The following is a 230,686-nucleotide window of genomic DNA, read 5'->3' as shown; positions in this document are numbered from 1 at the left end:
CTGCTCCGCCGCTTCGATCATGGCTTCGGCAATACGGTCTTTCACGCTGCTGCCCGGATTGAAAAATTCAAGTTTGACGGCGATTTGCGCTTTCAAACCCTCGGTCAAACGATTCAATTTCACCAAAGGGGTATTGCCGATCAGCTCGGTAATATTATTTGCAATTTTCATTTCCTGCTCCAGATTTAGATGTAATATAGCCTGCATATTAAACTCAGGCCGTCTGAAAAACCAATATCGAAAATTTCTTTCATTATAACTTTTAGTTTGGATAAATTAATATCCGCCCCGTTCAAAAATCAAAGCCATGGCAACCACAGCCTGCATGACAACTGCAACCAGCCAACCCATTTGCAGCTGAGTGGCACTAAACAAAGCCGCCGACTGCCTGCACACGACCACGCGGTGCAGATAAAACACCAGCATCAACACGCCCTGCAAAACAAACCAATAAATCGGTTTCAAAGCATAAATTTTCAGCAAGGCCACCCATGCAAAAACTGCGCCTGCCAATGGCAAGATGAAATAAACCACGCCTGCCAAGAAAACAAAAGCCAAAGTCATGACGACATTGGAAACCGCAAATAAGGTCAAACCGGCATATTCGCCTGCCGACCAAAACTTTTTGTCTTCCGTTCTACTGCAGTCATCGATAAAGAAAAAAATACTGGCGATTGTCAGATAAAAATGAGGGATAAACAAAGGGCCTGTATGCGTAAAGCCCCACATTCCGGGCAGCAAGCGCGCGCCCAGTGCCGAAATCCCCAGCCACAACAACACCGCAGCCCAAAGCCATTGAAACCGCTGCGCGCGAAAAATAAATGCCAACGATACCGCAGCATACGCGACGGCAAACCAAAAATCCAAAGAAACCATCATGAATACTGCAACTCGCCTTCAAAAACGGTTTCAGCAGGACCGGTCATTTGCACATCGCCGCCGTCTTCCCAACTGATAAACAATTCGCCGCCAGGCACAGTTACACGCACAGGCGCACCCGCTTTCAGCAAGCCATTGCGCACACCGGTCACCACAGCCGCACACGCTCCGGTACCGCAAGCCTGAGTTTCCCCCACCCCGCGTTCAAACACGCGCAGGCGGACTGACAACTCATCTTCAACCTGCAAAAAGCCGACATTGACCCGTTCAGGAAACTGCTCGTGCGATTCAATAGCGCCGCCCCAATGCTCCACCGGTGCGGTTTCAACATCATCAACCAAAATCACCGCATGCGGATTACCCATATTCACGCAGCTTACCGGTACAGATTCCAAACCGACCAAGATAATATGTGTCAGCGCATCTTCATTTTCACCATGTGCAGGCACAAACGGAATTTCAGACGGCATGAAACGCGGTTTACCCATATTGACGGTAACCAAACCGTTATCCAACAGCTTCGGCACAATAATCCCTTTGGCCGTTTCGACCAAAATTTCCGTTTTATCCGTCAAACCCTTATCCGCGACAAAACGCGCAAAACAACGCGCGCCATTGCCGCACTGTTCTACTTCCCGACCATCGGCATTGAAAATGCGGTACCGAAAATCGACCGCATCAGAAGAAGGCTTCTCCACTACCAAAAACTGATCAAAACCCACGCCGCGATAGCGGTCTGCCCATTGGGCAAGCGGCGCAGCCAACGGATCAAAGTCCTGATCGATGGCATTGACCACCATAAAATCATTGCCCAAGCCGTGCATCTTCGTAAATTTCAAAGTTTTCATTATTCATTCACATTCTTATTAAATCATTATTTCGGCACATTCTACACCAGAATGATATATCCGTTTCTATCTTGTTTTTCAGACGGCCTTGCGCCCTTTTACCAATACTAACACCAGCCACCCCGCAAAAATACTATACTTCCCACATTACAAACATTTCTTATTACAAGGATACACATTATGAAAAAAGTTCTCTTACCTGCCCTTTTGGCCGCTTCACTCAGCGCATGTACAGTCGGCACGCCCGGCGTTTCCGTCGGCTTAGGCGTCGGCACCAGCATCGGCCGCCACGTCGGCTTGGGCACATCCATCAACATCCCTGTCGGCTTGGACAAAACCAAAACCACCAAAGATACGGATTCGGACGGCATCCGCATCACAGAAGAACAAATCGTGACCTATTTTGATGCGCACGGCACACCCAGCAACAGCGCAGTCAAAGGCGGCTTCCATCGCCAACTGATCAGCAAACGCAACAACGAATATGTCGTCCAAGACTTTTACAGCGACAACAGCCAAAAACGCACGGACCCCTACGTCCTCAGCCGCAACCAGCTGATGCAGTTCCGCGCCACGCCAAGCAACGGCTCGCTGACCACTTACGCTTACAACGGCACGGTGATGCAGCAGCAAGTGTTCCAAAACGGCAAATTGGTTAACGCCAAATACTAAAGGCCGTCTGAAACGACTGGGAAGCATGTGAAACTTGATTACAAAATATTTTTAACATTCAAACATTTGAAATATTTTGCACCATTTTCTTAAAAATATTGATTGACACATTTTTTCCAGCCATTATAATACGCCCCATTCCCCGATAGCTCAGTCGGTAGAGCGACGGACTGTTAATCCGCAGGTCCCTGGTTCGAGCCCAGGTCGGGGAGCCAAATTTAAAAAGCCTGAACTTCTGTTCAGGCTTTTTTACATCAATAAGGAACGATTGTTCTTTCCCAAAGAAAGCCCTGCATCCTCATGAGACCTTTGCAAAGGCCTCTATCTGCCAAACTGGCACGCCTTGCGCCCTACCCGCTTCGTTTGGCGAACAGGCGCAAACAGCCCGAAACCTTTTGTCAATCAGGTTTTGGGCTGTTTTGCTTTTGAATAAGCGGTATAGTGGATTAAATTTAAATCAGGACAAGGCGACGAAGCCGCAGACAGTACAGATAGTACGGCAAGGCGAGGCAACGCCGTACTGGTTTAAAGTTAATCCACTATAATATTGATTGAGCGGGTTTGAATGCAATAAACACTCAATATGCCTGCGGCGGAATAACTGCCGATATATTGATTTCAATCTGCAAAACAGATAATACGAAGGCCGTCTGAAACTGATTTTTGGTGTTTCAGACGACCTTTGTTTGCTTTACGGCGCGGGTTTAGCGGAAGAAGTCACCCATGCCTGCTGGCAGGCCTTGGGTAAACGCACCCATGGTTTTATTGGTCGTTTCTTCAGCTTTTTCAGAAGCGGCATTGATGGCGGCCAATACCAAATCTTCCAGCATTTCTTTGTCGTCAGCGGCTTCTTGAATCAAATCAGGGCTGATTTCAAGTTTGCGGACAACGTGCGAACACGTCATCACAACTTTTACCAAACCATTGCCTGCTTCGCCTTCAACTTCGGTTTCAGCCAGCTTGGCTTGTGCCTTTTTCATATTTTCCTGCATTTGTTGAGCCTGCTTCATCAGGCCGCCTAATCCGGCTTTTCCGAACATGTTTTACTCCTATGGGTTTGAATAAATGGGTTTCACTCATGCCGTCTGAAAAACGCTATTGCCTTTCAGACGGCCTTGTATGTCAGTATTTTAAGAATGTCCTGCCAGCTCTAAAGAATCCGGCAGCCATTGCGCTTCAAAGGTTTGTAAGATTTTCTGCGCCGTTGTATCCGCTTCCAGCAAATCTTGCGCCTGCTGCCGCCCTTCTTCTTGAATACGTTTGCGGCGCATAACCGGCGTTTCCCAGCCTTTATCATCCTGCCAAGGCTCGGTTTGCAGCCTTAAATTGCCAAGATGGTAGGCCTCGCTCAACGTCTGGCAGATTTTATCCAAGCGCTCTTTATTGGCAGTCGCTTTGGCCTCATCCGTCAACGACAGTATGATTAAACCTGCTTCCGCAGCATAACTCGTCCATGCCGCATTTTGCGCCAACATCTGCGCCGCGCCTAACTTACGGGCGAAGCGTTCGATAATACTATGCCAATTCTCTGTTTTAAACTCAGGCAAAGGAGCGAACTGAAGCTCTTCTTCATCTCCCTCCTCTTCTTCAGGCTCAGCAGACGCAACCGGCTGCGGTACTCCCATCACATCAGCACGATGCGAATCTTCATATGTATATGCTTCATCAAAATACGGAGGCGGAATTTCCTCATCCATGTGCGGATATTCTTCCGGCTCAGGGGCCGTCTGAACTTTTGCAACAGGCAATGCCTCCGCTTCTTGCATCTGCGCCGTTTGTGTTTGAGGCGGCTCAGCCGATAATTGGCTCGGCATTTCCTCCCAAGGCGGCACATCCGCCTGCTGCTGGGCAGACTGAATAGTTTCTTCAGACGGCCTTTCAACGGTATCCTGTTTGATCGGAACAACTTCTTTCTCAACCGCCGGTGCTGCTATCGGCTCAGATTTCGGCAGCTGAAAAGGCTTTTTTTCGGCCTCAGCTTTCTGATGGTCGGAATGCAAATCCGTATGTTCAATCTGACTTTGCGTATCGCAACCGGAAGCGGCCAACGGCGCAAATGCAAGCATGCGCAAAAGCGTCATGACAAAACCGGCATACTCATCCGGAGCCAGCGGCAAATCCTGTTTGCCATGAATAGCACATTGATAATAAAGCTGAATCTGCTCGCCACTCAAAGCCTGACTTAATCGCAGCAAAGTTTCACGTTCAGGGTCGTCATTTGCCAAGGCAGAAGGAATGGTTTGAATCAAAGCCAAACGTTGCAACAGCATGGCCAATTCTGCCAATGCGCTGTCAAAACCAATCGCTCTGGCGGACATTTCCTGAGCTTTTTCCAGCAAGGCCTCACCGTTTTGATTGATGATTTCTTCAAGCAATTCGAACAAATATTGTTTATCGACCGCTCCGATCATCTGGCGGACATCTTGTTCGGCCACTTTACCCGAACCCATGGCAATCGCCTGATCCAAAAGGCTCAACGCATCGCGCATCGAGCCGGCGGCGGCACGTCCTAAAAGCTGCAAAGCCTGCGGCTGATAAGGAACGTTTTCACGGTCCAATACATGCGCCAAATGCTCAGCAACCTGCTGGGTTGTCATGTTGCGCAACACAAACTGCAAACAGCGGCTCAATACAGTAATGGGAACTTTATGCGGATCGGTGGTCGCCAAAATGAATTTAACGTGCTCAGGCGGCTCTTCCAAAGTCTTCAGCATGGCATTGAACGCGCTTTTGGAAAGCATATGCACTTCGTCGATGATATAGACTTTGTATTTACCCGCAGTAGGCGCATATTGTGCGTTTTCCAACACTTCACGGATATTGTCGATACCGGTATTCGATGCCGCGTCAATTTCCAATAAATCCACATAACGGCCGCTGTCGATTTGCGTACAGCTTTCACACTGACCGCATGGTTCGCCATGCACGGCATTTTCGCAGTTCAAGCTCTTGGCCAAAATCCTGGCAATCGTGGTCTTACCCACACCGCGCGTTCCTGTCAGCAGATAGGCATGGTGCAGACGGCCTTCGTCCAGCGCGTTGCGCAGGGCTTTGACGACGTGTTCCTGACCGACCAAATCGGCAAAGGTTTTCGGACGCCATTTTCGTGCAAGAACTTGATAAGCCATGTTGTTTCTCTACGGGAAATAAATCGGAAGGCCGTCTGAAAAGAATTATCCGCTTTTCAGACGGCCTCAGAAAATGGCATATATTCTAGCATTTTTTTGATTTTTATTAAGGATTTTCTATCAAGCCTACAGCGACAGCATGTCATCGCAATGTTAGAATGCTACACAAATGATAACCAAGTTAAAGCTAAAATCATTATGTCTGAAATCATACTACGCAACCAATCAGCCACCATGCAAGTCAACACAATGGGCGTATATATTGATTCCCTGATTTTAAAAGGGCGGGAGATCTTGTTTCCGAAAACCAGCGTTCAAGTCGCCAATGACACAAAATTACGCAGCGGCATGCATGTCTGCTTGCCCCAATTCGGACCGGACAGCAAAAATCATCTGGCCCAACATGGTTTCGGCAGAACTTCAGACTGGGAAATCCGCCATCAAAATGAATCGGATATCGGCTTGAAATTAATCAGCACAGAAAAAGGCTATGAACACGTCGAATGGTTGCTTGATTACAGTCTGCCTCACGAAAATGAAGCCATCGCCATCCTAACCGTCTGCAATTACGGCGAATCGCCCGTCCGCACATCCCCAGGATTCCATCCCTACTTTACCGCTGTCGGCACACAATTTGATTTCAACGGCGCCCCATACGATGCCGACTATATCTCCCATACCGAATTTGTTTCCTCCAATCAAGATGCACGTGTTGCATTTGACGGCTTGAAACTGGATATCCGCACCCACAATCTGCCTATGTACGCCCTCTGGAGCGATCGAAACGGCCAATATACTTGTGCAGAGCCAACCGCAGAAGGCAATGCATTTTTATCCCCTGCACGAGGCGGACAGTTTGTTTCAGGACACAGCAAAAAACGTTACGCCATGAAAATCAGACTGATGGCTTAAAATGTTCTGTAAAAGCCCCAAATACTTAAAAACCACCCCAAAGGGTGGTTTTCTTATGGCTTACAGGCCATTGTTATTGATTGCATTCGCAATATCGCGTACCGCTGTTACATACATACGGCTGTGGTTGTATTGCCATACAGTGTAGAAGTTATTCAGGCCCAAATAGTATTCAAATACGCCCGGACTGGTTTCCAAAGCATACAACACAGCCTTTTCATTATCCGCAACAGCAGCTTGAGGCACCACACCCAAAGCTTTGAAATCTGCGACAGTGCGTGTCAAAGCTGTTTTCTCATCGATAATCGCCTGCAAGTGCGGAGTAATCGTCAGATTTACCGGCACAACCATCTTACCGCCGGTCTGCCAGCCATGCTGTTTCATATAATTGGCAACAGAAGCCGCCACATCGCCGACATTATTCCAAATATCGCGATGACCATCACCATCATAGTCTACCGCCCATTTACGGTAGCTTGAAGGCATAAATTGCGGCATACCCATTGCACCGGCATAGCTGCCTTTGAAGTCAAAGACATTTTCTTTTTCTTCTTTTGCCATCTGCAGAAGTTCGCTCAACTCGTTTTGGAAAAACTCGGCACGGCGGGGATAATCAAAGGCCAATGTACTTAAGGCATCGGCAACGCGGAAGCTGCCTGTATTTTTGCCGTAATTGGTTTCGATACCAAGAATCGCCACAATCAATTCGGCAGGTACGCCGTATTTGCGTGCCACATCATCAATTACGGCACGGTTTGCCGCATAGAATTGTCTACCGCCATTAAATTTGACCGCACCAGAGTTACCGGTGCGGAATTCATACCAAGGACGCGAAGTGCTTGGCCGGTACATAATGGTAATAATGTTGCCTTTATACACCACGCCATTAAAGAAATTGCGCAATTCTTCCGCACTGAAACGGCGGTTTTTTACTTCATATTGGATAAACTGCTGAACGTTGACGTTCTCATTGAAACCGCTGCTGGCAACAGATTCAGCCGCAGCATCAAATACAGGGCGTTTTGCAGAAGAAACAGGCTCAACCGGTTTTGCCGTATCAACAGCAGGCTTTTGCGGGGTACTACATGAAGCCAGAGCCAAAGCAGCCAGACCCATCCCAAAGATTTTGATTTTATTCATAAATAATCTCTTTATTAAAATACTATGATAAATCCGAATACGAAAGAATATTCGTCCAACACATCATCTCTCTATGCCAACTGCCATACTTTTTAACCAGCCAAAAATATAAACAACTCGGCACTGATTTGCTTCGGCTCAAGCACATAAACAAGGCCGTCTGAAATCCAAGGAAACCCTTGATTTTCAGACGGCCTTGAATGAATCAATTACTCAGCGGCTGCAACAACAGCAACGGTAATTTTAGCAACGGCGTCAGTGTGCAGAGCCACTTCAACTTCGTATTCGCCAACAGCTTTCAAAGGACCGTTAGGCAGACGTACGTTTGCTTTAGCAGCTTGGATACCGGCAGCAACAATCGCTTCAGCGATGTCGGCATTGGTAACAGAACCGAACAGACGACCATCAACACCGGCTTTTTGAGCAACAGTAATGGTTTGGCCTTCCAATTTTTCTTGACGTGCTTTAGCATCAGCCAAGATTTCAGCTTGTTTGGCTTCCAATTCAGCGCGGCGTGCTTCGAATTCTTTCATGTTGGCTTCGGTTGCACGTTTTGCTTTACCGGCAGGGATCAGGAAGTTGCGTGCGTAACCGTTTTTAACGGTAACGATGTCACCCAAGTTACCCAGACCGCCGATTTTTTCTAACAGAATAATTTGCATGATTTAAACTCCAAAATTATTTGTGTTGATCGGTGTAAGGCAACAGAGCCAGGAAACGGGCACGTTTTACAGCAGTAGCCAACTGACGTTGGTAGTGTGCTTTAGTACCAGTAATGCGGGCAGGGATGATTTTGCCGTTTTCAGAGATGAAGTCTTTCAACAAATCAACTTGTTTGTAATCAACTTCTTGGATTTTTTCAGCCGTAAAGCGGCAGAATTTTCTACGTTTGAATGATTGACGAGCCATTGTCGTTTAACCTTTATATTCTTTAATGTTCTGTATGCGTAGTACCGGCTTGGGGAAGCGTTGGCTGCGTTGCGCCAAAAAACCTTCCGATTCGATGACGGCATCTTGCCGATACTGCCATTCCTCAGCCTGCTTACCTAAAATCCGCGCAGGAATTTCAAATTTGACCAGACATTTCTGTCCGTTTTCTTCCTGCCAAGACTCATGCTGTAACACAACATCTAAAACAGGAACCCCTGCCGGCGTATATCTCAAAGGCTGAACCTGCAAGATACGGGCGGTAAGCTTAATCAGATTGTTCAATCTTATTCGGCTGCTGCAACTTCTTCAGCTGCACCGTTCAGCAAGTTTTTTGCTTTTTCGCCGCCCAGCATTGGGGAAGCTTCAGTTACAGCGTGTTTTGTTTTGATGGTCAGGTGACGCAGTACGGCATCATTGAAGCGGAAAGCAGTTTCCAGCTCTTCAACCACTTCAGGAGTAGTTTCGATATTCATCAAAACATAGTGTGCTTTGTGGATTTTGTTGATTGGGTAAGCCAATTGACGACGGCCCCAGTCTTCCAAACGGTGGATTTTACCGCTGGCTTCAGTAATCATGGTTTTGTAACGCTCAACCATAGCAGGCACTTGCTCGCTTTGATCAGGATGAACGATAAACACGATCTCGTAATGACGCATGTTATCTCCTTATGGATGATTAAAAACAGCCTTTCACCATGCGAAGTAAAAGGCAAGGCAAAGAGGCTGAATTTTATCCGCATTTCTTAAAAAATACAAGTCCGGATTCAAAATCCACTTTCTTTTCAATTAAAAAAACAACATTAGGCCTTATGGTTATTTCCTAGCAAACCACTCAACTATCTGCCAAAAATCTGCTAAAATCTGCCCCATCCTAATAAATACAGCATCAGAAGGCACACAATCATGGCTCTTTTGCAGATTTCAGAACCCGGCATGTCCGCCGCCCCCCATCAACACCGCCTCGCCGTAGGCATTGATTTAGGCACAACCAACAGCTTGGTTGCTACAGTCCGCAGCGGCAGCGCAGTCTGCCTGCCCGATTCAGACGGCCGCGCCACCCTGCCTTCGGTTGTTCGTTATTTGGATGGCGAAGTTGAAGTCGGCAAAAATGCCCTTTCCGCCCAAAAAACCGATCCGCTAAATACAATCAGCTCCGCCAAACGCTTAATCGGCCGCACCCTTACCGATCTTGCACAAGAGGCGCAATACCTGCCCTATCGATTTACACCCAATGAGCGCGTGGTCGAATTAAACACCCGTCAAGGTGCGAAAACGCCTATCGAAGTATCGGCAGAAATCCTCAAAGCCCTCAAATTGCGTGCCGAAGAAACATTGGGCGGAGATTTGGTCGGTGCCGTCATTACCGTACCCGCTTATTTTGACGATGCCCAACGTCAAGCTACCAAAGATGCCGCGCGCTTGGCAGGCTTGAATGTATTACGCCTCCTCAACGAACCGACTGCCGCCGCAATCGCCTACGGACTGGACAACGCCTCAGAAGGCACGTTTGTCGTTTACGACTTAGGCGGCGGCACATTCGACGTATCCGTATTGCAACTGACCAAAGGTCTGTTTGAGGTTAAAGCCACCGGCGGCAACAGCGCATTGGGTGGTGATGACTTCGACCATCGTTTGTTCTGCTACCTACTCGAACAAAACGACCTCTCCAAACTCAACGAACAAGACAGCCAGCTTCTGCTTTCCCTTGTTCGTACCGCCAAAGAAAAACTAACCACTCAAACCGAAGCCATCATCGAAACCACACTTTCAGACGGCCATAAAGTTCATACCGTCATTACCCGCCAAGAGTTTCACAACCTGACCCAAAATCTAGTACAAAAAACCATCGAGCCCGTCAAACAGGCTTTGAAAGATGCCGGCGTAACCAAGGCAGATGTCAAAGGCGTGATTATGGTTGGTGGCTCTACCCGTATGTTGCACGTTCAACAAGCAGTTGCCACATTCTTTGGTCAAACTCCGCTGAATAACCTCAATCCTGACGAAGTGGTCGCACTCGGTGCCGCCATACAGGCAAACGTCCTTGCAGGCAACAAAACCGACGGCGAATGGCTGCTGCTGGACGTTACCCCTTTGTCGCTCGGTTTGGAAACCTACGGTGGTCTAGCCGAAAAAATTATCCCGCGCAACTCCACCATTCCTACCGCACGCGCGCAGGACTTCACCACTTTCAAAGACGGTCAAACCGCCATGACGATACACGTCGTACAAGGCGAGCGCGAACTCGTTTCCGACTGCCGCAGCCTTGCCAAATTTACCCTGCGCGGCATTCCGCCCATGGCCGCAGGCGCAGCGCGTATCCGCGTGACCTTCCAAGTTGATGCCGACGGATTGCTGTCCGTTTCAGCACAAGAACAAAGCACCGGCGTACAGGCGCAAATCGAAGTCAAACCTTCCTACGGCTTGGACGACAGCACCATTACCCAAATGCTCAAAGACAGCATGAGCAACGCTGCCGAAGACATGGCCGCACGCGCACGCGCCGAAGCCGTAGTCGAAGCTGAAAGCCTGACCGATGCCGTCAACGCCGCCCTTGAATTGGATAGAGATTTGCTGGATACCGAAGAGCTTGCACAAATCCAGCAAGACATCGCCGATTTGCAAGGTCGTCTGAAAGACGGTAAAGCCGAAGACATTCGTGCCGCCGTCGCCAAACTCAGCCACAGCACCGACAACTTCGCCGCCAAGCGCATGAACCGCAACATCCAACGTGCGTTGACTGGTCAAAGCGTTGATAATATTTGATGCCTAAACAATTTCAGACGGCCTTTGATAAAAGTCCGTCTGAAAAGATGTCATCTCACAGAAATAAAAATAAAGGACAACAATGGAAAAAGCAGGTATTGTCTACCTGATGAAAACCGTCATCAAAGGTGTATATAAGATTGGTATTACTGACGAAAATAATTTTGAAATTAGAATGCGCCATTTGGAAAACAACGGCTACGCAAACGTTGCCGGATTAGAACGCATTCTAGCCATTAAAACCGACAACTATAAAGAAAAAGAAACCTTACTTCATGAAATTTTTGGCAAAAGCCAAATAGGAGAAACTGAGCTTTTTGCAATTGATGAAAATCTTGTAAAAAGGCTTTTTCTCTCATTAAGAGGTGAAATTGTATTTCCTAAAAATGAAATAGCAGAGTTAGGTTTTGAAAAAACTGTCAAAGAACATCATCAAGAAAAAATTTTTGAAGTAAACAGAAGTGCATTTATCTCCTTTATTAAGGAAAAGCACCAACAAAATCCTTCCATATTAAGAAATCTCATCTCTTCAGAAAATGCATATAAACCCAAAAATTCCAAAGTCCGTCTATATAAAGACGAATACTTTGGGAAAAGTGGAACAAAGCTAACCACTGAAATTGAAGAGGGTCTTCACATCTATACTACGTACTCAAAAAAGGATTTGAAGATAGCTTACGAAGATTATTCAGAATTATTTAAATCACAATGAGACTCTGGCATCAAACCCTTATCCCCCTACTCCCCCGCGCCCAGCTTTTGGGGCAACACCGTGAATGCGCCGCTTTACGCGGAGCAGGCTGGGGCAGGCCGCATGCGACGGTTAATTACGTTTTTACCCATTCGCCCTACAAACTCTATCTGTATCACGCATTGATTATGAAAGAGATGGAAAGGCGCGGTTACAAACCCGATGCTTTATGGAAAGACCCGCTATATCGCGGTAAAGCCGTTGTCCCATACCATTCACACGCGGCTGAAACAGCTACTTCGCCGATTTATGCCGAACATGATGATGCTTACTTGGACGAATGTCTGAAAAATTTAAGAAATAAAGGCATCATGTTATAAACCCATTTTTCAGACGGCCTGAATATTGAATACCCAAGGCCGTCTGAAGCCGCTTTAACCACAACCACTCTTAAACAACCGAGACAATAAAAATGCCAAAAATTACCGTACTCCCACACGCGACATTATGCCCTGAAGGCGCGGTTATCGAAGATGCGCCCGAAGGTCAAACCGTCCTTGACGTACTGCTCGACCATGACATCGAAGTCGATCACGCCTGCGAAAAATCCTGCGCCTGCACCACCTGCCATGTGATTATCCGCAAAGGTTTTGACAGCCTGGAAGAACCGACCGAATTGGAAGAAGACCTGCTCGACCAGGCATGGGGCTTGGAAGCCGATTCACGTTTGAGCTGTCAGGCGGTCGTTGCCGATGAAGATTTGGTCGTAGAAATCCCCAAATATACGATCAACCATGCGCGTGAAGACCACTAGAACAAGGCTTAATGAAAAAGGCCGTCTGAAACCACAAATTCATGGTTTTCAGACGGCCTTTTGGTTATGCAGCAAACTATTTGATATGAGGGAAAATAAAACGCATACGGGAAATCTGCATGGCAGCCACTTTCTGCGTAGCGGAGTAATTTTCAATTTTTTCTTGAATTCTGATTTGATGCAGATTGCCGTTATGCTTAGGAGCAGATTTTTGAGGCTCGCTTGTCGCCTGTAACTCTTGCTCTGTTTTCAACGCTTCCTCTGCCTCGATGGCCGAAAGTGCAGCCTCATCTCTTACCAAACCGAAACGCTCGATAATGACATTGGCTTCATCTATATAATGAGATTTGTCCGCGCCATTTTCCAACACCGCATCTTCAAGCACGACCGACAAATGCTTGCCGCAATTTTCGATACGCTCTGCGATACGCGAATAAACCATCCAACGTTTCAGCCTCAACGCGCCTGCATCGTCATTGGGTGAAGCGGCATCCAGTTTAATCAAACCATAATGCTTGCCGTAATACAGACGAAACACCAGCTGCTTCAAACCTTCTGTTTCGTCCAGCATCCGATAAAATTCGCGAACCAACAGCAGCAAACGGTCAAATGCACCTGCTTTGGCCAGATACTCTGAATCATCTGAAGCAAGCGCGTAAATCAGTTTGGACAATTTGGCGTTGAGTGCGTTATTCATCATTTTTCCTTTTATTTTTACGTGATAGATTTCGTATTAAGAGCCGTTCCAGATGATTTGGTTGCATTGGGATAATGTAAATTATTCATGCGCAAACCATCATTCAAAACGGAATAAAATATATAAAACGGCAAATTCAAAGCGAATGTGCCGTGGTTTTTTAAGTGTCTTGCCGTATTTTAACGCAACTATGCTATTTTGTTAAAAAATAGCGTCATCATTTATCTGCCTATCTTCCGTAAAACAATCTGGCAGTCCGACTTCTTCTTGATTAAAATAATTACTAATAACCCAAACCCAATAAAGGAACACATCATGAAATGGACAGATACCCAACGCATCGCTGAAGAACTCTACGACCTACACGGCGACAGCATCGATCCGAAAACCGTACGCTTTACCCAACTGCGTGATCTGATTATGGCTTTGCCTGAATTTGACGATGATCCGGCGCGTTGCGGCGAGCGTATTCTCGAAGCCGTGCAACAAGCATGGATAGACGAAGCAGAATAAGCTTTCTTCCATTACATCAAACAAGACCTTAGGCAGTTTTTCAGACGGCCTGAGGTCTTTATTAAATCTATTCATACAATTTTGGAAAATTTCGAAATTGACTCATACTGACCTCAAATTTATTATGCAACCTGACAACGAATAAAAGATATGCAGAAGGTGCATAAGCATGAATCACGCTCGAGAAATTAACGCATTAAATCACAGCCTTTCCGATTTAAAAGGCGACATCAATGTTTCATTTGAATTTTTTCCGCCGAAAAACGAACAAATGGAAACCATGCTGTGGGATTCCATCCATCGCCTGCAAACCCTGCACCCGAAATTTGTTTCCGTAACTTACGGTGCAAACTCAGGCGAGCGCGACCGCACTCACGGCATTGTTAAACGCATCAAACAAGAAACCGGCCTTGAAGCCGCACCTCACTTGACCGGTATCGATGCCAGCCCTGACGAGTTGCGTCAAATTGCCAAAGACTATTGGGACAGCGGTATCCGCCGCATCGTTGCCCTGCGTGGCGACGAGCCGCCCGGCTACGAGAAAAAACCTTTCTATGCCGAAGATTTGGTCAAACTGTTGCGCTCCGTTGCCGACTTCGACATTTCCGTAGCGGCCTATCCTGAGGTACACCCGGAAGCCAAATCTGCTCAAGCGGACTTGATCAATCTGAAACGCAAAATCGATGCGGGTGCAAACCACGTTATCACCCAATTCTTCTTTGACGTGGAAAGCTATCTGCGCTTCCGCGACCGTTGCGTGATGATGGGCATCGATGTTGAAATCGTTCCCGGCATCCTGCCTGTAACCAATTTCAAACAATTGACCAAAATGGCCCAAGTGACCAACGTCAAAATCCCAAGCTGGCTGTCTAAAATGTACGAAGGTTTGGATGACGACCAAGGCACGCGCAACCTTGTTGCCGCCAGCATCGCCATCGATATGGTCAAAGTCCTCTCTCGCGAAGGTGTCAAAGACTTCCACTTCTACACCCTCAACCGCAGCGAACTGACTTACGCCATCTGCCATATTTTGGGTGTACGCCCCCGTTAATAAAACAGACGGCCTCCCCATTCTGATTTACAATATCGAATATTCAGGCCATACCGGCCTGATTAAAAATTCCAACTAGGAGAGTTAACATGACAACATTGCATTTTTCAGGCTTCCCGCGCGTCGGTGCCTTCCGCGAATTGAAATTCGCACAAGAAAAATACTGGCGCAAAGAAATCAGCGAGCAAGAATTGCTGGCTGTTGCTAAAGACTTGCGCGAGAAAAACTGGAAACACCAAGCTGCGGCCAACGCTGATTACGTTGCCGTAGGCGATTTCACTTTCTACGACCACATCCTCGACCTGCAAGTTGCTACCGGTGCCATCCCTGCCCGTTTCGGCTTCGACAGCCAAAACCTGTCTTTGGAACAATTCTTCCAACTGGCCCGTGGTAACAAAGACCAATTCGCTATCGAAATGACCAAATGGTTCGACACCAACTACCACTACTTGGTGCCTGAATTCCACGCCGATACCGAATTCAAAGCCAACGCCAAACACTACGTTCAACAACTGCAAGAAGCCCAAGCTTTGGGTCTGAAAGCCAAACCGACCGTTGTGGGTCCGTTGACTTTCCTGTGGGTGGGTAAAGAAAAAGGCGCCGTTGAATTCGACCGTCTGAGCCTGTTGCCTAAACTGTTGCCCGTTTACGTTGAAATCCTGAACGCTTTGGTTGAAGCCGGTGCCGAGTGGATTCAAATCGATGAGCCAGCTTTGACTGTTGACCTGCCTAAAGAATGGGTAGAAGCATACAAAGACGTTTACGCTACTTTGAGCAAAGTAAGCGCCAAAATCCTGTTGAGCACTTATTTCGGTTCTGTTGCCGAACACGCCGCATTGTTGAAATTCCTGCCTGTTGACGGCCTGCACATTGACTTGGTACGCGCTCCTGAACAGCTGGACGCATTTGCTGACTACGACAAAGTTCTGTCTGCCGGCGTTATCGACGGCCGCAACATTTGGCGCGCCAACCTAAACAAAGTTTTGGAAACTGTTGAACCTCTGCAAGCCAAACTGGGCGACCGTTTGTGGATCTCCAGCTCTTGCTCTCTGCTGCACACTCCATTTGACTTGTCAGTTGAAGAAAAACTGAAAGCCAACAAACCTGACCTGTACTCTTGGTTGGCATTCACCCTGCAAAAAACCCAAGAATTGCGCGTTCTGAAAGCCGCATTGAACGAAGGCCGTGATTCTGTTGCCGAAGAACTGGCTGCCAGCCAAGCAGCTGCCGACTCCCGTGCCAACAGCAGCGAAATCCACCGTGCAGACGTTGCCAAACGCCTGGCCGATTTGCCTGCCAATGCAGACCAACGCAAATCTCCATTTGCCGACCGTATCAAAGCGCAACAAGCATGGTTGAACCTGCCTCTGCTGCCGACTACCAACATCGGTTCTTTCCCTCAAACTACTGAAATCCGCCACGCACGCGCAGCCTTCAAAAAAGGCGAACTGTCTGCCGCCGATTACGAAGCCGCGATGAAAAAAGAAATCGCCTTGGTGGTTGAAGAGCAAGAAAAACTGGACTTGGACGTACTGGTACACGGCGAAGCCGAGCGTAACGACATGGTTGAATACTTCGGCGAACTGTTGAGCGGTTTTGCATTCACCCAATACGGCTGGGTACAAAGCTACGGCTCACGCTGCGTGAAACCACCTATCATCTTCGGTGACGTAAGCCGTCCTGAAGCCATGACTGTTGCTTGGTCTACTTACGCACAAAGCCTGACCAAACGCCCGATGAAAGGTATGTTGACCGGCCCTGTAACCATTCTGCAATGGTCTTTCGTCCGCAACGATATTCCTCGCTCTACCGTGTGCAAACAAATCGCACTGGCTCTGAACGATGAAGTATTGGATCTGGAAAAAGCTGGCATCAAAGTCATCCAAATTGACGAACCTGCCATCCGCGAAGGTCTGCCTTTGAAACGTGCCGATTGGGATGCCTACCTGAACTGGGCCGGCGAATCTTTCCGCCTGTCCTCTACCGGTTGCGAAGACAGCACTCAAATCCACACTCATATGTGCTACTCTGAGTTCAACGACATCCTGCCAGCCATCGCCGCTATGGACGCTGACGTCATCACCATCGAAACTTCACGTTCCGACATGGAGCTCTTGACTGCGTTCGGCGAGTTCAAATATCCGAACGACATCGGCCCGGGCGTTTACGACATCCACAGCCCACGCGTACCGACTGAAGCTGAAGTTGAGCATCTGTTGCGCAAAGCCATCGAGGTTGTACCGGTTGAACGTCTGTGGGTTAACCCAGACTGCGGCCTGAAAACACGTGGCTGGAAAGAAACTCTGGAACAACTCCAAGTGATGATGAACGTAACCCACAAACTGCGTGCCGAACTGGCTAAATAATGTGAGTTAGATGAAAGGCCGTCTGAAAATTTTCAGACGGCCTTTTTTCTTTATCGATATTTAGACCAGCGTGTAGAAACTAGTAGCGTTGTTTACAGTATTTCCAGGAGAATACTGAAACATGAACATGCACAAAAACACCCGTCTCTCCTCGCACCACCGCCAAGCCATTTGGCTGGCCTATACGCAGGGGAAGGAAAGCGTAACCTCCCTGGCACGCCGCTATCAAGTCAGCCGCGTCACCATTTACCGCGCACTTAAAGCCGCAAGGGGCAGACTGCTCAAACCCCAAACCAGTACCAACAACCGTTTCAAACAGGCAAAGTACGGAATGAAACGCCTGGCCAAGGTAGAACGCGGCATTCAGGAAAAACTCAAAAGGCAGGCCAAACGCTACAATAAATCCTACCCCGGAGAGCTGGTACATCTCGATACCAAACGGCTGCCGCTGCTCAAAGGGCAGAAAGCCACCGATAATCGGGATTACCTGTTTGTCGCCATCGACGATTTCTCAAGGGAGCTATACTCCGCCATTTTGCCGGACAAAACTGCAGACAGTGCCGCCAAGTTTCTGACTGGACACCTGATTGATCCCTGTCCATACCTGATTGAGTGCGTTTACTCCGACAACGGTACGGAATATAAAGGCTCGGCCAACCATGCTTTCGGTGTAGCCTGTTATGAGAACGGGATTGGTCAAAAGTTTACCCGGGTTGCCCGTCCGCAGACCAACGGTAAGGCGGAACGGGTTATCCGCACCCTGATGGAGATGTGGCATGGGAAACAGTTGTTTGACAGTCCGGAACACTGGCGAAAGGAGTTGTGCCGCTTTGTTAATTTCTATAACACTGTGAAGCCACACCGCAGTTTGAACGGCGATACGCCGTTTGAGGTCTTGCAGGCTTATTTTTCTCAACCTGTGGTGTAAACAACGCAACGTTTTCCTACAGATGACTTTTATAGGCAATCTGTCCGCGTACCATGTATCCGGTTATTTTTGACGGAAATGTATCAGAGTTCCTTTTTAATTGATTAGTTCATCCAAAGTTAAGTTATTTTTGATTTTTATAGCAAAATAAAAATGGTTTTATCTTGTATTGTTTTCCTTTTTGGCGTGACAGAGTTAATCCCACGAAGCCAAAAAGGAGGGAAATTCTAACACGATATGTTTTTAGCATTCCCTATTTAACTAAATTTACAAAATATACAGAATAAATATCTATAACTGTTTTCAGCTTCTTCTAAAAATCAATAAAATTCGATATTTTCAATATGTATTTTTACAACATAGTTGCGCATTATATACCGATTATCTTAAAATACTACCGTTTATTTGAAAAATTTAGTATTTTATTATTGCTTTCACCATCTAAAAACCAATAAAAAAAGGCCGTCTGAAAAAATATTTCAGACGGCCTTTTTTATTGAATGCGTTCTATTTAACAAACTTCGACCAACCAGCCGTGTTTATCTTCTGTCAAACCATATTGAATGTCGGTAATCGCCTTACGGATTGCGTAACCGCGCTCTTGGCTCTTCACTTCGATTTCTTTGCCATCAATCACGAAAGAAGTTACCGGAGAAATGACTGCAGCCGTACCAGTCAGAATCGCCTCTGCACCATTTTCCACAGCTGCTTTCAGCTCATCAACGGTAAAGTTGCGTTCGGTAACGGTATAGCCCAAATCTTTGGCAACAGTCAGCACGGAATCACGGGTAACGCCGTGCAGGAATTCATCTGTCAACGGTTTGGTAATGATTTCATCGCCGTTAATCAGGATAAAGTTAGACGCACCGGTTTCCTGAACGTCGCCATTCGGACAGAACAACACTTGGTTTGCGCCATATTCGGCTTTGGCTTTCAACACCCAAGGCATGGCGGAAGCGTAGTTGCCGCCACATTTCACACGGCCCATATGTGGGGCGCAACGGATATGTTCGGTTTCCACCAAGATTTTAACGGGCGAACCAGCTTTGAAATAGTCGCCGACAGGAGAAGCCAGAATGTACAGCAAAGCCGTTTCAGAAGGAGAACCGGCTTTACCGATCACAGGATCGGTACCGATCAAAGTCGGACGCAGGTACAACGCCGCTGGCGCATCAGGAATTTCTTCGGCAGAGCGTTTGACCAATTCAATCAAAGCATCCAAATAAGCCTCAGTTTCAGGGCGCGGCAGGTGCAGGATATCCGCACTTTGCTGCATGCGCGCGATATTGGCGGTCGGGCGGAACATCACGATTTTGCCGTTTGCCTGACGAAATGCCTTCAAACCCTCAAAACATTCGCTGCCGTAATGCAAGGCATGCGCGCCGGGGGCGATTGTCAGGTCTTTGGAAGATTGCCACTCTACCGGCTGCCATTTACCTTCACGATAAGCGATAACGGGCATTTCAGCGTGAAAAACGCTGCCGAATACGGCTGGAACTGGTCTGCTCATGATGATTGCCTTTCTTATTCTGATGTGCAAAATAAATTAATTAAAGACTGAACAATACGCCTTTCAATATAGGTTTGACAAGTACCCGTCAGCATAAAGACACTGTCCCCCTGCCGTCTGAAACATGCCGTCCTATCCGAAATCCGGCAAATCGTTTAAACTGATACCATTTTTCAGACGGCCTGCCCCAACCGCAGCCAACCCGGAGTAACCCATGAAACTCATCTCTACCATCATCAAAATCCTGATTCTTCTTGTTTTCCTCCTGCTGGCCATCACCAATACCCACACTGTATCCTTCTTCTACCTGCCCGGCCAAAACATCAATCTGCCGCTGATTGTCGTACTTTTCGGTGCATTTATTATCGGTATCGTGTTCGGTATGTTTGCCCTCTTCGGCCGTCTGCTGTCCCTGCGCAGCGAAAACAACCGTCTGCGCGCCGAAGTGAAAAAACATGCCCACCTTTCCGAAAAAGACCTGACTCCGGTCAAAACCGAAACACCGGCAACGACTTCCGAAGCCACTCCCAAAGCGTAACGCCACCAATCAATAAAGGAATACCATGGACAACGAATTGTGGGTCATCTTACTGCCCATCGTCCTCCTCCCCGTTTTCTTCGCTATGGGCTGGTTTGCCGCGCGCGTCGATATGAAGACCGTCCTGAAACAGGCCAAAAGCATACCAGCAGGGTTTTACAAAAGCCTTGATGCCCTCGTTGACCGCAACAGCGGCCGCGCCGCGCGCGAATTGGCGGAAGTGATCGACCAACAGCCGCAGTCATACGACCTAAACCTGACCCTAGGCAAGCTCTACCGTCAGCGCGGCGAAAACGACAAAGCCATCAATATGCACCGCGCCCTGCTCGATTCGCCCGACACAGTCAACGAAAAACGCGCGCGCGTGCTTTTTGAACTGGCGCAAAACTACCAAAGCGCAGGCTTGGTGGATCGTGCCGAACAAATCTTCCTCGGCTTGCAGGAAGGCGATATGGCACGCGAAGCCCGCCAACACCTTTTGAGCATCTACCAACAAGACCGCGACTGGGAAAAAGCCATCGAAATGGCGCAGCTCTTGAGCCATGACGAACAAACCTACCAGTTTGAAATCGCCCAGTTTTATTGCGAAATCGCCCAAGCCGCGCTGTTCAAATCCAACTTCGACACCGCACGCTACAACATCGGCAAAGCACTCGAAGCCAACAAAAAATGTACGCGCGCCAACATCATTCTCGGCGACATTGAATACCGTCAGGGCAACTTCCCTGCCGCAGTGGAAGCGTATTCCGCCATCGAGCAGCAAAACCACGCCTATCTGAGCATGGTCGGCGAGAAACTCTATGAAGCCTATGCCGCGCAAGGCAAGCAGGAAGAAGGCCTCAACCGCCTTATCGGCTATATGCAAACCTTCCCCGATCTTGACCTGATCAACGTCATCTACGAGAAGGCCCTGTTGCTCAAAGGCGAAACCGAAGCGGCGCAAATCGCTGTCGAACTCGTCCGCCAAAAACCCGACCTCAACGGCGTGTACCGCCTGCTTGGCTTGAAACTCAGCAGTATGAATCCGGAGTGGAAAGCCGATACCGATATGATTCGTTCCATTATCGGCCGCCAGCTGCAAAAAAGCGTTATGTACCGCTGCCGCAACTGCCACTTCAAATCCCAAGTCTTCTTCTGGCACTGCCCTGCCTGCAACAAATGGCAAACCTTTACGCCGAATAAAATCGAGATTTAATAAAGCGTTAAGCATCAAAAAAGGCCGTCTGAAATCTTTTCAGACGGCCTTTTTATTACAAAGCAAAATATCAAAGCGGTTCAAAACACAGCCTTACACACCAGCAATATCTGCTCAACACCGCTACTCTGCCCATGCCAACGCCGCTACAATCTGAGCCTCAATATCGGCATTAAACTCGCCGGCACGGTACGCATCGCGCAATTCCGTGCGCCGGGTTTCATCTGCCGCAATTTGGTTCAACACCACTTGTGGAAACTCGTTAAACACAGGCCCAGCCTCTTCATGCCCCATCAAAAACAGCGCAGGGATTTTTTGATTGGCGCGGACGATTTCCTGTTGGCGCGGATTCTCAAAACGGCTGCTGTCGTCAAAATCGTTGCGGGCAATATAGTTGACGCGGATATTGGGGTTCAACTCCGCCATTTTTTGAATAAACGGCACAAACACGCGGCAATCAGGGCAATATGGTGCAGCGGCAAGCAGCCAGTTTTGCGGACGGCTGATCTTTTTAACCGCCGCCACCGTTTGCACCGACAGCTCGGTCGCCTGATAGAGTTGCTGCTGTTTCAATTTGTCTTCTTCAGTATCAAAATCCAAATATTCTGCATAAGTGGCCATGCTTTACTCCTGTTCTGTTGTATCGGTCTTCCCTGCCACGCTGGTCAAAAGCGGAACGAGCAGATTGACGACGAGGTTTTCAAATAGCGGCTCATCAAGCGGCGATTCGTCCGAATGGCCAAACACCAGCTTCACTTCGGTATATTCTTTCTGCCCTTTGCTCATTTTATTGCCGTTAAAAACCTCATGGGCTTTTCTCAAGGCAGCATCCCAATCCTCTTTTTTGTTGTACTCCTCCGCAGCGGCAAGACTGGTTTTGGCAAAAAACGGCAAGGGGGTATTTTGTCCGATTCGGAAATATACTAACCATTCTTTCAAAAATTCTTTTGCTGTTTGTTGCTCGATGGCGGCATAGGTTTCGGTCTGCCCCAAGCTGACAATATAGGTTTGTCGGTTTGCAACGGATTTAGGGGCGACGGCGCAAAAAATCAAATGCTCCAATAAACGGGCAATGCGGTTGGGGGCATTGTCTTTTTGATTTAGGAACACAATGCGGCCGCATTCATAAAGATTACCGATGGTGCCTTGTAAAACCAAGTCGTCAAAGTGTTCTTCATAAGGTTCAGACGGCCTTTTGTTACTGCGTATCAGCTCGGCATCTACGTTTTTCGCAGATATCTGATACTGCTTCTGCCATAAACCGCCCAACTCGCCCACCGGCATTAGGCTTTCGGCATTCAGCCGAATGGCCGTATCTTCAAAATCTTCCCCTTTGCGCCGCGCATCCAAATAGGCATCGGCAATCCGACCCTCATGTTGCGGCTCAAACGGTTCGGCAGACTCCCATGCGCCGTCCAGATACGGCTGATCCCAGCTTAAATTTTTCTTCAGCCAAACTTTGACAGGGTTACGCCAAAAACTGATAAGCTCGCCCTGATGAATGGTTTTACCCGGCTCTTCCTGACTTAAAGCCTCAAGGAAAAACGGCTGCGCTTCCGCTTGCGGTTGGTTCAACGCATCGGCGTAATCTTGGCGCGTACTGAAGAGGCCGTCTGAAAGCGCGTCCTTTTGGAAATAACGGCGTGAGAACGCCTGCAACGGATGATGTTTCACCCATTTCTCCGACAACTCGCGCCCGCTTTTCCCCGTCATGGCGGCAATGGTATCCAGCAGCTCGCTGATTAACGAAGACGGCGCGAACTCGGCATCATTGCGTATATCGCGGCCGATATAAGACAAATACAGCATTTCGCGCGCGCTGATTAAGGCTTCCAGGAAGAGATAACGGTCGTCGTCGCGGCGGGCGCGGTCGCCTTTTTTCGGATATTTGGCAATCAGGTCGAACACCGCCGCTTTGGTATTGCGCGGAAAATCGCCGTCATTCAAACCCAACAGGCAAACCATTTTAAACGGCAAGCTGCGCATCGGCACCATACTGCAAAAAGTGATACCGCCGCTCAAAAATCCGGCTTGGCTTTCGCTGTCCAAAAAGCGGCGGATATGGCGGATAACGGTTTTACACGGCAACAATCCGTCAAATTCGGCCAACTGCGCCTCTTCCTGCCATCTCGCTAAAGACTGCTCAAACTGCTGCTTGGCGTATTGATCGTCCGCATCCGGAGCAAACAGTTTCTCCAGCAAATCGCGGCAACGCTGCACCCAGCCTTCCACATTGGCAGGCGCTTGCCATTGTGCCGCCATATCGGCCAAAGTGCGGATAAATTCGGCAAAACCGCTGAACACGTCCAACTGGTTGACGTTGCTATGCCACGCGCTCACGCCCTGCCACATACCGTTGCCGCCTTCGGGCAGCATCCAGCCCAAAGCCAAACGCTCTACCGCCTGCTGCCAAGTAAAGAGGTTGTCTTTGCCCTCGCGCATGGTTTGGTCCAAACCCCAATGCACATTCAATCCGGCAACAGTCTCATGCAGCAGCGGCACATCTTCCTCGCTCAAACCGAAACGTTGCAGTACCAACCGGCTTTCCAGCAAGGGCAAAACCTTATCCACTTCAAACCGGCTTTCCAGCAAGTCCAAAGTTTGCGCCAAAGCATACAGTAACGGCTGACGGCGGCTGAGTTTCACATCCGAAATCGAATACGGCAAAGCCTGGCTGCCTGCGTGCGCCTGTCCAAAAACGGCTTCGATAAACGGGCTGTACGGCTCGATGTTCGGTGTCAACACGGCAATATCGTGCGGCTGCCAATCGGGATTATTTTGCAACACCAGCGACAGCTCTTCTTTCAAAATCTGCAATTCGCGCAAAGGGCTGTGTGCTGCAACGATTTTGACGGAACCGTCATTCAGCAGCTCGTCCGGCTCGACATACACCGGATTGCCGTCCGCATCGTGGACTTGAACCAAAGCCGATTGCGCGCCTGCTTCGCTTTCTTCCTGTTGATATAAGCGTTCAGACGGCATGATTAAGTTTTGGATATCGTTTTGCAGGCAATGCAACAAGGTATCATCTTTTCCCACTTCATAAACCTGAATATCCTGCTCGGTTTCCACTTCCGACAGAAAATCAAAGAAATCGCGCCCCTGCTTGCCCAAAGAAGCCAACAGCGGATGCCCTGCCTGCGACAAATCCGCCTCATCGCCCCTTTTCAAAATCTGCGCCTCGTCGATGACCTCGCCCCAATATTGGCTGCTCGGGTTGAGTGCGAACACAAACACATCGCAATGCTTGGAAATTTGGTGCAGCAGTTGCAGATACATCGGCGCCATTGTCGAAATGCCGAATACAAACAACCTTTGCGGCAAGACTGATTTATCCAACTGCGCCAACAGCTTTTCCCACAAGGCCACGCGGTGCGGCGCAGATTGGCTGCCATCGTCCAAATAACGCCACAGCCGCGCCTGCCAATCCTCATCATCGCCCAAACCCAGCAGTTTCCCAGCCTGCCACGCATCAATCCAATCCGGGCGGTACACCAAATATTGGTCGAAAATATCCGCCATCTGTCCGGCAAGCTGATAATCCGCCGATGCCGAGCTGTGCAAATAACTTTCCAGCTTCAGGCGCACGTTTTCGTATTCCGGGGCCGTCTGAAACACTTCGCTGCGGAACAAATCCAGCAAACGCCAACGCATGACTTCAGGTGAAAACGGACTAAGGGGCGGCACATCGGGAACCAATTTGCGCATCAGCTGCCACGCCAAACCGGCAGGCAGGCTGAACTTCAAATTCGCCGCCACGCCGAGTTCACGCGCGAAAAACACATTCAGATAACGCCGCATCCCCTGGCTCTGCACCACCACTTCTTCCTGCGCCAATACAGAATCCAAGGGCGAAGCCTGATGAATACGCGCGCACATTTCGGCAAGCGATTCCAAACGGTCGGATTGAAAGAGATAAAACATGACATGCCATCGAAAAAACAATTACGCGCATTATAATGCCATCAGGGCAAACGGTTCAGCAGCGTATTAAAATAAAAGGCAAAAGATTACGGTAAAGGCCGTCTGAAATCGCTTTTCAGACGGCCTTTGCCGTTAAAACTCAAACGCTAGGCTTTAATGTATTTCTTTTTGAACTTCGGCTTTGTTTAATCTTAATTCCCAACCAAAATAAAAACCTGCTTCCCTCAAAGCAGGTTTTTAATCTATCTCACTCAAGCAGGCGGCAGCGGCGCGCCTTCCGGATGCTTATAGCGGTTGTACATAAACAAATATTGTTCCGGAAAACGGCGTATCCAATATTCGGTATTTTCATTGATCACGCGCGCGTCGTTCTCCTTATCACCGTTCAATTCGCCGCGCAATGGCTCGATGTGCAAGACAAAGCCTTTACCGTCGGGCAGACGCTCGCCGCAGAAAAACAAAGCCTTCACGCCTTTGACTTGCGCCAGCTTGCCCGCCAACGTCATGGTATAGGCAGGTTTGCCGAAAAAGTCCACCCATACACCGTCGCCCCCTTCTTCGGGAGACGGTACATGGTCCGGCAAAACAATGGTCGCTTCGCCGCCGCGCAGGGCCTTGATGATTTGTTTGACGCCCTGAATACTGGTCGGCGCAGTCTTACCCTTGCCGCGCACGCGCCCTGCCTGCATCACCGCATCAAATGCCTTGATTTTCGGCGGCTTGTACATCGCCGTCAGCGGAAACGGCAGTTGCTGACTGATGTAGCGGCCCGCCAAATCATAGCTGCCGATGTGTGGCGTGATAAACAGCAAACCTTCGCCCGCGCTCAAGGCCGTCTGAACATGTTCCCAACCGTTGACGCTGACAAACAGGTTCTCAATTTCCTCAGGCCGTCTGAAAAACGCCACCGGCAATTCCAAGCCGCCTTTTGCCGTTTCACGGAAAACTTTTTTCACCGCCTCATCCGTCGGGTTCAAACCGGCAAGTTTCATGTTTTCGAAAACACACCGGCGATCTTTCGACAGCACGCGGAAACCCAAACTGCCCAGCAGATTGCCTAATTTGTGTAACCAAGCCAAAGGCAGAGCGGCCAAAAATTTAAAAACAAAGGTAACAAGCGTTTGCATAAGGTTTTACCAAAATGAAGTGGACAGATTGTAAACGAAACAGGCCGTCTGAACAAAACAGACTTCGGGCAAATATATTGCGGCACACCTGCTTTTCTGCTACTATCCGCACTGCATTAAGAGTTGGGAATTCCATGCCAACCTGCTTTTCAAACGGAAAGGTAAGGTGGACGGTTGAAAAACCGATGTGGCTCGCCAGAGCAATCCAAACCCGCTTAATGCGGGAATTTTTTTGCCTGTAAGAAACGCGCAACAGGATTCCGAAACAGCAGGCAAGTGCGAATGTTTCTCACTTGTATAGAGAAAAAGCGGAGTTTTTGTTATGATTTCCGCTGTCCGAAATAAAAGGCCGTCTGAAAACACAGCAGCCTGTTTTTAATGAAAGAATAGCAATGAGCGAATATCTGTTTACTTCCGAATCGGTATCCGAAGGCCATCCGGATAAAGTTGCCGACCAAGTATCCGATGCGATTTTGGATGCCATCTTGGCGCAAGACCCCAAAGCGCGTGTCGCCGCAGAAACCTTGGTCAACACAGGCTTGTGCGTATTGGCAGGCGAAATCACGACTACCGCCCAAGTGGACTACATCAAAGTCGCACGCGAAACCATCAAACGCATCGGCTACAACTCGTCCGAGCTGGGCTTTGATGCCAACGGCTGCGCGGTCGGCGTGTACTACGACCAGCAATCTCCGGACATCGCCCAAGGCGTGAACGAAGGCGAAGGCATCGACCTGAACCAAGGCGCAGGCGACCAAGGTTTGATGTTCGGCTATGCCTGCGACGAAACCCCTACCCTGATGCCGTTTGCCATCTATTACAGCCACCGCCTGATGCAGCGCCAAAGCGAATTGCGCAAAGACGGCCGCCTGCCTTGGCTGCGCCCTGACGCCAAAGCACAACTGACCGTGGTTTACGACAGCGAAACCGGCAAAGTAAAACGCATCGACACCGTCGTCCTGTCCACTCAGCACGATCCGTCTATCGGTTACGAAGAGCTGAAAAACGCCGTGATCGAACACATCATCAAACCGGTTCTGCCGTCTGAAATGCTGACCGACGAAACCAAATACCTGATCAACCCGACCGGCCGCTTCGTTATCGGCGGTCCACAAGGCGACTGCGGTTTGACCGGCCGTAAAATCATCGTCGACACCTACGGCGGCGCAGCTCCGCACGGCGGCGGCGCATTCTCCGGCAAAGACCCGTCCAAAGTGGACCGTTCCGCCGCCTATGCCTGCCGCTATGTTGCAAAAAACATCGTAGCCGCCGGTTTGGCAACCCAATGCCAAATCCAAGTTTCCTACGCCATTGGCGTTGCCGAACCGACTTCGATTTCCATCGACACTTTCGGCACCGGCAAAATCAGCGAAGAAAAACTGATTGCCCTGGTTCGCGAACATTTCGACCTGCGCCCTAAAGGCATCGTCCAAATGCTCGACCTGCTGCGCCCGATTTACAGCAAATCCGCCGCCTACGGCCACTTCGGCCGCGAGGAGCCTGAATTTACTTGGGAGCGCACCGACAAAGCAGCAGCATTACAAGCAGCCGCAGGCGTGTAAACTTCCGCATTTGAGGCCGTCTGAAAAGCAAAACGTTTTCAGACGGCCTTTTTCCTTATACAATAGCCACTTGAATTTCTATATACATTCTGAATAAAGGATACGGATTATGTTCGGCAAACAACTTTTTGAAGAAGTCAGCTCCAAAATCAGCGAAACCATCGCTAACAGCCCTGCCAAAGACATGGAAAAAAACGTTAAAGCCATGCTCGGCAGCGCGTTCAACCGCATGGATTTGGTAACCCGAGAAGAATTCGACATCCAACAACAGGTTTTGATTAAAACCCGTACCAAGCTGGCCGAATTGGAAGCCCGTTTGGCCAAACTCGAAGCCGCCCAAGAGCCTGAAGAAGCTGCTTTGAAAGCTGCCGAAGCCGCTGCTGAAGAAGCGGTTGCCGAAATCGCACAACAAACCGAAGCCGCCGAATAAGGCCGTCTGAAACATGTCGCTTGCTTTGGTTTACAGCCGCGCTTTAAGCGGTATGAACGCGCCGTTGGTCGAAGTGGAAGCCCACCTTGCCAACGGCTTGCCACATTTCAATATCGTCGGATTGCCCGATACTGAAGTCAAAGAAAGCCGCGACCGTGTGCGTGCCGCCATTATCCAAAGCGGTTTCGACTTTCCCGCCAAGAAAATTACCGTCAACCTCGCACCGGCCGACCTCCCAAAAGAATCCGGCCGTTTCGATTTGCCGATTGCTTTAGGCATTCTTGCCGCATCGGGACAAATCAACCCTGAAAAGCTCGCCCAATATGAGTTTGCCGGAGAATTGGCACTGTCCGGCCTGCTGCGTCCCGTACGCGGTGCGCTGGCTATGGCATGGCAGGGAATGCAGGCCGGCCGTTCGTTCGTCTTGCCGCAAGAAAATGCCGAACAGGCTGCCGTTATGCGCGGTATCGCGGTTTATGGTGCGCGCTCTTTAGGCGAAGTGGCCGCACATTTAAACGGTATCGAACCGTTGACACAAACTGAATGCAAGCTGACGCAAAGGCCGTCAGAACAAAGTAAAATACCTGATTTAGCCGATGTTAAAGGCCAGCATACCGCCCGCCTTGCTTTGGAAATCGCAGCGGCAGGCGGACACAGCCTGCTGATGATGGGTCCGCCGGGTACAGGCAAATCCATGCTTTCGCAACGTTTGCCCGGCATCCTTCCTCCTTTGACCGAAGACGAATTGGTCGAAGTATGGGCATTGCGTTCGCTCCTGCCCAACTATCAACAGCAACTCGACAGCAACCGTCCTTTCCGCAGCCCTCATCACAGCGCCAGCTCAGCTGCCATGGTAGGCGGCGGTTCAGACCCACGTCCGGGCGAAATTTCATTGGCACACCACGGAGTGTTGTTTTTAGACGAATTGCCCGAGTTTGACCGTAAAGTATTAGAAGTATTGCGCGAACCTTTGGAAAACGGCGAAATCCATATTTCCCGCGCCGCACGCCAAGCAGTTTATCCGGCAAAGTTCCAACTTGTCGCCGCCATGAACCCCTGCCCTTGCGGCTATCTTGGACATCCGTCCAAACCTTGCCGCTGCACGCCTGAAAGCGTTGCCCGCTACCGCAACAAAATTTCAGGGCCATTGCTCGACCGTATTGATTTAACCATCGAAGTACCCAGCCTTTCCGCTGCCGAGCTGATGCAACAAGAAGCAGGCGAATCCAGTGCCACCGTATTGGAACGCGTTACCGCCGCACGAAAAATCCAATACAACAGACAGGGCAAAGTCAATGCAGAACTGAGTGTCGGCGAGCTCGATGGCAAAGCCCGCATCCAAAAAGAAGCGCAAGAAGCCTTGGGAACCATGCTTGAAAAACTGTCCCTTTCCGCACGAAGTTTTCACCGCATCATGCGCGTCGCCCGTACGCTGGCCGATTTGGCAGGCGACGAAGAAGTCAGCAAAACCCATGTGATGAAAGCCATCGGCTTCCGTCGCGCCCTTTAACTTTTCAGACGGCCTGAATCTTTATGTTTAAGTAAAACTAGAGTAAACAAAGCATCAGGATTTTGCCGTCTATAACGGTTATTGATAAAATATCGAATCCAAACTCAGACAGTCTCCTTTCAGACCGTCTGAACACATTATTACAAGGTAAGTCATGAAAAAATCTACACAATATGGCAAAGGCTTGGCCGGTTTCTTTTTCGGCCTGATACTGGCAACAGGTATTATTGCCAGTATTTTGTTCTTCTTGAACCAAGGCAAGCAAAACGTTTTCAAAGAGCTGACTCAGCCTAAACAAAGCGAAGAACCTGAAATCCTGAAACCTCAGGACAAAGCAGAGAAACGCCCAGCTACCGACACTTCATCTACCCAAGCAGATGAAGAAAAAGCCAAAGCAGAAAAAGAAGCGGCAGAGAAAGAAGCCAAAGCTAAAGAAGAGGCTGAAAAGGCTGCCAAAGAAGCTGAAGAAAAAGCTCAAGCAGAAAAAGAAGCTCAGGAAAAAGCCGAACAAGCAGCCAAAGAAAAAACAGAGCAAGCTGCTGCTGATAAAGCCGAACGCGAAGCTAAGGAAAAAGCTGCGAAAGCTGAAGCAGAAAAAGAAGCTACTAAGAAAAAACTGGCCGAGAAAAAAGCCGAGTTAGAGAAAAAACGCGCAGAAAAAGCCAAAGCAGAAAATGAAGCTGCCAATAAAGCTGCCAAAGACAAAAAAGCAGCCGACCAGCTGACAGCCAAACAAAAAGAGCGTGCCGAGCGCAAACTGGCCGAGAAAAAAGCGGCCGAAGCCAAGAAACAAAACAAGCCGACACCTGAGCAAATCCTCAACAGCGGCAGCATCGAAAAAGCACGTAAAGCAGCAAATGCCTCTGCAACAAAAGAAAGCAGCAACGCTGTAAGTAAACAGTCAGCAGAAAAAGCCGAAACAGCTGCTAACAGCGGTAAAAAAGCATTCCTGCAACTTGGTTCATATGCAGACCGCTCCAGCGCAGACTCACAACGTGCAAAATTGGCTATTTTAGGTGTTTCTTCAAGAGTGGTTGAATCGCAAAACGGCGACAAAACCATTTACCGAGTTCAAAGTAACACTATGCCGCAGGAAGCCGCTGTAAAACTGCAAAAAAACCTGCAAGGCCATAATATCAACAGCTTGATTCGTTCTACCAAATAATGGAATCACTGATGAAGCAGAGTATAAAACAAACCATTGCCGCACTCGGCCTGAGCCTGCTCAGTCTGAGTGCTCAGGCTGCTACCGAGGGCGTGGACTATACTGTCCTCAGTCGCCCTATCCCGCAGCAACAAGCCGGCAAAATTGAAGTGCTTGAGTTTTTCGGCTACTTCTGCGTCCATTGTTACCATCTCGATCCGGTTTTGTTGCAACACAGTAAAACCTTTGCTAAAGATGTTTCCTTACGGACGGAGCACGTCGTTTGGATGCCTGAAATGTTGGGTTTGGCCAAGGTTGCCGCAGCCGTTAATCTTTCAGGTTTGAAATATCAAGCTAATCCAGTCATCTTCAAAGCAGTTTACGAACAAAAAATCAACCTGGCCGATACCAATGTATTCCGATCATGGGTGGGTAAACAGACGAGTTTTGACAGTAAAAAACTGCTTCAAACCTACAACAGTCCTGCTGCCGCATCAGCTGCTGCAAAAATGCAGCAATTGACGGAAACTTATCGAATTGAAAACACACCAACTGTCATCGTCGGTGGTAAATACAAAGTCAATTTCAACGGTACCGATTGGAAAGCCGGCATGAAAACCATAGACGAGCTCATCGTCAAAGTCCTCCGCGAACAATCCTCAAAACCACTTTAACTATTCAACAAAAGAAAGACGGCCTCAAGGCCGTCTGAAAACTTATGGACATTCTGATTTTATTTAAAACACTTATTCTCGGTATCATCGAAGGTTTAACTGAGTTTCTCCCTATTTCCAGTACCGGTCACTTAATTGTATTCGGTGACTTAATGAACTTTCAAAGCAACGGAAAAGTATTTGAAATTGCTATCCAACTCGGTGCAGTATTAGCCGTCGTATTCGAATACCGCCAACGATTTACCCATATCATAAAAGGATTGGGTAAAGAACGAACAGCCAATCGCTTTGTACTGAATTTATTTATTGCCTTCATACCTGCCGCGATTGTGGGTCTATTGTTCAGCAAACAAATTAAATTACACCTTTTCAACCCAATTACCGTTGCTACCATGCTGGTACTAGGTGGTTTCTTCATTTTATGGGTTGAAAAACGCCAAACAACAGCCAAACCCAAAGTCAATCATGTAGATGATATGCGCCCAATCGACGCATTTGTTGTAGGATGCGCCCAAATTTGTGCCCTTATCCCTGGTACATCACGTTCAGGCAGTACCATCATGGGCGGTATGTTGTGGGGGCTGGAACGTAAAACAGCTACCGAATTCTCCTTCTTCCTTGCCGTACCAATGATGATTGCAGCCACAGGTTATGACATCTTAAAAAACTACAAACTCTTTACCTTGCAAGATGTCGGACAAATTGCCATCGGCTTTATCGCAGCATTTATCGCCGGTTTATTGGCAGTAAAAGCTTTGCTGAAATTTGTCTCCAGTAAAAACTATGTGCCTTTTGCCTACTACCGTATTGTATTTGGTGGTCTGATTCTCCTTACTTGGATGCTGGGCTGGGTCAGCTGGAGCGAATAATCCATCTTCATTCACCAAAGGACGTGCCTGAGCACGTCCTTTTTCTTTATCCGCATCCTCCCTTTCGATCAGGTTTCTACCCCGTAAAAGGCCGACACTCCGCATCATTGCCCCTAAATATCTCCTCGCCGTCCATACAGCTGCCCTTCCCCTTCATCTTCTCGCACACCACCGCCGTCAGCGACTCGTTCAAGCGTAATACCCTCGGCTCCGCCTCCCTGTCCAACGCCACCGCCTTCAGAGTAAACTTCCCCTCCAAGATCCCCTTAGCCTGACCGCTCATCCTGATGCAGAAACCACCCGCCTCCTTCACCGGCAGCTCCGGCCACTTCGTCGACGTCAGCTTAAAGCTGCCCTTTTTCGTATAGAACTGCTCCATAAAGCGCGCATTTTCCAGCAGGGCGGCATGCGCCGCACGCAGGTTGGCCGAGCGGACCGATTCCCGGTAGGCCGTAAATGCCACCGTCGCCAATATCGAAACCAACAACATCACCACCAACAGCTGTATCAAAGAGTAGCCCCTCTGCACAGTTGCCCTATTCCGTTTTCCATCAAATACATTTAAGTACATCTCTTTATTTCCTTTATCTTTTATATCCTCATCCGACAAGAGGCTATCCATTTATCCCTTTACTCAATGTAAAGTCTCCATTTGTCCAGGTCTTCATTCCCGGCCCCATACAAAGCCGCCCGTCAGCCCGAACCGGCAAACGGTTCGGCATCAGGGCGGCGTATACGGCAGTTAACCGTCAGGTTATTTTTTCACGGCAGGCTGTGCGGCCTTAGGCGCGGCAGAAGAAACCGTCGCCTCCGCCTTCAACTTGTTCAGCACCGCATCACCGATGCCCTTCACGTTTTTCAGCTCCTCCACCGATTTGAACGCACCGTTCTTCTGACGGTATTCCACAATCGATTTCGCCTTAGCCGGGCCGATACCCGGCAAGGCCTCCAGTTCGGCAGAAGACGCGGTATTGATGTTCACGGCAGCCAAAGAGAACGCCGTACAGACGGCGGCAAACGCACCAAATAAAAATTTCTTCATCAGATTTTTTCCCATAACATATTTGATTGAATCAGTCAGGAAGTCTACCGAATGGTTTTATTCCACTCTGTAAACACTGTCACATATACGGATAGAGCAACAGCCCATACTACATAAATGCTTACGACATATTAACGCAAATACCGTTTGATTTCAAATATTCTAAATAGTTAACCGTAACTTTCGGTACTTTTGTTCAAGAATAACAACAGAGTTGTCATCCTTTAATTTAAACAACAAGCATGCACGAACACTCAATAAGTATCGGGATGGGTATCGATTCATCAATATTCTTGCACCCTTACCCCATCACCTATCGCCAAACCGATAGAACCGACAGGTATGTAAAAAGCCCCCGACATCAGTCGGGGGCTTCGGAATGGGTGTTTGGCGGTGACCTACTTTCACATGGAAGAACCACACTATCATCGGCGCTGAGTCGTTTCACGGTCCTGTTCGGGATGGGAAGGCGTGGGACCAACTCGCTATGGCCGCCAAACTTAAACTGTTACAAATCGGTAAAGCCTTAATCAATTATTTGGTGATGACTGAATCAGTCAGTAAGCTTTTATCTTTTGAAGTTCTTCAAATGATAGAGTCAAGCCTCACGAGCAATTAGTATGGGTTAGCTTCACGCGTTACCGCGCTTCCACACCCCACCTATCAACGTCCTGGTCTCGAACGACTCTTTAGTGTGGTTAAACCACAAGGGAAGTCTCATCTTCAGGCGAGTTTCGCGCTTAGATGCTTTCAGCGCTTATCTCTTCCGAACTTAGCTACCCGGCTATGCAACTGGCGTTACAACCGGTACACCAGAGGTTCGTCCACTCCGGTCCTCTCGTACTAGGAGCAGCCCCCGTCAAACTTCCAACGCCCACTGCAGATAGGGACCAAACTGTCTCACGACGTTTTAAACCCAGCTCACGTACCACTTTAAATGGCGAACAGCCATACCCTTGGGACCGACTACAGCCCCAGGATGTGATGAGCCGACATCGAGGTGCCAAACTCCGCCGTCGATATGAACTCTTGGGCGGAATCAGCCTGTTATCCCCGGAGTACCTTTTATCCGTTGAGCGATGGCCCTTCCATACAGAACCACCGGATCACTATGTCCTGCTTTCGCACCTGCTCGACTTGTCGGTCTCGCAGTTAAGCTACCTTTTGCCATTGCACTATCAGTCCGATTTCCGACCGGACCTAGGTAACCTTCGAACTCCTCCGTTACTCTTTGGGAGGAGACCGCCCCAGTCAAACTGCCTACCATGCACGGTCCCCGACCCGGATTACGGGTCTGGGTTAGAACCTCAAAGACACCAGGGTGGTATTTCAAGGACGGCTCCACAGAGACTGGCGTCTCTGCTTCAAAGCCTCCCACCTATCCTACACAAGTGACTTCAAAGTCCAATGCAAAGCTACAGTAAAGGTTCACGGGGTCTTTCCGTCTAGCAGCGGGTAGATTGCATCTTCACAACCACTTCAACTTCGCTGAGTCTCAGGAGGAGACAGTGTGGCCATCGTTACGCCATTCGTGCGGGTCGGAACTTACCCGACAAGGAATTTCGCTACCTTAGGACCGTTATAGTTACGGCCGCCGTTTACTGGGGCTTCGATCCGATGCTTGCACATCTTCAATTAACCTTCCAGCACCGGGCAGGCGTCACACCCTATACGTCCACTTTCGTGTTAGCAGAGTGCTGTGTTTTTAATAAACAGTCGCAGCCACCTATTCTCTGCGACCCTCCAGGGCTTACGGAGCAAGTCCTTAACCTTAGAGGGCATACCTTCTCCCGAAGTTACGGTATCAATTTGCCGAGTTCCTTCTCCTGAGTTCTCTCAAGCGCCTTAGAATTCTCATCCTGCCCACCTGTGTCGGTTTGCGGTACGGTTCGATTCAAACTGAAGCTTAGTGGCTTTTCCTGGAAGCGTGGTATCGGTTACTTCATGTCCGTAGACACTCGTCATCACTTCTCGGTGTTAAGAAGACCCGGATTTGCCTAAGTCTTCCACCTACCGGCTTAAACAAGCTATTCCAACAGCTTGCTAACCTAACCTTCTCCGTCCCCACATCGCATTTGAATCAAGTACAGGAATATTAACCTGTTTCCCATCGACTACGCATTTCTGCCTCGCCTTAGGGGCCGACTCACCCTACGCCGATGAACGTTGCGTAGGAAACCTTGGGCTTTCGGCGAGCGGGCTTTTCACCCGCTTTATCGCTACTCATGTCAACATTCGCACTTCTGATACCTCCAGCACACTTTACAATGCACCTTCATCGGCCTACAGAACGCTCCCCTACCATGCCAGTAAACTGGCATCCGCAGCTTCGGTTATAGATTTGAGCCCCGTTACATCTTCCGCGCAGGACGACTCGACCAGTGAGCTATTACGCTTTCTTTAAATGATGGCTGCTTCTAAGCCAACATCCTGGCTGTCTGGGCCTTCCCACTTCGTTTACCACTTAATCTATCATTTGGGACCTTAGCTGGCGGTCTGGGTTGTTTCCCTCTTGACAACGGACGTTAGCACCCGCTGTCTGTCTCCCGAGGAACCACTTGATGGTATTCTTAGTTTGCCATGGGTTGGTAAGTTGCAATAACCCCCTAGCCATAACAGTGCTTTACCCCCATCAGTGTCTTGCTCGAGGCACTACCTAAATAGTTTTCGGGGAGAACCAGCTATCTCCGAGTTTGTTTAGCCTTTCACCCCTATCCACAGCTCATCCCCGCATTTTGCAACATGCGTGGGTTCGGTCCTCCAGTACCTGTTACGGCACCTTCAACCTGGCCATGGATAGATCACTCGGTTTCGGGTCTACACCCAGCAACTGTTCGCCCTATTAAGACTCGGTTTCCCTACGCCTCCCCTATTCGGTTAAGCTCGCTACTGAATGTAAGTCGTTGACCCATTATACAAAAGGTACGCAGTCACACCACAAGGGTGCTCCCACTGTTTGTATGCATCAGGTTTCAGGTTCTATTTCACTCCCCTCCCGGGGTTCTTTTCGCCTTTCCCTCACGGTACTGGTTCACTATCGGTCGATGATGAGTATTTAGCCTTGGAGGATGGTCCCCCCATATTCAGACAGGATTTCACGTGTCCCGCCCTACTTTTCGTACGCTTAGTACCACTATTGAGATTTCGAATACGGGACTATCACCCACTATGGTCAAGCTTCCCAGCTTGTTCTTCTATCTCGACAGTTATCACGTACAGGCTCCTCCGCGTTCGCTCGCCACTACTTGCGGAATCTCGGTTGATTTCTTTTCCTCCGGGTACTTAGATGGTTCAGTTCTCCGGGTTCGCTTCGCTTATCCTATGTATTCAGATAAGGATACCTCCTAAGAGGTGGGTTTCCCCATTCGGACATCGCGGGATCATAGCTTTATTGCCAGCTCCCCCGCGCTTTTCGCAGGCTTACACGTCCTTCGTCGCCTATCATCGCCAAGGCATCCACCTGATGCACTTATTCACTTGACTCTATCATTTCAAGAACCTCTTTGACTTCGTTTACCTACCCGTTGACTAGGGAAGCAAACTTGAAATTCCTACTTTGATAAAGCTTACTGCTTTGTTGTGTCTTAATCCTGCCTTTTGTGTTTCAGGATTAAGTCGATACAATCATCACCCAAATACTGTGTTTGTTTTCTTTTCTCTTGCGAGAGATTTTTTATCCTTTGCAAAGAACAAAAAATCAAAACAAACTCATTGTCTTTGTTTGTTGATTTCGGCTTTCCAATTTGTTAAAGATCGATGCGTCGATATTTCACTTCGCAAATCAAAATAAGCTGCTAAGTATAGCAGGCTTCCTTTGATTTGTAAAGTTCTTGGTGGAGGCAAACGGGATCGAACCGATGACCCCCTGCTTGCAAAGCAGGTGCTCTACCAACTGAGCTATGCCCCCGTTCTTGGTGGGTCTGGGAGGACTTGAACCTCCGACCCCACGCTTATCAAGCGTGTGCTCTAACCAGCTGAGCTACAAACCCGGATTCTCTTCTTAAGCGAATCTTGTCTTCACTCAAGCTTTTCTCTTCCGCATCTTTTACAGTTTACCGATAAGTGTGAATGCATCAGACCTCCTCTTTCTCTAGAAAGGAGGTGATCCAGCCGCAGGTTCCCCTACGGCTACCTTGTTACGACTTCACCCCAGTCATGAAGCATACCGTGGTAAGCGGGCTCCTTGCGGTTACCCTACCTACTTCTGGTATCCCCCACTCCCATGGTGTGACGGGCGGTGTGTACAAGACCCGGGAACGTATTCACCGCAGTATGCTGACCTGCGATTACTAGCGATTCCGACTTCATGCACTCGAGTTGCAGAGTGCAATCCGGACTACGATCGGTTTTGTGAGATTGGCTCCACCTCGCGGCTTGGCTACCCTCTGTACCGACCATTGTATGACGTGTGAAGCCCTGGTCATAAGGGCCATGAGGACTTGACGTCATCCCCACCTTCCTCCGGCTTGTCACCGGCAGTCTCATTAGAGTGCCCAACTAAATGATGGCAACTAATGACAAGGGTTGCGCTCGTTGCGGGACTTAACCCAACATCTCACGACACGAGCTGACGACAGCCATGCAGCACCTGTGTTACGGCTCCCGAAGGCACTCCTCCGTCTCTGGAGGATTCCGTACATGTCAAGACCAGGTAAGGTTCTTCGCGTTGCATCGAATTAATCCACATCATCCACCGCTTGTGCGGGTCCCCGTCAATTCCTTTGAGTTTTAATCTTGCGACCGTACTCCCCAGGCGGTCAATTTCACGCGTTAGCTACGCTACTAAGCAATCAAGTTGCCCAACAGCTAATTGACATCGTTTAGGGCGTGGACTACCAGGGTATCTAATCCTGTTTGCTACCCACGCTTTCGAGCATGAACGTCAGTGTTATCCCAGGAGGCTGCCTTCGCCATCGGTATTCCTCCACATCTCTACGCATTTCACTGCTACACGTGGAATTCTACCTCCCTCTGACACACTCTAGTCACCCAGTTCAGAACGCAGTTCCCAGGTTGAGCCCGGGGATTTCACATCCTGCTTAAGTAACCGTCTGCGCTCGCTTTACGCCCAGTAATTCCGATTAACGCTCGCACCCTACGTATTACCGCGGCTGCTGGCACGTAGTTAGCCGGTGCTTATTCTTCAGGTACCGTCATCAGACAGGGGTATTAACCCTATCCTTTTCTTCCCTGACAAAAGTCCTTTACAACCCGAAGGCCTTCTTCAGACACGCGGCATGGCTGGATCAGGCTTGCGCCCATTGTCCAAAATTCCCCACTGCTGCCTCCCGTAGGAGTCTGGGCCGTGTCTCAGTCCCAGTGTGGCGGATCATCCTCTCAGACCCGCTACTGATCGTCGCCTTGGTAGGCCTTTACCCCACCAACTAGCTAATCAGATATCGGCCGCTCGAATAACGCAAGGCCCGAAGGTCCCCTGCTTTCCTCCTCAGAGAATATGCGGTATTAGCTAATCTTTCGATTAGTTATCCCCCATTACTCGGTACGTTCCGATATATTACTCACCCGTTCGCCACTCGCCACCCAAGAAGCAAGCTTCTCTGTGCTGCCGTCCGACTTGCATGTGTAAAGCATGCCGCCAGCGTTCAATCTGAGCCAGGATCAAACTCTTATGTTCAATCTCTAACTTATAACTTCTGGTCTGCTTCAAAGAAACCGACAGGACAATGTCTAAAACATCATCTTGTCTGTCTTTCAAACAGTGTGAGGCCTAATGCACTCACACTTATCGGTAATCTGTTTTTTAAAGAGCAAATCGAATTATACAGTACATTTAGCAAATGTCAATTAAAATTATCGAAAATTTCAACCAGCTGTGTTATACTGTCTGCTTCGTTTTCTTCACCGCGTCAGCAGCGAAGAACCGAACTATACGCCTCACAACAAAACCAGTCAACACCCAATCTCAAAAAAAATTAAAAATTTTTCACAACTATCTGTATTTAAATAATTTAAAATTTATTGGATTTTATCGTTCGATAGATAAAACAGATATCTAAAGATATAGTCAATTAAAAATAAAATGGTACAATACTCAACTTTGAAGATCTAACCATAGCATACTCTGCGGACTTAAGAAACAAAGCTTTAAACTATTACGAACAATGTAAAAACATCAGCCAAACCGCAGCAACGTTTAACTTGTCAAGAAACACGCTTTACCTGTGGATTCGCCTTAAAAAACAAACAGGCAGCCTAAAACATCAAGTTACCGGTCTAAATGCCGTCAAATTGGATAGGCAAAAACTGGCTCAATATGTTGGGCAACACCAGGATGCCTATCTGCATGAAATCGCCAAACATTTTGATTGTACGGCAGCCGCCGTTTGCTATGCGCTCAAACAGATGGGGATGACGCGTAAAAAAAGACCACCACTTACAAAGAACAAGACCCGGCCAAAGTAACGCATTATTTGACACAGCCGGCCGAATTTTCCGACTACCAACGTGTTTATTTGGATGAAACAGGATTTGACCGCTACCTGTTCCGCCCCTATGCCCGCAGCCTGAAAGGGCAAATAGTGAAAGCGCAGATAAGTGGAAAAAGATACCAACGCTTATCTCTGGTGTCCGCACAAGTCGACAACCGGCTGATTGCTCCGATGGTTTATCAAAATACGATGACCGGAGTCTTTTTTGAAGCGTGGTTTCAGCAATGCCTACTGCCCGCATTGACTCAAAAATCGGTGATTATTTTAGATAATGCACGATTTCACCGTATGGGTGTCTTACGGGAAATGGCGGAAAAATTGGGACATAAGGTATTGCCTCTTGCACCTTATTCACCTGAGCTCAACCCGATTGAGAAGGTGTGGGCGGATATTAAGCGGTATCTGCGAACCGTATTGTCTGATTACGCCCGATTTGACGATGCGATAATGTCCTATTTTGATTTTAATTTACTATAAATAGCCCTGTGGCTTTACTCTTAATTGCCACATTCAACACTCTATATCTCTATATTACTGGCGCTTTAGTCCCATCTACTCTTACAATCTCTACTTTCTCCAATAAAACAATCATAAATTCTAGAATAGTCCCTATTATGAGTGACGAAAAGATTCAACAAAAATTTGAACAAGCATATCACTCTTTTATCGAAGAGGAAAATTACGAGGAAGCGCTAAAACGTGCCGAGATTCTTTGCCTTCTCAATCCGCAATCTGCAGAATTTCATCATAAAGTTGCTTATGCCTATCTGAAGCAATTGAAATGTGAAAAGCCATTGAGGCTGAAATGAAAACGCCAGAGCTGGATAGTACCTATATTCCTGCTTTGGATTTACTTGCGCACGCTTATGGCGCTCTAGATAATTGGGAAAAAACCGGGTTTTACGGTCATCAGGCTTTGGCCCTAAAAGATAAAGCTATTCCAGACCTAGAGCATGAAATCATTCCGATACCGGCTCCAAAAAACGGCAAACGGATTATCTCCTTTTCTTTATTTGGCAATAATTCCAAATATATTGAGCCTGCCGTCTTAAATACCCAGCTTGCACCTGTGCTTTTCCCCGGTTGGACATGTCGTTTTTATGTCGACGATTCTGTATCGGCTGAAGCTATTCAACGATTTAGAAATAACGGAGCAGAAGTAATTAAAGTTGGCGCTCCATTGGACAACTGGCCGGGTACGATGTGGCGCTTTCTTGCCATTAATGATCCTGAGGTTGAATACGTTATTTTCCGTGATGCAGACTCTATTATTTGTTATCGTGATGCAGCGGCCGTATCCGAATGGATAAAAAGTGGCACCCTATTCCACACTATTCGCGACTCAGGCTCGCATACCGCCCTAATTCTTGCAGGTATGTGGGGCGCTAAAGCGGGTGCAGTCCCAGATATGCATGAAAGGATTCAGAACTTTGTCGACGAGGGCTACCCTTCCAGACATTTTGCCGACCAAGATTTTCTAGAAAAAGAATTGTGGGCCTATATCCGTCAGAATCTGTTCGCACATGACAGATTATTTGATTTCTGTAATGCACACGAAATTCCCGGCGAGTTTTACCCTAATTATCAAATCGCTTTCAGCGAAGGGGTTACCAGCTTTAACGCAACGACTGATTGTGAAGACGGCAGCCTGGCAAAATGGACGCTGTACTCCAGTGCTTCGCCTTTGGTCAATCCGGACTACTCGCTCAATGTTGTTCCTGAATTTAAAGTCTGCAGTTATGTGACTGAAGTAAAAAACGGAGCGGTTTCAGCATTTTTGCCGAAGAGATATGGTAATGCGATTAAAGCAAAACTGGCCAGAATCAACATCGAACAAATATAATTTGATTTGATTCCTATATATCTCATTTAATGAACTCGTTATTTATGAGCAAACACATTCTCCTCGGCATTACCGGCGGTATTGCGGCGTATAAATCTTGTGAACTGGTCAGGCTGCTGAAAAAGCAAGGACATTCTGTATCAGTAGTGATGACGGATTCTGCGACAGAATTTGTCTCCCCACTGACTTTCCAAGCTTTAACTGGCAACCCTGTTTTATCGGATACCTATTCAGGTGCTTCCAATAATGGCATGGCGCACATCAATCTGACGCGTGAAGCTGACGCATTTCTTATTGCGCCAGCCACTGCCAATACGATTGCCAAAATTGCCAACGGATTAGCTGATAATCTACTGACCAACTTGGTGGCAGCTAGAAAATGTCCTTTGGCCGTTGCACCTGCAATGAATGTCGAAATGTGGAACAACCCTGCCAACCTGCGCAATATTGAGCAACTGGTTTCAGACGGCATTACCGTGTTTTACCCAAACAGTGGCGAACAGGCTTGCGGTGAAACAGGTACAGGTAGAATGGTCGAAGCGGTCGATCTGGCAGATTTGCTAGAAGATTTATGGACACCCAAGCTACTGAGCGGCAAAAAAGTTCTGATTACAGCCGGCGCAACGTTTGAAGCCATTGATCCTGTCCGCGGCATTACCAATATTTCCAGCGGACAAATGGGCATGGCTTTAGTGCGCGCGTGCCGTGCTGCCGGAGCGAAAGTCACGCTGATTTACGGTCAAATTCAGACGGCCTTGCCAGCAGGCTTGGCTCATTCCGAACAAGCTGTCAGCGCAGAAGCCATGTATCAGGCAGTTCACCGCCATATCCATGAACAGGATGTCTTTATTTCCGTTGCAGCCGTTGCAGACTATAAAGTCAAAAACAGCAGCAACGAGAAACTGAAGAAAAACGGTAATCAGCCCCCAGTTATCGAACTGACGGAAAATCCGGATATTCTCGCATCCGTTGCCGCCTTGCCTTCTCCACCATTCTGCGTCGGCTTTGCTGCCGAAAGCCATCAGGTTTTAGAATTTGCACGGGCGAAACGTTTGCGCAAAAACGTTCCAATGCTGGTGGCTAACCAAGTTTCTGTTTCCATGGGTAAGCCAACCAATCAAATCACCATTATTGATGACCTTGCCGAAACCTCATTTCCGGAAACATCCAAACGCCAAGCAGCAAATGAAATCGTCAAACGTTTGGCTGAATTGTTGGCTTGATCAAACAAAAGGCCGTCTGAAAATTTTTCAGACGGCCTTTGTTCAAACACATCAAATTACAAACCCAATTCGCGCAGGAAACGAATATCGTCTGCCCAACCGGATTTCACTTTCACCCAAATCTTCAAAAAGACTTTGGTATCAAATAATTTTTCCATATCAAGGCGGGCTTCAGTAGAAATTTTCTTCAATTTCTCCCCACCCTTGCCAATTAAAATCGCCTTTTGGCTGTCTTTATCGACCAACACAGCGATATAAATACGGAACAGTCCGCTTTCCTCTTCCTCAAACTGCTCCACTTCAACATTCATCGCATACGGCAGCTCTTCGCCCAAATAGCGGAACAGTTTTTCACGCACAATTTCCATCGCCAGGAATCGGCTGGATTTGTCCGTGACCATATCTTCCGGATACATCGGGATACTTTCCGGCAGATAAGGCTTGAGCAGTTCCAACAGATTGGCAATACGCAGGCCATGTTTCGCGCTGACTGCCTCGCTGGCAGTAAATTCAAACTCTTGGCGCACTTCATTGATAAACGCCTCAAGCGCAAATTTGTCTTTGGCTTTGTCTTTATCAATTTTATTGACCACCAATACCACAGGCGTATGCTTAGGCAACTGCTTCAGTACCACGCGGTCGGCATCGGTAAAGCGCATGGCTTCCACCACAAAAACCACTACGTCCACGCCGCTCAACGCTTCGGTTACGTTTTGATTAAGTCGGTCATTCAAAGCATTGCGGTGATTGGTTTGAAAACCCGGCGTATCGACAAACACAAATTGCGCCGTGTCGTCGGTGTAAATACCTGTTACACGGTTGCGCGTGGTTTGTGCTTTTTTACTGGTAATACTGATTTTCTGACCGATTAAATGGTTCATCAGCGTGGATTTGCCGACATTAGGACGACCCACGATGGCCACAAAGCCGCAACGATAATCCGTCGGGTGTTGCGACTCGTTTTGCAAAAAGGTTTCGATATCCATTTATATATGACTTTCTTGATTGTTTCAGACGGCCTTTGCATTTTCTCAAAGGCCGTCTGAAGTATTATTTTTTAGATTTTTTCAAAGGAAACTTCTGTTCCAACCATTCTAAGGCTTCACATGCCGCTTTTTGCTCGGCTACTTTCCGACTGCTGCCGCGTGCGTTACAGATGAAACCGAGTTCGCCCAAATCACAGGAAATCACAAACATCGCATCAGCCGTTTGCTCCGCCTGCTCTTCGATTCGGTATTTCGGCAGGGCAAAGCGGCGTGCCTGCAAGGCTTCCTGCAAAGCGGTTTTACTGTCTTTCTTGCCGATATTCAAATCCGCACGTTTCACGCGTTCCGCAAACAAATGGCAAACCACTTTTTCCGCCGCAGAAAAATCCGCGTCAAAACTGACCGCCGCAAACATCGCCTCCATCGCATCGGCCAAAATCGAAGGCCGTCTGAAACCGCCGCTCTTCAACTCGCCGGCACCCAAATACAAACCGTCGCCGACATTCATTTCCAACGCGATTTCAGCCAATACACCTTCATTCACCAAAGCCGCGCGCATCCGCGACAACTCGCCTTCCGACAATTTCGGAAAAGCGTCAAACAACATCCGCGCCACGGAATAGTTCAAAATCGAATCGCCGACAAATTCAAAACGCTCATTGTGTTTGGCATTGTAGCTGCGGTGGGTCAAAGCCTGCTGAAGCAGCTCCATATTGCGGAACTCATAGCCCAGACGCTTTTGAATCGCTCGATGCGCCTGCTGTTTGAGCAAATCAGGTTTCATTCCATACTTTCAAAAAACAGCCGGAAAGCACGCCTCATCCGCAGTGAAACAAAATAAAAAGGCTACACCGGCAACTTTTTTATTTTGGCTCATTGTTTCTTGCGTCCCTCAAGCCGATAAACAATCAAAAGCCGTCATGTTCAAACCTGACGGCACTTGCCGACATTGTACCATCAAACCGCCCCTGCACACATCCGTGCGGGAAAGCGGCGAATCGTGTAAAATTATGCCAAATCATCTCTTTGTCAACTCCATGAACAAATTTGCCCAAGCATTGGCCGCAGCGCTCGACCGCTGCATCGTTACCAACACTGTCGCCGAACAAGGCGAGCCCGTCGGCTTCCTCTACCGCGAAGCCCCCGTATTTGAAAATGACAGCGGCTGGCGTATTTTCAGCGGCGACGAAACCGACGAATACACCGACAATCCCGACAATTTCAGCATTGTCAGCCTCTCCGCCATTACCGCAGACAATCCCGACATCGCGCCCCTGCTGACTCAGGCAGAAGGCAGCGCGTGGGAATTGAACGAAGACGGCGAGTTCCAAGTCGTTGCCGATTGGCAGCCGCAAGAATAACCCATCCCCATTTCGTTTCAGACGGCCTTCTTTATAACAAGGCCGTCTGAAACCGAGCCGAATCCCTATTTCACAAATATTGAAGGAATCATCATGAACATTATCGAACCACGCCTCGATGGCACCAACCTGCGCATCGGCATCGTTCAAGCCCGTTTTACCAACGAAATCGGCAGCGAAATGGTCAAAGTTTGCTGCCGCACCTTAAAAGAATTGGGCGTATCCGAAGACAACATCACGCTTGCCACCGTTCCCGGCGCACTTGAAGTGCCTATCGCGCTGATGAACCTCGCTTCATCCGAACAATTCGATGCCCTGATTGCCATCGGCGTTGTCATTCGTGGCGAAACCTACCACTTTGAATTGGTATCCAATGAGTCCGGCGCAGGTGTCAGCCGCGTTGCCCTTGACTACAACATCCCTATCGCCAACGCCATTCTGACGACTGAAAACGACGAACAAGCCGTTGCACGCATCAAAGAAAAAGCCTCCGATGCTGCCAAAGTTGCCGTAGAATGTGCCAACTTGGTCAACCATCTTTTGTCAGAACAATACGAAGACGACGAAGAATAAGTTTCTCTCCGTATTGAATACCGCATATTTTCAGACGGCCTCTCAATCATGACATTGAGGCCGTCTGAATCATTCAATATTCAGCCGACAACCCTCGGCGCTCTCTTCACAAGGAATACCCATGAAAAGCCCACGCCGCCGCGCACGCGAGCTTGCCGTACAAGCTATTTATCAAGCAGGCATCAACAAAACAGCCGCTCCCGAAATCGCCAAAAACATCCACGAACTGTCCCAATCGTCCAATATGGATGAAGAGCTGTTCAACAAACTGTTTTTCGGCGCACAAACCCATGCCGAAGAATACATGGAAAAAATCAGCCCCCTGCTCGACCGCGACGAAAAAGACCTCAGTCCTATCGAACGCGCCGTTTTGCTGGTTGCCTGCCATGAGCTGAGCACCATGCCTGAGACCCCCTACCCTGTCATCATCAACGAAGCCATCGAAGTCACCAAAACTTTCGGCGGCACCGATGGCCATAAATTCGTTAACGGCATCCTCGACCAACTGGCTTCCCGCATCCGCCCTGACGAACCGCGCCGCAAAGGCTAAGATTGACTTCGCATCAGGTCGATATTACCGATCTTTGCCCTGTTTAAGCTAATGTCCTTATACAGCCAAACCATCAAAAAGGCCGTCTGAATTTCAGACGGCCTTTTATATTTCGATTTATTCTGATTTTGGCATTTCATAACCGGGACAGTTTTGCTTGTCGCTACTTGCCCAGATGATACCGCTGTCGTTGTAATAAACGGTACAGGTTTCATTAGCGTTGGTTTCTTTGTTAGGCTCTGCCTTCAAAATATAACCTGAATCGGAAGGATTAGGCATAGAAGCCGTACCCTCAGAAAAACTAATATCGAAATATTGATTCTGCTGTAAATTTCCAGCAGGAAACCCTACAAATGTACTTTTTTGAGTGTAGTAGCGTTCGAGCTGTTGGGCGTTATGCAGCATCTGCGTGCGGACGGCGGCAAGGCGCGTTTGGCGGATATAGTTTTGATAAGACGGATATGCGATGGTAGCAAGAATGGCTGCAATCACAACGACTATCAGCAGCTCGATAAGTGTGAAGCCTTGTTGGTGTTTCATTGTATTTATGTCGTAAATAATTAGAATAAGACGTGAATATTATAGTAGTTTTCTTGCGGCTTAAATGTTCAGATTCGGAGGCAGTTTGGGAATTTATGTAAATGAGGTGCAAATTCTGAAAAATGTTTACTGCCCTTTATTTTTTATTTCAATAAGTTAAACTTCAATTTAAGCCGACCGTCTCTTGGTTGGCCTTGGTCTTTACAGTAAAATCCAGTTGTTTTTTTGTTTCTATCAATATATTTGTTGCTTGTCTGCGACGTTATTTTATTGAATTGGTTCCTTTTATATGTCTAAAGTTTTCAAGTGGGCGGCCGGTACGGCTGTTGTGGTAGCAGCGGCTTTCGGCGGCTGGTCTTTGATGAAGCCTGAGCCTCAGTCTTCTTTTATTACAGAAGTAATCAAACGCGGCGATATCCGTCAAACCGTGTCGGCAACCGGCGAAATCTCACCTTCCAATTTGGTATCCGTAGGCGCAGAAGCTTCAGGTCAGATTAAAAAACTGTATGTGAAACTGGGCCAACAAGTGAAAAAAGGCGATCTGATTGCAGAAATCAACTCAACCAATCAGATCAATACCTTAAATACCGAAAAATCCAAACTGGAAACCTATCAGGCAAAATTGGTTTCTGCCGAAATCGCGCTTTCCAGTGCGGAGAAAAAATATAAACGCGAACTTGCCTTATGGAAAGAACAGGCAACTTCCAAAGAAGATTTGGAATCTGCACAAGACTCTTTAGCCGCGGCCAAAGCCAATGTCGCCGAACTGAAGGCCGCCATCAAACAATCAAAAATCTCCATCAATACAGCCGAATCCGAACTGGGCCACACGCGGATTACCGCCACAATGGACGGCACCGTGGTCGCCATTCCTGTTGAAGAAGGCCAATCCGTCAATGCGGCGCAATCTACGCCGACCATTATCCAACTGGCCAACTTGGAAACCATGTTAAACAAAATGCAGATTGCCGAGGGCGACATCACGAAAGTCAAAGCCGGTCAGGATATTTCGTTCACCATTTTGTCCGAGCCGGACACCCCGATTAAAGCGAAATTAGACAGCGTTGACCCCGGCCTGACCACCATGTCTTTGGGCAACTACACCAGCAGCACGGACACGACTTCCAATGCGATTTACTACTATGCCCGTGCACTGGTGCCAAATCCCGAAGGCAAACTTTCTATCGGTATGACCACTCAAAACACGATCGAAATCAACGGAGTGAAGAATGTCTTACTGGTACCGACACTGACTGTGAAAAAGCATAACGGCAAATCATTTGTCAGCGTTTTGGGTACAGACAATAAAGCTGTTGAGCGTGAAGTGACTGTCGGCTTGAAAGACAGCATGAATACCGAAATCAAAAGCGGCTTGAAAGAAGGCGAAAAAGTGATTGTTTCTGAAATGAGCGCAGATGAAAAGAATAAGAGCAGCGAACGCGCGATGATGGGTGGCGGCCCTCCTCGCTGATTGATTAAGGCCGTCTGAAAGATTTGGCTGTGTTTCAGACGGCCTTAGTTCCTGTGTTTCTATTTTTCGCCCGGAAAGATTATGAGTTTAATCGAATGTAAGAATATCAACCGTTTTTTCGGTAACGGTGAAAACCGTGTGCACGTATTGAAAGATGTCAGCCTTTCTATTGAGAAAGGCGACTTTGTGGCGATTATCGGCCAATCCGGCTCGGGTAAGTCGACACTGATGAATATCTTGGGCTGTCTGGATACCGCTACTTCCGGCTCTTATCAAATCGACGGCATCGAAACATCGCAAATGCAGCCGGATGAACTGGCGGCTTTGCGCCGTGAGCGTTTCGGCTTTATTTTCCAGCGTTACAACCTGTTAAGCTTGCTGACCGCCCGAGACAACGTCGCCCTGCCTGCCGTCTATATGGGCATGGACAGCAAAGAGCGCGCGGAACGTGCGGAAAAACTGTTGGGCGATTTGGGTTTGCAAAATAAAGAAGGCAACAAACCCAGCGAACTTTCCGGCGGTCAGCAACAACGCGTTTCGATTGCCCGCGCGTTGATGAACGGCGGCGAAATCATCTTTGCCGACGAGCCGACCGGCGCATTGGATACCGCCAGCGGTAAAAACGTGATGGAAATCATCCATAAGCTACACGAAGACGGGCATACCGTGATTATGGTCACCCACGATCCGGGCATTGCGGCAAACGCAAACCGCGTCATCGAAATCCGCGACGGTCAGATTATTTCGGATACGTCTAAAAATCCGGATATTCCGCCAAGCAAAGTGGAGAGGATTAAAGAAAAAGCTTCCTGGTCGTTTTATTACGATCAATTTATGGAAGCATTTAAAATGTCGGTACAGGCGATTATGGCGCACAAGATGCGTTCGCTGCTGACCATGCTGGGGATTATCATCGGTATCGCCTCGGTGGTATCGGTAGTGGCATTGGGTAATGGCTCGCAACAAAAAATCTTGGAAGACATCAACTCGATGGGCACAAACACCATCAGCATCTTTCCCGGCCGTGGTTTTGGCGACCGCCGCAGCGGACGAATCAAGACACTGACGATTAATGACGCAAAAGCCATCAGCCAACAAAGCTACGTCGCCTCCGCCACCCCTCAAACCAACTCCGGCGGCACCTTGACCTACCGCAACACCGATCTGACCGCCTCGCTTTACGGCGTAGGCGAGCAATATTTCGACGTGCGCGGTTTGAAATTGGAAGAAGGCCGTCTGTTTGATGATGACGATGTAAAAACCGATGCCCAAGTCGTCGTTATCGACCAAAACATCAAAACCAAACTCTTCGGCGAAGGCGTCAATCCTTTAGGCAAAACCATCCTCTTCAAAAAACGCCCGTTAACCGTCATCGGCATTATGAAAAAAGATGACAACTCGTTCGGCAATTCCGACTCGCTGATGCTTTGGTCGCCGTATACAACGGTCATGCACCAAATTACCGGTGAGAGCCATACCAACTCCATCGTGGTCAAAATCAAAGACGATGCCAACACGCAAGTTGCCGAAAAAAGCCTGACCGAGCTGCTGAAATCACGCCACGGTACAGAAGACTTCTTTATGAACAACAGCGACAGCATCAAAGAAATGGTTGAAAGCACAACCGGCACCATGACGCTACTGATCTCTTCCATCGCGGTCATCTCTTTGGTGGTCGGCGGTATCGGCGTGATGAACATCATGTTGGTTTCCGTTACCGAGCGCACCAAAGAAATCGGCGTCCGCATGGCAATCGGCGCACGCCGCAACAATATTTTGCAACAGTTTCTGATTGAGGCCGTCTTAATCTGTATCATCGGCGGTTTGTCCGGCGTATTGCTGTCTGCCTGCATCAGTCTGGTGTTCAACTACTTTGTCACCGACTTCCCGATGAGCATTTCCATGACTTCCGTCATCGGCGCGGTGGTCTGCTCCACCGCCATCGGTGTCGCGTTCGGCTTTATGCCTGCCAACAAGGCTTCCAAGCTCAACCCGATTGATGCGCTGGCTCAGGATTGATTATATTTCAGACGGCCTATTATTTTAGGGCCGTCTGAAATGCTGTTACCCGAAAGATTTTTTATGAAGACGAAACCTTTTTCCCAAGCAGCCTTATCATTGGCTATTGCCCTTGCCCTAAGTGCGTGCACTGCACCTAAAGCCAATCCGAACCTGACGCTGGAAGCGACCGGCCAAGTCATGAGCACGGCCGAAACTGCCGACCGCTACGATGTAAACGGCAACTGGTGGGAAATCTACCAAAGCCCGCAGCTCAATGCGCTGATGGAGCAGGCGCTGGCCAACAATGTTGATTTGAAACAGGCCGCCATCAGCGTCAACAAAGCTTTGTATCAAGCCAATATTTTGGGTGCGGATTTGGTGCCTTCGTTCAGCAGCTCGTTGGGGGCGAATGCTTCTAAAAACCTGAAAACCGGCAGCCACGGCAATACCTTCAGCAGCCAGCTTGGCTTGAGCTACGAATTGGATTTGTGGCGCAAACTCAGTGCCACTGCCGATGCGCAGGTATGGGAATACCAAGCCACGCATGAAGACATGGCCAACACACGCCTGACTTTGATTAATAATGTCGCCGATGCGTATTTCAATATCGCCTATCTGAACGAAGCCATCGAGTTGGCGCAAAAATCGCTGAAGCAATATCAGAAAATCAACCGCATTGCGAATGCCAAGTTCCGCTACGGCCGAGCCGACTCAAGCCAGCCGATCCAAGCCCAACAGTCATTGCTGAGCGCGGAAAACAGCCTGTTGTCTTTGCAAAACAATTTGGATACGCAAAAACAGATTTTGCGTAATTTTTTGAATTTAAGGCCGTCTGAAAACATGGCCGCCGATCCGGCACAATTCCGCCTGCTGCCTGTCAAAGGCGTGAACTTGGACGTACCGATTACCGTTTTGGCCAACCGCCCCGACCTGCGCGCCGCCGAATACCGCCTGCAAGCGTCGCAACAATCGGTCAACGCGCAAAAACGCAGTTGGTATCCGTCGATTACTTTGGGCGCAAGTTTGAGTACGTCTTCCGATAAAGCGAAAAGTACGTTCAATATCCCCATGTTGGGCGGCTCGGCCACCATCAATCTGCCTTTCCTCAATTGGCAGACCATGAAATGGAAAGACAAAACCGTACAAGCGGAGATGGACAGTGCCAAGCTGAATTTTGAAAAAGCCCTGACCACCGCGCTCAACGAGGTCAACACCAACTACCTTGCCTACAAAAACGCTCAGGCCAGCCTTGCCAATCAAGAACAGCGTTATCAGTTGGACAAGAAAAACAGCCATTACTATCAAGTACGCTACCAGCATGGTAAAAACGAGCTGAAAGACTGGCTGGAGTCTTTGAATTCGGAATACAGCTCGGCTCAAAACCTGCTGAACCAACGCTATGAAGCCTTAAAATACGAAAATATGGTGTATAAAGCCATGGCAGGACGTTATACGCCGAAATAGCATTTTCAGACGGCCTTTGGTTAATTTCCGTCAACGGCCGTCTGAAACCATTCAAGCAACTGAATTTTCATATATAATCGCGCGTTTATTTGATTTTATCCGGACAACATTATGGCCTTCGCCTCTCTCTTTACCCTTTTGGACGACATTACCGCCGTTTTGGACGACGTAGCGATGATGACTAAAGTTGCCGCCAAAAAAACCGCCGGCGTGGTCGGTGACGATTTGGCGCTCAACGCCAATCAAGTAACCGGCGTATCCGCCGAGCGCGAATTGCCGATTATTTGGGCGGTGGCAAAAGGGTCCCTGGTCAACAAGCTGATTCTGGTGCCGCTTGCACTGTTGCTTTCCGCTTTCCTCCCTGCGCTGATTACGCCCTTGCTGATGATCGGCGGTGTGTATTTGTGTTTTGAAGGCGTGGAAAAACTGTTGCACAAATTCCTGCACCGCAATGAACACGAAGACGGACACGATACCGAGCCTGAAGTCACAGACGAAAAAACAAAAGTTAAAGGCGCGGTCCGCACAGATTTCATTCTCTCCGCCGAAATCATCATTATCGCGCTGGGCGTTGTTGAAAAATATGACCTGATGACGCGTTCTTTGGTGATGGCCGCCATCGGTGTCGGCATGACAGTGTTGGTCTATGGTTTGGTCGGCATCATCGTCAAACTTGACGACCTCGGTATGATGTTGATGCGCCAAAAAAGCGCTGCCGTGCAAGGTATCGGACGCGGTTTGATTTCATTTATGCCTTGGTTTATGCGCGGCTTGAGTATTGTCGGCACACTGGCGATGTTCTTGGTTGGCGGCGGACTGATCGCCCACAACCTTGGCTTTTTGCACGATTTCCTCCATGCGCAGCATTGGGACAGCGGCATAATGGAACATATCGCCAATCTGGTGGTCGGAGTAGCCGCCGGCGCATTGGCTTGCGCAATCGTCCTGCCTGCAATGAAATTGTTTCAAAAAGACTGATTTTGTTTCCCTGCCGTCTGAAAACTTTTCAGACGGCCTCAATACCATTTAAAGCATGAATATTTTCCGTAAACTCGAACAATATTGGCAACATCCGCTGCTTTACTGGCCGCTGGTCATCTTGATTGCCGCCGCGACACCGTTCACTTTCGCCCCGTATTATCATTTCTGGCTGATGCCGCTGTTGTTTGGCGCGCTGATACGCCTGATTGAATTGCGTCCGCGCTTTGCCGTCATGACTGCCTATCTGTTCGGATTAATCGGTTATACGGCGCAGTTTTATTGGATACACACTGCCTTGCATGATGTTTCGGGTTTGCCGGATTCATACGCCATCCCCCTCACCTTCCTGCTGCCGGCGTTTCTTGCGCTTTATCCGGCCATCTGTTTTTGGGTGTGGAGAAAATGCAACCTGTCGCGCTGGGCCAAAACCGGTCTCCTGCTGCCGATTTTGTGGACGCTGGCAGAATTTGCCCGCGAACGTTTCCTGACCGGATTCGGCTGGGGCGCCATCGGCTATTCCCAAATCATCAAAGACAGCCCGTTGGCAGGTTTCGCACCTTTGGGCGGCATTCATATGGTCACGCTGGCAACCGCTTTCCTCAGCGCATGGCTGGTGTTGCTGATTGACAACCACGGCCGTCTGAAACACCGCCTGCTGCCCTTATTCCTTATCGTTGCGCTCTGCTCCGTCGGCTACATTTCCCAACAAACCGAATACACCCGCCCCGACGGCAGCACCAGCACGGTTGCCCTGATTCAAGGCAACATCGAGCAAAATCTGAAATGGAAGGAAGAGCAAATCATTCCGACCATTCAGAAATACTACGAACAAATCAGCAAGACCAGTGCCGACATTGTCATCCTGCCTGAAACCGCCCTGCCGCTGATGCGCCAAGACCTGCCCGAAGGCATCTTGGAACAATTCGCCGAACAGGCACAAAGCAACGGCAGCGCATTGGCCATCGGCATCAGCCAATATACGCCCGACGGCAATGGCTACGAAAATGCAGTCATCAATTTGAGCGAATATCACAACAGTACTTCCGATGTCATCCCCTACTACGCCAAGAACCACCTCGTTCCATTTGGCGAATACAAGCCCTTGCCCACCATTACCGAGCGCCTCTATAAAATGATGGATATGCCTTTGGCCGACTTTCAAAAAGGAGGCGACAACCAAGCGCCTTTGGTGATGAAAGATCAAAAAGTCGCCTTCAATATCTGCTATGAAGACGGTTTCGGCGACGAACTCATTGCAACGGCGAAACGCTCCACCTTGCTTGCCAACATCAGCAATATGGCGTGGTATGGCAAATCCAATGCCATGTACCAGCAGCTTCAACAGTCCCAAGCGCGTGCAATGGAACTGGGCCGCTACATGGTTCGCGCCACCAATACCGGCGCGACCGCCATTATTTCCCCTAAAGGTACGATTGTTGCCGAAGCCCAACCGAATACGGAAACCGTCCTCGAAGGCCACGTCAAAGGCTATATCGGCGAAACGCCTTATATGAAAGCAGGCGGCTCAACATGGCTCATCAGCATTTTGGCCGTTATCGGCGTATTCCTCATCCTGATTGGCCGGAAAAAACCAGAATAAAAAAATTTTAACACCTTGTTATACAAGTTCTTTTTTATTATCAAAACTATTTACATACAGAAATGTTTGTAATATACTTATCCAAAACCTAGCAAATCACTCAAATTTTCTAAGACAATCAACCCTTGCGATTTAAGCAGTAAAAACTATTGAATCTATCGTTAATTTACAGAAAAAATCCAACCCATAACAAAACAAACCACAGGCAGTGTTATACTGCTTGTCACACAATAAACAAAAAGCCGTTTTCAGACGGCCCAATCAAGGAGAGCCTCCTTTATGAATAAAGCTTTTGCATTACCCGTTATCCACAGCGGCAACGGTAGCCTCGAGCAATACATTCATACTGTCAACAGCATTCCCATGCTTACCGCCGAAGAAGAAACACAACTGGCCGAACGTCAACAAAAAGGCGATCTCAACGCCGCCAAACAGCTTATTCTGTCCCATCTTCGCGTCGTCGTATCCATTGCACGCGGCTACGACGGCTACGGCCTCAACCAAGCCGACCTGATTCAAGAAGGCAATATCGGTCTGATGAAAGCCGTCAAACGCTACGAACCAAGCCGCGGCGCGCGCCTGTTTTCGTTTGCCGTACATTGGATTAAAGCCGAAATCCACGAATTCATTTTGCGCAACTGGCGTTTGGTCCGCGTTGCCACCACCAAACCGCAACGCAAACTGTTCTTCAACCTGCGCAGCATGCGTAAAAACCTGAATGCCTTGTCTCCAAAAGAAGCGCAAGAAATCGCCGACGATTTGGGTGTCAAATTGTCCGAAGTCTTGGAAATGGAGCAACGCATGACCGGTCACGATATCGGCATCATGGCAGAAAACAACGATGACGAAGACAACTTTGCCCCTATCGACTGGTTGGCCGACCACGATGCAGAGCCTAGCCGTCAGTTGTCCAAACAAGCCCACTACGCCCTGCAAACCGAAGGTCTGCAAAACGCCTTGGCGCAACTGGACGACCGTAGCCGCCGTATCGTTGAAAGCCGCTGGTTGCAAGACGATGGCGGTTTGACCCTGCACGAATTGGCTGCCGAATACGGCGTATCTGCCGAACGCATCCGCCAAATCGAAGCCAAAGCCATGCAAAAATTGCGTGGTTTCTTGGCAGAAGAAGCAGAAGCCGTTTAAGCCTTTCATGATAAAAAGGCCGTCTGAATCTTTTCAGACGGCCTTTTCGATGGCAAACCTTATTGCATCTTCTCCCCCAACACATTCATTTTAAAGCCCACTTAAGCTATAATACCCACCACACACACTACCCAGTCATACCATAACCATGCAACTTACCGTCGTCGGACTCAATCACCAAACCGCGCCCTTGAGCATACGCGAAAAACTGGCATTTGCAGCTGCAAATCTGCCGGATGCCGTGTCCAACCTCGCGCGCAGTGAGGCGGCGGAAGAAGCAGTTATTCTTTCTACCTGCAACCGCACCGAGCTTTACTGCGTCGGTGAAACCGAAAAAATCATCGACTGGTTGGCGCAATATCACGACCTGCCTGCCGAAGAAATCCGCCCTTACCTCTATACCTTGGATAATAATGAAACCGTCCGCCACGCCTTCCGTGTCGCCTGCGGTTTGGACTCCATGGTCTTGGGCGAACCGCAAATTCTCGGTCAAATCAAAGATGCCGTCCGCGTTGCGCAAGAACAGGAAAGCATCAATACCCACTTAAACGCCCTGTTTCAAAAAACCTTTGCCGTTGCCAAAGAAGTGCGTACTGACACTGCTGTCGGCGAAAACTCCGTCTCCATGGCTTCTGCATCGGTCAAAATGGCAGAGCAAATCTTCCCTTCCATTTCCGATCTGAACGTTCTCTTTATTGGCGCAGGCGAAATGATTGAACTGGTGGCCACTTATTTTGCCGCCAAAAATCCCAAGCTCATTACCGTTGCCAACCGTACACACCAGCGCGCGCAGGAATTGTGCGACAAACTCGGCGTCAACGCCGAAGCCTGCCTGTTGAATGAATTGCCCGATATTCTTCACGATTACGACGTGGTCGTTTCTTCCACCGCCAGCCAACTTCCCCTCGTCGGCAAAGGCATGGTTGAGCGCGCATTGAAAAAACGCCACAACATGCCTGTTTTCCTTCTGGATTTGGCCGTTCCGCGCGACATCGAAGCCGAAGTCGGCGAATTGGAAGACGCATATCTCTATACCGTAGACGACATGATGGACATTGTCCAAAGCGGTAAAGATGCGCGCAAAAAAGCAGCGGCGGCGGCTGAAAGCATGGTGGAAGAAAAAGTCAGCGAATTTATCCGCCTGCAGAAAAACCGTCAAAGCGTTCCGCTTATCCGCGCCTTGCGCGACGAAGGCGAACGTGCGCGCCGCCAAGTATTGGAAAATGCCATGAAGCAACTGGCAAAAGGCGTGTCGGCCGAGGATGTCCTCGAACGCCTCTCCATCCAGTTGACCAACAAACTACTCCACTCTCCGACACGCACGCTCAATAAAGCCGGCTCGGACAACAGCGAATTAATCGATGCCGTGGCGCAGATCTACCATTTGGATCAACACGACTGACCACAATGTAAAGGCCGTCTGAAAGAAGCAAACCGACCGACAGGTCATATTCCAAAGTTTTCAGACGGTCTTAAAACAATAAAATCCCAATTATCATTTTTTCATTTAAAATGAAATGCTTGAAAAAAAACCGTTAAAGTGTAAAAATCCTACCTTATACATTTAAACAACATTCAAACAATAAAACTGCCTGCCGGCTCAAACGCATGCCGACAATACGATAGGCGCCGGCAAAAGGAACTTTCGTGAATATTAAAACAAACACATATCTGGCCCTTGCTGTCCTCTCAGCTTCCCTTCTTTCAGGTTGCGACAAAGTCAGCACCTTTTTTGGCAAAGACGAAAACAAAGAACTTGTCCAACGCATAGAAACCAATACTGATGACGGAAAGGTCGGCATGTTGTTGCCCGACTTCGCCCAACTGGTGCAAAACGAAGGACAGGCAGTCGTCAATATTCAAGCGACACCGGCGAAACGCACTGCGACACCGGATGACGACCACAGCATGGATCTGAGCCAATTCCCCGACAACGATCCGTTTTACGAGTTCTTCAAACGCCTTGTTCCCAATATGCCCGACATGCCGCAAGAAGATACCGAAAGCGACGCTTTGAATTTCGGTTCCGGCTTTATCATCAGCAAAGACGGCTATATCCTGACCAATACCCACGTGGTTGCCGGCATGGGCAATATCAAAGTCCTGCTCAACGACAAACGCGAATACACGGCCAAACTGGTCGGCTCAGACGCCCAATCCGACGTTGCCCTCTTAAAAATCGAGCCGCAAGAAGACTTGCCGGTTGTCAAAATCGGTAATCCGAAAGATTTGAAACCGGGCGAATGGGTAGCCGCCATCGGCGCGCCTTTCGGCTTTGACAACAGCGTAACCTCCGGCATCGTCTCCGCAAAAGGCCGCAGCCTGCCGAATGAAAACTACACGCCGTTTATCCAAACCGACGTTGCCATCAACCCCGGTAACTCAGGCGGCCCATTATTCAACCTCCGCGGCCAAGTAGTCGGCATCAATTCGCAAATTTACAGCCGCAGCGGCGGTTTCATGGGCATTTCATTTGCCATTCCGATTGATGTTGCCATGAATGTGGCCGAACAATTAAAAGCCAACGGCAAAGTCCAACGCGGTCAATTAGGCGTGGTTATTCAAGAAGTTTCTTACGATTTGGCCAAATCTTTCGGTTTGGACAAAGCAAGTGGCGCGCTGATTGCCAAAATCATGCCAAACAGCGCGGCACAACAAGCCGGTTTGCAGGTTGGCGACATCGTACGCAAAGTTAACGGCGAAGAAGTCCGCGCTTCCAGCGATTTGCCTGTTATGGTCGGCTCGATTATGCCGGGTAAAGAAGTGACTTTGAGCATTTGGCGCGGCGGCAAACAAACCGATGTCAAAGTAAAACTTGGCAGCGCAGCCGAGCAAACGGAAACTTCTGCAAAAGAAGCCGAACACCCACAACATGAAGGCAGCCATGACGGATTTACCGTTGAAAACGCAGGCGTTACCCTGCAGGTTGAAAACGCAGACGGCAAACAACGCTTAATCGTTCTGCGCGTTAGCGGAGCGGCCGAACGTGCCGGCCTCAAACGCGGCGACGAAATCATTGCCGTCAGCCAAATCAGCGTCAATGACGAATCCACTTTCCGTAGCGCATTGGAAAGCTCAGGCAAAAACGTACCGCTTTTGGTACAACGCGATGGCAATACTTTGTTCCTTGCGCTAAATCTGCAGTAGTCCGATTTTTCAGACGGCATGATGATGTGTTAAATGATAAAATACCCATCTGTCAAAGGCGGTGGGTATTTTGTTATCCGTCTTCCAATTTAGGCCGTCTGAAAATATTTTACCGCTTATATACAATATAATTATGCAACTTATTAATTATTCAAATTCTATTTTATCTATCGTCCCGGCAGCCATTGCGCTCGCCTTGGCCATTGCCACACGCCGTGTGTTGCTGTCCCTGGGTGTCGGCATTATCGTCGGCTCATTCCTGCTGGTAGGCGGCAATCCAGTCGATGCCTTGGTTCACTTAAAAGACATGGCGATCAGCCTGACTTGGGCGGACGGCGATTGGTCTTTGGGCAAACCCAAAATCCTGCTCTTTTTGGTGCTTTTGGGGATTTTCACTTCCCTGCTGACGCATTCCGGCAGCAACCAAGCATTTGCCGATTGGGCAAAACAGCACATCAAAGGCCGTCGCGGTGCGAAGCTGCTGACCGCCTGTCTGGTATTCGTTACCTTTATTGACGACTATTTCCACAGCCTTGCCGTCGGTGCGATTGCCCGCCCTGTAACCGACAAATTCAAAGTTTCCCGCGCCAAACTGGCTTATATCCTTGACTCCACTGCCGCGCCGATGTGCGTTTTGATGCCGGTATCCAGCTGGGGCGCATCGATTATCGCTACTTTGGCAGGCCTTTTGGTAACTTACAACATTACAGACTACACACCGATGGGCGCATTCGTGGCCATGAGCCTGATGAATTACTACGCCGTCTTCGCATTGATTATGGTGTTTGTCGTTGCCTGGTTCTCCTTCGACATCGGCTCTATGGCCCGTTTGGAACGCGCCGCTTTGAACGAAATTCATGATGAAACCGTTGAAACAGGCCATCCCAACGGCCGTGTATTTGCACTGATTGTGCCGGTTTTGGTACTGATTGTCGCTACTGTTTCCGCCATGATTTACACTGGTGCGCAAGCTTCTGAGACCTTCTCTTTGCTCAGCGCATTTGAAAATACCGATGTGAACACTTCCCTGGTGTTCGGCGGTACTTGCGGCGTATTGGCCGTCATCCTCTGCACCATCGGCACCATCAAAACCAGCGATTACCCTAAAGCCATTTGGCAAGGCATCATCTCTATGCGCGGTGCCATTACCATCTTGATTTTGGCATGGATTATCAGCACCGTTGTCAGCGAGATGCACACCGGCGAATACCTCTCCACTTTGGTGGCAGGCAATATCCACGCAGGCTTCCTGCCCGTGATTTTGTTTATGCTCGCAGGCGTGATGGCCTTCGCTACCGGCACAAGCTGGGGCACATTCGGCATCATGTTGCCGATTGCCGCCGCCATGGCCGTCAAAGTCGAACCTTCGCTGATTATCCCTTGCATGTCTGCCGTAATGGCCGGTGCCGTATTTGGCGACCACTGCTCGCCGATTTCCGACACCACTATCCTCTCTTCTACCGGCGCACACTGTAACCACATCGATCACGTTACCTCGCAATTCCCTTACGCGCTGACCGTAGCCGCGTCTGCCGCCTCAGGCTACCTCGCACTGGGCATGACCGGCTCTGCACCTTTGGGTTTTGTGGTAACCGGCATCGTGATGGTTATATTGATTTTTATCTTGAAAGACAAGAAAAAAGCAACTGCCTAATTCAAAACCAATATTCAGACGGCCTGAGATATTCCTACACTCTCAGGCCGTCTGAACATAACGATTATCCAATATATACATTATTCAGGACAAAACAATGAATACGCCTCATCTTCCACGCGGCCCAGTCATGGCCGATGTTGCCGCCTATCATCTGACCGAAGAAGAAAAACAACGCCTGCTCGACCCTGCCGTCGGTGGCGTTATTTTGTTCCGCCGCAACTTTGAAAACGTTTCCCAGCTCAAAGCTTTGGTTCAAGAAATCAAAGCCGTCCGTACACCTGAACTCATCATTGCCATCGACCACGAAGGCGGACGGGTTCAACGTTTTATTGACGGTTTCACCCGCCTACCGGCCATGAACGTATTGGGCGAAATTTGGGACAACGAAGGCAGAGAAGCCGCCTGCGCCCAAGCACAACAAGTCGGCTGGGTTTTAGCAACCGAACTCTCCGCCTGCGGTATCGACCTATCCTTCACGCCTGTTTTGGATTTGGACTGGGGGCAATGCGCCGTCATCGGCAACCGCAGTTTCCACCGCGACGCCAACATCGTTACCCAGCTTGCCCTTGCCCTGCAAAAAGGACTGAACAAAGGCGGCATGAAATCTTGCGGCAAACACTTCCCCGGCCACGGCTTTGTCGAAGGCGACAGCCATCACGTCCTGCCTTGTGACGAACGCAGCCGCGAAGCGCTAGAAGCTGCCGACCTTATCCCCTTCCGCGCATTGAGCCAAGCTGGCATGGCGGCAGTGATGCCTGCCCACGTCGTGTACCCGCAAACCGACAACCAACCTGCCGGTTTCTCCGAAAAATGGCTGAAACAAATCCTGCGCCAAGAAATCGGATTTAACGGCGTTATCTTTTCAGATGACCTGACCATGGAAGGCGCATGCGGTGTCGGCGGTATTAAAGAACGCGCCCGCCTTTCTTTTGAAGCAGGCTGCGATATTGTACTGGTATGCAACCGTCCCGATTTGGTAGATGAATTGCGAGACGGTTTCCACGCACCGGCAAACGCCGATTTGGCAGCACGTTGGCAATACATGGCCAACACATTGACCGTACAAGAAGCTGCCGACATCATGGCAACCGAAGAATTCCAAGCTGCCCAACAGGCAACTGCCAAACTGGCAACGCCAAAAGACATCGCAGGCGGTATCAAAGTCGGCGAAGCATTCTGATTCAAGGCCGTCTGAAACATTGACGGCAAATAAAAAAGGAAGACTTTTTCAAGTCTTCCTTTTTTTGATTCAAACCGATTAGCGGTGTTGTGGATTGTAACGGCTTTCCAATCGCAGGAATACCCAACCCAAAAAGCTTGTCAGCACCAAATAAATCAGCGCGATTGTATAAAGCGGCTCTTCATAGACAGAATAGCGGCCGGTAATCGTGCTTTGTACATAAGCCAACTCTGCCACGCCGATGACGGAAAGCAATGAGCTGTCTTTCAACAACGTAATAAACTCACTGGCCAATGGCGGCAACATACGGCGCAAAGCTTGCGGCAAAATCACATAACGCATCGCCTGAGTATAGGTCAGACCCAAAGAACGCGCAGCTTCCATTTGGCCTTTATCAATCGACTGGATACCGGCACGGAAAATCTCACAAATATACGCACCCGAGTTCGCAATCAAAGCCAAAGAACCGGCAATCAACGCACCATAAGAACGGCGCAAATCAATGGCTGCTTCGCCGCTAATCAATACACCGTCGGCCGGATGAACGAAAAATGGGAACCAAACATAAGCCCAAATCACAATTTGTACAAACAATGGCGTACCGCGAAACAGCGTAACATACCAAAAAGAAATCTTACGCAACACCCAAGCCAAGGCACGCATCGGCACACCGGCTTTTTCCGGATTAATCAAACGCGCCAATGCCAGCAGCAAACCCAAAACCGAGCCACCTGCCGTTGCAACCACCGTCAGTCCCAGCGTTGTCAACACGCCGTATAAAAACATCCAGCGGTATTCATAAATAATGTCAAAACGAAAATCCATAACCCTTCCGTCGGTCAAAATCGGTAACTAATCCGAATATTTTTTAAAATGAAGTTTGATATTTTACAAGAAAATACATTGTTTGAACGGTTTTTTGTTAAATTATTCCGCCCAACCCTGCTTTTTTTACATTTCCAATGAATTGCAGCCCCTTTTCACCTTTGCTCATATAGGACATTTTCCGTATAAAAAACAAAGCGCAAACCCGACACAAAATTGACCGAAACACAAAAACAGCGGATAATCCGCCCATTCTTCAAACATCTTTCAGACGGCCTTCCCTCTTCCCTTAAAGGCCGTCTGAAAACATTTTAAAAAGCATAAAACATGAAAGCACCCGAACTCTTATTACCGGCAGGCGGCCTCGAACGCATGCGCGCCGCCTACGATTACGGCGCAGATGCCGTTTACGCCGGCAGCCCGCGTTACTCCCTGCGCGCCCGCAACAACGAATTTGCCAAACTCGACGTTCTCGAGCAAGGCATTAAAGAAGCGCACGAGCGCAACAAAAAATTCTTCCTGACCGTCAATACGCTGCCGCACAACTCCAAACTCAAAACCTTCGTTTCCGATATGGAGCCCTTGATTGCCATGAAACCTGACGCGCTGATTATGGCGGATCCAGGTTTGATCATGACCGTGCGCGAAAAATGGCCGGAAATGCCGATTCACCTGTCCGTACAGGCAAACACCACCAACTACTGGGGCGTGAAATTCTGGCAAAACATCGGTGTCGAACGCATCATCCTATCGCGCGAATTGAGCATGGAAGAAATCGCCGAAATCCGCCAAGAATGCCCCGACATCGAACTCGAAGTCTTCATTCACGGTGCATTGTGTATCGCCTACTCCGGACGCTGCCTGCTCTCCGGCTACTTCAACCACCGCGACCCCAACCAAGGCACCTGCACCAACTCCTGCCGTTGGGATTACAAGGTTCACAACGCCACTGAAAGCGATGCGGGCGACGCCCAGCTTCTGCAAGGTTTCAACTTTGAAAAAGCCCAAGAAGAAGCCAACCAAAACTTTGAAGGCATCAACGGTCAAAAACGCCATCCCTACGCCGACAAAGTTTTCCTGATTGAAGAGTCCAACCGCCCGGGCGAAATGATGCCGATTATGGAAGACGAACACGGCACCTACATCATGAACTCCAAAGACCTTCGCGGCATTGAAGTGGTTGAGAAACTGGCCAAAATCGGCGTAGACAGCCTCAAAGTCGAAGGCCGCACCAAATCGCTCTATTATGTTGCACGCGTGGCCCAGTCCTACCGCAAAGCGATTGACGATGCCGTTGCAGGCCGTCCGTTTGATTACAGCCTGTTGAGCGAACTCGAAGGCCTGGCCAACCGCGGCTACACCAGCGGCTTCCTCGAGCGCCACCAAACTCAGGATTACCAAAACTACCTGACCGGCCACTCCATCGCCAAACAAAGCCAATATGTCGGCCACGTTACCGAAATTGATGAAAACGGCTGGGCAACCATCGAAGTCAAAAACCGCTTTGCAGTCGGCGATTCACTCGAAATCATCCATCCGAGCGGCAACCAAACCATCAAATTGGAACAAATGACCCGCAAAGGCCAGCCTGTCGATGTTGCACCCGGCAACGGTATTCAGGTCAAAATCCCCAATATGCAGGGCAAAGAAAAAGCTTTGGTTGCGCGGATTATGAATCCTTAAACGTCAACAAAATAAAGGCCGTCTGAAAGTTTCAGACGGCCTTTTTAAATGATCTATACTGTTTTAAGCCTGTTCTTGCAATACAGCGGCAATCAATTCTTCCGCACCATCATCTGCCAGTTTTTTGGCGACTGCGCGACCCAAGGCATCGGCGTATTCGGCAGGGGCTTGCGCGTCCGCCTGCAAAATGACCGAACCATCAGGATGACCGACCAAGCCGCGCAAAGTCAGCAAGCCGTTTTCTTCAGTGCAATATGCGGCCAGCGGTACTTGGCAGCTTCCGCCCAAAGCGCGCGCCAACGCACGTTCGGCCGTAACGCAGGCGTGTGTGGTATCGTGGTTCAAAGGCTTTAAGATTTCGTATAAATCTTCGCGATGCGCTGCAATTTCAATACCCAATGCGCCTTGTCCGGCGGCAGGCAGACTGTCGGATTCCGACAAAATCATGCGGATGCGTTCGTCCAATTCCAGACGCTGCAAACCGGCGGCAGCCAAAATAATCGCGTCGTATTCGCCGTTATCGAGTTTGGACAAACGGGTTTGCACATTACCGCGCAAAGGTTTGATAACCAAATGCGGATAGCGCGCGCGCAACTGGGCTTCGCGGCGCAGGCTGGATGTGCCGACAATGGCGCCTTTGGGCATTTCTTCCAAACGCGCGTATTGGTTGGACACAAACGCATCAAACGGATTGGCGCGTTCGCCGATGGCCGCAAGCGCGAAACCTTCAGGGAAATCCATCGGTACGTCTTTAATCGAATGCACGGCCAGGTCGGCTCGACCATCATACAAAGCCTGTTCCAACTCTTTGACAAACAAGCCTTTACCACCGACTTTTGACAATGTTCTGTCCAAAATCTGGTCGCCGCGCGTGGTCATGCCCAAAATCTCGACTTCGCAATCGGGATACAGGGCTTTCAGACGGCCTTGGATATGTTTTGCCTGCCACATGGCAAGCAGGCTTTCGCGACTGGCGATAACGAGTTTTTTCGGGTTCATAATGGTTGCCTGAAAGATGGAAAACGGCATGAAGTCTATCATAATTCTGAAAATGAGCGCTATTGAAAAGACTGTCTTCTTTTTGTGCCATTTTTACTTCTTTTAATTGCAATGAGAAGCATAAATTTAATATGCATAAAATATCAAATGGAGTAAAAAAGTTTAATTTTTATGCTAAAATCTTAAGCGAAGTGCAAGGGTGTATTTCTTATCATTGATGATAACTAGTCTATTTTTTAACTTTATGGTACCTATTATGAAAAATGTAAGTAAGTTAAATAAAAATACAAGCATGAAATTATCTACGGCAGCGGTCGTACTTCTTTCTGCATTGGGTGTTTCTACGCTTGCTAATGCAGCAGATGTTTTTATTAGTTCTAGTCCTGGAACTGAAGCGGCTAAGACAGGTCTCTCAAAAGATATTGCTGTTGGCCTCAATGCTAGAGCTAATGAAAATAATACTGATGTTTCAGTTGGTGGAGCTACTTCAGTAGGTGTTGACACGGTTGCAAAAGGCAAAGGTGCTACCTCACTCGGTTATGGAGCTAGTTCTAATGGAGATTATGCTTCGGCTCTTGGTAATCAAGCTAATGCTACAGGGCTAGCTACAACTGCTGTTGGGGTATCCACCCAAGCAACAGGCGCTTATTCTGTTGCTGTAGGTTCAAATGCTAAAGCTACAGGCGTAGGGGCTGTAGGTATTGGTTTGGCATCTACAGCGGGTACTGGAGCAACTAAAAATTTTACTGTATCTGTCGGTGCATATTCAGGTGCTGATGTAGAAAATGGCGTTGCATTAGGTTCATATTCTAAAGCGACTGTTAATAAAGAGGCTGTAGGATATGATCCGTCAACTCAAGCTGCTACAACTGAGACAAGTGCAGCTTGGAAAGCTTCACATGCTGCGGTTTCTGTTGGTGACGTTGACAACAATATCACCCGTCAAATTACCAGCGTTGCTGCGGGTACAAAAGATACTGATGCAGTGAACGTGGCTCAATTGAAATCTTTAGACGGTAAAGTTGAGAAAAACAAAACCGATATTGCAACTAATAAAGCCGATATCGCAACCAACAAAACCAATATTGCAACTAACACGGGTAATATTGCGACTAATACAGCTAATATTGCGACTAACACGGGTAATATTGCGACTAACACGGGTAATATTGCGACTAACACGGGTAATATTGCGACTAACACGGGTAATATTGCGACTAATACAGCTAACATTCAGACTAACGCGAATAATATTGCGGCGATTAACACTCAATTAGCGGATAATAACGATTCCATCAATGAATTGCGTGGCAATGTAAACCTCTTAAATAAAGACTTGAGAGGCGGTGTTGCGAGTGCGATTGCTCACGCTTCTGTTCCTCAATCCACCAAAGCCGGTGCTATCGGTGTGGGCGTGGGTACCGGTTTCTATGGTGGTCAATCTGCGGTTTCTCTTGGTGTGTCCGGTGTTACCCCTAATGAAAACTGGGTGTTTAAAGCCAGCGTTTCTACCAACAGTCGTGGTAACTACGGTGTGGGTGCCGGTGCGTTTTACCAATGGTAATAAACCGTTAATCCCGAGTTAATCGGAGCATAATAAAAAAGCCATTCTGAAATAGAATGGCTTTTTTGTTGCGATGAGGAATTATGCTAAGATTTTATCTAATGCTTTGCTGACATCTTCTACTTTTTGCGTGCCGTCTAAGCGGAAATATTGGGTGTTGCCCGCTTTGGCTTCTGCTTGGTAGTAATCCACTAATGGTTTGGTGGTGTTGTGATACACTTTTTTTGGGCGGTTTTTCAGACAGCATGAGGGTGAATATGTTATATTTACGCCTAAAAACCCAATTTTCCGGACAACATGAAACGCGCCAAACAATATCCTTTTTTATCCTTACAGCGGCAACGTTTTCATCTAAACTTTGAAAACGCCTCTTCCGCCGCCAACCTTCCGAGCGAACGCGATTTTTACCGCTGGACGTGGTCTGCCTTAAAAAACGAATACCGCCGCGCAGACATCAGCCTGATTCTTCTGGACGAAGAAGAAGCCCGCGCTTACAACCGCGACTACCGCGGCAAAGATTACGCCACCAATGTCTTGAGTTTCGCGCTCAACGAAGGCGAAATCCTGCCCGACCAGTTTTCAGACGGCCTGTATGGCGATTTGGTGATTTGTCCGCAAGTGGTTTTGAAAGAAGCCGCCGAACAAGGCAAAACACCCGAGCAGCATTTTGCCCACCTGACCATACACGGTACTTTACACCTGATGGGCTACGACCACATCGAAGACGATGAAGCCGAAATAATGGAAGCCGAAGAAATCCGCCTGATGCTGGCGGCAGGCTTCCCCAACCCCTACCAAGAGGACGAATATTAAAATGGACGGTACGCAGTCGAAGCCCAAATTTTTCGAACGCCTAATCTCCCGACTTGCCGGCGAGCCCGACTCCGCCGAAGACGTATTGACCCTGTTGCGCCAAGCACACGAGCAGGAAGTTTTTGACGCCGACACACTGACCCGGCTGGAAAAAGTATTGGACTTCGCCGAGCTGGAAGTGCGCGATGCGATGATTACGCGCAGCCGCATGAACGTATTGAAAGAGAACGACAGCATCGAGCGCATCACGGCCTACGTCATCGAAACCACCCATTCACGCTTCCCCGTCATCGGCGAAGACAAAGACGAAGTTTTGGGTATTTTGCACGCCAAAGACCTACTCAAATATATGTTCAACCCCGAGCAGTTCCACTTGCAATCCGTCTTGCGCCCTGCCGTTTTCGTTCCCGAAGGCAAATCTTTGACCGCCCTTTTAAAAGAGTTCCGCGAACAGCGTAACCACATGGCGATTGTCATCGACGAATACGGCGGCACATCCGGCTTGGTCACCTTTGAAGACATCATCGAGCAAATCGTCGGCGAAATCGAAGACGAGTTTGACGAAGACGACAGCGCCGACAACATCCATGCCGTTTCTTCCGAACGCTGGCGCATCCACGCGGCTACCGAAATCGAAGACATCAACACCTTCTTCGGTACGGAATACAGCAGCGAAGAAGCCGACACCATCGGCGGCCTGGTCATTCAAGAGTTGGGGCATCTGCCCGTACGCGGCGAAAAAGTCATCATCGGCAGCCTGCAATTTACTGTTGCACGCGCCGACAACCGCCGTCTGCACACCCTGATGGCCACACGAATTAAAGAAAACACGGATAAACCATGATTATTCTGGATCACGTTTCCAAACACTATCAAACGCGCGACAAAAAAGACTTTGTCGCCGTCGAGCCGACCAGCCTCGAAATCAAACAGGGTGAAATCTTTGGCCTGATGGGCTACTCCGGTGCAGGCAAATCCACCTTGTTGCGTCTGATTAACTTATTGGAACGTCCGGATACAGGTACCGTCAGCGTGTGTGGCCAAGAACTGACCGCGCTCAACGCCACGCAACTGCGCCACGCCCGACAAAACATCGGCATGGTGTTCCAACAGTTCAACCTATTGAGCAACCGTACCGTTGCCGAAAACGTCGCTTTTCCTTTAAAAATTGCCAAATGGCCGTCTAAAAAAATCCAAGCGCGTGTTGAAGAATGTTTGAAAATCGTCGACTTGCAAGACCGTGCCAACCATTACCCGTCCCAACTTTCCGGCGGTCAAAAACAACGTGTCGGCATTGCCCGCGCGCTGGCGCCGCAACCTCAAGTCATCCTCGCCGACGAACCCACTTCCGCCCTCGACCCCGCCACTACGCGCAGCGTTTTGAAGTGTTTGGAAGACATCAACCGACGTTTCAACGTAACCATCGTCATCGTTACCCACGAAATGAGCGTTATCCGCCGCCTGTGCGACCGTGCCGCCCTCTTAGACAAAGGCCGTCTGTTGGAAATCGTTGAAGTACACGGCAACCAAATCCATGCCCAATCCGAAATCGGGCAAGAGCTGATTCAAGAGGACTAATATGGCAAATTTGACATTTGAAAGTGCTGTTGAGACCATCGTCAGCATGAAGGGCGAAATTATCCAAGCCTTGGGCGAAACCTTTATTATGGTCGGTCTATCGACTACTTTCGCCGTTATCTTCGGTACGATTTTGGGCGTATTGCTGTTTGTGACATCAAGTCATCAGTTGCACTATAATAAACAGCTGAATTTATTTTTGGACAATCTAGTCAACCTGATGCGCGCATTCCCTTTCGTCATCCTGATGATTGCCATGATTCCTGTTACACGCGCCATCATCGGCACGACCATCGGCCCGGTTGCCGCCTCATTGGTATTGAGCGTATCCGGCCTGTTCTACTTCGCCCGTCTGGTCGAGCAAAACCTGCGCGAAGTGCCCAGAGGCGTGATTGAAGCGGCCTCCGCAATGGGTGCTTCGACCATGAGCATCATCTGTAAAGTGCTTTTAAATGAGGCGCGTGCAGGTATGGTTTCCAGCATTACCGTACTGGCTATCGGCCTTCTGTCGTACAGCGCGGCAGCAGGTATGATTGGCGGCGGCGGTTTGGGCGACCTTGCCATCCGTTACGGCTACTACCGCTATCAAATGGAAGTCATCATCTTCATCGTCGCCATCCTGGTTTTACTCGTTATCCTGATTCAAGGTATCGGCAACAGATTGGCACGCAAACTGGATAAACGTTAAACAAACCAGGCCGTCTGAAATGGACTTACTATTTTTCAGACGGCCTGTTATCTATTTAGAACATATTAGGATATATATATTCCAAATAAGTTTACAAAAAACATCCTCATATTTCCAAAATAGATTTACAATCCCTCTTTATTTTGACGGCGGCAGCTTGAGGCCGTCTGAAACCGCTTTATCATCCATCAGGAGCAAAATATGCAAATCAACACATTCTTCAAAACCCTTTCAGCCGCTGCGCTCGCCATCGTACTGGCTGCCTGCGGCGGTCAAAAAGACAGCGCGCCTGCTGCTTCTGCCGCTTCCTCTGCTGACAACGGCGCAGAGAAAAAAGAAATCGTCTTCGGTACAACCGTCGGCGACTTCGGCGATATGGTAAAAGACCAAATCCAACCGGCTTTGGAGAAAAAAGGCTATAAAGTCAAACTGATCGAGTTCACCGACTATGTCCGCCCCAACCTTGCTTTGGCTGAAGGCGAATTGGACATCAACATCTTCCAACACAAACCTTATCTGGATGACTTCAAGAAAGAACACAAACTGGACATCGTTGAAGCCTTCCAAGTACCGACCGCACCTTTGGGCCTATACCCTGGCAAACTGAAATCTTTGGATGAAGTGAAAGACGGTGCCAGCGTTTCTGCACCTAACGACCCATCTAACTTTGCCCGTGCATTGGTTATGTTGAACGAATTGGGCTGGATTAAACTGAAAGCCGACGTTGATCCGCTGACTGCTTCTAAAAACGATATTGCCGAAAATCCAAAAAACATCCAAATCGTAGAGCTTGAAGCCGCCCAACTGCCACGCAGCCGTGCCGACGTTGACTTTGCCGTCGTTAACGGCAACTACGCCATGAGCAGCGGCATGAAACTGACTGAAGCCCTGTTCCAAGAACCAAGCTTTGCCTACGTTAACTGGTCTGCCGTCCGCACTGCCGACAAAGATAGCCAATGGCTGAAAGATGTAACCGAAGCCTACAACTCTGACGAGTTCAAAGCCTACTCACAAAAACGCTTTGCCGGTTATAAATATCCTGCTGCATGGGGTGAAAACGCAGCTGCAGGTGCTCAAGCCGAAGCTGCTTCTACTGCTTCTGCAACCAAATAAGTAACTTTTTGAAAAAGGCCGTCTGAACATTCAGACGGCCTTTTTCTATTGATTATCTATTCCCAAAACTTGAAACAAGTTTTTTGATTAACGCCAAATACTTACACAATTCCCTTTTTAAACCAAATCAATATGTTTTAAAAAAGTTCAATAAGGAATCATGTTTTTATTCAATATAATCAATCACTAAATGAATTATTCTACTTTTTTATAATATTCACTAGTAATGTTCCGCTTATCCTGATATTATACCGTTCATCTAAAGACATCCGGTTATCTGCATTACAGACCGTTCATCTGAATTACTTCAAACCACTTTGTCGGATTTTCCTATAGTATGTTGTGTTTCTCCGTATCGAAGGGGTTTGAGCGGTCGAAATACCGTATTGCTTAGATATTAAAGCTTCGTGCTTTGAAATGAGTGAATTTTTGTTTTAAGTGTCGTAATCTCTTGCTAATTACTCCCAGCTGCAAGAGTTTCAGGGTTGCCCCCTTGGGCAGCCCTTCTTTTTTATCTTCCATTTTTTCAGCAATCAAGCCTTCCCTGCCCTATACACATAGTCAAAATCGCAGGCAAGGCCGCCCTTCTCCTCAACTTCCAATCTTCTTCAATTCATTATTCGGCATTACCAGCCAAACCTGTGCCTTTTTAACTTGAGCCGCAGTACGGATGGCCGCCTCATCCATAATGGAGAACGCTGTAGAAAAGGCATCGGCAACCGCCGCACTCTCCGCCATGACGCTCATGCTTTTATAACGCGGTTGGCTTCCGCCTGTACGCGGATCAAAAAGATGGGTAAATTTGCCAGCTTCGTCCATTACCGTGCCATAGCCGCCCGATGTGGCAAAGGCTTGGTTTTTCATGGCAATGGTGGTCAGAATTTGGTCTTCTTGGTCGGGATTGCGAATGCTGACATTCCACTCGCGCTGGTTGGCATTATCAAAGCCGTAAATCTCCCCCATATCAATCAATGCCTGGGTAACGCCTTGTTGCTTCAACAATTCGACAACCTTGTCAGTGATATAACCCTGCGCAATGCCGTTGAGCGACAAGCCCATGCCTTTTTGGGCAAAACGGATTTCTTTGGTATCAAAATCGACTTTGTTGAAATCCACTAATTTGAGCGTGTCTTTGATACTGCGTTCGGATGGCAGCGTTTCGGTTTTGGGGTTTCGCCTGAAATGGTCGGCATACAGATTCCACAATGGCTGAATGCTGGGATCAAATGCACCCTGCGTCAGCTGATGGATATCTCGGCTGATGCTGAGCAGCTGCAAAAAATCGGATGGCGGATTTTTCAGACGGCCTTCTCGGTTTAAACGGCTGATCAGGCTGTCGTCCCGATACAGGCTGAATATTTTTTCCAATCGTGAAACTTCCGCCAATACTTTGTTGACCAGTATTTCCGCCTGCTTGCGCTCAACGCCGAACAAGCGCAATTCCGCGCCCGAACCCAACGCAATGCCTCTCCAAATAACTGGCTGCTCTTCTTGATTCGGGCTAGTCGGATGAGTCGGCTGATTGGTTTTGCGGCTGATGGCAAAGGGAATGCCGACGCCGGCGGCAAGTGTGGCGGCGATGGCAAGGAAACGGCGGCGCGTTAACGGGGTGGACATAAAGTATTCCTTGGATTTTTTATCTTTACATTGAAAGCCGCATTCATTAAATCATCAATCGGCAGCTTCCAACACAAAGGCCGTCTGAAACTGTTTCAGACGGCCTTTTATTGATTATTTTATTTAAAAATGTATTCGTCGGGCATCTCTGCAAAACCGACTACTCTGCCGCCTTTTTCTTTGGCGAATTTTTCAGCCTGAGCCTTGTCGGCAAACGGAAGCGCGTCTTCCGCACCCATACCGCCGATAAAGCTGCTTTCGATGACGTAATAGGCTTTTTTCGCATCTATCCATTCGGCGTCGGCATTGGGTTTTTCCCAATCTTTGACTTTGCCCATATCGGTAACATAGATGGCATGAATGCCTTTAGGCTCTTCGGGCAGCTTGGTATAGCCGAACATCTGCTTGATGGTGGAAAACCAAACCGGTTTGTCAGGTTTGCCATTCAAGAAGATTTGCGCTTTAGGGCCGTTGTGTTCGGTCAAATTCATGCTGCAGTAATGACCGACTGCGCTGTCGCTGATTTGTTGGGGCGTAGGCGGAGGGGTATTTTCCTCTTTGCTACAAGCAGATAAAGCAATGATGGTGAATGCTGTAAATAATATTTTTCTCATATTTGTCTCTTTCCGAAAATCCAGGCGGCTAAGACCAAAGGAATGATAACCCATAATACCTGCGCCGTCAGCAAAACCGGCATAGTCAGGCTGATTTGATCGCTCAAACCGGCCATACCTGCGTACATGGCGGTGTTTTCATAACCGGTCAGGTTGAGCAGACGGTAAATGTCGGAAGGATTGAACAAGAGAATGGTTTCCACAACAGGCGCGGTAATGACTTGTTCAGTATCGGCAACCAAAATACCCAAAAGCGCCATATCGAAAATCACCACAAAAAACAGCCATACGCCGATGGCGATACCGGCGGCGGTACCGCGTTCTTTGACTTTCGCGCTGATCAAATAACCCATAGACAAAAAAGCTGCACCAAGAATCACACTGGCAACAATCAGGAGGGCAAAAGGCTTCCATGCGGCAAGGTCAAAGCCGCCGTTGGCAAGCTGGAGGGTAATGCCTGCCAATCCGTAGCCTGCCGTAGTAGCAAGGGCAAGGATGATGAGATGGCCGATAAATTTGCCGGCAAGGATTTGGTTGCGCGAAATCGGATAGCTCAACAACAGCGCCATCGTGCCGCGTTCGATTTCGCCAATCAGCGCGTCATAAGAGAGCAACATCGCAATCAGCGGAATCAGGAAAATCGACAGACTGGAGAGGCTGACAACGGTAACGGTCAACGGATCGACTTTGACTGTGCCGGTGGGCGAGCTGCCCAGGAAACCCAATGACAGGGCAAGCGCGGCAAGCAGGAGCGCGGCGGCGAGGACCCAACGGTTGCGCAGGCTGTCGCGGACTTCTTTGCCGGTAATAATCCAAACGGGGTTCATACGTCTTCCCTTTTTAAGAATTGTGCGTACATATCGTCAAGTGTCGGGGTATGGATATCGATATAGGCAAGGTTGCCCAAATCGCCCAATTCGCTCAAAAGTCCCATACGCTCTTCGGCTTTACATTGCGCTTTATACGACAGGCCGTCTGAAAGCGGCTGCCAACGCTCGCTCAACGGACGCGCTTCTTTCAAACGGACATTGACGGTCAACGGCAAACCACTTTGGACATGCAGCTCATCCATGCTGCCATCGGCAACTTTCACGCCGTTTTTCATGACGATAATGCGGTCGGCGTGGCCATCGAGTTCGGCAAGCGCGTGCGTGCTGAGCAATACGGTTGCACCGCGTCCATTCAGCTCGCGCACGACTTCGTAAAACATTTGGCGTGAAGCCGGGTCAAGGCCCGTAGTCGGTTCGTCAAACAATAAGACTTTAGGCTCGCCCAATAAGGCTTGTGCCAAAGCGAGACGTTGGCGCATACCTTTGGAGTAAGTGCCGACACGGCGGCGTGCCGCTTGAGAAATGCCGACGCGTTCCAACAACTCACGGTTTTTACTCAAGGGCTGTTTTTTCAGCTTGGCATAGAAATCCATGGTTTCAATGCCAGTCAATGAAGGATGAAGCGCGACGGTTTCAGGTAGGTAGCCGATTTGGCTACGAAGCAGTGCGCCTTCCTTGCTGCCGGTACGCTCGCCCAGCAACATGACTTCGCCTTCGGTCGGCGTAATCAGGCCGAGTATCAGCTTCATGATGGTGGATTTGCCTGCACCGTTATGCCCTGCCATGCCGACGCTTTCGCCTGCTTTGAGGACTAAATCGACTTGGTTGACGGCTTTTTGACTGCCGAATTGTTTAGTCACGTTTCTTAATTCGACGTGGTTGGTCATGAATAATTCCTTTGTGCCGTTTCAGACGGCCTCATTCAAAAGGCCGTCTGAAAACATGTTTAATTCAAAGATCCGTTTTCGGCATTACTCCAATTGGATTGGCGCGTATTGGCTTCGTGCAACAGCTCATCCTTCATGGCTTCGTATTTGGTACTTGTTTTGTTGCTGATCGGTTTCATCAATGGCTTACTGTCGATGACGCCGCCCGGCAAAATAGCGGGGAACTGCGATTGCGCCCATTTGACAATACTGACGGCAGGACTGTTCATCAGCAAACGGGACACGGGAGCGCGCCAAATGATTTGATCGATGATGCCGTTCGGTCGATAGGCGTTGTCGCCAAAACCATCGCCATCAAGATCGAATGCGCTGTTGTCGCTCCAATAATTGCCTCGTCCGCCCTCTCCCCAATCAAGGAAACGGGTGCTGACGTATTTGACTTGGCTTTCGTTGTTGATAAACGAATTATTGAACAGGCTTGTGCCTTCAATGGCCGCGGTAAAGTGAATACCGATTTGACAGTTTTCAAAATGGTTGTCAAAAATTTTATTGAAGTTGGCGTTATAGGCGAATACGCATTTACCGGCTTTGTTGATAATATTGTCGTTAATATCGGAATAGTTGACGTAATTGAGCATGATACCTTGGTCACGGCTGCCCACGGCGATATTGCCATACACTTTAAGACGCTCTGAGAACATCAACACATAGCCCATATTGTTGCCAACGGAGATGTTGTTGCTAACCTCGCTGTCGTTGGTGTACATATAATGTACTGCAAAACGCAAATCGCTGAAACGATTGCCTTTATAGGTATTGTTTGTACTGGTATTGGAGAAAATACCGTCACGGCCTTTGGAAATATCGTTGTCGACTACTTGCGCACCCGGCGCATTCCAAACCGTTACGCCATTACCGCGCTCATTCACGCGCAATGTAGCTTCCCCGACAATCTTATTTTCGCGCACCATCGATTCTGCCGCTCCATGGATGTACACGCCGACAGAGTTGTCCAAGACATTATTGTGTTCAATCAATGCACGCGGAGCCGTTTCCTCAAGATAAATCCCTGCATCCATGGCCGGCAGGCTCAAGCCTGAATTGGAAACAGTCAGATTACGCAGGGTCACGTCAGGTGCATGAACGGCAATGGTACGCCCGCTCCTGTCGCCAATAATCTTGGCGGAGCGGTCAGTCGGACCTTCAATGGTAATCGGTTTGTCGATATAAAGTTTGGTCTTGTATGTACCGGAGGCAAGCTTGAGCGTATCGCCAGCTTGGGCGCGCGCTAAAGCATCATTGAGATTGTCTTGTGCGGATACGTTGATGACTGCGGCAAAGGCCGTCTGAACCATACTGCCCAACAGCAATACGAATGCGGCACGTTGCCATTTGGAACGATGGGATGGTGTATGCGTCATAATCATATCTCAATTTCAGACGGCCTGTTTTCTACATGATAAACATATGCAGAAACAGGTATTTTGATGTTATAGCAAAGCTGTCTGATGATGGTTTATATTTCATTGACATATTGACTGACAAACAGCTTTGCTATAAAGGCCGTCTGAAAGAATGTCTTTTCAGACGGCCTAAAGGATTAAATCATCAAACCAAAATTATTTTGGTTTAACAATCATTTGGCCTGACATTTCCATGTGCAATGCGTGGCAGAACCATTGGCAGTAGTACCAGTGTACGCCTGGACGGACTGCTTTGAAGGTTACAGAAGATGTCGCTTGCGGACTAATCTCCATAGCGATACCGTAGCCTTCCAAAGTGAAGCCGTGAGTCAAGTCCTCAATAGTCTCAACGTTGGTCACGTATACGGTCACTTCGTCGCCTTGGTTCACTTCAAATTGAGGGATACTGAATGCAGGCGCAACGGCAGTCATGTACACGCGTACTTTGTTGCCTTCGCGTACGACTTTAGCGGCTTTTTCCAACTCAACGCCGTCTTTTTGCGCTTGTTCCAAAGCATCTTTCCAGAACCATGGGTCTTTGCGGTCCCAAGTTTTGCTTGGGTTCACTTTGGAAGCGGAAACCAGACAGAAGTCGTGCGGTTCTGCAAAAGTCGGGTTGTCGTGAACCAGACGCATTTCATCGCCTGAGATGTCGATCAATTGGTCACACTCAGGTTTCAGAGGACCTGCGTTCAGGAAGCGGTCTTTGGAGAATTTGTTCAAAGACACCAACCATTTACCGTCGGCTTCTTTGGTTTCGCCCATGGTAGTGTGGTTGTGGCCAGGTTGATAGTGAACGTCCAGTTTTTGTTTGATCGGATCTATTTTCTCGCCTTTGTAGGCTTTAATCGCATCGTCGATGTTCCATTTCACCATTTGGCTGTCGATAAACAATGTTGTATAAGCATTGCCGCGACCGTCAAATGCAGTGTGTAACGGGCCAAGACCCAGTTGAGGCTCAGCTACGACAACATCGCGCTCTTTGATTTTGCCTGCAAACAAATCGTCCAGTTTGCTGACATCCAATACGGTAACGGTTGGAGACAGTTTACCATTGAGCATGATGTATTTGCCGTCAGGGCTTGCGTTACAGCCGTGAGGAGAGTTAGGCACAGGGATGTAGCGGGTGTATGGAGAGTTGGCTTCTGCACGGCCGTCCAACATTTTCACGCCGTTAACTTCTTTGAAGTCGCCTTTTTTGATGCCTTCTTCGATGGCAGCCAGATTAAATACTACACACCAGTCTTGCTCGTTAGAAGAAGCACCTTGTACAGTCAGAGCGCGCTCAGAGTTATAGCAGGTAGAGAAGGAGTATTTACCTTGGTAGTCGGCATCGCCGTTGTCCAAGTTACCGTCTACCAAAACTTGCCATGCGATCTCCATGGTTTCGCCGTCAATTGCGGTATAAACGGCATTCCAAGTTTTAGGATCATCCCATTTGCCTACGCCGTCAACAGGAACGATATGCTCGCCGTTGGCAAAAACGTAACCGGTTTTCGGATAACGTTGCGGACGCAGGCCGTGGATACCCGAAGCATTAGGAATATCAATGATTTTATCGGTTTTCATCACATCCAAGCGGATACGGCAAACACGGGTGTTTGCTTTATCGTTGGCGTAAGCATAACGGCCATCGTAAGTTTGGTCGGTGAAAGACAAGTGTGGGTGGTGCAAGTCGCCGTTAGGGTAGCAACGCAAACCGCTGTCTTGCAAGAATTTACGGGTTTCTTCGGTAATATTTCCGTTGAGGACTTTCAAGCTCTCATTGGTACGACCCCAACCGGTAGCGCTGTCCATATTGAATACAGGGATACGCATCAGTTCGCGCATAGACGGCAAACCGATCAAGCGCATTTCGCCTGATTGACCGCCTGAGAGGAAACCGTAGTATTGGTCAAGTTCACCTGGACCCACTTCGGAAGTCATTTTGCCCGGCTCGGCAGAATGAGCAGCTGCTTTTTCAGCAGGAGCTGCGCCAGAAGCGGCAGCTTTGTCACCCTCACCGTTAGAGCAACCGGCCAAGCCCAACAAACCGGCACCGGCAATACCTGCACCGGAAGCAGCGGCAGTACCTAAGAATGAACGACGGCTTAAGCCGTTTTGTTCTAATTTTTCGTCTGACATACGACACTCCTTGGATAAAATCCGGCGGCCGATTTTTTTCAGACGGCCTACCGATGAAAAAATTTCTAAGTCGGGCTGCCGATACAGCCCTCTTTTTTTTATAAATAACTACTTATCAACACTAATTGCCGATTCTTTTTTAACAAACTGAACAACTTGTTCTTGAGCATTTTGCGTTACTGCCGCATCGTGCTGCTCAGATTTTGCCGCCGCTTGTTTTTGTTTTTTCTTATTCGTTGCCACTACTTGAGGACAACGTGTATCGTGGTGATACATTACCTGGCAATGCAGGCATTGGATACATTCGTTCGGATGAATATCGCCTTCTGGTGCAATGGCCTGAACCGGACATTCATGTGTACAAATCTGACAAGGGTTGCCACACATTTTATAGCGGCGCAGCCAGTCAAACACACGGAAGCGACCCGGCAATGCGATACCCGCACCCAAAGGACACAGATAACGACAGAAGAAACGTTCGATAAACAAACCGGCAATCAGCAAAGCTGCAGCAAACAATACAAACCACCATTCACGCATAAACTTCAGAATAATTGCGGTTTTGAAAGGTTCAACTTCTGCAAATTTTTCAGCAGTACCCAAATCGTACAGGGAAATAGCCAGCAAACCGAAGAAGATAACGTATTTAATGGCTGTCAGGCGCGTATGCAACAAATGTGGCACAGTAATTTGTTTTACGCCCAGTTTTTTAGCAACGCGATTGGTCAACTCCTGCAATGAACCGAAAGGACACAGCCAGCCGCAGAACGTACCCCTGTTCCACAACAGCATGGTCGCCGCTGTAAAGAGCCACAGAATGAACACCAGCGGATCCATCAGGAAAAATTCCCAGTGGAATTCGGTCAAAATTGCGGAGAACAAGGTCAGCGTATTGACAACCGATAATTGTGCTTGCGCATACCAACCAATATAAACCAAGGTAAATGTCAAGAAGCATAGGCGGAAACGGTCATACCATTTTTCGTAACGTACAATCCAGTCTTGGAATAGGAATACCAACAGGAGAATTGTCAAAGCAATACCGACAACAATAATTTGGCCTTGTTTAGCTTTCCAAACCTGTTTCCAAAGTTGGTTGGAAACACCATCATCACCGGCAGTCGCATCTTCGGCAATACCCGTACTTTCAGGAGCTGAAGCTACAGCCGCAACTTGCTCAACTGGCGCGCTGATTTCAACAGGTGGTGCTTTTGGATCATTGACATAGTAGCCTTTTGGCAATTCGTAATCCAAATCTGCAGTTACGAAAGCTTTATCGTTAACGCTCAACACACGTTGAATCATCAGTTGTAAACGCCATGGCTCGGCAGCATCAAATTCCACACCTTCAGGGATAGTAAACCAAGAAACCTCTTTAAATGCAGGCGCACCTTCCGCTGCCAAAGCAACCACACGCTCATGTTGTGCATCGGTAAAACGGAAGCTGGTATCGCCCTGAATCATTTCGATACGGTCAAAGATACCGCCACGCACATAGCCTGAGCCCTTCCAAGAGTATCGGCCTTCACCGGCAACCATAATTGCCTGTTGACCTGGTTGCAAACGTTTTTGCAGATTATTCCAACCTGCCTCACCTAAAAGGCTTTTACCGATAGAAGGTTGGCTGACCAAAGCGACATATAAATCAACGAATGTATCGTTACCATCACCCTGCTCTGCATGATCTGCAACACCGGCTTTACCGCCTTTTTCAAATAATTTGTTGATATCATCAACAGAAATATGCAGATGACCAACAGCTTTTTGTTCTAACAACGCATTCCAAGACTGAATGTCTTGTTTATCAGGATTCACAGCACGACGGGGACGGGTTTGAACCGCAGGCTCATTTGCAGCCTGTTCACCAGAAGCGGCCGTAGCACCGGCTTGAGCCGCTTTATCTGTACCCAAATGATATTGATGAATAACCGATTTGACAGAACGCTGAATACTGTCGTTAATCACCATCAACGTTACAGTCGCACCACTGATGATATCCGCGGGAGCCACGCCAGGCTGCGGAGGATTTTTAATAAAATTTAAGCCAATATATTTATCAATGAATTTATCGACACGGGATTGCGGAATACCAATTAGCATAATTGGTTCATGGTGCTCAACCAATTTTGCTCCCGCAATAGTGCCATCATTGGCCAATGCGATCATCGTATCAATCGGCTTACTCGAATAACCACGCGTATTGACCACATCAGTCGTGATATAAACCAGACCAAGCTGCTCTTCGCCTTTATATACACGAGCAACCAAAGGCTTACCTTCAGGTTTGCCGTAGCGATCAGCACCAGGAAAAATTTCAGAAGGCTGAATTTTTGCCAAGAAATCAGGCAAGCGCTCCGCGTAAGCAGGCAGGCTTACTATCATCATAGAAAACACAGCAAAAAGCACAAGGATTCGTTTCCAAATGCCACTTAAGCACTTCATTTCAAGACAGGACATGGCTATTCCCGATATATCGATACTCTAAACACTAATATTATATGAATCATCTATCGGCAATAATTTGATTAAAATCAAATTTACAAATCTTAAAACCAAATTCTACATGCTAATAATACTTTAGAACTATAAAAATAAATCTTTTATTAGTAGACATGAAATATAGGAAAATCAACTTAATCCAATGACCATCTTTATATCGTTAACTTATTTATAATAATACTCAAAACAATTCCTGAAATTTCATTTAGCATATATTGAATAAAATATAACCTGACTTGAATTTTCATAGGCTGTCTGAAAACGAATATCGAAGATACTTTAACCTACCCCTACAATGACAAAATACATTTCTTACAAAAACAAAAAGAGCCTGTATAAAACAGGCTCTTTTTCAGACTAATCTTAAGTCAGATTAGAATTTGTGACGCAGGCCAACAGTACCAGCAGTTTGCTCGTATTTATTGTCGCCTTTACCTTCTTTCAACCAACCGGCAGACAGCAAGGCAGAAGTGCGTTTAGAGAAGTCGTAGTCAGCACCAACGATAACTTGGTTGTAAACGCTGTTCTCTTGTTTCACGCCTTCTTCTTTAGCTTTGAAACCGTGAGCGTAAGAAACACGAGGAGTTACGTTACCGAAGCGGTAAGCCGCAGTTGCACCAACTTCAACACGTTCGTTTTTCTTAGCATTTGCGACATCTTTTTTGAAGCCTTCGTATTGACCTACAACAGCAACCATCAGGTTGTCAGCATCGTAACCAGCAGTCAGACGGTGTGCTTGGTGATCTTTGTAAGTACCAGCAGTCAAGGTAGTGTTGCCGTTGAATTTATCCAAGTGGCCAGCATCCAAGACAGCATGTTTAGCATAAGAACCAGCATAGCGACCGAAGAAGCCAGAGTTTTCGTAGTTCAGACCTAAGTCGTAAGACTCACGGCTTTTCACAGTGTGAGTGTATTTGTCGCTAGGGTTAGCATTGTCGCGAGGTTGGTATTGTACGCTTGCGCTGAAACCACCAAATACAGGAGTATCGTAACGTACAGATAATTTGCTATCATCTACACGTTTGATTTTACCCAGTTGCAGAACGTCTGAGTTAGCTTTACTAGATTCCCAAGGGTCGAAGCTGTCGCTGCTTTCGTTCAGAGCAGTATCCAAGTTACCGACACGAACTTTACCGAAGCCACCTTCTAAACCGATGAAAGATTCGCGGTTAGCAAAACCAGAGTCACCACCGGCAATAGAAGTGTCTTGTTCAACTTGCCAAATAGCATTCAGGTTGCTACCCAAGTGTTCGTGACCTTTGAAACCGATACGAGAGCCGAAGTCAGCAATCTCAGTAGCAGTTTTAGAAGAAGTCTTACCCTCTTTTACTTTAGAAACTTCCACGCCAGCTTTGATTTGACCGTACAGAGTTACATCAGCCATAGCTGCAACAGGCAAAGCCGCCAGAGTCAGGGCAATCAGAGATTTTTTCATTGCTGTATTCCTTTTCTATTGTGAAGAAATAACTTAAGCAGACCGGACAATCCGCTTAGGCTTACTTTATCGCTAGAATCAGCGATTCCATGACTGTCACTATAATTGTTCCTCTCTAAAAAAACAAACTTTATTCAATTCCCCCCACTACCGCAGAAACTAAATAAAGGTAGAGACAACCCCAAAAGTAGAAATTTATTATTTAAAATCAATGATCAATTTATTTAAAACCAACTGTGCATTTTTACAACACTTTATCAGTTTACACATCAATCACGCTATTTCGTTGCTTTTATACCAACAATCCACAGCTAGACTGTCTGAAAACCATTACCTAGAACGCTCATCCACTCGGGCAACGATAGCTGCGTCACTCCAAACTCATCAGGATAGTCAACACCTGTTAAATACAGGCCATCAGACATAAAAGTTGGCGGAGCCTTCAATCTACTTTTGGCATGAAAGACCGACTCAAACTCATCCACACTGATTCTGCCACTACCCACATACACCAAAGCACCCATAATATTGCGCACCATATGATGCAAGAATGCATTTCCATGCAAATCAAGGCACAGATAGCGAGAAGTTCCACTAATCTTTGTACTATATAGTGTTTTTATAGGAGATTTCGCCTGACATTCAGCCGCTCGAAAACTGGAAAAGTCATGCTCACCCTCCAATAAGGCAGCAGCCTGCCTCATCAGATTTAAATCTAATTTCAAATGTGTCCACCCTACTCTGCCAACCAATAATGGAGAACGAACCGGTGAGGATTCCAATAAATAACGATAATGGCGACCATAAGCATCAAATCGGGCATGAAAATAAGGTGCAACTTTTTGCGCAACCAACACAGCAACACCATCAGGCAAATGCGCATTGACTCCCCGTACCCATGCTTGCTCCGGACGGCTTACTGATGTATCAAAATGCACTACCTGAGCAGTTGCATGCACACCCGTATCCGTCCTTCCCGCAACAATAGTATTAATTTGCTCCCCTGCTATTGAAGACAAGGCCTGCTCTAAGGCCGTCTGAACAGTCGGCAAATCTCCAGCCTGTTTTTGCCAACCATAAAAACGGCTACCGTCATAAGAGAGGGTCAAAGCCCAACGCTGCATCAGATGCCCTGTTGTATTTGCTTGTTCAGTCATTTCTTATACTTCTTGTAAATTGATATTGTTGCCTACACTCAGGTAACCAATATTAAAAAGGCGTGATCAACACACGCCTCTCATGTATTTCAGACGGCCTTTATCTTCAACCATCATATAAAGCTGAAATCTTACCCAACCAATCATAGACTCAGACAAAATCTTGCTTTTTAATTTACCATAAAAAAGATGCCGTCTGAAACGGCATCTTCATTTGACTGGCACTTATGCGCCAAGTTCTTTCATCAATTTTTGGGCTTTATGCAGAATATCGCCTTCAGCCTCTTCAATCAGCCCTTGCAATGTTTCTCGAGCCGCTTCAGGATCACCGATTTCGATATACATCTTAGCCAAATCATATTTGGCTTCAAGCGGTGCAGTCATGCCGACTGATTCTGAAACAAAGCCTCTTTCACTATTGCTTTTATCGGCAGCCACTGAAACATCTTCAGCTCCCCATTCCAATGCACCTTCTTCAATCACAAACTCAGAAGCAGCTTCTTCTTTCTCTACTTCTTCTTTGATTTCTTGAATTTGCAAGTCTTGACCTTGCTTGACATCGAATGGCAGCACATGGCTGTCTGAAACTTCAGGGGTTTCTACCGTAAACTCGAGTGGCTCTTCATTTCTTGACTCGGAGACTTTTTTCTCTGCCGCCAAATCAAACTCAGCAAATGTATTTACCTGCTCTTCTTTACGTTCCGGCATAACAACCGATACTGGCTGATACGGATTTTCTGGTTCAGGCTCGTACACGCTTTCTGTTGATTCGATACTATCCCAATCAGCATGGCGGCGTTGCTCTGTCTCAACATCATGCGTTACTGCACCTGAAAGAATACCTGCCTGACTATTGTCAATCTTACCCAAATCAAGTTTGACATCATCGATATTGGAAGATTCTTCTACTTCATTGATAACCACATCATCTTCGAAATCATCTTCGATAAACAGACCGTCTTGAGTTTTTTCAGACGGCGTTACTTTAGTTGCAGCAACCGCAGCAGCTGAAGCAGCAACATTTTTCTGTACAACCTTCTCTTCATCCTTACGGCTTACAGGTGCTTCTTCCAGCTCGTCATTACGTTTACCAGCAGCTTTCAACAACAACCAAGCAGCAATAAGGGCTGCACCGCCTGCCAATAACCATTTCCATAAATTGCCGTCTGATTCGCTTTCTGTTTGCTCCGCGACAGAATCCGTGGTTGCAACAGGCTCAGAAGCCACTACATTCTCTTGAGCATCAGAAGCCATAGCTTCTTGACCATCAGATGCAGGAACAGTCGATGCGGTGTTTTCATTGACCGCTGCAGATGCTGCTTGTTCTGCTTGCTCAGCTGAAGCTTGTTTCACTTCTTCCTGTTGCTGTGTATTTACACCAGCATCTTTAACCTGGGCTTCAGTTTGAGCCTCAGGCTGAACAACAAGTTTTTCTGTTTTAGCTTCTGTTGCATTGACGGCTTCATTGCCTTTCTCTGTCGCTGTATTGGTTTTAGCAGGAGCAGACGCAGCCAAGCGTTGCAATTCGCTACGGTTTGGAATATTCAGTACTTTACCTGCCAACATACGGTTGGCATTATTATCAATAAACACATCCGGATTGGCATTTACCAAAGCCTGAATGGTTTGATCCAAGGTCATACCCTGCGGACGGATGCTGGACGCGATGGCAATCAGGGTTTCACCCGTACGCACCAAATGCTGCCTGCCTGAACGTGCAGCCGTGTCGTTTTTAGCAGAGGCCGTCTGAACTTGTTTTTTCTCAGCCTTACGCTGTACATCCTTACGCGCTCGAGCTGTCTGATTACCTGCTGCTTTATTGTTTTTAGTTGCAGGCTGTTGGGCATTGCGTGTCGGCTCGGAAGATTGAGATTCAGTGACCGGACGGATACGAACAGATGCAGCATCTTTAGAATCATATCCGGCCGGATCGATAATAGCGGTGTACTCACGCGATTGCGCGCCAACACCTACTTGGAAAACCAAAACAGGATCTTTGATGGCTTTAGAAGAGCGGATGGTAACGACTGCCTTATCGCCTGATTTGCGTACCGCTGCGCGCAAATTGCCATTTGAAATAGTGGCCTTACCGCCATTAAGCAGAGCCTGAGCTTCCTCGCCAGTTACAGTGATATTGCCTGTAAAAGGCTCACCCAAATGAGATTGAACATTCAAGCCGCCCAAACCTGCAGAGGCACTGAGCGATGTCATTAAAGCGATAGAAGCTGTAATTAATTTAATATTGTGATGTTTTTTCAAAACTGATCCCCTGTTCGGAAATTATGGTACTAACCAATGTGCACGCATTTAACCATATATTTACTAGATATTACGTCATGATATATTTTTAACCCATTCCTGCCAAGCAATAGAGGCTATTCAGCCTAAAATTCCTTAGCAAATCTATTACTTTTGCATGCTTGTGTTTCTTTTTTACAAATTTCGCCAACCCAAAACAAATATTTCATATAAATATGTGCGATATTAAAGTCATGGTGAAACGTGCAAAAAAACACATCTCCCTGTATGATTAGCATTTACTCAATTAGTTTCATCATTAATATATGAAGATTTTGAGCGACTTATTCGCCGTATTCTTATTTTTCATCACATACATCATCACCAAAGACATGATTGCCGCAACAACTGTTGCGGTTATCGTCGGTATTGCCCAAGCTGCGCTGACCTTTTGGAAACACCGCAAGCTGGACACCATGCAATGGGTCAGCCTGATTTTGATTGTCTTTTTTGGCGGTGCAACGATTCTGCTGAAAGACAACCGCTTTATCATGTGGAAACCAACCGTTCTGTTTTGGATCGGCGCGATCGTCATGCTGTTCAGCCACCTGGCCGGTAAAAACGGGCTTAAAGCCGTCATGGGCAAAGAAATGCAGCTCCCTGATTTTGTATGGACACGCCTGACTTATGCATGGATTGGCTTCCTAATTTTTATGGGTGCGGCCAACCTCTTTGTCTTTACGTATTTTCCAGACCAATGGGTCAATTACAAACTGTTCGGCACATTGGGCTTCACAATCATTTTTTCCATCGCACAGGGTATGTATCTGATGCGTTTCCAGTCTAAGGAGGATCAATAATGGAATATTTCATGCTTTTGGCCACTGATGCCGAAGATGTCCACGAAGCACGCATGGCGGCCCGCCCTGCTCATTTGGCACGCTTAGAAGAATTGAAAGCGCAAGGCCTTCTGCTGACTGCCGGCCCCAATCCTCTACCAGATAATCCGGAACGTGTTTCCGGCAGTCTAATTGTGGCTCAATTTGAATCTTTGGACGCTGCACAAGAATGGGCAGAACAAGACCCTTACGTCGATGCCGGCGTATACGCAGAAGTATTGATTAAACCCTTTAAAGCCGTGTTCAAATGAGCAATATTCGTCAAATTATCGAGGAACGCCTGCGAACGCTTGAGCCTGAGTTCTTCGATTTTGAAGATGAAAGCCATCTGCATGCCGGCCATGCCGGTAATAAAGGCGGCGGGCATTACGCCATAGTGGTGGTCAGCAACGCATTTGAAAACATTGGCCGCCTCCAGCGGCAACGTATGATTAAGCAGCTTTTACAGGACTTGTTTTCAGACGGCCTGATTCATGCACTCAGTATCAAAGCGGCCACGCCGGACGAATACTTCCATTAAGATTACTACTTAAACTTTGATTTCTAATCATTAATTTATTTCCAATCATTAATTTAAAAGAGAAATACGATGAAAAAAACCTACTTTGCTTCAGCCTTGATGCTTGCCCTGACTTCCGGCACACTGTTTGCCCAAACTTTGGTAACCGTCAACGGTCAAGCCATCGACAGCAGCGTTATCGATGACCAAGTTGCTTCCGTACGCGCCAGCAACCCGAACGTTCAAGACACTCCTGAATTGCGTCAAATGCTGACTGAACGCCAAATTATCAGCACTGTTGTTACCCAAGAAGCCAAAAAATTAAAACTGGATCAAAGCGCTGAATTCAAAGCTGCATTGGAGCAAGCGCGTGCCGATGCCGCCAAGCAAGGCGCAGATAAAAAAGCCACATTCAAAACCGAATGGGCAGTTTTCGAAAATGATTTGCTAGGCCAAGCTTTCGCGGCGCATATCGTCCGTCAATATCCTGTCCAAGAAAAAGATGTCAAAGCCGCTTACAACGACTTCAGCAACTTCTATAAAGGTACTAAGGAAGTCCAACTGGGCGAAATCGTGACCGACAGCAGCAGCAATGCCCAAAAAGCCATTGCCGATTTGGATGCGAAAAAAAGCTTTGTTTCGGTATTGAACCAATACTCAATTGACGAAGCGGCCAAAAAAGCCGGCGGCATCCCTAAAGCTTATATTCCGCTTAAAGATTTGCAAGAATCAGCACCTCCGCTTTACGCTGCTGTCAAAGACCTGAAAAAAGGTGCACACACTAAAACGCCACTGCAAAACGGTAATTTGTACGCCGTTTTCTATGTCAATGACCGTCGTAACGTTACCGTACCTTCTTATGAAGCATCGAAAAACGAGATTGGCAGCGACTTACAGGCAGCCCGTGTTGATGCGGCCATTCAATCATTGCTGAAAAAAGCCAGTATCAAAGTCAACAAATAATATAACGTGCCCGCCGTGATAACGGGCGGGCAATAAGGAACTCACATGAACATCAAGCCCAAAACTGCCGTTTTGGCTATCCTCACCCTATCGACCGTCGGCTTGGCAACCGCCAAAGCACCTGAAATCGATCCTGCCCGTATCGACAGCATGGTCGCCGAAGTATTGAGACAAGCCGATCAACATCCCAACCAGACTGCCAAACCCGATGGTCAGGCAATCCGCAAAGATGTGGTTACACGTTTGCAGACTTTGGAAATTCTGAAAAATGAAGCCATCAAGGCTGGTTTGGATAAAGATGCAGAAGTACAGAATCAGTTTAAAAATGTGGAAGCTGAGTTTTATGCCAACCAATACGCTGCTTATCTAGAACGTCAAACCGCGGTTGACGATGCCGAATTGCGCCGTTTCTACGACCAGCAAACACGCATCATCAAGCTGCAACAAGTCAGCTTTGCTTCAGCCGAAGAAGTCCGCGCAGCGCAAGAACTGCTGCTCAAAGGCTTGTCATTTGAAGAGCTGATGAAACGCTATCCCAACCCCGAACAAGAGTTCGACGGCTTCATCTCTCCGCAGCAGCTTTCGCCTCAACTGGCTACCGCTTTTGCCGACATGAACCGAGGTGATGTAACGCATGAGCCGATTCAGATGGGAAACCGTTTTTATCTGTTTAAACTCAGCGCCGTAGAGCGTAATCCTAATGCCGAACCTTTCGAACTGGTACGCAATCAGCTTATCCAAGCTGTCAAACGACAAAAAGTCGAGAATCAGATCGAACGTATCTTGAAAGAAAACGGCATTAATCCGTAAATTAATTCAATGGTTTCAGGCCGTCTGAAACTATATTTGAACTCAGAGGGCGTATCTTACGCCCTTTTTTACAACTCCTTTTATTCACACAAGATTATGCGCGCTGTTATCCAAAAAGTTACCCAAGCCAAAGTTGACGTTTTGTCCGAAAACTCCTGTGAAACCTGCGGCGAAATCAACAACGGATTTATGATATTGCTCGGCGTTACCCACACCGATACAGAAGCGGACGCCAAATACATTGCGGATAAAACCGCCAACCTACGTATCTTTGAAGACGAAAACGGCAAATTAAATTTATCGCTCAAAGATGTCGGCGGCTCGATATTACTGGTTTCCCAGTTTACCCTTTACGCCGATGCGCGCAGCGGCCGCCGCCCATCTTTCTCCAATGCCGCGCCCGCAGAACTAGCGGATAAACTTTATCAATACACCGCACAACTTCTACGCGAACATGGATTGACTGTCGAAACCGGCAGATTCCAAACCCATATGCAGGTTTCCCTTTGCAATGATGGGCCGGTTACCTTATTGCTTGATTCGCAAAAAACATTCTAAATCCCATCGAAAAAGGCCGTCTGAAATATTTCAGACGGCCTTTCCATTTCTGATCATTACTAAATCAAGCCTTGCGCTTTCACCCAGTTCATAATATCTGCCTCAACGGCTTCAGGCGAACCCGGATTGTCGATTTTGACACCGTACTCATCAGCACCCAGCTCTTCCAAAATCTCCAGCTGAGAATCCAGCATTCCGGCTTTCATATAATGCCCCTGACGCGACAGCATACGCTCAAGATTGATTGCTTGAGGCGGGGTCAGATGGATAAAAGCCACCTTCCCTTCTGCGCCACGCAGAATATCGCGGTATTGGCGTTTGAGTGCAGAACAAGTAACGATGGAATATTTTTCCCCATTTTTTGCCTGCTCCGTCATCCAGTCACGCAAATTGCCCAGCCATGGGTAAGGTCGAAATTTTTAGTCACATCAAAAGAATTTGGGGCTATAGCGTTTTTGTACGATTCCCCAAACATCCATCATACTTTTTCTTAAAAACTGAAGTGCCATGATACAAAGGCCGTCTGAAAAATTCTTCAGACGGCCTTAATTCTTAAACTTCTGCCGGTGGTTGCGGTGTATCTTCATCTTCCTGCTGCGTTTTCACTTTGGCAAAGCGGCTGAACCAAATGCCTGCTTCGTAGAGCAGAATCAGCGGAACAGCAAGCAGGGTTTGAGAAATTACATCAGGTGGCGTGATGATTGCGGCCACGACAAATGCACCGACAATCACATACGGACGCGCATTCTTAAGCTGTGCAGTCGAAACAATGCCCATTTTTGCAAGCAACACCACAACGACGGGCACTTCAAACGTCGTACCGAATGCGACAAACATGCCCAAAATAAAGGACAGGTATTTGTCGATATCGGTCGCCATATTGACGCCGACAGGGGTTACACCAGCCAAGAATTTGAAAATAACGGGAAATACCAAAAAATAGGCAAACGCCATCCCAACGAAGAAGAGCGTTACGCTGGACAACACCAGCGGCGTAATCAAACGTTTTTCGTTTTGGTATAAGGCAGGAGCAACAAACGCCCAAACTTGATACAGCGTATGCGGCAACGACAGCAGAAACGCTGCCATCAGAGTAACCTTGACCGGCACAAAAAACGGCGCGATCACATCAGTTGCAATCATGCTGGTATCTTTAGGCAGATTGGCCATTAATGGTTCGGCAACAAAGGTATAGAGCTGCTGAGCAAACGGCATCATGCCCAAAAAGCAGACGACGATACCGATGACAATCCACATCATGCGGCGGCGCAGCTCGAGAAGATGCTCGATAAGCGGTTGGACGGGTTGTTCGTGTTGAGATTCGGACACCGGTTGACTCACTTTTTACTTACGGACGCGCAGTTTGGGCTTGGCGTGGAATTTCGGGCGCATATCGCGTTTGCGGCTCATCGCCTGCTTACGCAAAGAAGTCGTATGCGGCGGAGGAACATCGGCAACAGGAGATTCGACATAGCTGACTTCTACCACAGGAGTAGGTGAAACCGAAGCCGTCAAATACTCACGCCAAGCGCGGTCTTGCTCGGACTCGGCATTTTCAGCCTCAACAAGCTCTTGGGTTTGCACTGCCCCACCCTGCTCAGAAGCTTGGGTTGCAGTTTCATTCTCAGTGCCGTTTGAAGCCATATCAGGCAAAGGATTGCCAAACTCATCCACACCGAAATCGGCAGGCGTTTTCTGTTCGGGCAGGCGTTCCCACGGCTTGAGGCCGTCTGAAATATCGCTCAGATTTTTTTGTGCATCGTTGCCCAAGTCTTTGATACCGTCGCGAAACTCAGATGCGGCGGTTTCAAATTCCTGCTTCACCTTGCGCAATTCATCCAACTCAGCCTGAGTGTTGAGTTCCTGCTTGACGTTGTTGACGAATCCTTGCAATTTGCCGACCAAACGACCGGCCGTACGCGCGGCTTGCGGCAGACGTTCGGGGCCAAGCACTATCAGGGCGACAACGCCAACCAGCAGCAATTCGCCCAAACCGAAATCAAACATGGATTATGCTTTGTCTTCGTCTTTTTTGTGTTCGATGACTTCGTCTTTTTTGGCATCTTTGCCATCTGTACCTTCGTTCAGGCCTTGTTTGAAGTCATGTACTGCACCGCCGAGGTCTTTGCCGACGTTGCGCAATTTTTTGGTACCGAATACCAAAACGACGATAATCAGTACGATAATCCAGTGCCAGAGAGAGAAGCTACCCATGATAAATCCTTGAATTTGTTAAAAATAGATAATAATTATGCAGGCGTACCCATGATATGGATATGCAGGTGGAAGACTTCTTGTCCGCCGCCTTTGCCTGTGTTGATCAGGGTTTTGAAACCGTCGGTCAAACCTGCCTCATGGGCGATTTGAGGAACTTTCAACATCATTTTGCCCAACAGGGTTTGATGTTCGGCGGTTGCGTGTGCCAGTGAATCGAAGTGCACTTTCGGAATCAGCAGCAGATGCACCGGCGCGGCAGGACGGATGTCTTTGAAACAAAGCATCTCATCGTCTTCGTAAACGGTTTGTGCCGGAATATCTTTGGTTGCGATTTTGCAGAAAATACAATTATCCATAATGGCTCCAATGGCCGTCTGAAAACGGGCGTAACGGGTTTCAACCAAAAAAGGGAAATCGTTTTTGCCCCAAGAGACGGATTCTGAAACAGGTCAAATACGGGATTGTAATATAAATTCAAGATTCTTTGCGAGAAGCTTTTTCCACTAATCCCGACAAACCTTGACGGCGCGCAAGCTCGTTGACCACATCTTCGGCGCGCAAGCCGTGATGCGCCAATAAAACCATGGTGTGAAACCACAAATCCGCCACTTCGTAAACCAAATGTTCGCCACCGCCATCTTTAGAGGCCATCAAGGTTTCACCCGCTTCCTCGATGACTTTTTTCAGAATCTTGTCTTCGCCTTTGTGCAGCAGTTGAGCAACGTAAGAAGCATCAGGATCGCCGCCTTTGCGCGAATCGATGACGTTTTGAATTTGGGTAAGGATAGTATCGGTCATGGTCGGTTTCTCTTATTTTCTTTCAGACGGCCTTAAGGATGTTTATGTCCGTAGATTGCTTCTTCATCTTTCAACACGGCATCGACTGTCTGCCATGCGCCCTCTTGCCAAACTTTGTAAAAACAGCTTTCGCGCCCAGTATGACAGGCAATGCCGCCGTTTTGTTCAATCAGCATGACCACTGCGTCGCCATCACAATCCAGGCGCAATTCATGTACTTTTTGCCTATGTCCGGACGCCTCGCCCTTCATCCATTGTTTTTGGCGGGAACGGCTGTAATAGTGGGCAAAACCGGTTTCTACGGTTTTTTGCAGGGCTTCGGCGTTCATCCAGGCAACCATCAGCACACGGCGTGTCTGCCAATCTTGGACAATGGCGCAAACCAAACCTTTTTCATCAAATTTTACGGCATTCAGCAGCGTTTCGTTTATATTCGACATGTGCGTCTTTCTCCCATATTTTTCAGACGGCCTTTGGATAGCAATCACAAACGCACTTCAATTCCTGCTTCACGCATGGCCAGTTTCGCTTCGCGGATACTCGCTTCGCCAAAGTGGAAAATACTGGCGGCCAATACCGCATCTGCCTTTCCTTCTTTAATGCCGTCCACCAAGTGTTGTACCGAACCGACGCCGCCGGAAGCAATAACCGGAATATCGACCGCTTCGCTGACCGCGCGTGTCAAAGGCAGGTTGAAACCTTGCTTGGTACCATCCCGGTCCATACTGGTCAGCAAAATCTCGCCCGCACCGCGCCGCTGCATTTTGACAGCCCATTCCACAGCGTCCAAACCGGTCGGATTACGTCCGCCATGGGTAAAAATTTCCCAACGGGTGTTTTCAGGGTTGACCGCTTTGGCATCCACGGCAACAACAATCGCTTGCGAACCAAAAAAACCGGCCGCTTCGTTTACCAAATCAGGATTGGTTACAGCGGCCGTATTGATGCTGGCCTTATCAGCACCGGCATTAAGCAGACGACGGATATCGGCAACTGTGCGCACACCGCCGCCTACCGTCAATGGAATAAAAACTTGTGAAGCGACTGCCTCAATAACGTGCAAAATAGTGTCGCGATTGTCGCTGGAAGCAGTGATGTCCAAAAAGGTCAACTCATCCGCGCCTTCATCGTTATAGCGTTTGGCAACGTCAACCGGATTGCCTGCATCGCGCAAACCCAAAAAGTTGACACCTTTTACCACGCGACCGTCTTTTACATCCAGACAGGGAATAATTCGTTTTGACAATGCCATACCCAATACCTCTTATCCGCTCTCAGGCCGTCTGAAACCGTCAGGCCAAAAATTTGCTCAACCAATCCGGCAAATGTTGCAACAGCTGAAAATAACCAATGCCGGCCATCATCGCCAAAACACAGGAAATAATAAAATTGCTGTCAATGCGGCCGATAATGGAAAAAATCAAACCGGCAAATGCCCACACTATCCCATTGAAAATCATCCAATAGGTGTCGATAATCGGCAAATCAAACGCCGTCAGCTGCCGCAGTATCACTGCAATCAGTGTAAACCACAAACTTTCGCTTAGCGGATACACTTCGCGATCGGATGACCAGATAATCCAAAAACCCAAAACAAACGCTTCAAGCATACCAATCCCTTAATAAAATAAGATATTGAGTGAGTTGTTTTTTATAATTATTTCAGACAGATTTTTAAGTCTAAGGACTTTGCAAAATGCCGCTTTTAAAGGCATTTTCAGCTATGCGCCAACTCCTGCGCTGTTACCCCTTGCAAAGCCCTAATCTGCATAATTAAACGCACTTAGGTCAAGCCAAAGAATCGGCCAGTTTTTGTGCCTGTGCGAAATCAATACTTCCCTCATAAATTGCGCGGCCGGTAATCGCACCGCTCACACCCTCTTTTTCAACGGCACACAATGCGCGGATATCGTCCAAATTCGTCAAGCCGCCGGAAGCGATAATCGGGATATTCACTGATTGAGCCAATTTGACGGTAGCCTCGATATTCACGCCGCTCATCATGCCGTCGCGGCCGATATCGGTATAAATAATGCTGTTGACGCCATCGTCTTCAAAACGCTTGGCCAAATCGACGACATGGTGTCCCGTTACCGTTGCCCAACCGTCTATCGCCACCATACCGTCTTTGGCATCCAAGCCGACGATAATCTGACCTGGAAATGCCTTACATGCTTCACGCACAAATTCAGGATTTTTCACCGCGGCCGTACCGATAATCACATCTGTCAGCCCCAAATCCAAATATTTTTCAATGGTTTCCAAATCACGGATACCGCCGCCAAGCTGTACCGGAATATCTTTGGCTATGGCGGCCAAAATTTCTTTAATTGCCGGAAAATTTTGAGGAACGCCTGCGAATGCGCCGTTCAAATCAACCAAATGCAAACGGCGTGCGCCTTGATTGCGCCAATGCAAAGCCATCTCTGCCGGCGAATCGGAAAACACCGTCGCCTGCTCCATCAAGCCTTGTTTTAAGCGAACACAGCGTCCTTCTTTCAAATCAATGGCAGGTATCAACAGCATTTTCTTCTCCTCTACTCAATTTCAGTATATTTTACACAAATTAGCGATTTTTAGTAGATTTATGTTAAAAAGCCTCAAATCTGCCAATTTAAAAAATTACGCAGCAGCAGCAATCCTGCCTGATGGCTTTTTTCCGTATGGAACTGTGTGGCAAACACATTGTCCTTACCGACAATGCAGGCAAATTCATTCGGATATTCGCTGACGCCTAAAACAACCTCTTCATTTTTCGGCGCAAAATAATAGCTGTGAACAAAATAAAAATACTCGTTCTGCCCAATGTCTTGAAATAAAGGGTGCGGACGGGTTTGGCACACTGTATTCCAACCCATATGCGGTACTTTCAGACGGCCTCCCTGCGCATCGGTTTGATTGGACAAAAACCGTTTTACTTGACCTTCAAACCAACCCAAACCATCTGTATCGCCTTCTTCGCTGTGTTCAAACAATAATTGCGCACCTACGCAAATGCCAAAAAACGGCTTGTTTTTCAGGCCGTCTGAAACTGCCTCGCCCAAACCGCTTGCCTTCAGCGCCGACATACAATCCGGCATGGCACCCTGCCCCGGAAAGATAACCTTATCTGCCGCCATCACCTCTTCAGGCCGCGAAGTCAGATAAACTTCGGCATTTTGATTAGACAAAACCTGCGCCGCCTGAACAGATTTCAATACTGAATGCAGGTTTCCCATTCCATAATCGACAATCGCTACTTTCATTGCTTCTCCTCAGGCCGTCTGAAAACATTTAATGATTAATATAATAATAAGAATGATTGTAGCAAAAGATGGTTTAAAACAAAATATTGTTGATATACAAGACAAATAATAAAGGCCGTCTGAAACCAATTAGGGTTTCAGACGGCCTTTATTCATTCACACGATGCCTTATTCTTCAGATGCGGCTTCCGCTTCTTCTTGAACGGATTCTTCGCTCAGCGTGCCTTTGGTAGAAGGCGTTTGACCCATCATGCGCGGATCGTATTCGACCGCCATGCGCAGGGCGCGGCCGAAGGCTTTGAAAACGGTCTCGGCTTGATGATGTGCATTACGGCCGCTCAAGTTATCGATGTGCAAGGTCATCATGCTGTGGTTCACAAGGCCGTGGAAAAATTCTTCAAACAAATCGACATCAAAACGGCCGATCAGGGCGCGGGTAAAGTCGATGTTGTATACCAAGCCGGGGCGGCCGGAAAGGTCGATGACTACACGGCTCAACGCTTCATCCAGCGGAACATAGGCATGGCCATAGCGGGTAATGCCGGCTTTATTGCCAAGCGCTTGTTTCAGTGCCTGACCCAATACGATACCGATGTCTTCAACCGTGTGATGGTCGTCAATGTGCAAATCGCCTTTGCAGGTAATATCCAAGTCAATCAAACCATGACGCGCTACTTGGGCAAGCATGTGTTCAAGGAAAGGAACGCCGGTATCCAAGCGGCATTTGCCGGTACCGTCAAGATTGAGGCTGACGGTAATTTGGGTTTCGCAGGTATTGCGGGTAACGGTAACAAAACGGCCTTCGGTTGAAACGCCAGCTTCGGCTGCTTCAACAGTTTGTTTTTCCAAACGCGCCGCTTCAACCGCTGCTGCTTTTTCTTGATCTTTACTGTGATCACGGTTCAGCCAGCCTTTGCGTTTGCGCATACCGGATTCCAACTTCGCAGCCAGGCTCGGACGAATGCCGCGTGCAGACTCATCGCCTGCTTGTTGTTCCAAACGGCGTTTGAGCTGAGACAAAGAGGCGGAGTTTTCATAACCGCATGCGCGTGCAAGCTTGGTCAATGAGCCGGCTTCTTCAACCAGTAACAGAAAATTAGTCAAATGCAGTTGAGCTTTGTTCATAATGGTAGTTTCCTTGGAATCAAAGATTAGGGTAAAGGTTTTTAATAACGGCCAAGACGGCATCATTTTGCGCTGCCGAGCCTATGGTTATGCGGACACACTGATCCAAAAGCGGATGGCTGCCATGCAGTTTTTTAATCAGTATGTGGTTTTGCTTCAATGTTTCAAACAGCTCGTTCGCATCAGGAACGCGAACGGTAATAAAGTTGGCTTCGCTCGGAAAAACTTGCAAACGGTTTAATTTCAACAATTCATTCATCACACGCGAACGCTCATTTTTTAATGTATCAATGTTTTGCTGAATGATTTGATGATGTTTCAATGAGAATTTTGCCGCCGCCAAGCTTAATTGATTCATGTTGTAAGGCGGAAGAATTTTAGCCAGTTCACCCATAATGCTTGGACTTGCCGCCGCATATCCCATCCGCAAGCCTGCAAAGCCGATTTTACTGATGGTGCGCATTACGACCAGATTTTCGACTTCGCCCGCCCACGGAAGGAAACTGTCATGATGAAACGCGCCATATGCCTCATCGACAACCACAATGCCGGTAGCCGCACGAATGACCTCCTCTACTTCTTCTCGTTTAAAGCACACGCCGGTAGGATTATTGGGATAGGCAATAAAAATTAATGACGGCTGATGTTGCTCGATAGCGGTCAAAACGGCAGGGAGATTTAAAGAAAAATCCGGATTTAAGGGAACACCGACATATTCCATGCCATAAAGCGCGACATTATGACGATACATAATGAAACTTGGCTCAATACCCAATACACGCGCATTTGGTTTGGCAACCAGCATAGTCAAAAACTGGATAAGCTCGTCGGAGCCGTTACCCAACGCGATTTCCGCCTTATCGGGAATACCGAAAACTTCCCTCAATTCTTCATAAATACCGCTCTTGGCAGTATGGGGATACAAATGAATCGGTGCCTGCTTTGCCAAATCCGCCCATTCTGACAATAAAGATTCATACCCGACGAAAGGATGATGCGGACACTCCATGGCGTCCAACTTAATAAAACCTTCCGGCAAATCAGCAACCTGATAGGCTGTCATTACTTTAATATCATCACGGATAACATCAGCAACGCGATTCATGGTTTTCTATCCTCCTGAGATAAAGTATTTATAATAGTAGCACAATATTTACTAGATATATATATTAATAAGACTATAAAACAAGATAAAGTTTCATTCGTTTGAAGAAAAAACAATAAATCCTTTCTTCAGCATCTTTAAGCAATATTCTTGGCTTACCCTGCCTTTTTAGCGGTATAATTTTAAGTTTTCCAGTACGGCTTTACGCCCTCAATATTTTGAACAATACACGCTCCCCATTACCTTATCTTGCAACTTCCATAAGCCTTATCCTGCTGATTCTGCTTTCCTTATCATGGGAATTGTGGATCGCTCCATTGCGCGAAGGCGGCTCATGGTTGGCACTGAAAGCCCTGCCTTTGTGCTTGCCGTTGACCGGCATTTTGAAAAAACGCATCTACACTTACCAATACAGCTCCATGCTGATTCTGATTTACTTTGCCGAAGCCTGTATGCGCCTGGCAGACACGGCTCTCGCCAGCCGGATTTGCGCCGCCGTTTCCGTATTATTGTGCATTGCCTTTTTCCTCGGCTGCCTTGCATTTATCAAACAACAAAAACACACATCAAAATGACCTACCACACACTTTCAGACGGCCTGACCGAATCTTCAGTGAAAACCTTTTGGCCTTTATGGCTCAGTTTTCTTTGGATTTGCGCCATCCCTTTTCTTTCACTCTACCGAGTCGGTCCACTGCCCAGCTTTTATTTGGAAGCCATCTCGCTGAGCGGCTCATTGGTACTGACATTGATTAGCGCACACAAAGGCCTGCTGAATATCCGCTTTCCCGCACTCAGTATCGGCCTGTTTGCCATGGCTGCATTTTGGTCGCTCCAAGCGCGCCTCATGCATTCGACCTACCCCGGCATGAGCGATATTACTGCCTGGACCTTTGTCATTTTGGCACTGGGCGCATGGTCGGTGCGAGGCTGGGTAGCAGTTTACGGACAGGAACGCATCGTCAGCATCTTTGCTTGGTCTTTATTGATAGGGGCAACCATACAGGCCGCCATCATCTGGCTGCAATTTAAAGGCTGGTCCAACGTAGAGTGGTTGAACGGCATTATTGCCCGAAGCAACGGCACCGTAAACGGCCAACTCGGCCAACGAAACCATTTGGGACATTATTTAATGTGGGGCATTTTGGCGGCATCCTATTTATGGACGGAGCGCAAAATGTCCAATACAGCAGGTTTTCTGTTCGTATTGGCTTTGACTGCGACCCTCGGCCTTGTCAACTCACGCACCATCTTAGGCTACATTGCCGCCCTATTCCTGATTACGCCGTTATGGTTTTGGCGTACCCATTTCCAAAACAAACGCGCACTGTGCATTTTTCTCCTGACCGCAATCCTGGCCGCTGCTTTCCAATTCGGCATGGGCAGCCTGTTGGATTTGTTTGGCAACGTCAAATACGAAACCGCTGTAGAACGCGCAGGCACCAGCGGTTTTGAAGGCTCCATGCGCCAAATCGAATGGAGCAAGGCATGGATTGCCTTTCAATCCGCACCTTGGTTCGGCCATGGCTGGAACAGCTTTGCCCAGCAAACCTTCCTGATCAATGCCCAACAACAACACTTCCCCAACAACATCCTCGGCGTACTGTTTACCCATTCGCACAATATCATCATGCAGTTATTGTCCGAAATGGGCATTGCCGGCACCTTGCTCGCAACCTTAACTCTGCTTGCAGCCGTATGGCGACTGTTGGGCCGCAACCAAACACCGGCCTCGCTGTTTTTACTGACTACCGCCGCCGTCAGCCTCTGCCACAGCATGCTTGAATATCCACTTTGGTATATCTACTTCCTCACCGTATTTAGCCTGATTCTGTCGTTGACACCCTCTTATCCGAAAGATGTTTCAGACGGCCCTGTATCTACCCGAATCAGACAATGGGCAGGCGGTATAGCTGCTTTATCGATTTTAATCGGCATGGCAAACCTCAGCTGGGAATATCAAAATCTGACCCAATATAGCCGCGTAGGAAAAACTGATGAACAGCAAACGGTTCAAAACAAAATCGACGGCTTGCAACGACTTTCCAAAGAAAGCCCTATGCTTGCCTATTACGCCGATTTGAGCTTGAGCAAACATGCAGACCCGACCGATGCCTACATCCGTCCGTGGGCGGAAGAAGCCGCACTCAAAGCCCTAACCTACCGCCCCTACTCCAGCGCCTATCAAGTCGGCCTCTACCTCTACCGACAAGGCAAGAAAGAAGAAGGTGCGCAATGGATGCAGGCAGTGCAATATTATTACCCCTATATGATGTATTTCTACGCCGACAAAATACGCAGCCATCCGGTATTCGCCCCCCTGCTGCCCAAACTTTTGTCCGATTGCAAAGATTTCATCAATGCACCGAAACACCAAACTGCCAAATCATGTGACAAACCCTAAACAAAACTCACTCAATTGTCAGTTTGTCCTTACAGGCCGTCTGAAAATGTAAAGAGCGACAAGTTTCTATGCAAAAAAGCGCAAAAGCACAGAAAATTACGCTATCAACAAAAGCAGATTGCATGTTAAGATTGAATACAACTCTATTTTAATCGCCGCACCACCTATTTAGTGCCACGGCGCATACAATCACGAAAAGGAAATTCCATGAGTCGCGTATTACTCGTAGATGACGATGCCCTCTTGACCGAATTACTGACCGAATACCTGACTGCCGAAGGCCTCAACGTCCACAGCGTTTCTGACGGCGAAGCCGGCGTTCAAGAAATTCTGACCGGACAATACGATGTCGTCGTATTAGACTCCATGATGCCTAAAATGAACGGTTTGGACGTTTTGAAAAACGTACGCACCCAAAGCACTGTGCCCATCATCATGCTGACTGCAAAAGGTGACGACATCGACCGCATTATCGGTTTGGAAATGGGTGCGGACGATTACGTACCGAAACCATGCACACCGCGCGAACTCTTGGCGCGTATCAACGCCATCTTGCGCCGTGCACAACACAGCAACGAACAAAACAACGCGCCGAACAGCATTTCTGTCAGCGACGTTGTCCTCTACCCCGCCAAACGCCAAGCTAGCATCAAAGACACTCCGCTTGAATTGACCAGCACCGAGTTCAATCTGCTCGAAGTTTTGATGCGCCACGCCGGACAAGTTGTCAGCAAAGAAACTCTGTCTATCGAGGCACTCGACCGCAAACTGGCTAAATTTGACCGCAGCATCGACGTACACATCTCCAGCATCCGCCACAAATTGGGCGATGCTTCCCTGATTCAAACTGTACGCGGCTTAGGCTACCTGTTTGTTAAAAACTAAAGATTAAACAGATCAATGAAACTGTTTCAACGCATCTTCGCCACATTTTGCGCAGTCATCGTCTGCGCAATCTTTGTGGCGAGTTTTTCATTTTGGCTGGTGCAAAACACCCTTGCCGAAAACCAATTCAACCAACGCCGCACCATCGAAACCACATTGATGAGCAGCATCGTTTCCGCCTTCAACTCACGCGGAGACAGCGGTGCGCGCGAAATTCTTTCCGAATGGAAAAATAATCCGGTTTCCAATGCCGTTTATGTGATTACCGGCGATGATAAAAAAGATATTTTAGGCCGAAACATCGACAGCCTCTCCATTGAGCGTGCCCGTATCTTTGCCATCAACAACCCCGAATCTGATTTGGCACACATCGAATACGACCGTTTCGGCGAAGAATACCTCTTCTTTATTAAAGGCTGGGACAATCATCAAGCCCAACGCCTCCCTAGCCCGCTCTTCATTCCCGGCTTGCCGCTTTCGCCTATTTGGCACGAATTTATCATTCTGTCTTTTATCATCGTTGTGGGGCTCTTGATGGCATACATCCTTGCCAACAACATTACCAAGCCTATTAAAATTTTGGGTGGCGGCATGGACAGAGTAGCCAACGGCGAACTTGAGACCCGCATTTCCCAACAAGTTGACGACCGTGACGACGAATTGTCCCACCTCGCTGTGCAGTTCGACAAAATGGCCGAAAAACTTGAAAAACTTGTTGCCAAAGAGCGCCATCTACTTCACCACGTTTCGCATGAAATGCGTTCGCCGCTGGCGCGTATGCAAGCGATTGTCGGCCTGATTCAAGCTCAGCCGCAAAAACAAGAGCAATACCTCAAGCGCCTTGAAGGCGAATTGGTGCGCATGGATACTTTGGTCGGAGAATTGTTGACCCTATCCCGCTTGGAAACTTCCAATATTCCTTTGGAAAAAGAAAACCTCAAACTCGTTCCTTTCCTTACCAACTTGATTGAGGACAACCAAAGCATTGCCCACCAAAACAACCAAAGCGTTACCCTGAGCATTGACCCAAAAATCCCTGAAAATGCCGTAGTCAGCGCCAACGAAGGCTATCTATACCGCGCCTTTGACAACGTTATCCGCAATGCCATCAATTACAGTCCGGAAGGCAGCACCATTCAAACCCATATCGGACAAGACGGCAAAAACTGGATTATCGATGTTACCGACAACGGACCTGGCGTGGACGAAATGCAGCTTCCGCATATTTTCACTGCCTTTTATCGCGCCGACTCCAGCGCACACAAGCCCGGTACAGGTTTAGGGCTTGCCTTGACGCAGCATATTATGAAACAGCACTGCGGTAAAATCATTGCTGAAAATGTCAAACCCAACGGCCTGAGGATGCGTTTTATCCTTCCCAAAAAGAAAGCCGGAGACAAAAAAGAAGTCTAAAAAATAAGGCCGTCTGAAACTTTTCAGACGGCCAAAAACACAAATAAGGAACCATCATGAGTGCAACCGTCCAAACCGGCTACTTCTTCATGCCTGAACACATCATCCTCATCGGCGCCAGCGAACGTCCGCACAGCCTTGGCGAACGCATTTTCAGCCACCTGCTCGGTTCCTCATATCAAGGCAAAATTACCCCCGTCAATCTTCGACACAGCAGTGTCGCAGGCATTCCCTCCTACTCCAGCCTCAGCAAAATCCCGGGCCAAGCCGATTTGGTTGTTGCCGTTATCCCGCCCGACCATTACGACTCGCTGTTCAAAGCCTGCCGTAAAAAAGACCTGCGCCACATTATCCTGATTCAAGATTGGGAAAACCTACCGCCCGAATCCTGCAAAAACGCCCGTTCCATTATTCAAAAATATCACGGCGACGAATTGAATATCACCGTGTGCAACAGCGCAGGCATCCAACTCCCCTCACTCAACCTCAACATCGGCACCCAAACCGACTATCCGGCCGGCCATATCGCGTTACTGACCGGCCACAGCACCGTCAGCCGCAACATCAACCACCTGCTGAACACGCTACACCAAGGCGTATCACGCCACATCAGCCTCAACTATGACCTAAGTCCTACCACATCTGCCGACTGGCTCAACCGCTTCGGCCACAACCGCCATACCAAAGTTGCCGTTATCCACTACAATCCGGCTGAAAACCAACGCGAGCTGTTCAGTGCCATCCGCCACTTTACACGCCACACTCCGCTTATCCTGTTGTCCACACACTACACCGACAACACAGACAAAGCCATCCTGCGCAGCCTCAGCCGCCATTGCAATTTCCAACCGGTATTCAATACCGCCGAACTGGAAGCAGCCCTAAAAGCCCACCTATCCGGCATTCCCGTCATTACCAACCCCACCATTCTGTCCGACACGCCGATAGAATGGCTGCGCACTACCGCCAATGCCTGCGAATTGACCCTCGACCTCCCAACCGAAGTACCATCCATCCGACAAGGCTGCATCGGCAGCAACCCAACGCCTGCACGCATCCACCGTCTGGCACTCGAACAATTACAAAATCCGCATACTCAAGCCCTGCTCGGCATTATTTCGCCAGATACGCCGGATGCGTACAGCATTCATCAAACTCTGGATAATTTGGCACAAAAAACCAGTAAGCCCATTCTCGTCAGCTATCGTTTTTCAGACGGCCTGACACGGTTTAACACGCCGGAAGAAGCCTTACTGACACTTTATTTTCGCAATCAAACAGCCTATTTGCAACAAGTGCAAAATACCCCTGCCCAAGCCAAAACAGGCCGTCTGAAAACACCTAAAAGCAAAAATATCGATAAAGCCATTGCATCCGGCCAAACCGAACTGATGGCGGAAGCCCTATACCTGCCTCCGTGCCAAATCCAAAAACACAATGCCGTCCAATTTCGATTCAGCCGCCATGCCATTTACGGCAATATCCTTACCGCCCATTACAACGGCCAAACCGAAGCCGCATTACCTCCCTTTACCACACTCGATATCCAGCGTTTAAGCCAGTTTACAGAACTCGACAACACGTCCGTTCTCAATCAATTCCTGCATTCCCTAAACACGCTTATCCACAACAACCAGCATATCGGCGACATTATCCTCAACTACAACGGCAGCCAATACAACAGCACCATCATTCCCGAAATCGTAGAAAAACCTGTTGCACCAACAACCAAAATTCCTAAAAAAGCCGTCCAAACCTTGGAACAGGCCGCCGCCAAAATGCAAAGCGCCGCCGCCTATCTCCAACAAAAAAATCCGGCCGCAGCCGAATTCCTACGCAACACCGGCGAAGCTGCTTCCGAACTGCTGCACCCTAAAACCGAAACGCCCGAGATACAAAACGTACTCGCACCCTACCCGAACCAAACCGATACCTTTACCCTGCCCGACGGCAACACACTTCACATCCGCGCACTAGAGCCTGAAGATGCCGAAGCCAAACAAAAATTTGTCCGCCAATTACCCGCGGCCGACCGCTATACGCGCTTCATGACCCATACCAACGAGTTGCCGCTGCCCACACTTGCACGGCTGACCCGTCCCGATTTCCATACCGAATGCGCATGGGCAGCCTTCACTTCAGACGGCCATATCGTCGCAGTCAGCCGTTACAGCCGCATCAATCGTAATGAGTGCGAGTTCGGCATTACTTTGGCACCTGAAGCACGCAAAACCGGCTTGGCAGGCAAAATGATGAGCCTCATTATCCAAACTGCCACACAGCAAGGTTACCAAACCATGAATGCGGAAATCCTCAAAGAAAACACACCGATGCTCAAACTCGCTGAAAAATCAGGCTTTACTGTCACACCATCTGAAACCGACCGCGGCCTGTATCAAGCCAGCCTCGATTTGAACGAATGGCAAAACAGCAACAAAAACAAATAAAAACTTGCATAACCCGTGTGAAATATCCTAAAATTAGCGGTTTCTATATATCCGCATTTTTCAAAAGGACTCAAAATGGTAGTTATCCGTTTGGCTCGCGGCGGCTCAAAACACCGCCCTTTCTACAACGTAGTCGTAACTGACTCTCGCAACCGTCGTGACGGCCGCTTCATCGAGCGCGTAGGTTTCTACAACCCCGTTGCCAACGAAAAACAAGAACGCGTACGTTTTGACGCAGACCGCATCAACCACTGGGTTGCTCAAGGCGCGAAAGTTAGCGACGCAGTTGCCAAACTGATTAAAGAGCAAAAAATCGCTGCTTAATCAGCCGAAACGACCATGACAGACACTCAAAAACGGGTAGCCATGGGCTACATTAAAGGCGTATTCGGCATTAAAGGCTGGCTGAAAATTGCTGCCAATACCGAATATACCGACAGCCTGCTGGACTACCCCGAGTGGCAGTTGTGCAAGGATGGCAAAACCCTGAATGTTGTGCTTGAGGCAGGTAAAATTGTCAATGGCGAACTTCAGGTTAAATTTGAAGGTATAGACGATCGCGACCAAGCATTTGCCTTGCGCGGCTATACCATCGAAATCCCAAGAGAGTCATTCGCCCCTACTGAGGAAGACGAATACTACTGGGCAGATTTAGTCGGCATGACCGTCATCAACAAAGAAAACATCGTCCTCGGTAAAGTCAGCAACCTGATGGAAACCGGTGCAAATGATGTTTTGATGATTAAAGGCGAACACGGACAAATCCTAATTCCCTTTGTCTCCAACTATATCGAATCTGTCGATACCGACAGCAAAACCATTATCGCCGACTGGGGTTTGGACTACTGATGCTGATTCAAGCCATCACCATTTTCCCGGAGATGTTCGACAGCATTGTCGAATATGGCGTTACAGGCAGAGCAAGAAAACAAAATCTTTGGCAGTTTCAAGCCATCAATCCCCGAAAATTTGCCGACAACAAACTTGGCTATATTGATGATCGCCCCTTCGGAGGTGGTCCGGGAATGATTATGATGGCGCCGCCGCTTCAAGCGGCAATCGAAGAAGCCAAAGCAAACTCGCAAAAACCTGCCAAAGTAATTTATCTCAGTCCGCAAGGTCAGCCGCTGACGCATAAAAAAGCTGCAGAATTTGCCGAACTACCCCATCTTGTTCTTCTATGCGGACGCTATGAAGGCATAGATGAAAGACTGCTGCAAAGCAGTGTGGACGAAGAAATCAGCATTGGCGACTTTGTCGTCTCGGGTGGCGAATTACCCGCCATGATGTTGATGGATGCCGTCTTAAGATTGGTTCCAGGTGTATTGGGCGATATACAGTCAGCCGAACAAGACTCGTTTTCAGACGGCCTTTTAGACTGTCCTCATTACACCAAACCCGTAGAATTCCAAGGCATGATAGTTCCCGACGTCTTACGCTCAGGAAATCATGGCTTGATTGCCGAGTGGCGATTGAAACAATCGCTGCGACGCACTTTAGAGCGCCGACCTGATTTATTGGAAAAGCGCAGTTTAATCCCAAAGGAATCCCGCCTCTTAAAAGAAATCTTGCAAGAGCAACAGGAAATCCAATCATAACTTAGGAAAAACAAATGAACTTGATTCAACAATTAGAGCAAGAAGAAATCGCTCGCTTGAACAAAGAAATCCCTGAATTCGCTCCAGGTGACACCGTTGTCGTATCTGTACGCGTGGTTGAGGGTTCTCGCAGCCGTCTGCAAGCATACGAAGGTGTTGTTATCGCTCGCCGCAACCGTGGCCTGAACAGCAACTTCATCGTTCGCAAAATCTCTAGCGGCGAAGGTGTAGAACGTACTTTCCAACTGTACTCTCCTACCGTAGAAAAAATCGAAGTTAAACGCCGTGGTGACGTACGTCGCGCCAAACTGTACTACCTGCGCGGCCTGACCGGTAAAGCAGCTCGCATTAAAGAAAAATTGCCTGCTCGCAAAGGCTAATAGCTTTCATCAAAAACCCACTTCTATGAAGTGGGTTTTTTGTTTTTATACAAAAACTCCTTGTCTTTCTTACACAATCCTGCAAGCTAATCACAATAAACACCTCACGCATAAACTTAAACAGAATCATAACTTCCCTACCTCTTTTAACCTTTATACAAAAGGCCGTCTGAAACAAAAGATTCAGACGGCCTTTAATCACATCGGGCGGTTATTTAAACCATCTTGCCAATGCCGGGATACGCGACAACAACAGTGTATCCAAAATCCAAATAACAGCGATTGCGGCAATGGCTGTTGGGAAAATCACAGCCAAAATCAAAAGCGGCACAGCCATTGCCCACCATACCGGCAATTTGATTTTCTGCGCCGGAGGAACCAAACCACGTGCTTCCGAAGGACGGCGTTTCCACCACATTACACAGCCGCTGACACAAATAAAGATAATCGCCAGACAGAACAAGACATTTGCCAATACGCTCCACCAGCCCAATGTACCCATATGCAAAGCAATGCTTGCCGCCATGAATTTACCAAACCAGTTGTAATCGTCGAAATGAATATCAGCCAGAATTTTACCGCTGTATTGATCGATGTGTACCGTGCGGTCAGCGGTCGGACTAATCATATCGTAACTCATTGAGTCTTGCGACAACGTCCATACACCGGTCTCACCTTTGGGTAAATTGAGCTGATAACGGCCTTTAAAGCCAATTTCACGTGCAAAGCGGTCAACCGTTTCCAAAGTCATCGGCTCACTTGGATTAATACCGTTTTCACCCATTGTCGTACCGGAAACCGGCATAGGCGTCAACTCCAAAATCCATGGCACTTCTTTAGATTTACCGTCATTCAGCACATCACCATGGGTTGGCACGGAAGATACCGGATTAGGCTCCACACCCCATTTACCGACAGGAAATTGACTCCACGCCTGAACCACTTTACCGCCCCAAATTCCCGCCCAAGCAATACCTGACAGACAGAACAGCAACAAAATCAAAGAAACCCAAGTGCCAAATGCACCGTGCATGCTACGCCACCATGTGCGTCCTTTGCCTGCTTTCGGCACAAGCATGGATTTCAGGCTGCGCTGTTTCGCCCACCACAAATAAATCCCCGTGATTATCATCAGGATGGTCAGCGACGCGGTAGTTTCCAGCAGATAGTCACCCACCGGGCCGATCATCATATCGCCGTGGATTTCGTCCATCGTGTGATACCAGCCTTGACCGCGCGGCATCGTATTCACAACTTTTGCTGTATAGGGATCAACGGCAACCATAGTGGCTTTATCATCATTGTTCACGCGGAATACGGCAACCATATCATCTGCGCGTGGCGCAATATACTGCACTACAGAAGCAGTTTCCGGATTCACAAACTGTCTGGCGGCCTCAGCCTGAGCCGACAAAGGCTGCACCACTGCCTGCGGCGTAATATGTATGCGTTCGCCTTCTTTACCGGTAATATTGGCGAATAGCAGCATTCCCAACCCTGTAACAGCCAACAGGGTTAAAAACGGCGCAACCAAAAGTCCGGCATAAAAATGCCATCGCCAAACAGTCAAATAACGGCGGTTAGCCTGTTGTTCATTTTGGGAAGTTGGTTTTGTTTCCATATTTTCTCTTCATATAGTTAAAGCAGACTAATTACTACGAATTAGCAACAGGTATTTTAATCAAAAACATTCATTTAAGAAACCGTTTTTCCAATGCAGCTTTGAAATACTTCAATATTTAGTTTTTAGGCCGTCTGAAAAAACAAAATAGACAGAAAACAACACTTTACTGAAAATCCGTTTTAATCATTGCGGTTTCGGCAGAATTTGGTAGAATACAGACATTACTTATTTATTCATCAAGCCGCCAAGCTTTGGCGGCTTGTATTTTTATTTCCAATCCGGCTACCGCGCGTGGCCGGATAAAATTTTAAAAGCATCATCATGCTTTCATGGAGAACTCAATGCAAAAAATCCCTTTGACCGTCCGTGGTGCAGAATTGTTGAAACAAGAACTTCAACACCTAAAAAGCGTAGCACGCCCAGAAGTTATCGAAGCCATCGCCGAAGCACGTTCGCACGGCGACTTGTCTGAAAACGCAGAATACGAAGCCGCCAAAGAGCGTCAAGGCTTTATCGAAGGCCGCATCGCCGAGTTGGAACACAAACTCTCTATGGCGCACATCATCAACCCTGCCGAAATCCATGCAGAAGGCAAAATCGTGTTCGGCACAACTGTGACACTGGAAGATTTGGAAACTGAAGAACAAGTTACCTACCAAATCGTCGGTGAAGATGAAGCAGACATCAAAGAACGCAAAATCTACGTTGGCTCCCCAATTGCCCGCGCCCTGATCGGCAAAGAAGAAGGCGACGTTGCAGAAGTTCAAGCACCCGGCGGCGTACGTGAATATGACATCATTGCCGTGCAATATATTTAAATAAACAAAAGGCCGTCTGAAAACATTTTCAGACGGCCTTTTGCTGTATCTAAAAACACCATAATCAAAGAAAGTGAAATCTTCCCAGGAGAAACATAATGAATCTACTGTACAAAATTATCCAAACCGCTGCCGCCATGTGGCTCGGTATGCAGCTGACAGCAGGCTATGTTACCGCCCCAATCCTGTTCCGCCTTCTGCCTAAAATGCAGGCGGGAGAAATTGCCGGCATTTCATTTGCCATCACAGCACTATGTGGCTTAGTTATTTTTGGCGCAGCCTATGCCTTTTTCAGACGGCAACTGGCCTCACTTTCTTGGTGGATCTTGGTACTTTGGCTACTCTTAGCCTGCAACCATCTTTTGGTTACGCCGGTTATCGAAGCACACAAATATGGGCTGGATAACTGGCTGCTGTCCCTAGTAGGTGGAACATTCGGTGTTTGGCACGGCTTATCCAGTATTATCTTTTTGATTTGTACGATACTGGCAGCCATCTGCGTATGGAAATGGCCCAAGCCAAACTAATCTGTCTTAATAAAAGGCCGTCTGAAAATAAATCTTTCAGACGGCCTTTTATTTTGAATCATTAATTCCCCAACTCTTCAAATATAAGCCATAAAAAATGCCCTGCAATATGCAGGGCATTTTTCACAAACTGATTAAGGTTTAGCGTAACCGTGAACGCCATTATAAGGAGCTGGGATCCAACCTTCATCAGAAGCAGGCAATTCGCCTTGACCTTCGATAGTTTGGCCTGGAGCAACTTGACGAGTAACAATGCTGCGGATTTTAACGTCAACGCGGCGGTCAGGCTCGATACAAGCGATAAGAGCAGCACGTTTCTTAGCTTTAGAAACTTTTTTGCCCAGTTTAGCAACTTCAGCTTCACAAGTAGCAGTCATGCGAGCTTGAGATTCGCCCAAACCTACTGCAGAGATTTTGCTAGAAGCAACACCACGGCCTACCAAGTAGTTAGCAACTACGTTAGCACGACGCTCAGACAGAGCTTGGTTGTATTGCTCAGAACCCATGAAGTCAGTGTGACCTTCAACACGTACAGTTTGTACGTCTTTGTTGCTCAGGCGTTGAGCCAAAGAGTCCAAGTTTTCTTGGGCTTCAGGACGCAGGTTGTCTTTGTCGAAGCCGAACAGAGTTTTAGTAGACAGAGAAACAGTTTCATCAACATACTCAGGAGCTTGTTGTACAGGAGCAACTGCTTCACGATCACCACATTCAACACGGCCTTGGGTAGCTTTGTCGAAGTAGCTGTTTTTCCAGCATTCGCCGTAGTTGTTACGGACGATTTCTTGAGATTGGCTGCTTACGGTGTAACCGTGTTTGGTGTGCGCTTCGCTGGCCATAGCGGTGCCAGAGGCAACCAAGGCAACGAACAATGCGCTTAATTTCAGCTGTTTGGTCATTTTATTCCCTCATCAAATTGTTATGCGGCGGACTAGGAAAGCAACCGCTGCAAAGTACCAATATACAGGCCGCAGTATCAAAACAGCGGCAAATCGGATATATCAGGTTGCACTATAAAGAAGCGCAAGGCAAACTGTCAATACTCGATGCCTTCAAACAATCATGAAGTGCCTGCTTCCTAGTAGTTAATCATGCCGAAAAATCAATCTTGTGTCATTAATTTAGGGCAAAATCAGACAATTCATCCATCTGAAGTTGCACAAAAACAACAAAACCCCTTTCCCTCATCTTTCCTGCATTTCCTGTTTTCATATCGTTAAAAGATATTTTCATTAAAAACAACCGTTTTCAAAACTCGGGGCAAAACTGGGCAAAATATGTTAAATTACATGCCGTTTGTCGCACAAAATCCACATTAACAACGTATCCGGTACTGCTACCATGAAACTGCAACAATTACGTTATGCCCTTGAGGTTTACCGACACAATCTGAATGTCTCCGAAGCCGCCGATGCGCTTTTCACATCCCAGCCCGGCATTTCCAAACAAATCCGCCTGCTTGAAGAAGAATTGGGTATCCAAATTTTTATCCGCAGCGGCAAACGTGTGGTTTCCGTTTCGCAACCGGGCAAAGCCGTATTAGAGATTTCGGAACGGATTTTGCGTGATGTACAAAACATTAAAAATATCGGCAGCGAGTTTACCGATCATGACAGCGGCTCGCTGACCATCGCGACAACGCATACCCAGGCACGTTATGCTTTGCCCAAAATCGTTGCGGAATTTGTCAAAAACTACCCTAAAGTCAATTTGACCATCAAACAAGGCAGCCCTTCTGCCATCGCGCAAATGGTCAGCAGCGGCGAAGCTGATTTGGCAATTATTACTGAACGCATTGACGATCATCCCGAGTTGGGCAAACTGCCCTGCTATGAATGGAACCATGCCGTCATTGTTCCGCACGACCACCCTCTTTTGGACTGCCGCAATCCTTTAAGCCTTGAAGATTTGGCTTCTTTTCCGCTGGTTACTTACGAATTTGCTTTTAATTCCGGCAGCAGCATCGCGCGTACATTTAATAAAGCGCATATTGAGCAACCTGATGTTGCCTTATCGGCTGCCGATACGGATGTATTGAAGACGTATGTCCGCTTAGGCTTGGGCGTTGGTTTGATGGCCAAAATGGCGTACGATCCCGTTGTCGATCAAGATTTACAGCTTATTGATGCGGCACACTTATTTGAACCGTCGCCCACTTGGATAGCCTTACGCACCGATACCTACCTGCGTGGTTACGCGTATGACTTTATCCAGATGTTTGCACCGAAACTGACCAGAGAAGTAGTCGACCGCATTCTGTACACGCCGGTTGTTGAAGATTTTTCAATTTAATATCTGACTATCACTTTCGTAACTTAACAATTATTCTTTAATTCTTGTTAAAAAGGCCGTCTGAAATATTTCAGACGGCCTAAGATTCAGATAGCGTGCGAACAACCGGAAACCATTTTCTTCAAGGTTGTCGCATCTAAGATTTTGATGTGCTTGTGTTCAACCGAAATCAAGCCTTCATGATGGAATTTAGACAAGGTGCGGCTGACTGTTTCCAGCTTCAGTCCCAAATAGCTGCCGATTTCCTCACGCGACATCCGCAAGATAAAATCATTGGCGGCGAAGCCTCGTGAATAGAGACGCTGAGACAGGTTGAGCAAGAATGCCGCCAATCGCTCTTCAGCGCGCATATTGCCCAAAAGCAACATAACGCCCTGATCTCGGACAATTTCGCGGCTCATCAAGCGGAAAAAGTGGGAGCGGAGGCTGGGAATATCCTGACCGAGTTCCTCAATATGAGTAAACGGAAGCTCGCATACCTCGCTGTCTTCCAAAGCCACAGCATCACAGCTGTGAATATGGGAACAAATCCCATCCATACCGACCAGTTCGCCCGACATAAAAAAGCCGGTTACCTGATCGCGTCCATCTTGGCTGGCGACTGTTGTCTTAAAGAAGCCTGCACGGATGGCAAACAAAGAGGTAAACGGCTCGCCGGCACGGAACAGGTATTCACCTTTTTTCAGACGGCGGCTTTGACGAATAACCGCGTCCAGTTGTGAAAATTCGTTAGGCATCAGTCCGACAGGCAAACACAGCTCGCGTAAAGAACATGTGGAACACAAGGTTTTCATTTGATGTGTTGCATTGTGTGTGGCCATAACGCACCCTTAATCTGCATAGTTCTATAAATCCCTGATGAAGCCGAATAACTATTGACCCAAGTCAAAGTCGGCATATCATTATCAGGCATTCTATCAAACTATCGAAATTTTGACTAAAATTTTCCCTAATTTCCCTACTTTATACTACAAGCCCGACCATGAAAATCATCCCCATCTCAAATAACACCAACACAAACAACGAATTACCGGAATTCGATCGTGAATTGATTGCCAGTTTGCCATCAAGCGGTCCCCGTTATACATCCTATCCGACTGCCGACCGCTTCCATGAAGGCTTTAAAGAAGCCGAATATATCCAAGCTTTAAGCCTGCGCAATACGGGAGCGCTTAACAAACCCCTTTCGCTCTACATCCACATTCCCTTCTGCAATACCATCTGCTACTACTGCGGCTGCAACAAAATCATTACCAAAGACAAAAGCCGTGCCGATGCCTATATCCAGTATCTGGAAAAAGAAATGGAATTGCTGGCACCGCATTTGGGCGGAAGACACCAGCTCGCGCAGCTCCACTTCGGCGGCGGTACGCCCACATTCCTGAGAGACGACCAACTCGAACGCGTCTTCGACATGATTCGTAAATACTTCCAGCTGATTCCCAACGGCGAATACTCCATCGAAATCGATCCGCGCAAAGTCAGCCGCGAAACTGTCCTCAAACTGGGCAAACTTGGTTTCAACCGCATGAGTGTCGGTATTCAAGACTTTGACCCTAAAGTGCAGGAAGCCGTCAACCGTATTCAAAGCTACGAAGAAACCAAAGAAGTGATTGATGCCGCGCGTGAAGCCGGATTTAAATCAGTCAGCGTCGATTTAATTTACGGCCTGCCGCACCAAAACACCGAAAGCATCAAGACCACCATCGACACGGTCTTGTCCCTCGATCCCGACCGTCTTGCCCTCTACCACTACGCCCACCTGCCGCATATCTTCAAACCGCAACGCCGTATCGACACCAATGTCGTTCCCGGCAGCGAAGAAAAACTCGATATGCTGCAATATTGCGTTCAAACCCTGACCGAGCGCGGCTACGTCTTCATCGGTATGGACCACTTTGCCAAACCTGACGACGAACTCTCCATCGCCCTCAAGGAAGGCTTCCTGCAACGCAACTTCCAAGGCTATTCAACCTATGCCGACTGCGATTTGGTAGCGATCGGCGTGTCCTCTATCGGCAAAATCGGCAGCACCTACTCCCAAAACGAGCGCGACATCGATGCCTATTACGCCGCACTCGATGCCGGACATCTGCCGATTATGCGCGGCTACCAGCTCAATCAAGACGACATCCTGCGCCGCAACATCATTCAGGATTTAATGTGCCGCTTCTCGCTTGATTATCAAATTTATGAAAGCGTGTTCGGCATTCCGTTTAGCCGCTATTTTGCAGCCGAACTGGAAGATATGAAGCAACTGGAAACCCTCGGCTTGGTCCGTCTCAAACCACACAGTCTGACTGTTACGCCGAAGGGCCGTTTCCTAATCCGCAACATCGCCATGGTGTTCGACTACCATCTGCGCCATAAAGAAACCAAAGCCAAATACTCGCAAACTGTGTAAACAGGAATGGACAAGGTCGTCTGAAAATTCTCAGACGACCTTTGTTTTTATTTTCAATACTTTCGGGTAACATAAAACCATATTTTCCGCTTTATCAGGATTCAAAGTTAATTTGTATAGGCGCGTATCCTATGATTACCGAGCAGCAAAACGATATCCTCAGCATCAATCAAGTGCAGCTTCTCCTTGCTGAAAAACGCACGGCACTTGCTATCATGCGTACGGGCATTGCCGTTTTCGCACTCCCTTTGTCTATTTTCAGTGCGCTGATTGCGACATCGAAATGGTACGAAGCCATCGATGTTTGGCCTTTGCTCTCACTGGTCAGTCTGATGAACATCAGTTTGATTATTTTCTCGGTCTATCTGATTACCCGCTCACTCCGTAGAATGCATCAATACGACCGAATGATTGCCGATATCAAATACAACAACCAGTCTTTACGCAAACTGATTAAGTCATAAAGTGCAAATAGTTGGAGCTAGGCATAAGGTCGTCTGAAAATCAAAATATAGAGGAACTCCAGATTTGTATTAAAACATGATTCTGCCAAACATACCGTAATTGTTCTTGAAGACCTTACTGTACACTTTGCTCCCTCGTTTGGAATCGATACGATACCATTGCAGTACAAGATATAATCTGCGATATATTTATGGTTTCTCTTAGGGTTTTTATGCCTAGGGTGGCAGATATAAACTTATTGAAATGACCAACTCAATTGGATATTGGTAGGAATCCTACCGGATACACTTGCCGTGTTTAGACAAATACGAATGCAGTCTGAAATTTCGGTTTGTCCGGTCTCTTATCTCAAACGCTTTTAAAATATGGAACAACCCGATTTTTTCCCCATCCCCAGTCCCTGTATAGGTGTCTGCGAAGCCAATGCCAAAGGTTATTGCAAAGGCTGTCTGCGCAGTCGGGAAGAGCGCTTGTACTGGCTCCAGATGACCGACAGCCAAAAGCATCAAGTCATGCACCTCCTGTCCCTCAGGAAGGCCAAAATCCGCAACCGCAAAATGGAAAAACCCGAAACGGGTGAACATCCGGTTCAAAACCTGCTCGATTTCTAAATCGCCCTTGCCTACCGCACACCACAATAAGGAAAAACATGAAAAAACTGCTCGCCTGCCTGCTTGTGCCATTGACCGCCCTTGCCTTGGGTGCCTGCAAACCCGCCGCAACTTCACCCGAAAGCAAACCTGCCGAACTTAACTGGCAGCAGCCTAAACTGACCAGCAATGTTTGGAAAATCAGCAAAGAAGGCCAACCTGATTCCTACCTGCTCGGCACCATCCACATGGGACGAACCCATCAAACCCTGTCTTCCGATGCAGTCAAACTATTGCAATCCACCGACCAACTGACCACAGAAGTTGACCCATTGCCGGACAGCAGTCCGGAAACGAAAAAAATGTATCAAAAATACTTCAAAGAAGTCATGAGTACCGAACCGCTCAGCCGCAAGCTCGGCAAAACAGATTTCCGTCTTTTACAAGAAATCTATTCACAAAATGAAGAAAGCCGACCCATCGCCCAAATTGCCGACAAACTCCATCCATGGGCGGCATTCATTTTTGCCGGCAGTACATTTCCCAAAGGGTATAGCTCAGAAACCGGTGCAGATATGTTGCTGACCAACGCAGCCGCCGACATCAATAAGCCGCGTGGTTCATTAGAAAGTTTGGATGATGTTACCGCGATCTTCAAAGCCCAGCCTGAAGAAACCATGCTCAACTTTCTGAAAGCCAGTATTAAAACCAATAAAGAAGAAACCGAAGATATCAAAAAACTCCATCAAGCCTATTCAGACGGCCGCTTTGAAGAACTCATCCCACTTTTGGAAGAAACCGAACAACGCACCCTCAAACTTGTTGATACCAAATACGCCAAAGCCATGTCCGATTGGCTGAAAAACGACCTCCTGATTCGGCGTAACTTGGCATGGCTGCCTGAAATCCGCAAGCAATCCGCCAAACAAAGCACCCTCTTTGCCGTCGGCATTGCCCATTTACCCAGCGAAAAAGGCTTAATCGAACTATTGCGTCAAGAAGGCTATCAAGTAACGCCCGAACCCAAAGTCCTGATTTGGCAATAAATCCCAATCAAACAACAAGGCCGTCTGAAAGTCTTTCTTTCAGACGGCCTTTATTTAATCTCTATTAAATGAAGCAGTAAGCAATGTTGAGCGTAACAATCAATCGCCCAATGCCGCTACCATCACCGCTTTAATCGTATGCATCCGGTTTTCTGCCTGATCAAACACAATGCTGGCTTCGCTTTCAAAGACTTCTTCCGTTACTTCCACACCATTCAGGCCGAATGTCTCATAAATCCATTCGCCGACTTTGGTTTCGCGATTATGGAAAGCAGGCAGACAGTGCATAAACTTGACTTGCGGATTTTCCGCCGCCACCATCAGCTCAGGCGTAACTCGGTAACCTTTCAGCAAATCAATACGTTCCTGCCAAGCCTCTTTAGGCTCGCCCATGCTGACCCACACATCGGTATGGATAAAATCCACGCCTTTTACGGCTTCTTTCACATTCTCCGTCAACAGAATCCGTCCGCCGGTCTCTTTGGCAACAGCCTGTACCGTCTCGATAATGTTTTCAGACGGCCACAAACTTTTCGGTGCACCGATACGCACGTCCATGCCCAGTTTTGCAGCCAACACCAGCAACGAATTGGCCATGTTGTAACGCGCATCGCCGACATAGGCAAACGCAATTTGGTTCAAAGGCTTGTCGCTATGTTCGCGCATCGTCAGCGCATCGGCGAGCATTTGGGTCGGGTGGAACTCGTTGGTCAAACCATTGAACACAGGCACGCCTGCATACTTGGCCAGCTCTTCCACCACATCCTGCCCAAAACCGCGATACTCGATACCGTCAAACATCCGTCCTAAAACACGCGCGGTATCCTTAATGCTTTCCTTATGTCCGATTTGACTGGCAGAAGGCTCCAGATAAGTTACCCCTGCACCTTGGTCGCGTGCAGCCACCTCAAACGCGCAACGGGTGCGGGTCGATGTTTTCTCGAAAATCAGGGCGATGTTTTTTCCTTTCATCTGCTGCACCTCGCGCCCTGCTTTTTTAGCGGCCTTCAATTCGGCGGCAAGGTCGAGATATGAAGTAATTTCTTCCGGCGTAAAATCCAAAAGTTTTAAAAAATGGCGGTTTTTCAGGCTCATGTCTTATTTCTCTTTTTCTAGCGTGGGCGTTACCCAACATTTTTCTCCATGCAGATTTTTCCGGGCTTCCCCGACCTTCTGCTACTCAATTTTTTAACGCGCGAAGCCTGCCCGAAGCGCGGCCCCTTATCCTCTATCAAAACTCAGAACAAGGCCGTCTGAACTTCGCCTCGCTCCAAGGCAAGCAACGACTGTTTGCGGTTCAAGCCGCCTGCGTAGCCGGTCAGTTTACCGTCGCTGCCAATAACGCGGTGGCAGGGAATCAGGATAGACACCTTGTTCTGCCCGTTGGCGGCGGCAACGGCACGAATGGCTTTGGGATTACCCAACTGCTGCGCCTGCTCCTTGTAGCTGCGCGTTTCACCGTAAGGAATGGTCAGCAGCGCGTTCCACACCTGCTGCTGAAAAGCTGTACCTATCGTTTCCAAAGGCGTCGCAAAAACTTTCAGACGGCCTTGAAAGTATAAATCCAATTCTTGGCGCAAAAGTTGCGTTTGCTCATTTTCTTGGAAAATAAACTGCCCATGTAAAGCTTTTTGGACAGCCATGATTTCCTGTTCCATATGTTTCTGCCCGACAAATTCCAGCAGACACAAACCCTTGCTACCAAACACCGCCAACATCTCGCCCAAGGGCGTAGCAACCGCGGCAACAGTCAGTTCGTTTGGACTATCTGGATAACGTGTTTCCAATAGCCGGATAGCTCGGCGGATACGGACATATTCCTCAGGCGTACAACCGATACAGTCAATAAAATCCTGCTCGAACTGCTTGGCTTCGTGTTCAGTAAGACGCTCGTGCAGCAAGGCTTCGAGGTCGGCAGAAAAGTCGGTTTCCAACTGCTCGCGGATTTCATTCCACTTTGATGGAAGATTGTTTAAAGAAGGTAGGGTAGTCATGATCAAGAGAAATCAAAATTTATTTTTCTTGAGAAGTCTTGTTTTACAACTCTATTTAATGGGTGTACTGGTTCCCCTTTTTTTGTAAGAGCAGCAAATGTATAAATCTTAATATCAGCCTTCTTTAGCCTTGGTAAAAGCTTTTTCTTACTTTTAGTTAAAACAGAATAATTTAAATTACCCCAAGCCCCCCAGACCTCCTTAATTCCGTTGCCTTTTAAAAATTTCATAATTATTTTAATATTCTTTTCTTGTTGTTTGTTATTATAAGCACCCAACTTTGAAGCCCTCGTGGCTCTTTCGGGATAAAGATTCGCTATAATCCAACCATCATAACCTAATTTTTCGCTTACCTTAATAATCCGATTAATTGTTAGATCACTATATTCTATATTTGCAGCAGATGGATTCATACATATAGCTACCAGTGGCTTTTTTCCCATCCTACCAAGCAAATATCTATAAATTTCATTTTTTTCAGGTTTACATAAATTCGGTTCCATGTTCTCAGGATAAGCTGGCCTTATTTTTGTTACCTTGTCATTCATTATTTCTATCCTAAAATACTTCTACCTCGAAAATTGATCCTTCATTTCTAAAAAAATTGACAATGAAACGATCTACTCTATCTTTTCAGACGGCCTTTTTCACTTCAACAAACGTTTCAACATACCTTCATACACTGCCGATAGCTTCGGAATATCTTCCAAACGTACGTTTTCGTTGATTTGGTGGATGGTCGCGTTGGATGGGCCTAACTCGATAAGTTCTTTGGCAATGGCTTTGATGAAGCGTCCGTCCGAAGTACCGCCAGTGGTGGACAATTCGGCCTCAACGCCACAAATCTCGGCAATGGCTTCGCGTGCCACGTCGGTCAGTTTTCCGGCCTGAGTTAAAAACGGTTGGCCTGAGCAAGACCACTGCAAATCGTATTGCACGCCGTGTTTGTCCAAGATGGAGTGAACGCGTTGTTTCAGCCCTTCTTCGGTGGACTCGGTAGAGAAACGGAAATTGAATTTGACGTTCAGCTCACCCGGAATCACATTGGTCGCGCCTGTGCCGCCGTTGATATTGGAAATTTGGAAACTGGTCGGCGGAAAGTATTCGTTGCCCTCGTCCCAGACTTCTTGTGTCAGCTCTAACAAGGCCGGGGCAAAAGTATGCATGGGATTGATTGCCAAATGCGGATAGGCAATATGGCCTTGCTTGCCTTTGACGTTCAGGTTGCCCGACAGTGAGCCGCGGCGGCCGTTTTTCAACATATCGCCCAATTTATCCACGGCAGTCGGTTCACCGACGATACAGTAATCAATCAACTCGCCGTGCGCTTTCAACACATCGACGACTTTGGTCGTACCGTCCAGCGCATCACCCTCTTCGTCCGAAGTAATCAGGAGCGCGATGCTGCCTTGATGATTGGGATTTTCGGCAACGAATCGCTCGCAGGCGGTAACAAAACAGGCAATGCTGGTTTTCATATCCGCCGCGCCGCGGCCATACAGACGGCCTTCACGCTCGGTCGGTTCAAACGGTGGCGAATCCCATTTTTCAACAGGGCCTGTCGGCACGACGTCGGTATGTCCGGCAAAGCAGAACACCGGAGCCTGAGTACCGCGTCGCAACCAAACATTTTTGGTGTCGCCAAAATGAAGCTCTTCTACGGCAAAACCGATTTTTTGCAGGCGTTCGGCCAGTAGTTGTTGGCAGTTTTGGTCATCCGGCGTAACGGACGGGCGGGAAATCAGCTCTTTGGCAAGCTCTAAGGATTGCGTTTCGGTCATATTTGTTCACTTTGAGAAACAGGCCGTCTGAAACGTTCTGAAGATAATTTTCAGACGGCCTTGATTTATTTGAAGATACTGAATAGGCAGTCTACCTTTCAGTATTCTGAGTTATTTTCCATGGCAAGCTTCATACAGCGGCAGTAATTCTTCCACTGTTTCCACTATCCATTTCGCGACATCCTGCTTGCCCAAATCATCGCGTTCGATGTGTTTCCCGATACAGAAGAAATCTTTGTCGTCTCGAAGCTTTCTATCGCCGTCGCTTTGTTGGGCGACGATACGATAATCGTCATATTCGCTTTCCGCACCATGCCACATATCGAAGGAAGCGTATTTTTCAGTATCAAAATTATCCAGCCAGCGGTTGTAATCAGGCAGCGCAATGGGGGAAACATCGGCTTTATAGCAATGCCAGTCCAAGCTGACACTCAAACGGCGGCGATTCAGCAAAATCGATAAAATCGCTGCGGAATTTTTATATTGTTCGTATTTGAAATAGGCAAAGAAATGAGCGCGCACCTGCCAGCCGTTACACCAGCGTTCAATATGCGGCGGCGCAAACGGCGCACCCAATTCGGTGGCAACCTGCTGGATCAGCTGCTGCCATACCTGCCAGTTTTCTTTATAGTCTGCCTTGATTTGCGGAATGCTTTCAGGCTGGTATTTTTTAAGCTGGGAAAACTGGAAAAAAGGGATATTGAACAAATCGCAACTTTTTGGGGTCAGCATAGTGTATTCCTTGAGACAATTGTTTCAGACGGCCTTATTTGCGGCGGCGTGCGGCCATAATTTCGCCGATTTCGGTCAATTTTTCTTTGGGGATAAAGGTTTTGCCCATATCAAACAGTGGCTCTTCAATTGCTAGATGAACATCATATCCTGCGACAAAACGTTTGAATGCTTCGGCATCAGGGATATAGGCATTGTCCGCTTCAAGCTTGGCAAATTCAGCCGCTACGCCGTCCCAGTTGCTATGCAGACTGACATGTTGGCGCAACAGCTCGTCAACGCTTTCTTGAGCTTGCGGCGCATATTGCAACAAAAGCGGAAAGAAGTTTTCTTCTTCATCTTCATGGTGCAACGGCGCGGCAACGTTGAAATACTGGGCAATTTGGCGGATGGTTTGCAAAACAACCTGATTGCAGCCGTTTTCGGCAATATAGTCCGACAACATGGCAACCTGGCTGCAGAAACGGCGCACTTTGCCATGACAGGCGTACAGCATTTCAATGGGTTCGGCAAAAGTAACGCTTTTGGTTTCAAACGGATTCATAGGATTTATTCTTAAATTAATGTTTCCAGATTATAACAAAACAGCCTGCGCAAGGCAGGCTGTCTGTTTTCGAGCTTTAGGCGGATTAGTCAACCAAAGTAACTTTACCGTTCATCAAAGCGCCGTGACCTGGGAAGGTGCAAGCGAATTTGTATTCGCCGTCAGCCAGTTTGGCTGGATCCAGAGTCAAAGAAGATTCTTCGCCGCCACCGATCAGTTTGGTGTGGGCAACAACGCGTGCATCATCAGGTTTAACGTAGTCAGTGTCAGCTGCGCCAACGCCATCTTTGAAAATACCGTCCATGTCTTCAGCTTTACCGATGACAATGTTGTGACCCATGCTGGTTTTAGGTTGGGTACCGGTGTGTTTCAGGGTGATGGTGAATTCTTTACAAGCTTTGCTTACTTGGATTTCTTTAGTGTTGAACTGCATAGCGTCGTTGGCTTCAACAGTAGTCGCGCAGTTGCCGGCTGCAGGAGCAGCGGCAGCGTCGGCCGGAGCGGCTTCAGAAGCAGGAGCCGCATCAGCAGGTGCAGTAGTTTCTGCAGGGACAGCTTCGGAAGCGGCAGAAGCAGCAGGGGCTTCAGCAGGTTTTGCAGCTTCTTGAGAGCATGCAGCCAAGCCGATAACGGCAGCGGAAATCAGAGCCAGATAAGCTTTCATTGATGTATCTCCTAATGATGAGAGTTTTGTTAAGTTCTATTAATAGCACCACACGAATATATTAATAAAAGGCAAACGCCAAACTAAAATTTATCCGCATAGCGTGATGTGAAATTCAGGCGTTATTTTGCTACAAACTTCACACGAAATCAAAGTTTAAAGCCAAGTTTACATCAGTTTACCTAAAAGAAAACAGATACTTTCTAGGTCGTATTTCTTTAGTATTAGATGCTATCAGCCGAACGATATAAGTTTTAACATTTATTAACTGTAATCTCATCTAACATAATTTTAACGGCTATGCTTGCATACCAATTCTGCCAATGCCGCCGCCAATTCGGGATGCTTGCCTTCCAATTTAGCTGCCGCCTCATCGAAGCTGTCTAAAGCTGCCTCGCTCAATCTCAAACTATTGGTTTTCGGTTGAGTCGGAGGCTTGGGAACTACCCTGACCACCACTTCCCTGACGCCTGCATGCAATGTTTGCAATTTGGGCAACATGGCAGGCAGGATCATTTTCAAACGCGAAGCAGCTATATTATTGGCGGCAAGCAAGACCAATCTTCCGTCTTCTACGCAGGCTGTCTGAAAATGCGGATGCAGGTTGGCCGGCAAAACCGTTTTGATTTTTGCATCCAATTTCCGCCATTGTTGCGATTGTTGCAACAAGCCTGCCAATAAATGATCGCGCTTGCCTAATTGTGCTAAATCCATATGTTTCAGACGGCCTCTCAGTAAATTAACCAAACAATTACAATTGAAATACAGCAAAACCGCCTTTATTTCAAACAGCATTACCGCGTTATACAAGCGCTTGTGTTAAAATCCCAATTTCGCCCACTATTATATCAAGGCGCAGGAATTATTCATGCTGACAAACATTGCTAAGAAAATCTTCGGCAGCCGCAACGACCGCCTGCTGAAACAATATCGTAAATCCGTTGCCAAAATCAACGCGCTTGAGAAACAAATGCAGGCCTTGAGCGATACAGAACTGCAAGCTAAAACAGCCGAATTCAAACAACGTCTCGCCGACGGACAAAGCTTGGACGACATTTTGGTCGAAGCCTTTGCTGTCTGCCGCGAAGCATCGAGCCGTGTATTGGGCATGCGCCACTTTGATGTACAGCTGATCGGCGGTATGGTCCTGCACAACGGCAAAATCGCCGAAATGCGTACCGGTGAAGGTAAAACTCTGGTGGCCACCCTTGCCGTTTACCTGAATGCATTGTCAGGAAAAGGCGTACACGTCGTTACCGTCAACGACTACCTCGCCTCCCGTGACGCAAGCATTATGGAGCCGTTGTACAATTTCTTAGGCTTGAGCGTCGGCGTGATCGTCGCCGATTTGCAACCTTTCGAACGCCAAACTGCTTACGGTGCCGACATTACTTACGGTACAAACAACGAATTCGGTTTCGACTACCTGCGCGACAATATGGTTACCGACCAATACGACAAAGTTCAGCGCGAATTGAACTTTGCCGTAGTCGACGAAGTGGACTCCATTTTGATTGACGAAGCGCGTACACCGCTGATTATTTCCGGCCAAGCGGATGACAACATCCAGCTCTACCGCGTGATGAACGCCGTTCCTGCCCACCTTATCCGCCAAGAAACCGAAGAAGGCGAAGGCGATTACTGGGTAGATGAAAAAGCACACCAAGTTATCCTGAGCGAAGCCGGTCACGAACACGCCGAGCAAATCCTGACCCAAATGGGCTTATTGCAGGAAAACGATTCGCTCTACTCTGCCGCCAATATTTCCCTGATGCACCACCTCATGGCTGCATTGCGCGCGCACACCCTGTTCCACAAAGACCAACACTACGTTATCCAAGACGGCGAAATCGTGATTGTGGACGAATTTACAGGCCGTCTGATGGCCGGCCGCCGCTGGTCCGAAGGCTTGCACCAAGCCGTTGAAGCCAAAGAAGGCGTAGAAATCAAACGCGAAAACCAAACGCTCGCGTCTATTACCTTCCAAAACTACTTCCGCCTGTACAACAAACTGTCCGGCATGACCGGTACGGCCGACACCGAAGCCTTCGAGTTCCAAAGCATTTACAACCTCGAAACCGTCATCATCCCGACCAACCGTCCTGTACAACGTAAAGACTTCAACGACCAAATCTTCCGCTCAGCCGAAGAAAAATTCGAAGCCGTCGTCAAAGACATCGCCGAATGCCACAAAAACGGCCAACCGGTTTTGGTCGGTACAACCAGCATCGAAAACTCCGAACTGGTTTCCCGCTTGTTACACGAAGCAGGTCTGCCGCATAACGTTCTGAACGCCAAAGAACACGAGCGCGAGGCATTAATTGTCGCTCAAGCCGGTAAAGTCGGCGCAATTACCGTTGCCACCAACATGGCAGGCCGCGGTACCGATATTGTCTTGGGCGGCAACCTCAAACATCAAATCGAAGCCATCCATGCCGATGAAACCTTGAGCGAACAGCAAAAACAAGCGCAAATTTCCGCCCTTGAAAGCGGTTGGCAAGCCGAACATGACCAAGTTGTGGCCGCAGGCGGTTTGCACATTATCGGTACAGAACGCCACGAAAGCCGCCGTATCGACAACCAGTTGCGCGGTCGCGCGGGCCGTCAGGGCGACCCCGGCTCCAGCCGTTTCTATCTGTCGTTTGAAGACCCATTATTGCGTCTCTTTGCACTCGACCGTGCCGCCGCCATCCTCAACCGCCTGGCACCTGAGCGCGGCGTTGCCATCGAACACGGTCTGCTGACCCGTCAAATCGAAGGCGCACAACGTAAAGTCGAAGGCCGCAACTTCGATATGCGTAAACAAGTTTTGGAATACGATGACGTTGCCAATGACCAACGTAAAGTGATTTACCATCAACGTAACGAAATCCTGACCAGCAAAGACGTCAGCGATTTGACCCGCGAAATCCGCGCCGACGTTATCAGCGACTTGGTTGATTACCATATCCCACCTGACAGCATGGAAGAACAATGGGACATTCCGGCACTGGAGCACCAACTTGCCGCCGATTTCCGCCTGCATGTCGATATTAAAGGCTGGCTGAAAGAAGACAGCACTTTGGACAACCAAGACATTAAAGAACGCCTCATCAAGCGCATCGAAGACGAATATGCCGAAAAAGTCGAATTGGTCGGCAAACAGGCTATGTCAGACTTCGAACGCAATGTTATGCTGCAAGTTATCGACAACCAATGGCGCGAACACCTCGCCGCTATGGACTACTTGCGCCAAGGTATCCATCTGCGCAGCTATGCTCAGAAAAATCCAAAACAGGAATACAAACGCGAAGCTTTCGCCATGTTTGAAAACCTGTGGCGCGGTATCAAACAAAACATTGCCGCTTTGTTAACCGCCGTTCAAATCGAGCGCAACAGCGAATACGACCACACTGCCGCACAAAGCGTCAGCGATGTTCAAACCGTCCACTCCGATGCGCCTGATATGGAAGAATTGCTCGGCCAATCGCAAACCGATTTGGTTACAGAAGCGTTCGATCCTGACGGCACAGACTTCAGCCCTGAAGCGCTTGCACAAAACGGCCTGATTGTTCACCGCAACGATCCTTGCCCTTGTGGCAGCGGCCTGAAATACAAACAGTGCCACGGTAAATTGAACTAAACAGTCATCTCAAAAGGCCGTCTGAACGGTGAAACGAGAATCTTTGATTTCGTTCTCGCATCTGTTCAGACGGCCTGAGAATTATCCAAACAAGTAAAAAATTTCCAAACCCAACTTCAAAAGAGTATCCCTATGGCAGGCAATACCTTCGGACAAATCTTTACCGTTACCACTTTCGGCGAAAGCCACGGCGCAGGCTTGGGCTGCATCATTGACGGCTGCCCGCCCGGACTAGAATTGAGCGAAGCGGATATCCAATTTGACCTTGACCGCCGCAAACCCGGCACCAGCCGCCACGTTACCCAACGCCGCGAAGCCGACCAAGTCGAAATCCTCTCCGGCGTATTCGAAGGCAAAACCACCGGCACACCCATCGCCCTCCTAATCCGCAATACCGACCAACGCAGCAAAGACTATGGCAATATCGCCACCAGTTTCCGCCCCGGACATGCCGATTACACCTACTGGCACAAATACGGTACACGCGACTATCGCGGCGGCGGTAGAAGTTCCGCTCGCGAAACCGCTGCCCGCGTTGCAGCCGGAGCAGTTGCAAAAAAATGGCTGAAAGAAAAATTCGGTACTGAAATTACCGCCTACGTTACCCAAGTCGGTGAAAAAGAAATCCAGTTTGAAGGCTACGAATATATTTCCCAAAATCCTTTTTTTGCCGCCAACCAAAGCCAAATTGAGGACTTGGAAAACTATATGGACAGCGTGCGCAAATCATTGGATTCTGTCGGCGCAAAACTTCATATCGAAGCAGCCAACGTCCCTGTTGGCTTGGGCGAACCGGTTTTTGACCGCCTCGATGCAGAAATTGCCTATGCCATGATGGGCATTAATGCCGTCAAAGGCGTGGAAATCGGTGCAGGTTTTGATAGCGTAATGCAACGCGGCAGCGAGCATGGCGACGAGCTCACGCCTCAAGGTTTTCTATCCAACCACTCAGGTGGCATCTTGGGCGGCATCAGCACCGGACAAGACATTCATGTGAATATTGCCATCAAGCCGACCAGTTCCATCGCCACACCGCGCCGCAGCATTGATATAGAGGGCAACCCTGTCGAACTTGCCACACACGGCCGCCACGATCCCTGCGTCGGATTACGCGCCGCTCCGATTGCAGAAGCCATGCTGGCCTTGGTATTGATTGACCACGTCTTACGCCATCGTGCGCAAAATGCCAACGTTCAGGTAAATACACCGGACATTGCCAAATTGGAAAAATAACCATTTATTTCTGAATATTCTCAGAAAAATTTAGCCAAATCACAGTCTTTATACTACAATAGCACCTTATTGCCGTATGACAAAAATACGGATTTATATTAGAGGAATACAACCGCAATGGCACAAGAAACCGCTTTGGGCGCTGCGCTGAAATCTGCCGTCCAAACCATGAGCAAGAAAAAACAGACAGACATGATTGCCGACCACATTTACGGCAAATATGATGTATTCAAACGATTCAAACCGTTGGCCGTTGGTATCGACCAAGACTTGGTTGCCGCCCTGCCCCAATACGACCCTGCACTGATTGCACGCGTACTGGCCAACCACTGCCGCCGTCCACGCTATCTGAAAGCCCTGGCTCGCGGCGGCAAACGTTTTGACTTGAACAACCGCTTCAAAGGCGAAGTCAGCGCAGAAGAACAAACCATCGCCCAACAGCACCCAGCCGTTCAACAGGCATTGGCTGCACAAGCCGAACGCCAAGCCGCTAAGGCTACCACTGAAGCAGAAGCGGCTCCTGCACAAGCTGAGATCAACAAAGCTGCTGAATAATGTTCAGATGGCCTGATAAGGCTCATACTAAATAGAAAAAACCCCAGTTCAATACGACACTTAAACGTCGATGGATTGGGGCTTTTTATTGCCTTAACCTTATAGTAGGCTGATTAAAAATAGCTTTGTTTATATCCTCACCAAGCCAAGTTTTGAAACCAAAATCTTTTCTAAGCTATTCCCAATAAGGTATTTCTCTATTACCTTGGTTATTCTTGTATCAGTTCAAACATTGAACAGCGTGATTTATGCATCGTTAAAATAAACTAAAATCTACCCCTTACAAAAATAAGCAAAGGCCGTCTGAAATCGATCTTTCAGACGGCCCTTTTAAATCAAATAATCAATTAAAACACTGCTTGCAAAATCAAATAGCTGACAACAGACAAAATGGCAGCAGCAGGCAAGGTAATAACCCAAGCAAGGCCGATCGGTTTCATCAATTTCCAGTTGGCATTGCGGTTAACCAAGCCGATACCCAAAACTGCACCCACCAAGATATGGGTACTGGAAACAGGCAAGCCCATAAATGATGCGGCCATCACGACGGCAGCAGCAGAAAGCTCAGCAGAAAAACCTGATGCGGGGTGCATTTCTGCCAAGCTGGTGCCTACGGTTTTAATCACTTCTTTGCCGACAAACCACAAGCCGACAATCAAAGCGATACCGAAAGTCAACATGGCAATCGGCGGCACGGCGTTTTGAGCAGTAATGCTGTTGGTACGCAACACATCCATAATTGCGGCAAACGGACCAATCGCATTGGCAATATCGTTCGCACCATGGCTGAATGCAAAACCGCAAGCGGTAAATACCTGCATCCATGAGAACATTTGAAAAGTCGATTTATCCAAATCTTTGCGTTTTAAACTTTTGGCAAATACAAACGTACCCATCCAAATAGCCGCGCCAATCATGAAAATGGTCAGGAAGCTGTTGACGTTGCTCATACCCAAATGCAGATTTTTCAGACCTTTGAAAATCAACATTGCCGCAATCATCATGCCACCGACAGAAGCAATAAACGGCACCCAGGAATGCAGCGCTTTGTAAGAATCTACTTCACCCTTACGGCTGTCAAAGCGGTGCAGACCGCGATAATACTCAGACTGCAATTCTTCAGGATCAAAGTCCGGCTCATCATAGATTTGGGCATCATGCGCCATTTTGGTGGCGTATTCGACTTTTTCAGATTCACTCAAGGCTTCAAAAAACAGGCGGTGCTCTTCTTTATAGGTTTTCTTCTCCAGCTTGATGCCTTTGAGCGTATTATCGGCCCAAGAGTTGTAGTCCAAAACGTTTTTCTTAATTCGTGAAAACAACAGATAGGAAACAATGCCGCCCAAAACCGGAGACAATATCCAAGACAAGGCAATTTCGCCCAACTTGTCCCATTGAATCAACGCAACAGAATCCACACCGTTCAATGCCGCCATACACAGAGCACTACCGACGATACCGCCGATAATGGCATGTGTAGTGGAAACCGGCAGACCTTTGTGCGATGCGAAAAGCAGCCACAATGCCGCAGCCAAAAGCGCAGACATCATAATGAAGACAAACTGCATCGGATCCAGATGCATGCCATTCAAATCGACAATACCCTTACGGATAGTATCTGTTACCTCGCCGCCAGCAATCACTGCGCCGCTGACTTCAAATACTGCCGCGATCAGCAAGGCTTGCGGAATGGTCAAAGTGCCGGAGCCGACACTTGTACCGAAAGAGTTGGCAATATCGTTGCCACCCACATTAAACGCCATGAAGACGCCGAAAAAGGTAGCAAGGATAAACAGGCCGGAGTGGTTGTAGTGGGTATAACCCAGGCCCCAATAAATAAAATAGCCGACCATGCTCACAAGCATAGCGGCAAAAACCGTATTAATCAGCTTCAAGTTCGCACTCGACTGAGTTTGAGCCATGGAAAGTTTCCTTTTGGAAAACATGTTGAGTCGCGTTATTTTAACCTTTTTGTAATCTTTCTTGCACCAACTATTTACATTAAATGCCGAAATTCCCGTAAAAACGTCAAAAGGCGTTAAAATGTCGTTTTACCTTCTCTTTCTGTAACTGAAATGCAACCCCAATACTATATCGGCATCATGTCCGGAACCAGCATGGACGGTGCCGATGCCGTACTGATTCAAATGCAGGACAAGCAATGGCAACGCGCTATTGCCCACAGCTTTCTACCCTATTCAGACGGCCTGCGCCAAGAATTGTTGGCACTACAAGACATAGGCGAAAATGAATTGCATAGAAGCAATATCCTGGCGCAAACACTCAGCCGCCTATACGCCCAAACCGTCCAGCAACTGTTGACAGAGCAAAACCTGTCGGCCAAAGACATTGCCGCAATCGGCTGCCACGGACAAACTATCCGCCATGCGCCTGAACACGGTTACAGCATTCAATTGGTCAACCTCTCGCTTTTAGCCGAACTGACCGGCATTTTCACGGTCGGCGACTTCCGCAGTCGCGACCTTGCCTGCAACGGTCAAGGTGCGCCCCTCGTTCCAGCTTTTCACGAAGCGCTGTTTCAAGATGCGAATGAAACCCGTGCCGTACTCAACATTGGCGGCATTTCCAATATCAGCATCCTCCCGCCCGACAACCCTTCTTTCGGCTTCGATACCGGCCCCGGCAATATGCTGATGGATGCATGGATGCAACATATTTGGCAGCAGCCTTACGACAAAAACGGGTATAAAGCCGCACAAGGCAAAATCCTCCCTGACCTGCTCGCTTCCCTGCTCGACCATCCTTACTTCAGCCGCCCTTATCCGAAAAGTACAGGCCGAGAGTTGTTTTCTCTAAGCTGGCTTCAAGGCCGTCTGAAAGGTAATGAAAAACCGGAAGATGTGATACGCACATTGGTCTTTTATACTGCACAAACCATTTTTGATGCGACCAAACAAGCTGCTCCGGCAATTCATAATCTTTATATCTGCGGCGGCGGCATCCGCAATCCGATTTTGATGCAAGACTTGGAAACCCTGTTTTCTCCCGACACCAAATTGCACAGCACAGCCAAGCTCCATCTTGACCCACAATGGGTCGAAGCAGCCGCTTTTGCCTGGCTTGCAGCCTGTTGGTGCAATCAGGTCCCAAGTAATCCCCACCATGCAACCGGCGCACATTCACACCGAATCTTAGGCTCAGGACATTACGGCAACTAAAGTTGAACAAATAAAAAGGCCGTCTGAACATTTTCAGACGGCCTTTACTATATTAGCCTTTACTTATTCTTCTTCCGGCAAACGGTTGATTTTCACACGGGCAATCCGTTGCCCATCCTTCTCAACCACTTCAAAACGCCAGCCATGATAATCAATGAAGTCGCCCACATCAGGAATACTTTGCAATTCTTCCATAATCAAGCCGGCAACGGTATGGAAGTCCGCATCTTCCTCTTGAGCAGGCAGATTTAGCTGAGAAGCCAATTCCACATACTCCAATGCACCATCCACAGACAGCGTTTCATCCTGACTGGCTGGAGCAGCTTCTTCTTCCTCACGCTCGAATTCCTCGGGGAATTCACCAGCGATGGTTTCCAACAAATCTTTCATGGTCACCATGCCCAACACCGCGCCAAATTCATCCACCACCAACGCATAATCCGCGCTGCTTTGACGGAACAATTCAATCGCATTCAACGCCGTCGTACTATCCGGCAAAATCAATGGTTGGCGCAAGGCCGTCTGAATATTGATTTCTCCCGATTCAAGCAGCTGGTTCAGCAAATCTTTTTTACTGATATAGCCCAAAGGCTCATCTACACCTGCCTTACCGACAACCAACAAACGGCTATACGGCGTATTTTTCAACTGCGCATTTTGCTCTTCCCGACTTTGGGAAATATCCAATTTCTCGATCTCCCGACGCGGAATCATCACGCCCATAATCGGACGCTCCGCCAAAGTCAGCACGCTGCGAATCATGGATTTTTCGTTTTCTTCAAAATGCTCGTCATCGCCGCCATTATCGCCTGCTTTTGCCAAAATGCTTTCGCGGATACCCATCATACCCAACACATTTTCAGCGGTGCGCTTACGCCAAGAAGTGCTGATGTAGTCATTTTTACGGGCATTCTTTTGCGAAACCTGATTAAACAGTTCGATCAAAATCGAGAAGCCGATCGCCGCATACAAATAGCCTTTCGGAATATGGAAATGGAAGGCTTCCGCAATCAGACTGAAACCAATCATCAACAAGAAACCCAGACACAACATCACAACGGTCGGATGCTTATCCACAAAGGCAGTCAACAGTTTGCTGGCGGAAATCATCACCGTCATCGCCACAACAACCGCACCCATTGCCACCACAATATGATCCACCATCGCCACTGCCGTAATGACAGAATCGATAGAGAAAACCGCATCCAAAATCAAGATTTGCGCCACAACGCCCCAAAAAGCAGAATGCTTCTTCTGCCCTTCAGCAACAGCAAATTGATTGTGGCCTTCAAGGCGTTCGTGCAGCTCGGTAGTTGCTTTATAAAGCAGGAAAATACCGCCGGCAAACATAATCATGTCTTTACCGGAAATCTCCAGACCGCCCAACTCAAACAAAGGACGCGTCAGCGTCATGATGTGCGCCATAAAGCCCAGCATGAAAATCCGAATAACTACGGCCAAACCCAAGCCCGTTATCCGCGCCTTATCACGTTGCGACGGTTTAACCTTGTTTGCCAAAATCGCTACAAAAACAAGGTTATCAATACCTAAAACAACTTCCAAAACCAGAAGCGTGGCAAAGCCTATCCAAGTATGCGGCTCTGCCAACCAACTGAAATCCATAATGATTGTGTTCCTTTAAAATACAAAAAGGCAGCCGTTCCGCTTAAAACGGACAGACTGCCAAAGTTCGGACATAAATAAAGGGAAAGAAGCGGTATAACAACTACTCTGCTCTGCGTCTTTCATGAAAAATTTATGCCTCGGTCAAAAATAATGGCAAACAGTTTATCAGTTTGACGAAAGAAAGGCAAAGTCTGGCAGCATATTTTCTTTTAAAAACAGCCTATACCATCACTTACCAGCTTTCAGACGGCCTTTTCTTACTTGATAAAACCATCAATCGGCGCATAACCCAAGAAATCTGCCTGATCATTCAATATCACAACCCATTCTTTACTGCGCGCACTGGTAAATGGCAAGAAATACAATTCTTTTCCATCGTTTTCCAGCGAAGCCTGTTTAAAAATTGACTCCTCACTCATGCCACGGGCTTTTGCCAAGACAAATAACGGTTTCATTGTCTTACGAATTTTCTCACGTTCCTGCTGCGAATCTGGCAACCACCAAGAAGGCCTCATACTCGGTTCAACACCTTTCAAAGACAAATCAAGACTTTGGTTAGCTTCATCCGGACCCGTTGCTTCACGCAACCCAACACGACGCGCGCCAAACCAAGATAAATCCTGCAAATCCTTCGGGGCATGGCTCAAATCATTTACATCAATTTCTGCAGCAGTTACCACATTTATCCTATCGGTTTCAAATGCAGCAACCACTGGACGTGCCAAAGATACACTATATAAACCATAAATCAAAGCAGCCAGCTGAATCATGCCGATTAAGGAAAAATCAACAATCCTCTCTTTAAGTTTCTTGCTCGGACTGGCAAGAATCAAAGTCAGCAACGGACCACAAACAATATCTACTGAAATGACCAGTTTATATAAAGCCAATCCACCTGTCAGCTCGGCATACGGATAAGGATACCAAACTCCAAATACCAACAAAGCGGCCAATCCTGCCAAAATCAGACTAATCAACAAGTGCCATGCCGCATTTTTTAATGCGAACCGAAAGCGTGATGAAGAATGTAATGTATGTGAGTTTTCCATAAATAACAATAAGATATTATTTTTCTATAAATATTATGTATAGCTTAAAAAATAAATGAGATATTTAAATATGCTGGTAGGCCGTCTGAAAATTGAAGCATTAAGTACAACCATCTCACCACGCATTATCAATATGTTAAAAATACTAATAAATAGATAAAATAAAAACCACCATGCAACATGGTGGTTTTAAAATTTGGCTCCCCGACCTGGGCTCGAACCAGGGACCTGCGGATTAACAGTCCGTCGCTCTACCGACTGAGCTATCGGGGAATTAAAGATGGAATTATATAGAAAATATCAGAAATCTGTCAAGCAACAATCTATATAAAAACAAAAATATTTTTAGGGGCTGTACTAGATAACCAGAATAAATTCTGCTTTACTAATTGTTTTAAAATAGAAATTTGAACTTTTATTTCACCATGGTTAAAACGCCATTCACATTCCTTCAAATACAGCTCAAAATGCTCTTTGGGAATGCCGTTAAACTTACGTAAGTGGCGTTTTGCCTGATTCCAAAAGTTCTCAATTCCGTTGATGTGATTTTGTCGATCAGCAAAATGTGTGCTGTGATTAATGCGAAAGTGGCTAAACTCACTCACATCAAGTACGTCATAGCTTTTGTAACAATCAGTATAAACAATACTGTCAGGCTTTACTTGCTCACGTATTATCGGCAATAAAGTGGCAGTTTGTGTATTGGGCACAGCAACGGTGTAAACCTTGCCGTTGCGCTTCAGAAGCCCGAATACAACCACTTTGCTGGCTGCACCGCGACCGCGTTTGCCTTTGCGCTGCCCACCAAAATAGCTTTCATCAACTTCTACTTCGCCATCAAACATTTCCAGATGCGGGCTGTTATGAAAAATTAGTACACGTAAACGATGAAAGTAATAGGCTGATGTGTTTTTATTAACACTGACTAATTGCGCTGCTGTGCGTGCGGTAACACCTGCAATAAACAGCTCAATCAGTTTGTTTTGTTTGTACTGACTTAAACGGCTTCTTCTCATAGGGATTATTTTAACCTGAAATTAGATTTCCCTAGTTATCTAGTACAGCCCCTATTTTTATATCTTTTTAATTTATAAAACTTTTATAAGATTTCAGCAATTTGTTTGGCTGCACGTTTCGCATCTAACAAAATCAAGCCCAATTTACCGCTTTCTTTTGCCATCAATGCCAACACTGCTTTTTCACCTGCTTGACTCAACAGAATATAGCCGTTTTTACCTTTAACCATTACCTGATCCAACTCACCGCAAGCCAACTCACGCACGGAACGATTGCCCAATGCCAAAAGCGTTGCCGACATCGCGCCTACACGGTCTGCATTCAGGTGGGAAGGCAGCATGGTTGCGATCGGCAGGCCGTCTGTAGAAATAACTGCAGAAGCAGTGATATCAGCAGAGGTATTGTTCAAATCGCTTAATACAGAGATTAATAGTTGTTGCATAGTCGCTCCATTCTAAAATAAATATCGGTCAGGCAAAAATCAACGGCTGCCGTATCGGTGGTACAGCACTTTAACCAAAGTAACAAAAGCCTCTTTATTTAAGTCAGGCATTCCGCCAATTACCAAAATCAGCTTGGTCATGCCAATATACAGAGGGAAAAAGGTCAATTCACTTTGGCCTGAAGGATCACAAATACCCCATGCGCTATTATTGATATGCAGGTTATTGCGAATCAAAAGACGGTGATTGTCTTCCATTTTGGCCACTTCGCTCGCCAAAAGGCCCAACTCTTCCGCAGCCTCGTGATGGAAATTGGCATTGGCAAAATACAAACCGTTTTCATCAGCCAATAAAGCTTTGCCAGAATTAGACAACTGTTCCAACAATGTAGGCAATTGCTCGTCAGTCAAATGGATATCGTCTGTGCTGATTTCCTCATCACCATACAAGAATTCCAAGCGTTGGAGACGGTACAGCAGATTCAAAGCGGTATTGATGTCGCTGGTATCCGCCCACGCCAAGATTTTTTCGCTGCTGATGGTTTCAGACGGCTCTGCACGCAACAGACCATACAATAAAGTTCTGCTGGCACTGGGCGTATCACTTGAAACAGCATAATACGCACCCGCCGGTGTAATCTTAGGATATAAATTTGCTTGTAAAGAGAGTGTCGCTTCCATCTTATACCTCTAATCCGGGGTCAATTGAGAACAACATGGCAGTAACCAATTGTCTTACATCGTCTTTTCGACGCGCATCAATCTCAAAAACCGGTACATTAAAATTATTCTGTGCTAAATATTTTTGATAAACATCCACGCTTGGTAAGGATCGGATATCCATCTTCGTTACCCCTACAACCAGAGGCGCTTTTTTCAGCAACTCCCGGAATGCATCCAAGAAGAATTGCAAGTCTTTCAATGGATTGCTTCTTGTATTATCCAAAAGAAGCACCAAGCCCATACTGCCTTGGCTCAGAATTTCCCACATGAAATTAAAACGCTCCTGACCAGGCGTACCATACAGGTGAACCTTAGTTTCCTCATCCAAATGAATGACACCGTAGTCCATCGCCACAGTCGTGTACCCCTTACGGACAAGTGTAATATCGGATGCGGATGCATCGGTTTGAACCGGAGGTTCATCAGATAAAGCTGAAATTGCAGTGGTTTTACCTACGCCAACAGGACCGGTAAAGATAATTTTATTTTCTTTCATGACGTGTCCTTTACGATTTACCCAGCAACTTACGCATCAGGCGTTGCAACAGGCCGCGAGGTTGTTCTTTCGACGGACCGGCAATTTTTTGAGCCTCTTTGCTCATTGCTGTTTCAGGTACGTCTTTGCTATTCACATCAATCTGTTCGTTCAATGAAGGCGTATTGTTCGCATCAGTTGCAAACTCTGTATCTGTCGCCAAAAAGCCTGTCATATATGTTGCCGATAAATAGTTCAAAATATCAGGCATTTCTAAAGGCATGACTTTATAGAGGATGTTCAGATTAACAGACGTTTTCGTCAGAAATGCCGACAAACGCATAGATTCTGGAACATGTGCCAAACGGGTTAAGTTTGGCCACCGCTTGAGTGTAAAGACAGTTTGCGGCGTCATCGGATAAATCAGACGGCCTGATGCAGTCCAAATAGCCATTTGCCACAAGCATGACATAATGGTAACTTTGGCTTTTTCTTTCCATTGAGGATTATCAGGAACAGCCTTACACACGACAGCCAAGTTATCGTTCTTACACAATTTCTCCAACTCGTTGGCACTGACTGTCAACAGTACTCGCTGGATGCTAGGAAACACGATTAATATCGGCTTGCCTTCATGCAAGACAGCAATATCTTGGTGTCCTTGACTGGCAAATTTTAGCGCGCCCAACAAGCCTTTATTTGGATTAAATCGGCGAATGGTTGCTTTTCTTGTGCCATCTGAATTTGATTGTCTTTTATTCTCTTCAGCCGCTTGTTGTTCAGACGGCTCAAAAACATTGCCGCCTTGAGCCAGGCTGCGCAAAACAGGAAACAAGGTATCGAATTTGACCGGCTTAGCCAAATAAGGAGTCGTTACTGTCGGCAACTCGGAAGAAAACATAGCCACAGGTACTTCCGGATAAGTTTTCTTCGACTCTTTCCAAGCTTCTAAACCTGCCGGAGTATCGGTATCAACCAATACCAAATCCGGTTTTTCATCAGAGTCAGGGGAAACGATGACGTAATTCGTCGTATTGTGCATTTTAAATGCCATACGGAATACCGCCTGCTGTTGCTCGCCCATCTCCTGTAACATAACCCGTATGGTTTTAATTTTTGGTAAATGATTATTCATCACTCGTACTTTCTACGATTATCTTATTTTTTTGAATATTGGTTCATTCGTTGCAAGAGACGGCTCATTGCCAAGACAACCTCTTCAGGCAGGCTGACAACACGCTCACGCAACAAGCGCAGAAATTGTTCTAAACGTCCCCAATCTTCAACGCGTTCGTACAAATCAAACAAGATAATGTACAACTGCGATTCTTGAGGATACTGCAAAACAGCCTGTTCCAAAGTACCGATGGCCAAATCCAATTGACCATAAGCCAACAAAGATTCCACTTCTTTCAGAGCCTCATCAGCTGGTGAAGAGCTGGCGCTGATAACTGAAGAGTCTTTTTGAACCAACTCACGATATTTGGCTTTCATCTGCAAAGAACTTGGCTGAATGTAACCGCGTTTCAAGCCAATCTCTTTAATTTGCTGTTCAGACGGCCCTTTTTCCAAATCATCAAAAATTTCGTGATAACCAAGGTTATAACCCCAACCAAGCATACGTTCTTTTACTTGACGGCCATATTGACCCAAAGAGTGGTAAAGCTTCCACAGATGCTTGGCAAACTGCCCTACTTCTTCATTCTGATAATCCAGACGCAAGGCATCGATAATGAGACCAGCGGGCTTCGCAGAAGTTTGGATTGCTTTGTTGTATTGATGCAAAGCAGTCTCGTAGCTAATCTTGTCTTTCAAGATTTTTGCACTACGCTCCGGTTTGGCAAAACCAATAACCGCGCCCATCTCTTCAGGGCTGATTTCGCCAAAATCTTTCTTGCCTAATACGATAGGCGCACGTTTGCCCATGCCTGGAACGACAATGCGCTCAACCGAGTCGTTCTCAAAGACAATATGCTCGTCGGAAGCAACTTCCAAACCGCTTTGTTCGCCAATTTGACGATCCACTTCCTGCATATTCCAACCAAGATGATGCTCGGCAAAAACACGCAGGCGCAGGTTAGTAGAATCCAAAGCCAGACCGGCTTTCAGGTATTCGGCTATGCTGTCTTCAGAAAGGGAGGCACTATGACGCTCAAGCGTATCCGCCAGCATGTCGATATTGCCGACACGCAGATTCAAACCGATTAATTCATGAACCAGCTTTTCCGGAGCACCGTCTTCCAAAGTATTGAGATAACCGGCCAAAGACTCCGCTGCTTTGCTCTCATAGCCGAACTGTTTATAAACCTGATATTCGGTCAACGGATCGACTTCTTGTGCGGAAACAGAAGCTGTTGCATCGTTTGAGCCGCTTCCACCCCATTCCCAGTCTTGATTATCCGCATTGGAAACTGTCTGGTTGACTTTCTCAATCCAGTCGTTTCCATCCTCAGAGGAGGCTGTATGAGCAGCAGACGTACGGCCGCTTTTTGATGCATGTGCGCTTTGTTTGTCTGAATTGTTACTTTGTTTATGACGAACAAAAACCAACACCAGCAAAAAAAGCACCAGCAAAAAAATAGTTAAAAGTTGATAGTTCAAGAACACCTCCCGGTCTTGTGCTGCAAACTGCATTTATTAACATCTGTTGCTTTACACGCAACTTCAACGTTATTAATTCCCCAAACGAATGATGATAACATGAATGCACTCATTTTTACATTAAAAACCCTACTCACATAAAGGACTTGATACCAATTTACAACTCAAACACACCGATGGATTCAACATGCGAGGTTTGCGCAAACATATTCATGATTCCTGCCGCCTTAAACTTATAGCCCTTATCAACCAAGACACCGGCATCTCGTGCAAATGTTGATGGATTACACGAAACATACACTATCTTCTGAGGCAAAAACGGCTTGTGTAGCGATTTGACAACAGCATAAGCCCCGTTTCTCGGCGGATCCAGCAACATCTTGTCAAATCGTCCCCACGACTCAACAGTCTTTTCATCGGTATCGAATAAGTCTGCAACAGAAAACGTCATATTCTCGGCACAACGATTCAGGCGTGCATTTTCCCTTGCCCTATCTATCAGATAATCGGCACCTTCAATACCGACAACCGATGCGCCACTTTTTGCCAGCGGCACACTGAAATTGCCCAAACCGCAAAACAGATCGGCAATCCGCTCCCCTTTTTGAGGGTTTAAAAGCCTGACGGCCCTTGCCACCATCACTTCGTTCAGCTGAGCATTAATCTGCGTAAAATCACCAGGCTTATAAGGCATTTCCACATCAAATTGAGCAAAAGTATAGTTCAGGGTAGGCGCGTTCTCAGGGTAAAACGGCAAGGACTCAGCATGATCCTGCAACCATATTTGCCATGCCTTTTCAGCACCCAACAATATCTTATCAAACCAATTACACAATTCGCTTAATATTTGTTCAAACGGTTGATTTACGAAACGAATGTTGAGTACCGTCACATTTTTCCCGCAATAAAACTCAACAAATTTCACTTTTACACCGTCATCATGCAGCTTTTGCAGCAAATTGCGGACATCAGGCAATCTATCGGACACATGCTTAGGCAAAATATGGCAATGGCGGATATTGACGACATCATGGCTTTTTTTGGCCTGAAAACCGAGTTTCAGACGGCCTTGCTTATCCGCCGAAACACTTAAACGCGCCCTATCGCGATAATACCAGGAGTAACCATATAAAGGGGGTAAAATTATCTCCGGCTTGACCTTACCTATCCGTTCCAACTGTTCTTCCAAAATCCGTTGCTTTAATGCAACTTGCGCTCCGAAAGAAACATGTTGAAGCGAACAGCCGCCACATGTATCAAAATAGCAACATGCGGGCTCGACACGTTCGGAAGAAGCCTTCAAAACCTTTTCAACTTGAGCCTCGGCAAACTGCTTTTTCTCTTTATGTATGACAAACGTTACACGCTCTCCAGGCAGCGCACCGCCGATAAATACGGCCTTCCCATCAACTCTGGCAACACCCCTGCCCTCATAATCCAAAGAAAAAACTTCCGTTTCTTGATACTGTTCTTTCACACCCATACCGTTTCCGTCACTCAGCCGCTCCCCGACCATTTAACTGTCTTCCAATACCGAAAGCGCATATTTTCTCACAAAAACACAGAGTTTCAGGTATCATGCGCCAAAAACTTTCATTTCAAACCCTACAAAAAAAGACGACATGAAAAAAATACTATTCGGCCTGACAGCCGCCCTTTTAACTTCAGCCGCTGCTGCAAACACGCTTATTCCAGACGTCTCCCCCGCCTCTTCCGGACAACACGTCGTTATCAATATTACGCAACAGCGTTTGTTCCTCTACGACAACGGCAAACTAAGCAAAATTTATCCTGTTGCCGTCGGCAAAGCCATGACCCAAACCAATCTGGGCGAACATAAAATCGGCGCAAAAGCCTACAACCCAGTTTGGCATATCCCTAAATCCATTCAAAAAGAACGCAATGATGGCGTAAAAAGCGTACCGGCTGGTCCAAATAATCCGCTGGGCCCCGTATTTGTCCGTCTTGGCGACCCTAAATTAAGCCTTGGCATTCACGGCACCAATGCCCCTGCCAGCGTACCCGGCGTCCGCAGCCATGGTTGCGTGCGCATGAAATCGCCTGACGCATTGGAATTCGCCAAAACCATTGCAACAGGTTCTCCTGCCTCCGTTATCTACCAAATGGCAAGCCTGAACGAAGATGCCAACCAAAACTTGTGGCTGGCTGCCTATCGTGACCCATACGACAAGAAAAACCTTGATACGGCTGCCCTGAAAAAAAGCATTGCCGCCTGGGCAAAAGCGCACGGCAAAACCATTCCTGCCGCACGTGTGGATGCAATCCTGAAAGGACGCACCGGCGCAGCAAACTGTCTGACCTGCGCCAAAGGCGTGAAACTCAAATCGCCTTTGAAGTCTTTGGCATGGACCAGCGGCACGGATGCTTACAGCAAACCTAAAGTCATGCCGAAACCGGCTCCTGCTAAAGATGTGGTATTGCCTCAAGGCACTGAAATCGAAGTTGATGCTACCGACGATACAAACAAGGCAGCATCCGAACCGAAACAAAGCGTTCGTCCGACTCCGGTGAAACCGGCAAAACCTGCGGCCAAACCGGTAACTACTCCGGCGGATGCTCCTGCCTCCGCACCTAAAGCCGCTTCCGAACTGGCTACTGCCCCAGCTTCTTCTCCTGTGAAAGATGCTCCGGCAAGTAGCGAACCGACAGATTTGCTGTTCTAAGCAGAACAAAATACATAGCTAAAGGCCGTCTGAAATGAATTTTTCAGACGGCCTTTTCGCACAACTGGATATTGGAAATAGATGTACCTCTTAATTCAGACGACCTTTTTACTTTCCAAATATTCTGATAAACCGCGCTCGCGCAAAATACAGCTTGGGCATTCATGGCAACCACCGACCACGCCGTTATAACAGGTATGCGTATGCTCGCAAATATAATCCAACACACCCATTTCATCTGCCAGCGCCCATGTTTGCGCTTTGGTTAAATACATCAAGGGAGTGTGAATTTGAAAAGCGTAATCCATGGCCAGATTCAGCGTGACATTCATCGACTTGACAAACACATCGCGACAGTCGGGATAACCCGAAAAATCGGTTTCGCACACGCCGGCAATGATATGGCGTATTCCCTGCCCTTTGGCGTAAATAGCGGCGTAAAGCAAAAACAAAGCATTGCGTCCATCTACAAATGTATTGGGCAGGCCGTCTGGAGCTGTTTCAATGTATGCCGTATCATCCATCAAGGCATTGTGTGTAATCTGTTGCATCAGGCTCAAATCGAGTACCGTCTGCTTCACGCCCAAATCTTGGGCAATCCAACGCGCTCGCTCCAATTCGATGGCGTGGCGTTGCCCATATTGAAAAGTGATGGCCTGCACATTTTCACATCCATATGTTTGAATTGCCTGAATCAGGCAGGTTGTTGAATCCTGCCCGCCCGAAAAAATAACGAGGGCCTGCTGTTTTTCCATAGTAAATTCCTAGTTTTGTTAACGCAGGAGGTTTGCGAACCGCGTGATTCGAAGATTGACGGATTATAACGGATTTCATTTATAATCACGGCACTTCATTTTCTTTTATATAGCATAATTATGAGCATCTACGCCCTGAAACCAAAATTCCAAAACCTTTTGCGCCCCATTGTTAAGCGACTTTATCAAAAAGGCATTACTGCCAATCAGGTTACTCTGTTTGCCTGCGCCGTTTCTATTTTGATTGGTTTGCTTTTAGCATTGTTTGCAGGTGTATCCACATTATTCTGGCTTTTGCCGATTTGGTTGTTTGTCCGCATGGCGCTGAATGCAATGGACGGCATGCTGGCACGGGAGTTCGGCCAGCAATCGGCATTAGGCGGTTATTTGAATGAAATCACCGATATTGCCGCCGATGCTGCTTTGTATCTGCCTTTTGCCTTTATCGTTCCCTTCGGCGGCATACAAATCGCCCTGTTTATTTGGCTGGCGGCAATGACTGAGTTTTGCGGCGTTTTGGGACAAGTCCATGGCAACGGCCGTCGTTATGACGGGCCATTCGGCAAAAGTGACCGCGCATTCTTTATCGGCGCATTGGCCGTATGGTATGCAATCGACGGTAGCTTCCATTCGACTTTCTATATCCTTATGTGGCTGGCCTGCGCGGCATTGGTTTATACCTGTTACAAACGTGTCATCAATGGCTTGAAGGCCGTCTGAAACCTGTCCGCGTTCTTGGGTTAATCACCGTTGATTAGAGTATTTAAACCCATCAACCTGTTTTACTGAAAACAAAAAGGCCGTCTGAAACCATAAAGTTTATGGTTTCAGATGGCCTTTTATCCAGTAGCCAAGATAACTTACTGTTTACCCAGCTGACTGTAATCTACCAACATATACTTGGCAGTAATTTTCTGCGAAGCATTGCCTTCATCGCCCATCAGAATCATCTGCGGCTTGCCGTTAACGGTAATCGAATCGACGGCCTCAACGTTGGTGATGTGTTGCAGATTAGGCAGAGAGATTTTTTGCGGTTCATCGGTCGGATTACCGCCCCAAGTCCACAGTTGTGAGAATTTCTGTCCATTCTCATCCTTCACTTCATTGGCAATCACGTAGGTTTTCAACACAGGATCATAGTTGAGGGAACGGATACCGCCGCCATCAATATCAATCACGGCCACTTCATCAAACTCAGGCTTAGCATTGCGCTCAAACACATCTTTCGGATTGCTGATAAACGCAACTAAAGCCATGTTGTTGAACTCAGGATCACGGAATCCCAAAACAAGACGTTTTTTCACCGGATCAAACGCCATGCCCTCAATATTGATTTCTTCAAAAGAAACTTCTGCCTTGGTTCGCTCGCGAATCAAATCATGCAGCTTGTGATCGGTTTCCAAAACCTGCGTCAGATTGTCGTAGCTGGTCAGCCCCAACACGTTGCCGTCTTGGATTTTAAAGCGCATCAGGTGTTCGCGGTCAGGCGAGCGGTTGCCTTTACGGGTGCGCGAGTGTGAAGTCAGTGCGTAGATAAAGCCTTCATCGTCGCGAGCCAAAGCCTCCAAATCGCTGAGACGACGTTTGAAACCTGTAATCACGCGTGTATCCAATGCCTCGTCTTCCACAAACCTGCCGGTTTTATCAATGCTGATGATACTGAACGCATGGTTGGGTTCGTCTTCCGCGATCAGCAACTTACCATCCGGGAGCTGTTGTACGGCAGAAGGCTCAAATACTCCGTTAAACATATTGATACCCAGCGAACGCAGCTCTGCCGCATTGTTGGCCGGAGGCGTCAGCAATGACGGCAATGTTTTCACGCCGATAAATGCCGCCAACGAAGCCAGCAAGCCCCAGCGGAACACCGCATAAGATAAGTTAATGTATTTAAACTGTTTATCTGCCAACAAACCAAGCCAATAAAGATGATCGCTCATCTTTTGATAGATTTGTTTACGGTCGCCCATAATCTCCTGCATCATTTCCCAATATTGATCTTTTTGCAGTTTTACACGGTCTTCATAAATCAAAATATTGGGTTGGCTGCCGCCAAAAAAGCGCGTTTCGGTACTGCTGAGACGGGTTTTCAAATCCCGCAGCTTAGAACGTCCACGGACAAAATCCTTCAACCATGTACGCGCCGCCTGCATTTTGCCGATACGTTCCGGCGAAGCAGAAAGCAATGCAAACACGATAGACGCTGCGGCAGTAATCATAAACGTACTGGCCGGAATCAAAAACTCGGGCGATGATGAAAAAATAAACGCGCCCGAAATCATCAGTGCAGAAACAATAAAACCATTCAGCGAAATCATAATGTTCGCTTTAGTTGTCGCCAGCGCCAACAATTCCATCTCCGAGCGTACGGCGTTGCGGAACATGGTTTCCACGCCCTTATTCGTACCCAACAGATCAGACGCATTCAAATCCTCGGCTTTATTTTTTTTCTTCTTCGCCTTGTCTTTTTTGCGTTTGGCTTTCTTCTCACTTTTTTCAGACGGCATCTCAGGATGTTCAACCACTTCCTGACCTTCTACTGCTCCAGCCACAACCTCAACTTCGTTTTCAACCACACCGTTTTGCTTGTGATCCCAAAACTCAACATCCTGTTGGGATCTGGCAGCTGCGCCGTCGTTTAAAGGTTGTTCTTGGTCGCCTATCTGCTTCGGCTGACCATCTTCCTTCCAATCATTCAAACTCATATTATGACTCCCAACATCAAACACTTTGAACTACATGGAAAATAAAAAACATATTTAGTTCATTTATTTCAGGTAATTTACATGCTGTTTACATTCTTTAAATGCCTAAATAGCAAACTGTCGCAGGACCAAAAGCCCTGCGACAATCTACTTTATATCGAAATATTAATAATCGATGCGTTCTTTGATAATTTGCAAATCAGGATACGACAAAACAATGTCGTACTCACGGCCATTTTTAAAAGCCTCAACCTCCAACACAGGCTGACCTCGACGGCTATCGGCATCAACATCGTGAATCTGATAGCCGCGTTGTTCCAACATTCTTACGGCTTTAGCACGGTTTTGCTCGAAGTTTTTGTCGCTGTAGATTTTGTGTTCGATGTAATCGCTGGCACCGGCAGTAGCAGCAGACAAAGCAACGATGGCAGTCAATAAGAATTTTTTCATGTTTGATTTCCTTTTAAAATGTGTATTCGGGTTTCGATGGATGTATTAAAACATGACAAAATTAGCAGTTAATTAGTGCTTGGTTAAACACAGTAAAGGCCGTCTGAAAACTGTTCAGACGGCCTTGATCCTTAGTCATCAAATTTCAAACGTATTGCCCAAGTGTAAATCCTGAAGGTTAGAAACGATGAAAAGCCTGCAGCGAATATTCACCCAACAAATGGACAAATCATGAACAAATTTTGCGAAATCACCTTTTGCCAACAAATCGGCAGCAACCAACAACACAACCAAGATGCCCTTTTTAACGGCGAACAAGTGTTTCAATATAAACTCAAAACCGCTGAAACATGCCTTGAAACCCGTCCACGCTTTATCATCGGGATAGCCGACGGCATTTCCAATAGCAATCATCCCGAAAAAGCCAGCAAATCAGCCATGCACCTATTAAGCCGTACAGCCAAACTCAGCCGTCAAACCATCAATCATGTACAAGCCGCTTTATCTCAAGAGCTGGCAGAGGATTATTTGGGTTCATCAACCACTTTTGTTGCCGCAGAAATCGACCAAACCACCGGCCAAACCAAAATCATCAGCGTAGGCGACAGCCGCGCCTATTTGATTGATACACAAGGAACATGGAAGCAACTGACCCAAGATCACTCGATACTCTCCGAATTGCTGGATGGTTTGTCGGATAAAAAAGAAGAAGGGTTCGCCACCATATATGGCGGCGTTTCTTCTTATCTAGTAGCAGATTATTCCGAATTCCAAGACAAAATGTGCCATATCGAACTTACGCTTAAAGCAGGAGAAAGCCTGCTGCTTTGTTCAGACGGCCTAAGTGATGCTCTTTCAGAAGAAATAAGAGAAAAAATTTGGCAACAATATGATAACGATAAGTCCCGTCTGACTGTGTTTCGTAAATTAATTGCGAAACAAAGAGTTTATGATGATATGTCGGTAATAGTTTATAAGATTATCCAAACACCCTCTATCCAACCTTTTAACAATCACTGTCATCCGTTTTAAGTGAAATTTGAAACCATCTTTTACCATTTCTCTCCATCATTGCATTCGTCCGATATGTCATGATACTGTTCAAAAAACATGACTATTAGGAGTTTCTCATGTCCGAACAGCAAAAATACTTTTCTACCCAAGACGGTACTTCGCTTTTCTACCGCTATCGCCCTGCTGCCGATGGTTCTTCCGACAAAGCCATTGTGCTGTTCCATCGCGGACATGAGCACTCCGGCCGGATGATGTTTGTGGCGGATGAGCTGGGTTTTGATGATTTTGCCTATTTTGCTTGGGATGCGCGCGGTCATGGCTACAGCCCCGGAGAACGCGGCGATAATCCGAGTATCGGCACTTCGGTTGCAGACGTAGATGATTTTATCCGACACATTCAAAGCGAATATGGCATCAAACCTGAAAACATTTGCGTGATTGCGCAAAGTGTCGGAGCGGTATTGGTTTCCACTTGGTTGCACGACTACGCCCCGAAAATCCGCTGCGCCGTATTGGCATCGCCCGCATTCAAAGTCAAGCTCTATGTTCCGTTTGCCCGTACCGGTTTGAAAATGATGCAAAAATGGCGTGGCAATTTCTTTGTCAACAGCTACGTCAAAGCCCACTATCTGACCCACAATATCGAACGTCAAAAAAGCTACGACAATGATCCGCTTATTGCCCGCGCTATTTCTGTGCGCATCCTGCTGGGTTTATATGAAGCGGCCGAACGTGTGGTTGCCGATGCGCAAGCCATTACTACGCCTGTACAACTGTTGATTTCAGGCAGCGATTGGGTTGTTCATCATAAACCGCAACATGATTTCTACAACCGTTTGGGCAGCCATATTAAAGAACGCCATATCCTGCCCGGTTTCTACCACGACACCTTAGGCGAGCAAAACCGTGAAATCGCGTTTATTGAAATGCGCCGTTTTATCCGCGAGCGTTTCAATCAGCCTTTGCAACAAGTCGATCTGACTCAAGCGCACTTATTTGGAGACAGCCGTCGCGAAGCTGACGAACTGGCGACGCCTTTGCCTGTTTGTACGCCTCGCGGCGCATTCTGGGCAACATATCGCGCCTCGCTCAAACTGGGTTCGCGCTGGAGTGAAGGCTTGAGAATCGGTCAAGAAACAGGTTTTGACTCGGGCAGCACGCTGGATTACGTCTACCGCAATCAACCGCAAGGCAGCAATGCTTTCGGTGTATGGGTGGACAAATACTATCTCAACGCCATCGGCTGGCGCGGTATCCGCCAACGCAAAGTCAATATCGGCAAAGCCATTCAGACGGCCTCAGCCAAACTGCGTGAAGCAGGCAAACCTGTACACGTTTTGGATATTGCGTCTGGTCATGGCCGCTATGTATTGGATGCCCTGACTGCCGACACATTGCCTGATTCCGTACGCTTGCGCGATTACAGTCCGATTAATGTCGAAGCCGGACGCAAGCTGATTGCCGAGCGTGGCTTACAAAACACGGTAACCTTCAATGAGGTCAATGCCTACGACTGCGCCAATTATCACGATTTACAGCCGCGTCCAACGCTGGGCATCGTCTCCGGCCTGCACGAATTGTTTGCCGACAATGATTTGATTTTGAACTCACTCTACGGTTTCGGCGAAGTCATTGAAACCGGCGGCTACCTGATCTACACCGGCCAGCCGTGGCATCCGCAACTGGAAATGATTGCCCGCGCCCTAACCAGCCACAAAGCAGGCAGCCCAAACTGGGTAATGCGCCGCCGCAGTCAGCAGGAAATGGATCAGCTGGTTGAAAAAGCCGGTTTTGAAAAAATCCATCAATGGATAGACGAAGACGGTATTTTCACCGTGAGCTTGGCAGTGAAGAAATAAAAATAAAGGCCGTCTGAACAATTTTTTAACTTTCAGATGGCCTTATTTAAACCATGTACCTATCCATGAAACCCTCTCTCAAAACCTCCCTGCTCAAGCTGATCTTAGTCGGTATCCTGTTTTACGCCAGCTACGGCATCTCCAATCATTACACGGCATCGCTGGACTATGTGCCTGAAATCGCTTTTGCATGGGAGAGCAATATTCCGTTTTGGGCATGGACGATTGTGCCTTATTGGTCGCTAAACCTGATGTATGCCGTGGCATTTTTTCTTTGTCGTAATACGCATGAACAAAACCGATATGTAGCGCACCTTGTAGCCGCCCAACTGATTGCGACTGTTTGCTTTGTACTGTTTCCGCTGCGTTTCGAGTGGCCTAAACCGCCTGCCGATGGACTGTCAGGCTGGCTGTTTGATTCATTGGCTGCATTTGATTTGCTGTATAACCAAGCGCCATCTTTGCATATCGCGTTGGCGATTATCGTGGGTGCATTTTATTGGACGCGCTTTCCAAAAATCCGCCTGCCGCTTTTCTTATGGCAAAGCCTGATTGCCTTGTCGGTACTGACGACTTACCAACATCATTTTATTGACGTGCTGACCGGCGCATTACTCGGCTGGCTGGTGTTGTGGGCTTTCCCGCATCAGATGACTTCGCCGTTAAGACTGGACTCAAGTGATGTACGCTCAAGAAAGATTGCGCTGCTGTATTTGCTTGGCGCGTGTTTAATGGCTTTGCCTGCGCTGCTGGGTGGCGCGTGGCTGTGGTTTATATGGATTAGCGTGTCTTTGCTGATGGTGGCCTTTGCCTATTTGACTGGAAATGCGGCCTTCTTCCAAAAACAGGCCAACGGTAAATTATCGGCGGCAGCGATGGTTTTACTGTTGCCTTATCTGGTGGGCGTACGGCTAAACATGGCGTATTGGTTACGCGGTAAGGTGAAAACGGCACAAGTCCGCCATGATGTATGGATTGGCAGCGTTTTGGGGATTTCAAACCATCTGCCTGCCGTATTGGATGTATGTGCCGAATATCCCTGCCGTAGCCATCAAGGAGAATATCGCGCCCTACCTTTACTGGATATGGTAACGCCGTCTGAAAGCGATTTGGTTCAGACGGCCTTGATATTGGAAACCTTGCGCCAAAAACACGGCAAAGTGCTGGTATGTTGCGCTTTAGGTTATGGAAGAAGTGCCGCAGTGGTGCTGACGTGGCTGCTGGTCTATGGTGGCTGCAAAGACTTGGCGCAAGCGAAGGCCGAACTCAAACAGGCTCGACCGCAAATGGTATTATCGCCGGCCACTGCCAAAGCAGTCGAAGCTGCTGCCAACCGTTTAAAACAAGGATAATGATGAACAACGCAACCGACAGCCGTATTACCGCCCACCTGCTCTCTACCGCACATTATGTTGCCGCCTGCAACGCCTTACTGCTCGCCTTGTCGGTAAAATATGGCGGCGCATAGTTTGCGGTGCAACTTGTCTTGGCAGCAGTTTTGTTGTACTGCCATATCCGTATTCACTTCGATCGTCGCGTGTTCCAAGACTTTGCCGACAACCGCTACTCTCCTGAAGACTTTGACTACGCCTTACAGCAAAACGGTTTACGTCAAATTTCAGGCAGCCGTACGTTGACCCAACGAATAAACGGCACACTTTCCCTATGGCGTAAAAGCTTATACCTGACCGCTGCACAATTTTTAATTTTGCTTATCCAAAGCATTTGATTATTTTGGCTGATTTACCCAAACCAAATCCTTAGCGGTATCTCACTCCCAAAGGCAGAAACAATGAAAAACTTCCTCAAAAAACAACTTGCCTGGCTGACCGACCAAGCCTTGTGCCTGTCGGTCTCTTTTCTTACGGGCGTGCGCCCCAAAAGCCCGCGCGAGCTGACATTCAATCAGCACCAAAAGGTCTATTATGCCAATCACGGCAGCCATGGCGATTTTGTGCTGGTGTGGATTTCCCTACCTCGCCGCTGGCGCTTGTCCACGCGCCCAGTCGCCGGTTCGGATTACTGGCTGACAAGCAAACTCAAACGCTTCATCATTCAAAATGTTTTCAACGCCTTACTGATTCCGCGCCATAGTGATAATCCGCAAGCGATTACCGAGCAGATGAAAGACGCGCTAAACGCAGGCGACTCTTTGATTATTTTCCCTGAAGGCACGCGTAATACTGACGACAACACCATCCTGCTGCCGTTCAAGTCCGGCATTTATCATCTGGCAAAAAGCAAACCCAATACCGAATTTGTGCCAATTTGGATAGACAACATCAACCGCGTACTGCCCAAAGGCAAAATCCTGCCTATCCCGCTTTTGTGTGAAGTTCATATCGGACAGCCGCTTACTTTGCAGGAAAACGAAGACAAAGACAGCTTTTTGACACGCATCCGTGAAGCGCTGCTGGCACTCAGGCCGTCTGAAAACGACCGCAGCGAGCCTCGTCAAAACGAACCTGAAGTTCAGCAAAACAAAGGAGGACAAGCATGAGCCTTTCTACGACTTCCCAACAAATCATTGTCGAACAGGCCGCCGCTCATCTGACTCCGCAAGCCAGCTATATTTTTGTCGGCGTATTTGCCGTATTGTGTTTTGCCAGCATCATCGGACAATGGCTCAAGCGCAAAAATGGCGCAGATAATGCCACCATCGCCAACCTTAACGCCCGCATTTACGCATGGTGGCTGATGACGCTGGTGTTGCTGGGCGCGTTTTGGTTCGGAAAAATCGGGACAGTTGTACTGTTTTTCCTGATTTCATTTGCCGCACTACGCGAATTTATGACCCTCGTCTATCGCCGCCGCAGCGACTATTACAGCATGGTGGTCTGCTTTTACCTGCTGCTGCCGGTGCAATACTATTTCGTCTATGACGACTGGTACGGCATGTTCAGCATTTTTATTCCGGTTTACGGCTTTTTGATACTGCCGATTATTGCCAGCCTCAGCGGCCAAACCGCGCACTTTTTGGAACGCGCCGCCAAAACGCAATGGATGGCGATGATTTGCATCTTCTGTCTGTCCCATGTTCCGGCGCTGATGTTTCTAGATTTGGACGGCTTCGATAACAGCAATAATATCCTGTTGCTGATCTTCCTGATTGGCGTGGTGCAAGTATCAGATGTGTTGCAATACGTTTGGGGCAAACTGATTGGCGGTGCAAAAATCATGCCCTCGCTTTCTCCATCTAAAACCATTTCCGGCACTGTCGGCGGTATTTTATCGGCCACTGCCATTGCCGCGTTGATGGCGCCGATTACACCGTTCTCCCACGGCCAAGCGGCCGTTATCGGCTTTATTGTCTGCCTGATGGGCTTCTTTGGCGGCCTGGTTATGTCTGCCATCAAACGCGATTACGGTGTCAAAGACTGGGGTAATATGATACGTGGCCACGGCGGCATGCTTGACCGCGTGGATTCGATTTGTTTTGCCGCACCCGTGTTTTTCCACATCACCCGTTATTTCTGGAACGGCTAAACTTCAGGCCGTCTGAAAGCTGTTTTCAGACGGCCTTGAATGCATGAAACTGCCAACCCTGCCGATTCGTTATACAATACGCGACCATTGTTATTACACACACAACATGAATAAACCTTCTCCAATCTTTCCCATTTTTCTTGCTACGATTATCTTCGCGCTCATTGTTTGGTCAGGCATCAATCCCCATGACCGCGCGGTCTGGTACGCCGAAATCATTCCCGTAGCATCCGTATTCTTCCTTTTGGTTGCCACCTACCGCATTTTCCGCTTCAGCAACCTAGCCTACTTATTCATGAGTTTTTGGCTGATCATGCATTCCATCGGTGCATACTACACTTTTGCCGATGTACCGTTTGAATCCATCAACCGCTTTGTCGAGCCAATTTTGGGCGAAAACCGCAATCATTACGACCGTATTGCCCATTACATCATCGGCTTTTATGCCTACCCGATGGCTGAATGGCTGCTGCGCCGCAAGCTGTGCAATTTGCCGTTGGCCTTATTTTTCTCCCTGTTCTTCATTATGAGCGTGGCTGCCGCCTATGAAATCATCGAATGGCAATATGCCGTCATCGATGGTGGAGAGGCCGGACTGGAGTTCTTGGGCTCTCAAGGCGATATTTGGGACGCGCAAAAAGACATGCTTGCCGATACTTTGGGCGCGTTAACTGCTCTGTTTATTTTTGTGTTTACCCGACCCGATAAACGCTTGGGTTTCTCTTAAATCTACCCCTTTACAGCAAAAGGCCGTCTGAAACCAGATTTTCAGACGGCCTTTTTCATTTTTCTATTGGTATGTTGGAACATTGGTTGACAATAATTGGAGTGGGTTGTCGACCATCAAGTTGAATATAAAGTTTTAAATATCGACATCAAAGTGCGCTAGTACCAATACAGAAAGCTTCATTAATAACAATTTTGTCGGCCAGCCTGATCTAAGATTTGCCGACAACGGTATAGATTCTATGCGCATGATGATGCGTATAGAAGATCATGACACCTTTTTTAACCGCAAATTGCAAATTAAAAGTAATATGGAATTGTGAGAAATCACCAAAATTTACTCGACAATGTCGAATAATCTTTCAGTGAGTAGTTCCTGAAACGTAGTACATCTACTTTAAATTGAATAATCTAGGTTTAAAACAAAAGGCCGTCTGAATGTTTCAGACGGCCTTTTGTATGTTTTTTCCATACGGTTTTATCAAATATAAAAAAGCGTACCTTGTTAGGTACGCTTTTTTCAATCTGACTCAAAATTAGAATTTTGCGCCAGACTCGTTTGCCATAAAGTCTACAGCTGCTTTAACTTCATCATCACTCAGGCTGCCATTACCGCCTTTAGCCGGCATAGAATTAAAGCCTTCGATAGCATGTTTGTGCAGAGTGTCTTTACCTTGTTTGATACGAGGAGCCCAGTCTTCTTTTTTACCTACGACAGGAGCGCCTGGAATCAAACCGCCATGACATGTTTTACAGTTGGCTTCAAAAACAGCTTTACCATCAACTTTGGCAGAAGCCTCTTCAGGTTTAGCTTCAGCTGCTGGAGCTGCTTTGGCATCTGATGCAGGAGCGGCAGATGCTGCGCTGTCAGCTGCAGGGGCTGATGCTTCGGCTGCTGGAGCAGCTTGAGCAGGCTCAGCTTTTTTAACAGGAGCTTTTTTACCGTCTTTGTTAGACATACCCCAAACGTAAGCAGTCATGATGTGCAGCTTGTCTTTGTCGAGGAAGTGACCCCAAGCAGGCATTTGGCTGCTGCGGCCGTTGGTAATGGTTTCGGTAATCGCTTTTTGAGTACCGCCCCACAACCATACATCATCAGTCAGGTTCGGACCAAGACCTTGGATACCTTGACCTTTGTCGCCGTGACAAGTGAAACAGTTGGCAGGTGGGCCGCTAAACAGGACTTTACCGCGTTCTGCACGTTCTTCGTCGTATTGACCTTTAGGTTTAGAAAGAGACATAACATACTGTGTTACGTTTTTCACGCCTTCTTCACCCAAAGCAGGACCCCATGCAGGCATGGCGGCAGTACGGCCTTTTTCAATGGTTTCCTGAATCTTTTCAGGTTCACCGCCCCACAACCAGTCGTCGTCAGTCAGATTTGGAAAGCCTTTAGAACCTTTGGCATCTGAACCGTGACATTGGATACAGTAGGTATTGAAAAGGTTTTGACCGATAGCTTGTGCTTCAGGATTTTTAGCCACTTGGTCAATCGGCATTTTGGCAAACTTAGCATACACTTGGCCGTATTTCTGTTCAGCTTTGGCAACCTCTTCTTCATACTGACCGTGGCTAGTCCAGCCCCAAATACCTTTAAAGTCACCGACACCCGGATACATGACCAGATAGCCGATACCGAAGGTCCAAGTGCAGACATACAGCCAAAACCACCAACGCGGCAGCGGGTTGTTGTATTCTTCAATACCGTCCCATTCATGACCTGTCGTTTTGACTTCTTCGCCCTTTTTAGGACGCTTCACAACGTTTTGGGAAAGCAGCAGCCATGCCAAGCCGATAAAGCTGAGCACGACAATAACTGCAATGTATATATTCCAGAAATTGCTGGTAAATTGGGATGTTGTGTTCATTCTTTTGCTCCGTGATCACGGACTAAACTGTTATCGCCCGTCTTTGTCAGACGACCCTTTATCATCATTGTCAAAAATACTGTTGGCAGCATCATCGTAGTTCTTTTTATTACGTCGATTAAAAACAATATAAAGCACTAAGATGAAACTGATAAAAACCCAAACAGTAAAGAGCGAGCGAGCCCAGTTCACGTCCATGATGTTACCTTACGTTTTTCAATGCCAAGCCTAAGCCTTGCAGGTATGCAATCACCGCATCCAGCTCTGATTTGTTTGCCAAAGCTTCAGGAGCTTTTTCAATTTCTTCATCGCTGTAAGGCGTACCGACTTTACGCAGGGCTTTCATATGCGCCACGGTTGCTTCGGCATCAACTTTGTTGCGGGCAAGCCATGGGAAAGCAGGCATATTGGACTCAGGCACAACGTCGCGCGGATTCAGCAAGTGGATGCGGTGCCATTCGTCGGAATAGCGGCCGCCTACACGAGCCAAGTCCGGACCGGTACGTTTGGAACCCCATTGAAACGGATGGTCATAAACAGACTCACCGGCAACGGAGTAGTGACCGTAACGTTCGGTTTCTGCACGGAACGGACGAATCATTTGAGAGTGGCAGTTATAGCAGCCTTCGCGTACGTAAATATCACGACCAGCCACTTGCAAAGCGTTATAAGGTTTCACACCTTCAATAGGTTGGGTTACAGCCTTGGAGAAGAACAGCGGCACGGCTTCAATCAACAGACCTACGCTGACTACAAGCAGGGTAAATACAATCAGGACGCCGACTTTTTCTTCAGCTAATTGTTGTAATTTCATTTTGGTAGCCTTTTCTTATGTTTTTAGTGGTGCTGGGTTTGAGACACCGCGGGAATTTCGGCATCAACCGCTTTGCCACTGATGGCTGTACGGTAAACGTTGTATGCCATGATACACATACCGCTCAGGTACAGCAGGCCGCCGGTGAAACGAATCATGTAGTAAGGCATGGTACGTTTAACTGACTCTACAAACGAATAAGTCAAAGTACCGTCAGCATTCAGAGAACCCCACATCAGGCCTTGCATCACACCGGCAATCCACATCGCGGCGATATACAGAACCACACCGATGGTTGCAATCCAGAAATGCGCTTCAACCAATTTGGTGCTGTACATTTCGTTTTTACCGAAGAGGCGTGGGATCATATAGTAAACGGAACCGATGGTTACGAAGCCTACCCAACCCAATGCACCGGCGTGAACGTGTGCAACAGTCCAGTCAGTGTAGTGACTCAGAGCGTTAACAGTTTTGATAGACATCATCGGACCTTCGAAGGTAGACATACCGTAGAAGGACAGAGATACGATCAAGAATTTCAAAATCGGGTCAGTACGCAGTTTGTCCCATGCACCAGACAGAGTCATAATACCGTTGATCATACCGCCCCAAGAAGGTGCGAACAGGATCAAAGACAATACCATACCCAAAGATTGAGTCCAGTCAGGCAATGCGGTGTAGTGCAAGTGGTGAGAACCTGCCCACATATAAGTGAAAATCAAAGCCCAAAAGTGAACAACGGACAAGCGGTAAGAGTAAATAGGACGACCTGCTTGTTTTGGTACGAAGTAGTACATCATACCCAAGAAACCGGCTGTCAGGAAAAAGCCCACCGCATTGTGGCCATACCACCATTGAACCATCGCATCAATCGCACCAGAGTAAACTGGGTAAGATTTCATCAAACCGGCAGGGATGCTGATATTATTGACGATGTGCAACAGCGCAACAGCCAAGATAAAGCCGCCGTAGAACCAGTTGGCAACGTAAATATGTTTGATTTTACGTTTGGCAATCGTACCGAAGAATACGATAGCGTAGGCAACCCACACCAGCGTAATCAAAATGTCGATAGGCCATTCCAACTCGGCGTATTCTTTACCTTGGGTATAACCCATAGGCAAGCTGATAGCCGCAGCCACGATGACAGCCTGCCAACCCCAGAAGGTAAATGCAGGCAACCAACCGCCAAACAGACGGGTATTACATGTACGTTGAACAACGTAGTATGATGTACCGATCAAACCGCAACCACCGAATGCAAAAATAACCGCATTGGTATGCAGCGGACGCAGGCGGCCAAAGTGGAACCAAGGTCCAATTTCAGATAAATCAAGGGATGGAGCAAATAATTGGGCGGCTACAATTACACCGACCAACATGCCCACAATACCCCAAACTACAGTCATGATGGCGAACTGGCGCACCACTTTGTAGTTATAAGTTTGTGTGTCCATGGAAGTCTCCATAAATTATGGGTATAAAAAATTTTTATCTCACCCCAACCCTTACGTTTATGAAAAGCGCAATACGGCTAAGGCTCAAATTTTTCTAAATTTAACATAGACACCACAACATGCCAAGCAAAATTACATTCCATATTGCATAAAACCTTTAGTGAGACATCATCTCATTTCTTTTATAATCAATAATTTATTTAAACATATTCAATAAATAGGGCACGGCATTTTTTCAAGCCTCCTTTTTCGTACAGATTTATTGATATAGATTAAACCCAACCTTTTAAAACACTTATTCTTAATAAACTTTAGCAAACTATACGATAGCTATGATTAATTACAAAATTACCCCCAACTTTCTGTCTCATGAATGGCACATCACCTTATCGTTCACCCAACCCAATGATTATGAAACAGAAATCAGCCTACCAAACTGGGTTCCCGGCAGCTACCTCATCCGTGACTTTGCCCGCCACATCACACACATCAGCGCACGCTGCGACGACAAAGCCCAGCCGCTAACACAAACCAGCAAAAACCATTGGCAAACCCCGGCCCTCAGTGGAGCGTGGGAAATTTACTACACCATCTACGCATTCGACTTGTCTGTACGCGGCTCATTCCTCAGTACCGAGCGCGGCTTTTTCGATGGCGCGTGCCTCTTCTTAAAAGTACACGGACAAGAGGAACAACCGCACCAAGTCGAATTTCCTACCCTGCCACACACATGGCAGATAGCCACAACCCTGCCCCAAATTTCGGCGACCACTTTTCAGACGGCCTCATATACCGAGCTTATTGATCACCCCGTTGAAACAGGCATCATCGAATTCCTCGACTTTGAAGCACAAGGCATCCCCCACCGTATTGCATTAAGTGGTATTTACCCCGATTTCGACCGCGCCCGCTTCCTCGCCGATATTCAAAAAATCTGCGAAACCGAGTTGGCGATGTTCCCCACCCCTGCCCCGTTTACCGAATACCTTTTCCTACTACATCTGGGCGACAACCTCTACGGCGGACTGGAACACATCAGCAGCACCGCCCTACTCGCCGACCGCCACAGTCTGCCATCTTACGATATGGGCGAAGCCGACAAAGCCTATACCGAACTGCTCGGCCTCTTCTCCCATGAATACTTCCACGCATGGAACGTCAAATCCATCAAACCGGCCGTCTTCGCACCTTACAATCTCGACCAAGAAAACTACACCGAGCAACTTTGGGCATTTGAAGGCATTACGTCCTACTACGACGACCTCTTTCTTGCCAGAAGCAAAACCATCAGCCCCGAAGCCTACCTTACCCTGCTTGCACAAGGCATCACACGCGTACAGCAGACACAAGGCCGTCTGAAACAAACACTTGCCCAATCCAGTTTCAGCGCATGGGACAAGTTCTACAAACAAGACGAAAACAGCCCAAACGCCATCGTCAGCTACTATCAAAAAGGCGCACTGGCCGCACTTTGCCTCGACCTCATCATCCGTGAAAAAAGCCAAGGCAAATACACCCTCGACAGCGTGATGCAGCAACACTATCGCGACTGGTGCGACACCCATCAAGGCATACCCGAAAAACACTGGCAAACCCGTTGCCAAGAAATGACCGGTTTAGATTTAGCAACCTTCTTTCAGACGGCCTTATACAGCACCGAAGACCTTCCGCTCGCAGAATGTCTGCAAAGCGTAGGTGTCAAACTCGACTTCATCCCCCTGCCACGCCAACATGGTGGAGCATTTGCAAGCGAACCCCAATCGGTTGTCCCCGCCAACGATTTGGGTGCACGTTTCAAACAAAACGGCGACCATGCCGTCCTGACTCATGTATTTAATGGCGGCAGCGCAGAAAATGCCGGACTCTGCCCGCAAGATAAAATCATCGCCTTAGGTGGCTATGCCTGCAACGACCTTGCAGCGCAGTGGAGCAAACTGCCTATCGGCACGCGCACCACCATCCATTTCTTCCGCCAAGGCCTATTGCGCGAAACCAGCATCACAGTTCAAGCAGCAGAAGCCAATACCGCCCTGCTACACATTACCGATCGCCCAAAACTCGAAAACTGGTTGTACAATCATTAAATAAAACTTCAAACGGCCTGCCACTTTCTAGGCCGTCTGAAATCTACATATCCGCTCAATATAAAGAAAGGAAAAACTATGCCCATCCGTAAACTGACCGACTCCCTCTATATCGCCCCCCAACTGACCGAAGCCGATATCCAAGAAGCCGTACGTCTCGGCATCCAAACCGTCATCTGCAACCGCCCGGATGGCGAAGAAGAAAACCAACCGGCTTTTGCCGAAGTGCAAAACTGGTTTAAAGAGGCCGGCATCAACCAATTCTCACACCAGCCCGTTGTTGCGCCTCAAATCAACGCAGCCGATGTTGCAGCCTTCCAAAATCTGTTACAACAATCTCCGGCTCCTATCCTTGCCTTCTGCCGTACCGGCACTCGCTGCTCCTTGCTTTGGGGTTATCATCAAGTGCAACACGGCGCATCCGTAGCCGAAGTAGTTGCCGCAGCCGAACAGGCAGGTGTCAACCTCAGCAACTTTGAAGCCCGCCTGCAAGAAGCCAAAGATAAAGGTTTGGCTTAATACTTAATTTATATAAGTAGCAGCCTTTAAACCAATCAGGCCGTCTGAAACCCATTTTTCAGACGGCCTAATGACTTTTATTCACAATCAAACCTTATTTTTAATTTATTTCCACTATCCTAAAAATATATTTTCTAAATCAAGCCCGAATTGACCTGTATCAATACCCCAACCCTATTTTCATTTATAATGCCTTTCAATGCTTCAGGGTCAAGCCCTAATCATCCAGTTTTCCTCTATAAGAGCCAGCTCTCTTATTAAATGATTTTTCTTTCCTCTTGATGTGTGTGTGTTTGGGTGTGGCCGAAAGCCACCCCCTTTTTTTTTATACCTACCCCCCTTTAAGGCCGTCTGAAAACTTTCAGACGGCCTTTCCTTTCCCCTCACAAAAATAGTATAAAATCCCCTTATCGTTCAAACCACAAACTCCAAATACCATGGTCAATAAACTCACTCCCCCTCCAAGCCTGCCCGATCCGCAAGACCTACGTGCCGTTATCGCTTACAACATGCGCCTCTACCGCGTTAATCACGGTTGGTCGCAAGAAGAACTGGCACGCCAATGCGGACTTGACCGTACCTACGTTTCCGCCGTTGAGCGCAAACGCTGGAACATCGCCCTTTCCAACATCGAAAAAATCGCATCCGCGCTTAAAATTGCTCCTTACAAACTCCTCCTTCCGCCGCAAGAAATGCTCCGTCAAATGACCGAGCCTGCCGATACCCAAGCCTAATTCACAGCCAGATACCATCATGACCGCCGCCCAACAAGCCATCCAAACCTACCAGCAGCAAAAAGCCGCAGCAGAAACTGCCTACCGCCAAAACAACCGCCCTACCGTTTATTTCCGCGACCATATCGCCGCTGCCGAAACCCTGCTGCAAAGCCTCTGGCAAATCCACTTCCCCGACAGCAACGACATCAGTCTCATTGCCATCGGCGGCTTTGGGCGCTGCGAACTCTATCCCCATTCCGACTGGGACTTAGCAATTATTTCCTCCACTCCTTTTTCAGACGGCCTGCAACAGCAAACCGCCCAATTTATCCAAATCCTTTGGGACGCACGCCTCAATCCGGCCATCAAAAGCGGCAGCATAGAAGAAATCCTCCAAAGCACCCAAAACGACATTACCGGCGAAACCGCCTTTCTTGAAGCACGCCACCTACAAGGCAATGCCTACCTTACCGCCCAACTTCTAAACAAACTCAACACACGCCGCGACACAGCCGCCTTTATCGAAGCCAAACTCCTCGAAATGGAGCAACGCCATACCAAATCCCAAGGCACAGGCGCACAACTCGAACCCAACATCAAAACCTGCCCCGGCGGCCTGCGCGACATCCACACCCTTATCTGGACAGCCAAAGCACAAGGCATAGACAGCAACCCCACCGCCCTCGTTACCGCCGGCGTCCTCACACGCACCGAAGCCGGTATGTTGGCCCATGGCTACCGCCGGCTCGCCAACATCCGCATTCATCTCCACCTTACTGCCGACCGCCCCGAAGACAGGCTGCTTTTCGACTACCAGTCCCAAGTTGCCGAAAGCTTAGGCTATACCCAACCCGACATCCGCGGCCGAAGCGAAGCCCTAATGCACACCTTCTACCGTGCCACCAAAGCCATCAAACAACTCAACGGCATCCTCATTCCGGTTCTCAAAAACCATCAAACCTCCAGCCGTCCCCAACATATCCACCCCATCGACAGCCGCTACAAACGCATCGGCCACCAAATCGCCGCCAACAACCTTGCCCTGTTCGAGCAAAATCCCGAACACATCTTCACCATCATTCAAACCATGCAGGAGCAAAACATCACCACCATCGAGCCGCAAACCCTGCGTGCATGGTGGGCATCCACACGAAAAATCAACGCCCGTTTCACCCAAAATCCAGAAAACCGCCGCCGCTTCATCCAATTCTTCAAACACGGCACCGGCCTTACCCAAACCCTCCGTTTTCTCAACCTCTACGGCGTACTTGGCCGCTATCTCCCCGCATGGGAAAAAATCACCGGCCTGCTCCAACACGACCTCTTCCATATTTACCCCGTAGACGACCACATCCTGACCGTCGTCCGCAATATGCGCCGTCTCGCCATCGAAACCCACAGCCACGAAATGCCCGAGGCCAGCGCCATCATGCAGGCCTACCCAAGACCGCATGTCCTCTACACCGCCGCCCTGCTACACGACATCGCCAAAGGCCGTGGCGGCGATCACGCCAAAGAAGGCATCAAAGACGCACAACAATTCGCCGCCAACCACTACTACACCGAAGAAGAAAGCCACCTCCTCGCATGGCTGGTTGAAAACCACCTGCTCATGTCCACCGTTGCCCAAAAAGAAGACATCCAAGATCCCCATGTCCTCCAAGCCTTTTGCCGCCGTATTCCCACGCGCGAATACCTCGACGCACTCTACCTGCTTACCATTGCCGACATCCGCGGCACCAACCCCAAACTTTGGAACACATGGCGCGCCAGTCTGCTCCAAACCCTCTACCACAGCACCGCCGCCGTTTTAAACAGCAAACACCACGATCCCGAACGCCTCCCCAACCGACGCGAACAAGCCTCGACCGATCAGCTCACACGCGCGGCCGTTCCCCTCAAAAACCAACAAAAACTCCGCCGCATCCTCGGCAGCGCATACTACGTCCGCCATCAGACGCGGGAAATCCTCTGGCACACCGCAAACCTCGCCTACGACACCCAAAGTCCGGCCGTCCGCAGCCGTATCCTCCCCCAAAGCAACAGCCTTCAAGTCATGGTATTCATGCCCAATGGCGACCGCCTCTTCGCACGCCTCTGCCGCATCTTCAGCAGCCACCGCTTCGACATCCAAGCCGCCCGTGCCTTCATTACCGAGCACGACTACATCCTTGACACCTTTATCCTGCAACTTCCCGACAATCTCCCGCCCGAAGAATATCCCGACCGTCAAAGCGCACTCGAAGCCGAACTCAACAGCTTCATCCACGGCAATACCACCGTCCAAAAACAAAGCGGCCGCCCGCACATCAGCCGCCGCATCCGCCACATCCCCATTCCGCCTACCGTAATCATCACCCCAGAAGAAGATTATCCCGGCTGGCACACCATAGACATCACCGCCGTCAACCGCCCCCACCTCCTCGCCGATATCGCCGAGACCTTCTTTGCACACAACATCAGCCTGCGCTACGCCAAAATCACCACCTTGGATCAGCGCATTGAGGACAGCTTCATTACCTACAGCCCATCCCTACAAGACCCGCAAACCCAAAACACCCTAAAACAGGCATTGATCGAAGTCTTAGCCCCATAAAGGCCGTCTGAACATCTTAAAAACATAGGGTGAGCATTTTTTGCTCACCCTAATCGCACCCAAAAATATAAACATCCTGAATATACCCTTCTAAAACACTCAAGAAATCCAAAGCCTTAAAATTCGAAACCAGAACTTCCTTCTGACACAAAACTACATTCAAAAATCATAACCCATATGAATATAATTCTAATGGAAAAATTTCATTCACCTATTACGCCAAACCCTCTTCAAAAATCCTTCCTTCCAAATTTTCTCCTTATCCGTATTCAAACAAAATACGCATACAAAATAAAACCTATAAAAAACAAAAAAATAAAATCACAAAATATTAAACTCACCGATTAATCCATAAAAATACCGCCTATTCAAATCAATTAACATATTATTGAGCCAAGCTTAATTTCTGACGAAAAACGTCACATGCCCAAACTTGCACACACTCTCTGTCACAAAAAACACAAAACTGACAAAAAACGTCAGCCCCCTAATTTCCCAAAAATCCTGAAACTTTCAAACAAAACCTCACAAAATTTAAAATTTAAAAATAATTTCAATAAAAACAATAAACAAAAAATAAAAAATAAATTTTCTAATCAGTTTTGCACACTTGGCACACCGACTGCTTGTAATAACACATCCGATAAGGCTCAAGCCTCAAAGCAGCAAGCCCGACGGAAGCTGTATATTCCTTCTTACTTATGGTTTACTCATAATACATAGTGCCAAGCACATTACGGATTTTTTACTTAAACACAATTATTCACACTTTAAAACTGGAATTTTAAACAATGAAAGCAATCCAAAAAGGTTTCTCCCTGATCGAATTGATGATCGTCATCGCGATTGTCGGCATCTTGGCAGTTATCGCCCTGCCTGCATACCAAGACTACACTGCACGTGCCCAAGTTTCTGAAGCCATCTTATTGATGGAAGGTCAAAAGTCTGCTGTTGTTGAATACTATGCAGATAAAGGCAAATGGCCTAAGAGCAATGAAGAAGCAGGTATTGCAGATAAGAGCATCATTAAAGGTAAATATGTTGCACAAGTAGAAGTTGGTGGTGACGGTGTTATTACTGCCACAATGAAAAGTGCTGACGTAAATAAGGAAATTGCAGGCAAAACCGTATCCCTTACTCCTCATGCCACTACTGCCGGTGCTACTACTGGTGCAACTGCAACTGCTAATGGTTCCTTTACTTGGACTTGTACTACAGGCAAAACCAGTGGCGTAGCTACAAAATTCTTACCTTCCTCTTGCCGTCCAGATGAGGAGAAACCAGCAGGTAAGAAATAAAGCTAGCTAACCTAATTTAAATATCTAACAAAAGATATTCGACTCAAAGCAAATCCCATAATAATTATGGGATTTGCTTTATAAAATAAAAATAAGAAAACGACATACTCAAAAATGAAAAACCTACGCAAAGCCCAAATCGGTTTTAGCCTGATTGAGTTGATGATTGTTATCGGCATCATCGGCATTTTGGCGGTAGCAGCTCTTCCTGCATACCAAAACTATGTTGCCAGAGCACAAGTAGCAGAAGGCATCATGCTGGCAGGCAGTATGAAAAGCTACGTCGAAGAGGCCTATGCAGATAAAGGCAGCTTGCCGCTTAACCTAAATATCAAGCAACTCGCTTCAGACGACAATAAAGTCGGTAACTATGTAAAGATTGTCCGTATTGAAGATAACGGCACTATTGTTGTCGCCATCGGTAATCAAGCTGCTGTTCCTGTGAAGAATACTGAAATCCACCTGACACCAAGTTTTGCAAAAACAGGTGCTACTAAAGGCACAACAGTTTGGTCTTGCGGTGGCACCATGGATACACAATTCCTTCCTGTATCCTGCAAACAGAGCCTGTAAGCTTATTTCCCAAAACACAAAAATACATTGCGAAGAAAACACCCCAAACAAAGCCAAATACAAACGCGGAAAACGAATCAAAGCAAAAGAACAAAACTCTCCAAAACACGGTCATTAAGAGCCTGAATGATCACATTACGAAAATAAATGCCGTCTGAAATTCATTTTCAGACGGCCTCTTTATATCCAATCCTAATATGACATAAAACTTTGATCTAGATTAGTTTCAGACGGCCTTCATCTTTTCACCACTACATAAAACAAATTCGCAACACTCCTTATAAGACAATTTGTCGCCTATCTGAACTCAATATATAATTTAACCATACAAGTCTTTATTTTTAAGCATTTTTCATTTTTAAAACATACATTACCTACATTGGGAGAACCATCATGCCTCATCTAAACTTGGATAAAACGGATTTAAAGATTCTGCAGGTTTTGCAGGAAAATGGGCGGTTGAGCAATGTTGAGCTTTCTGAAAAGGTGGCGCTCTCCCCTTCTCCCTGCCTGCGCCGTCTCAAACAGCTTGAAGATGCGGGCATTATTCAAAAATACGCTGCCCAGCTTTCTCCCGTATCTTTGGGCTTGGGCTTGCAGGCTTTTATCCGTGTATCGATTAGCAAGGCAAAAGATGCGCGCGAGGATTTTTCCGAATCTGTCCGCGCCTGGCCGGAAGTATTAAGCTGCTTTGCTTTAACAGGCGAAACCGACTATCTGCTCCATGCGTTTTTTACCGATATGAACGCGTTTTCCCATTTTGTTTTGGACACGCTGCTTTCGCACCACGGCGTGCAAGATGCGCAATCGAGTTTTGTGTTGAAAGAAATTAAAAACACGACTGCTCTGCCTTTGGTTCATTTGGTTCAGGATTAATGATTTGAAACTGATAAAGGCCGTCTGTTGTTCAGACGGCCTTTTGAATTCCAATGGTTTGCTTTAACATCCATACACTTGTATACTTTTTAAGAATAATTCACATAAGCTTTTGCTATGACTGACACCGCCCATCTCGATATCGATACTGTTTCAAAACATACCAAACAATGGCTGGAAAAAGCCGTTATCGGCCTGAATCTCTGCCCGTTTGCTAAAGCCCCGCACGTTAAAAACCTGGTTCGCATCATTGTCAGCGAAGCCCGTCATTTAGACGGTTTCCTTGAGGACTTGGATCGTGAATTGCAGCTTCTGGGCAATACGCCCGCTTCGGAATTGGAAACCACTTTACTGGTTCATCCGACGCTGTTCCCTGATTTTGAAACCTTCAACCAAATGCTGGAAATTGCCGACGATGCCGTTGTAGAAAACGAATTGGAAGGCATTGTTCAAATTGCGCCGTTCCATCCCGATTTTCAATTTGAAGGCACGGAAGCCGACGACATCAGCAACTACACCAACCGCTCGCCCTACCCGACCTTGCATCTGATTCGTGAAGACAGTATTGCCAAAGCGGCTGAAGCATTTCCTGATGCCTCGGCAATTTTCGACCGCAATATCGCGCTGCTGGAAAAAATGGGGCATGAGGGCTGGGATAAATTAGACATTCCGCGTTGTCCATTTCCACATCACAAGCCGTCTGAAAACAAATAATTGGTGATGGGAATATGGTTCGCTATTTATTGATTTTTTGCGGCGCATTGTCGCTCATCTTGGGCATTATTGGCATTTTCCTGCCATTACTGCCGACTACGCCTTTCATTTTATTGACCGCCGCCTGCTGGGCAAAGGCTTCGCCGCGCTTTCACAATTGGCTGTATCATCACCGCCACTTTGGCCCGATCATACAAAACTGGGAAAATAATGGCGCCGTGCCGCGCAAGGCAAAGTTCTTCGCTATCGGCATGATGGCTCTTTCTTGCCTGTTTATGTTTTGGCAATTTCCAGAACGCTGGTGGATTGGTGCCGTTTCATCAGTCTTCTGTAGCTGCGTGGCTGTGTGGATGTGGTTACGGCCGGAAGCATAAATTAAAACAGGTGGGCATTTTTGCTTACCTGTTTTTTTGTTTTCATACCCAATTTATCCATTAAAACAATCAGTAAGAACTAAAACACACTATTCAACCCTCATTTTTCAGACGGCCTCCATTTATTCAATTAAATGTAAATTTTAGCTAAAATTAATTCAAAACATTTTTTCGATAGTATTATTTTCAAGGTTTCAAGCTCCTGTTTCAAAAACATTTTTTTACTACTTCCAACTACTCCCATCGCTTTTATTCCTTTATTTGTATCAACATTTCTTTTGATTCCAACACTCTAAACCGTCCCTTAACACTTGCTTTGCGTTATACTTTCCCCTGACACAACCGCGCAGTTCGTCTGGATATTTTCAGACGGCCTGAATATTTCACCGCCGTGCTCTCTCAACGAAGTTCCTCACGGCGCAACAGAATAAAAAGGAAATACCATGCGCTATCTCTCATTTTTACTGCTTCTTGCCGCCCTTCCTGCTGCGGCATCCGATTTTAACGGCTCATCCGCAAGCCTGCTTTGGGGTCTGCCGTTTGCACTGATTCTCTTGTCTATTGCACTCGGGCCTCTGTTTTTCTCCCATATTTGGCACCATCACTTCGGCAAAATTACAGCGTTTTGGACGCTGCTGTTTTTAACGCCGTTTATCGTAACCTTTGGTTTCGGAGCCGGCGTACATACCGTTGCCCATGCGTTGGTTGAAGAATATATCCCCTTTATCCTGTTGCTTTTGGCACTCTATACCATTTCAGGCGGTATTTTTGTCAGCGGCGACTTGCACGGCTCGCCCAAATTGAACACAACCCTGTTGGCAGTCGGCACGGCTTTGTCGTCCATCATGGGGACGACAGGCGCGGCGATGCTGATGATTCGTCCGCTTTTGAAAGCCAACCATAAACGCCACTACCGCGTTCACATCGTGATTTTCTTCATTTTCTTGGTGGCGAATATCGGCGGCGGTCTGACTCCTTTAGGCGATCCTCCTCTGTTCTTAGGATTCCTGAAAGGCGTAGATTTCATGTGGACGGTCAAACACATGCTGATGCCTGTATTGATCAGTTCTGTGGTTTTGCTGGCCGTTTTCTACATCATCGACAGCCAACACTTCAACCGTGAACAAAGCGAACACCTTGCTCCTGCTCCTTCCGATAAAGAAGACAAAGTCAAAATCTACGGCAAATGGAATTTTCTGTTACTGGCCGGCGTAGTCGGCGCGGTTTTGCTGTCCGGTTTGTGGAAACCAAATCATCCGGGCTTTGAAATCTTGGGCAGCCATTATGCCTTGCAAAACCTAATGCGCGATGGCATTTTGCTGGCTTTGACCGCCGTATCTTGGATTATCACACCCAAACAGGTACGCGCAGGCAATGAGTTCAACTTCGAGCCGATTGCCGAAGTGGGCAAACTGTTTTTGGGTATTTTCATTACCATTTCGCCTGTTTTGGCTATTTTAAAAGCCGGCGAAACAGGCGCATTGGCTTCCGTTGTTTCTTTGGTTCACGACGCGGCAGGCAATCCGATTAATGTGATGTATTTCTGGATGAGCGGCATTTTGTCGGCATTCTTGGATAACGCGCCGACTTATTTGGTATTCTTCAATATGGCCGGTGGCGATGCCCAAGCTTTGATGACAGGCCATCTGTTCCATTCGTTGCTGGCAGTATCCATGGGTTCCGTATTCATGGGTGCGCTCACTTATATCGGTAATGCGCCGAACTTCATGGTCAAAGCCATTGCCGAACAACGCGGCGTACCGATGCCTTCCTTCTTCGGCTACATGGCATGGTCGGTAATTGTATTGGTACCGCTGTTTGCCCTGCATACGATGATTTTCTTTGTTTGGCAGCTCTTTTAAACTTAAAGGCCGTCTGAAATTCAGACGGCCTTTCATTTTCAGCCATATCATCAAATATAGCGTTTAAATATCAATCAGTTAAAAATTATTTCCCTTAACACTCGATTACACATTCCTACTTTTTTCCCACTTTTCCCGTAAAAATAAGCGTAAAACTGACATAAAGCAGCCTATACCTGATAAAATCTAAAGCTTTGTTGTTTGCGTTTATTCGTTGTTTTTATAGCAAACCTCTGCTTTTTCAGACGGCCCATCCGTTGTTTCAAAACATTACATGCCGTCTGAAAAAAACAATCCGACATCCGAATCTCAACCCACCAAAAAGTAACGCATCCTTATGATTAAGATAAAAAAAGGCTTAGACCTGCCTATCGCAGGCAGACCGGAGCAAGTCATTTATGACGGCCCGGCCATTACCGAAGTCGCGTTGCTTGGCGAAGAATATGTCGGCATGCGCCCCTCGATGAAAATCAAGGAAGGCGAAGCCGTCAAAAAAGGCCAAGTGCTGTTTGAAGACAAAAAGAATCCGGGCGTAGTATTTACTGCTCCGGCTTCAGGCAAAATCGCCGCGATTCACCGTGGCGAAAAGCGCGTACTTCAGTCAGTCGTGATTGCCGTAGAAGGCAACGACGAAATCGAGTTCGAACGCTACGCACCTGAAGCGCTAGCAAAATTGAGCAGCGAAGAAGTGCGCCGCAACCTGATCCAATCCGGTTTGTGGACTGCGCTGCGCACCCGTCCGTTCAGCAAAACTCCTGCCGTTGATGCCGAACCGTTCGCCATCTTCGTCAATGCGATGGACACCAATCCGCTGGCTGCCGATCCTACAGTTATCATCAAAGAAGCTGCCGAAGACTTCAAACGCGGCCTGTTGGTATTAAGCCGCCTGACCGAACGTAAAATCCATGTGTGTAAAGCAGCAGGCGCAGACGTGCCGTCTGAAAACGCTGCCAACATCGAAACACATGAATTTGGCGGCCCGCATCCTGCCGGTTTGAGTGGCACGCACATTCATTTCATCGAGCCTGTCGGCGCGAATAAAACCGTGTGGACCATCAATTATCAAGACGTGATTGCCATCGGACGTTTGTTCGTAACAGGTCGTCTGAATACCGAGCGCGTGGTTGCCTTGGGCGGTCCGCAAGTCAACAAACCGCGCCTCTTGCGTACCGTTTTGGGCGCGAAGGTGTCGCAAATTACCGCCGGCGAATTGGTTGACGCGGACAACCGCGTGATTTCCGGTTCGGTATTGAACGGCGCGATTGCACAAGGCGCGCATGATTATTTGGGACGCTACCACAATCAGATTTCCGTTATCGAAGAAGGCCGCAGCAAAGAGCTGTTCGGCTGGGTTGCGCCGCAGCCGGACAAATACTCGATTACGCGTACGACCCTCGGTCATTTCCTGAAAAACAAACTCTTCAAGTTCACGACAGCCGTCAACGGCGGCGACCGCGCTATGGTACCGATCGGTACTTACGAGCGCGTGATGCCGCTGGACATCCTGCCTACCTTGCTTCTGCGCGATTTAATCGGCGGCGATACCGACAGCGCGCAGGCTTTGGGTTGCTTGGAATTGGACGAAGAAGACCTCGCTTTGTGCAGCTTCGTCTGCCCGGGTAAATACGAATACGGCCCGCTGTTGCGTAAGGTGCTGGAAACCATTGAGAAGGAAGGCTGATTATGGGCTTGAAACATTTTCTAGAAAAAATCGAACCGCACTTCCTGCCGGGCGGCAAACATGAAAAATGGTATGCCCTCTATGAAGCTGCGGCGACGATTTTCTACACATCCGGTGCGGTAACGCGCAAAGCGGCACACGTCCGCGATGCGCTGGATTCCAAACGCATGATGATTTTGGTGTGGCTGGCTTTGTTCCCCGCCATGTTTTACGGTATGTACAACGTCGGCGCGCAGGCATTCGGTGCGCTGACGCCTGATTTGCTGCAACAAAGCATCGCCAACGACTGGCATTACGCCCTTGCCAACGCTTTGGGCATCAATATGTCGTCTGAAGCGGGCGTGTTGGGCAAAATGCTGTTCGGCGCGATTTACTTCCTGCCGATTTACGCGACCGTATTTATCGTCGGCGGTTTCTGGGAAGTCTTGTTTGCCACCGTACGCAAACACGAAATCAACGAAGGTTTCTTCGTGACTTCGATTCTGTTTGCCTTAATCGTTCCGCCTACGCTGCCGCTGTGGCAGGCTGCCTTGGGTATTACCTTCGGCGTGGTGGTTGCGAAAGAGGTGTTCGGCGGCACTGGTAAAAACTTTATGAACCCCGCGCTGGCAGGTCGTGCCTTCTTGTTCTTCGCCTATCCTGCGAATATTACCGGCGACACCGTTTGGACGGCGGTTGACGGCTATTCCGGCGCAACCGCGCTGGCGCAATGGGCGGCACACGGTTCAGAAGGTCTGAAAAATGCCGTTACCAATCAACCGATCACTTGGATGGATGCGTTTATCGGCAACTTGCCGGGTTCCATCGGCGAAGTATCCACTTTGGCGCTTTTAATTGGCGGCGCGTTTATCGTGTTTGCCCGCATCGCTTCTTGGCGCATTATTGCCGGCGTGATGATCGGTATGATTGCCATGTCTTCGCTGTTTAACGTCATCGGTTCAGACACTAACCCGATGTTCAGCATGCCTTGGTACTGGCATCTGGTTGTCGGCGGCTTCGCCATCGGTATGCTATTTATGGCGACCGACCCTGTTTCCGCTTCATTTACCAATGTCGGCAAATGGTGGTACGGCGCGCTAATCGGCGTGATGTGCGTGTTAATCCGCGTGGTCAATCCGGCTTACCCCGAAGGCATGATGTTGGCGATTCTGTTTGCCAACCTGTTTGCCCCGATTTTCGACTATTTCGTCGCACAAGCGAACATCAAACGCAGAAAGGCGCGCAGCAATGGCTAAGAAATTCGATAAAGACAGCTTCAGCGGCACGCTGATTGTGGTATTGGTTGTCAGCCTGATTTGTTCCATCATCGTTGCTGGTGCGGTCGTCGGCTTGAAACCTATCCAAGAGAAACAAAAACTCCAAGACAAACAAGGCTATATCTTAAGCGTAGCCGGTTTGATGGATAAAAACACCGACATCAGCAAAACCTTTGCCGAACGTATCGAGCAACGTGTCGTGGACTTGGCTACCGGCGAATACGTCGCCGATGCGCCTAAAGACTTCAGCGCACGCGTTGCCGGCAAAGACCCTGCCCAAAGCATCCAAATCAAACCTGAAGACGATTTGGCAGGCATCAAAAGCCGTGCCAAATACACTGAGGTTTACTTGGTAAAAGGCGAAGACGGCAAAGTCAGCCAAATCATCCTGCCTATGCACGGCAACGGTTTGTGGTCTGTCATGTACGGTTTTGTCGCCATTCAACCTGACGGCAACACCATCAACGGCATTACCTACTACGACCAAGGTGAAACTCCGGGTTTGGGCGGCGAAATCGGCAACCCTCTGTGGCAAAAAAAATTCGTCGGCAAAAAACTGTTTGACGAACAAGGCAAATTTGCCCTGCACGTCGGCAAAGGCGCAAGCTCAGACAAAGAACACGGCGTAGATGCCCTCTCCGGCGCATCGCTGACGTCTAAAGGTGTGCAAGGTTCGTTCGACTACTGGTTCGGCGAAAACGGCTATATCCCCTACCTGAACAAATTGAAATCAGCAGGAGCACAATAATGGCTGACATGAAACGCTTGAAACATTTGATGTTTTCACCCTTTATCGACAACAACCCGATTGCTTTGCAGGTTTTGGGTATTTGTTCGGCTTTGGCAGTTACCACCAAACTTCAGACGGCCATCGTAATGGGTATTTCCGTAGCTTTGGTAACCGGTTTTTCCAGCTTCTTCATCTCATTGGTACGCAACTACATCCCTAATAGCATCCGTATTATTGTGCAAATGGCGATTGTTGCTTCCTTGGTAACGCTGGTTGACCAACTGCTCCAAGCCTTTGCTTATGAGCTGTCCAAGCAGCTGTCCGTATTCGTCGGCCTGATTATTACCAACTGTATCGTAATGGGCCGCGCCGAAGCATTCGCCATGAAAGAGCCTCCTTTGGAAAGCTTGGTTGACGGTATCGGCAACGGCGCAGGTTACGGCATGATGCTGATCATCATCGCAACCATCCGCGAACTGATCGGCTCAGGCAAGCTTTTTGGCTACACCATTTTCCAAACCGTACAAGATGGCGGCTGGTATCAAACCAACGGCTTGTTTCTGCTCGCACCTAGCGCGTTCTTCATCATCGGCTTCTTGGTATGGGGTCTGCGCACTTGGAAACCTGAACAGGCGGAGAAATAACACATGGAACATTACTTAAGCCTCTTTGTAAAATCCGTCTTTCTGGAAAACATGGCACTTTCCTTCTTCTTGGGGATGTGTACATTTTTGGCGGTATCTAAAAAAGTATCCACTGCATTCGGTTTGGGCGTGGCTGTAACTTTCGTACTCGGCCTGTCCGTCCCTGCCAACCAACTTGTTTACTCGCTATTGAAAGACGGAGCGCTGGTTGAAGGCGTGGACCTGACCTTCCTGAAATTCATCACCTTCATCGGCGTGATTGCCGCTTTGGTGCAGATTTTGGAAATGTTCTTGGACAAATTCGTCCCTGCCCTCTACAACGCATTGGGTATCTACCTGCCTCTGATTACCGTAAACTGCGCGATTTTCGGTGCCGTATCGTTTATGGCGCAACGCGAATACAACTTCAGCGAGTCCGTTGTATACGGTTTCGGTGCAGGTTTGGGCTGGCTTTTGGCCATTGTCGCTTTGGCGGGCATTACCGAAAAAATGAAATATTCGGATGTCCCTAAAGGCCTCAAAGGCTTGGGCATTACCTTTATCGCCGCTGGCCTGATGGCAATGGCGTTTATGTCGTTCTCCGGCATCCAGTTATAAGAAAGGAATCGGCATGGAGATTATTTTAGGTATCGTGATGTTTACCGTCATCGTCTTGGTTTTGGCACTGATGATTCTGTTTGCCAAATCCAAGTTGGTGAGCGAAGGCGACATCACCATCAAAGTCAATAACGAAAAAGAGCTGACGATGCCTGCCGGCGGCAAACTGCTGGGTGCGCTTGCCAGCCAAGGCATCTTCGTTCCTTCCGCCTGCGGTGGCGGCGGCTCATGCGGCCAGTGCCGCGTTGTCGTGAAAAGTGGCGGCGGCGACATTCTGCCGACCGAGTTGTCCCACATCAGCAAACGCGAAGCGCGCGAAGGCTGCCGTCTGTCTTGTCAGGTCAACGTTAAAACCGACATGGATATCGAAGTACCGGAAGAAGTATTCGGCGTGAAAAAATGGGAATGCACCGTCATCTCCAATGACAACAAAGCCACGTTCATTAAAGAACTCAAGCTTGCCATTCCTGAAGGCGAAGAAGTTCCTTTCCGCGCCGGCGGCTACATTCAAATTGAAGCCCCACCTCACACTGTTGCCTACAAAGACTTCGACATTCCTAAGGAATACCATGAAGACTGGGACAAATACAATCTGTGGCAATACGTTTCCACAGTGGACGAGCCGATTTTGCGTGCCTACTCCATGGCTTCATACCCTGAAGAAAAAGGCATCATCATGCTGAACGTGCGTATCGCCACGCCGCCTCCGCGCGTCCCCGATGCGCCTCCGGGACAAATGTCGTCTTACATCTGGTCGCTCAAACCCGGCGATAAAGTAACCATCTCCGGTCCGTTCGGCGAATTCTTCGCCAAAGACACCGATGCCGAAATGGTATTCATCGGCGGTGGTGCGGGTATGGCTCCGATGCGTTCCCACATTTTCGACCAGCTGAAACGTTTGAATTCCAAACGTAAGATTACCTTCTGGTATGGTGCCCGTTCTAAACGCGAGATGTTCTATGTCGAAGACTTCGACCAACTTGCAGCAGAATTCCCGAACTTCACATGGCACGTCGCCCTGTCCGACCCATTACCTGAAGACAACTGGGACGGTTACACAGGCTTCATTCACAACGTGGTTTACGAAAACCACCTGAAAAACCACGAAGCACCGGAAGACTGCGAATTCTACATGTGCGGCCCTCCGATCATGAACCAGTCCGTGATCAAAATGCTCAAAGACTTGGGCGTGGAAGACGAAAACATCCTCTTGGACGATTTCGGCGGCTAACAAACAAAAAGGAAGAAACCTCGGTTTCTTCCTTTTTTATTGCCAGGCCGTCTGAAAACCATACTTTCAGACGGCCTGAACCTTTCTTTTACGATACAATAAAGGTTTCAAAAAATAATCCGCAAATCCCTTATGTCGTTTCTTCCCAATTCGTTTTACCGTCCAATAATCGGTTGTACCGTTGCCATCGTTTCTGCACTTACACTCTCTGCCTGCCAACCTGAAAAACAACAAACCATTACCCTGCAAGGCGAGACCATGGGCACGACCTATACCGTCAAATATCTTTCAGACGGCCAAGACAAACTCCCCTCCCCTGCCGAAATCCAAAAACGCATTGATGACGCGCTTAAAGAAGTCAATCGGCAAATGTCTACCTACCAGACCGATTCCGAAATCAGCCAATTCAACCAGTTACGCACCGTCAATCAGGCCATGCCCATTTCCCAAGACTTTGCCTATGTAACCGGCGAAGCCTTGCGTTTAAACAAACTGACGCACGGCGCACTGGACGTAACCGTCGGCCCTTTGGTCAACCTTTGGGGATTCGGCCCGCAAAAAGAAATCACACACGAACCGACTGTACAAGAAATCCAACATGCTTCAGAAATGGTCGGTACGGACAAACTCAAACTTTCCCAAGATGGGCAGCAGCCTACACTGGTGAAAACCCATCCCGAAGTCTATTTAGACCTATCCTCCATCGCCAAAGGCTTTGGCGTGGATAAAACCGCCGCCGAACTTGAAAAACTCAATATCGGCAATTATTTGGTAGAAATCGGAGGCGAGTTGCATGGCAAAGGCCACAATGCGCAAGGCAACCCTTGGCGTATCGGCATCGAGCAGCCCAATATTGTTCAAGGCGGTGCCACCCAAATCACTATTCCATTGAACAATAAATCACTGGCCACGTCCGGCGACTACCGCATTTTCCATGTCGATAAGTCAGGCCGCCGCCTTTCCCATATCATCAACCCTAAAACCAAACAACCCATCAGCCACAACCTTGCTTCCATCAGCGTAGTAGCTGAAAACGCCACACTTGCAGACGGCCTTTCAACCGGCTTATTCGTCCTCGGAGAAACCGAAGCACTTAAACTTGCCGAGCAAGAAAATCTCGCCGTTTTCCTTATCATCCGAACTCCGCAAGGCGGCTACCATACTGAAATGTCCAGCGCATTCAAAAAATTATTAAACTAACCTTCAGGAATACACACATGAAAACCCTCCTCCTTACTTTCGGTATCTTTATCCTTGTCATCCTCGGCATGGCAGTCGGCTATATTTTCTCCAAACGCACCATCAAAGGCAGCTGCGGCGGCATTTCCTCTCTCGGTATGAAGAAAATGTGCGATTGCGATACGCCATGCGATACCTTGCAAAAAGAGCTGGATAAAAAACAACATTCCGACAATCAAGACATCAAGGTCGATCATTAAGTCATTGGTGAATGTTTACTCATGATTTAAGACCGCTTATCCCCTATCAGGCCGTCTGAAAAATAAAAGAGCGCAATCCCAATGGATACACGCTCTTTTATTTTGCCTCTTATAAAGCAATTCAAAAATATCTTGCATACACATTTGAAATAAGCCCCAAACCAATCGGGAAACAAAAAGAAAAGCTCCTGCAAAACAGGAGCTTTTCTTGGAAGAAACCGGATTATTTCAATTTAGTTTCTTTGTAAATAACGTGTTTACGGGCTACTGGGTCAAATTTTTTGATTTCCAGTTTGCCAGGCATAGTACGTTTGTTTTTAGTAGTTGTGTAGAAGTGACCAGTACCAGCGCTGGACTCCAGTTTGATTTTATCGCGCATTGCAGTAATCCTTAATTAATGGTGTTTAAATTAAGCTTCGCCGCGAGCACGCAAATCAGCCAATACGACATCAATGCCTACTTTATCGATGGTGCGCAATGCAGCGTTAGAAACGCGCAGGCGAACCCAGCGGTTTTCACTTTCTACCCAGAAACGACGTGATTGCAAGTTAGGCAAAAAACGACGTTTGGTTTTGTTGTTGGCGTGTGATACGTTATTGCCAGACATCGGGCGCTTACCGGTCACTTTGCAAACTCGTGCCATGGTTAGTCTCCAAACTTCTAAAATAGTAAAACGCGATTTATACCACGAAATCCGCCTTCAGTTCAAGTCGTTTGCTGAAAAAACGGGATTTGTGGAAATAAATCTTCTCAATATGTTGCATCTGCGAAACGGTATTTCGCAAAGCCTTAATTTTTCAATTATAATGGATTTCTTTAAAAAAATCATCTGTCGTTTGCGTAGTTGGCGAAATAAACAGGCCGTCTGAACATTTCAGACGGCCTGTTTGTCATCATGCTTTTTTCTTCAACGCCGCATTCAAAATGCAGCCGAGTATAAAGCAGGCTAAAGAGGGAACAACCCACCCTAAACCGATATTGTAAAACGGCAATGCGCGCTCGATGGCAGCAGTGGTGTCAGCATTAAATCCAAACGCGGCCTTATAGGCGTCGAATAAACCGACCACAAGGGCCGCCATCATGGTGCAGAAATAGACAATACGGCCGCCGCCAAACAATTTATCCGTCAAAGCCAGCAGAATGATGACGATGGTCAGCGGATACAACAGCATCAACATAGGGATGGAAAACTGCAAAATCGCTGACAGGCCTTTGTTGGCCAACAGGATAGACACCACCGTATTCAGTATCACAAAGGTTTTATAAGAAATGCCCGGGCAGAGACGATTGAAATATTCGGCGCATGAAGTAATCAAGCCAACCGCCGTACTCAGACAGGCAAGCAGCACCATGACACCAAGCAACACAATACCGGCCGTACCGAAATAGTGCTGTGCAGTTTTAGACAAAACCGACGCGCCGTTTTCCTGCAAGCCGATACCGGCCACACCTGTCGCGCCCATATAACCGATAAACAGGTAAACCACTGCCAAACAAGAAGCCGCCAACACACCGGAAATCGTCGTGGTCTTCAGCAAGTCTGCACGGTTGTCCACGCCCATGGCGCGAACAGCATCGATGACGATAATGGCAAACACCAGCGAAGCCAGCGCGTCCATTGTGCCGTAGCCTTCCAAAATGCCTTTAACCAACGGATGAGTAGCAAAATCGCCTTGCGCCGCCTGCGGCACACCCATCGGATTAATAGCGGCATAGCCGACCAATATCGCAATTGATAACAACAAAACAGGCGTGAGGATTTTACCGATACGGTCAACCAGCTTCCCCGGAGAAATCGACAGCCAATAAGTAATGCCGAAAAACACCAGGCTGAATACGGCCAATGCGATGTTTTTCCAAGATTCATCAATAAAAGGGGAAATCGCGGTTTCAAAAGACACTGTCGCCGTACGCGGCATGGCAAACAGAGGTCCGATTGCCAGATAGAGCGCGGTGGCAAAAGTCACGCCGTACCAAGGCGCAACACGGGAGGCCAATGCCTCCACATCGCGCGAGCCAGAATAGCCGACGGCAATCACGCCCAACAATGGCAAACCCGCGCCCGTCAGCAAAAAGCCAAACATGGCCGAAAGCCAGTTATCACCGGCCTGCTGTCCCAAAAAAGCAGGAAAAATCAGGTTCCCCGCCCCAAAAAACAGGGCAAACAGCATTAAGCCTACCGCCCATAAAGAAGCTTTGTTATGACTTGTCGTCGAATCCATTTTAGTTCTCTTTATTCAAATTTTCGTTATCGGTTTCATCGGCTTCAAGGCCGTCTGAAAGCATTTCGGCTTCATTTGTTTCCAAACCGTCTTTCAGGCTGATTTCGATTTCACCATAATTTTCAGGCTGCACGATACGCACCAAGCCTTCTTTAGCCAATTCCAGCAATGCAATAAAATTGACCACCACATATGTCGCACCCTGCTCCGGCTTAAACAAATCGCTAAACTTGCTGATACCGCTTTCGTTCAAGCAACGCAAAATCGCCGTCATCTGCGCGCGCACAGATATGGTTTCCCGCACCACTTCATGACTGCGCGTATGCTTGGCACGCGACAAAATACCCAACCAAGCCTGCGTCAAATCGGCAACGTACACTTCCGGCAACTTCGCTTCGACCGCAATTTCCAACGGCAGATACGCCCAAGCAAAATCACGTCCGGCACGCGGTAACGCATCCAAACCCTGAGCCGCCAGTTTCATCTGCTCGTAAGCCAACAGACGGCGCACCAATTCGGCACGCGGATCCGCCTCTTCATCCTCAACTTCTTCAGGACGCGGCAGAAGCAGGCGCGATTTAATTTCAATCAACATCGCCGCCATCAGCAGGTATTCCGCTGCCAAATCAAACTGATACGCTTCCATTTGAGCAATATAGTGCAGATACTGCTCGGTAATCTTTACCATCGGAATATCAAGGACATCGATATTTTGCTTGCGGATAAGGTACAGCAGCAAATCCAACGGCCCTTGGAAGCTGCTCAATACCACCTTCAACGCATCAGGCGGAATAAACAAATCCTGCGGCACATCGGTAACAGGCTGACCGAACACCCACGCAACGGTATGTTCAGACGGCGTTGCGGCAGTGGAAGAAATAAGGTGTTCTGAAGGCATGGTTAAAGGGTCTTTTTCTTTTGAAGTTTAGTAAGAAGTTTCATCAACAACAGGCCGTCTGAAACAAGGACAACCCGTTTTAAATATAAAAATCAGCGTTTTTTACGATTGATTTGCAAAGAAACAATGGCGACGGCAAAGGTCTGGGCCAAGGACATACCCAACAGCGGCAGACTGGCGAAAACCGTACCCGCCAGTACCGAGCCAACATCTTGGGACAATACAAAACCATCCCTCGCAAGCATCGCCACTATCAAAGCCAACAGCAGCAAACTTTCGCAGCCGACCAAAAACCAAATCATTTTAACCGAACGGCGTTTGCGCCATTTCATAATACCGGCGTGCAACAGGCTGAATATCACGACGGACAGAAACGGATAAAGAAAAGTGGTGAATGGGCGGTCATAACCGCTTTGCACACACAAATAATCGCCCGGCAGCGTATCGCATTCCATCACATCAAGAAACATCGGATCGACAGCATACATCAATACGCCGAACCATACCGCATAAATCAGACTGGCAATAAAATAGGCTTTGAAAAATCGGCTCTTAACCATCTTCCTCTACCCCTCACTTCCGCCCCGCGATATGCTCCATCGCCGCCTGCGCACAATACAATCCAAACGAAGCCGTTACCAGCATACTCGCGCCGTAGCCCGCGCAGGACAAACCTTGCGGCGCGGCATCGGTCGAACACGCTTCGCCGGATTGCGGCGGCGTAATATTCTCGGTTGAATAAACGCAAGGTACGCGCATTTTTTCTTTGGTATCGCGGCTGAAGCCGTAGCGTTTGCGCAGGGTATAGCGCAAGTTGGAAAGCAGCGGATCGTGGGTAACGCGGCTCAAATCGGCGGTTTGAATCAAAGCCGGATTTTTCTGTCCGCCCGCGCCGCCGCTAATAATAAACGGTTGTTTATGTTGCACGAAATACGCCGCCATAGCCGCTTTGACACAGATTTGGTCGATGGCGTCGATAACGAAATCAAAAGGCCGTCTGAAAAGCTCGTCCAGATTGTCTTCGGTAACAAAATCTTCGATTTCCGTCACTTCGCATTGCGGATTGATTTGGGCGATGCGTTCGCGCAAAGCAGTAACTTTTGCCTTACCGAAATCATCGGTCAAAGCGTGCAACTGGCGGTTGACATTGGACTCGGCAACGTTGTCCAAATCAATCAGCGTTAAACGACCGATACCGCTCCTCGCCAAAGCCTCCACCGCCCACGAGCCGACGCCGCCGACGCCGACCACGCACACATGCGCACGCGAAAAGCGCGCCAGTGCTTCGTCTCCGTAAAGTCTGGCAATGCCGCCAAAGCGGCGCGAAGAAAGAAAAGCGGCGTCCTGCATAAGTAACCTTGTGATATATCAATAAATTAATGAAAAACGCCACAGGCGAATCGGACTGACATTATACTTGAAAGCAGATGGGCTGTTGTACCCGCCCGAAAGAGTTTATAATCGTTTCACATTCAGACAAGTTCTGATTTCATATTAAACGAAAGTGCCGCTACTCGGCGCAAAAGGAGAATAAATATGTACAAACATCTGGTTGTAGCCGTTGACGGTAGCGAGACTTCCCTCAATGCATTGAAACACGCCGCCGAACTGGCAAGCCTCAACAAAGCCCAACTGACTTTGGTTCACGTTGCCAACCCTGCCGAATACATGGCTTTGGCTCCTGAATTCCTGCAACACGAAAGCTATGAAGCCGCCGCAGTGGCTCAAGGTAACGAAGTTTTGGATTTCGCAGAAAAAACAGCGCGCGAAAACGGCGTTGAAAACATCGTGAAACACCTGTTGGTTGCCAACAAAGGCGCGCGCGAAATGGCGCAAGACTTGGTTGACTACGCCGACAACAACGGCGCAGACCTGCTGGTACTCGGCACACACGGCCGCACCGGCCTGATGCACCTACTGATGGGCAGCTTCGCTGAGACCGTCATGCGTCAAAGCCACCTGCCGCTGCTGATTATCCGCAGCAAAGCCGAAGAAGCATAATCAAGCATTTATTTAAAATAGCGAAAGGCCGTCTGAATATTTTTCAGACGGCCTTTTTTCATTTCACATTACAGCTTCAACTTTTATTTTGCCATTTCTTTGAACACTTCGTGTGCCACAGCAATGGTTTCGTCAATCAGCTCAGGCGTATGCGCGGCGGAAACAAAACCAGCTTCGTAAGCTGACGGGCCGAATGCGACATTGCGGTCGAGCATACCGTGGAAGAAATGTTTGAAACCGTCGATATTGGAACACGCCATGTCGGCATAGTTTTGCGGCGTATGGCTGGCAAAATACAAACCAAACATGCCGCCCACGCTGTCCGCCGTAAATTCAACGCCATGTGCTTTAGCCGCATCGGCAATACCGTTGGCGAGGCGTTGGGTCAAGGCAGTCAGGTTCTCATAGAAGCCTTCGCGCTGAATGATTTCCAGCGTTTTCAAACCGGCGGCGACGGCAATCGGGTTGCCCGACAATGTGCCTGCCTGATACACGCTGCCCAGCGGGGAAATACATTCCATGATGTCTTTGCGTCCGCCGAACGCGGCAAGCGGCATACCGCCGCCGATCACTTTGCCCATGGTGGTCAAATCAGGTTTGATGCCGTGCAAAGATTGCGCGCCGCCCAGCGCTACGCGGAAGCCGGTCATCACTTCGTCGTAAATCAACACGGCACCGTGTTTTCCAGTCAATTCGCGTAAGGCTTTGACAAAGGCTTCAGACGGCCTGACCAGATTCATATTGCCGACGAAAGGCTCCAAAATCACACAGGCGATGTCATTACCGCTTTGTGCAAAGGCTTCTTCCAGTTGGGCGATATTGTTGTATTCAAGTACCAAAGTGTGTTTGGTAAAGTCGGCAGGCACGCCTGCAGAAGAAGGGTTGCCAAACGTCAGCAGACCGCTGCCTGCTTTCACCAACAAGCTGTCGGAATGACCATGGTAGCAGCCTTCAAACTTGATTATTTTGTCGCGGCCGGTAAAACCGCGTGCCAAACGGATGGCGGTCATCGTTGCTTCCGTACCGGAGCTGACAAGTCGCAGCTGCTCAACGGACGGCATGATTTTGGCGATTTCTTCGGCGATGACGATTTCACCTTCAGTTGGCGCACCAAACGACAAACCGCCCAATGCTGCTTCGCGCACGGCTTCAATGACTTCAGGATGGGCGTGTCCGACAATCGCAGGGCCCCAAGAGCCGACATAGTCGGTATAACGCGTGCCGTTTTCGTCCCAAACATACGCGCCTTCTGCCTTTTTGATGAAGCGCGGCACGCCGCCGACGCTGCCGAATGCGCGCACAGGAGAGTTCACGCCGCCGGGAATAATGGCTTTAGCGCGGTTGAACAAGCTTTCATTACGGTTCATGGTCAATTCTTTCGTAAGAGGTCGTCTGAAAATCAAATCGGTGCCATTTTAACACCAAATCCTTTTCAGACGGCCCAAGCTTCAAAATAAGAATCGGGCGCAAAATCAAAATTATTCTTTAAAAACAAACACTCTATCCACATTTTTCCTGCTTGTGCTATAATCCGCGACCTATTGAAACAATAAAAGAAAAGCATCATGTTACGCGGATTCATACTCAGCCTCACCCTTTTGGCGTCCTCCTTCGTCCATGCACAACGCAGCCTGCCCGACGATATGGACGTGGCCGTTTTAAAGACTGTCGATTTGCCTTATCTGAAAGTCAGCAAAGGCGGTTTTTCTTGGACGCGCCTGCTGACCTTGGGCATTGTGGACGGCAATGCAGCCAAACTGCAAATCACCCGCTTCACCAAAATCCACGATGAAAACGACCGTTTTATTCCGATGGGCCGCCTGCTGAATCAAACCGGCAAAGCCGTTGCGTTCAAATACAACGAAGAAAGCCGCCTCGTCCGCGAAATCTGGATTTTGACCGACGCCGAAGCCGACAGGTTCATCGAACACGCCAAAAAGCAGAAAAAGGCGGAAGAATAATTTTTCAGACGGCCCGAGTATTTCACAGGCCGTCTGAACCCTTTTACAACAAGCAAATCAATCAAAACAAACCATGAAAAAAGTATTTATCCGCACCTTCGGGTGCCAAATGAACGAGTACGACAGCGAAAAAATGCTGTCCGTCCTCGCCGAAGAACACGGCGGTATCGAACAGGTTACCCAACCTGACGACGCCGACATCATCTTGTTCAACACCTGCTCCGTGCGTGAAAAAGCGCAAGAGAAAGTCTTCTCCGACTTGGGCCGCGTACGCCCGCTCAAAGAAAAAAATCCCGACCTCATCATCGGCGTTGCCGGCTGTGTTGCCTCTCAAGAAGGCGAAAACATCGTCAAACGCGCTCCGTATGTGGACGTGGTTTTCGGTCCGCAAACGCTGCACCGCCTACCCAAACTCATCGTCGACAAAGAAACCACCGGCCTGTCTCAAATCGATATTTCCTTCCCCGAAATCGAAAAATTCGACCACCTGCCGCCTGCGCGCGTAGAAGGTGGATCGGCTTTCATTTCCATTATGGAAGGCTGTTCCAAATACTGCTCTTATTGCGTCGTCCCTTATACCCGCGGCGAAGAATTCTCCCGACCGCTCAACGACGTATTGACCGAGATTGCCGGTTTGGCACAACAAGGCGTTAAAGAAATCAACCTCTTAGGCCAAAACGTCAATGCCTATCGCGGCGAAATGGAAAACGGCGAAATCTGCGACTTTGCCACTTTGTTGCGCATCGTCCACGAAATCCCAGGCATCGAACGCCTGCGCTTTACCACCAGCCATCCGCGCGAATTTACCGACGCGATTATCGAGTGCTACCGCGACCTGCCGAAGCTGGTTTCCCACCTGCACCTGCCGATTCAAAGCGGCTCCGACCGCGTATTGAGCGCGATGAAACGCGGCTACACCACCTTGGAATACAAATCCATCATCCGCAAACTGCGTGCCATCCGTCCTGATTTGTGCCTCAGCTCCGACTTTATCGTCGGCTTCCCGGGCGAGACCGAGCGCGAGTTCGAGCAAACCTTGAAACTGGTCAAAGACATCGCCTTCGACTTGAGCTTCGTCTTTATTTACAGTCCGCGCCCTGGCACGCCTGCCGCCAACTTGCACGATGACACGCCTCATGAAGAAAAAGTGCGCCGCCTCGAAGCTTTGAACGAAGTCATCGAAGCCGAAACCGCGCGCATCAACCAAACCATGATCGGCACGGTTCAACGCTGCTTGGTTGAAGGTATCTCCAAAAAAGACCCTGACCAACTGCAAGCCCGTACCGCCAACAACCGCGTGGTCAACTTTACCGGTACACCCGACATGATCAACCAAATGATCGATTTGGAAATCACCGAAGCCTACACCTTCTCCCTGAAAGGCAAACCGGTATAAGTACACACAAACAAAGGCCGTCTGAAACTGTTCAGACGGCCTTTATCTTGGCTCGGCTCAGTATCATCTGATTCATTTTTATTACCCGAACAAAAGGCTTTTCAGTATAATACCGCCCGAAAATTCCCTTATCTGTTGAGAAGTTAAGGCTAAAATCCGAGCTTCCGGCAGTTAAACCCGATGATGCCGTCCTTAAACGGCTTTCCCCCAAAGGAATATCTCGAATGAGTTCTTCAAATCAAAGCGTTTTGGAAAAATTATTCAACCTCAACGCCAATCAGACCAACGTGCGCACGGAAATTATGGCCGGTGTGACAACCTTCCTCGCCATGTGCTACATCATCATCGTCAATCCCCTGATTTTGGGTGAAACCGGCATGGATATGGGCGCAGTATTTGTGGCCACCTGTATTGCCTCCGCCATCGGCTGTTTCGTGATGGGCTTTGTCGGCAACTACCCGATCGCCCTTGCTCCGGGCATGGGTTTGAACGCTTACTTTACTTTTGCCGTCGTCAAAGGCATGGGCGTGGACTGGCGTGTGGCTTTGGGTGCCGTTTTCATCTCCGGTATTATTTTCATCCTGTTCAGCTTCTTTAAAGTGCGCGAAATGCTGGTCAACGCCCTGCCTATGGGCTTGAAAATGTCGATTGCCGCAGGCATCGGCCTCTTCTTGGCATTGATTGCGCTCAAAGGAGCAGGCGTGATTGTGGCCAATCCTGCCACATTAGTCGGATTGGGCGACATCCACCAGCCTACCGCCCTGCTGGCAATGGCAGGCTTTGTCATGGTGGTTGCACTTGGCCACTTCCGCGTTAAAGGCTCCATCATCATTACCATTCTGACGCTGACCGCCATCTCCACTATCTTGGGCTTGAGCGAGTTCAAAGGTGTGGTCGGCGAAGTTCCGAGCATTGCGCCAACCTTCATGCAGATGGACTTTAAAGGCTTGTTCACCGTCAGCATGGTCAGCGTGATTTTTGTATTCTTCCTGGTTGACCTGTTTGACTCTACCGGCACATTGGTCGGTGTTTCCCACCGCGCAGGCCTGTTGCAAGACGGCAAACTGCCGCGTTTGAAACGCGCCCTGCTTGCCGACTCTACCGCCATTATCGCAGGCGCCGCCTTGGGTACTTCTTCCACTACCCCTTACGTTGAAAGCGCGGCAGGCGTTTCTGCCGGCGGCCGTACCGGCCTGACTGCCGTTACTGTCGGCGTACTGATGCTGGCCTGTCTGATTTTCTCCCCGCTGGTTCAAAGCATTCCTGCATTCGCTACCGCACCCGCCCTGCTCTATGTAGGCGCGCAAATGTTGCGCAGCGCGCGCGAAATCGATTGGGACGACATGACCGAAGCCACGCCGGCATTCCTGACCATCGTCTTCATGCCGTTTACCTACTCGATTGCCGACGGTATTGCATTCGGCTTTATCAGCTACGCACTCATCAAACTCTTGTGCAACCGCACTCAAGACGTACCGCCTATGGTATGGATCGTCGCCGTGTTGTGGGCACTGAAATTCTGGTTCTTGGGTTAAACCACTCAAAAGAACAGGCCGTCTGAAAACTTTTCAGACGGCCTGTTTTATTTTACCCAGCATTTAAAGCTGTCGGTAAAAGATTATTTTTTCACTTTTTTAGCAGCTGGTTTAGCAGCAGCTTTCGCGCCTTTGTCCAATGCGCAGAAGCGGGTAACGATTTGATCAACCACTTCTTGTTTGCCGTTTACTTCGGTAGTACCGCGGATAGTCAGCATGTTGCCGTCAACTTTGTCTACGTTGGCTGCAGTGGCTGCTTCAGCAACCCAAGCAACATTACCGCCCCAAAATGCGTTTACATCTTTGCTGCTGTCAGTGATACGGAACAGGTTTTCAGTTAATTGACCTTTGTATTTTACTTGAGCGGCAACAACTTCGTTGCCTTTGAAGCCGTACATTACGCTCAGAGGCTCTTTGCCGTCTTTACCGCATTTGTAGTGAACTTCTTTAGTACCGTCGATAGAGTCTACTTTCAAAGTATTAGGTACTGGAGCTTGAGCTTGTTGAGCCTGAGCTTGAGTTTGTTGTTGCGCAGTAGGCGCAGCTTTGGTTTCAGGTTTGGCTTTAGAACCGCTGCTACATGCAGTCAGGGCAACAGCCGCCAAAACGGCAGGAACGATTAATTTAACATTCATATTCATAATTGACTCCCAAATGGTTTCAATAAAAACCGGCAAATGCCGTGACATTTACACATTAACAGAGATATTCCGTCTTGTCTTTATCTCAGACGGCATTTTTCAAGAAAAGTTCAAATAAATATTTTTATTTTCTGAAATCAAGAAATTATAAATATGAAATCATGTAAATTCAAGTTTGGGAATTTTTAAGATGAATACTGTTGTCAATAAATTGGGTTTTGACAATGGTAAAATGAGATTGAAAAGCGCATATAGACAACAAAAAGCCTGAGCAATTTATTTTACACACTTCTGCCTTTGGATTTACTGAGCGTTTCAGACGGCCTTAAACACAAATAAGAAACACAATAAAAAAACGCAATCTGTTTCAGATTGCGTTTTTTTGAAAACTGGCACGCCCACGGGGAATCGAACCCCGGTTACCGCCGTGAAAGGGCGATGTCCTAACCGCTAGACGATGGGCGCGGATAAATCTTGTGGCGCACCCGGAGCGATTCGAACGCCCGACCCTCTGGTTCGTAGCCAGATACTCTATCCAACTGAGCTACGGGTGCATCCTTATCACTTCGCTAGTGCGTTGTGAATCAAGAAGATCGAATAATATAGGCTTTGCCGAAACCTGTCTACTCTTTTCGCAGATATTTTTTATATTTTCAATTAACTGATTGAAATTAAAAAATATAAAATTAACGTAAAATCCCTACTCCTGACAAATCCTGCGCCATTTTAGCGGCGGAGTTATCGGTCATACCACCGACAAAATCCAAAATTTTCATATAGGCCTGATACAGACTGTCTTCAGGAAGAATCGGATTGTACTTTTTCAATAATTCCAACGCCAAAGACTGACGTGTTGCCAACTGTTTTTCAGCAATCAGGGCATACGCGGCAGGGACAAGTAAATCCAAGATGGAGCCTAAACATGGGAACGTGGCGATCTCGGTCAACAGCTTGGTGTGATGGCGGAAAATCCGTGTTTGAGCCAATTCTTTTGCTTTTGCCAAAGTGTTTTGCACTTGCGGGCTACACAGGGCAAGCAAGTCTTTGCCTTTGAATGTTCCGTCCAACAAATCGGACTGATGCAGCATAAAGGTTTGCGCGACATCATCAATCGCCTTGCCGATCGCAATGCCGCGCAACATGGCGCAACGCTGACGACTGGAGCTGGCGTGCCATGCGCTTTCGGCAAAGGTCAGCTCGGACAAGATACTCTCCACTTCCGTATCCGTGAGCAAATCCAATTCGACGGCATCTTCCAAGTCCAGCAAGGCATAGCAAATATCATCGGCAGCCTCCATCAAATAAGACAAAGGATGGCGCGCCCAGCTGTCTATTCCTGCGGAAACCAGCCCCAATTCGTCGGCAACTTGACGGATAAATGGCAACTCTGTTTGATAAATATTGAATTTCTTTCTGCCGTTCGGATGTTGCGTTGTCCACGGATACTTCAATAATGCGCCGATGGCTGCCGCAGTCAGGCGCATTCCGCCCGCCTCCGGATACATTTCAAGGCTGGCAACGATACGCAGGCTATGCGCATTGCCTTCATAAGTTTGAATATCGTTGCGTTCCGCTTCGTTTAATGCGTTCAGATAAATTTGATGTTCAGGCCGTCTGAACCAATCGCGCAAAGCATCTTCGCCGGTATGGCCAAACGGTGGATTGCCCAAATCATGCGCCAAACAGGCAACCTGCACCACGGCACCAATATCGCTGGGCGTATTGCCCTGCGGCAGAAAACCGCCGTTGTGCAACATCACGCCCACGCGGTTGCCCAAGCTCCTGCCCACGCTGGCAACTTCAACGCTGTGCGTCAGACGGTTGTGCGTCAAGTCATGTTGCGCCAGCGGATGCACTTGCGTTTTACGGCCAAGACGGCGGAAGGCTCCGGAGAAAACAACCCGGTCGTAGTCAATGTGAAAATCCGTACGCAAAGCATCGGCACCTTCCTGCGTCGAAGGGGTAACGGTCGGCACGATTTCGCCGTTTTTAGTACGGAAACGTTGAGTAGATAATAAGTTTTGCCAATTCATTCGGATGGTCATAAAGGTTCCTCAAGCAAAGTAAAGGCCGTCTGAAACATATTCAGACGGCCTTATGCTTATTTACCGCGCATCAATTCAAAGAAATCGTCGTTATTTTTAGAGTCTTTGAGTTTGCCCACCAAAAACTCGGTCGCTTCGATTTCGTCCATAGGATGCAGGAATTTACGCAAGAGCCACATACGTTGCAACTGATCGTTCGGCACCAGCAATTCTTCGCGGCGCGTACCGGATTTATTGATGCTGATGGCCGGAAACAGGCGTTTTTCTGCCATGCGGCGGTCAAGGTGCAATTCCATATTACCCGTGCCTTTGAACTCTTCGTAAATCACGTCGTCCATGCGGCTGCCGGTTTCAACAAGTGCCGTCGCAATAATGGTAAGCGAACCGCCCTCTTCCACATTACGCGCTGCGCCGAAAAAGCGTTTCGGACGGTGCAAAGCGTTGGCATCGATACCGCCGGTCAGAATTTTGCCCGAAGTCGGCACAACGGTATTGTAGGCGCGTGCCAAACGGGTAATCGAATCCAGCAGAATCACCACGTCTTTTTTGTGTTCGACCATGCGTTTGGCTTTTTCAATCACCATCTCGGCCACTTGTACATGGCGTTGCGCAGGCTCGTCAAATGTAGAGGAAACCACTTCGCCGCGTACAGAACGGCTCATTTCGGTCACTTCTTCCGGACGCTCGTCAATCAACAGGACAATCAACTCGACATCGGGATAATTGGCGGTAATGGCGTGGGCAATGTTTTGCAACATCACGGTTTTGCCGGTTTTAGGCGGCGCAACCAACAATGCACGTTGGCCTTTACCAATTGGGGAAACCAAGTCGATGGCGCGGCCGGTCAGATTCTCTTCGGCTTTGATGTCGCGCTCGAGTTTGAATTGTTCGGTTGGGAATAAAGGCGTGAGGTTTTCAAAAAGGATTTTGTGTTTGCAGACTTCGGGCTGATCGCCGTTGATGGTATCAAGGCGGACAAGTGCGAAATAACGCTCATTGTCTTTAGGCACGCGCACGCTGCCTTCGATGGTGTCACCGGTGTGCAGATTGAAGCGGCGGATTTGCGTAGGCGAAACATAAATATCATCAGGGCCGGCAAGGTAAGAAGTATCTGCGCTGCGCAAGAAACCGAAGCCGTCGGGCAGGATTTCGAGTGTACCGGAACAGGTAAAGCTGACATTCTGCTTCATCATCTGGCGGACGATGGCAAAAACGAGGTCTTGTTTGCGGAAACGGTTGGCGTTTTCAATGCCATGTTCTTCTGCCATTTCCAAGAGTTTGGAAATGTGGAGGGTTTGGAGTTCTGAAACGTGCATAGTATTGATATATTTTGAATGGTATCAGAGAGATGGCACAAAGGCCGTCTGAAAGTATGAAATCGTACCGCAGGATACGGTAGATTTTTGAGAAAGTTGAATTTTAGGCAGTTGGAGGCAGGGTGTCAAATTTTTAAATCAAACACTAAAGCCGTGACTTGGTCTTATCCTGCAATAAGATTACGGCTAGAAGTAACGTGGCAACCGCAATCTTATTATCAAAAATCCGAGTATTTGCCCAACTTCAGACGGCCTTCTGCCCGTACCGCATCAGCGTCATGCCGCCGACTGCCGCTGCACAACCTGCAACCAGCGAAATATGCAACGGTTCGCCCAAAAACCACGCCGAAGACAGTACACCGAAAATCGGCACGAGCGTAATGTACGCCGCCGCACTGCCTGCGCCCAAAATCTTCACACCTTCGAAATACCACGCATATGCCAATACCGTCGCGCCGATGACCAGCCACGCCAATGCCGTCCAACCGCGCCCATCCATTGCCGCCATTGCCTCAAACGGTAATCCATCAACCCACAACGCCACCACCGACAACATCAACGCGCCGATAAGCGAAGTTGCCGCCGTTACCGTCAGCGCGTCTATACCGCGCAAAACCGCGCGACCGATTAAAGTATAAGCCGCCCAGCAGACCATACAGCCGAAAATCAGCCACTCCCCCGCCTTGATGCCGCCCGACAATACCGCCAACGGCTGCCCTTGCGTGACCGCCGTTATCGCGCCACAGACCGCCAGCAACATACCCGCCAAAATCTTCGCATTTAAACGTTCGCCGAAAAGCCAAGCCGCCAGCAGCAGCGTCAGCACGGGATTCACCGCCACAACCACCGCCGCCTTACCCGCCGGCATTGCTTGCAAACCCAGCATAAAAAACACCGCATAGCCGCATACCCCAACGGAAGCGGCTACCGTCAAGCCCAGCCATTGCCGTGCCGACAAAGCCGCCAAAGTCGCAAACCTGCTGCGCGCAAACAACCAGCCCAACAGCAAAACCGAAGCCAGCACAAACCGAACCGCCCCGCCCGTCAGCGGCGGCAACGACTGCCCCAGCATCCGCCCCATCGGCCAAGACGCACCCCACAATACCGCCATCCCCAGCAGTTTCAAATGTACAGAATAACGTTCCATCTCATTCCTTTATCAACAAAGGTCGTCTGAAAACCCGATTTCAAGTTTTCAGACGACCTCAATACCTCTATTCTGCCGCCTTTGATTTGGGGCGGACACCTTTTTTACCCCAGCACAATTCGGGCAGATCGACAGTGCTCGCTACTGTAACAACATCAGGGTTATCCCTATCCCATTCCAGCGTAACACCGTCATCATCAATCGCACAACCTGGCAAGTTTTTCTGTGTTAATGTCAGCTCAAAGTTTTTTAACTGTTTATTTGAATCAAGAATGACGTTTCCCCAATAAGGTTGATCATTGGAAGCAATATTTGCCTGCCAATACCCGTCACGCTCAGTGCGCGTCACTCGCCAAAAATATAATTTCCCATCCACAAACCACTCAGGCAGGGACACTTCGGCTGATTCGTTTAACGTGCAACTTGATAGGAAATAATCAGCAGGGCTGGACGGCATCTTGCCACCTTTAGTCAATGCTTGCCACTCTATCTCTCCGTCACTCCGGCAAGACCACCCTTCCACATCAACCGTCCTGGCTTCCCCGATAGCATTCATCGTCAGTGTTGCTTGATAACCATCTTCAGTCTGGTACGCAGAACGATTCATTCTATTAACTTCCATGCCTTTCCATTCAACAGGGCGAGAAAATGTGACTTCGCTAAAAGTAGAAAAATCAGGCTTTTTCGATACCCCATCCTGAGGAGCTACGGTCAGCTTCGAACCTGCCGGGATTCGTATACCATCAATCACCAACTCCTCTTTAGCCGTTTGATAACTTGAATCATCATACCTTTTAGCTTGCCATGTCTTAACCATATACATGCCAAACAATGACACCACGATCAAATTGAAAATGATGGCTGAATTCCTAATCAGCGGATTTTTGGATTTAACAATTGCCACAATACTGGCAATCCAAACTATGGCGGCCATAGCCAATATGGCCATGCCAATAAGAATTAAATTCTCCAAAACAAGTATTTCCTTTTCTTTATATTCAGAAAATAGGTCGTCTGAAAACCCGATTTCAAGTTTTCAGACGACCTTCCAATATCGCTGTTGCAAACAGATTACTTGGGCTGCCAAGAGTCTTTCAGCGTTACCGTGCGGTTGAACACGGGCTGCTCGGGGCGGTGGTCTTTGCGGTCGGTTACGAAGTAGCCGATACGCTCGAACTGCCAACGGCTTTCTGCCGATAACTCTTTGGCGACAGGTTCGGCGTAGGCGGTGATTTCCTTAATGGATTCTGGATTGAGGAAATCGGTAAACGGCTGGTAGTTGCCGTCTTCGCCGCGCACGGCATCGGGACGCTCGACGGTAAAGAGGCGGTCGTACAGGCGGACTTTGATTTCAGCTGCGTGTTCGGCAGACACCCAGTGAATCACGCCTTTGACTTTGCGGCCTTCAGGATTTTTGCCCAAGGTATCGTGGTCGATACTGCATTTGAGTTCAACCACATTGCCTGCCGCGTCTTTTACGACTTCGTCGCACTTGATCACATAGCCGTGGCGCAAACGCACCTCGCCGCCAGGAATCAGGCGTTTGAAGCCTTTAGGCGGATTTTCGGCAAAGTCGTCGGCTTCGATGTAGATGGTTTGTGAAATAGGTACTTCGCGATCGCCCATTTCTTCGTAGTTCGGATGGAACGCGGCGCGGCGGCTTTGGGTTTTGCCGGCTTCAAAGTTGGTCAGTGTCACTTTGAGCGGGTTCAAAACCGCCATCATGCGCGGGGCGGAGTTTTCCAGCTCTTCGCGAATCGCGCCTTCCAACACGCTCATATCGACGATGTTTTCAGATTTGGAAATACCGGCGCGTTTGGCAAACAGGCGCAGGCCTTCGGGCGTGTAGCCGCGGCGGCGCATACCGGAAATCGTCGGCATACGCGGGTCGTCCCAGCCGGTAACGTGGCCGTCTGAAACCAGTTGGTTCAGCTTGCGTTTGGACGTGATGGAATACAAAAGCTCCAAACGGGAAAACTCGTATTGGCGCGGACGTGTGGCGTGCGGCGCGGGGATGTTGTCCAACACCCAGTCGTACAGCGGGCGGTGGGCTTCAAATTCGAGCGTACACAAGGAATGCGTGATGCCTTCGATGGCATCGGAAATGCAGTGCGTGTAGTCGTACATCGGGTAGATGCACCATTTGTCGCCGGTGTTGTGGTGATGGGCGCGGCGGATGCGGTAGATGACGGGGTCGCGCATATTGATGTTGCCTGATGCCATGTCGATTTTCAGGCGCAGGGTTTTGCTGCCGTCGGGGAATTCGCCGTTTTTCATGCGCGTGAACAGGTCGAGGTTTTCTTCGATACTGCGGTCGCGGTAAGGGCTGTTTTTGCCCGCTTTGGTCAACGTACCACGGTTTTCGCGCATTTCTTCAGGGGTCAAATCATCGACATACGCTTTGCCGTCTTTGATTAAACCGACGGCGTAGTCGTAAAGCTGGTCGAAATAGTTGGAAGCGAAACGCGGCTCACCCGCCCAATGGAAACCCAACCACTCGACATCTTCTTTGATGGCGTTGACGTATTCGTCGTTTTCTTTTTCGGGGTTGGTATCGTCGAAACGCAGGTTGCACAAGCCGTCGTAAATATACGCCAAACCGAAGTTCAGGCAGATGGATTTGGCGTGACCGATGTGCAAATAGCCATTCGGCTCGGGCGGGAAACGGGTTTGGATGGCTGTATGTTTACCGCTTTTGAGGTCTTCTTCGATGATGGTGCGGATGAAATGGTTGTCCGCGAATTGGTCTTTATTCAACATAATATTTCTTTGATGGGAAAATGATTTTCTGTTTTCAGACGGCCTGAACATTCAATCAGGCCGTCTGAAAGGAATGGAATGATGGCTCAATTGTACCCGACTTGGCTACTTTGATACAGGGTCGGCAACCTGCCACGCTACGCCGCGCTCGTTTAGGGTTTTCTGCATGGCGACGGATGGTAGGCGGTCGGTAAACAGCTTATCGAATGCGCCGATATCGCCCAGCCTGACCAAGGCATTGCTGTTGAATTTGCTGTGGTCGACGCCAAGATAGCGCACGCGGGCATTGTTCACCATCGCCTGCATGACGCTGACTTCCTTGTAATCGTCATCCAAAAGCGAGCCGTCGTTTTCTATGCCGTGGGTACTCATGATGGCATAGTCGACTTTGAATTGGTTGATGAAATCGACAGTCGCCACGCCGGTAATACCGCCATCCAAGGGGCGGACCACGCCGGAAGCGATGATGACCGTGTAGTCGGTACGTGCCGCAGTGATGGAGGCGGCGTAGATGTTGTTGGTGATAATCCGCAAGTTTTTACGCTGCCTGACCAACTCGGCGGCAACGGCTTCCATGGTGGTGCCGATGCTGATAAACAGCGAGGCATTGTCGGGAATGGTGGAAGCAATCAGACGGGCAATGGCGTTTTTTTCCTGCTGCTGATGGTTACGCCGCTCCTGCCCTGCCGTTACGACTGAAACGTCGCCCAAAGATGCGCCGCCATGATAGCGTTTAAGCTGTCCGGTCTCGCTTAACTCTTGCACATCGCGGCGTATGGTTTGTGGCGTCACATCCAAATTTGCCGCCAATTCTTCCACCGTCATAAAATTATGTTCGCGGACAAGGGTGAGGATATGTTCGTGTCTTTGGATTTTGGGTTTCATGGTGTTTCGTTTTATAGGGATAAACCAATGGCCGTCTGAATATTTCAGACGGCCTTGTTATTGTCAAACCGATTACATCTCGAGTTTCTGTTCCAAGCGTTCCATACACGCGCCCAAGTGGCGGCGTATGACTTTGGTCACACGATTGCGCTTGCCTGCCAGCAACAAATCAAGGATTTCTCGGTGTTCATGGTGCGAATTGGAATCGATATTGCGCTTTTCTTTGCGAAGCGGGTCGGAAACGGCCACAATCAATGAAGAGCGCGCACACAAGGTATTCATGATTTCAAACAGGACATTGTTGTCCAACAGCCGCGCCAATTCGACATGGAAGGCATTGGACAGGCGGTTCCAACCCACGCGGTCGCCGCTTTCGGAGGCTGCGCCCTCTTGCTCAATCATAGCGTAAAGCGGTTGCAGACGCGTTTCCAAATCAGGCATATCGATGAGGACGCTCAAAATCATGCTTTCCATTTCGATACGCGTGTTGAACACGTCTTTCATTTCTTTCAAGTCCGGCACATGGACAAATGCGCCGCGGTTAGGCTGCAAATCGACAATTTTGTCGTGCGCCAAAAGCGACAATGCGCCACGCACGGTATTGCGGGAGCAAACCATTTGTCGGCAAAGCTCGGACTCGGTCAGTTTTTTGCCCGGCAACAGCAGATGGTCGGTAATGCCGTCCAAAATCAATGCGTACACGCGGAAGAGTTCGGAATCATGACGCTCTTCCAAAATAAGCGATGAAGTTGCAGGCGCAACGTTGGTATTATTTTCGTAATCCATAATGTTTCCCCAGTATCCGTATTAAGGCGCAAGCGTTTACAAACCAGCATCTTTCGGGGTTATTTAAAATATAATTAAAAATTGTTGACAATGTTAAACGAAACTTGCACAATGAGATCAACAAGCCAAGTTATAAAGGCTGATAGAGAGAGAAGAAAAAGGAATAAAAAGCAAGCAGATATATTCATGTTAATGCGTGAATATATCTGCTTTTTTTGTGGGTAGTCGGTTCACGCCCCGACACGCCCACCCTGAAACCGTCCTATTCTGTTTCGACGATCTCGAAGCTGTGGCTCATTTTTGCCGCTTTACCCAGCATAATCGATGCGGAGCAATATTTTTCGGCAGACATCTGTACGGCGCGTTCAATCGCGCTTTCTTGCAAACCTCGACCATACACTTTGAAATGGATATGGATTTCGGTAAACACGCGCGGCGCGGTGTCGGCGCGTTTGGCAGTCACTTCGGCACGGCAGTCGGTGATTTTTTGGCGTTGTTTCTCGGCAATCATCACGACATCGATGCTGGAGCAGCCCGCTACACCCAACAACAGCATTTCCATCGGGCTGGGGCCGCGTTTGACTTCGCCTTCAGCCGCCGCGCCTTCCATCACAACGCTGTGTCCGTTTGCCGTTGTACCGACGAAGCACATTCCGTCTATCCATTTTGAAGTAACTTGCATGGTGTCTTTTTTATCCGTAAAAGCATTAATCCGATATTGTAAACAATTTCAAGTGATAAACCTAGTCAGGCCGTCTGAAAAATACAATCAATTACAATCGGACTAAACGCATCATTCGTTCCGATACGCCCAGTGGTTGACCGGCCCGTGCCCTGCCCCGATGCCCAAAGGATGGGAAATGGCGGCGGCAATATAGTTTTTTGCCGTTTGAACCGCCTCTGGAACGCTAAACCCTTTTGCCAACTCGGCTGTGATGCAGGCAGAAAACGTGCAGCCCGTGCCATGTGTATGCGGCGTCGGGAAACGTTTGCTGTTCAGCTCAATGGTTTCGTATGGCATAAACAGCCAGTCGGTGCAATATTCGCTTCGGCTGTCGGCAAGATGGCCGCCTTTAATCACCACATTTTTCACGCCCCAATCCTGAAGAGTTTTGGCGGCACGTTCCGCATCTTGGCGGTTTTCAATATTGATACCCGTCAAAGCCTGCGCTTCGGGCAGATTGGGGGTCAATACGTCCGTATGCGGCAGCAGCAGACGTTTCATGGCTTCGACGGCTGAATTTTCCAACAACGGCGCACCGCCTTTAGCAATCATGACCGGATCCAATACGCGTTTACCGAAGTCGCATTCGGCGGTTTGTTCCGCCACGCATTCGATGATTTCCGCCGTACCCAGCATGCCGATTTTATAAGCGCGGATTTGAAAATCCTCCTGAATCGCGGCAATTTGCGCGGCAATTATGTCGGTCGGTATCGGATGCACTGCCGATACGCCCAAAGTATTTTGTGCGGTAACCGCTGTCAGTACGCTGGTACCGAACACGCCGCGCATCTGAAACGTCTTCAAATCCGCCTGTATGCCCGCGCCACCTCCGGAATCTGAGCCGGCAATCGTCAGCGTTTGAATAAAAAGTTCGTCCATCGTATTCTCCTGTTTTTCAGACGGCCTTTTGCTTATCGTTATGGGAAGCCGTTTGGTTTTATCCGTAAGCAAAGGCATTCGCCGTCTATTTTTCCGAATGCCTTATCCGTTGTTTTGCCAAAAACAAATGTATGTTCCCGAGCGAAATATCTTAACAAACAAAAGGCCATCTGAAAACTATTTTCATTTTCAGACGGCCTGTTCAATTTTAAACCTATTCAGGCTTAATCTTCGTATGCGTCAATCGGCAAGCAGGAGCAAATCAGATTGCGGTCGCCATACACTTCATCTACCCGTTTGACGCTCGGCCAGAATTTGTGTTCGCGGACGAACGGCAATGGGAAGACAGCTTCTTCGCGGGAGTACGGATGCGTCCATTCGCCGGTTACGTCGGATGCAGTGTGCGGAGCGTTGACCAGCGGATTGTCTTCTTTCGGCCATTCGCCGCGCTCGACTTTCAGCACTTCCTGTTTGATTTGTTTCAAGGCGGCGATGAAGCGGTCGAGTTCGGCTTTGCTCTCGCTTTCGGTCGGTTCGATCATCAGCGTGCCGGCAACGGGAAAGGAGACGGTCGGGGCGTGGAAGCCGTAGTCCATCAGGCGTTTGGCGATGTCGGTTTCGGTGATGCCGCTTTCGGCTTTGAGCGGACGCAAATCGACGATACATTCGTGCGCGACGCGGCCGTTTTTGCCTGTGTAGAGAACAGGATAGTCTTCGCTCAGGCGTTTGGCGACGTAGTTGGCGTTGAGCAATGCCCAGCGCGTTGCCTGCTCCATGCCTTGTTTGCCCATCATGGTCAGGTACATCCAGGTAATCGGCAGGATGGACGCGGAACCGAAGGCGGCGGAGGAAACGGCGGTTTGCTCGGCACTTGCGCTGTGGGTGTCGGTCAAGGTATGGCCTGGGGCAAACGGGGCGAGGTGGGCTTTCAGGCCGATGGGACCCATGCCCGGGCCGCCGCCGCCGTGGGGGATACAGAAGGTTTTGTGCAGGTTCATGTGCAACACGTCCGCGCCGACTTCGGCGGGCTGCATGATGCCGATTTGGGCGTTGAGGTTGGCGCCGTCCATGTAAACCTGTCCGCCGTTTTCATGGATGATGCGGCAGATGTCGCGGATGCCTTCTTCGTACACGCCGTGGGTGGACGGGTAGGTAATCATGATGGCGGACAAGGCGTCGCGGTGTTGCTCGGCTTTGGCTTTCAAGTCGTCGATGTTGACGTTGCCGTGTTCGTCGGTATCGACGACGACGACTTTCAAACCGAGCATGGCGGCGGTGGCGGGGTTGGTGCCGTGGGCGGATTTGGGAATCAGGCAGATGTTGCGGTGCGCTTCGCCTTGGGCTTCCTGATAGCGGCGGATGGCGAGCATACCGCTGTATTCGCCCTGCGCGCCGGAGTTGGGCTGGAAGGAAATCGCATCAAAACCGGTAATGGCTTTCAGGCTGTTTTCCATGTCGGTCAGGAGTTCGCGGTAGCCTGCGGTTTGCGCCTCGGGAGCGTAAGGATGGATGTCAGTGAACTCAGCCCAAGTAATCGGCAACATTTCCGCAGTCGCGTTGAGTTTCATGGTACAGCTGCCCAATGAAATCATGCTGCGGTTCATCGCCAAGTCGCGGTCTTCGAGTTTTTTCAGGTAGCGCAACATTTCGTGTTCGGTGTGGTAACGGTTGAACACAGGATGTTGCAGAATGTCGTCCTGACGCAGCAATTCGGCGTTCAGACGGCCTTTGACATCATCGGCAAATGTGAACGTATCTTTGCCGGTAAACGCACGGTACAAATCGGCCAAATCTTCGTATGCCGATGTTTCATGGAATGCAGCCGCAACTTGAGTATCGTTGACGCGGCGCAGGTTGTAACCCGATTCCAAAGCAGCGGCAAACACTTGGTCTGCTTTCTCTTTGCTGCCGAAATCGACGGTAACGGTATCAAAGAAGACTTTGTGAACCACATTCAGGCCGGCTGAAACCAGTGCATCGGCAAAGGCAGAAGCCAATGCATGAATGCGGTTGGCAATGCGTTTCACACCTTCAGGGCCGTGGTAAACGGCGTACATACCTGCCAAGTTCGCCAGCAATGCCTGTGCGGTACAAATATTGGATGTCGCTTTTTCGCGGCGGATGTGTTGCTCGCGGGTGGACAAAGCCATGCGCAAGGCAGGTTTGCCCGATGCGTCTTTGGATACGCCGATAATGCGGCCCGGAGCGGAACGCTTGAACTCGTCTTTAAACGCGAAATAAGCAGCGTGCGGACCACCAAAGCCCATCGGCACACCGAAGCGTTGGGTGTTGCCCAAAGCAATATCTGCGCCCACTTCAGCTGGAGACTTCAGCAAAACCAAGCTCATGATGTCGGCTGCAACGGCCACGATTGTGCCTTTGGCTTTCAGACGGCCGATAACGTCCTGCAAGTCTTGCACATCGCCGTCTTTGCCGACGTATTGGAACAGCGCGCCGAAGTATTCGCCCTCATCCGCTTGGGCAAAATCGCCGACCACCAGTTTAAAGCCGAAATATTTGGCACGGGTTTTCATCACGTCCAAAGTTTGCGGATACACGCGCGCATCCACAAAGAAACGCTCGGATTTCACTTTGCCCACGCGGTGCGCCATCGCCATCGCTTCGGCGGCGGCGGTAGCTTCGTCCAGCAAAGACGCGCCCGCCACGGGGAAACCGGTCAAATCGATACACACCTGCTGGAAGTTCAGCAGCGCTTCCAAACGCCCCTGCGCGATTTCCGCCTGATACGGCGTATAGGCGGTGTACCAGCCCGGATTTTCCAATACGTTGCGCAAAATCACGTTCGGCACGCGGGTCGGGTAATAGCCCAAGCCGATATAGGATTTGTTGATCACGTTTTTCGCCGCAATGGCTTTCAGCTTCGCCAAAGCGTCCGCCTCGGTCAGGGCTTCGGGCAGGTCGAGTTCGGACGGCATACGGATGCTTTGCGGCACGGTATTGCCGACAAAATCATCCATGCTCTTCTCGCCCAGCGCTTCCAAAAGCGCAGCCTCGTCGCCAAAGCTCAAATGTCGCGCGGCAAATTCGTTCGGGTTGAACAATTCAGATAGTTTCATTTCTACTCCTTCGGTGTTATCGATATCAACACTGTTTATTCTTGCAGATGTTGTTTCAGACGGCCTCCACCCACTTGGGACGACATGCCAATATTTCCCTATAAACCGGACAGGTTTCCACATGCGCGCCGGGCAGGTAGCCGGTACTCATCAGAAATTCGCCGACGATTTCGCCGCCGACAAATTTGAAATGTTTTTTAAACAGCTTCACCCATTCAGCCTTGTCGAGCGGATGGTTCGCATCGAGCCAGTTTTTGAATGAGCCGTATTCTTGCTGTATTTGTTTGATTTGTCGCGCGTTATAAATGGCTGCGTTGATTTTCAGGCGGTTGCGGACGATGCCTGCATCGGCAAGCAGTCGCTCAATATCGGCTTCGTCAAATGCAGCGACCGTATCGATGTCAAAACCTTTAAATGCCGTCTGAAATGCCTGCTGCTTCTTCAGCATCAGCGTCCAGCTTAATCCTGCCTGATTGATTTCCAACACCAGCCGCTCAAACAATTCATTGTCGTCCTCAATCGGAAAACCGTATTGCGTGCCGTGATAATGTTTGTTGGGGTTGTCCGTATCGTCAGGAAGCGTGGCGACAAATTCGCAGTAATTCATGTTTGCTGAGGGAAAATTGAAACAAAGGCCGTCTGAAAGCATTTTTCAGACGACCTAAGACCTGCAATATCAAACAGATGAAAAACCTGTTTGAATGTTTGCAAAAATCAAGCTACTTCGCCTGCGTATTGTTCGGCAGTCAGCAGGCCGTCGTAGTCGGCAGGATTGGCAGGTTTGATTTTGAAGAACCAGCCTGCGCCGTAAGGGTCGCTGTTGGCGGTTTCCGGCGCGCTGGGCAAATCTTCGTTGACGGCGACGACTTCGCCCGCAATCGGAGCATACACGTCAGACGCGGCTTTCACAGACTCAACCACACCGGCTTGTTCTTCGGCGGCAAGGTTCGCACCGACTTCGGGCAGCTCGACGAACACGATGTCGCCCAACAACTCTTGCGCGTGGTGGGTAATGCCGACGGTGATGATACCGTCTTCTTCAAGGCGCAGCCATTCGTGACTGGCAACGTATTTCAGTTCGGCTGGGATGTTGTTGCTCATTGTTTGATTCTCCATTGGTTTTTTGGTTTGAAGGTCGTCTGAATCATGATGTCTCAGACAGGTTGTTTCACAGTTTTTTCCAACAGTGCTTCCTATTTTTGCTGATCTCGTTTATACCAATTTATTAAATAATTTTCTTCTATTCGGCTACGCGAGCCATAACGTATCACGTTTAAATATCCATTATCATTTCGTTTAAACTGAATTCCCACCAACTTTCTAGAATTAATTAAAAAATAAATGATATTATCTGAGCAATTATGTGGTTCACATACTGTTGCTCGTTGGTATTTCTGTGAACTAATTATTACGGATTCCAATGGTGTAGCAACACCCTCCGCCCCTTTCAACCAATCATCATTTTTATCTCTGGCTTCTCGCCATACTTCTTGTCCCCAAATTGCTTTATACGGCTGTTTTTTCACCAAATCAAAAGGATAAATCTCTTTAGCAAAAGCAAACCCCGTAACTATTACCCAAAATGTAGCTGCAATTGTTATAACCTTAATTTTTCTCATAAAAGTTACCTATTTCATTTTGAATTCATAATTTTATGAAGAGGACAGTAAAGCACGTCCTCGTTACGAAAACTAATCCAACGTTTAAAACTGTTTCTGTCCGTTGCGTACAAACGGCAGCTTCAATACGCGCACGTCCACTTCCTTGCCGCGCATCAGCACTTTGGCGGTATCGCCGTCAAAATCTTTCGGCACGCGGGCGATGGCGATGGATTGTTTCAGGCTGGGCGAGAATACGCCGCTGGTGGTTTCGCCTTTGCCTTTGTCGGTCAACACTTCCATATGCGCCCGCAGGATGCCGCCTTTGTCGAGCAGCAAACCGACTTGTTTGACGGCAACGCCTTTTTCTTTCAATGCCAGCAAGGCGGCTTTGCCGACGAAATCGCGGTTTTCGTCTTTCAAATCAACAGTCCAACCCATGCCTGCTTCGAGCGGGCTGGTGTCGTCGTCCATATCGTTGCCGTAGAGGTTCATGCCGGCTTCCATGCGCAGGGTGTCGCGCGCGCCGAGGCCGCAGGGCTGTACGCCGGCTTGTTGCAGGGCTTTGAAAAATGCGACGGCTTCAGTGCCGGGCAGGATGACTTCGACGCCGTCTTCGCCGGTGTAGCCGGTGCGGGCGACGAACCAGTCGTTGCCCAAATCCGCGCCTTGGAACGGTTTGAGGTTGTGGATGACATCCGCCCATTCGGGTTTGACGGTCAGGAGTTTTTCGATGGCTTTAGGACCTTGCACGGCAAGCATACCGAGGTCGTAACGAGGGTTGAAGGCGACGCCGAATTCTTGTCCGACTTTGTGGAACTGGGCGGTGTCTTTCTCGCGGGTCGCGCCGTTGGATACAATGCGGTATTGGGTTTCGGCTTCGTTGGTGCGGTAAACGATCAAGTCGTCAATCACACCACCGTTGTCGTTGAGCAGCGCGGAATAAAGGGCTTTGCCGACGAAGGCGAGTTTGGCAACGTCGTTGGCAATCAGTTTGCGGAAAAAGGCTTTTGCGTTCGCTCCGGCGACGTCGGTAACGAGCATGTGGGATACGTCGAACATGCCTGCGTCGGTACGCACGGCTTCGTGTTCGGCGATTTGCGAACCATAATGGATGGGCAGCTCCCAGCCGGCAAAATCGACCAGCTTCGCGCCTGCATCTTGATGGGCTTGATGAAATGGGGTGGTTTTCAGAGCAGTCATTCTCAAGTTTCTCCGGATTTTTTGTTCAGATGCCGCCCGCGCACCTGTGCGCGGATGACCCTATCTGTCCTTGAACCTGAGATTTTCGGCTGTATCCGCATGATGGCAAACCAGTCTGCTCACTGCTTTGCGCGGTTGTCTGAATGGTGGTTCAGACGGCCTTCTCCCCTTCGGTGGACGTTATTCTAACGCCGCTCTCCAGATTGTTTGTTTCAATGTGCAGTCCCTGATACCTGAGCGATTTAAGGGTGTCTGCGCCTTCGGTGGTTACATTGTAGTTGGATGTAACACTCTCCTGCACATTTCCCGATTATGTCTTGAATCGGCGGTTTGGGCAAGTAGCCGACGAATATTTATGATGTGAATATTCGTCTTTTTATTGAGGCGGCAAAACCTGAGCCTTTATAAAATTGTTAGCCATGCGGCAAATGTTTTTGCAAAAGTCTCAGGCCGTCTGAAGCCCTTGGCCGTTTTTCCTATATAATTCTGTTTTTTCGATTTATCTGCGTCCATCATGAACCGCCTCAAACGCATTAAAACCATCCTCTGCACGCTCTACCGCTACCGCCTTGCCGAGCTGATTGCCTCGCTGGTCCGTCCGGGTTGGGCGCGGACTTTCCTCAATATGCTGCCGCAGTCGTCCAAGTTCAAACACGAGACGCCTGCCGTGCGCCTGCGTTTGGCGTTGGAAAGCCTGGGGCCGATTTTCATCAAATTCGGACAGGTATTGTCCACGCGTCCCGATTTGATTCCGCACGATTACGCGGTCGAACTGGCAAGGCTGCAAGACAAAGTGCCGCCGTTTGACGCGCAGCTTTCACGCTCGCAAATCGAAAAATCTTTGGGCCAATCCATCGACACTTTATACGCGGAATTTGAAACAGAGCCTGTCGCCAGCGCGTCCATCGCCCAAGTACACAAAGCCCGCCTGCATTCTGGCGAACAGGTCGCAGTGAAAGTCTTGCGCCCCAACCTTCTGCCCGTTATCGAACAGGATTTGTCGCTGATGCGCTTTGGTGCAGGCTGGGTGGAACGTTTGTTTTCAGACGGCAAGCGTTTGAAGCCGCGCGAAGTGGTGGCCGAATTTGATAAATACCTGCACGATGAATTGGATTTAATGCGCGAAGCCGCCAATGCCAGCCAGCTCGGTCGCAATTTCCAAAACAGCGATATGCTGATTGTGCCGAAGGTGTTTTACGACTACTGCACCAGCGACGTGCTGACCATCGAATGGATGGACGGCACGCCGGTATCCGATATCGCCAAACTCAAAGCCGACGGCATCGACTTGCACAAACTTGCCGATTACGGCGTGGAAATCTTCTTCACGCAAGTCTTCCGCGACGGCTTTTTCCATGCGGATATGCACCCTGGCAATATTCTGGTTGCCGCCGACAACCGCTACATCGCCCTCGATTTCGGCATCGTCGGCACGTTGACCGATTACGACAAACGCTATCTCGCCATCAACTTCCTCGCCTTCTTCAACCGCGATTACCACCGCGTCGCCACCGCCCACATCGAATCGGGCTGGGTGCCTGCCGACACACGTGCGGAAGAATTGGAAGCCGCTGTCCGCGCCGTGTGCGAGCCTGTGTTCAACAAACCGATTTCGCAGATTTCCTTCGGCTTGGTGCTGATGCGCCTGTTTGAAGTCAGCCGCCGCTTCAATGTCGAAATCCAACCGCAGCTGGTATTGCTGCAAAAAACGCTGCTCAACATCGAAGGTTTGGGCCGCCAACTCGATCCCGATTTGGATTTGTGGAAAACCGCCAAACCGTTTTTGGTGCGCTGGATGAACGAACAGGTCGGCCCCAAAGCCCTTTGGCGCAACCTCAAAAACGAAGCTCCCGATTGGGCGCAAATCATCCCTTCCCTGCCGCGCAAAATCAGTGCGCTGGTTGATGAAAACCGCCAACAGGAAATGCGCGATGCCTATGTTCACTTGGTCAAAGTACAGCAACGCCAAAGCCTGTGGCTGGGTGTGATTGCGGTTGTTTTGCTGCTGATTTTGCTGTTTAAGTAAACCGTAATACAGCTTTAAACGACATAATAAAGGCCGTCTGAAATCTGATTTTCAGACGGCCTTTTATATACCGACCTATTCTTTTTTCTCGTGCTGAACATGTCCGCTTTCGGCTTCAATATGCCGTCTGAAGCGCAAACCTGCGGCATGGTAAAACGGATGCGGCGAGAATTGGCGCGAGACTTGCGAAGCGAAGATGCAAGTCAACAACATCCAAAACAGTAAATTCTGTCCGCCCGTCATTTCCATGACCACCACGGCGGCGGTCAACGGCGATTGGGTCGCGGCGGCAAGAAATGCGGCCATACAGAGCAAAACCGCGACATTGGACGCGTCGCCCAGTTGCGCGAAAGAAGCCATGTGTTCGCCTATCATCGCGCCGATGGTTAAAGACGGCGTGAAGATACCGCCGGGAATACCTGCCCAGTAGCTGAACACGGTCGCTGCCCATTTTGCGGCGGCCAAGCCGAACGGCGCTTCATACGCGCCTTTTAGTGCGGCTGCGGCTTCGTGATAGCCCGTACCATAGGTTTTACCTTGATAAAACGTACCGAGCAGCGCGAGCAAGATACCCATTACAAAGGCGACCACCAACAAATGACGGCGGATGAAACTGCGCCAGCGTACCGGTGCGAATGCCGCCGCGCCACGATACAAAAAGCTACTGAACAATCCGCCAGCCACGCCGCAGACGATGCCCGACACCGCCGCCCACATCAGCATGTTTGGCAGCTCATGCCCTTGAAAACCTGAGAAATACGGGTTGTTGCCCTGTATCGCCACTTGAATGAAACCGGCCGCCAACACTCCCATCAGGATTTGGCGTTCCCAACGCAAAAGCACGCCGCGCCCCAATTCTTCGATGGCAAACACCACGCCGGCCAAAGGCGCGTTAAATGCCGCCGCCAAACCGCCGGCCGCACCTGCGGCAATCAAATCGTTTTCCTGCATGCCCCTAAACGCCAGCCCGTGCTTTTTACACCACGCACCCCAAGCGTTCATGACCGCCGCACCCACTTGTACAGACGGCCCTTCCCTGCCGATCGACGCCCCCAAAATCATGCCCAAAAACGTCAGCGGAATCTTAAAAAAGGTTTCGCCCAGACGAATCAAACGGGTTTTCTGCGCGCCATAAGGCAAAGACAACGAAGCGATGACCTGCGGAATACCACTGCCGGAAGTGTACGGCGCAAATTTGCGCGTAAACCATGCCAAAAGCGGCAAACCCAACGGCAAAGCCACCCACGCAAACCACGGATATTTTCCCACCAACAAGGCGTTCCATTCCAAAGCCAAATCCGCCAAGTACGCAAACATCAAAGCCGTCAGGGCAACCAATGCCGATCCTGCCAGCAAAAACAGAAGGGCAATGCTCTTTTTCGACAGGCGTTTGGTTTGGCGGATTTTGTGGGCAAGGCGCGCCGCCCAAGTCTGGGGAAATTTCATCATAAACACGCAGTCAATGTGTTCAGACGGCCTTGATACTTTTCTCAAAGGCCGTCTGAAAACAAGGATAAAGGTTTTTAAGAACGGTAATCCGCGTTAATCGACACATATTCGTGCGACAAATCGCAGGTATAAACAGCTGCCGTCGTATCGCCGCGTTGCAAATCGATGCGGACGGTGATTTCCGGACGGTTCATCACCGCTTGCCCTGCTTCTTCGGTATAGCTTTCCGCGCGGCCGCCGTTTTCGGCAACCAACACGTCATCCAGCCACATTTTCAAAGCATCAACATCCAAGTCTTCAATACCGGCATAGCCGACTGCTGCCAACAGACGGCCCAAGTTCGGGTCGGAGGCAAAGAAAGCGGTTTTCACCAAAGGCGAATGGGCAACGGCATAAGCCACTTTGCGCGCCTCTTCGCGGGTTTTCGCGTTTTGCACTTCAACCGTGATGAACTTGGTTGCGCCCTCTCCATCACGGACAATCGCCTGCGCCAGTTCCAAAGCCAACGAACCGAGCAATGCCTTGAGCTGCGCATAGCGCGGATCGGCGGTATTATCAATTTCGCTCTGACCGCAACGGCCCGTCGCCATAATCACGAAGCTGTCGTTGGTGCTGGTATCACCGTCCACGGTAATCGTATTGAAACTTTCGTCTGCGATTTCTTGCGTCATCAGCTGCAAAATCGGTTGGGACACTTTGGCATCGGTAGCGATAAACGACAACATGGTCGCCATATTCGGATGAATCATGCCCGAGCCTTTGGCGATACCGGTGGCGCGGACTGTGTGTTTTTCGCCGACCAAGCCTGTGCGTGAAGCGGCTTTCGGTACAGTATCCGTCGTCATGATGGCACGCGCCGCGTCCGACCAGAATGCAGGACGTACTTGCGGCAAGGCGGCCACGATTTTATCCACAGGCAGAGGCTCCAAAATCACGCCGGTCGAAAACGGCATAATCTGATTGGATTGGCAGCCGACCTGTTCCGCCGCCGCCGCGCACACTTTGATCGCGTCCAGACGGCCTTGTGCGCCGGTACCCGCATTGGCATTGCCCGTATTGATGACTAAGGCACACACGCCGTCTTGGTCAAACAGATGCGACTTGGCGATATGCACCGGCGCGGCGCAGAAACGGTTTTGCGTAAACACTGCGCCCACCGTATGTCCGCCGCCCAACACCATCAGCGTCAAATCGTCGCGGTCTTGTTGCTTGATGCCGGCACGACCTGTAAACAGACGGATGCCGTCGATTTCCAACAATTCGTCTGCACGTTTTTCAGTCAAATTTACAGCCATATCATTTTCTCCTGTTTACACTATTTTCAGACGGCCTAAACGCTATACGCCCAATAAGGGAATCAAGATAGGCACCAATATCGCCGTCAACACGCCGTTGAGCGTCAAGCCCAAGCCGGCATATGCGGCCATACGGCGGCCGTATTCCAAAGATGCCGCAATACCCATCGCATGTGAGGCCGTACCCAAAGACATTCCCACTGAAGAAGGCATATACAATGCTCCTTTCAACACTTTATATCCGGCCATCTGGCCAAAAAGTCCGGCAATAATCACCGTTGCCGCCGTAATCGCCGGAATACCGCCGATAGACGCTGTGATTTCAATCGCAATCGGATTCGTCACGGATTTGGAAGCCAGCGACAAAATCACTTCATGCGAAGCACCTAACCATTTGGCAAAATACACGCCCGTAACAATGCCTGTCACGCTGCCCGCCAACTGCGACAACACCACCGGCAACCACTGGCTGCGGATACGGTCCCAATTTCGATAAAGCGGCACGGCCAGCAACACGACTGCCGGTTTCAACCAAAAATCAATAAAGCGCGAGGCAGAATGGTACAGCTCGTAATCGATGGAAAATACCTTCAAATACCCCATCAACACCAGCGTACTGATCAATACCGGATTACACAGCACATTCCCCGTGCGCGTCCGAATCTGCACCGCCAAAGCATACACGGCCAAAGTCAGGAATAGCATGACCGAGGGCATGCGCAACAGCCCGTCTATATTCATCACATCCGCCTCCTGACCCACTCATGCACTTTGCCGGTCACCAACAATACGCAGATCGTACTGCCGATTGTGGCCGTCAAAATCGAAAACCAGTCGTTTGCAATCACATCCAAATAGCTGATGACGGCCACGCAAGGCGGCACCAAAAACAAAGTCAGGTTTGCCATCAAAATGTCTGCCAGCTCTCCCACCCAAGACAATTTGACCCAGCCGGCCTGAAGCGCGGCAAACAGCAAAGCCATGCCGACAATACTGCCCGGCAGCTTCAACCCCAAAATCCAAACGGTTGCCTCGCCCAAAGCCAGGCAACCCAATACCACCAATAAGGCACGAATAATATTCATTAAGCCGGTTTCTCCTTATCCCTTTTCAGACGGCCTCAAAAAATTTATTAATCATTGAATCATATCGTGCCACAGGCCGTCTGAAAAGGGCAGAAACGCCTTCCTTCAAGTTTAATGAAAGATAAGCATGATTACTCTAGCGGATTGGCTTAGGCAATATTGAAACCCCTACCCTGCTTTTTGTCTTTAACGGCTGCCACAAACCGGGCATTCGGGATTGTGTTTCACCCCGTATTGCTGCCATTTTCCGCTCAACGCGTTGTAGGTAGAAAGTTTGCCGTGCGACGGCGTACCGATACCGATCAGCACTTTAAGCGCTTCGGCGGCTTGGGTCGTTCCGATAACGCCGACCAATGGCGAAAAAACGCCGAACAATGCACAAGCGCCGTCGCTGGCTTGTTCGCCATCAAACAGGCAGGCATAGCAGGGCGTATCGGGAAGATCGGGACGGTACACGGCGATTTGTCCGTCAAAGCCGACGGCCGCTGCGGAAACCAAAGGCGTGCGCGTGGCAACGGAGGCGCGGTTAACTGCTTGGCGTGTGGGATAATTGTCGGAACAATCAAGGATGATGTCAGCGGCGTTTGCCAATTCGACAAGCCTGGCCTCATCGAGAAATTCGGCAATGGCTGTAATGTGTGTTTGGCTATTGATCTGTTTCAGACGGCCTTGCATGACCAAAGCCTTGTTTTTACCGATGTCGGCTTCGGTAAACGTGATTTGGCGTTGAAGGTTGGTCTCGTCGATGGTATCGGCATCGGCAATCGTCAGGCTGCCGATACCGGCGGCGGCAAGATACGGCAAGGCCGCCGCACCCAGCCCGCCGCAACCGACAACAAGCACATGGGCGGACAAGAGTTTTTCTTGGCCTTCGATACCGATTTCGTCAAGCAAGATATGGCGGCTGAACCGCAGGAGTTGTTGATCGTTCATCATAATAATAAGGCCGTCTGAAACCCAATGTTCAGACGGCCTGAGTGATTTAGAAATTAATATTTTCGTATGCGTTGTCAAACAGGAAAGGACGGCCTTCGCTGCTGGTTTCGGATTCGAGGCGGATGCCGCTGAGCATCATGTTGCGGTCAACGTCTTTCATCATGTCGTAAACGCTCAAGAGCGCCAAATTTAGGCCGGCCAGGGCTTCGGTGGCAATGCTGCCGTTGCTGTGCGCTTGGACGGTCAGCGTGGCCTTCAGGCAGGCCAACTCAACGTTAATATCGAAATCAACCTGCACGCCGATGATGCGGCCGGGCAGGTGCAGCGGAATCAGGTTGGCAGTCTGTTTGATGCTCTGAATGGCGGCAACGCGGGCAATGGTCAGGATACTTGCCTTTTCGGTGGCATTCTCTATCAACACCCTTATCGCCTGCTGGCTCATGTTGATAGTGCCGACGGCGACGGCGGTGTGTTGCTCAGGAAAATCGGGTTGGTTGGGAAATTCAATCATGGGTTTCTCACCTCTGTTTTGATGGGCAATATTTTACGGCATTTTACAGACAGCGACCACGCGGCGGATACAGACGGCCGTTTTCCGGTTTGAAATGTATCGGGTGTTACCATTGGCAGTTTATAAAAATCTGCTATACAATGGATTCACGATACACCCAAATTAACATTTAAATAAGAGAAAAATCATGCAACTGCATATCTTGAATAATCCAAAAGATGCCGCTCTGGCAGCGGATGCGGAATTTTTAAAACAGTCTCTTTTCAATCTGCTGCATGAGGAAGCGTCGCCTTTGGTGGTCGAAACCGTTAAGCTATTATCGACTTCAGACGACAGTGCTGCCCTGATTGAGAAGGTGTTGCCGCAATTGGACGAACAACAAACCCACGATTTAACCTTGGCCTGCGGCCTGTTCGCGCAGATTTTGAACATCGCCGAAGACGTACACCACGAACGCCGCCGCCAAATCCACGAAGAGGCCGGACACAACAGTGCCGAAGGCAGCCTGACGGAAACCGTGCGCAAGCTCAAAGCCGGAAAAGTCAACGGCAAAGCGGTGCAGCAACAACTGGACAACACGGTCGTTACCGCCGTTTTGACCGCGCACCCGACCGAAGTACAACGTCAAACCGTCTTGAGCTTCAACCGCCGCATCCGCGCGCTGCTGCCGCAACGCGAACGCTGCACCAACCCCGAAGCACTAGCTCAGTTGCGCCGCGAAATCGACACTGTCCTTTTGGGCCTGTGGCAGACCAGTGAAACGCGCCGCCACAAACTCAGCGTCAACGACGAAATTAACAACGGTGTATCCATCTTCCCAATGAGCTTCTTTGAAGCCCTGCCTAAACTCTACCGCACAATGGAACGCGATTTTCAGACGGCCTATCCCGGCGTCCACGTTCCGAATATCCTCAAAATCGGCGGCTGGATCGGCGGCGACCGCGATGGCAACCCGTTCGTTTCTGCCGAAACCTTGCGTTTTGCGTTCAGACGGCATGCCGACGCAGTATTTCGCTTCTATCGCGGCGAACTCGACAAACTTTACCGCGAATTGCCGCTCTCCATCCGCCGCGTCAAAGTCAACGACGACGTGATGGCACTGGCCGCCCTCTCGCCTGACGAAGAAATCGCCCGCACCGAAGAACCTTACCGCCGCGCCATCGCCTACATCATGGCACGCGCTATGGGCAAAGCACGCTCACTCGGTTTGGGCATGGGCTGCAAATTCGGCTTCCTCGAGCCTTATGCCACGGTCGAAGAGTTCCTCAACGACCTGAAAAAACTGCAACGCTCGCTCCACGAAAACGGCAGCCAACTGCTGGCGGAAGGCCGTCTGGCCAATATTATCCGCAGCGTATCCGTGTTCGGCTTCCACATGATGCCGCTCGACCTGCGCCAACACGCAGGCAAACACGCCGATGTGGTTGCCGAGCTTTTCCAACATGCAGGCTTGGAAGACTACAACAGCCTGAACGAAGAGCAAAAACAAACCGCCTTATTGCGCGAATTGAGCCATCAACGTCCGCTGTACAGCCCGTTCATCACATACAGCGACCATACCCGCCACGAATTGGCAATTTTCAACGAAGCGCGCAAAATCAAAGACGAATTCGGTGAAGATGCCGTTACACAAAGCATTATTTCCAACTGCGAACAACCCAGCGACCTGCTCGCCTTGGCATTGCTGCTGAAAGAAAGCGGCCTGTTGGTGGTGGAAAACGGCAAACCGCACAGCCGCATCAATATCGTGCCTCTGTTTGAAACCATCGAAGCGCTCGAAAACGCCTGTCCGGTCATGGAAACCATGTTCCGTCTCGACTGGTATGATGCCCTGCTCGAAAGCCGCGGCAACATCCAAGAAATCATGCTCGGCTACTCCGACTCCAACAAAGACGGCGGCTACGTTACCAGCTCATGGTGTCTGTATCAGGCAGAGTTGGGCTTGGTCGAACTCTTCAAAAAATACGATGTCCGCATGCGTCTGTTCCACGGCCGCGGCGGCAGCGTAGGTCGCGGCGGCGGCCCATCTTACCAAGCCATTTTGGCGCAACCTGCGGGCAGCGTTGCCGGACAAATCCGCATTACCGAGCAAGGCGAAGTCATTACCGCCAAATACGCCGACCCGGGCAATGCCCAACGCAACTTGGAAACCTTGGTTGCCGCGACTTTGGAAGCCAGCATCCTGCCGGACAAAAAAGACCCTGATGCCAAACTGATGCAGGATTTGTCGGAAGTATCGTTCAAATACTACCGCGAACTGATTACCCATCCCGACTTCATCGACTACTTCCTGCAAACCAGCCCGATTCAGGAAATTGCCACCCTCAACCTCGGCAGCCGTCCCGCCAGCCGCAAAACCTTGGCGCGGATTCAGGACTTGCGCGCGATTCCGTGGGTATTCTCATGGATGCAAAACCGCCTCATGCTGCCGGCTTGGTACGGTTTCGGCAGCGCAGTGGAAACCTTGTGCGAAGGCAATCCCGACACACTGGCCGCCCTGCGCGAACACGCCCAAAGCAACCCGTTCTTCCAAGCCATGCTCTCCAATATGGAGCAAGTGATGGCGAAAACCGACATCACCTTGGCGGAAAACTATGCCGGCTTGAGCGAATCGCCCGATAAAGCAAAAGTCATCTTCGGCATGATCAAGGAAGAATACCAACGCAGCCGCAAAGCACTGCTTGACCTGCTGCAAACCGAAGAGCTCCTGCGCGACAACCGCAGCCTCGCCCGTTCTCTTGCCTTGAGGATTCCATATCTGAACGCCCTCAACGGCCTGCAAGTCGCCATGCTCAAACGCCTGCGCAAAGAGCCTGACAATCCGCACGCCCTGCTGATGGTTCACCTGACCATCAACGGCGTGGCGCAAGGTTTGCGTAATACCGGTTAAAGCAGTACGAAAAAAGGCCGTCTGAAACAATTTTCAGACGGCCTTTTATCATAAGAACACACCAGCATTGCGGCTGTTTTGAGTACCTCCACAATATGCTATAATTCGCCGTTAAACTTTTATCTTTTCAGGAAAAACCATGAGCTTGAAATGCGGCATCGTCGGTTTGCCCAACGTCGGCAAATCCACCCTCTTTAACGCGCTGACCCAATCGGGTATCGAAGCGGCAAACTATCCTTTCTGTACCATCGAACCCAACGTCGGCATCGTTGAAGTCCCCGATCCGCGTATGGCCGAATTGGCAAAAATCGTCAATCCGCAAAAAATGCAGCCTGCCATCGTCGAATTTGTCGACATCGCCGGTTTGGTTGCAGGTGCGAGCAAAGGCGAAGGCTTGGGCAACCAGTTCCTCGCCAACATCCGCGAGACTGACGCGATTGTTAACGTTGTGCGCTGCTTTGACGACGACAACATCGTTCACGTTGCAGGCAAAGTCGATCCGATTGCCGACATTGAAACCATAGGCACCGAGTTGGCACTGGCTGACTTGGCCAGTGTCGAAAAAGCCATCGTCCGCGAAGAAAAACGCGCACGCTCAGGCGACAAAGACGCGCAAAAACTGGTCGATTTGTGCAAAAAACTGCTGCCTCATTTGGATGAAGGCAAACCTGTACGCTCCTTCGGTTTGGACGCAGAAGAACTCGCCATGCTCAAACCGCTGTTCCTGCTGACTGCCAAACCTGCCATGTACGTCGGCAACGTTTCCGAAGACGGTTTTGAAAACAACCCGCACCTCGACCGCCTGAAAGAATTGGCTGCAAAAGAAAACGCGCCGGTTGTGGCCGTTTGCGCCGCGATGGAAAGCGAAATCGCCGAACTGGAAGACGACGAAAAAGCCGAATTCCTCGCCGAAATGGGCTTGGAAGAACCGGGCCTAAACCGCCTGATTCGTGCCGGCTACGACCTCTTAGGCCTGCAAACCTACTTCACCGCCGGGGTCAAAGAAGTCCGCGCTTGGACCATCCACAAAGGCGACACCGCCCCGCAAGCCGCCGGCGTCATCCACACCGACTTCGAACGCGGCTTCATCCGCGCCCAAGTCATCGCCTATGACGATTTCGTCGCGCTCGGCGGCGAAGCCAAAGCCAAAGAAGCGGGCAAAATGCGCGTGGAAGGCAAGGAATATGTGGTGCAGGACGGCGATGTGATGCATTTCCTGTTCAACGTGTAAACAGCAAGGCAGAGGCCGTCTGAAAACCTTTTCAGACGGCCTCAAAACGAGTTCCAAAAAGGATATACGCCATGAAAATCAGCAGTTTCGGCGAAGTATTGTGGGACGATTTTCCCGAAGGCAAAGTGCTCGGCGGCGCGGCGACGACGCAGACGGCGAAGAACTGCTGCGCCGCATCGCCGCCAAAAACGTCGCCACCCACCTCATCCAAACCGACCCCGAACTCTCGCTGGCCGACGTGGAAGAACTGATGAACCCGTCGGTGCAACAGGCCGTCTGAAAAGCAAAGGCTACCTGAAAAAAGGCCGTCTGAAAGTTTGAAAGCTGTGTATTTCATTTAATGTATAAGGACTGAATTTTATGGAAAATAAATTTATACCGAGTTTTTGGAAAATGTCGCATGGATCAGAAGATTTTTCTTTTGAAGATTTGATTTACTATATTTCTAAAAATATTGTGATGATTAGCAAAAACACCAAATCAAAAGGTGGTTCTGCTGTTACTCAAGCTGAAAAATTTGTTAAAGCCCCCATTGGCGATTATTTCTATCTTACTCATGGCAACAAAGGTATCTATCTTTTAGGCCAGTTTACAGGCCCGGCCAATTTTTTTGGTGACTCGGAAGGATGGATAGAGCGGCCTTATACTTTAATTAGGGCTTCAAAAAAATCTGGCAGCTATCAAGGCGAGCAAAAATGGTGGACTCCAAACCATAATTCCACATTCACAGAAGTACCAGAGAACGAACTTGAATTATTTGAGTATCTGATACTTGAACCCTATTTCGGCTTGAAATTAAAACCAAATTTAGGCTGAGCTGGCATCAGATAAATTTGGTTTTCAGACGGCCTTTTGCCGTCAGCCAAAAGGCTACCTGAAAACCCATTCAAGGAAACAGCATGACTTCCATTATTCAAGATTTGAAATCGCGCGGCCTTATCGCGCAAACGACCGACATCGAAGCCTTAGACGCTTTGTTAAACGAACAAAAAATCGCCCTATACTGCGGTTTCGACCCGACAGCCGACAGCCTGCACATCGGCCACTTGCTGCCCGTGTTGGCATTGCGCCGTTTCCAACAGGCGGGGCATACGCCGATCGCTTTGGTGGGCGGTGCGACCGGTATGATCGGCGACCCAAGCTTTAAAGCCGCCGAACGCAGCTTGAATTCTGCCGAAACTGTTGCCGGATGGGTAGAAAGCATCCGCAACCAACTGACCCCTTTCTTGAGCTTTGAAGGCGAAAACGCCGCCGTTATGGCGAACAACGCCGACTGGTTCGGCAGCATGAACTGTCTCGATTTTCTGCGCGACATCGGCAAGCATTTCTCCGTCAACGCCATGTTGAACAAGGAGTCCGTCAAACAGCGTATCGAGCGCGACGATGTGGGCATTTCCTTTACTGAGTTCGCCTATTCCCTGCTGCAAGGCTACGACTTTGCCGAATTGAACAAACGCCATGGCGCGGTTTTGGAAATCGGCGGCTCCGACCAATGGGGCAACATTACTGCCGGTATCGACCTGACCCGCCGTCTGAACCAAAAACAAGTATTCGGTCTGACCCTGCCGCTGGTCACCAAATCCGACGGTACCAAATTCGGCAAAACCGAAGGAGGCGCGGTATGGCTGAACGCGAAGAAAACCTCGCCGTATCAGTTCTACCAGTTCTGGCTGAAAGTTGCCGATGCCGATGTGTATAAATTCCTGAAATACTTCACCTTCCTGTCTATCGAAGAAATCGATGCCATCGAAGCGAAAGACCAAGCCAGCGGCACCAAGCCCGAAGCGCAACGCATCCTCGCCGAAGAAATGACCCGCCTGATTCACGGCGAAGCCGCCCTGCAAGCCGCGCAGCGCATTTCTGAAAGCCTGTTTGCCGAAGACCAAAGCAGCCTGACTGAAAGCGACTTCGAACAGCTCGCCCTCGACGGTCTGCCCGCATTTGAAGTTTCAGACGGCCTCAACGTCGTCGAAGCCTTGGTCAAAACCGGCTTGGCTTCTTCCAACAAAGAAGCGCGCGGTTTTGTGAACAGCAAAGCGGTATTGCTCAACGGACAAGCCGCCGAATTGAACAACCCGAACCACGCCGCCGAACGCCCCGACGATGCCTACCTGCTGACCGACGCGCACAAACGCTTCGGCAAATACACCATCGTCCGCCGCGGCAAACGCAACCACGCTTTGTTGGTTTGGAAATAATCTTTAAACATTAAACACATCGTTTAAAACAATCATGCCGTCTGAAATCAGCCACGCTTTTTTTCAGACGGCATTTTCTATTGATAATATCCAATTTTCCAAAAAGAAAGGGCAGGTATTACACCTGCCCTTCTATTAAGCCAATTTCCTTAAAAAACTTTTATTCCCTGCTTACTGCAAACGCTCATTTTCTTGACGAACGGCATTTACCACATCCGCGCCAAACAAAGCGTTGACATCGGTTTCATCAAACACATACTTGGTATGGCAGAAATCGCAATCGATTTGAATGCTGCCTTGTTCTGCCACTACACCGCCGACTTCCTGACCGCCAAGCATCAACAGCATATCACTGACTTTGCCGCGAGAGCAGGTGCAGGCAAATTCAATAGTCTCCGGTTCAAAAACGCGGGGCGGGGTTTCATGGTAAAGGCGGTAAAGGGCGTGATAAGCGTCCAAACCGGTCAATTCTTGCGAAGTAAGCGTTTGCGCAAGCGTAGTTACATGTTCCCACGCGGCATCGTCCAATTCTTCTTCCGGCAGACGTTGCAGCAATAATGCGCCTGCTGCTTGGTCGTCGGCAGCAAGCGTAATATAGGTATCGAGCTGCTCGGAACGTTTCATATAGTTGACCAACATTTGCGCAATGCTGTCGCCTTCCAGAGGGACAACACCTTGCCATGGGTCGGCATCTTTAGGCTGATGGGTCAAAACGAACACGCTGTTTTCGCCCAATAGCGCAGTCAGGCTTTCGTCATCATGGATTTCAGCAGTTTCGTCCCAACGCGCGGTAGCGCGGACAGTATTTTCAGAAGTCGCTTCCACCACCAACATTTTCAGACGGCCCTGACCTTGAACCTGAACAATCAGCGTGCCTTCGTTTTTAAGGTTGGCAGACAATAAAGAACCGGCGGCCAACAATTCGCCCAATGCGCGACGGATGGCGACAGGATAATGTTTTTGGTTGACGATGTGGTGCCAAACCTTTTCAAGGCGGATGTGCATACCGCGGATAGGCATATCGTCGAAGATAAAGCGTGTACGGATATCGCTGTGATTTTGTGTCATGTCAGTCTCTGAAAATAAATCAATGAATGCCGCTTATATGGCTGCAGCGGCGGATAAATCAAGCGAAACCGTGTTTGATGTTTTTCTAGTTTGTTTGGAAACAAGGGTTTAACGCAAAATAACAGCAGTTTTTTTGCCAAAAAGACAGTTTTTGAATACAATCAAGCAGATAACAAGAGAATGATACGGGATAACATCTCAGAAACCGGCAATGTGCCTGCAATCGGCAGGGAATGCCTTCTGAAACGGAAGTTTTTATAATGAATTTTTTACTCCGGCTCGCAGCAGTTTGGACTTCGGTCGCCATGCTCGCGAGCGTCAATTTTTCTTACGCCGATGATTTGGAAAACCTGATTACCACCCGTCAGCATGTTTTAAACCAATTCAACGACAACGCCAACGTTTACAGCAATACGCGTCAGGCAACCCCTGTCCACCCCGTCAATACACACCCCGATCCAAGCAACAATACGCGCGCACCTTCAGGCAATGCAGACGAATTGATCGGCAGCGCCATGGGCTTGCTCGGCGTAGCCTACCGCTACGGCGGCACATCGGCTTCTACCGGCTTTGACTGCAGCGGCTTTATGCAACACATCTTTAAACGCGCCATGGGTATAAACCTGCCGCGCACCTCTGCCGAACAGGCACAAATGGGCGTTGCCGTGAGCCGTTCGGAATTGCAGCCGGGCGACATGGTCTTTTTCCGCACCATGGGTCCCGGCCGTATTTCCCACGTCGGCCTTTACATCGGCAACAACAATTTCATTCATGCGCCGAGAACGGGCAAACGTATCGAAATTACCAGCCTCGGCCACAAATATTGGAGCGCGAAATACGCCTTCGGCCGCCGCGTGAAGAAAAACGATCCATCCCGTTTCTTGAATTGAGGTGCATGATGGCAATGCCGCAAATGCCCAAATGGTATGACGATGACGGTCAGATTGTTTCCTGCACCGAAAAAGTCAAAGTCATGACCGAAAACTTGAACGAACTGTACCAAATAGCGCAGGACGCATTTGAAGACGCGCTGCTGATGGGTTGTTCCGAAAAACAGCTACGCGAATACTTCCGCGACTTAATGGCCGGACTGGAAAACCCTTATCAAAAAAACGGTTAGTTATTCGATCCATACAAAAAAGGCCGTCTGAAAGTTTTTCAGACGGCCTTTTCTTATTGGCCAGACCCCTACCCTATTGCTAACATTCCACCACGCGCACGGATACCGGCACGGCTTTTTTCTGCAAGGTAATGGCCAGGCCTGCGAGTGAGGTTTCTTTGTAGGTTGCCTTCATGTCACGGCCGGTTTGCAACATGGTTTGAATCACTTCATCAAGTGAGACTTTTTTGTCTGTGCCGTCTTCCAAAAGCGCAAGGGTAGCAAGCTTGAGGGCTTTTTCGGCGGCAATGCCGTTGCGCTCGATACAGGGGATTTGCACCAAGCCGCCGACCGGGTCACAGGTCAGGCCTAAGTGGTGTTCCATTGCCATTTCGGCGGCGTTTTCCACTTGTTTCGGTGTACCGCCGATAACTTCGGCGTATGCGCCAGCCGCCATGGAACACGCCACGCCGACCTCACCTTGGCAGCCTACATCCGCGCCGGAAATCGACGCGTTGGTTTTATACAAAATACCGATGGCACCGGCAGTCAGCAGGAAATCTTCGACACGCGATTGGTTGGCGTGCGGATTAAATTTGCGGAAATAGTGCAAGACGGCAGGAATGATGCCTGCCGCGCCGTTGGTGGGTGCAGTTACAACACGGCCGCCGGCGGCGTTCTCTTCATTAACCGCCATGGCGTACACCATCGGCCAAAGTTGGGTATTGACGATTTCGCTCTCACGCAGGACTTTGAGTTTGGCCGCCAACTGCGGCGCGCGGCGGCGGACGTTCAAGCCGCCCGGCAGCTGCCCTTCCGCACCCAAGCCGCGCTTGATGCAGTTTTCCATCACATCGGCCACGGCAGCCACACGGCGGCGTACTTCCGCTTCATCGCAACCTGCCAACGCCGCTTCATTGGCCAACACGACTTCGGAAATATTCAACTGGTTCAGACGGCATTGTGCCAGCAGCTCGTCGCAGTTTTTGTAAGGATATGGCACGTCTGAATTTTCCTGCGCTTCTTGTGCAAACCCTTCGTCTGTTACGATAAAACCGCCGCCGACCGAATAATAAATCTGCTCTTTCAGCTTCTGGCCGTCTGAATTGTAGGCGATAAAGTTCAAACCGTTCGGATGTTTGGGCAACACTTTGTCGCCGCGGATATCCAAATCTTTTTCAGGATTGAATGCCATTTCACGGCCGTTGAGTTTTAAAACGTGCTGCGTACGGATGCGTTCCAAGCGTTGGGGGATGTCTGCAAGCGGAATATCGTGCGGCAGGCTGCCTTCCAAACCAAGCAATAATGCGTCGAATGTGCCGTGTCCGATGCCGGTCAAGGCAAGCGAGCCGTACACTTCAATGACAATGCGCGCCACTTGCGTATCCAAGTTTTCGGCATGCAGCAAATCGGCAAAAGCGGCCGCAGCCTTCATCGGGCCGACGGTATGCGAGCTGGACGGGCCGATGCCGATTTTAAAAATATCGAAAATACTGATCATGGGGTTTTCCCTTATAGTCTGAAAAGGCCGTCTGAAGATTTCAGACGGCCTGTTGTTTGTAAAGCTTAAACAGTCTCTATCCAACCGCCAATGCGTTTTTCAACGGCTTCGGCATTCAGCCCCAAATCGGCTAAAAGTTTTTTCGGATCGCCGTGTTCGGTAACTTTGTCTTCTACACCCAGCAGCAATACCGGTTTGCAGATGCCGTGTTTCGCCAACACTTCCAACACTGCGCTGCCTGCGCCGCCTTGTTCGGCGTTTTCTTCGGCGGTAACGATGTAATCGTGGCTTCGGGCAAGACGGACGATCAGCTCTTCATCTATCGGTTTGACAAAGCGCATATCGGCAACAGTGGCGTTCAGCTTGTCGGCGGCGGTCAATGATGGGGCAACCATGCTGCCAAAGGCAATAACGGCAATTTTCTCGCCTTCGCGACGGATGATGCCTTTGCCGATTTCAACGGTTTCCAGGCCGTCTGAAACAGTTGCACCCGTGCCTGTACCGCGCGGATAACGGACGGCAGATGGAGAGTTTGCCTGATAGCAGGTTGAGAGCAGCAGGCGGCATTCATTTTCGTCGCTCGGCGCAGCAATAATCATATTCGGCACGCAACGCAAAAAGCTCAAGTCGTATAAACCGGCATGGGTCGGGCCGTCTGCACCGACAATACCTGCGCGGTCAATGGCGAACAAAACAGGCAGGTTTTGCAAGGCAACGTCATGTACCAACTGGTCGTAAGCGCGTTGCAGGAAAGTGGAGTAAATCGCCACGACAGGCTTAATGCCTTCGCATGCCAAGCCGCCTGCAAAAGTAATGGCGTGTTGCTCGGCGATGCCGACGTCGAAATAGCGGTCGGGGAATTGCTGTTCAAACTCAACCAAGCCGCTGCCCTCGCGCATGGCAGGCGTGATGGCAATCAAACGCTCGTCCGCCGCCGCTTGGTCGCACAGCCATTGGCCGAACACTTGCGTATAAGTCGGTTTGGACGCGGCAGGTTTGACTTCCGGGGCAGGCACTTCGCTCGGCAGCTTGGCGACAGCGTGGTATTTGACAGGGTCGTTTTCGGCGAATTTGTAGCCGTTGCCTTTTTTGGTGATGACGTGCAGCAACTGAGGGCCTTTGCGGCCGCGCAAGTCTTTTAATACGTCCACCAGATTTTCAACGTTGTGGCCGTCCACCGGGCCGGTATAACGGAAGCCGAAGTTTTCAAACAAAGACAGCGACTGCTTGGCGTGTTCCGCTTCGCCTGCCAAGGTTTTGATTTTGTTTTCAACTTTTTGGGCAAGCTCCATCGCGCCGGGCAATTTATCCAATACTTTGCTCGATTGGGCTTTGATGGTGCTCAACAGACCGTGCATATCGCGCACGACGTTGCTGGCGAGGTATTTCGGCAACGCGCCGACATTGGGGGAAATCGACATTTCGTTGTCATTGAGGATGACCAGCAAATCGACATCCATATCGCCTGCGCAGTTCAAGGCTTCAAACGCCTGACCCGCCGTCATGGCTCCGTCGCCGATGATGGCGACGCTGCGGCGGTTGTTGCCTAACTGTTTGTCCGCAACGGCCATGCCCAATGCCGCGCCGATGGATGTGGAAGAATGCCCCACGCCGAATGCGTCGTATTCCGACTCACTGCGTTTCGGAAAACCGGCCAAACCGCCGTATTGGCGCATGGTGTGCATTTGATTTTTGCGGCCGGTGAGGATTTTGTGCGGATAGCTTTGATGGCCGACATCCCAGACCAAATGGTCTTCGGGCGTGTCGTACACATAATGCAGGGCCACCGTCAGCTCGACCGCGCCCAAGTTACTGGCGAAATGGCCGCCCGTCTTACCGACGGAATCCAACAGAAATTCGCGCAATTCGGCGGCGACTTGCGGCAGCTGTTTTTTCTCCAGACGGCGCAAATCCTGAGGCGTATCGATAATATCGAGCAAAGGGCTTGGGTTCATGATTTTTGGCGGTGATTTTTTGTGTAACGGACGATTATATCAAGAGATTGCACAACTTGTTACAAATGCTTTCAGACGGCCCGAACCTTTATCCTTTATAATACTGCCAACTGAAAACACAAGGCCGTCTGAAATGACCCAAAACGCAAACAATCTCTGCTGGCTCGATATGGAAATGACCGGCCTCAATCCGGAACACGACCGCATCATCGAAGTCGCCATGATCATTACCGATTCCGATTTGAACGTACTGGCGCAATCGGACGTTTACGTTATCCATCAAAACGACGAGTTACTCAATGGCATGGACGAGTGGAACACCGCCACCCACGGCCGCACCGGCCTGACCCAACGCGTGCGCGAGTCCAAACTGACCGAAGCCGAAGTCGAGCAAAACCTGTTGGATTTCATGTCCGCATGGATACCTGAGAAATCTACGCCCATGTGCGGCAACTCCATTCATCAAGACCGCCGCTTCATGGTTAAATATATGCCGCGTTTGGAAGCCTATTTCCACTACCGCAACTTAGACGTGTCCACGCTGAAAGAATTGGCCAAACGCTGGAATCCGGCAGTCGCCAAAAGCGTGGTCAAACGCGGTTCGCACAAGGCATTGGACGACATCCTCGAAAGCATCGAAGAAATGCGCCATTATCGCAAGCATTTCCTCAAACTCCCTTCCGAACAATAATCCCAAGGCCGTCTGAAACAGGTTTTACACCGTTTCGACGGCCTCATCGGCTTCCTTCATCTCATGAAAATCACCAAAATCTTTACCTTCGATTCCTCGCATATGCTCGACGGGCATGACGGCAAGTGCCAAAACCTTCACGGCCACACCTACAAACTCGAAATTACCGTCTCCGCGCCCGTTATCCAAGGCGGTGCAAAAGACGGCATGGTGATGGACTTTACCGACCTGAAAGCCATCGTCAAACAACACATTACCGACCCGTTCGACCATGCCTTCATCTATCACGGCAACAACGAACGCGAAAGCCAAATCGCCGCGCTTTTGGAAGGCTGGAACATGAAAACCCTGCGCCTACCCTGCCGTACCACCGCCGAAAACATGAGCGTAGAAATGTATGGCCGTCTGAAAAACGCCGGTATCAAAGTGTGCAGCGTGAAATTATGGGAAACGCCGACGTCGTGTACGGAATATGAAGGGGAATAAACTGCTGTCCTCTATTTTCCAGACGGCCTGTTCCCATCAATACCTCATACGCTAAACATCAAAAGGAATCTTTATGAAACTCCTCTCCACCCTCCTCGTCCTTTTCGTCGCTGTCGAACACTTCTACATCGCCTGGCTCGAAATGACGCAAATCCCAAGCGAAAAAGCGTCGGAACTGTTCAACATGCCTTACGAATTTATGGAACAAAAACGCGTGCAAACTCTGTTTTCCAACCAAGGCCTGTACAACGGCTTCCTCGCCATCGGCTTGGTATGGGCGCGCTTTGCCGCACCCGACAACGCCGTTTACGGCGCGACGATTCTGTTCCTCGGCTTCGTCCTCATCGCCGCCGCATGGGGCGCGTTTTCATCCGGCAACAAAGGCATTTTGCTCAAACAAGGCTTGCCGGCATTTTTGGCCGCCGCAGCCGTCATTACCGCTTAAACACACCAGCCATTCTTTCCCCTCAACCTAACAGAAAGAATGGCTGCCTCAACCGATTTCTCAAAACGCTTCACCACAACAATTAAATCCCGCACACCCGACATTCATGACCATTCAAATCACACCAAACAATCCCCAATACCGCATTGTCGAAATCTTTGAAAGCCTGCAAGGCGAAGGCTGGAATACAGGCATGCCCGCCGTTTTCATCCGTTTGGGCAAATGCAATCTCGCGTGCAGCTGGTGCGATACCGACTACCTCAAATTCGGCATGATGAGCCTATCCGATATTTTAGGCCGTCTGAAAACCTACACGGCGCGCAACATCATCATTACCGGCGGCGAACCCACCATCCAACCGCATTTGGATACCCTGCTCAATGCACTCAAAGCCGAAGGCTATTTTCTGTGTATCGAAACCAACGGCCTCAACACCGCGCCGCCGCAAATCGACTACGTTGCCACCAGCCCTAAAGCCTGCTATGCCGCCAAATATGAATCTAGTTGCATCGAGAAAGCCGACGAAGTGCGTATTGTTGCCGACGGCGATGTCGTTGCGTTTTGCCAAGAGATGGAACGCAAAATCCGCGCCCAACATTACTACCTCTCGCCTTGCGAACAAGACGGTGTGATGAATATCTACGACACCATCCGCCAAATCGGCGTATTAAACAGCCGATCCGACTCCCCCGTCCATTGGCAACTGAGCGTACAGACGCATAAATGGGCAGGAATAGAATAATTCGTTTGAAATCAATTAAAAACAAATCCTTTACAAAATATTGAATGTAAATACCATTCGATATTCGACCAAATGCACTACTGGCAATGCTCTCAGGCCGTCTGAAAACCCAATTTCAGACGGCCTTTTTTGTTACAAACCTCTTGACCGATTACATAAGATTACGTAAAGTGTGCAACAGTTTTCATAAATTGGTAAAACCAATTTACCTGATAACTGGTTGCATCTAAAAAAGTGGCAATCCTTATTCGAAAAACATCTATTACTCAACACATCGCATCAAACCGCCATTGATTGACGGTTATGGTGCCCGTTGCCCCAAGGATAATCCCATGGCTCTCTTTCTCAGTATTTTTCCCATTGTGCTGCTGATCTGGCTGATGGTTAAGAAAAACAGTATGCCGTCCTACGTCGCGCTGCCGATTACCGCCGCGCTGATTTATGCCATCAAACTGTTTTATTTCGGCAACGACGCTATGTTGCTCAACGCAACAGCCGCGTCCGGCCTCGTCTCTACCCTGACCCCGATTACCGTGATTTTCGGTGCCATTATGTTTAACCGCATGATGGAAACCACCGGCTGTATCGACGTCATCCGCAAATGGCTGGCTACCATCAGCCCGAATCCGATTGCCCAGTTGATGATTATCGGCTGGTCTTTCGCCTTTATGATTGAAGGCGCATCCGGTTTCGGCACACCTGCCGCCATTGCCGCGCCAATCCTGATGAGCTTGGGCTTCAACCCATTAAAAGTAGCCATCTTCACTTTGGTCATGAACTCCGTACCCGTGTCCTTCGGTGCAGTAGGTACCCCGACTTGGTTCGGCTTCGCGCCTTTGGGCTTGGATCAAAAGAGCATTATGGAAATCGGTATGAGAACCGGCGTAATGCACTTCTTTGCTGGTTTCATCATCCCTGTGATCGGCTTGAGCTTCATCGTACCTTGGGCTGAAATCCGCAAAAACTTGGGCTTCATCGGTATCGCCGTATTCTCCTGTACCCTTCCTTACGTTGCCTTGGCAATGGTTAATGAAGAATTCCCATCTCTGGTTGCCGGCGCAATCGGCCTGATGGTGTCCGTATTCGCAGCAAACCGCGGCTGGGGCTTGAGCAAAGATTACGCCAAAGACCCGAATGCAGAAAAAGTACCTTTCGCACAAGTTGCCAAAGCACTGGCTCCTTTGGGTATGCTGATCGGCATGCTGGTGATCACCCGTATCAAACAACTGGGCATCAAAGGCCTGCTGACCAGCAAAGAAGAATGGTTCAGCTTCCAACTGCCGTTTGATTTGTCCAAAATCACCGTCAGCGACTCCCTAACCATCACCTTCGGCAACATCTTCGGCCAAGGCGTAAACGCTTCCTACCAAACCCTCTACGTTCCGGCTTGGATTCCGTTTGTCTTCACCGTTTGGATTTGCATCCTGCTGTACAAAACCAAATTCAAAGATGCGTGGTCTTTCTATGCTGCAACCTTCAACCAAACCAAAAAACCTCTGCTTGCCCTGATGGGTGCGTTGATTATGGTTCAACTGATGATGGTTGGCGGCGACGACTCCATGGTGAAAATCATCGGTAAAGAATTTGCCAATGCGGCTGGCGAACACTGGGTGTACTTCTCCCCATACCTGGGTGCAATCGGTGCATTCTTCTCCGGCTCCAACACTGTATCCAACCTGACCTTTGGTCCGATTCAACAACAAATCGCGCTTGATACCGGCCTGTCCGTTACCCTCATCCTCGCCCTGCAATCTGTCGGCGGCGCAATGGGCAACATGGTCTGCATCAACAACATCATCGCCGTGTGCAGCGTGTTGAACGTAAACAACGCCGAAGGCGCCATCATCAAGAAAACTGTGATCCCGATGAGCATCTACGGCATCATCGCCGTGACTGTGGCTGCAATTTTCTTCTTCTAAACCGCTTCATATCAAAGGCCGTCTGAATATTCAGACGGCCTTTTTTGTATTCTTTCGCTATATTTCTTAAAGAATCATTAATGTATATATTCCGCAACAACCCGCATAACCACTTTGCAACACCAAATTACAAACAACTTTCTATTAATAAACAATCCGGTAACCATAAGTAAACACTGTTTTGCAATTTACCCAATTGCCACTACCGACAAAACGCCTAAAATACGCTTCATCTGCAAACGGAAACCCTTTCTCACTTTGCAAGATAACACACAACACTCATATGGAGCTTAGATCATGAAATTACTTTCTGTTATCACTGCAGCCGCATTGGCTACTGTTTCCTTCTCCGCTGCCGCTGCACCTGCCGGCTTCGTTTCTTACAGTTGTGACGGTGGCAAATCACTGAACGTGATGTACGGCTTTGACCGTAGCGGCCGTGCAGTTACTGCCGACGTAAACGCCGGTGGCAAAAAAGCCTCTTTGGTTGTCGACAAAAAACGTTCTGACAGCACTGGCACTACTTTCACCAACCGCCGCGGCTATACAATGTCTGCCGGTTTCATCGACAAAAACACCCACACTACTTCTGAAGTAGTTGGCGTGAACGCCCCTAACGGCTCATTCCTGGTGAAAAACTGCGAACCACGTCCACGTTAATCCCAGTTTTCCTATTTAACCGAATCATCCTGGTTTGATAGAAAGGCCGTCTGAAAAACAATTTTCAGACGGCCTTTTGATTCAAGCATATAAAAAAGAGCGTGTACCGTACACGCTCTTTTTGTTTGTTCACACAACAATTAAATACGCATCGGCATTACGATGTATTTGAAGTTCGGATTGTTCGGCATAGTAAACAGCGTTGAACGGTTGGCATCGCCGAAAGCAAGCTGCATATCGTCGGAGTGGATGTTACGCAACACATCCATCAGGTAGCCGATGTTGAAACCGACTTCGAGTTCTCCGCCTTGGTAAGCGATTTCCAGCTCTTCGCGCGCTTCTTCCTGCTCGTTGTTGCTACATACGACACTCAGCAAACCAGGCTGCAGGAACAGTCGTGCGCCGCGGAATTTTTCATTGGCAAGAATGGCGGCACGCTCGAGTGCACCCAAAAGCTGGGTACGGGATACGAGGAAAATCTTGTCATTATCCAAAGGAATCACGCGGTTAAAGTCAGGGAACTTGCCGTCGATGACTTTGCTGACAATGGTTGTGCCATTGCATTGGAAGCGTACTTGATTGTCCAAAAGCTCAACGGTGATGGACTCGGACGGATTATTCAACAGCTTGAAGAGTTCCAATACCGTTTTACGCGGCAGGATCACTTCCGTTTTCGGCAGTTCTGCTTCAATTTGACTGGCCGCATAAGCAAGGCGGTGGCCGTCGGTTGCAACAAGGCGCAGCTGATTACCTTCAACCTGCATCAGCAAACCGTTGAGGTAATAGCGGATATCTTGAACTGCCATGCTGTATTGCACTTGCGAAAGCATGGTTTTGAAGGTTTCTTGAGTCAGTGAGAAAGTCGCACTGACGTCGCTGCCGACGCTCATCAACGGAAAGTCTTCAGCCGGCAAGGTTTGCAGGGCAAAACGGGATTTTCCCGCGCGCAGAGTCAAACGGTTGTCCGCCCAATCCAGTGACACCAGCGCACTGTCAGGCAGAGCACGCAGGATGTCTTGGAATTTTTTAGCGTTGGTCGTAATACGGAAATCGCCTGCCTGACTTTCAGGGCCGGCGGTATTGATTTGGATTTCCAAGTCGGTTGCCAAAAGTTTGGTTTGTCCGTCTTTGCTTTCCAGCAACACATTAGACAAAATCGGCAGAGTATGGCGACGTTCGACAATACCGGTAACGGCTTGCAACGGCTTGAGCAGACTGTCGCGATCGGCTTGTAAAATCAGCATGTTCCATTCCTTTGAATTTGAAATCGGTTGATTTGGGTATTTTAAAATATTTTTTGTATTCAGACGGCCTCACATTGACATCAGGCCATCTGAATATTGCATTGGTTCAGTTCTGAATCAAAATCAGCAGTTTTTCGTAGTCTTGCGCCAATTCGGGATCTTCTTCGCGCAGTTTCGCCACCGCTTTGACACCGTGCATCACAGTCGTGTGATCGCGACCGCCAAAGGCATCACCGATAGAAGGCAGGCTGAGCATGGTCAGCTCTTTGGTCAAGCTCATGGCAACTTGGCGCGGACGGGCAATATTGCGCGTACGTTTTTTGCCCAATATATCACTGATTTTAATACGGTAGTATTTGGCTGTCGCATCGATGATGATGTCGGCGGTAATGACTTTGTGTTTTTCGGCAATAATATCCTGCAAAGCCGTACGCGCCAAATCCATGTCAATGACAGGACGGTTCATAAAACGGCTGCTGGCGCTGACGCGGTTGAACGCGCCTTCCAGCTCACGCACATTGGAACGGATCAGATTGGCGATAAACAGAGCGGCTTCGTCTTCGATACTGATACCGGCCGCTTCTGCCTTTTTCTGCAAAATCGCCACGCGCATTTCCAATTCGGGCGGTTCGAGTTCCAAAGTCAAACCCCATGAGAAACGGGATTTGAGACGGTCATCCATACCTTCGATTTTGGCAGGCAATACGTCGCACGTCAGGATAAGTTGTTTTTTCTCATTGTGAAAATGGTTGTACAGATAAAAGAATTCTTCCATCGTACGGTCTTTGCCTTTGATGAACTGGATATCGTCGATAATCAGCAGGTCATATTGTTTGTATTGTTGCTTGAATACATCGTAAGTATTGTTGCGCACCGCCTTCATAAAGCTGCGGATATAGTCATCCGAGTGCATATAGCGCACTTTGGCATCAGGACGGTTTTTCAGCAATTCGTTGCCGATGGCTTGCACCAAGTGGGTTTTACCCAAACCGGTACTGCCGTATAAGAAAAACGGGTTGTAGCCCTGCCCCGGATTTTCAGCAATCGCCTGGGCGGCTGCGGCAGCAAGGCGGTTGCCCTTACCTTCCACCAAAGTTTCAAATGTATAGTCACGCGACAGATTGGTCTGTTCGTAGCGCGCTTCTTCCGCATCGTGTTGCGCGTCGGTTTTGGCTTTGGCAACTGCTTTAGATTCAGCCGAAGCAGTAGTTTGCACTTGAGGCTCATGCGGCAGGTTTTTCATGCGTTGCGCCAAAATCTCGGCAGCCGTCATGGCAGCTGCAGGTTTGGAAACCGTTTCAGACGGCCTATTTTCTTCCATTGGCGCAGCAGTTTGCAAAGGCATTTGAACAGGCTCTACACACTCTTCAACTTCAATGACCTCTTGCACTTGCACCGGCGCAACAGTCTGAGCCGCCATTTCATAATGCGTACCTACGCCCGGCTTAAACGCAAAAGCAGCCTGCTGAGGCACTAATTCGGCACGCACGGCGTCAATTTTGGCGGCAAACTGGCTTTTGAGCATATTGCAGGCAAATTGGTTTTTACCATACACCACCCATACGCCGTTTTCTTCGCCCACGGTCAAAGGCGCAATCCATTGCGCAAACTGCCCGGCAGGCAACATTTCGTGAAGGCGGCGAAGGCACAGCGGCCAAAATTCAGCTAACGTCAT

General features: G+C 48.6%; 218 protein-coding genes, 6 tRNA genes, 3 rRNA genes, 4 pseudogenes and 2 riboswitches (1 of these 233 cut by a window edge). Of the genes and pseudogenes, 116 read left to right on the top strand and 115 right to left on the bottom strand.

The genetic code is table 11. The features are described from left to right. The 3 genes from cysK to dapF all read right to left on the bottom strand — a co-directional run. Positions 1–171, bottom strand: the 5' portion of a protein-coding gene (cysK, locus tag FAH66_RS01175; RefSeq protein ID WP_137040291.1) for a cysteine synthase A. It extends 762 nt beyond the left edge of the window; only the first 171 of its 933 coding nucleotides appear in the window; its start codon is at positions 169–171; its stop codon lies beyond the left edge, outside the window. Positions 172–276: 105 nt separating this feature from the next. After that, entirely contained in the window at positions 277–879 is a 603-nt protein-coding gene (locus FAH66_RS01170; protein ID WP_137040289.1) for a hypothetical protein, read from the bottom strand. Then, a complete protein-coding gene (dapF, locus tag FAH66_RS01165) occupies positions 876–1,727 on the bottom strand; it encodes a diaminopimelate epimerase (RefSeq protein WP_137040287.1) in 852 nt (283 codons plus the stop codon). Before dapF ends, FAH66_RS01170 begins: the two co-directional genes overlap by 4 nt. Positions 1,728–1,907: 180 nt before the next feature. Between dapF and FAH66_RS01160 the strand changes: the two genes are divergently transcribed. The 3 genes and pseudogenes from FAH66_RS01160 to FAH66_RS10870 all read left to right on the top strand — a co-directional run. After that, entirely contained in the window at positions 1,908–2,399 is a 492-nt protein-coding gene (locus tag FAH66_RS01160; RefSeq protein WP_070589975.1) for a NemA protein, read from the top strand. Between the two features lie 139 nt (positions 2,400–2,538). Next, positions 2,539–2,614 (top strand) — tRNA-Asn (locus tag FAH66_RS01155). A gap of 207 nt (positions 2,615–2,821) precedes the next feature. Next, positions 2,822–2,941, top strand: a pseudogene (locus tag FAH66_RS10870) (IS5/IS1182 family transposase); the annotation flags it as partial. Between the two features lie 162 nt (positions 2,942–3,103). Here FAH66_RS10870 and FAH66_RS01150 read toward each other — a convergent pair. Next, entirely contained in the window at positions 3,104–3,439 is a 336-nt protein-coding gene (locus tag FAH66_RS01150) for a YbaB/EbfC family nucleoid-associated protein (RefSeq protein WP_003678854.1), read from the bottom strand. A 90-nt stretch (positions 3,440–3,529) separates the two neighbouring features. Next, positions 3,530–5,527 (bottom strand): DNA polymerase III subunit gamma/tau, encoded by a 1,998-nt coding sequence (gene dnaX / locus FAH66_RS01145; RefSeq protein WP_137040285.1) that lies wholly within the window; start codon positions 5,525–5,527, stop codon positions 3,530–3,532. A gap of 198 nt (positions 5,528–5,725) precedes the next feature. Between dnaX and FAH66_RS01140 the strand changes: the two genes are divergently transcribed. Further along, positions 5,726–6,439 (top strand): aldose epimerase family protein, encoded by a 714-nt coding sequence (locus tag FAH66_RS01140; RefSeq protein ID WP_137040283.1) that lies wholly within the window; start codon positions 5,726–5,728, stop codon positions 6,437–6,439. Between the two features lie 60 nt (positions 6,440–6,499). On the opposite strand, the gene mltB is transcribed toward FAH66_RS01140, so the two are convergent. From mltB to rpsF, 5 genes are all read right to left on the bottom strand, one after another. Beyond that, positions 6,500–7,579, bottom strand: coding sequence for a lytic murein transglycosylase B (mltB, locus tag FAH66_RS01135; protein WP_137040281.1), 1,080 nt, complete (start codon positions 7,577–7,579; stop codon positions 6,500–6,502). Positions 7,580–7,788: 209 nt separating this feature from the next. Continuing rightward, a complete protein-coding gene (gene rplI / locus FAH66_RS01130) occupies positions 7,789–8,241 on the bottom strand; it encodes a 50S ribosomal protein L9 (RefSeq protein ID WP_003678862.1) in 453 nt (150 codons plus the stop codon). A gap of 16 nt (positions 8,242–8,257) precedes the next feature. After that, a complete protein-coding gene (gene rpsR / locus FAH66_RS01125; RefSeq protein ID WP_003678863.1) occupies positions 8,258–8,488 on the bottom strand; it encodes a 30S ribosomal protein S18 in 231 nt (76 codons plus the stop codon). Positions 8,489–8,494: 6 nt separating this feature from the next. Beyond that, a complete protein-coding gene (gene priB, locus FAH66_RS01120; protein ID WP_188209290.1) occupies positions 8,495–8,797 on the bottom strand; it encodes a primosomal replication protein N in 303 nt (100 codons plus the stop codon). Continuing rightward, positions 8,794–9,165, bottom strand: coding sequence for a 30S ribosomal protein S6 (rpsF, locus tag FAH66_RS01115; protein ID WP_003686150.1), 372 nt, complete (start codon positions 9,163–9,165; stop codon positions 8,794–8,796). The genes priB and rpsF overlap by 4 nt, the downstream gene beginning before the upstream one ends. A gap of 246 nt (positions 9,166–9,411) precedes the next feature. On the opposite strand from rpsF, the gene hscA reads away from it, so the two are divergent. The 4 genes from hscA to fdx all read left to right on the top strand — a co-directional run bounded on the left by hscA (position 9,412) and on the right by fdx (position 12,776). Further along, complete coding sequence (hscA, locus tag FAH66_RS01110) at positions 9,412–11,271, top strand: Fe-S protein assembly chaperone HscA (protein WP_137040279.1); 1,860 nt, start codon at positions 9,412–9,414, stop codon at positions 11,269–11,271. Positions 11,272–11,353: 82 nt separating this feature from the next. After that, complete coding sequence (locus FAH66_RS01105; protein WP_070748906.1) at positions 11,354–11,983, top strand: GIY-YIG nuclease family protein; 630 nt, start codon at positions 11,354–11,356, stop codon at positions 11,981–11,983. Continuing rightward, a complete protein-coding gene (locus FAH66_RS01100) occupies positions 11,980–12,342 on the top strand; it encodes a TIGR02328 family protein (protein ID WP_003686166.1) in 363 nt (120 codons plus the stop codon). Before FAH66_RS01105 ends, FAH66_RS01100 begins: the two co-directional genes overlap by 4 nt. Before the next feature lie 92 nt (positions 12,343–12,434). Beyond that, on the top strand, positions 12,435–12,776 hold the full coding sequence (gene fdx / locus FAH66_RS01095; RefSeq protein WP_003686005.1) for an ISC system 2Fe-2S type ferredoxin: 342 nt from the start codon (positions 12,435–12,437) through the stop codon (positions 12,774–12,776). A 76-nt stretch (positions 12,777–12,852) separates the two neighbouring features. On the opposite strand, the gene FAH66_RS01090 is transcribed toward fdx, so the two are convergent. Next, positions 12,853–13,473 (bottom strand): hypothetical protein, encoded by a 621-nt coding sequence (locus FAH66_RS01090; protein ID WP_137041584.1) that lies wholly within the window; start codon positions 13,471–13,473, stop codon positions 12,853–12,855. Between the two features lie 315 nt (positions 13,474–13,788). Here FAH66_RS01090 and iscX point away from each other — a divergent pair, with 315 nt between their 5' ends. The 4 genes from iscX to FAH66_RS01065 all read left to right on the top strand — a co-directional run bounded on the left by iscX (position 13,789) and on the right by FAH66_RS01065 (position 18,331). After that, positions 13,789–13,986 (top strand): Fe-S cluster assembly protein IscX, encoded by a 198-nt coding sequence (gene iscX / locus FAH66_RS01085; protein ID WP_003682097.1) that lies wholly within the window; start codon positions 13,789–13,791, stop codon positions 13,984–13,986. A 169-nt stretch (positions 13,987–14,155) separates the two neighbouring features. Beyond that, positions 14,156–15,037 (top strand): methylenetetrahydrofolate reductase, encoded by an 882-nt coding sequence (metF, locus tag FAH66_RS01080; protein WP_137040277.1) that lies wholly within the window; start codon positions 14,156–14,158, stop codon positions 15,035–15,037. Between the two features lie 89 nt (positions 15,038–15,126). After that, positions 15,127–17,403, top strand: a complete 2,277-nt coding sequence (metE, locus tag FAH66_RS01075) for a 5-methyltetrahydropteroyltriglutamate--homocysteine S-methyltransferase (RefSeq protein WP_137040275.1) — start codon at positions 15,127–15,129, stop codon at positions 17,401–17,403. Between the two features lie 121 nt (positions 17,404–17,524). After that, a complete protein-coding gene (locus FAH66_RS01065; RefSeq protein WP_137040273.1) occupies positions 17,525–18,331 on the top strand; it encodes an integrase core domain-containing protein in 807 nt (268 codons plus the stop codon). Between the two features lie 511 nt (positions 18,332–18,842). Here FAH66_RS01065 and ilvE read toward each other — a convergent pair. Then, positions 18,843–19,841, bottom strand: coding sequence for a branched-chain-amino-acid transaminase (ilvE, locus tag FAH66_RS01060; RefSeq protein WP_070632923.1), 999 nt, complete (start codon positions 19,839–19,841; stop codon positions 18,843–18,845). 214 nt (positions 19,842–20,055) lie between these two features. On the opposite strand from ilvE, the gene FAH66_RS01055 reads away from it, so the two are divergent. Both FAH66_RS01055 and lapB read left to right on the top strand, forming a co-directional pair. Next, the gene (locus FAH66_RS01055) at positions 20,056–20,379 is read left to right on the top strand and encodes a LapA family protein (protein ID WP_049328701.1); all 324 of its coding nucleotides are present in this window, start codon (positions 20,056–20,058) and stop codon (positions 20,377–20,379) included. 25 nt (positions 20,380–20,404) lie between these two features. Continuing rightward, on the top strand, positions 20,405–21,574 hold the full coding sequence (gene lapB, locus FAH66_RS01050; RefSeq protein WP_003745547.1) for a lipopolysaccharide assembly protein LapB: 1,170 nt from the start codon (positions 20,405–20,407) through the stop codon (positions 21,572–21,574). Between the two features lie 123 nt (positions 21,575–21,697). On the opposite strand, the gene FAH66_RS01045 is transcribed toward lapB, so the two are convergent. The 3 genes from FAH66_RS01045 to FAH66_RS01035 all read right to left on the bottom strand — a co-directional run bounded on the left by FAH66_RS01045 (position 21,698) and on the right by FAH66_RS01035 (position 26,625). After that, a complete protein-coding gene (locus tag FAH66_RS01045; protein ID WP_137040271.1) occupies positions 21,698–22,195 on the bottom strand; it encodes a thioredoxin family protein in 498 nt (165 codons plus the stop codon). 3 nt (positions 22,196–22,198) lie between these two features. Next, complete coding sequence (gene recC / locus FAH66_RS01040) at positions 22,199–25,498, bottom strand: exodeoxyribonuclease V subunit gamma (RefSeq protein ID WP_137040269.1); 3,300 nt, start codon at positions 25,496–25,498, stop codon at positions 22,199–22,201. A gap of 251 nt (positions 25,499–25,749) precedes the next feature. Further along, positions 25,750–26,625, bottom strand: a complete 876-nt coding sequence (locus FAH66_RS01035) for a lysophospholipid acyltransferase family protein (protein WP_137040267.1) — start codon at positions 26,623–26,625, stop codon at positions 25,750–25,752. A 108-nt stretch (positions 26,626–26,733) separates the two neighbouring features. Beyond that, a riboswitch (SAM-I-IV-variant riboswitch) is annotated at positions 26,734–26,844 on the top strand. A 173-nt stretch (positions 26,845–27,017) separates the two neighbouring features. Here FAH66_RS01035 and metK point away from each other — a divergent pair. The 6 genes from metK (at position 27,018) to FAH66_RS01000 (ending at position 32,814) form a co-directional block, all read left to right on the top strand. Continuing rightward, a complete protein-coding gene (metK, locus tag FAH66_RS01025; protein ID WP_137040265.1) occupies positions 27,018–28,187 on the top strand; it encodes a methionine adenosyltransferase in 1,170 nt (389 codons plus the stop codon). Positions 28,188–28,296: 109 nt separating this feature from the next. Next, the gene (locus FAH66_RS01020; protein ID WP_049332041.1) at positions 28,297–28,617 is read left to right on the top strand and encodes an accessory factor UbiK family protein; all 321 of its coding nucleotides are present in this window, start codon (positions 28,297–28,299) and stop codon (positions 28,615–28,617) included. Between the two features lie 13 nt (positions 28,618–28,630). Continuing rightward, entirely contained in the window at positions 28,631–30,127 is a 1,497-nt protein-coding gene (locus tag FAH66_RS01015; protein WP_137040263.1) for a YifB family Mg chelatase-like AAA ATPase, read from the top strand. Between the two features lie 154 nt (positions 30,128–30,281). Further along, positions 30,282–31,292 (top strand): SPOR domain-containing protein, encoded by a 1,011-nt coding sequence (locus FAH66_RS01010; protein WP_137040261.1) that lies wholly within the window; start codon positions 30,282–30,284, stop codon positions 31,290–31,292. Between the two features lie 11 nt (positions 31,293–31,303). Beyond that, positions 31,304–31,945, top strand: coding sequence for a thiol:disulfide interchange protein DsbA/DsbL (locus tag FAH66_RS01005; RefSeq protein ID WP_137040259.1), 642 nt, complete (start codon positions 31,304–31,306; stop codon positions 31,943–31,945). Positions 31,946–31,989: 44 nt separating this feature from the next. Next, positions 31,990–32,814: an undecaprenyl-diphosphate phosphatase gene (locus FAH66_RS01000; protein WP_137040257.1), complete on the top strand. Its 825-nt coding sequence runs from the start codon at positions 31,990–31,992 to the stop codon at positions 32,812–32,814. A 76-nt stretch (positions 32,815–32,890) separates the two neighbouring features. On the opposite strand, the gene FAH66_RS00995 is transcribed toward FAH66_RS01000, so the two are convergent. From FAH66_RS00995 to FAH66_RS00965, 7 genes are all read right to left on the bottom strand, one after another. Next, positions 32,891–33,304: a type IV pilin protein gene (locus tag FAH66_RS00995; protein WP_070747509.1), complete on the bottom strand. Its 414-nt coding sequence runs from the start codon at positions 33,302–33,304 to the stop codon at positions 32,891–32,893. A 264-nt stretch (positions 33,305–33,568) separates the two neighbouring features. Continuing rightward, the gene (locus FAH66_RS00990; protein WP_137040255.1) at positions 33,569–33,856 is read right to left on the bottom strand and encodes a ComEA family DNA-binding protein; all 288 of its coding nucleotides are present in this window, start codon (positions 33,854–33,856) and stop codon (positions 33,569–33,571) included. Positions 33,857–34,241: 385 nt separating this feature from the next. Beyond that, positions 34,242–34,355: ribosomal RNA gene (rrf, locus tag FAH66_RS00985) — 5S ribosomal RNA — on the bottom strand. A gap of 95 nt (positions 34,356–34,450) precedes the next feature. Beyond that, a 23S ribosomal RNA gene (locus FAH66_RS00980) occupies positions 34,451–37,339 on the bottom strand. A 348-nt stretch (positions 37,340–37,687) separates the two neighbouring features. After that, positions 37,688–37,763, bottom strand: a tRNA-Ala gene (locus FAH66_RS00975). A 5-nt stretch (positions 37,764–37,768) separates the two neighbouring features. Further along, positions 37,769–37,845, bottom strand: a tRNA-Ile gene (locus FAH66_RS00970). A gap of 105 nt (positions 37,846–37,950) precedes the next feature. Further along, positions 37,951–39,491 (bottom strand): 16S ribosomal RNA (locus FAH66_RS00965). The 16S, 23S and 5S rRNA genes sit together here with 2 tRNA genes alongside, the layout of an rRNA operon. A gap of 437 nt (positions 39,492–39,928) precedes the next feature. Between FAH66_RS00965 and FAH66_RS00960 the strand changes: the two genes are divergently transcribed. The 4 genes from FAH66_RS00960 to coaBC all read left to right on the top strand — a co-directional run bounded on the left by FAH66_RS00960 (position 39,929) and on the right by coaBC (position 43,371). Then, positions 39,929–40,782 (top strand): IS630 family transposase gene (locus tag FAH66_RS00960; RefSeq protein WP_137040253.1). Its coding sequence is split into 2 segments (ribosomal slippage): positions 39,929–40,244 and positions 40,244–40,782, totalling 855 coding nucleotides; the frame shifts between segments, so codons are not numbered across the junction. A gap of 137 nt (positions 40,783–40,919) precedes the next feature. Next, positions 40,920–41,114: a hypothetical protein gene (locus FAH66_RS10945; protein WP_244284960.1), complete on the top strand. Its 195-nt coding sequence runs from the start codon at positions 40,920–40,922 to the stop codon at positions 41,112–41,114. Further along, positions 41,111–42,148 carry a hypothetical protein gene (locus tag FAH66_RS00955; RefSeq protein WP_244284958.1) on the top strand — a complete coding sequence of 346 codons (1,038 nt, stop codon included), beginning with the start codon at positions 41,111–41,113 and terminating at the stop codon, positions 42,146–42,148. Before FAH66_RS10945 ends, FAH66_RS00955 begins: the two co-directional genes overlap by 4 nt. A gap of 44 nt (positions 42,149–42,192) precedes the next feature. Then, entirely contained in the window at positions 42,193–43,371 is a 1,179-nt protein-coding gene (gene coaBC / locus FAH66_RS00950; RefSeq protein WP_137040251.1) for a bifunctional phosphopantothenoylcysteine decarboxylase/phosphopantothenate--cysteine ligase CoaBC, read from the top strand. A 56-nt stretch (positions 43,372–43,427) separates the two neighbouring features. Here the strand turns inward: coaBC and era are convergent, their stop codons facing one another. After that, complete coding sequence (era, locus tag FAH66_RS00945) at positions 43,428–44,357, bottom strand: GTPase Era (RefSeq protein ID WP_003679342.1); 930 nt, start codon at positions 44,355–44,357, stop codon at positions 43,428–43,430. A gap of 64 nt (positions 44,358–44,421) precedes the next feature. Further along, on the bottom strand, positions 44,422–45,141 hold the full coding sequence (gene rnc, locus FAH66_RS00940) for a ribonuclease III (protein WP_137040250.1): 720 nt from the start codon (positions 45,139–45,141) through the stop codon (positions 44,422–44,424). 253 nt (positions 45,142–45,394) lie between these two features. Between rnc and FAH66_RS00935 the strand changes: the two genes are divergently transcribed. From FAH66_RS00935 to nusB, 3 genes are all read left to right on the top strand, one after another. Then, positions 45,395–45,718, top strand: coding sequence for a DUF2185 domain-containing protein (locus FAH66_RS00935; protein ID WP_137041582.1), 324 nt, complete (start codon positions 45,395–45,397; stop codon positions 45,716–45,718). A gap of 93 nt (positions 45,719–45,811) precedes the next feature. Next, a complete protein-coding gene (ribH, locus tag FAH66_RS00930) occupies positions 45,812–46,291 on the top strand; it encodes a 6,7-dimethyl-8-ribityllumazine synthase (RefSeq protein ID WP_137040248.1) in 480 nt (159 codons plus the stop codon). Between the two features lie 121 nt (positions 46,292–46,412). After that, positions 46,413–46,841 (top strand): transcription antitermination factor NusB, encoded by a 429-nt coding sequence (gene nusB / locus FAH66_RS00925; RefSeq protein ID WP_003748564.1) that lies wholly within the window; start codon positions 46,413–46,415, stop codon positions 46,839–46,841. A gap of 117 nt (positions 46,842–46,958) precedes the next feature. On the opposite strand, the gene FAH66_RS00920 is transcribed toward nusB, so the two are convergent. Beyond that, the gene (locus tag FAH66_RS00920; RefSeq protein WP_137040246.1) at positions 46,959–47,381 is read right to left on the bottom strand and encodes a type IV pilin protein; all 423 of its coding nucleotides are present in this window, start codon (positions 47,379–47,381) and stop codon (positions 46,959–46,961) included. Between the two features lie 289 nt (positions 47,382–47,670). Here FAH66_RS00920 and FAH66_RS00915 point away from each other — a divergent pair, with 289 nt between their 5' ends. From FAH66_RS00915 to nagZ, 10 genes are all read left to right on the top strand, one after another. Beyond that, complete coding sequence (locus FAH66_RS00915) at positions 47,671–48,852, top strand: efflux RND transporter periplasmic adaptor subunit (RefSeq protein ID WP_137040243.1); 1,182 nt, start codon at positions 47,671–47,673, stop codon at positions 48,850–48,852. An 81-nt stretch (positions 48,853–48,933) separates the two neighbouring features. Beyond that, the gene (locus FAH66_RS00910; protein ID WP_137040241.1) at positions 48,934–50,871 is read left to right on the top strand and encodes a MacB family efflux pump subunit; all 1,938 of its coding nucleotides are present in this window, start codon (positions 48,934–48,936) and stop codon (positions 50,869–50,871) included. 63 nt (positions 50,872–50,934) lie between these two features. After that, positions 50,935–52,317, top strand: coding sequence for a TolC family protein (locus FAH66_RS00905; protein WP_137040239.1), 1,383 nt, complete (start codon positions 50,935–50,937; stop codon positions 52,315–52,317). Between the two features lie 111 nt (positions 52,318–52,428). Continuing rightward, on the top strand, positions 52,429–53,295 hold the full coding sequence (locus FAH66_RS00900; RefSeq protein WP_137040237.1) for a DUF808 domain-containing protein: 867 nt from the start codon (positions 52,429–52,431) through the stop codon (positions 53,293–53,295). A 55-nt stretch (positions 53,296–53,350) separates the two neighbouring features. Then, positions 53,351–54,898: an apolipoprotein N-acyltransferase gene (gene lnt, locus FAH66_RS00895; protein ID WP_070631876.1), complete on the top strand. Its 1,548-nt coding sequence runs from the start codon at positions 53,351–53,353 to the stop codon at positions 54,896–54,898. A 279-nt stretch (positions 54,899–55,177) separates the two neighbouring features. Further along, positions 55,178–56,041 carry an RNA polymerase sigma factor RpoH gene (gene rpoH / locus FAH66_RS00890; RefSeq protein ID WP_004519690.1) on the top strand — a complete coding sequence of 288 codons (864 nt, stop codon included), beginning with the start codon at positions 55,178–55,180 and terminating at the stop codon, positions 56,039–56,041. Positions 56,042–56,189: 148 nt separating this feature from the next. Then, a complete protein-coding gene (gene hemA, locus FAH66_RS00885; protein ID WP_003684306.1) occupies positions 56,190–57,443 on the top strand; it encodes a glutamyl-tRNA reductase in 1,254 nt (417 codons plus the stop codon). Positions 57,444–57,688: 245 nt separating this feature from the next. Then, positions 57,689–59,188, top strand: coding sequence for a DegQ family serine endoprotease (locus FAH66_RS00880; RefSeq protein ID WP_003684314.1), 1,500 nt, complete (start codon positions 57,689–57,691; stop codon positions 59,186–59,188). A gap of 133 nt (positions 59,189–59,321) precedes the next feature. Continuing rightward, on the top strand, positions 59,322–60,842 hold the full coding sequence (locus tag FAH66_RS00875; RefSeq protein ID WP_137040235.1) for a Na+/H+ antiporter NhaC family protein: 1,521 nt from the start codon (positions 59,322–59,324) through the stop codon (positions 60,840–60,842). 97 nt (positions 60,843–60,939) lie between these two features. After that, complete coding sequence (gene nagZ / locus FAH66_RS00870) at positions 60,940–62,025, top strand: beta-N-acetylhexosaminidase (RefSeq protein ID WP_137040233.1); 1,086 nt, start codon at positions 60,940–60,942, stop codon at positions 62,023–62,025. A gap of 78 nt (positions 62,026–62,103) precedes the next feature. Here nagZ and FAH66_RS00865 read toward each other — a convergent pair whose 3' ends face one another. Continuing rightward, positions 62,104–62,850, bottom strand: coding sequence for an amino acid ABC transporter permease (locus FAH66_RS00865; RefSeq protein WP_070606779.1), 747 nt, complete (start codon positions 62,848–62,850; stop codon positions 62,104–62,106). 327 nt (positions 62,851–63,177) lie between these two features. Between FAH66_RS00865 and trhP the strand changes: the two genes are divergently transcribed. Further along, the gene (trhP, locus tag FAH66_RS00860) at positions 63,178–64,533 is read left to right on the top strand and encodes a prephenate-dependent tRNA uridine(34) hydroxylase TrhP (protein ID WP_049350962.1); all 1,356 of its coding nucleotides are present in this window, start codon (positions 63,178–63,180) and stop codon (positions 64,531–64,533) included. Between the two features lie 63 nt (positions 64,534–64,596). On the opposite strand, the gene hemC is transcribed toward trhP, so the two are convergent. After that, complete coding sequence (gene hemC, locus FAH66_RS00855) at positions 64,597–65,532, bottom strand: hydroxymethylbilane synthase (protein ID WP_137040231.1); 936 nt, start codon at positions 65,530–65,532, stop codon at positions 64,597–64,599. A gap of 256 nt (positions 65,533–65,788) precedes the next feature. Here hemC and FAH66_RS00850 point away from each other — a divergent pair, with 256 nt between their 5' ends. Continuing rightward, positions 65,789–67,096 (top strand): YadA family autotransporter adhesin, encoded by a 1,308-nt coding sequence (locus tag FAH66_RS00850; protein ID WP_244284956.1) that lies wholly within the window; start codon positions 65,789–65,791, stop codon positions 67,094–67,096. An 81-nt stretch (positions 67,097–67,177) separates the two neighbouring features. On the opposite strand, the gene FAH66_RS00845 is transcribed toward FAH66_RS00850, so the two are convergent. Then, positions 67,178–67,315 (bottom strand): hypothetical protein, encoded by a 138-nt coding sequence (locus FAH66_RS00845; RefSeq protein WP_003684388.1) that lies wholly within the window; start codon positions 67,313–67,315, stop codon positions 67,178–67,180. A 78-nt stretch (positions 67,316–67,393) separates the two neighbouring features. Here FAH66_RS00845 and ybeY point away from each other — a divergent pair, with 78 nt between their 5' ends. From ybeY to FAH66_RS00820, 5 genes are all read left to right on the top strand, one after another. Further along, a complete protein-coding gene (gene ybeY / locus FAH66_RS00840; RefSeq protein ID WP_137040227.1) occupies positions 67,394–67,909 on the top strand; it encodes an rRNA maturation RNase YbeY in 516 nt (171 codons plus the stop codon). Position 67,910: 1 nt separating this feature from the next. Further along, positions 67,911–68,753 carry an HlyC/CorC family transporter gene (locus FAH66_RS00835; protein ID WP_137040225.1) on the top strand — a complete coding sequence of 281 codons (843 nt, stop codon included), beginning with the start codon at positions 67,911–67,913 and terminating at the stop codon, positions 68,751–68,753. Further along, on the top strand, positions 68,750–69,487 hold the full coding sequence (locus FAH66_RS00830; RefSeq protein ID WP_137040223.1) for a methionine ABC transporter ATP-binding protein: 738 nt from the start codon (positions 68,750–68,752) through the stop codon (positions 69,485–69,487). Before FAH66_RS00835 ends, FAH66_RS00830 begins: the two co-directional genes overlap by 4 nt. Position 69,488: 1 nt before the next feature. After that, entirely contained in the window at positions 69,489–70,175 is a 687-nt protein-coding gene (locus FAH66_RS00825; RefSeq protein ID WP_049329551.1) for a methionine ABC transporter permease, read from the top strand. Positions 70,176–70,376: 201 nt separating this feature from the next. Then, complete coding sequence (locus tag FAH66_RS00820) at positions 70,377–71,288, top strand: MetQ/NlpA family ABC transporter substrate-binding protein (RefSeq protein ID WP_167480298.1); 912 nt, start codon at positions 70,377–70,379, stop codon at positions 71,286–71,288. A gap of 591 nt (positions 71,289–71,879) precedes the next feature. Here FAH66_RS00820 and FAH66_RS00815 read toward each other — a convergent pair. The 10 genes from FAH66_RS00815 to FAH66_RS00765 all read right to left on the bottom strand — a co-directional run bounded on the left by FAH66_RS00815 (position 71,880) and on the right by FAH66_RS00765 (position 86,125). Further along, a complete protein-coding gene (locus FAH66_RS00815; RefSeq protein WP_137040221.1) occupies positions 71,880–72,905 on the bottom strand; it encodes an FAD:protein FMN transferase in 1,026 nt (341 codons plus the stop codon). A gap of 119 nt (positions 72,906–73,024) precedes the next feature. Further along, positions 73,025–73,519 (bottom strand): nitrous oxide reductase accessory protein NosL, encoded by a 495-nt coding sequence (locus FAH66_RS00810; protein ID WP_137040219.1) that lies wholly within the window; start codon positions 73,517–73,519, stop codon positions 73,025–73,027. Then, on the bottom strand, positions 73,516–74,346 hold the full coding sequence (locus FAH66_RS00805) for an ABC transporter permease (RefSeq protein WP_003684339.1): 831 nt from the start codon (positions 74,344–74,346) through the stop codon (positions 73,516–73,518). The genes FAH66_RS00810 and FAH66_RS00805 overlap by 4 nt, the downstream gene beginning before the upstream one ends. Then, the gene (locus FAH66_RS00800; protein ID WP_137040217.1) at positions 74,343–75,236 is read right to left on the bottom strand and encodes an ABC transporter ATP-binding protein; all 894 of its coding nucleotides are present in this window, start codon (positions 75,234–75,236) and stop codon (positions 74,343–74,345) included. Before FAH66_RS00800 ends, FAH66_RS00805 begins: the two co-directional genes overlap by 4 nt. Before the next feature lie 59 nt (positions 75,237–75,295). Next, positions 75,296–76,657, bottom strand: coding sequence for a nitrous oxide reductase family maturation protein NosD (locus tag FAH66_RS00795; RefSeq protein ID WP_372340627.1), 1,362 nt, complete (start codon positions 76,655–76,657; stop codon positions 75,296–75,298). A 198-nt stretch (positions 76,658–76,855) separates the two neighbouring features. Beyond that, complete coding sequence (gene nosZ / locus FAH66_RS00790) at positions 76,856–78,823, bottom strand: TAT-dependent nitrous-oxide reductase (protein ID WP_049350970.1); 1,968 nt, start codon at positions 78,821–78,823, stop codon at positions 76,856–76,858. A 108-nt stretch (positions 78,824–78,931) separates the two neighbouring features. Then, the gene (locus FAH66_RS00785) at positions 78,932–81,280 is read right to left on the bottom strand and encodes a NosR/NirI family protein (RefSeq protein WP_208648076.1); all 2,349 of its coding nucleotides are present in this window, start codon (positions 81,278–81,280) and stop codon (positions 78,932–78,934) included. Positions 81,281–81,695: 415 nt separating this feature from the next. After that, positions 81,696–82,757, bottom strand: coding sequence for a trimeric porin PorB (porB, locus tag FAH66_RS00780; protein ID WP_137040212.1), 1,062 nt, complete (start codon positions 82,755–82,757; stop codon positions 81,696–81,698). Between the two features lie 311 nt (positions 82,758–83,068). Then, positions 83,069–83,914 (bottom strand): tRNA pseudouridine(38-40) synthase TruA, encoded by an 846-nt coding sequence (truA, locus tag FAH66_RS00770; RefSeq protein WP_137040210.1) that lies wholly within the window; start codon positions 83,912–83,914, stop codon positions 83,069–83,071. Positions 83,915–84,139: 225 nt separating this feature from the next. Continuing rightward, complete coding sequence (locus FAH66_RS00765; protein ID WP_137040208.1) at positions 84,140–86,125, bottom strand: motility hub landmark protein FimV; 1,986 nt, start codon at positions 86,123–86,125, stop codon at positions 84,140–84,142. A 353-nt stretch (positions 86,126–86,478) separates the two neighbouring features. Here FAH66_RS00765 and FAH66_RS00760 point away from each other — a divergent pair, with 353 nt between their 5' ends. The 6 genes from FAH66_RS00760 to dtd all read left to right on the top strand — a co-directional run bounded on the left by FAH66_RS00760 (position 86,479) and on the right by dtd (position 89,881). After that, complete coding sequence (locus FAH66_RS00760; protein ID WP_049329543.1) at positions 86,479–87,012, top strand: septation protein A; 534 nt, start codon at positions 86,479–86,481, stop codon at positions 87,010–87,012. Continuing rightward, positions 87,012–87,302 (top strand): YciI family protein, encoded by a 291-nt coding sequence (locus tag FAH66_RS00755; RefSeq protein ID WP_070749337.1) that lies wholly within the window; start codon positions 87,012–87,014, stop codon positions 87,300–87,302. The genes FAH66_RS00760 and FAH66_RS00755 overlap by 1 nt, the downstream gene beginning before the upstream one ends. Continuing rightward, a complete protein-coding gene (locus FAH66_RS00750) occupies positions 87,299–87,571 on the top strand; it encodes a BolA family protein (protein WP_049329542.1) in 273 nt (90 codons plus the stop codon). The genes FAH66_RS00755 and FAH66_RS00750 overlap by 4 nt, the downstream gene beginning before the upstream one ends. Positions 87,572–87,640: 69 nt before the next feature. Next, complete coding sequence (locus tag FAH66_RS00745) at positions 87,641–88,513, top strand: peptidylprolyl isomerase (RefSeq protein ID WP_137040206.1); 873 nt, start codon at positions 87,641–87,643, stop codon at positions 88,511–88,513. A gap of 45 nt (positions 88,514–88,558) precedes the next feature. Further along, positions 88,559–89,323: a peptidyl-prolyl cis-trans isomerase gene (locus tag FAH66_RS00740; protein WP_137040204.1), complete on the top strand. Its 765-nt coding sequence runs from the start codon at positions 88,559–88,561 to the stop codon at positions 89,321–89,323. Positions 89,324–89,419: 96 nt separating this feature from the next. Next, positions 89,420–89,881, top strand: a complete 462-nt coding sequence (gene dtd, locus FAH66_RS00735) for a D-aminoacyl-tRNA deacylase (protein WP_049329571.1) — start codon at positions 89,420–89,422, stop codon at positions 89,879–89,881. A gap of 59 nt (positions 89,882–89,940) precedes the next feature. Here the strand turns inward: dtd and FAH66_RS00730 are convergent. The 13 genes and pseudogenes from FAH66_RS00730 to hisC all read right to left on the bottom strand — a co-directional run. Continuing rightward, a pseudogene (locus FAH66_RS00730) lies at positions 89,941–90,288 on the bottom strand (gluconokinase, GntK/IdnK-type); the annotation flags it as partial. A 145-nt stretch (positions 90,289–90,433) separates the two neighbouring features. Next, a complete protein-coding gene (gene tatC / locus FAH66_RS00725; protein ID WP_070749340.1) occupies positions 90,434–91,210 on the bottom strand; it encodes a twin-arginine translocase subunit TatC in 777 nt (258 codons plus the stop codon). Between the two features lie 15 nt (positions 91,211–91,225). Continuing rightward, on the bottom strand, positions 91,226–91,888 hold the full coding sequence (gene tatB, locus FAH66_RS00720) for a Sec-independent protein translocase protein TatB (protein WP_070749341.1): 663 nt from the start codon (positions 91,886–91,888) through the stop codon (positions 91,226–91,228). Between the two features lie 3 nt (positions 91,889–91,891). Further along, on the bottom strand, positions 91,892–92,095 hold the full coding sequence (gene tatA / locus FAH66_RS00715) for a Sec-independent protein translocase subunit TatA (RefSeq protein WP_003679438.1): 204 nt from the start codon (positions 92,093–92,095) through the stop codon (positions 91,892–91,894). Positions 92,096–92,130: 35 nt separating this feature from the next. Continuing rightward, positions 92,131–92,454 (bottom strand): histidine triad nucleotide-binding protein, encoded by a 324-nt coding sequence (locus FAH66_RS00710; protein WP_049329536.1) that lies wholly within the window; start codon positions 92,452–92,454, stop codon positions 92,131–92,133. Positions 92,455–92,572: 118 nt separating this feature from the next. Beyond that, a complete protein-coding gene (locus FAH66_RS00705) occupies positions 92,573–92,896 on the bottom strand; it encodes a phosphoribosyl-ATP diphosphatase (RefSeq protein ID WP_003679440.1) in 324 nt (107 codons plus the stop codon). A gap of 32 nt (positions 92,897–92,928) precedes the next feature. Continuing rightward, complete coding sequence (gene hisI / locus FAH66_RS00700) at positions 92,929–93,336, bottom strand: phosphoribosyl-AMP cyclohydrolase (RefSeq protein WP_372512649.1); 408 nt, start codon at positions 93,334–93,336, stop codon at positions 92,929–92,931. A gap of 44 nt (positions 93,337–93,380) precedes the next feature. After that, a complete protein-coding gene (hisF, locus tag FAH66_RS00695; RefSeq protein WP_137040202.1) occupies positions 93,381–94,148 on the bottom strand; it encodes an imidazole glycerol phosphate synthase subunit HisF in 768 nt (255 codons plus the stop codon). Positions 94,149–94,188: 40 nt separating this feature from the next. After that, complete coding sequence (locus tag FAH66_RS00690) at positions 94,189–94,506, bottom strand: multidrug transporter MatE (protein ID WP_137040200.1); 318 nt, start codon at positions 94,504–94,506, stop codon at positions 94,189–94,191. Positions 94,507–94,684: 178 nt separating this feature from the next. Then, a complete protein-coding gene (gene hisA / locus FAH66_RS00685) occupies positions 94,685–95,422 on the bottom strand; it encodes a 1-(5-phosphoribosyl)-5-[(5-phosphoribosylamino)methylideneamino]imidazole-4-carboxamide isomerase (protein WP_137040198.1) in 738 nt (245 codons plus the stop codon). A 74-nt stretch (positions 95,423–95,496) separates the two neighbouring features. Beyond that, positions 95,497–96,141, bottom strand: coding sequence for an imidazole glycerol phosphate synthase subunit HisH (gene hisH / locus FAH66_RS00680; RefSeq protein WP_137040196.1), 645 nt, complete (start codon positions 96,139–96,141; stop codon positions 95,497–95,499). A 168-nt stretch (positions 96,142–96,309) separates the two neighbouring features. Continuing rightward, positions 96,310–97,266: an imidazoleglycerol-phosphate dehydratase HisB gene (gene hisB, locus FAH66_RS00675; RefSeq protein WP_137040194.1), complete on the bottom strand. Its 957-nt coding sequence runs from the start codon at positions 97,264–97,266 to the stop codon at positions 96,310–96,312. 19 nt (positions 97,267–97,285) lie between these two features. Continuing rightward, complete coding sequence (gene hisC, locus FAH66_RS00670) at positions 97,286–98,371, bottom strand: histidinol-phosphate transaminase (protein WP_137040192.1); 1,086 nt, start codon at positions 98,369–98,371, stop codon at positions 97,286–97,288. Between the two features lie 218 nt (positions 98,372–98,589). Here hisC and FAH66_RS00665 point away from each other — a divergent pair, with 218 nt between their 5' ends. From FAH66_RS00665 to rplS, 9 genes are all read left to right on the top strand, one after another. Continuing rightward, complete coding sequence (locus FAH66_RS00665; RefSeq protein ID WP_039862096.1) at positions 98,590–98,946, top strand: DUF2069 domain-containing protein; 357 nt, start codon at positions 98,590–98,592, stop codon at positions 98,944–98,946. Continuing rightward, the gene (locus FAH66_RS00660; protein WP_137040190.1) at positions 98,943–100,775 is read left to right on the top strand and encodes a PglL family O-oligosaccharyltransferase; all 1,833 of its coding nucleotides are present in this window, start codon (positions 98,943–98,945) and stop codon (positions 100,773–100,775) included. Before FAH66_RS00665 ends, FAH66_RS00660 begins: the two co-directional genes overlap by 4 nt. 207 nt (positions 100,776–100,982) lie before the next feature. After that, complete coding sequence (gene misR / locus FAH66_RS00655; RefSeq protein WP_049329527.1) at positions 100,983–101,660, top strand: two-component system response regulator MisR; 678 nt, start codon at positions 100,983–100,985, stop codon at positions 101,658–101,660. Positions 101,661–101,675: 15 nt separating this feature from the next. Next, positions 101,676–103,073 (top strand): HAMP domain-containing sensor histidine kinase, encoded by a 1,398-nt coding sequence (locus FAH66_RS00650; RefSeq protein WP_137040188.1) that lies wholly within the window; start codon positions 101,676–101,678, stop codon positions 103,071–103,073. Positions 103,074–103,129: 56 nt separating this feature from the next. Further along, positions 103,130–105,520 carry a bifunctional acetate--CoA ligase family protein/GNAT family N-acetyltransferase gene (locus FAH66_RS00645; RefSeq protein ID WP_137040186.1) on the top strand — a complete coding sequence of 797 codons (2,391 nt, stop codon included), beginning with the start codon at positions 103,130–103,132 and terminating at the stop codon, positions 105,518–105,520. 75 nt (positions 105,521–105,595) lie between these two features. Further along, the gene (gene rpsP / locus FAH66_RS00640) at positions 105,596–105,844 is read left to right on the top strand and encodes a 30S ribosomal protein S16 (RefSeq protein ID WP_003679465.1); all 249 of its coding nucleotides are present in this window, start codon (positions 105,596–105,598) and stop codon (positions 105,842–105,844) included. Positions 105,845–105,859: 15 nt separating this feature from the next. After that, a complete protein-coding gene (rimM, locus tag FAH66_RS00635) occupies positions 105,860–106,369 on the top strand; it encodes a ribosome maturation factor RimM (protein WP_049329569.1) in 510 nt (169 codons plus the stop codon). Continuing rightward, positions 106,369–107,118 (top strand): tRNA (guanosine(37)-N1)-methyltransferase TrmD, encoded by a 750-nt coding sequence (gene trmD, locus FAH66_RS00630; RefSeq protein WP_137040184.1) that lies wholly within the window; start codon positions 106,369–106,371, stop codon positions 107,116–107,118. The genes rimM and trmD overlap by 1 nt, the downstream gene beginning before the upstream one ends. 14 nt (positions 107,119–107,132) lie before the next feature. Beyond that, a complete protein-coding gene (gene rplS / locus FAH66_RS00625; protein ID WP_003679470.1) occupies positions 107,133–107,498 on the top strand; it encodes a 50S ribosomal protein L19 in 366 nt (121 codons plus the stop codon). Between the two features lie 211 nt (positions 107,499–107,709). On the opposite strand, the gene FAH66_RS00620 is transcribed toward rplS, so the two are convergent. Next, complete coding sequence (locus FAH66_RS00620) at positions 107,710–109,119, bottom strand: PepSY-associated TM helix domain-containing protein (RefSeq protein ID WP_137040182.1); 1,410 nt, start codon at positions 109,117–109,119, stop codon at positions 107,710–107,712. Positions 109,120–109,463: 344 nt separating this feature from the next. Between FAH66_RS00620 and greA the strand changes: the two genes are divergently transcribed. Together greA and FAH66_RS00610 are read left to right on the top strand one after the other, a co-directional pair. Then, the gene (gene greA / locus FAH66_RS00615; RefSeq protein WP_003684304.1) at positions 109,464–109,940 is read left to right on the top strand and encodes a transcription elongation factor GreA; all 477 of its coding nucleotides are present in this window, start codon (positions 109,464–109,466) and stop codon (positions 109,938–109,940) included. 98 nt (positions 109,941–110,038) lie between these two features. Continuing rightward, a complete protein-coding gene (locus FAH66_RS00610) occupies positions 110,039–110,467 on the top strand; it encodes a DUF4149 domain-containing protein (protein ID WP_003684397.1) in 429 nt (142 codons plus the stop codon). Positions 110,468–110,601: 134 nt separating this feature from the next. Here FAH66_RS00610 and FAH66_RS00605 read toward each other — a convergent pair whose 3' ends face one another. Then, positions 110,602–111,363: an OmpA family protein gene (locus FAH66_RS00605; RefSeq protein WP_137040180.1), complete on the bottom strand. Its 762-nt coding sequence runs from the start codon at positions 111,361–111,363 to the stop codon at positions 110,602–110,604. Between the two features lie 442 nt (positions 111,364–111,805). On the opposite strand from FAH66_RS00605, the gene FAH66_RS00595 reads away from it, so the two are divergent. Then, positions 111,806–112,756 carry a CysB family HTH-type transcriptional regulator gene (locus FAH66_RS00595; protein ID WP_070503716.1) on the top strand — a complete coding sequence of 317 codons (951 nt, stop codon included), beginning with the start codon at positions 111,806–111,808 and terminating at the stop codon, positions 112,754–112,756. Between the two features lie 86 nt (positions 112,757–112,842). On the opposite strand, the gene fnr is transcribed toward FAH66_RS00595, so the two are convergent. Beyond that, positions 112,843–113,577 (bottom strand): fumarate/nitrate reduction transcriptional regulator Fnr, encoded by a 735-nt coding sequence (gene fnr, locus FAH66_RS00590; RefSeq protein ID WP_003684408.1) that lies wholly within the window; start codon positions 113,575–113,577, stop codon positions 112,843–112,845. A gap of 161 nt (positions 113,578–113,738) precedes the next feature. On the opposite strand from fnr, the gene hemN reads away from it, so the two are divergent. The 4 genes from hemN (at position 113,739) to FAH66_RS00570 (ending at position 117,261) form a co-directional block, all read left to right on the top strand. Continuing rightward, the gene (hemN, locus tag FAH66_RS00585) at positions 113,739–115,160 is read left to right on the top strand and encodes an oxygen-independent coproporphyrinogen III oxidase (protein WP_137040178.1); all 1,422 of its coding nucleotides are present in this window, start codon (positions 113,739–113,741) and stop codon (positions 115,158–115,160) included. 131 nt (positions 115,161–115,291) lie between these two features. Next, complete coding sequence (locus FAH66_RS00580) at positions 115,292–115,624, top strand: hypothetical protein (RefSeq protein WP_137040176.1); 333 nt, start codon at positions 115,292–115,294, stop codon at positions 115,622–115,624. A gap of 366 nt (positions 115,625–115,990) precedes the next feature. After that, positions 115,991–116,236, top strand: a complete 246-nt coding sequence (locus FAH66_RS00575) for a DUF1289 domain-containing protein (RefSeq protein ID WP_049329517.1) — start codon at positions 115,991–115,993, stop codon at positions 116,234–116,236. Positions 116,237–116,274: 38 nt separating this feature from the next. Next, on the top strand, positions 116,275–117,261 hold the full coding sequence (locus tag FAH66_RS00570) for a TraB/GumN family protein (protein ID WP_070749358.1): 987 nt from the start codon (positions 116,275–116,277) through the stop codon (positions 117,259–117,261). A 99-nt stretch (positions 117,262–117,360) separates the two neighbouring features. On the opposite strand, the gene argF is transcribed toward FAH66_RS00570, so the two are convergent. The 8 genes from argF to FAH66_RS00530 all read right to left on the bottom strand — a co-directional run bounded on the left by argF (position 117,361) and on the right by FAH66_RS00530 (position 123,690). Beyond that, entirely contained in the window at positions 117,361–118,356 is a 996-nt protein-coding gene (argF, locus tag FAH66_RS00565) for an ornithine carbamoyltransferase (protein WP_137040174.1), read from the bottom strand. A gap of 143 nt (positions 118,357–118,499) precedes the next feature. After that, entirely contained in the window at positions 118,500–119,255 is a 756-nt protein-coding gene (locus tag FAH66_RS00560) for a methylated-DNA--[protein]-cysteine S-methyltransferase (RefSeq protein ID WP_137040172.1), read from the bottom strand. 2 nt (positions 119,256–119,257) lie between these two features. Then, positions 119,258–119,803, bottom strand: a complete 546-nt coding sequence (locus FAH66_RS00555; RefSeq protein ID WP_137040170.1) for a DUF1643 domain-containing protein — start codon at positions 119,801–119,803, stop codon at positions 119,258–119,260. Between the two features lie 99 nt (positions 119,804–119,902). After that, positions 119,903–121,036, bottom strand: coding sequence for a succinyl-diaminopimelate desuccinylase (gene dapE / locus FAH66_RS00550; protein ID WP_137040168.1), 1,134 nt, complete (start codon positions 121,034–121,036; stop codon positions 119,903–119,905). Positions 121,037–121,147: 111 nt separating this feature from the next. After that, positions 121,148–121,768 (bottom strand): glucose-6-phosphate 1-dehydrogenase family protein, encoded by a 621-nt coding sequence (locus FAH66_RS00545; RefSeq protein ID WP_137040166.1) that lies wholly within the window; start codon positions 121,766–121,768, stop codon positions 121,148–121,150. Positions 121,769–121,802: 34 nt separating this feature from the next. Then, positions 121,803–122,312 carry a hemerythrin domain-containing protein gene (locus FAH66_RS00540; RefSeq protein ID WP_137040164.1) on the bottom strand — a complete coding sequence of 170 codons (510 nt, stop codon included), beginning with the start codon at positions 122,310–122,312 and terminating at the stop codon, positions 121,803–121,805. Positions 122,313–122,397: 85 nt separating this feature from the next. Then, positions 122,398–122,976, bottom strand: coding sequence for an azurin (gene azu, locus FAH66_RS00535; protein ID WP_137040162.1), 579 nt, complete (start codon positions 122,974–122,976; stop codon positions 122,398–122,400). A gap of 291 nt (positions 122,977–123,267) precedes the next feature. Further along, positions 123,268–123,690 carry a DciA family protein gene (locus FAH66_RS00530; RefSeq protein WP_167480297.1) on the bottom strand — a complete coding sequence of 141 codons (423 nt, stop codon included), beginning with the start codon at positions 123,688–123,690 and terminating at the stop codon, positions 123,268–123,270. A 154-nt stretch (positions 123,691–123,844) separates the two neighbouring features. On the opposite strand from FAH66_RS00530, the gene secA reads away from it, so the two are divergent. The 3 genes from secA (at position 123,845) to FAH66_RS00515 (ending at position 128,386) form a co-directional block, all read left to right on the top strand. Continuing rightward, positions 123,845–126,598, top strand: a complete 2,754-nt coding sequence (secA, locus tag FAH66_RS00525; RefSeq protein WP_137040158.1) for a preprotein translocase subunit SecA — start codon at positions 123,845–123,847, stop codon at positions 126,596–126,598. Positions 126,599–126,730: 132 nt separating this feature from the next. Next, on the top strand, positions 126,731–127,831 hold the full coding sequence (aroC, locus tag FAH66_RS00520) for a chorismate synthase (protein WP_137040156.1): 1,101 nt from the start codon (positions 126,731–126,733) through the stop codon (positions 127,829–127,831). Between the two features lie 117 nt (positions 127,832–127,948). Further along, the gene (locus tag FAH66_RS00515; RefSeq protein ID WP_049329508.1) at positions 127,949–128,386 is read left to right on the top strand and encodes a ProQ/FINO family protein; all 438 of its coding nucleotides are present in this window, start codon (positions 127,949–127,951) and stop codon (positions 128,384–128,386) included. 347 nt (positions 128,387–128,733) lie between these two features. On the opposite strand, the gene FAH66_RS00510 is transcribed toward FAH66_RS00515, so the two are convergent. Further along, positions 128,734–130,308 (bottom strand): inorganic phosphate transporter, encoded by a 1,575-nt coding sequence (locus FAH66_RS00510; protein ID WP_003684438.1) that lies wholly within the window; start codon positions 130,306–130,308, stop codon positions 128,734–128,736. A 153-nt stretch (positions 130,309–130,461) separates the two neighbouring features. Between FAH66_RS00510 and FAH66_RS00505 the strand changes: the two genes are divergently transcribed. Then, the gene (locus tag FAH66_RS00505; protein WP_137040154.1) at positions 130,462–131,565 is read left to right on the top strand and encodes an anhydro-N-acetylmuramic acid kinase; all 1,104 of its coding nucleotides are present in this window, start codon (positions 130,462–130,464) and stop codon (positions 131,563–131,565) included. A 63-nt stretch (positions 131,566–131,628) separates the two neighbouring features. Here the strand turns inward: FAH66_RS00505 and FAH66_RS00500 are convergent, their stop codons facing one another. From FAH66_RS00500 to rlmD, 10 genes are all read right to left on the bottom strand, one after another. Then, positions 131,629–133,188, bottom strand: a complete 1,560-nt coding sequence (locus tag FAH66_RS00500) for a TerC family protein (protein ID WP_137040152.1) — start codon at positions 133,186–133,188, stop codon at positions 131,629–131,631. Between the two features lie 260 nt (positions 133,189–133,448). Further along, complete coding sequence (locus FAH66_RS00495; RefSeq protein ID WP_137040150.1) at positions 133,449–134,240, bottom strand: fimb protein; 792 nt, start codon at positions 134,238–134,240, stop codon at positions 133,449–133,451. Positions 134,241–134,437: 197 nt separating this feature from the next. Then, positions 134,438–134,513: transfer RNA gene (locus tag FAH66_RS00490), tRNA-Asn, on the bottom strand. A gap of 50 nt (positions 134,514–134,563) precedes the next feature. Continuing rightward, positions 134,564–135,256 (bottom strand): IS1595-like element ISNesp1 family transposase, encoded by a 693-nt coding sequence (locus tag FAH66_RS00485; RefSeq protein ID WP_137040148.1) that lies wholly within the window; start codon positions 135,254–135,256, stop codon positions 134,564–134,566. 83 nt (positions 135,257–135,339) lie between these two features. After that, positions 135,340–135,699 (bottom strand): roadblock/LC7 domain-containing protein, encoded by a 360-nt coding sequence (locus FAH66_RS00480; RefSeq protein WP_003684442.1) that lies wholly within the window; start codon positions 135,697–135,699, stop codon positions 135,340–135,342. 39 nt (positions 135,700–135,738) lie between these two features. After that, the gene (locus FAH66_RS00475) at positions 135,739–136,380 is read right to left on the bottom strand and encodes a hypothetical protein (protein WP_003679679.1); all 642 of its coding nucleotides are present in this window, start codon (positions 136,378–136,380) and stop codon (positions 135,739–135,741) included. Position 136,381: 1 nt separating this feature from the next. Next, on the bottom strand, positions 136,382–136,918 hold the full coding sequence (locus FAH66_RS00470) for a GTP-binding protein (RefSeq protein WP_003684400.1): 537 nt from the start codon (positions 136,916–136,918) through the stop codon (positions 136,382–136,384). A 10-nt stretch (positions 136,919–136,928) separates the two neighbouring features. Continuing rightward, on the bottom strand, positions 136,929–138,032 hold the full coding sequence (locus tag FAH66_RS00465) for a response regulator (RefSeq protein ID WP_003684312.1): 1,104 nt from the start codon (positions 138,030–138,032) through the stop codon (positions 136,929–136,931). A gap of 23 nt (positions 138,033–138,055) precedes the next feature. Next, complete coding sequence (locus tag FAH66_RS00460; RefSeq protein ID WP_137040146.1) at positions 138,056–139,531, bottom strand: 23S rRNA methyltransferase; 1,476 nt, start codon at positions 139,529–139,531, stop codon at positions 138,056–138,058. Positions 139,532–139,655: 124 nt separating this feature from the next. Continuing rightward, positions 139,656–140,981 (bottom strand): 23S rRNA (uracil(1939)-C(5))-methyltransferase RlmD, encoded by a 1,326-nt coding sequence (gene rlmD, locus FAH66_RS00455; protein WP_137040144.1) that lies wholly within the window; start codon positions 140,979–140,981, stop codon positions 139,656–139,658. Positions 140,982–141,120: 139 nt separating this feature from the next. On the opposite strand from rlmD, the gene FAH66_RS00450 reads away from it, so the two are divergent. Then, positions 141,121–142,182 (top strand): L,D-transpeptidase, encoded by a 1,062-nt coding sequence (locus FAH66_RS00450; protein ID WP_137040142.1) that lies wholly within the window; start codon positions 141,121–141,123, stop codon positions 142,180–142,182. Between the two features lie 95 nt (positions 142,183–142,277). On the opposite strand, the gene queC is transcribed toward FAH66_RS00450, so the two are convergent. Further along, positions 142,278–142,937 (bottom strand): 7-cyano-7-deazaguanine synthase QueC, encoded by a 660-nt coding sequence (gene queC / locus FAH66_RS00445; RefSeq protein WP_137040140.1) that lies wholly within the window; start codon positions 142,935–142,937, stop codon positions 142,278–142,280. A 120-nt stretch (positions 142,938–143,057) separates the two neighbouring features. Here queC and FAH66_RS00440 point away from each other — a divergent pair, with 120 nt between their 5' ends. Continuing rightward, the gene (locus tag FAH66_RS00440; RefSeq protein WP_137040138.1) at positions 143,058–143,657 is read left to right on the top strand and encodes a CDP-alcohol phosphatidyltransferase family protein; all 600 of its coding nucleotides are present in this window, start codon (positions 143,058–143,060) and stop codon (positions 143,655–143,657) included. A 140-nt stretch (positions 143,658–143,797) separates the two neighbouring features. Here FAH66_RS00440 and FAH66_RS00435 read toward each other — a convergent pair whose 3' ends face one another. Both FAH66_RS00435 and FAH66_RS00430 read right to left on the bottom strand, forming a co-directional pair. After that, entirely contained in the window at positions 143,798–145,642 is a 1,845-nt protein-coding gene (locus FAH66_RS00435; RefSeq protein ID WP_137040136.1) for a Pycsar system effector family protein, read from the bottom strand. Positions 145,643–145,807: 165 nt separating this feature from the next. Continuing rightward, positions 145,808–146,092, bottom strand: coding sequence for a PepSY domain-containing protein (locus FAH66_RS00430; protein ID WP_137040134.1), 285 nt, complete (start codon positions 146,090–146,092; stop codon positions 145,808–145,810). 231 nt (positions 146,093–146,323) lie between these two features. Here FAH66_RS00430 and FAH66_RS00425 point away from each other — a divergent pair, with 231 nt between their 5' ends. The 7 genes and pseudogenes from FAH66_RS00425 to FAH66_RS00395 all read left to right on the top strand — a co-directional run bounded on the left by FAH66_RS00425 (position 146,324) and on the right by FAH66_RS00395 (position 153,178). Then, positions 146,324–147,124, top strand: coding sequence for a PP2C family protein-serine/threonine phosphatase (locus FAH66_RS00425; RefSeq protein WP_137040132.1), 801 nt, complete (start codon positions 146,324–146,326; stop codon positions 147,122–147,124). 98 nt (positions 147,125–147,222) lie between these two features. Beyond that, positions 147,223–148,965: a bifunctional alpha/beta hydrolase/class I SAM-dependent methyltransferase gene (locus FAH66_RS00420; protein ID WP_137040130.1), complete on the top strand. Its 1,743-nt coding sequence runs from the start codon at positions 147,223–147,225 to the stop codon at positions 148,963–148,965. A gap of 65 nt (positions 148,966–149,030) precedes the next feature. After that, positions 149,031–150,317, top strand: coding sequence for a phosphatase PAP2/dual specificity phosphatase family protein (locus FAH66_RS00415; RefSeq protein WP_244284953.1), 1,287 nt, complete (start codon positions 149,031–149,033; stop codon positions 150,315–150,317). Between the two features lie 2 nt (positions 150,318–150,319). Next, positions 150,320–150,694: pseudogene (locus FAH66_RS00410) on the top strand (hypothetical protein). 63 nt (positions 150,695–150,757) lie between these two features. Continuing rightward, positions 150,758–151,465, top strand: a complete 708-nt coding sequence (locus tag FAH66_RS00405) for a lysophospholipid acyltransferase family protein (protein ID WP_003684451.1) — start codon at positions 150,758–150,760, stop codon at positions 151,463–151,465. Beyond that, positions 151,462–152,451, top strand: coding sequence for a phosphatidate cytidylyltransferase (locus FAH66_RS00400; RefSeq protein ID WP_137040126.1), 990 nt, complete (start codon positions 151,462–151,464; stop codon positions 152,449–152,451). The genes FAH66_RS00405 and FAH66_RS00400 overlap by 4 nt, the downstream gene beginning before the upstream one ends. 106 nt (positions 152,452–152,557) lie before the next feature. Continuing rightward, complete coding sequence (locus FAH66_RS00395; protein ID WP_137041578.1) at positions 152,558–153,178, top strand: DUF2238 domain-containing protein; 621 nt, start codon at positions 152,558–152,560, stop codon at positions 153,176–153,178. A 535-nt stretch (positions 153,179–153,713) separates the two neighbouring features. Here the strand turns inward: FAH66_RS00395 and ccoP are convergent. From ccoP to ccoN, 4 genes are read right to left on the bottom strand one after another with little or no spacing between them, the layout of a single operon-like run. Then, positions 153,714–155,045 (bottom strand): cytochrome-c oxidase, cbb3-type subunit III, encoded by a 1,332-nt coding sequence (gene ccoP / locus FAH66_RS00390; protein ID WP_137040124.1) that lies wholly within the window; start codon positions 155,043–155,045, stop codon positions 153,714–153,716. A 30-nt stretch (positions 155,046–155,075) separates the two neighbouring features. After that, positions 155,076–155,243, bottom strand: a complete 168-nt coding sequence (locus tag FAH66_RS00385; RefSeq protein WP_137040122.1) for a cbb3-type cytochrome oxidase subunit 3 — start codon at positions 155,241–155,243, stop codon at positions 155,076–155,078. A 4-nt stretch (positions 155,244–155,247) separates the two neighbouring features. Beyond that, entirely contained in the window at positions 155,248–155,859 is a 612-nt protein-coding gene (gene ccoO, locus FAH66_RS00380; RefSeq protein ID WP_003680866.1) for a cytochrome-c oxidase, cbb3-type subunit II, read from the bottom strand. 23 nt (positions 155,860–155,882) lie between these two features. Next, on the bottom strand, positions 155,883–157,316 hold the full coding sequence (gene ccoN / locus FAH66_RS00375; protein ID WP_193699282.1) for a cytochrome-c oxidase, cbb3-type subunit I: 1,434 nt from the start codon (positions 157,314–157,316) through the stop codon (positions 155,883–155,885). Between the two features lie 332 nt (positions 157,317–157,648). Between ccoN and FAH66_RS00370 the strand changes: the two genes are divergently transcribed. The 19 genes from FAH66_RS00370 to nqrM all read left to right on the top strand — a co-directional run bounded on the left by FAH66_RS00370 (position 157,649) and on the right by nqrM (position 176,506). Beyond that, a complete protein-coding gene (locus FAH66_RS00370) occupies positions 157,649–159,400 on the top strand; it encodes a M61 family metallopeptidase (protein WP_137040120.1) in 1,752 nt (583 codons plus the stop codon). A gap of 78 nt (positions 159,401–159,478) precedes the next feature. Then, on the top strand, positions 159,479–159,919 hold the full coding sequence (locus FAH66_RS00365) for a TIGR01244 family sulfur transferase (protein ID WP_137040118.1): 441 nt from the start codon (positions 159,479–159,481) through the stop codon (positions 159,917–159,919). Between the two features lie 437 nt (positions 159,920–160,356). Beyond that, the gene (locus FAH66_RS00360; RefSeq protein ID WP_003680870.1) at positions 160,357–160,653 is read left to right on the top strand and encodes a helix-turn-helix domain-containing protein; all 297 of its coding nucleotides are present in this window, start codon (positions 160,357–160,359) and stop codon (positions 160,651–160,653) included. Between the two features lie 19 nt (positions 160,654–160,672). Next, positions 160,673–163,231 carry a [protein-PII] uridylyltransferase gene (gene glnD, locus FAH66_RS00355; RefSeq protein WP_137040116.1) on the top strand — a complete coding sequence of 853 codons (2,559 nt, stop codon included), beginning with the start codon at positions 160,673–160,675 and terminating at the stop codon, positions 163,229–163,231. A 423-nt stretch (positions 163,232–163,654) separates the two neighbouring features. Then, complete coding sequence (locus tag FAH66_RS00350) at positions 163,655–163,954, top strand: hypothetical protein (RefSeq protein ID WP_137040114.1); 300 nt, start codon at positions 163,655–163,657, stop codon at positions 163,952–163,954. A 68-nt stretch (positions 163,955–164,022) separates the two neighbouring features. Next, positions 164,023–164,529: a pilin gene (locus FAH66_RS00345; RefSeq protein ID WP_137040112.1), complete on the top strand. Its 507-nt coding sequence runs from the start codon at positions 164,023–164,025 to the stop codon at positions 164,527–164,529. A 114-nt stretch (positions 164,530–164,643) separates the two neighbouring features. Then, positions 164,644–165,102, top strand: coding sequence for a pilin (locus FAH66_RS00340; protein ID WP_137040110.1), 459 nt, complete (start codon positions 164,644–164,646; stop codon positions 165,100–165,102). Positions 165,103–165,495: 393 nt separating this feature from the next. Further along, a complete protein-coding gene (locus FAH66_RS00335; RefSeq protein WP_003684427.1) occupies positions 165,496–165,978 on the top strand; it encodes an Lrp/AsnC family transcriptional regulator in 483 nt (160 codons plus the stop codon). Between the two features lie 117 nt (positions 165,979–166,095). Next, positions 166,096–166,692, top strand: a complete 597-nt coding sequence (locus FAH66_RS00330; RefSeq protein WP_137040106.1) for a DUF1415 domain-containing protein — start codon at positions 166,096–166,098, stop codon at positions 166,690–166,692. Positions 166,693–166,706: 14 nt separating this feature from the next. After that, positions 166,707–167,066 carry a YbaN family protein gene (locus FAH66_RS00325; protein ID WP_003684291.1) on the top strand — a complete coding sequence of 120 codons (360 nt, stop codon included), beginning with the start codon at positions 166,707–166,709 and terminating at the stop codon, positions 167,064–167,066. A 443-nt stretch (positions 167,067–167,509) separates the two neighbouring features. Further along, the gene (locus FAH66_RS00320; protein ID WP_137040104.1) at positions 167,510–168,928 is read left to right on the top strand and encodes a sodium:proton antiporter; all 1,419 of its coding nucleotides are present in this window, start codon (positions 167,510–167,512) and stop codon (positions 168,926–168,928) included. A 337-nt stretch (positions 168,929–169,265) separates the two neighbouring features. Next, complete coding sequence (locus FAH66_RS00315; RefSeq protein ID WP_137040102.1) at positions 169,266–170,609, top strand: Na(+)-translocating NADH-quinone reductase subunit A; 1,344 nt, start codon at positions 169,266–169,268, stop codon at positions 170,607–170,609. 2 nt (positions 170,610–170,611) lie between these two features. Next, the gene (locus FAH66_RS00310; RefSeq protein ID WP_003755979.1) at positions 170,612–171,844 is read left to right on the top strand and encodes an NADH:ubiquinone reductase (Na(+)-transporting) subunit B; all 1,233 of its coding nucleotides are present in this window, start codon (positions 170,612–170,614) and stop codon (positions 171,842–171,844) included. Continuing rightward, a complete protein-coding gene (locus FAH66_RS00305; protein WP_070615830.1) occupies positions 171,837–172,613 on the top strand; it encodes a Na(+)-translocating NADH-quinone reductase subunit C in 777 nt (258 codons plus the stop codon). Before FAH66_RS00310 ends, FAH66_RS00305 begins: the two co-directional genes overlap by 8 nt. Further along, positions 172,613–173,239 carry an NADH:ubiquinone reductase (Na(+)-transporting) subunit D gene (locus FAH66_RS00300; RefSeq protein ID WP_049329022.1) on the top strand — a complete coding sequence of 209 codons (627 nt, stop codon included), beginning with the start codon at positions 172,613–172,615 and terminating at the stop codon, positions 173,237–173,239. Before FAH66_RS00305 ends, FAH66_RS00300 begins: the two co-directional genes overlap by 1 nt. 3 nt (positions 173,240–173,242) lie before the next feature. Further along, the gene (gene nqrE / locus FAH66_RS00295) at positions 173,243–173,836 is read left to right on the top strand and encodes an NADH:ubiquinone reductase (Na(+)-transporting) subunit E (RefSeq protein ID WP_137040100.1); all 594 of its coding nucleotides are present in this window, start codon (positions 173,243–173,245) and stop codon (positions 173,834–173,836) included. Between the two features lie 13 nt (positions 173,837–173,849). Next, entirely contained in the window at positions 173,850–175,067 is a 1,218-nt protein-coding gene (nqrF, locus tag FAH66_RS00290) for an NADH:ubiquinone reductase (Na(+)-transporting) subunit F (protein ID WP_137040098.1), read from the top strand. A 132-nt stretch (positions 175,068–175,199) separates the two neighbouring features. Then, positions 175,200–176,267: an FAD:protein FMN transferase gene (locus FAH66_RS00285; protein WP_137040096.1), complete on the top strand. Its 1,068-nt coding sequence runs from the start codon at positions 175,200–175,202 to the stop codon at positions 176,265–176,267. 17 nt (positions 176,268–176,284) lie between these two features. Next, positions 176,285–176,506, top strand: coding sequence for a (Na+)-NQR maturation NqrM (gene nqrM / locus FAH66_RS00280; protein ID WP_137040094.1), 222 nt, complete (start codon positions 176,285–176,287; stop codon positions 176,504–176,506). A gap of 223 nt (positions 176,507–176,729) precedes the next feature. Here nqrM and rpmG read toward each other — a convergent pair whose 3' ends face one another. The 6 genes from rpmG to FAH66_RS00245 all read right to left on the bottom strand — a co-directional run bounded on the left by rpmG (position 176,730) and on the right by FAH66_RS00245 (position 180,976). Next, positions 176,730–176,885 (bottom strand): 50S ribosomal protein L33, encoded by a 156-nt coding sequence (rpmG, locus tag FAH66_RS00275; RefSeq protein WP_003684373.1) that lies wholly within the window; start codon positions 176,883–176,885, stop codon positions 176,730–176,732. Positions 176,886–176,915: 30 nt separating this feature from the next. Next, complete coding sequence (rpmB, locus tag FAH66_RS00270; RefSeq protein WP_002216391.1) at positions 176,916–177,149, bottom strand: 50S ribosomal protein L28; 234 nt, start codon at positions 177,147–177,149, stop codon at positions 176,916–176,918. 250 nt (positions 177,150–177,399) lie between these two features. Further along, entirely contained in the window at positions 177,400–178,728 is a 1,329-nt protein-coding gene (brnQ, locus tag FAH66_RS00260) for a branched-chain amino acid transport system II carrier protein (RefSeq protein ID WP_137040089.1), read from the bottom strand. 1 nt (position 178,729) lies between these two features. Then, positions 178,730–179,626: a segregation and condensation protein A gene (locus tag FAH66_RS00255; RefSeq protein ID WP_137040087.1), complete on the bottom strand. Its 897-nt coding sequence runs from the start codon at positions 179,624–179,626 to the stop codon at positions 178,730–178,732. Positions 179,627–179,718: 92 nt separating this feature from the next. Then, on the bottom strand, positions 179,719–180,186 hold the full coding sequence (locus tag FAH66_RS00250; protein WP_137040085.1) for a hypothetical protein: 468 nt from the start codon (positions 180,184–180,186) through the stop codon (positions 179,719–179,721). 13 nt (positions 180,187–180,199) lie between these two features. Continuing rightward, positions 180,200–180,976, bottom strand: coding sequence for a tRNA threonylcarbamoyladenosine dehydratase (locus FAH66_RS00245; protein ID WP_137040083.1), 777 nt, complete (start codon positions 180,974–180,976; stop codon positions 180,200–180,202). Between the two features lie 186 nt (positions 180,977–181,162). Between FAH66_RS00245 and FAH66_RS00240 the strand changes: the two genes are divergently transcribed. Then, positions 181,163–181,627: a universal stress protein gene (locus tag FAH66_RS00240; RefSeq protein WP_049333908.1), complete on the top strand. Its 465-nt coding sequence runs from the start codon at positions 181,163–181,165 to the stop codon at positions 181,625–181,627. 83 nt (positions 181,628–181,710) lie between these two features. On the opposite strand, the gene hemL is transcribed toward FAH66_RS00240, so the two are convergent. Continuing rightward, entirely contained in the window at positions 181,711–182,994 is a 1,284-nt protein-coding gene (hemL, locus tag FAH66_RS00235) for a glutamate-1-semialdehyde 2,1-aminomutase (protein WP_137040081.1), read from the bottom strand. A 198-nt stretch (positions 182,995–183,192) separates the two neighbouring features. Between hemL and FAH66_RS00230 the strand changes: the two genes are divergently transcribed. From FAH66_RS00230 to FAH66_RS00220, 3 genes are all read left to right on the top strand, one after another. Continuing rightward, positions 183,193–183,588, top strand: a complete 396-nt coding sequence (locus FAH66_RS00230; RefSeq protein ID WP_049329029.1) for a hypothetical protein — start codon at positions 183,193–183,195, stop codon at positions 183,586–183,588. 73 nt (positions 183,589–183,661) lie between these two features. Then, complete coding sequence (gene miaB, locus FAH66_RS00225) at positions 183,662–184,984, top strand: tRNA (N6-isopentenyl adenosine(37)-C2)-methylthiotransferase MiaB (RefSeq protein ID WP_137040079.1); 1,323 nt, start codon at positions 183,662–183,664, stop codon at positions 184,982–184,984. Positions 184,985–185,208: 224 nt separating this feature from the next. Next, entirely contained in the window at positions 185,209–186,519 is a 1,311-nt protein-coding gene (locus FAH66_RS00220; protein WP_137040077.1) for an NCS2 family permease, read from the top strand. A gap of 83 nt (positions 186,520–186,602) precedes the next feature. On the opposite strand, the gene FAH66_RS00215 is transcribed toward FAH66_RS00220, so the two are convergent. The 17 genes from FAH66_RS00215 to gcvT form a co-directional block, all read right to left on the bottom strand. Further along, complete coding sequence (locus FAH66_RS00215) at positions 186,603–187,160, bottom strand: hypothetical protein (protein WP_036472682.1); 558 nt, start codon at positions 187,158–187,160, stop codon at positions 186,603–186,605. A gap of 390 nt (positions 187,161–187,550) precedes the next feature. After that, a tRNA-Glu gene (locus FAH66_RS00210) sits at positions 187,551–187,625 on the bottom strand. A gap of 12 nt (positions 187,626–187,637) precedes the next feature. Further along, positions 187,638–187,714 (bottom strand) — tRNA-Arg (locus FAH66_RS00205). Positions 187,715–187,846: 132 nt separating this feature from the next. Then, positions 187,847–189,205 carry a deoxyguanosinetriphosphate triphosphohydrolase gene (locus FAH66_RS00200; RefSeq protein ID WP_137040075.1) on the bottom strand — a complete coding sequence of 453 codons (1,359 nt, stop codon included), beginning with the start codon at positions 189,203–189,205 and terminating at the stop codon, positions 187,847–187,849. Positions 189,206–189,261: 56 nt separating this feature from the next. Beyond that, entirely contained in the window at positions 189,262–190,521 is a 1,260-nt protein-coding gene (gene rho, locus FAH66_RS00195) for a transcription termination factor Rho (protein ID WP_137040073.1), read from the bottom strand. Positions 190,522–190,765: 244 nt separating this feature from the next. Beyond that, on the bottom strand, positions 190,766–191,668 hold the full coding sequence (locus tag FAH66_RS00190; RefSeq protein ID WP_137040071.1) for a DMT family transporter: 903 nt from the start codon (positions 191,666–191,668) through the stop codon (positions 190,766–190,768). Between the two features lie 67 nt (positions 191,669–191,735). Then, complete coding sequence (locus FAH66_RS00185; RefSeq protein WP_137040069.1) at positions 191,736–192,641, bottom strand: hypothetical protein; 906 nt, start codon at positions 192,639–192,641, stop codon at positions 191,736–191,738. Between the two features lie 98 nt (positions 192,642–192,739). Then, on the bottom strand, positions 192,740–194,428 hold the full coding sequence (locus tag FAH66_RS00180; protein ID WP_137040067.1) for a glutamine--tRNA ligase/YqeY domain fusion protein: 1,689 nt from the start codon (positions 194,426–194,428) through the stop codon (positions 192,740–192,742). A gap of 105 nt (positions 194,429–194,533) precedes the next feature. After that, positions 194,534–195,313 (bottom strand): DeoR/GlpR family DNA-binding transcription regulator, encoded by a 780-nt coding sequence (locus tag FAH66_RS00175; RefSeq protein WP_137040065.1) that lies wholly within the window; start codon positions 195,311–195,313, stop codon positions 194,534–194,536. A gap of 72 nt (positions 195,314–195,385) precedes the next feature. Further along, positions 195,386–196,099, bottom strand: a complete 714-nt coding sequence (locus FAH66_RS00170) for a GntR family transcriptional regulator (RefSeq protein ID WP_137040064.1) — start codon at positions 196,097–196,099, stop codon at positions 195,386–195,388. A gap of 262 nt (positions 196,100–196,361) precedes the next feature. After that, a complete protein-coding gene (locus FAH66_RS00165) occupies positions 196,362–196,781 on the bottom strand; it encodes an OsmC family protein (RefSeq protein WP_003684499.1) in 420 nt (139 codons plus the stop codon). Positions 196,782–196,892: 111 nt separating this feature from the next. Then, entirely contained in the window at positions 196,893–197,702 is an 810-nt protein-coding gene (gene thiD, locus FAH66_RS00160; RefSeq protein WP_167480296.1) for a bifunctional hydroxymethylpyrimidine kinase/phosphomethylpyrimidine kinase, read from the bottom strand. Between the two features lie 224 nt (positions 197,703–197,926). Next, entirely contained in the window at positions 197,927–200,779 is a 2,853-nt protein-coding gene (gcvP, locus tag FAH66_RS00155; RefSeq protein ID WP_137040061.1) for an aminomethyl-transferring glycine dehydrogenase, read from the bottom strand. Positions 200,780–200,834: 55 nt separating this feature from the next. After that, a complete protein-coding gene (locus FAH66_RS00150; protein ID WP_137040060.1) occupies positions 200,835–201,386 on the bottom strand; it encodes a DNA-3-methyladenine glycosylase I in 552 nt (183 codons plus the stop codon). Positions 201,387–201,493: 107 nt separating this feature from the next. After that, positions 201,494–201,880: a glycine cleavage system protein GcvH gene (gcvH, locus tag FAH66_RS00145; RefSeq protein WP_137040058.1), complete on the bottom strand. Its 387-nt coding sequence runs from the start codon at positions 201,878–201,880 to the stop codon at positions 201,494–201,496. 92 nt (positions 201,881–201,972) lie between these two features. Continuing rightward, entirely contained in the window at positions 201,973–202,398 is a 426-nt protein-coding gene (locus FAH66_RS00140; protein ID WP_137040056.1) for an Ivy family c-type lysozyme inhibitor, read from the bottom strand. Positions 202,399–202,482: 84 nt separating this feature from the next. Next, positions 202,483–203,580, bottom strand: coding sequence for a glycine cleavage system aminomethyltransferase GcvT (gcvT, locus tag FAH66_RS00135; RefSeq protein WP_137040054.1), 1,098 nt, complete (start codon positions 203,578–203,580; stop codon positions 202,483–202,485). Between the two features lie 210 nt (positions 203,581–203,790). Further along, a riboswitch (glycine riboswitch) is annotated at positions 203,791–203,888 on the bottom strand. A gap of 206 nt (positions 203,889–204,094) precedes the next feature. On the opposite strand from gcvT, the gene ubiB reads away from it, so the two are divergent. Then, positions 204,095–205,606: a ubiquinone biosynthesis regulatory protein kinase UbiB gene (gene ubiB, locus FAH66_RS00125; protein ID WP_137040052.1), complete on the top strand. Its 1,512-nt coding sequence runs from the start codon at positions 204,095–204,097 to the stop codon at positions 205,604–205,606. Positions 205,607–205,681: 75 nt separating this feature from the next. On the opposite strand, the gene FAH66_RS00120 is transcribed toward ubiB, so the two are convergent. From FAH66_RS00120 to FAH66_RS00095, 6 genes are all read right to left on the bottom strand, one after another. Then, positions 205,682–207,052 carry a chloride channel protein gene (locus FAH66_RS00120; RefSeq protein WP_137041577.1) on the bottom strand — a complete coding sequence of 457 codons (1,371 nt, stop codon included), beginning with the start codon at positions 207,050–207,052 and terminating at the stop codon, positions 205,682–205,684. 77 nt (positions 207,053–207,129) lie between these two features. Continuing rightward, complete coding sequence (argJ, locus tag FAH66_RS00115; protein WP_137040050.1) at positions 207,130–208,350, bottom strand: bifunctional glutamate N-acetyltransferase/amino-acid acetyltransferase ArgJ; 1,221 nt, start codon at positions 208,348–208,350, stop codon at positions 207,130–207,132. A gap of 42 nt (positions 208,351–208,392) precedes the next feature. Next, entirely contained in the window at positions 208,393–209,091 is a 699-nt protein-coding gene (locus FAH66_RS00110; RefSeq protein WP_070591425.1) for an LrgB family protein, read from the bottom strand. Continuing rightward, positions 209,091–209,435, bottom strand: a complete 345-nt coding sequence (locus FAH66_RS00105; RefSeq protein WP_049328555.1) for a CidA/LrgA family protein — start codon at positions 209,433–209,435, stop codon at positions 209,091–209,093. Before FAH66_RS00105 ends, FAH66_RS00110 begins: the two co-directional genes overlap by 1 nt. 186 nt (positions 209,436–209,621) lie before the next feature. Further along, positions 209,622–210,368, bottom strand: coding sequence for a HesA/MoeB/ThiF family protein (locus tag FAH66_RS00100; RefSeq protein WP_208648091.1), 747 nt, complete (start codon positions 210,366–210,368; stop codon positions 209,622–209,624). A gap of 49 nt (positions 210,369–210,417) precedes the next feature. Then, complete coding sequence (locus FAH66_RS00095) at positions 210,418–210,882, bottom strand: cyclic pyranopterin monophosphate synthase MoaC (RefSeq protein ID WP_049352038.1); 465 nt, start codon at positions 210,880–210,882, stop codon at positions 210,418–210,420. A gap of 187 nt (positions 210,883–211,069) precedes the next feature. Here FAH66_RS00095 and ppc point away from each other — a divergent pair, with 187 nt between their 5' ends. The 5 genes and pseudogenes from ppc to tyrS all read left to right on the top strand — a co-directional run bounded on the left by ppc (position 211,070) and on the right by tyrS (position 217,201). Beyond that, positions 211,070–213,772, top strand: a complete 2,703-nt coding sequence (ppc, locus tag FAH66_RS00090; RefSeq protein WP_137040046.1) for a phosphoenolpyruvate carboxylase — start codon at positions 211,070–211,072, stop codon at positions 213,770–213,772. A gap of 139 nt (positions 213,773–213,911) precedes the next feature. Further along, positions 213,912–215,003 carry a redox-regulated ATPase YchF gene (gene ychF, locus FAH66_RS00085; protein ID WP_049352033.1) on the top strand — a complete coding sequence of 364 codons (1,092 nt, stop codon included), beginning with the start codon at positions 213,912–213,914 and terminating at the stop codon, positions 215,001–215,003. Positions 215,004–215,074: 71 nt separating this feature from the next. Beyond that, positions 215,075–215,259, top strand: a pseudogene (locus FAH66_RS10940) (carbohydrate kinase); the annotation flags it as partial. Between the two features lie 104 nt (positions 215,260–215,363). Beyond that, positions 215,364–215,819, top strand: a complete 456-nt coding sequence (locus tag FAH66_RS00075; RefSeq protein ID WP_007342076.1) for a hypothetical protein — start codon at positions 215,364–215,366, stop codon at positions 215,817–215,819. An 83-nt stretch (positions 215,820–215,902) separates the two neighbouring features. Next, entirely contained in the window at positions 215,903–217,201 is a 1,299-nt protein-coding gene (tyrS, locus tag FAH66_RS00070) for a tyrosine--tRNA ligase (RefSeq protein ID WP_137040044.1), read from the top strand. Positions 217,202–217,372: 171 nt separating this feature from the next. Here tyrS and hslO read toward each other — a convergent pair whose 3' ends face one another. Continuing rightward, a complete protein-coding gene (hslO, locus tag FAH66_RS00065; RefSeq protein WP_137040042.1) occupies positions 217,373–218,269 on the bottom strand; it encodes an Hsp33 family molecular chaperone HslO in 897 nt (298 codons plus the stop codon). 260 nt (positions 218,270–218,529) lie between these two features. On the opposite strand from hslO, the gene FAH66_RS00060 reads away from it, so the two are divergent. Beyond that, positions 218,530–219,159 (top strand): C40 family peptidase, encoded by a 630-nt coding sequence (locus tag FAH66_RS00060; protein WP_137040040.1) that lies wholly within the window; start codon positions 218,530–218,532, stop codon positions 219,157–219,159. Between the two features lie 8 nt (positions 219,160–219,167). Then, the gene (locus tag FAH66_RS00055; protein WP_004519529.1) at positions 219,168–219,389 is read left to right on the top strand and encodes a hypothetical protein; all 222 of its coding nucleotides are present in this window, start codon (positions 219,168–219,170) and stop codon (positions 219,387–219,389) included. Positions 219,390–219,468: 79 nt separating this feature from the next. On the opposite strand, the gene FAH66_RS00050 is transcribed toward FAH66_RS00055, so the two are convergent. Together FAH66_RS00050 and dxs are read right to left on the bottom strand one after the other, a co-directional pair. Continuing rightward, positions 219,469–220,869, bottom strand: a complete 1,401-nt coding sequence (locus FAH66_RS00050) for an L-serine ammonia-lyase (RefSeq protein WP_049328547.1) — start codon at positions 220,867–220,869, stop codon at positions 219,469–219,471. Positions 220,870–220,934: 65 nt separating this feature from the next. Then, a complete protein-coding gene (gene dxs, locus FAH66_RS00045; RefSeq protein ID WP_137040038.1) occupies positions 220,935–222,824 on the bottom strand; it encodes a 1-deoxy-D-xylulose-5-phosphate synthase in 1,890 nt (629 codons plus the stop codon). 133 nt (positions 222,825–222,957) lie between these two features. Here dxs and orn point away from each other — a divergent pair, with 133 nt between their 5' ends. The 6 genes from orn (at position 222,958) to FAH66_RS00015 (ending at position 227,767) form a co-directional block, all read left to right on the top strand. Next, complete coding sequence (gene orn / locus FAH66_RS00040) at positions 222,958–223,515, top strand: oligoribonuclease (RefSeq protein WP_137040036.1); 558 nt, start codon at positions 222,958–222,960, stop codon at positions 223,513–223,515. A 63-nt stretch (positions 223,516–223,578) separates the two neighbouring features. Beyond that, positions 223,579–224,001, top strand: coding sequence for a 6-carboxytetrahydropterin synthase QueD (gene queD, locus FAH66_RS00035; protein WP_137040034.1), 423 nt, complete (start codon positions 223,579–223,581; stop codon positions 223,999–224,001). 73 nt (positions 224,002–224,074) lie between these two features. After that, positions 224,075–224,446 carry a DUF1304 domain-containing protein gene (locus FAH66_RS00030; RefSeq protein WP_003684508.1) on the top strand — a complete coding sequence of 124 codons (372 nt, stop codon included), beginning with the start codon at positions 224,075–224,077 and terminating at the stop codon, positions 224,444–224,446. A gap of 106 nt (positions 224,447–224,552) precedes the next feature. Further along, the gene (locus FAH66_RS00025) at positions 224,553–225,188 is read left to right on the top strand and encodes a 7-carboxy-7-deazaguanine synthase QueE (protein ID WP_049352016.1); all 636 of its coding nucleotides are present in this window, start codon (positions 224,553–224,555) and stop codon (positions 225,186–225,188) included. A gap of 332 nt (positions 225,189–225,520) precedes the next feature. Further along, the gene (locus FAH66_RS00020; RefSeq protein ID WP_003684590.1) at positions 225,521–227,107 is read left to right on the top strand and encodes an L-lactate permease; all 1,587 of its coding nucleotides are present in this window, start codon (positions 225,521–225,523) and stop codon (positions 227,105–227,107) included. Between the two features lie 297 nt (positions 227,108–227,404). Continuing rightward, positions 227,405–227,767, top strand: coding sequence for an ACP-like domain-containing protein (locus tag FAH66_RS00015; protein WP_049328541.1), 363 nt, complete (start codon positions 227,405–227,407; stop codon positions 227,765–227,767). Between the two features lie 140 nt (positions 227,768–227,907). Here FAH66_RS00015 and dnaN read toward each other — a convergent pair whose 3' ends face one another. Both dnaN and dnaA read right to left on the bottom strand, forming a co-directional pair. Continuing rightward, positions 227,908–229,011: a DNA polymerase III subunit beta gene (dnaN, locus tag FAH66_RS00010; protein ID WP_070749423.1), complete on the bottom strand. Its 1,104-nt coding sequence runs from the start codon at positions 229,009–229,011 to the stop codon at positions 227,908–227,910. Positions 229,012–229,117: 106 nt separating this feature from the next. Further along, positions 229,118–230,686 carry a chromosomal replication initiator protein DnaA gene (gene dnaA / locus FAH66_RS00005; RefSeq protein ID WP_137040032.1) on the bottom strand — a complete coding sequence of 523 codons (1,569 nt, stop codon included), beginning with the start codon at positions 230,684–230,686 and terminating at the stop codon, positions 229,118–229,120.

This window comes from Neisseria subflava (assembly GCF_005221305.1).
GTDB classification, from domain to species: domain Bacteria; phylum Pseudomonadota; class Gammaproteobacteria; order Burkholderiales; family Neisseriaceae; genus Neisseria; species Neisseria subflava.
Note: the sequence above shows the minus strand (reverse complement) of the source record. Positions and strands in the feature narration are given on the sequence as shown.

What these genes read in the sequence shown, in the direction of transcription:
- FAH66_RS00955 (WP_244284958.1), top strand. Translation starts at nt 41,111, where the DNA reads ATGAAAACGCCAGAGCTGGATAGTACCTATATTCCTGCTTTGGATTTA.
- FAH66_RS00475 (WP_003679679.1), bottom strand. Translation starts at nt 136,380, where the DNA reads ATGGAAGCGACACTCTCTTTACAAGCAAATTTATATCCTAAGATTACA.
- FAH66_RS00250 (WP_137040085.1), bottom strand. Translation starts at nt 180,186, where the DNA reads ATGGTTAAGAGCCGATTTTTCAAAGCCTATTTTATTGCCAGTCTGATT.
- FAH66_RS01150 (WP_003678854.1), bottom strand. Translation starts at nt 3,439, where the DNA reads ATGTTCGGAAAAGCCGGATTAGGCGGCCTGATGAAGCAGGCTCAACAA.
- FAH66_RS00315 (WP_137040102.1), top strand. Translation starts at nt 169,266, where the DNA reads ATGATTAAGATAAAAAAAGGCTTAGACCTGCCTATCGCAGGCAGACCG.
- FAH66_RS00755 (WP_070749337.1), top strand. Translation starts at nt 87,012, where the DNA reads ATGGAATATTTCATGCTTTTGGCCACTGATGCCGAAGATGTCCACGAA.
- FAH66_RS01170 (WP_137040289.1), bottom strand. Translation starts at nt 879, where the DNA reads ATGATGGTTTCTTTGGATTTTTGGTTTGCCGTCGCGTATGCTGCGGTA.
- rho (WP_137040073.1), bottom strand. Translation starts at nt 190,521, where the DNA reads ATGCACGTTTCAGAACTCCAAACCCTCCACATTTCCAAACTCTTGGAA.
- FAH66_RS00105 (WP_049328555.1), bottom strand. Translation starts at nt 209,435, where the DNA reads ATGAATATTATTCGTGCCTTATTGGTGGTATTGGGTTGCCTGGCTTTG.
- ubiB (WP_137040052.1), top strand. Translation starts at nt 204,095, where the DNA reads ATGAACCGCCTCAAACGCATTAAAACCATCCTCTGCACGCTCTACCGC.
- rplI (WP_003678862.1), bottom strand. Translation starts at nt 8,241, where the DNA reads ATGCAAATTATTCTGTTAGAAAAAATCGGCGGTCTGGGTAACTTGGGT.
- FAH66_RS01055 (WP_049328701.1), top strand. Translation starts at nt 20,056, where the DNA reads ATGAAACTCATCTCTACCATCATCAAAATCCTGATTCTTCTTGTTTTC.
- FAH66_RS01160 (WP_070589975.1), top strand. Translation starts at nt 1,908, where the DNA reads ATGAAAAAAGTTCTCTTACCTGCCCTTTTGGCCGCTTCACTCAGCGCA.
- FAH66_RS00580 (WP_137040176.1), top strand. Translation starts at nt 115,292, where the DNA reads ATGATTACCGAGCAGCAAAACGATATCCTCAGCATCAATCAAGTGCAG.
- FAH66_RS00865 (WP_070606779.1), bottom strand. Translation starts at nt 62,850, where the DNA reads ATGGATTTTCGTTTTGACATTATTTATGAATACCGCTGGATGTTTTTA.
- dtd (WP_049329571.1), top strand. Translation starts at nt 89,420, where the DNA reads ATGCGCGCTGTTATCCAAAAAGTTACCCAAGCCAAAGTTGACGTTTTG.
- miaB (WP_137040079.1), top strand. Translation starts at nt 183,662, where the DNA reads ATGAAAAAAGTATTTATCCGCACCTTCGGGTGCCAAATGAACGAGTAC.
- hemC (WP_137040231.1), bottom strand. Translation starts at nt 65,532, where the DNA reads ATGAACCCGAAAAAACTCGTTATCGCCAGTCGCGAAAGCCTGCTTGCC.
- FAH66_RS00435 (WP_137040136.1), bottom strand. Translation starts at nt 145,642, where the DNA reads ATGAGTTTGAATGATTGGAAGGAAGATGGTCAGCCGAAGCAGATAGGC.
- hisH (WP_137040196.1), bottom strand. Translation starts at nt 96,141, where the DNA reads ATGAAAGTAGCGATTGTCGATTATGGAATGGGAAACCTGCATTCAGTA.
- FAH66_RS00785 (WP_208648076.1), bottom strand. Translation starts at nt 81,280, where the DNA reads ATGTCCTGTCTTGAAATGAAGTGCTTAAGTGGCATTTGGAAACGAATC.
- FAH66_RS00050 (WP_049328547.1), bottom strand. Translation starts at nt 220,869, where the DNA reads ATGATCAGTATTTTCGATATTTTTAAAATCGGCATCGGCCCGTCCAGC.
- truA (WP_137040210.1), bottom strand. Translation starts at nt 83,914, where the DNA reads ATGACTGAACAAGCAAATACAACAGGGCATCTGATGCAGCGTTGGGCT.
- FAH66_RS00915 (WP_137040243.1), top strand. Translation starts at nt 47,671, where the DNA reads ATGTCTAAAGTTTTCAAGTGGGCGGCCGGTACGGCTGTTGTGGTAGCA.
- FAH66_RS00425 (WP_137040132.1), top strand. Translation starts at nt 146,324, where the DNA reads ATGAACAAATTTTGCGAAATCACCTTTTGCCAACAAATCGGCAGCAAC.
- FAH66_RS01015 (WP_137040263.1), top strand. Translation starts at nt 28,631, where the DNA reads ATGTCGCTTGCTTTGGTTTACAGCCGCGCTTTAAGCGGTATGAACGCG.
- hisI (WP_372512649.1), bottom strand. Translation starts at nt 93,336, where the DNA reads ATGTCGAATATAAACGAAACGCTGCTGAATGCCGTAAAATTTGATGAA.
- argF (WP_137040174.1), bottom strand. Translation starts at nt 118,356, where the DNA reads ATGAGCCTGAAAAACCGCCATTTTTTAAAACTTTTGGATTTTACGCCG.
- FAH66_RS00900 (WP_137040237.1), top strand. Translation starts at nt 52,429, where the DNA reads ATGGCCTTCGCCTCTCTCTTTACCCTTTTGGACGACATTACCGCCGTT.
- fnr (WP_003684408.1), bottom strand. Translation starts at nt 113,577, where the DNA reads ATGGCCACACACAATGCAACACATCAAATGAAAACCTTGTGTTCCACA.
- FAH66_RS01105 (WP_070748906.1), top strand. Translation starts at nt 11,354, where the DNA reads ATGGAAAAAGCAGGTATTGTCTACCTGATGAAAACCGTCATCAAAGGT.
- ccoN (WP_193699282.1), bottom strand. Translation starts at nt 157,316, where the DNA reads ATGGACACACAAACTTATAACTACAAAGTGGTGCGCCAGTTCGCCATC.
- iscX (WP_003682097.1), top strand. Translation starts at nt 13,789, where the DNA reads ATGAAATGGACAGATACCCAACGCATCGCTGAAGAACTCTACGACCTA.
- rpsR (WP_003678863.1), bottom strand. Translation starts at nt 8,488, where the DNA reads ATGGCTCGTCAATCATTCAAACGTAGAAAATTCTGCCGCTTTACGGCT.
- FAH66_RS00595 (WP_070503716.1), top strand. Translation starts at nt 111,806, where the DNA reads ATGAAACTGCAACAATTACGTTATGCCCTTGAGGTTTACCGACACAAT.
- FAH66_RS00430 (WP_137040134.1), bottom strand. Translation starts at nt 146,092, where the DNA reads ATGAAAAAATTCTTATTGACTGCCATCGTTGCTTTGTCTGCTGCTACT.
- FAH66_RS00990 (WP_137040255.1), bottom strand. Translation starts at nt 33,856, where the DNA reads ATGAAGAAATTTTTATTTGGTGCGTTTGCCGCCGTCTGTACGGCGTTC.
- FAH66_RS01035 (WP_137040267.1), bottom strand. Translation starts at nt 26,625, where the DNA reads ATGCAAACGCTTGTTACCTTTGTTTTTAAATTTTTGGCCGCTCTGCCT.
- nusB (WP_003748564.1), top strand. Translation starts at nt 46,413, where the DNA reads ATGAAAAGCCCACGCCGCCGCGCACGCGAGCTTGCCGTACAAGCTATT.
- FAH66_RS00830 (WP_137040223.1), top strand. Translation starts at nt 68,750, where the DNA reads ATGATTATTCTGGATCACGTTTCCAAACACTATCAAACGCGCGACAAA.
- azu (WP_137040162.1), bottom strand. Translation starts at nt 122,976, where the DNA reads ATGAAAGCTTATCTGGCTCTGATTTCCGCTGCCGTTATCGGCTTGGCT.
- ccoO (WP_003680866.1), bottom strand. Translation starts at nt 155,859, where the DNA reads ATGAAATTACAACAATTAGCTGAAGAAAAAGTCGGCGTCCTGATTGTA.
- recC (WP_137040269.1), bottom strand. Translation starts at nt 25,498, where the DNA reads ATGTTTTATCTCTTTCAATCCGACCGTTTGGAATCGCTTGCCGAAATG.
- FAH66_RS00245 (WP_137040083.1), bottom strand. Translation starts at nt 180,976, where the DNA reads ATGCAGGACGCCGCTTTTCTTTCTTCGCGCCGCTTTGGCGGCATTGCC.
- trhP (WP_049350962.1), top strand. Translation starts at nt 63,178, where the DNA reads ATGAAAGCACCCGAACTCTTATTACCGGCAGGCGGCCTCGAACGCATG.
- FAH66_RS00610 (WP_003684397.1), top strand. Translation starts at nt 110,039, where the DNA reads ATGAATCTACTGTACAAAATTATCCAAACCGCTGCCGCCATGTGGCTC.
- ccoP (WP_137040124.1), bottom strand. Translation starts at nt 155,045, where the DNA reads ATGAACACAACATCCCAATTTACCAGCAATTTCTGGAATATATACATT.
- FAH66_RS01000 (WP_137040257.1), top strand. Translation starts at nt 31,990, where the DNA reads ATGGACATTCTGATTTTATTTAAAACACTTATTCTCGGTATCATCGAA.
- FAH66_RS00645 (WP_137040186.1), top strand. Translation starts at nt 103,130, where the DNA reads ATGAGTGCAACCGTCCAAACCGGCTACTTCTTCATGCCTGAACACATC.
- FAH66_RS01020 (WP_049332041.1), top strand. Translation starts at nt 28,297, where the DNA reads ATGTTCGGCAAACAACTTTTTGAAGAAGTCAGCTCCAAAATCAGCGAA.
- FAH66_RS00305 (WP_070615830.1), top strand. Translation starts at nt 171,837, where the DNA reads ATGGCTAAGAAATTCGATAAAGACAGCTTCAGCGGCACGCTGATTGTG.
- FAH66_RS00100 (WP_208648091.1), bottom strand. Translation starts at nt 210,368, where the DNA reads ATGAACGATCAACAACTCCTGCGGTTCAGCCGCCATATCTTGCTTGAC.
- hemA (WP_003684306.1), top strand. Translation starts at nt 56,190, where the DNA reads ATGCAACTTACCGTCGTCGGACTCAATCACCAAACCGCGCCCTTGAGC.
- rpsP (WP_003679465.1), top strand. Translation starts at nt 105,596, where the DNA reads ATGGTAGTTATCCGTTTGGCTCGCGGCGGCTCAAAACACCGCCCTTTC.
- rpoH (WP_004519690.1), top strand. Translation starts at nt 55,178, where the DNA reads ATGAATAAAGCTTTTGCATTACCCGTTATCCACAGCGGCAACGGTAGC.
- FAH66_RS00660 (WP_137040190.1), top strand. Translation starts at nt 98,943, where the DNA reads ATGACCTACCACACACTTTCAGACGGCCTGACCGAATCTTCAGTGAAA.
- FAH66_RS00545 (WP_137040166.1), bottom strand. Translation starts at nt 121,768, where the DNA reads ATGCTGACCCCAAAAAGTTGCGATTTGTTCAATATCCCTTTTTTCCAG.
- dapF (WP_137040287.1), bottom strand. Translation starts at nt 1,727, where the DNA reads ATGAAAACTTTGAAATTTACGAAGATGCACGGCTTGGGCAATGATTTT.
- FAH66_RS00335 (WP_003684427.1), top strand. Translation starts at nt 165,496, where the DNA reads ATGCCTCATCTAAACTTGGATAAAACGGATTTAAAGATTCTGCAGGTT.
- greA (WP_003684304.1), top strand. Translation starts at nt 109,464, where the DNA reads ATGCAAAAAATCCCTTTGACCGTCCGTGGTGCAGAATTGTTGAAACAA.
- rpmB (WP_002216391.1), bottom strand. Translation starts at nt 177,149, where the DNA reads ATGGCACGAGTTTGCAAAGTGACCGGTAAGCGCCCGATGTCTGGCAAT.
- FAH66_RS00495 (WP_137040150.1), bottom strand. Translation starts at nt 134,240, where the DNA reads ATGGAAAACTCACATACATTACATTCTTCATCACGCTTTCGGTTCGCA.
- FAH66_RS00340 (WP_137040110.1), top strand. Translation starts at nt 164,644, where the DNA reads ATGAAAAACCTACGCAAAGCCCAAATCGGTTTTAGCCTGATTGAGTTG.
- hslO (WP_137040042.1), bottom strand. Translation starts at nt 218,269, where the DNA reads ATGACACAAAATCACAGCGATATCCGTACACGCTTTATCTTCGACGAT.
- FAH66_RS00215 (WP_036472682.1), bottom strand. Translation starts at nt 187,160, where the DNA reads ATGAATATGAATGTTAAATTAATCGTTCCTGCCGTTTTGGCGGCTGTT.
- dnaX (WP_137040285.1), bottom strand. Translation starts at nt 5,527, where the DNA reads ATGGCTTATCAAGTTCTTGCACGAAAATGGCGTCCGAAAACCTTTGCC.
- ychF (WP_049352033.1), top strand. Translation starts at nt 213,912, where the DNA reads ATGAGCTTGAAATGCGGCATCGTCGGTTTGCCCAACGTCGGCAAATCC.
- FAH66_RS00560 (WP_137040172.1), bottom strand. Translation starts at nt 119,255, where the DNA reads ATGACTACCCTACCTTCTTTAAACAATCTTCCATCAAAGTGGAATGAA.
- FAH66_RS00230 (WP_049329029.1), top strand. Translation starts at nt 183,193, where the DNA reads ATGTTACGCGGATTCATACTCAGCCTCACCCTTTTGGCGTCCTCCTTC.
- FAH66_RS00095 (WP_049352038.1), bottom strand. Translation starts at nt 210,882, where the DNA reads ATGATTGAATTTCCCAACCAACCCGATTTTCCTGAGCAACACACCGCC.
- FAH66_RS00935 (WP_137041582.1), top strand. Translation starts at nt 45,395, where the DNA reads ATGAACAAATTTGCCCAAGCATTGGCCGCAGCGCTCGACCGCTGCATC.
- FAH66_RS00505 (WP_137040154.1), top strand. Translation starts at nt 130,462, where the DNA reads ATGCAACCCCAATACTATATCGGCATCATGTCCGGAACCAGCATGGAC.
- FAH66_RS01090 (WP_137041584.1), bottom strand. Translation starts at nt 13,473, where the DNA reads ATGAATAACGCACTCAACGCCAAATTGTCCAAACTGATTTACGCGCTT.
- FAH66_RS00365 (WP_137040118.1), top strand. Translation starts at nt 159,479, where the DNA reads ATGCCCATCCGTAAACTGACCGACTCCCTCTATATCGCCCCCCAACTG.
- dxs (WP_137040038.1), bottom strand. Translation starts at nt 222,824, where the DNA reads ATGAACCCAAGCCCTTTGCTCGATATTATCGATACGCCTCAGGATTTG.
- dnaA (WP_137040032.1), bottom strand. Translation starts at nt 230,686, where the DNA reads ATGACGTTAGCTGAATTTTGGCCGCTGTGCCTTCGCCGCCTTCACGAA.
- hemN (WP_137040178.1), top strand. Translation starts at nt 113,739, where the DNA reads ATGAAAATCATCCCCATCTCAAATAACACCAACACAAACAACGAATTA.
- lapB (WP_003745547.1), top strand. Translation starts at nt 20,405, where the DNA reads ATGGACAACGAATTGTGGGTCATCTTACTGCCCATCGTCCTCCTCCCC.
- FAH66_RS00220 (WP_137040077.1), top strand. Translation starts at nt 185,209, where the DNA reads ATGAGTTCTTCAAATCAAAGCGTTTTGGAAAAATTATTCAACCTCAAC.
- FAH66_RS00190 (WP_137040071.1), bottom strand. Translation starts at nt 191,668, where the DNA reads ATGGAACGTTATTCTGTACATTTGAAACTGCTGGGGATGGCGGTATTG.
- FAH66_RS00470 (WP_003684400.1), bottom strand. Translation starts at nt 136,918, where the DNA reads ATGAAAGAAAATAAAATTATCTTTACCGGTCCTGTTGGCGTAGGTAAA.
- FAH66_RS00300 (WP_049329022.1), top strand. Translation starts at nt 172,613, where the DNA reads ATGGCTGACATGAAACGCTTGAAACATTTGATGTTTTCACCCTTTATC.
- FAH66_RS00500 (WP_137040152.1), bottom strand. Translation starts at nt 133,188, where the DNA reads ATGGATTTCAGTTGGTTGGCAGAGCCGCATACTTGGATAGGCTTTGCC.
- FAH66_RS00485 (WP_137040148.1), bottom strand. Translation starts at nt 135,256, where the DNA reads ATGAGAAGAAGCCGTTTAAGTCAGTACAAACAAAACAAACTGATTGAG.
- nqrF (WP_137040098.1), top strand. Translation starts at nt 173,850, where the DNA reads ATGGAGATTATTTTAGGTATCGTGATGTTTACCGTCATCGTCTTGGTT.
- glnD (WP_137040116.1), top strand. Translation starts at nt 160,673, where the DNA reads ATGACCGCCGCCCAACAAGCCATCCAAACCTACCAGCAGCAAAAAGCC.
- dnaN (WP_070749423.1), bottom strand. Translation starts at nt 229,011, where the DNA reads ATGCTGATTTTACAAGCCGATCGCGACAGTCTGCTCAAGCCGTTGCAA.
- FAH66_RS00540 (WP_137040164.1), bottom strand. Translation starts at nt 122,312, where the DNA reads ATGAATCCGTTTGAAACCAAAAGCGTTACTTTTGCCGAACCCATTGAA.
- FAH66_RS00460 (WP_137040146.1), bottom strand. Translation starts at nt 139,531, where the DNA reads ATGCAGTTTGCAGCACAAGACCGGGAGGTGTTCTTGAACTATCAACTT.
- FAH66_RS01140 (WP_137040283.1), top strand. Translation starts at nt 5,726, where the DNA reads ATGTCTGAAATCATACTACGCAACCAATCAGCCACCATGCAAGTCAAC.
- FAH66_RS00140 (WP_137040056.1), bottom strand. Translation starts at nt 202,398, where the DNA reads ATGAGAAAAATTAAGGTTATAACAATTGCAGCTACATTTTGGGTAATA.
- dapE (WP_137040168.1), bottom strand. Translation starts at nt 121,036, where the DNA reads ATGACCGAAACGCAATCCTTAGAGCTTGCCAAAGAGCTGATTTCCCGC.
- FAH66_RS01010 (WP_137040261.1), top strand. Translation starts at nt 30,282, where the DNA reads ATGAAAAAATCTACACAATATGGCAAAGGCTTGGCCGGTTTCTTTTTC.
- rimM (WP_049329569.1), top strand. Translation starts at nt 105,860, where the DNA reads ATGACAGACACTCAAAAACGGGTAGCCATGGGCTACATTAAAGGCGTA.
- FAH66_RS00400 (WP_137040126.1), top strand. Translation starts at nt 151,462, where the DNA reads ATGAGCCTTTCTACGACTTCCCAACAAATCATTGTCGAACAGGCCGCC.
- FAH66_RS00530 (WP_167480297.1), bottom strand. Translation starts at nt 123,690, where the DNA reads ATGGATTTAGCACAATTAGGCAAGCGCGATCATTTATTGGCAGGCTTG.
- tatA (WP_003679438.1), bottom strand. Translation starts at nt 92,095, where the DNA reads ATGGGTAGCTTCTCTCTCTGGCACTGGATTATCGTACTGATTATCGTC.
- FAH66_RS00055 (WP_004519529.1), top strand. Translation starts at nt 219,168, where the DNA reads ATGGCAATGCCGCAAATGCCCAAATGGTATGACGATGACGGTCAGATT.
- fdx (WP_003686005.1), top strand. Translation starts at nt 12,435, where the DNA reads ATGCCAAAAATTACCGTACTCCCACACGCGACATTATGCCCTGAAGGC.
- FAH66_RS01045 (WP_137040271.1), bottom strand. Translation starts at nt 22,195, where the DNA reads ATGGCCACTTATGCAGAATATTTGGATTTTGATACTGAAGAAGACAAA.
- FAH66_RS00825 (WP_049329551.1), top strand. Translation starts at nt 69,489, where the DNA reads ATGGCAAATTTGACATTTGAAAGTGCTGTTGAGACCATCGTCAGCATG.
- FAH66_RS00440 (WP_137040138.1), top strand. Translation starts at nt 143,058, where the DNA reads ATGAGCATCTACGCCCTGAAACCAAAATTCCAAAACCTTTTGCGCCCC.
- FAH66_RS00320 (WP_137040104.1), top strand. Translation starts at nt 167,510, where the DNA reads ATGCGCTATCTCTCATTTTTACTGCTTCTTGCCGCCCTTCCTGCTGCG.
- metE (WP_137040275.1), top strand. Translation starts at nt 15,127, where the DNA reads ATGACAACATTGCATTTTTCAGGCTTCCCGCGCGTCGGTGCCTTCCGC.
- FAH66_RS00850 (WP_244284956.1), top strand. Translation starts at nt 65,789, where the DNA reads ATGAAAAATGTAAGTAAGTTAAATAAAAATACAAGCATGAAATTATCT.
- ribH (WP_137040248.1), top strand. Translation starts at nt 45,812, where the DNA reads ATGAACATTATCGAACCACGCCTCGATGGCACCAACCTGCGCATCGGC.
- FAH66_RS00515 (WP_049329508.1), top strand. Translation starts at nt 127,949, where the DNA reads ATGGCACAAGAAACCGCTTTGGGCGCTGCGCTGAAATCTGCCGTCCAA.
- FAH66_RS00465 (WP_003684312.1), bottom strand. Translation starts at nt 138,032, where the DNA reads ATGAATAATCATTTACCAAAAATTAAAACCATACGGGTTATGTTACAG.
- queD (WP_137040034.1), top strand. Translation starts at nt 223,579, where the DNA reads ATGAAAATCACCAAAATCTTTACCTTCGATTCCTCGCATATGCTCGAC.
- metF (WP_137040277.1), top strand. Translation starts at nt 14,156, where the DNA reads ATGAATCACGCTCGAGAAATTAACGCATTAAATCACAGCCTTTCCGAT.
- FAH66_RS00605 (WP_137040180.1), bottom strand. Translation starts at nt 111,363, where the DNA reads ATGACCAAACAGCTGAAATTAAGCGCATTGTTCGTTGCCTTGGTTGCC.
- FAH66_RS00200 (WP_137040075.1), bottom strand. Translation starts at nt 189,205, where the DNA reads ATGACCATCCGAATGAATTGGCAAAACTTATTATCTACTCAACGTTTC.
- FAH66_RS00360 (WP_003680870.1), top strand. Translation starts at nt 160,357, where the DNA reads ATGGTCAATAAACTCACTCCCCCTCCAAGCCTGCCCGATCCGCAAGAC.
- rlmD (WP_137040144.1), bottom strand. Translation starts at nt 140,981, where the DNA reads ATGGGTGTGAAAGAACAGTATCAAGAAACGGAAGTTTTTTCTTTGGAT.
- FAH66_RS00835 (WP_137040225.1), top strand. Translation starts at nt 67,911, where the DNA reads ATGGACGGTACGCAGTCGAAGCCCAAATTTTTCGAACGCCTAATCTCC.
- nagZ (WP_137040233.1), top strand. Translation starts at nt 60,940, where the DNA reads ATGAATACGCCTCATCTTCCACGCGGCCCAGTCATGGCCGATGTTGCC.
- FAH66_RS00165 (WP_003684499.1), bottom strand. Translation starts at nt 196,781, where the DNA reads ATGCAAGTTACTTCAAAATGGATAGACGGAATGTGCTTCGTCGGTACA.
- FAH66_RS00180 (WP_137040067.1), bottom strand. Translation starts at nt 194,428, where the DNA reads ATGTTGAATAAAGACCAATTCGCGGACAACCATTTCATCCGCACCATC.
- tatB (WP_070749341.1), bottom strand. Translation starts at nt 91,888, where the DNA reads ATGTTTGATTTCGGTTTGGGCGAATTGCTGCTGGTTGGCGTTGTCGCC.
- argJ (WP_137040050.1), bottom strand. Translation starts at nt 208,350, where the DNA reads ATGGCTGTAAATTTGACTGAAAAACGTGCAGACGAATTGTTGGAAATC.
- FAH66_RS00170 (WP_137040064.1), bottom strand. Translation starts at nt 196,099, where the DNA reads ATGGATTACGAAAATAATACCAACGTTGCGCCTGCAACTTCATCGCTT.
- metK (WP_137040265.1), top strand. Translation starts at nt 27,018, where the DNA reads ATGAGCGAATATCTGTTTACTTCCGAATCGGTATCCGAAGGCCATCCG.
- misR (WP_049329527.1), top strand. Translation starts at nt 100,983, where the DNA reads ATGAGTCGCGTATTACTCGTAGATGACGATGCCCTCTTGACCGAATTA.
- nosZ (WP_049350970.1), bottom strand. Translation starts at nt 78,823, where the DNA reads ATGTCAGACGAAAAATTAGAACAAAACGGCTTAAGCCGTCGTTCATTC.
- rnc (WP_137040250.1), bottom strand. Translation starts at nt 45,141, where the DNA reads ATGAAACCTGATTTGCTCAAACAGCAGGCGCATCGAGCGATTCAAAAG.
- FAH66_RS00810 (WP_137040219.1), bottom strand. Translation starts at nt 73,519, where the DNA reads ATGAGAAAAATATTATTTACAGCATTCACCATCATTGCTTTATCTGCT.
- FAH66_RS00750 (WP_049329542.1), top strand. Translation starts at nt 87,299, where the DNA reads ATGAGCAATATTCGTCAAATTATCGAGGAACGCCTGCGAACGCTTGAG.
- nqrE (WP_137040100.1), top strand. Translation starts at nt 173,243, where the DNA reads ATGGAACATTACTTAAGCCTCTTTGTAAAATCCGTCTTTCTGGAAAAC.
- coaBC (WP_137040251.1), top strand. Translation starts at nt 42,193, where the DNA reads ATGAGCAAACACATTCTCCTCGGCATTACCGGCGGTATTGCGGCGTAT.
- FAH66_RS00745 (WP_137040206.1), top strand. Translation starts at nt 87,641, where the DNA reads ATGAAAAAAACCTACTTTGCTTCAGCCTTGATGCTTGCCCTGACTTCC.
- FAH66_RS00310 (WP_003755979.1), top strand. Translation starts at nt 170,612, where the DNA reads ATGGGCTTGAAACATTTTCTAGAAAAAATCGAACCGCACTTCCTGCCG.
- FAH66_RS00795 (WP_372340627.1), bottom strand. Translation starts at nt 76,657, where the DNA reads ATGACGCATACACCATCCCATCGTTCCAAATGGCAACGTGCCGCATTC.
- FAH66_RS00395 (WP_137041578.1), top strand. Translation starts at nt 152,558, where the DNA reads ATGAATAAACCTTCTCCAATCTTTCCCATTTTTCTTGCTACGATTATC.
- FAH66_RS00910 (WP_137040241.1), top strand. Translation starts at nt 48,934, where the DNA reads ATGAGTTTAATCGAATGTAAGAATATCAACCGTTTTTTCGGTAACGGT.
- FAH66_RS00920 (WP_137040246.1), bottom strand. Translation starts at nt 47,381, where the DNA reads ATGAAACACCAACAAGGCTTCACACTTATCGAGCTGCTGATAGTCGTT.
- FAH66_RS00765 (WP_137040208.1), bottom strand. Translation starts at nt 86,125, where the DNA reads ATGACATCGCTCAGTGCCTCTGCAGGTTTGGGCGGCTTGAATGTTCAA.
- hisF (WP_137040202.1), bottom strand. Translation starts at nt 94,148, where the DNA reads ATGGCATTGTCAAAACGAATTATTCCCTGTCTGGATGTAAAAGACGGT.
- trmD (WP_137040184.1), top strand. Translation starts at nt 106,369, where the DNA reads ATGCTGATTCAAGCCATCACCATTTTCCCGGAGATGTTCGACAGCATT.
- FAH66_RS00420 (WP_137040130.1), top strand. Translation starts at nt 147,223, where the DNA reads ATGTCCGAACAGCAAAAATACTTTTCTACCCAAGACGGTACTTCGCTT.
- FAH66_RS00995 (WP_070747509.1), bottom strand. Translation starts at nt 33,304, where the DNA reads ATGTTGTTGGTTTCGATATTGGCGACGGTGGCATTTACGGCCTACCGG.
- era (WP_003679342.1), bottom strand. Translation starts at nt 44,357, where the DNA reads ATGGATATCGAAACCTTTTTGCAAAACGAGTCGCAACACCCGACGGAT.
- FAH66_RS00025 (WP_049352016.1), top strand. Translation starts at nt 224,553, where the DNA reads ATGACCATTCAAATCACACCAAACAATCCCCAATACCGCATTGTCGAA.
- rpsF (WP_003686150.1), bottom strand. Translation starts at nt 9,165, where the DNA reads ATGCGTCATTACGAGATCGTGTTTATCGTTCATCCTGATCAAAGCGAG.
- FAH66_RS00345 (WP_137040112.1), top strand. Translation starts at nt 164,023, where the DNA reads ATGAAAGCAATCCAAAAAGGTTTCTCCCTGATCGAATTGATGATCGTC.
- FAH66_RS00705 (WP_003679440.1), bottom strand. Translation starts at nt 92,896, where the DNA reads ATGACCGATACTATCCTTACCCAAATTCAAAACGTCATCGATTCGCGC.
- gcvP (WP_137040061.1), bottom strand. Translation starts at nt 200,779, where the DNA reads ATGAAACTATCTGAATTGTTCAACCCGAACGAATTTGCCGCGCGACAT.
- FAH66_RS00510 (WP_003684438.1), bottom strand. Translation starts at nt 130,308, where the DNA reads ATGGCTCAAACTCAGTCGAGTGCGAACTTGAAGCTGATTAATACGGTT.
- FAH66_RS00555 (WP_137040170.1), bottom strand. Translation starts at nt 119,803, where the DNA reads ATGAATGACAAGGTAACAAAAATAAGGCCAGCTTATCCTGAGAACATG.
- FAH66_RS00110 (WP_070591425.1), bottom strand. Translation starts at nt 209,091, where the DNA reads ATGAATATAGACGGGCTGTTGCGCATGCCCTCGGTCATGCTATTCCTG.
- rplS (WP_003679470.1), top strand. Translation starts at nt 107,133, where the DNA reads ATGAACTTGATTCAACAATTAGAGCAAGAAGAAATCGCTCGCTTGAAC.
- FAH66_RS00740 (WP_137040204.1), top strand. Translation starts at nt 88,559, where the DNA reads ATGAACATCAAGCCCAAAACTGCCGTTTTGGCTATCCTCACCCTATCG.
- mltB (WP_137040281.1), bottom strand. Translation starts at nt 7,579, where the DNA reads ATGAATAAAATCAAAATCTTTGGGATGGGTCTGGCTGCTTTGGCTCTG.
- FAH66_RS00805 (WP_003684339.1), bottom strand. Translation starts at nt 74,346, where the DNA reads ATGAACCCCGTTTGGATTATTACCGGCAAAGAAGTCCGCGACAGCCTG.
- queC (WP_137040140.1), bottom strand. Translation starts at nt 142,937, where the DNA reads ATGGAAAAACAGCAGGCCCTCGTTATTTTTTCGGGCGGGCAGGATTCA.
- ybeY (WP_137040227.1), top strand. Translation starts at nt 67,394, where the DNA reads ATGAAACGCGCCAAACAATATCCTTTTTTATCCTTACAGCGGCAACGT.
- FAH66_RS00175 (WP_137040065.1), bottom strand. Translation starts at nt 195,313, where the DNA reads ATGAAACCCAAAATCCAAAGACACGAACATATCCTCACCCTTGTCCGC.
- FAH66_RS00570 (WP_070749358.1), top strand. Translation starts at nt 116,275, where the DNA reads ATGAAAAAACTGCTCGCCTGCCTGCTTGTGCCATTGACCGCCCTTGCC.
- FAH66_RS00875 (WP_137040235.1), top strand. Translation starts at nt 59,322, where the DNA reads ATGCAACTTATTAATTATTCAAATTCTATTTTATCTATCGTCCCGGCA.
- FAH66_RS00650 (WP_137040188.1), top strand. Translation starts at nt 101,676, where the DNA reads ATGAAACTGTTTCAACGCATCTTCGCCACATTTTGCGCAGTCATCGTC.
- FAH66_RS00350 (WP_137040114.1), top strand. Translation starts at nt 163,655, where the DNA reads ATGCCCAAACTTGCACACACTCTCTGTCACAAAAAACACAAAACTGAC.
- FAH66_RS00060 (WP_137040040.1), top strand. Translation starts at nt 218,530, where the DNA reads ATGAATTTTTTACTCCGGCTCGCAGCAGTTTGGACTTCGGTCGCCATG.
- FAH66_RS00820 (WP_167480298.1), top strand. Translation starts at nt 70,377, where the DNA reads ATGCAAATCAACACATTCTTCAAAACCCTTTCAGCCGCTGCGCTCGCC.
- FAH66_RS00760 (WP_049329543.1), top strand. Translation starts at nt 86,479, where the DNA reads ATGAAGATTTTGAGCGACTTATTCGCCGTATTCTTATTTTTCATCACA.
- FAH66_RS10945 (WP_244284960.1), top strand. Translation starts at nt 40,920, where the DNA reads ATGAGTGACGAAAAGATTCAACAAAAATTTGAACAAGCATATCACTCT.
- orn (WP_137040036.1), top strand. Translation starts at nt 222,958, where the DNA reads ATGACCCAAAACGCAAACAATCTCTGCTGGCTCGATATGGAAATGACC.
- FAH66_RS00330 (WP_137040106.1), top strand. Translation starts at nt 166,096, where the DNA reads ATGACTGACACCGCCCATCTCGATATCGATACTGTTTCAAAACATACC.
- FAH66_RS00030 (WP_003684508.1), top strand. Translation starts at nt 224,075, where the DNA reads ATGAAACTCCTCTCCACCCTCCTCGTCCTTTTCGTCGCTGTCGAACAC.
- FAH66_RS00150 (WP_137040060.1), bottom strand. Translation starts at nt 201,386, where the DNA reads ATGAATTACTGCGAATTTGTCGCCACGCTTCCTGACGATACGGACAAC.
- FAH66_RS00690 (WP_137040200.1), bottom strand. Translation starts at nt 94,506, where the DNA reads ATGCTTGAAGCGTTTGTTTTGGGTTTTTGGATTATCTGGTCATCCGAT.
- tyrS (WP_137040044.1), top strand. Translation starts at nt 215,903, where the DNA reads ATGACTTCCATTATTCAAGATTTGAAATCGCGCGGCCTTATCGCGCAA.
- hisB (WP_137040194.1), bottom strand. Translation starts at nt 97,266, where the DNA reads ATGAACAAAGCTCAACTGCATTTGACTAATTTTCTGTTACTGGTTGAA.
- FAH66_RS01100 (WP_003686166.1), top strand. Translation starts at nt 11,980, where the DNA reads ATGAGACTCTGGCATCAAACCCTTATCCCCCTACTCCCCCGCGCCCAG.
- aroC (WP_137040156.1), top strand. Translation starts at nt 126,731, where the DNA reads ATGGCAGGCAATACCTTCGGACAAATCTTTACCGTTACCACTTTCGGC.
- thiD (WP_167480296.1), bottom strand. Translation starts at nt 197,702, where the DNA reads ATGGACGAACTTTTTATTCAAACGCTGACGATTGCCGGCTCAGATTCC.
- FAH66_RS00325 (WP_003684291.1), top strand. Translation starts at nt 166,707, where the DNA reads ATGGTTCGCTATTTATTGATTTTTTGCGGCGCATTGTCGCTCATCTTG.
- FAH66_RS00240 (WP_049333908.1), top strand. Translation starts at nt 181,163, where the DNA reads ATGTACAAACATCTGGTTGTAGCCGTTGACGGTAGCGAGACTTCCCTC.
- FAH66_RS01005 (WP_137040259.1), top strand. Translation starts at nt 31,304, where the DNA reads ATGAAGCAGAGTATAAAACAAACCATTGCCGCACTCGGCCTGAGCCTG.
- gcvH (WP_137040058.1), bottom strand. Translation starts at nt 201,880, where the DNA reads ATGAGCAACAACATCCCAGCCGAACTGAAATACGTTGCCAGTCACGAA.
- FAH66_RS00370 (WP_137040120.1), top strand. Translation starts at nt 157,649, where the DNA reads ATGATTAATTACAAAATTACCCCCAACTTTCTGTCTCATGAATGGCAC.
- lnt (WP_070631876.1), top strand. Translation starts at nt 53,351, where the DNA reads ATGAATATTTTCCGTAAACTCGAACAATATTGGCAACATCCGCTGCTT.
- FAH66_RS00815 (WP_137040221.1), bottom strand. Translation starts at nt 72,905, where the DNA reads ATGTCCACCCCGTTAACGCGCCGCCGTTTCCTTGCCATCGCCGCCACA.
- FAH66_RS00480 (WP_003684442.1), bottom strand. Translation starts at nt 135,699, where the DNA reads ATGCAACAACTATTAATCTCTGTATTAAGCGATTTGAACAATACCTCT.
- FAH66_RS00385 (WP_137040122.1), bottom strand. Translation starts at nt 155,243, where the DNA reads ATGGACGTGAACTGGGCTCGCTCGCTCTTTACTGTTTGGGTTTTTATC.
- brnQ (WP_137040089.1), bottom strand. Translation starts at nt 178,728, where the DNA reads ATGGATTCGACGACAAGTCATAACAAAGCTTCTTTATGGGCGGTAGGC.
- secA (WP_137040158.1), top strand. Translation starts at nt 123,845, where the DNA reads ATGCTGACAAACATTGCTAAGAAAATCTTCGGCAGCCGCAACGACCGC.
- hscA (WP_137040279.1), top strand. Translation starts at nt 9,412, where the DNA reads ATGGCTCTTTTGCAGATTTCAGAACCCGGCATGTCCGCCGCCCCCCAT.
- FAH66_RS01065 (WP_137040273.1), top strand. Translation starts at nt 17,525, where the DNA reads ATGAACATGCACAAAAACACCCGTCTCTCCTCGCACCACCGCCAAGCC.
- FAH66_RS00620 (WP_137040182.1), bottom strand. Translation starts at nt 109,119, where the DNA reads ATGGAAACAAAACCAACTTCCCAAAATGAACAACAGGCTAACCGCCGT.
- FAH66_RS00575 (WP_049329517.1), top strand. Translation starts at nt 115,991, where the DNA reads ATGGAACAACCCGATTTTTTCCCCATCCCCAGTCCCTGTATAGGTGTC.
- FAH66_RS00710 (WP_049329536.1), bottom strand. Translation starts at nt 92,454, where the DNA reads ATGGATAATTGTATTTTCTGCAAAATCGCAACCAAAGATATTCCGGCA.
- ppc (WP_137040046.1), top strand. Translation starts at nt 211,070, where the DNA reads ATGCAACTGCATATCTTGAATAATCCAAAAGATGCCGCTCTGGCAGCG.
- FAH66_RS00075 (WP_007342076.1), top strand. Translation starts at nt 215,364, where the DNA reads ATGGAAAATAAATTTATACCGAGTTTTTGGAAAATGTCGCATGGATCA.
- hisA (WP_137040198.1), bottom strand. Translation starts at nt 95,422, where the DNA reads ATGCTGTTGATACCTGCCATTGATTTGAAAGAAGGACGCTGTGTTCGC.
- nqrM (WP_137040094.1), top strand. Translation starts at nt 176,285, where the DNA reads ATGAAAACCCTCCTCCTTACTTTCGGTATCTTTATCCTTGTCATCCTC.
- FAH66_RS00800 (WP_137040217.1), bottom strand. Translation starts at nt 75,236, where the DNA reads ATGACCAACCACGTCGAATTAAGAAACGTGACTAAACAATTCGGCAGT.
- hisC (WP_137040192.1), bottom strand. Translation starts at nt 98,371, where the DNA reads ATGAATCGCGTTGCTGATGTTATCCGTGATGATATTAAAGTAATGACA.
- hemL (WP_137040081.1), bottom strand. Translation starts at nt 182,994, where the DNA reads ATGAACCGTAATGAAAGCTTGTTCAACCGCGCTAAAGCCATTATTCCC.
- FAH66_RS00015 (WP_049328541.1), top strand. Translation starts at nt 227,405, where the DNA reads ATGAAATTACTTTCTGTTATCACTGCAGCCGCATTGGCTACTGTTTCC.
- FAH66_RS00120 (WP_137041577.1), bottom strand. Translation starts at nt 207,052, where the DNA reads ATGAAATTTCCCCAGACTTGGGCGGCGCGCCTTGCCCACAAAATCCGC.
- FAH66_RS00905 (WP_137040239.1), top strand. Translation starts at nt 50,935, where the DNA reads ATGAAGACGAAACCTTTTTCCCAAGCAGCCTTATCATTGGCTATTGCC.
- FAH66_RS00405 (WP_003684451.1), top strand. Translation starts at nt 150,758, where the DNA reads ATGAAAAACTTCCTCAAAAAACAACTTGCCTGGCTGACCGACCAAGCC.
- FAH66_RS00285 (WP_137040096.1), top strand. Translation starts at nt 175,200, where the DNA reads ATGTCGTTTCTTCCCAATTCGTTTTACCGTCCAATAATCGGTTGTACC.
- FAH66_RS00255 (WP_137040087.1), bottom strand. Translation starts at nt 179,626, where the DNA reads ATGCCTTCAGAACACCTTATTTCTTCCACTGCCGCAACGCCGTCTGAA.
- FAH66_RS00415 (WP_244284953.1), top strand. Translation starts at nt 149,031, where the DNA reads ATGAAACCCTCTCTCAAAACCTCCCTGCTCAAGCTGATCTTAGTCGGT.
- porB (WP_137040212.1), bottom strand. Translation starts at nt 82,757, where the DNA reads ATGAAAAAATCTCTGATTGCCCTGACTCTGGCGGCTTTGCCTGTTGCA.
- rpmG (WP_003684373.1), bottom strand. Translation starts at nt 176,885, where the DNA reads ATGCGCGATAAAATCAAACTGGAGTCCAGCGCTGGTACTGGTCACTTC.
- FAH66_RS00450 (WP_137040142.1), top strand. Translation starts at nt 141,121, where the DNA reads ATGAAAAAAATACTATTCGGCCTGACAGCCGCCCTTTTAACTTCAGCC.
- ilvE (WP_070632923.1), bottom strand. Translation starts at nt 19,841, where the DNA reads ATGAGCAGACCAGTTCCAGCCGTATTCGGCAGCGTTTTTCACGCTGAA.
- gcvT (WP_137040054.1), bottom strand. Translation starts at nt 203,580, where the DNA reads ATGACTGCTCTGAAAACCACCCCATTTCATCAAGCCCATCAAGATGCA.
- FAH66_RS00020 (WP_003684590.1), top strand. Translation starts at nt 225,521, where the DNA reads ATGGCTCTCTTTCTCAGTATTTTTCCCATTGTGCTGCTGATCTGGCTG.